Genomic DNA, 230686 nt, shown 5'->3' on the forward strand with positions numbered 1-230686 from the left:
GAAGGTCAGCTTTTGCGCCGGGTTCCACGGCAAAGGATGGGCAATGAACTGGGACATGGCAGGTTGTGACGGGGAGGAATCAGCCACAAAATACAAAAACCTTAGGAGGACGCAAATGCCTGACCAACGCGCCAGACCTCTTCAAATGTGTTGTATAAGGGTGTGGGTGCCAGCCGAATGCAGTCCGGTTCGCGCCAATCGCCGATGATGCCCTGCTCGGTGAGTCGGTTGAAGACGGATTTTCCGTCGTGATCAATCAATAACGACAATTGGCAACCGCGTTCGGCCACGTTGGCGGGGGTAATGATTTGCAATCCCGCCGTTTCACTGAGCAGAAATTCCAGAAAACCGGTCAGCAATTCGCTTTTTCGGCGCAACGCTTCCAGGCCCGCTTCGGCCGTGATCTGCAAAGCCGCGTGGTGAACCGCCATCGCCAGAACCGTCGGGGTGCTGAGCTGCCAGCCGTCGGCCCCCGGCATCGGTACAAATCCTTTGGTCATCTCAAACCGCCGGGCTTCGTCGTATCCCCACCAGCCGGCCAGCCGGGGCAAGGCAGCCGCGTGGTGCTTTTCATGAACAAAAATACCGGAAACCCCGCCCGGTCCGGAATTGAGGTATTTATACGAACACCAGACCGCAAAATCAACGCCCCAGTCGTGCAGCCTGAGGGGAATGTTCCCAACCGCATGGGCCAGATCGAATCCGATGGGTACGCCAATTTGACGGGCTTTTTGCGCAATAGCCGCCATGTCGAACACCTGCCCGGTGTAATAATGCAACCCGCTCATCAGCACGAGTGCCAGCGAATCCCGGTGCTGTTCGACGGCATCCAGAATGTCCGCCGTTTGCCAGGTATGTTCATTGGTGCGGGGAAAGACTTCAACCAAAGTGTCTGCCGGATTCAGACCCCGCGTCCGAATGTGCGTTTCGAGTGCGTATTGATCCGAGGGGAAGTCCCCGCCGATGGTCAGAATTTTTGTGCGGTTTCCGGTGGGCTGGTAAAAAGACGTCAGCAGCAGGTGCAGGTTGACCGTCAGGTTGTTCATCGGGCACACTTCCGACGGATTGGCGCCAACGATTTGCGCGAGCGGTTCCTTGCAACGCTGATGGATCGTCAGCCAGGGATTTTCGCCTTCAAACCAGCCTTCGACGCCGTGCTGTTGCCAGATCGCTAACTCCTGATCCAGTGCCTGCCGGGCGGTTTTGGGTTGCAGGCCCAGCGAATTACCGCAGAAATAGATCAGCGGTTTTCCGTTGCGTTCGGGAATATAAAATCGGTCGCGACAGGAGTGGAGCGGGTCGGCCTGATCGAGTTGCCGGGCAAAGGCCAGGGAATTGTTAAAAAGCATAGCTTTTTTAGTTAAGAGTTATGACGGGGCCGCCCGGCGGTTGCGTGTGCTAGCCAACTCTTAACTCTTAATTGTGCTTCATGCCGCCTTTTTTGCAGCAGGAGGGCAATTTGGCGTAGCCTTTTTCATCCGCGGTCACCTCATCCGCGTCGTAACCCGATTTCGAGATGTTGGCTTTGATCTTGTTGATGTCGGTTTTCTTCGGATTGTATTTCACCGTAACGACTTTATCCTTCAGATCCAGGTTAGACTCCTTGATGCCTTTTTCAAAAGCCAGGTTGCGTTCAATGCGTTCCTTACACATTTCGCAAATGGCCGAGGTCTTGATTTTGACCTCTTTTTCCTTATCGTCAACAGCCTGGGCGGTGATGCCGATGGCCAGAAACAAAATGGTCAGGAGTCCTATCAGGTGCTTTTTCATGGTGAAGAGAATTTACGTTTTTTAAAAGTCAAACAAGTTAGTGGTGGTTCATGGATTTGCCCGGCATGGATTTGCCCGGCATCATCATGGGCATCAGCGATGGGGTAATTCGTAAATAAAGCTGCCCTGATAACGGATTTTTGCCATAAATCGGTTCCAGGTCCCGGTCCGGGAACGAACCCGTCAACTGGGCACCGACGACCAGATCGGTTTGGGCCAACTGCAACAGACGGTAATTCAGGCCGAGTGTTAAACTATTGATGTTCACCAGCTTCGTGGCATCGCTCGGGGCCGTGAAAAAATAATCCCTCAGCCCCAGTTCGTCAACGGACTTTGTGATGTTCTCATACCGACCGAACAAGGCGGTTTTGCCCAGTTGCAGGCTAGTTTCGGCCAGATACGCATTTTCGTTGACACCATCGTGCGAGTTCAACCCCCAAACCAGCGCCGACGAAACGTAGCGACCAGGCTGCCCCAACGGTTTGCTGTGCAAAAGTGATGCCGTTGTTCGGGTAACGTTATGATCGGCTTCCAGGGCTTCCGGACTCTTGATAAACCCCTGCGAAAACTGCAACGCCAGCGTCGGAGACGGGTTTATTGAAAGCCGGTAGGAATAACTGTCGAAACGCGGGCGGTCGAAGCCATACCGGTTTTCGTTCGGTTCGCGACCCGTAAAATTCGACACTTCCAATTTAGCAATTTTATACCGAAAACCGGCGGTGGCCACCCCAAAAGTAATGTGGGTAGCATCGGTCCAGTGGTGACCCAAAGGCGAATCCGGGTTGTTGAACGACGACAGCCGGTGCATAAACGCCGGTGGTCCCAGCGCCGGTTCGCCCGGATACCCGACGTAGCCAAACACATCCGCATGGGGCGACAGCGCGTAGGAATAACCGACCGAAAGTTCTGAAAACAGATCGTGCTGGTGCTGGCGGTCGATCAGCCGCTGGCCTTTGTAAGTCTCACCAGACTGAAACAGAAGTGGATAGCCATTTTTGCCCACCGTCAGCGGATCGAGCGAAATCATGGCCTTGAACGCCAGCAAGCCCCGTTGTCCGATCTGCCGCTGTGCCATTCCCATGATGTAATTGGGCGCATCGAACTGCGTTGCGCGGCCCCTTTTGCCCGGATTGTTGAAATTCTGGTTCGTATGTCGCAGAAAAACGCTGTAGTGCAGCATGGTCATCCACTGGTTTCCCGTTGACTGCGACGGATGAAACATATACATGTACATCGGCGTCTGGTCGGGATGCCAGGCTGTTCCGGAGGCATTCCGGTTCATGGGCAGGTTCCGCGAATACAGGTGCGACATCATGGCCATGCCCTGCTGCATCTGCATCATGTTGTGCATGGCATGGCCCATCGCAGCGTGATCCAGGCTGTCCTGCTTCATCATTTTTTTGGCCGGGGGCATTCTGGGTTTCCGGCTGGTGTCAACCGGAAACCCATCGGCCCAGGCGATTCCCGAAGTACAGATGAAAAGAACAGCGAGAAACCATTTTTGTATTGAAATCATAAGAATAAACTTGTCTGGTAAAGTGGGTTTACGCGCTCGCCGACATCCGCCGACAATCGTCGGCACAACGGCGGCAGGCTTCGGCGCAGGCCCGGCAATGGTCATGATCGTGTTTGCTGCATTCGCTGGCACAGGCGTCGCATACCTCGGCGCATAATACCATAAATTGATTCATGAATTCGGAATCGCGGGCGGTAAGACTCGCACACATTTTACAAATATCGGCGCAATCGCGGCAAAGCCGGATGCAGTCGCGCATCATTTGAACATGGTCTTCCCGCAAACAGGCAGTGGCGCAGTGTTCGCAGGCAGCAGCACAATCAAAACAAATCTGAACATGCCGTTCGTGTTGTTGCATCGTTTCCATAACGTAATTAGCTGGTTTAGTGATTGATTTAAATAAGCTTGATCTTACGTTACGGTGGGTAGTGCAAAGGTAGCGTCTCTTTCCGGCCCCGTATTTACAGAACTATTGCGCGTTTGTGCATCATTTTGGCGGCCCCACTTTGTCGATTTCGGTTCGGTAAGCCAGGCCGGTTTTTTTAAAATCACCCGGGGTCAGGCCCACCACCTGTTTAAACTGGTTCGACAGGTGCTGGGTGCTGCTGTAGCCCAGCCGCCAGGCAATCTCACTCAGGGTTAACTCGCCGTAGCGCAAATATTCCTTCACTTTTTCGATTTTCTGAGCGATGACGTACTTTTCGATGGTCATTCCTTCCATCGCCGAGAATAAATGACTGAGGTAAGAATACTCGTACCCGATTTTCCGGGTCAGGAAATCCGACAGGTTCTGGTGCTCCGGCCGTTCGCGCTGATCGTGGTGTACCTCGTTGACAATGAGTGCTTTGATTTGTTCGACCACCACGGATTTCCGGTCTTCCAGCAGCTCGAAATCATTGTCGGCCAGCACCTGCCGGATTTGCTCCATCGAAACGGCAGCCGGCAGTTCGCTGGTTTCTACCTCGCCCAGCTCCACCCGCAACACCTCGATGCCAAGTTCTTCCAGAATATCCCGAACGACGCGCTTGCATCGTCCGCAAACCATGTGTTTGATGTAGAGGATCATGGGTTAGATTTTAAGTTTATACCGAAAACCGCCGTAAATCATCCGCCCCGTGATAGGCCCCCACACCCGCGCGGCCGCATCGAAATCCCGGCCATAAGGGTCGCTGGCACCCACAATCGGATTGGCTTGCCGGAAATTGCCGAGGTTTTCGCCCCCCAGATAGACATCCCACGTTCGGAACGACTTGGTTACCTGCGCGTTAATGTTGTAAAAACCGGGAGCATTTTCGCGGGGCATGTTCTGGTAACTCGTGTGTTCGTAGCCTTCGCGCAGGTACGGAATCCGTTTCGGGCCGTTCCATTGCACCGTAAAATCGAACTTCCATTTGTCGAACGGCAGCGCGTACCCCGCATTGAACAGAACCCGGTCGCGGCTCACCATCATGCGCGGCAACAGGAGACTTTCCCCGAAGGCCATGCCCATCGTCTGGCGAACATCGAAAAGCCGGTAGGCCAGTTTGACCTCCATGCGCCGGATGGGCTGGTAGTTCAGTTCGGCCTGAAAACTGTTGGAAAACGAACGTGCTTTCAAACCGGGTGTCGACCGACTCGACAGGTAATAAAAATGGAGTTCGCGCGGGTGTTCCAGATCGGCGATCAACTGATTCTGAAAGTTTGTGCGGTAGTAATCCAGCACCAGCGACGCCTTTTTGCCGAACAGATTGAACTCCTGCGTCAGGCTGGTTCCGTAGTTCCAGGAGATTTCCGGCTGGAGTTTGGCATCGAAATACACGGTTCTGGAACTCACCAGATAGCCGTAATTTTCGGCCAGCGCATTGGGCGTCCGGAAACCCCGCCCCGCCGAGGCCCGCAGAATCAGGTTGTCGGTCAGGTCGTATTTGGCGTGAAAACGGGGCGTAAACTGCGTGCCGAACCGGTTGTGGAAATCCAGCCGCGCACCGGCCACCAGCGTGAGTTTATCCAGGTACTTGTAGGTGTATTCTCCAAAAACACCCGGAACGGATTCGGTGCGGGTCAGGAGCGTGTCGCGGTATTTTTCGCGGTAATCATCGAGCAGATAACTCACACCGGCCTTGAACGAATGGTTGGTGTTGTCGATAATCGATTGGTAAATCAGGTTGCCGTAGAGCGTTTTCTGCTGCCCATTGTAGGGAATAAAGCCGAAAAAGGAGTTCTGTTCGTGGTTGACGGCGTTCAGGATCAGCCCCAGCCCCCGGTACGGTTTTTCGGGATAAAGCCGGGCGGTTTTGGAAAACACCTCGACCCGTTTCGTGGTGTTCGTAAACTGGTAGGTCGGGCTGCCACTGCGGGTTGCCGCCACCTGTCCGCCGGTGCGGTCTTCATAGAGTGACTTGATTCCGAACTGGGTCATAAACCGCTCCGTTCCGTATTTGGCGCGAACAATCCCGTTGTATTGAGTATATAGTGGCAAATCCAGAAAATTATCGCCGTTCTGATCGATGCGGTTTTGCAGCGTGCTGGCGTGGCCCAGAAAACCGACACTCCATTTGTCCGACAGCGGTTTCGACAGGTTCAGGTTGCCTTCGACCCGCCCGAAACTGTTGACGTAGGCGTTGGCAAAAATCCGTTCCCGGGCATCCGGTTTCTGCAATTCGACGTTCATGGCCCCCGACATGCCCTCATAGCCGTTGACGACCGAACCGGCTCCTTTGCCAATGTCGATGGACGAAATCCAGGTGCCGGGTACATAATTCAGGCCGAAAGTAGACGCCAGCCCGCGGATCGTCGGAATGTTTTCAACGTTGGTTTGTACGTAATTCCCGCTAAGCCCCAGCATCTGAATCTGCTTGGCTCCGGTGACGGCATCGCTGTAGGACACATTGACCGACGCGTTGGTTTCAAACGATTCGGACAGGTTGCAGCAGGCGGCTTTGGCCAGCGTTCGCGTGGTCAGAATTTCGTTTTGGATGGGCGAAAACCGATCCGTTTGCGACGACGCCCCCTGAACCGTCACTTCCTGGAGGGTGTTCTGGCTGGTGAGAATGACGGTCAGGCTGGTTTGATCTGAAACCGTAATCGTGTCGGTTTTAAAACCCACATAGCTGAAAACGAGCCGGTTGAGTGAATCGGTTTTCGGGATGGTGAAAAAACCGCTGTCGGTAGAGGTGGTCGAAACCGAGGAGCCCGCCCAGTAAATGGTGACGCCGACCAGCGGCACGGTTCTGGTGTTGACGCGCTCCGAAACCGTACCGGTCAGGGTTTGCGCGGGAGCGTGAATAACGCTGAGGAGAGCCAGCCAAAGGGTAGCCAATCCTGTTTTATAGGTGGAATGTGGACGCATAAAGAGTCGTAATGTGGTTGAAGTAAAAAAGAACCGATGCTTTCTCAGCATGGACTTCATTGTAGCACAAGACGACTTCCTATAGCAAAAAACTCTGAACAAACGAGAGCAGACCGCGCCCGTACTGGAGAGGAGGAGAATCAAAAACCGCCAGCGTCGATGCCGTATCGGCTACGGCCAGACTGGTGAACAGCCAGGTCACGAGCGCCGTCACCCCGGCCAGTACCGTGTCGGCCATCGACTTGACGAACTTGGCGACGAGTTGCGTGATGGACGACGAAAAATCGACGTTCTCATACCGCTGCTCTTCCTGGCAGCAATCCGTTCGTTGAAGAATCGGAGTCTGGTACGACTGATCAGACGGAGAAACCGCTTTCTGGCGATGAACCGGGCAGCTTCTGTTCGCGCTGGCCGACTGGGTCATCGCTAACGACACTTTCTTCCCGCGCATCCGGCACGTGTGTTCAATCAGACCAAAACCGGTACTGCTGAGCAGTACGATGCAGGTCATCAGGAGGTTGAACAGTTGGAAGATCGTGCGTTTCATGACGGCTCAAAAGTAGAGGATGCCAACTATAAAAGCAAGTACATCATTTTGGGAATAGGGTGCAGGATTTTGTCATTTGGCTTCGACCCTACCAAACAGATGAGGTGGGACCGTTGGCCCCACCTCATCATAAAAGGAAATAAATGGTATTGGTTCCGGCCGGAAATTAATAACCGGGGTTTTGTTTCAATATGGCCGTTCCCTGCAAGTCGATTTGCGTTTGGGGCAGCGGCATGTATTCGTTTTTGTTGGGCGTAAACTTGGCACCACCCAAACCGTTGGTTAGTTTGGCACCTTCGTAGGTCAGATAAGCATTCAGCACCGTACCCGCAGTTCCCCAGCGCACCAGGTCAAAGAAGCGGTGACCTTCACCCGAAAGTTCCAGCTTGCGTTCGAACTGAACGGCGGTACGGGCGGCCGCTTTGTCGGTCCAGGGGGCCGTGTAGTTGCTAATGACATACTTGGCCGCCGGTGCCGTTCCTTTCATCACGTAACCCGCCGGGTTTGCCGCCCGGGTCCGGATCTGGTTGACCAGCGCGCGGGCGCGCTCCAGGCTTCCTACTTCAACTTCACATTCTGCCGCCATCAACAACACATCGGCATAGCGGATCAGGATCACGTTAATACCGGTCCAGCCTTTGGTCCAGTTCGAAACGTCAGCAATGCGGGCTTCCTGGGCCTTGGTGTAGATGTATTTTTTTGGAGCATAAGGACCGCCGAAAGCCTGGTCGCGAATCCAGTCCTGGCCCGGAAAATCCTGCCAGTCCAGATACGGGATGCCACGACGACCAATGGAGTGGTCGAGACGGGGGTCCACATTGCCCGCATCGGGCGTAAAGGCTGCCGACGAAGCAAGTCCCTGATCTGTTTTAAGCTGGTTTGTGCCGGTATTATACGAACCGTCCAGCAGAGGCAGTCCGGTAGCATCCGTACGGAACGAATTCCCTAACTCGAAGCTGGGCTGAAAGAAACCGCAGCAACCTACCGGACCCGCCGGGCCGGTGTTGTACGGCCAGTTCAGGTTCAGGTCACCCGAAGCGGCATCGGAGCTACCAGCGTTGGCTACGTTTTGGGTAGCGAAAACGATCTCGTCGTTTTTCTCATTGTCGGCGCTAAACACCAGGCCATACTGCGGATAGAGGCTGTATTTGTTGCCCGAAGACGTTTTGCCACTCGCGATCACCAGATCGAAGAGGGTTTTTGCTTCGGTATACTTCTTCTGGTACAAATAGGTTTTGGCCAGATAGGTGGCGGCAGCCCATTTGTTGGCGCGCCCGGCCGCGCTCTGTACTTCCGGCAATACATCATAAGCGGCTTTGAAGTCGGCTTCGATTTTTGGCCAGATGTCCGTGCTGTTCGCAATTTCGGTGATTCCGGCGGCATAATCGACACTTTCGTCGACGTATGGCACCATGTTGAACGTCCGTTTCAGCTCGAAATAATAGTGCGCCCGCAGAAACTTGGCTTCGGCACCGATGCGGGCCTGATCTGCCGCACTCACCGTTGCATCCGCCGTTTTCAATTGCCGCAGAACCGAGTTAGCCCGGCTAATGCCTTCGTACATCAGGTTCCAGCGGGCATTGAGTTCGCCACTGGCCGCCAGCATTTCAAAGCGCTGAAACGGCGTGATGGCGTTGAAGTCACCGGCGTTGGAGCCTTTGTTGGCTTCTCCACCCATGATACTTCCATACATCCAGTTGGTCGAGCTGGCGGTTTGGCTGAAACCCCGGCCATTCAGCTCGGTGTAGGCACTGATCAGCAAACCTTCCAGACCATTTTTTGTGCTCAACTGCGCACTGGTCAGTGTACCGGTTGGCTGCACCACTAAAAAGCTATCCTTACAGGCCAGCGTGCTAAACGTTAAAGCGAGCGCCAGCAGGGTTCCTTTTGTGACTATATCTTTCATTGTCTAAATTTCTTAATCGGTTGGTTCAAATTAGAAGGTAACGCTCAGGCCGGCATTGTAGCTTCGGGTCAGCGGATAGTTTCCGACGTCGATCCCGAAGTTCTGGTCAGCCGCTCCACCGACACCCGGGTCCAGACCCTCATACTTCGTGATGGTGAAGATGTTGTTGGCTGATGCGGAAATCCGTACGCGGCCTAATTTGAGTTTGCTCAACAGGGCCGAAGGCAGCGTATACCCGAGGGTGATGTTCTGCATCCGCAGGTACGAACCGTCTTCCACGTAGAAGGAGTTAGGCTGGGTGTTGGTGCTGAAGTTGGAAACATCTTCGAAAATTGGCTGGCTCGTGCCCGTATTCGTCGTTGACCACGAATTTTTTACCCGCTCGCTAACAGCCGCTCCGGGGAACGATGGATAGAAATCGGTATACCATTTCGACAGGTTGAAGATTTTGTTGCCCAGCGACGTGTACAAATACGTTGCGGCATCGAATCCTTTGTAGTTGATCTGGAAGTTGATCCCGCCCGTAAATTTCGGAACCGGGCTGCCAATGAACGTCCGGTCGGTGTTGTCGATCTTGCCATCCCCGTTGATGTCGGCGAAACGGAAACGACCTACACCGGCACCCGTTTGGGTAGGAGCGGCTCTAACTTCTTCCTGGTTCTGGAACAGGCCTACCACCTGGAAACCGTAGAAGGAAGCAATGGACTGACCAGGCTGGTTCCGGGTAGCGGGCAAGCCCAGGCGGTTGGAAGCCGGCGAAACGTCGAAGTACGGAACGCCCGGAGCCAGTTGTTGAATCCGGTTTTTGAGAACGCTACCCGTCAGGTTGATTTCATACGAAACATCGCTGCTCAGTTTTCCGCGGGTGCCGATCAACAGGTCGATCCCTTCGTTCCGCATCCCGGCGATGTTGACCGAAGGAGCCGTAGCCCGAACCCCGACAACGCCCGCAATCGGCACTTGATAGAGCAGGTCTTTGGTGTCTTTCCGCCAGATGTCGAAAACGATATCCAGTTTACCATTCAGGAACGTCGCGTCGATCCCCAGGTTGGTGGTCGTACTGGTTTCCCATTTGGCATTCGGGTTACCGATCCGGCTCCGGAAGAAACCGGGGTTCAGCGTGCTGTTGGTGGCGCCAATGTCGTAGGAGTTGGCCACGTTGGTGGCAAACAGGCTATACTGGTTGTTGGGGTCTACGTTGTTGGAGTTCCCCATCTGACCCCAGCCCCCCCGAATTTTCAGGTCGGTAATGAACGTCGCATCTTTCATGAAGTTTTCACCGGAAATCCGCCAGGCTGCCGAGAAGGCCGGGAAAACCCCGAACCGATTGGCCGCTCCAAACCGCGACGAACCGTCGCGACGGATCACCCCCGTCAGGATATACTTGTCGTTGTAGATATAGTTCAGCCGTCCGAATACGGAATAAAAATTGACCCCGTTCTGGATGTTGCTGTTCACTACCCGACCCACTGAAGAGGTCGTACTCAGCGTTACATAGTTGACATCGGTACTGAACGGGTTGGAACCGGTTCCGCTGATGTTCCGTCCGCGTCCGTCGTTCAGGGCTTCTATACCGGCCAGAACATCGACGCTGTGGAGACCAAATTTTTGTTTATACTGTGCGGTATTCGTAAACGTCCAGGCCAGGAAGTACCCACCGCCTTCGCTGATGGACAGGCCGCGACCGTTTCCTTCGGCGTTCCAGTAGGTATTCTGCGAAGTCGTTTTGTTGTAGAAATTGAAGAACTGACCACCGACGCTGCTGCGCAGGGTCAGGGCCGGAATCGGATCGTATTCCAGATACACATTTCCGAACAAACCAACACCAAAGTTATTGTTGTCCTTGGCACCATCGCGGCTCGCTACCGGGTTCGCCGGGTTGTTGAACCCTTTGGCCGAGGTACCGGCCCAGCCGCCAAACTCGTCGTAAATCGGGATGATGGGAGCCATCCGGAACGCGCTCAGAATTTCGCTTTCTTCCTGCGACAGGTTTTGTCCGGCATTGCCACCCACCTGACCGGAGGTGTTGGCGTAGGTCAACTGGATATTTTCACCAAACCGCAGGTTTTTGACGATGTCAAATTCGGTGTTGGCCCGCAGGTCATACCGCGCAAAGTTGTTGTGGTTCAGAATACCGTTCTGGTTTTGCTGGCCCAGGCTGAAGAAATACCGGCTGCTTTCGGTGCCGCCCGAAAAGCCCAGCGTCTGGCGCAGAATGGGCGCCGTCCGCGTAATGGCATCATACCAGTCCGTACCGGCTTTGTTGGCCCGAACAACCTGGTAAACGGCTCCGGCGTCGGTATTGATGTTGTATTTGGGGCGCTCAGCCGCCAGATCAACCGACCCGATCACCCCATACCGGGTTCCTACCATCAGATAATCCGGCAAAACCGGCGTCGATCCGGTGCCGTATTGACCGTTGGCAATCCCCGTAAAATCATCGGGAAGCCCCAGAGAAGCCTGGCGGTTGCGAACCGCATTCCAGGTCCAGTTGGCTTGCTCCTGCGGATTCAGAATGGCCTGCGATTTACCGGGATCGGTAAAACCGTACAGACCATCGTATGTAACGGTCAGTTTCTGCGCCCGGCGGTTTCCTTTTTTCGTCGTATAAACGATAACCCCGTTGGCGGCCCGTGCACCATAAATCGAAGCGGCTGCGGCATCTTTCAGAACCGTGGTGGTTTCAATGTCATCCGGGTTCAGGAAGTTGGTGGTCCCGATGGGCACCCCATCCACAACATACAGGGGCTGGTTCCCGCCAAAGGCCCCGAAGCCCCGCACCCGAACCGTGTTGTTGGCACCTGGCTGACCACTGGCAATGACCGTAACCCCGGCAACGCGACCCTGCAACTGGGTTTCGACGTTGGCCGAAGGCGTCACCTTTAAGTCGCGGGATTTTACGGTTGAAATAGCCCCGGCATTGTCGCGCTTGCTGTCGGTCGTATACCCGGTAACAACGACTTCCGTCAAGGCCGTAACGTCATCTTCCACCGAAACATCGACGGTCGAACGATTGCCAACCGCTACTTCCTGGGATTTGAAACCGATGGCCGAAATGACCAGCACCGGACTGGCACCCCGAATGTTCAGGGTGTAATTGCCCTCGGCATCCGAGGAGGTCCCGGTCGTGGTGCCTTTGAGAACGATGTTCGCGCCCGGAACCGGTCCGTCTTTCCCTGTTACTTTTCCGCTAACCCGGCGATCCTGGGCCATGACACTGCTGCTCACAAAAAGCAGAAATGCACCCAAAATCGCAGATTGGAGCAATCTGTAGAATTGTGCTTTCATGATAGGTTTTGTAATAATTGGTTTTATTTTCGTACTAAATTAAGAGTACTTTAAACATACTTCAAAATTTTATAAAAAATATTATAAATATTCCCGTTGCTACCTCTAATGATAAGTTGGTAATGTTTTGTTGTAGTCTATTGATTGTTAATAATTTAACCTTGAAATAATCCTCACGCTACTTGGGTGATTTTTTTTTGATACGATTTGATTACTAGCCCGATAGCGGTTTTCTATGGGTGATTTTTACGTACTTTGTCCGGTAATGGGAACGTTTTCATCAGCGTAAATCCAGCCGGAAATAAAGGTTGAGCCAGGATAATGGATTTGGTAAGGATTTGTAACTTTTTTGTACTTTAGTAATTTGGTTTATTATTCTTTAGTCATGTTCCGACAATCATTTCGTTGTTTAGTACTACTTTTTTTGGGTGGGTCGATCAGCTCCTGTCAGTTTTCCAATCAATCGCTCTTCAGTTTGCTGCCCGCTGACGAAACCGGCATAACGTTTTCGAACCAGATGACCGAAAGTGACACCCTGAGTATTCTGAATGTCGATTATTTTTATAACGGTGGGGGAGCCGCCATCGGCGATTTCAACAACGATGGGTTACAGGACGTCTTCTTTACCGGAAATCTGGTCTCCAATAAACTTTATCTGAATCAGGGAAACTTCAAATTTACGGATGTCACCGGGTCGGCCGGGGTCGGTGGAAACGGTAAGTGGTGCTCAGGCGTCGCGCTGGTCGATATCAACAACGACGGCTGGATGGATATTTACGTGACCGCAACCATCCGAAAATCCCCCCGCGACCGGGAGAACCTGCTGTATGTGAATCAGGGAATCGGTGGGAAAGATGGCATACCGGTTTTTAAGGAAATGGCCCGGGAATACGGAATCAATGACGACAGCTATACGACTAATGCGGCCTTTTTCGATTATGACAACGATGGCGACCTGGATCTGTTTGTGCTGACCAACATGGCAGAACGGTTTCCGAATGCCTATCACCAGAAGCTGGTGGATGGCTCGTCGCCCACAACCGACCGGCTCTATCGCAACGATTTCGACGCCAAACTGGGGCATCCGGTTTTTACGGACGTCTCCAAAGAAGCTGGTATTCAACTGGAAGGCTACGGGTTGGGGCTGAACATCTGCGACATCAACCGCGACGGCTGGAAAGATATTTACATCACCAACGACTTTCTGTCGGAAGACCATTTCTTTATCAACAACCAGCAGGGCGGTTTTGGCAAACCGGCGTTTACGGATCAGGCCGGGCGGTTTTTCAAACACACCAGCCAGACGGCGATGGGCAACGATGTGACCGACCTGAACAACGACGGGCTGATGGATATAGTCGCGCTGGACATGCTGCCGAATGACAACTTTCGGAAGAAGATGTTCATTCCGCCGAACAACTACCAGACTTATCTGAACAACGAGGAATTCAAGTTCTCCTACCAGTATATGCGGAACACCCTGCAACTCAACCAGGGATTTCGACCCGGCACGCGGGAGCCGGTTTTCAGTGAAATCAGCCTGCTGTCTGGCATTGCCGCCACCGACTGGAGCTGGACACCGCTGGTAGTCGACTTCGATCACGACGGCTACCGCGACATCGTGGTGACCAACGGCTTTCCCAAGGACGTGACCGACCGGGATTTCATGCAGTATTATGCCGATAATTCCTCGGTGGCTACCCGCGATTTCATGCTGGGACAGATTCCGGTGATCAAAATCAATAACTATGCCTTCAAAAACAACGGGGCCGACCTGACTTTTGCGGACGTCTCGGGCAACTGGGGACTGAACACGCCGGCTTTTTCGGGCGGAGCCGCTTACGGCGATCTGGACAATGACGGCGATCTGGACATGGTGATCAACAACATCGACGATCCGGCTTTTGTCTACCGCAACAACCTGGTGGAGCAAAAACCGGAGCAGGCTAATTACCTCCGGGTCAAGTTCAAAGGCAGTGAGCAAAACCGCATGGGTCTGGGTGCTTTTGTGGAGTTGCGCTACGGAAAAGGCCAGCAACAGATTTACGAGCATACGATTTACCGGGGTTATCTGTCGACAGTGGAAAACGCGGCCCATTTCGGACTGGGAGCCGCCAAAACCATCGACGAGGTGCGCATCACCTGGCCTGCACAAAACGGAAATCCTGGAAAAACCCAGACGCTGCGGAATGTAAACGCCAATCAGGTGCTGACGGTGGATGTGAAAAATGCGACGGAAACCGCCATACTGCCACCTACGGCTCCCGCCGGAAGGCTGTTTCGGGATGTTACCGATTCGCTGAAAATCCAGTTTGTGCATCAGGAACCGGAATACATCGACTATAATCAGCAAAAATTGTTACCGCATAAACTGTCCCAATACGGCCCGGCCCTTTCGGTGGGGGATGTCAACGGCGATGGGCTGGACGACCTGTTCATCGGTGGTTCGCGGACCCAGAAAGGATCGTTTCTGCTGCAAACCGCTGCCGGAAAACTGGTTCCGCAGGATTTGTTGCCCGGAACGCCGGGGACCGGAAAACCGGAAGAGGACATGGGAACGCTGCTTTTCGATGCCGACGGTGATGGCGATCTGGACCTGTATGTGGCCAGCGGAGGCTTTGAGGAGGATGCCAACACGGCTTCGTATCAGGACCGGTTTTATGTGAACGATGGAAAAGGACGTTTTACGCTGACACCGCAGGCATTGCCGCAAAACCGGATCAGCAAATCGTGCGTCAAAGCGGCTGATTTTGACCGCGATGGCGATCTGGATTTGTTCGTTGGGGGCCGTGTTGTACCCAATCAATACCCCCGACCGGTTTCCAGTTTCATTCTTCGAAACGACTCCAAACCCGGTTTGCCAAAGTTTACGGACGTGACAAAAAACGTGGCCCCGGAACTACAGAACATCGGTCTGGTGTGCGATGCCTTATGGACCGACACCGACAACGACGGCTGGCCCGACCTGCTGCTGGCGGGCGAGTGGATGCCGCTGACTTTCCTGAAAAACGCGCAGGGAAAAAAACTGAGCGCCACGTCAGGCACGCAACCGCTCAACCACGCCATCGCTCAATGGAAAGGCTGGTGGAATTCCCTCGTGGCGGCTGATTTCGACCGGGACGGCGACATGGACTACATCGCCGGCAATTTGGGATTGAACACGCTGGCGCAGGCCAGCCCGGAAGAACCGTGGCGGGTATATGCCAAGGATTTTGACAACAACGGTTTTTACGACGCCATTCCGACGGTATTCTTTACCGATGAAAACGGCGAACGCCGGGAGTTTCCGTTCAACAGCCGGGAGGATTTAATCAAGCAAATTATTTCGATGCGGGCGCGGTTTCCGCTGCACAAGGATTTTGCCGTGGCCTCCATCGACAAAGTCTTCAAGGAGGAAGAACTGAAAGACGCGATTGTGCTGGAAGCCAACTACATGAAGTCGGCCTACGTGGAGAACAAAGGCGACGGAACGTTCGAATTACACCCATTACCGATTCAGGCGCAAACGGCCCCGCTGTTCGGGATGATCGCCGATGACTTCGATCAGGACGGTTTTCCGGACGTGTTGCTGGTGGGCAATGATTTCAGCAACGAATTGCTCGTCGGGCGTCTCGATGCGTTGAATGGTCTGCTGCTGAAAGGCGACGGAAAAGGCGGTTTTACGGCCCTGAACCCCGGAACCAGCGGTTTTTACGTTCCCGGAAATGCCAAAGGGCTGGTTCGTTTATCGGGTGCCGGTCGCAACGGCGAAGCGGAAAAATCGCTGATCGTAGCAACGCAAAACCGGGGTCCGCTGAAAGTTTTCCACGCCGAACAACCCACGCATACCGTTCGGCTGAGACCCATGGACGTGAGTGCTAACCTGGTGTATGCCGACGGAAAAAAACAGAAAGTAGAGTTTTATTACGGCCAGTCTTTCCTGTCCCAGTCGGCGCGGGAACTGACCATCGGCAAGGCTATAAAATCCCTGGAAATCATCGATTCCAAAGGTAGCAAACGACTGGTGCCGTTGCAGACACTGGCAGGGAAGTAAGTTTACGGTTTACGGTTTTCAGTTTACGGTGGCTGACGCGTGCTTATCAATGCGTCAGCCACCGTAAACCGTAAACTGAAAACCGTAAACCAATTTAATCCTCTTGTCCCACCACTTCGCTCAGCGGACGCAGGTTGGAGGGGATGCGTTCTTCTTCAATGTAGGGATAAATGTCCAGAATCTTGGTGGTGTTGACGTCGGTGGTCTCGAACGGAATGAGCATCGAATGCAGGCTGATCTCAATTCGTTCGTAGGCCTGTTTGACGTTTTCAGCGTTGACAAGCATCTGATTCACAATGCGTTTCTCCCGGCCTTTGTCGTCTTCCGTAATGTACACCACCTTGCATTTGTACCAGGTTTCACCGCTTTCCTCAAAGTGAAACAAGTCGGCCAGGCGCATGCGTGTGATGGCGGTGACCGAAAAGTCGGGCGTGTTGGCGGCTGCTTCCTTATACAGCCGGGCTTCGGCATCGGTATACGAAACGGCGTCGATGAGGTACGCTTCGTTAATGGTTTTGGTTTTCCCGGTCGGGTCCTGGAGTTGATAGCGAATTTTTCCCTGATACCAGCTTGGCATAACTCGTTGAATTATAGTTTTTAAGAGGTTATTACACAGGGTTGATCAGAGGAAATCAGGGCTAATCAGAGTTTTTTATAAAAGAATTTCTCTGATTAGCCCTGATTTCCTCTGATCAACCCTGTGTAATAACTCATGTTCAAAAGTACAGAAAAAGGCTATCTTTCGGTAGGTTCGACGGCTCATCCAGATTTTTGGTTGGTTCGTCGGCGGGCGGTTGTGGGGCCACACCGGCCCGTCCATCTTTGTCTTAAAAAAAAGCGTCATTGGAAATGAGTGACTTACCTACCTTTCTGTTGCTGGCGGATGCGCTGCCCGTGGAGCCCGTAAAAAATTATTTACAGCTCACTTTATTATCGGTGGGTCTGCTCGCGCTGGTAACGACGATCTGGTGGCAAACCGATAAAGAATCCTACGAGGAAGTGACCGAGGATTTGCCCATCACGGCCTTCGAAAAACTGGAAATCTGGGGCATGATGAACGTGCTGGTCACCGACGGACCCACGTACTCGCTGACGGCCCGCGGATCGCGCCGGGCCATTGCCAACGTAAAAGTCCGGCTGCGCGGGAAATGGCTTAAAATCGGCTCCAGTTTTTTCTTCTGGCACCGCCAGTACGATCTGCTGCTGACCATCACGACGCCTACCCTGAACAAACTGGACGTGTCGGGAGCTTGTACAGTTCAACTGACGGGCTTCAAGGAATTACACGGGCTGGACATCGACATCACCGGGGCATCGAACGTGTCGCTGGAAGGGGAGGTGCAAACGTTGAACATCGACATCACCGGCGCATCCCGCCTGACGCTGGTGGGCCGGGGCCATAATTTGACGGCCGACATCACCGGCGCATCGGCACTTCATGCCTTGAAGTACCCGGTCGAAGACGCCACGGTGGAGGTTACGGGGGCTTGTACGGCCCAGATTTTCGCCACGCGGGTGTTGAAAGCCGAAGCGACCGGCGCCAGCAAAGTGGAATACCAGGGCGAACCCAGTGTGGATTTTGAAAGCGCCGGGGCCAGTTACATCAAAAAAGTATAAATCTGTCGGGTAAGTTGAAGTATCACCATGAGAAACAAAATCAGGCTTTGCATCTTATTGAGTTTACTGGTCCTGCTGATTTATACGCTGCTGGTCACGGAAGAAGCGATTCCGATTGAAATCAAACTTACCATCATCACTATCATTATCGGCAGCGGTTTGTTCATTTACATGGCTTTATCGTGGTTTATTCCGTACCTGCTCAATCGTTCCGCCGAGCAGTTGTCGCCCCAGAAACTGGTTTCGCTGACCGTCACCTCAAGCGGTATTCTGGCCGCTCTGACGGGTTTCATGGCGACCTGGGGCATCAGTTTTTTCTGGCGTATCGACTTCAGGCTGGTGGATTACTGCTCGATCTGTGGCCTGTTTGCCATCATCACGGCGGGAATCACGGCGGTGTATTCGCTAAAGTCGTTCGTTCAACGCTGGAAAGCCCTTTTGCTGATGGAAGAAGGCTTGAAACAGGCGGTTTTGAAAGCGGAGTTCGAATCCCTGAAAAACCAGGTGAACCCGCATTTTCTGTTCAATTCGCTCAACATTCTGAGTGCGCTGATTCCTGAAGATACCGGCAAATCGGTGCAGTTTGTCGAGCGGCTTTCGAAGGTGTTCCGCTACAGTTTGCAGCATTCCGAGCAGAACACCATCGAACTGGCCACCGAACTCAAAATTGCCGAATCCTATCTGTTTATCAACCAGATGCGGTTTGGCGAGAGTTTTCGCTATTCGGTGGATTTGTCGGAAGCCGACCGGAGCAGGCAGATCGTTACACAGGGGCTGTTGACGTTGTTGGAAAACGTGGTAAAACACAACGAGTGTTCGCTGGAAAAACCGCTATGCATCCGGATTTTTACCGAGAAAGATTGCCTCGTTGTTGCCAACGTCTTTCAACTAAAAAGCCGTCTGCGAACCGATTCAACCGGTATTGGCCTAAAAAATCTGCAAAACCGCTACGCCCAGCTAGCCGCCGATCGGCCGGTGGTGATTCAGCAAACCGAGCAGGAGTTTATTGTTAAATTACCATTGTTATAATGGAGTACCCGAATTAAATCGCAAGGTTGGAAATTGCTTACCGGAATGAAAATACTAATTGTGGAAGACGAGCCGCTGGCCGTCAAACGAATGGAAGGGTTGATTCGGGAAGTAGCCCCCGATGCCGAAATCGTGGGAAAGATCGACACCGTACGGGCGTTCGTTCGCTGGTGGCAGACCAATCATGCGCCGGATTTGCTGCTGATGGATATTCAACTGGCCGACGGGCTGAGTTTCGAGATTTTTCAGCAGGTGGAGGTGAAAACGCCGGTTATTTTTACAACTGCCTACGACGAGTATGCGTTGCGGGCCTTCAAAGTCAACAGCGTCGATTATTTGCTGAAACCCATTGAACAGGAAGAACTGGCCAAAGCCATCCAGAAATTCCGGCACCAGCGGCAATCGGCCGACAGCCAGCCGGGGGCGTCGGAAAACCTCGCGAAAATGCTGGAAGAGTTTGGCATCAAGCCGGTTACCTACAAAAGCCGGTTTCTGATCAAACAGGGCGGACGCTTCGACGTGGTCGAAACCGCCGATATTCTGTACCTCTACGCCGACGACAAAGTCGTGTTTCTGATCACGAATCAAAACCGCAAATACATCGTCGACGAAACGCTTGACGAACTGGAGGCCAAGCTGGACCCCCGGCATTTCTTCCGGATCAACCGCAAGTACATCACGCATCTGTCGGCCATCGAGCGCATCGAACCGTATTTCAACGGTCGGCTGCGGATCTGGCTGAAACACCGGCCCTCGGAAGAAGAAGTCTCGGTAAGCCGGGAACGGGCAGACTCGTTTAAGGGATGGTTGAATACGTGAGAAAGGTAATTATAAATGAAAAATGATGAATGTAAAATATAAAAGTTGAGAGACCAGCCACTTTTACATTTTACATTCATCATTTTTCATTTATAATTCAAAACAAAGCATCTAGGCTTTGTAAAACACCCACTTCACAAGCTCCTTGTAAGAAGGTTTTTTGCCGTACATCAGAATACCGACGCGGTAGATTCGGGCGGCCAGCCAGGCGGTTCCTACAAAACCGCCCATCAGTAAGATCAGTGACAGAACAATTTCCCAGGCCGGAACACCGAACGGAATGCGAACCATCATGATGATGGGCGACGTAAACGGAATCATCGACATCCAGAAAGCCACCGCGCCATCCGGTTCACGGATCACAAACTGCGCCATGATGAACGACAAAACCAGCGGAATCGTGATGGGAAACATGAATTGCTGAACGTCGGTATCGCTATCGACCGCCGAACCCACGGCGGCAAACAATGCGCTGTAAATCAGGTAACCGCCGATGAAATACAGCAGAAAACAGCCAATAATCAGTGGAATATTCAGGGTACTGACGGCTTTCAGCACCGAAGTCATGGGGCTGCTTTTCTGTTCCGTTTTTGGTTTTTCGACGGTGGGTGCCTGCGACACGCCCGGCTGTTGTGCCATCATCTCGACCCGTTTCTGGGGGCCTACGCTTTCGCCCAGAAAACTCGACATGACGGACGAAATTCCGAAGGTAAGCAGAATCCAGAGCAGGAACTGCGTCAGACCCACCAGCGCAACACCGGTAATCTTTCCCGCCATCAACTGGAACGGTTTGACCGACGAAATGATCACTTCCACGATGCGGTTGGTCTTTTCTTCCATAACCCCCCGCATCACCTGTACCCCATAAATGAAAATGGCGATGTAAATGACGAACGCGCAAAGGTAGCCAATGCCCGTGGCGGCACCCGAACTGCTGTCTTTTTCGCCTTCGTCGCTCAGGCTGTAGGTGTCCGACGATACATCCACTTTCGTGCTTTCGAGTACTTTGCGATCGATGCCGGCATCAAGCAACCGGATGTTTTCGATCTCCTGTTCAATGGCTTTTTCAATACCCCTTTTTACCTCGAGGCTCACATTTTTTTCAGCGTAAATTTTCAGACTTTTCGGGTTGTCCAGAATGGACGCCGGGATGTGTACCAGGGCGTCGTAGCCACTTTTACCGAAGTCTTTCTTGGCTTGTTCAACCGGCGTTTTAACGGGTTTGAAAACCAGTTCTTTGGTGTTTTTGAACGTGTTTTCAAACTTGCCGGTTTCGTCGATCACCTCGATTTTTTTCTGGTCGATGTCGCGCATGGCGAAAAAGATCGGGATGAGCCAGATGCAGGAAACCAGCAGGGGCGTCACCAGGGTCATAATCAGAAATGACTTTTTCTTGACCCGGACCAGGTATTCGCGCTTCAGAATAAGGAAAATTATTTTCATGATAGTCAATGAGTGAATGATAGAATGAGCGAATGATAGAATAAGTGAATAGTTTGCTGCCCGTTGGTTCCTGCGGAGCTTATTTATTCACTCATTCTATCATTCACTCATTCAAAATTAAGTTGTGGGAACTTCGCCGACGGCTTTGATGAAGATGTCGTTCATTGAGGGAATGTTTTCGCCAAAGGCGCGTACGTTCACGTGGTCGATGAGGTCGCGAACCAGTTCGTTGACGGCCGCGTCGCGCGGAATCCGGATGTTGGCGCGCAGGTAGCCGTCTTCCAGCGTTTTTTTATCCAAAACGGTATAGGCCGGGTTGAGGTCATTCAAAAGGCCTTGGTATTCAACGTGGTAGGTGTGGGTTTTGAACTGCTCCTTGATGGCTTTCTTCGGGCCGTCGAGGACTTTTTTCGAGCGGTGAATCAGCGCAATGTGGTCGCAGAGTTCCTCGACGGATTCCATGCGGTGGGTCGAAAAAATGATGGTACTGCCTTTTTCGCGCAGTTCCAGAATTTCATCTTTGATGAGGTTGGCATTGATCGGGTCGAAGCCCGAAAAGGGTTCGTCGAGAATAATCAGATCCGGTTCGTGCAGCACCGTGGCCACAAACTGAATTTTCTGCTGCATCCCTTTCGAGAGGTCCTCCACGTTTTTGGCCCACCACGTCTTGATGTCGAATTTGATGAACCAGGCTTTCAGTTTTTCCATTGCCTGCCGTTCGCTTAGGCCCTTGAGTTGGGCCAGGTACAGCAGTTGTTCGCCCACCTTCATTTTCTTGTACAGACCGCGTTCTTCGGGCAGATACCCGATTCGGCTGATGTGTTCGGGGCTGAGCGGTTTTCCATCGAAAAAGACTTCCCCTTCGTCGGGGCCGGTGATCTGGTTGATGATCCGGATGAGCGAGGTTTTACCGGCTCCGTTGGGGCCCAGCAAACCGAAAATCTGCCCGCGCGGAATGTCGATGCTGACGTCGTCTAAAGCCCGGTGTTGTGCGTATTGTTTGACAATGTGGCGGGTTTCAAGAATGTTCATAGATAGGTTAAAAAAAGCCCGGATGCGAAATGACTTCCGGGTACGAAGATAAAAGCCTCCGGTTGGCTTAACCCGGTTTTGGGACAAATGGCCGCAGAATCGGTTTATCGGCCAGTTTTACGGGTAATTTAATCAAAAATGCGCAATGCCGACTGAACAGGCGAAAGCATTTGTTCAGTCGGCATTGCGCATTAAAAAGCCGGGGCAGCGGTTTTCCAGACGTTGCCCCGGCTTTTTTTAGAATCAATCACGCTTTGACAACGATGGTTTTGGCCCATTTGTCACCAAACCGCTTCCGGTCGTCACCCAGCACCATGAAGGCATCGACAATTCCGAAAAGAGGAATCATCAGCGACACCTGCCGGACGATGGCGGTGCCGTAGTCGCCCAGAATGCTCTGACCAGTATCTTCTTTCACGACTTTTATCTTCATTAATTTTTTGCCGACGCTTTGTCCGCCCAGAAAACCGCCCACTTCCGGCAAGGCATCTTTGGTGAGCTGATAGCCCAGCAGGAAAATCCAGCCAATCATGGCGAGCCGATAACTAACGACCGTCAGAATGAGAAAAGGAATGTAAGCCACAAAGCCGTCGATCAGGGCGGCAACAAATCGTTGACCGGGGTCGGCTTTGACCTGGGTAGAAGGCGTATTGTACACGGGTTGCATAAAAAAGAGGTTAAGGAGTTGAAAAACAGACCTAACGTACGCAATGTCACGGAACAAATCCAATCATCTGCTTAAAATATTGTGCAGCAGTCTATTTGGTGAATTAATCAAAGAAAGTACCCGGGTTTGTTTTGAAATTAAAAATGATGTAAGATACTTGCAGCAAAATAGATTCTACCGTAAAAACCGGCTATGCAGAACAATCGATCTTTACTCCTGATTACCTTGATTCCTTTTACCCTGGCGGCAGTGCTGACCGTTCTGACGGATCTGAACTGGATTGCGCTTCCGACAACGCTGCTGCTGGTGGTACGTTGGCTGGCGATCGTGGGGTTGATTTATTACGGTATTCGCAAGAAATCGCTGACAGCCTGGATTTTGATCTCGATGGTGGTGGGGGCAGAAATCGGCAACGATTTTCCCGAGGCCGCGGTCAATCTGCGGGTATTGAGCCAGATTTTTCTTCGGCTGATCAAGACGATCATTGCTCCGCTGCTGTTCGGTACGCTGGTGGTGGGCATTGCGGGGCATTCTGACCTGAAGCAGGTGGGCCGGATGGGCTGGAAATCGCTGCTCTATTTTGAGGTGGTGACGACCATCGCTCTCTTTATCGGTCTGGCCGCTATCAACATCAGCAAGGCTGGCGTTGGCATTACCCTGCCGGAAGTGGCCGGTGGCGAAAAACTGCCGGATGTGGCCAAGCAGTCGATTTCAGACGTTATTCTGCATATTTTTCCCGAAAACATCGCCAAATCCATCGCCAATGGTGAGGTTCTTCAGATCGTTGTTTTCAGCGTATTGTTTGCCATTGCGCTCGCCGTTACGAAAGAGCATTACCGTCGCCCGGTCCTGAAATTTGCCGAGAGTCTGTCGGAAGTGATGTTCAAATTCACGTCCATTATCATGTATTTCGCCCCCATCGGGGTGGGTGCGGCCATTGCCTACACCGTCGGCCACATGGGGCTGGGCATTCTGGTGAACCTCTTTCAATTGCTGGCAACGCTCTATCTGGCCCTGCTGGCGTTCCTGCTGCTGGTGCTGTTCCCGGTGGCGCTGATTGCCAAAGTGCCCATTAAAAAATTCATTCAGGCACTGGTCGAGCCGGTTTCGATTGCCTTTGCTACCACCAGTTCGGAAGCCGCCTTGCCAAAAGCGATGGAAGCCATGACGCGCCTGGGTGTTCCCCGCAAAATTGTGGCTTTCGTCATGCCGACGGGCTACAGTTTCAACCTCGATGGCTCCACGCTGTATCTTTCGCTGGCGTCGGTTTTTGTGGCCCAGGCCGCCGGTGTCGAAATGTCGTTCAGCCAGCAATTGCTGATGGTTTTCACCCTGATGCTGACCAGCAAGGGCGTCGCGGGGGTGCCGCGGGCCACGCTCGTCATCCTGCTCGGAACGCTGGCTTCGTTCGGTCTGCCCGTCGAGCCGGTTTTCATCATCCTCGGTATCGACGAATTGATGGACATGGCCCGGACGTCGGTCAACGTGATTGGAAACTGTCTGGCTACGGTGGTGATTGCGCGCTGGGAAGGGGAGTTTGACGAAAACGGTTCGACCATCGAGGCCGAAGATGAAGCATTGGAAATCGAGGGGAAAGTGTAGCGCAGAAATGCGTCAATTGGCTGCTTTTGAACCAAATTGGGCGGTTAAATAACATGTTCTCAGAATTAATAAAGAGGTAACATTGGATATTGGCATGGCGTGATAGATTTGTAGCAAACAACGCTATCACTATGCTTCATCCACTTTTACGACACTTCATCAGTGGCTGTTTGGTCACTGTATTGCTTCTGTTTGCCGTACAGGTAGACAGCTTCGCCCAGGTTTCCTTCACGGTTGGGAACCTGACCCGAACCGAAAACCTGGATGCCCTGCCCGCCAGCGGTTCGCCGGTTTTTACCCAGAACAGCACCATTCCCGGCATTTATGGCGAACGAACAGGAACCGGCACCACCATCGTGGCCGGTACCGGAAGTTCCAATGCCGGGGCGCTGAACAGCTTCGGAACAGGTGCCGACCGGGCTTTGGGCTCCGTCGGTTCCGGTAATGCGGCCGCCGGTAATTTCACGTACGGGTATCGCTTAAAAAATGAAACCGGTACGACCATTACGGCACTAACCGTGAATTACAACGGAGAACAGTGGCGCAACAGTGCCGCCGTTGACCCGCAGGTCGTTCAGTTTTCGTACTTGATTTCGACCTCCGCCATCGAGACCACCAATCCAGCGGGTGGAGCGGTTCCCTCCAGCTACACCGCCGTCCCTGAATTAAACTTCTCCAATACCGTATCGGGCGGTACGGCGGGAGCCATTGACGGCAATGCCAATCGTCAGGCTAAAAGCTTCACACTTACCGGTTTATCAATCGCGCCCGGCAGTGAAATCATGTTGCGGTGGTATGATCCCGACCACACCGGTTCGGATCACGGCCTGGCCATCGACGACCTGAGCATTACGGCGACCATCGAAGGCGGAGGTACGCCAACCCCGGTTCTTTCCGTAAGCCCGCCCACCTTGTCGGGCTTTACCACCTCGGAAGGAACCGCATCGACCCCAAAATCCTACACGATTTCCGGGACCAATCTAACCGCCGATGTGCTGATCACGGCACCCGCCGGTTTTGAAATCAGTACGGGAAGCACCTATACCTCTTCCCTGACGCTGCCGCTCTCGAACAGCAGTGTGGCCGCCACCCCGATCAACGTCCGGCTGACCGGAGCCGCTCAGGGAACACCGGGCGGAACCGTTACCAACGTCAGTGGTTCAGTATCATCCGATGTAACCGTCAGCGGAACGGTATATGACCCCAATACCATCGCGAGCATCGCCTTGGCGCGCAGCCAGCCGGTCAACACGCCGATTTCCGCGTTGCCGGGCGGCAAAATTGCGGGTCGGGTGACGGTCAGCAACCAGTTCAACGATGTGGCCTACATTCAGGACCCGACAGGCGGGATTGCGATTTTCAATGCGGCTTTCCGCAGCAGTGTTCAGATCGGCGACTCGGTTCAGATTACGGGCGGAACGATTGGCGCTTTTAACAGCAACAAGCAGGTTTCGGGAGCGGTCACCTTTACGAGTTTCGGTTCACAGGGGCCACTGGCTCCCAGGGTAGTTACGACCACCCAACTGCCGGATTTTGAAGGTCAACTGGTGATGGTAAATGCCGCCGTCATTCGCCCGAATACGACGGTGGCGTCGCCCAACCCGGTTTTTGTGCTAACGCCGGATGCCAATTTCCGGCTGCAGGATGGCAGCGGTACGCAGGAGGTGCGCATCAACCGGGGAACGAACATTCCCGGCAATACCAATCCCGCCAATCCGGCGGCTATTACCGGGGTGGTCGGTCGATTCAACACCCTCACGCAATTGCTGCCGCGCTCGACGCAGGACATACCGGGTTCGGTGCCCTATGTGCCAGCGGGTGGTTCTATCGCCCGAAGCCAAACGCTCGACGTAGCCACCTGGAACATCGAATGGCTGGGAAGCACCGGCAATGGCCCGACGAACGAAGCACAGCAGGTAACCAATGCCATTTCGGTTCTGAACAGCCTGCAATCGGACATCATTGTTCTGGAAGAAATCTCGTCGGACAATGCCATTGCCAGTTTGCTGGCGGGTATGCCGGGGTATCAGGGAAATTGTTCGCCTTTTGTTTCCAACAATCCGGGTCACGAAATTCCGGCCAATCCGGCGACACCAACGGGCTCCTTACCCGCCAACACGCAACGGGTTTGTATTTTGTATAAATCGGACGTGGCAACGCTGATTTCCCAAAAACCGTTGATGGAAAAAGTGGAGAATCTTACGGGCTATCCGACCGCCGTTGACAATTTCTGGGCATCGGGACGGTATCCGTATGTGTGGAAATTCAACGTGACAGTGGCCGGGGTGAGCAAGCAGGTCAACGTGGTTGGTCTTCACGCCAAAGCCAACGAAGGCGGTGCCAATGCGCTGGTGGCGTATAACCGCCGGAAATACGATGTGCAGGTGTTGTATGACACGCTGAAAGCGCAGTATCCGAACGATCTCCTGATTCTGGCGGGCGATTTTAACGACGACCTCGACCGGACCGTGGCCGATGTAGCCACGACCGAAACAACCTACAAACCATTCACCGACGATGCCGCTGGCTTTACGGGCGTAACCCGGGTGCTGAGTGACAACGGTTTTCGGACGTACCTGACGGAAGACAACGTGATCGATCACATCATGGTTTCCAATGAATTAGCACCGGCTTACCTCGACGGTTCGGCGGGGGTTGGAACACCGTATCTGACGGTTCCCGATTATGGCAACACCACGTCCGACCACGTTCCGGTGCTGGCGCGTTTTGATCTGTCGCAGTTGACGCAGGTGAAAGTTCAGTACCAGAACGGCGATAACGGAAACGGACAGGCTACCAACAACCAGATCAAACCGTATCTGAAACTGGTCAACGAGGGAACGACCGCCGTTCCCTACAGCGAATTGACGGTTCGCTACTGGTTTACGGCAGAAAATTACGCAGGCATCAACACCTTCATCGACTATGCGCAGTTGGGGAATAATAAAGTGAAAATGACCTTTGTCCGGCAGGATGCACCCGCCCGGAATGGGGCCAACGGATACGTGGAATACGGTTTTGACCCCTCGGCGGGCAGTCTGGCCGTAGGCGGTACGTCCGGGCCGATTCAAACCCGGATTGCGAACAAAGACTGGGCGGACCTGAGCGAAACCGATGATTATTCTTATCGAACCAATACCAGCTACGCGCTCACCGATCGCATAACGGTGTACCGCAACGGCACGCTGGTTTGGGGAGAGGAACCGCCCATCGCTCCGGCCCTGGTCAAACTGAAGGTGCTTTCGGAGAACAAAAACAACAAACCGACTTCCAATTCGATCAGTACCTATCTGAAAGTCAACAACGAAGGGAATGTGCCGCTGGCGTATGGCGACCTAACGGTGCGCTACTGGTTTACGCCCGAAGGAACCGCCAGTCTGAATTACTTTATCGACTACGCCAAACTCGGCAATGCCAATGTGACGGGCCAATTCGTTCCGGTTGATCCCGTGCGGACGGGCGCTGAAACCTACCTGGAACTGAAGATCAATCCGGCGGTTGGAACTTTGTATCCGCTCAGCAATACGGGCAACATTCAGTACCGGATTTCGAAAGCCAACTGGTCGAATTTCGTGGAAACGGATGATCACTCGTATAAAGCAGCCGCGCCTTTCTCCGAAAACGACCGCATTACGGTTTATTATCAAGGCAATCTGGTGTACGGAACCGAACCCGTGGTTGCGTCCGGAGCGCGGTTGTCAGTTTCTGAAACGAGCGAAGGGCTACACGTTCGCGTGTTATCCAACCCGGTTTCAGACGTCTTCGATGTGGAATTGTCGGCCCCGGCAGGGGAGGAGGTTCGTCTTCAATTAACGGATCTACAAGGCCGTACGGTTTTGCAACAAGCCGTTTTGGCAACGGGTCAGCGGCAACGCCAGACGATGACGGTTCGTCACCAGGCAGCTGGTCTCTACCTGCTTCGCGCCCAGGCCGGACAACAATCCCGCTTGATCAAAATAGTGAAACCCTGACAGCGGCCATAGGCCCTGTCAGCGGTTTCACGGCCGTCACACCAAAAAACTCCTGACAAAGCGCCATGCTGATGTCAGGAGTTTTCCTTTTTAAGAATCGAGTGATCTGGAATTCTATTTTTCCAACCGTTGGCAGGGCCTCCAACCGCTGACAGGGCCGCTGGCCGCTGTCAGGGTTTGAAAATGCGTTTATAGACCGGTCTCCGATAGGCAAACAAGCCGTAAAAAACCGGGTAAAGAAGGAAATCCGTCAGCAACGTGGGCGTTCGGAAGGTGATTTCGTCGGCAATGCGGGTGTGGTTGCCATCGCGGATGATCCGGTGTTTGTGGTGCCAGGAGGAGAGGAAAAACGGCAGTTTGGTACCTTGGTCGATAAAGTAAATCTCCTGATCGGTTTCCTGCTGCTCGACGATCAAACTGATCCAGTCCTGTTTGAAAAGCAGAAAATTGAGCCGTAAATGTACGGTATCTCCTTTCAGACAGCCATCAAAGCGAACGACATCAACGGGCGGAAATGGTGGACTGAGTTGGTCGAACAACTGCCGGGTGAAGCCTGCCCACACGCGCCGGTATTCCTGCTGAACGGAGGTATAAATAGCGATTTTCATGCGTACCCACGGACTGAAGCCCGCGTTTTTTAAGTTATTGAAAAAAACAGGGTTCAATCCGTGGGTACTGAAACCTAAAGTTGCTCCAGAATCCGCTCCATCGAAACCGCCTGGCCGATGTGCTGCTTCAGTTCGCTGATGGGCATCCGGATTTGCTCGGTCGTGTCGCGGTGGCGAATCGTGACGGTATCGTCTTCCAGCGTCTGGTAATCGACGGCGATGCAGAACGGTGTTCCAATCAGATCCTGGCGGGTGTAGCGTTTGCCGATGGCGTCGCGCTCTTCGTAAATGACCCGGAAATCGCTGCGCAACAGCTTGAGAATCTGCGTCGCTTTTTCGGGCAAACCGTCTTTCCGAACAAGCGGGAAGATGGCGGCTTTTACCGGTGCCAAGGCCGGGTGTAGTTTCAGGTACGTCCGGGTTTTCTGGTTTTCGCCTTCGCCCACCACTTCTTCCGTAAACGCATTGCAGAAAACCGCCAGAAATAACCGGTCGGCGCCGACGGAGGTTTCAACCACGTACGGAATGTAGTTGCCGAACGGTTTGCCATTTTCGTCGGGGTCGTTGTCGAAATACTGCAGCTTTTTCCGGCTCAGTTCCTGGTGGCTTTTCAGGTCAAAATCCGTGCGGGAGTGAATGCCTTCCATTTCGCGGAAGCCAAACGGAAACTGGTATTCGATGTCGACCGCAGCGTTGGCGTAGTGGGCCAGCTTCTCGTGAACGTGAAATTTGAGTTTTTCGGCGGGTAAACCGACGGCTTTGTGGAAGTTCAGCCGGGCGGTTTTCCATTTTTCGTACCATTCCATTTCGGTGCCGGGCCGCACAAAAAACTGCATTTCCATCTGCTCGAATTCGCGCATCCGGAACGTAAACTGCCGGGCAACGATCTCGTTCCGAAACGCCTTGCCGATCTGGGCAATCCCAAACGGAATCTTCATCCGACCGGTTTTCTGCACGTTCAGGAAATTGACAAAAATACCCTGGGCGGTTTCGGGACGGAGGTAAATCAGGCTGGAATCTTCGGCCACGGAACCCACCTGCGTCGAGAACATCAGGTTGAATTGCCGTACTTCGGTCCAGTTGGCGGTTTTGGAAATGGGATCAACGATGCCTTCGCTGATGATCAGTTCGCGGACGGCGTCGAGGTCGTTTTCGCCCAGTAACCGACCCATTTCCATCAGCAGGGCGTGGCCCTTTTCGGGCTGGCCGTTGGCGGCATATTCCTCGGCTTTCAGCTCGAGCAACTGGTCGGCGCGGTAGCGTTTTTTGGAATCCTTGTTGTCGATCATCGGATCGTTGAACGAGTCCACGTGGCCCGACGCTTTCCACGTCAGCGGGTGCATGAAAATGGACGCATCGATGCCCACGACGTTGTCGTTGAGTTGCGTCATGGCTTTCCACCACACCGATTTGAGGTTATTTTTCAGTTCAACGCCATTCTGACCGTAGTCGTAAACCGCCTGTAGCCCGTCGTAAATTTCGCTGGACGGGAACACGAAGCCGTATTCTTTGGCGTGGGAGATAATGTCTTGCAGAGAGGTGGCAGGTGCCTGTTTCGGTTTTGCGTCTTCCATGGTGGCGCAAAAATACGGATTTAGACCAGTCGCCTGACAAAAATTTTATACTTTTGAGTAAACACCAAAACCGTATCCGATAGAAGGCCAATTGACTCGAAGACTGTTTCGCAAAGTGAACAACCATCACGACCTTCCTTCATACACATTCAACCGGCTTTTCAGCGTCCGAATCTCTTCCTGCATCATTTCTACTTTCCGGAGCAGATGACTGATCGCGTCGATCCCGTCGACGTTGATGTCCAGCTCGTAATGCAAGTGGCTGAATTTTTCGATCACCTGCAATTGGTGGAGGGGAATCCATTTCCGGTCTTCCGCAACGACCAGTTCGACGAGGCCGTATTCTTCCAGCGAGAACACAAACGTTTCTTCAATCGCGTAGTTCAGACAATAGTCTTCAACAAGAATCACATCTACCGGTTGCATAACACGAGCCGTTACAATTGAGAAATTTCCTTGAATAATTCTTTTTGTTTGTCCGTTAAACCGGTCGGAATCTTGACGGAATACGTGACGTATAAATCGCCAAACTGGCCGTCCTGTTTATAAACCGGGAAGCCTTTTCCTTTCAGTCGCACTTTTGTTCCGTTCTGCGTTTCGGGACTCACTTTCAGCTTGACTTTGCCGCTCAGGGTCTCGATGGTGAGTTCACCGCCCAAAACCGCCGTATACAAGTCCAGGTCAACGGTCATATACAGGTCATCGTTCAGGCGTTTAAAAACCGGATCGTCGGCAATGACGAACGTAATGTACAGGTCCCCCGCCGGTCCGCCGTTGGCACCCGGTCCGCCCTGGCCTTTGAGCTTGATGACCTGCCCGTTGGCAATACCGGCCGGAACGGTGATGCGGATGTTTTTCCCGTTCACCGTGAGTGTGTGCTGGTGGGTCTGGTAAGCTTCCCGCAAACTAACGTGAAGCTCAGCGGTGTAATCCTGGCCCCGGAACTGGGACTGCCGACCGCTGCGGGGCTGTTCGCCAAAAAACGATTCGAAAAACTCGGAGAAATCGCCCCCGGAAAAAGCCTCGCCGGAAGGCCGCTGCCCACCCGGATTGCTCCGTTGTTGCGATTGCCGGGCCTGTTCAAACTGATCGGCATGTTTCCAGTCTTCCCCGTATTGATCGTATTTCTTCCGTTTCTCCGGATCGCTCAACACCTCATTGGCTTCGTTGATTTGCTGGAATTTGGCGTTGGCTTCCTTGTCATTGGGGTTGAGATCCGGATGGTATTTTCGGGCCAGTTTCCGGTAAGCCTTTTTAATGGCCTCCTCCGATGCGCCTTTCTCGATGCCGAGTGTTTGGTAATAATCAATAAATGCCATAGCGGTGTAAACGAACGTACTCCCTGAAAACCATTCTGCGATCGAATGAGTCGTTGAATGTACGAAGGATCTGTTCTGAAAAGCAATTTCTTTTTTGAAGGATTCCGTTACTTTTCATTTTTTCACCGTCTAATAAACAGGTTCCGGGAATCTCCTCCGTGACACCAGGTTTCCATCCATCCCGGGACGTGTTCATGAAGAAGGCAGTTGACATACTCCGCGATTATTTTGGAGTATCCCAGCAGGAAGCGCGGGGTATGTTCGTGTTACTGACACTCACCGGCTTTCTGCTGCTGCTGCCGCTCGCCTACCGCCTGTGGGTTCCTGATTCGATTCCCGACACATCCGCGTCCGACAAACGCCAGCTCGACAGCCTGGTGGCTTTGCTGGAAGTTGACAACAACGAAGTTGATGAACGACGTGAAACGACGCCGGGGCGTTATGAACCCAACGTAAAAACCAAAAAAGCCGAACGGTTTGCGTTTGACCCCAACACCGTCGATGCCGAAAGCTGGCAACGCTTGGGGGCTCCGCGCTGGCTGGCCGACCGCATCGTTCGCTACCGTTCCAAAGGCGGTCAGTTTCGGAAAAAGGAAGACTTGCTGAAAATTTACGATTTCCCGCCGGAACTCTACGGTGAACTGGAACCGTATATTCGGCTGAGTGTAGAAAAAAGGGCTGAAAAACCGTCAGAGAAATACCGGGAACGGTTGGTGGATGCAAAACCGGAGTCGAACAAACCGTACGCTTCCAATAGACCGGTATACACCGCCGAACGCTACAGCAAGCCCGTGTTGCAACCCTTCGACATCAACACCGCTGACACGACCGAACTGAAAAAACTCCGCGGCATTGGCTCCAAACTGGCAGGGCGGATCGTGAAGTTCCGGGACGCGCTGGGCGGTTTTATTTCACCGGATCAATACGCAGAGGTGTTTGGGCTGGACTCGCTTGCCCTTCAAGAATTAAACCAATACGGTCAAATTCGAACACCGGCTAAAAAGCTGGTGATCAATACCGCCACCGCCGAAGAACTGGACCGACACGTTTATCTCTCGAAACGGCAAGCCGAAATCATTGTCAATTACCGCACGCAACATGGGCCGTACACCTCGCCCGAATCCCTCCGCAACATCCGGATTCTCGACGCCAAAACGATTGAAAAACTAACGCCTTATCTGGCGTTTTGACCAAAACCCGTAAGGTCTTCGAGAACTTACGGGTTTACTAGACTCAAAGTTTTGGCAACAAACCGATCTAGCATTCAAAAGAAAACCTGTTAGGTCTTCAAGACCTAACAGGTTTCGGGAAGGTTGAGAAGAATGACCTTAAAAGTTTGGCTTCAGCAGATACTTCATGTAGAAATCATCGATGGCTTTGACGGCTTCTTCCGGCGTATCGACCAGCGAAATCAGTTTCATATCGCCGGGGCTGATGTTGTTTTCTTTTTCCAGCATCGTTTCTTCGATCCAGTCGACCAGACCCTGCCAGAACGTCCGGCCAACCAGTACGATCGGGAAGCGTGCAATTTTCTTCGTCTGAATCAGCGTCAGCGATTCGAACAGTTCGTCCAGCGTACCAAAACCGCCCGGCAGGGCAATAAATCCCTGGGCGTATTTGACAAACATCACTTTCCGAACAAAGAAGAAGTCGAAATTGATGTTTTTGTCCGGATCAATATAGATGTTGCTTTCCTGTTCGAACGGGAGCTGAATGTTCAGACCGACCGATTTTCCGCCTTGTTCGAAGGCACCTTTGTTCCCCGCTTCCATGATCCCGGGGCCACCGCCGGTGATTACCCCGTAGCCGTGTTTGACGAGTTTGGCCGCAATTTCCTCCGCGATCTGGTAATACGGATTATCCGGTTTGGTCCGCGCCGATCCGAAGATGGAAACACACGGCCCAATTTTGGCCAATTTGTCGAAGCCTTCAACGAACTCGGCCATGACTTTGAAAATAACCCAGGAGTCGGCAATTTTTATTTCGTTCCAGTTCCGATCCTGAAACGCTTCTTTGATTCGCTGCTCGTCGGGGGTGAGCAGTAATTCGTCGCGCTTGTTAAGGTCTTTCTGTATTTGGGAAACGTTCTGCGCTTCTGATCGTTGTACTGTTTTTTCTGCGTCCATGTTTTTCCAGGATTTAGGAGAGGGGAGGCCGTGAATCCAGCTTCAAGGGAGGGGCGGTCTGCAAAACCGGTCTTCCTTCCTGAATCGTTCAAGCGCCTGTTTCTCCGGTGGTGGGTCTGTTTACAAACCAACTGAGCGGAATAACCGGAGTCATTTTTGCCAGCGTTTGTAAAATTTCCAGTGTGAATTGCGTTGATGATGCGTTTTTGATCGCTTACTTTGTCCAAAATTTTGACAGCACCGGGGCTTAAAACCCGGCTGTCACGCCGGTTCGGCAGCCTCTCAGCGCAGAACCGGAACATAATAACGTAATATCGTATTTTTAGTTTCATTTGTTCAAGAAATTCCTATGAAACCCTCCATTGCTGTTGGTGCCGATCATGCCGGCTTCGCGTATAAACAGGAAATTGTTGCCTGGCTGGAAAAAGAAGGCTATCCGACGAAAGACTTTGGTACCTACACGGAATCGTCTGCTGATTATCCGGATTTTGCCCACCCGGTAGCGTCGGCGGTTGAAACACACCAATTTGACTGGGGAATTCTGGTCTGTGGCAGCGGCAACGGGGTGGCCATTACGGCCAACAAACACCAGGGCATTCGGGCGGCTTTGTGCTGGAAACCCGAACTGGCGGCACTGGCCCGTCAGCACAACAACGCCAATGTCCTTTGCCTGCCGGAACGGTATATTTCACCCGAAGAAGCCCTGGAATGCGTGAAAGTGTTTCTGAAAACGGAATTTGAAGGGGGGCGTCACCAGACACGCGTGGGCAAGATCAGTTGCTGATGGCTTCTTCCTTTCGTCGGTAAACCCCTTCCAGTTCGGTTTTTTCATACATCGTGGACAGCGAAGGCGCGCGCTGGAAGAGTTTTTTGAGGACGCTTTCTTTGTCGATGATATAACTCGGCGGGTCTTTGCGAAAATGGTCGTAAACGCTGATGACGCTTTCGTAATTGTCCAGATTGCGGAGATCGTATTTGGCCAGATCCCAGTTGAGATACGGCGTGGCGGCCTGGTTGTTCCGGTAGGCACTGATGTCTTCGCCAATCACCAGAATCCGTTGCTGTTGAATGTGCCGGTCGATGGGTGAGGTTTTGACCTGTAACGCGCTGAGCCGACCTAACTCCCAATTCGGAACAAGCCCCAGGGCACCCTGATAGAGAATGAGCAGGGTAAAGACAAAGACGCCCAGAAAAATCAGTTCGGCCATCCACTCCCGGCGGATGCCCTGAAAGTAATACGAAGCAAAAAAAGCCAGGGCTGGCACAAAGCTGATGAATAGCATCGGTGCCAGAAAGGGCATCAGCGCCACCGACACTACGGCGGTGACCGCCCAGATCATCATGATTTGCTGACACCGCTGCTGGAAGTTGACATACCGGGTCGTTTGCCGGAACAGACTCAGCAGCCCCAGCGTTCCCATCGCAAAGGGCAAAAACATCGACGCCAGCAAGGTCTGGAAGTCGGTCAGGTCATATTGCCGGACCCGAAAAACCGACGACAACAGATTGCGGTTCAGGTCGGTGAGGCTGTCGGCCAGGTAATAGTAGAGAACCGTCAGCAAAATCGGGAAAGCAAAACCGAAAATCAGCAGCGAGTGTTGCCGGAAACTGGCCCCGGTAAACAGCAGCAACGCCATCAGTGCCCAGAGAATGAAGAGGGCAGAAGGCAGGTAAAACAGGGCGGCCAGACTGATGTAAAAACCAACTTCAAACACTTCGTCGGTGGCACCCCGCCGGTCCATTTGTTTAATGATCGTTCCGAAAGCCAGCAGCAGAAAGGTGGTGGAAAGCAAAACCGGTGACAGGGTGCTGCAATCGAACGACATGTTCAGGAACAGGGCGTAGATTAGGCCGGGAATCCAGTTGCGATCCGGGTAGATATCCCGGGCGTTCATCATCCAGTTAAAATAGAAAACCTGAAAAGCCGCCACCGCCGTCCCGGCCACATGATAGGCCAGGAGCGACCGCCCGAAGGTGAGATCCAGGAGCCAGTAGACCAGCGCCGATAGCGGACTGACGCTGTCCCAGATGTCGCGGTACAGCAGATTGCCATTGTTCATCTGTTCACCCACCAGCATCCAGTTCAGTTCCGGAATGAGCAGCGGAGGAGCCGACAGCAGAAATGGCAGGCGAATCAGAACCAGCAAAAGCAGCAGACTGACGATTTGAAGGGTGGCGTTAACCCGAAAAAAACTTAACAAGCGACTAGTTGGTTTACCGTATGGAACCCGAAATGGAACGACGAAATTAAACCTTTCAGGTGAAAGAAGTCGAATAAAAGGCGGATATTTGCAGGTGGTAGAGTGAATAATGAAACTGAATAATGAATAGCGAAACAGGATTTCTGGTTCCGATTGAGCAGTCCCCTCATTATTCATTAATTTTAAAAGAGTATGGAATCGAAACGACAACAGAAAGTATCGAGGCTGTTGCAGAAAGACCTGAGTGAAATCTTTCAGCGCGACAGCCGACACCTGTTCAACGGTGCCTTTATCACCGTGACGAACGTGCGGGTGTCCCCCGATTTTAGCATTGCCCGGGTGTATCTGAGCTTTCTGGTAACGCCCAATAAAGAATTGCTGCTGGAATCGATCAAGGAAAAAGGCAAGGCCATTCGCCAGCAACTCGCCGACCGGGTGCGCCACCAGCTTCGGATTATGCCGGAACTGCATTTTTACCTGGATGATACCGCTGAATATGCGGCCAAAATGGACGCGATTTTCGCCAATCTCGACATCCCGCCCGCGCCGGAGGAAGAAGACGAAGAGTAACGTTTGGACCACACCATGAACCTTCCTCTCTGGATTGCCCGCCGGTATTTTTTCTCGAAACGCAAGCGTAGTTTCATCAATTTGATTTCGCTGGTGTCGATGCTGGGCGTGGGGGTAGGCACGATGGCACTCGTGGTCGTCCTGTCGGTTTTCAACGGTATGGAGGAGCTGAACCGGATGATTTTCAAGACGTTCGAAGCGGATTTGACGGTGGCACCGGCGCAGGGGAAACGCCTGACGGTTTCGCCCGCTCTGTTGCAAAACATCCGGAAAAACGGGGAGGTCCTGCTCATCACCCAGGTAATTGAAGACAATGCGCTGGCGCGTTACCGCGAAGGGCAAACGGTGGTCAAGCTGAAAGGCATCGACAATTCGTATTTGCAACGCCGGCAACTGGACACGGCTTTGGTGGAAGGAAAACTGCGGTTGCAGGAGAACGGCGTCGATTACGCGCTGGTAGCCGAGGGGGTGCGAAACGCGTTGCTGATTTCACCCGAAGACATCCTGACGCCCCTCGAACTCTGGTATCCGCAAAACCGCAAGACCTACACGGTTTTGTCGGCCGATGCCTTTAATCAGGCGAATTTTTTGGTTTCGGGCGTATTTTTTATAGAAGATAATTTTAACGATTACGTGTTGGCACCGCTCAGCGTCGTTCGGGAACTGGTTGGCTATCAGCCCAGTCAGATCTCTTCGCTGGAAGTGCAGGTAAAACCGGAAGCCAATATTGCGTTGTTGAAAAAGAGTTTACAGCAGCAACTGGGACCGACGGTGGTGATTAAAGACCGGGACGATTTGAACCCGGACCTGTTTCGGGCCATTCGGGTTGAGAAGTTGTTTGTAACCGTGACGCTGGGCTTTCTGGTGCTGATCGCGTCGATCAACATCTTTTTCTCGTTGTCGATGCTGGCCATTGAGAAAAAAGACGACGTGGCCATTCTGTACGCGATGGGCGCGTCGCCCTCGTTGGTCCGGCGGATTTTTCTGTTCGAAGGGTCCATTGTCGCGTTCATCGGGGCCATCACCGGACTTGTAATCGGAATTGCGTTGTGTTTGTTGCAACAGCGGTTTGGCTTCGTTTCGATGGGCATCGAGAGTTCGCTCATCGATGCCTATCCGGTAAAGATTCAGGGGAATGATCTGATTCTGACCACCCTGATCGTGATTGTTGTGACCACGGTGGTATCCTGGTTTCCGGCTCAAAAAGCGGCCGCGGTTTCCAAAGCCGTTGACAGTGTGCAGTAAAGGAATGGAAAAGAATTTACTAAAAAACGAATTTTCCCGTTTTGATAAGGCTAAGTGCATGATCTGTATGCTTAAAATTATCCGATACATCGGGTTCGTCCTTCTCATTTTCATCAGTAGCCCGTGGGTACTGGGGCAGAATCGGGCGGGTGATGCCGACAAAAAGAACGCTCCGCTTACGGTCAACGGACCCTATAACGCAACCCGGACATTACCCCACGATTTGCTGCATACCAAGCTCGATCTGAGCTTCGACTGGGTGCGCCAGTGGGTTCACGGCATTGCGCGACTGCGGTTTAAACCGCATTTTTACCCCCAGAATACGCTGGACGTCGATGCAAAAGGCTTTGAAATTAAGGGCGTTTTTCTGCTCGATACGCTGAAAACCGGTGAAACGGTTTTTGATACGCTCAATTACACCTACAACGACCGGCAAAAGATTCACGTTCTGCTGCCCCGGACCTACACCCGCGCCGATACCTTCGACATCCAGATCGTTTATACCGCCAAACCGAACGAACGACCATTGGGAGGCAGTGCGGCCATTTCGCAGGATAAAGGGCTGTATTTCATCAACCACGACGGCGCGGAGCCGAACAAACCCCGCCAGATCTGGACGCAGGGCGAAACCGAGGCCAATTCGTGCTGGTTTCCGACCATCGACACGCCGAACGAGAAAATGACGCAGGAAATCTACCTGACCGTCGAGAACAAATACCGGACGCTTTCCAACGGCAAACTCATTTCGTCGACGGTCAATCAGGACAGTTCGCGCACCGATTATTGGCGACAGACCTTGCCCCATTCGCCCTATCTGGCAATGATTGCCGTGGGCGATTTTGCCTACGTCAGGGATTCGCTGGCGGCAACACCCGAGCGGGGGCCGCTGGAAGTAAGTTACTATGTGGAACCCGCCTACGAGAAAGACGCCCGCGCCATTTTTGGCCGGACGCCCGCGATGGTTGAGTTTTTCGAGAAAAAATTCGGGGTGCCTTATGTCTGGGAAAAATACAGCCAGATTGCCGTGCGTGATTTTGTTACCGGTGCGATGGAAAACACCACGGCGACCGTTCACGGCGAAACCGTTCAGATGGACGGGCGGCAACTGGTGGATGGCAACTCCGACGATGTGATTTCGCACGAACTCTCACACCACTGGTTCGGAAACCTGACCACCGCCGAGTCGTGGGCCAACCTGCCGCTGAACGAAGCCTTTGCCACCTACGCCGAATACCTCTGGCGGGAACACAACGAAGGAGTCTATTCGGCCGATATGCACGGCCTGGATGATCTGAATCAGTACATTGCCGAGTCGGAAACCAAGCAGGAGCCGCTGATTCGGTACCGCTACACCGACCGCGAGCAGATGTTCGACAGCCACTCGTATGCCAAAGGCGGCCGGGTGTTGCACCTGCTCCGCCGGACCATTGGCGATGATGCGTTCTTCGAATCCCTGACGTTGTATCTGAAACGCCACCGGTTTAAAACCGCCGAACTCAGTGACCTGCGCGAAGCTTTTGAAGAGGTGACCGGCGAAGATCTGAACTGGTTTTTTGACCAGTGGTTCCTGAAACCGGGCCATCCGGTGATCAAGATCGAGAAAGAATACCGGCAGGGGGGCGTGCAGTTGACGGTTATTCAGCAGCAGGATTCGACCAAAACCCCGATTTATCGCCTACCGGTAAAAGTCGATCTGTGGGTAAAAGGGCAGAAGAAAAGCTACGAGGTAGTGGTGGACAAAGCCCGACAGGTGCTGAATTTTACGGTGGAACAACGCCCGGATTTGATCGTATTCGACGCGGATCACCGGATTGTTGGAACCGTGGAGCAGGAAAAAAACAAGGCGGAACTGTTGTTTCAGTTTTACCACACCGATAATTACCGCGACAAATACGAGTCGATCACCCGGCTGGAAGACAAAAGTAACCTGATCGATTCGACGGTTCGGCACATGATGATGGACGCCATGCAGGATAAATTCTGGAAAATCCGTCAGGTGGCCGTAGGAAATTTTGCAGAATACGACGGCCAGGAATTTGCGGAGGTGGAGCGAATTGTGCAGAGCAAAGCCCGCAACGACGAACGCTCGCTGGTGCGGCAGGAAGGCATCAACACGTTGGCTTCGTATGCCGACAACGTCAACGATCCGCTGTTCCGGGAAGCCCTGAACGATACATCGTATGCGGTGGTGTCGTCGGCGCTGGATTCCTATCTGTTGTCAAAACCGGGTGATGCCAATGAAATTGCGGCCCGTTTTGAGAATGTTCCCAATGGCGATATTGTGACGGCGGTGGCCAATTATTACGCCAATTCGACCGATACCAGCCGTTATAGCTGGTTCATCAACAAGATGAACACCATGAAATCGCAGGATCTTTACAACTTCTTGCAGGTCTTCGGCAAATACCTGATTCGATCCGGTTCCGACACGCAGCGGCAGGCCATTCCGATGCTGGAAGTGATGGCGCGCACGAGCCCGGCGTATTTTGTGCGGTTTGGGGCCTATCAGGTGCTGGGCTTGTTGCAGGATATCGAAGGCGTCAAGTCCATGCGGAAAGACATTCGCCTGAGCGAGCGTGACCCGAAGTTAAAGGAAATGTATGAGCAGTTTAAAGATTTCTAAAACCGTATAAGTCAGCAAAACCCAGAAAATTCCTATGAATAAACGTTTTTTTACTTCGATTGTATGTGCTTTTTTCGGCCTAACCGTGGCTTTGGCTGCGGGTCCGATTGACGGGAAGTGGGTCGGAAAAATAGGCGATGATTATGCATTGACCCTGGATCTGAAAACCGATGGCAATCAACTAACCGGAACCATTGGCAATGCGAACGGTGCGCTTCCCATCAAAGAGGGAAAGGTGGATGGAACCAGTTTTTCGTTCAAAACGGAATACGATAACAATGTCATTCCCGTCAAAGGGACCGTTGAGGGTGACAAAATGATCCTGTCCGTCAATTACAATGGCAACGAGGTTCCCGGAACACTGATGCGTCAGGGTGGCTCCTCCGGCACGGCAACCGCCACTCGTCCGCGGGCAAAACCCGAAGAAACCGAAGTGTGGGACCCGGTTCCGAAGGTGATTACGGCGGGTAAAACGCCCCTCGATGCGCCTTCCGACGCGGTAATTCTGTTCGACGGCAAAAACCTGGATCAGTGGGTGACGGTGAAAGACAAATCGCCCGCCAACTGGACGGTTTCCAAAGGCGTTCTGACCGTCAATAAGGCCGCCGGTAACATCGAAACTAAACAGTCGTTCACGAACTACCAGCTTCATATCGAATGGAAGATTCCCGAGAAAATCTCATTGACCGGCCAGAGTCGGGGTAATAGCGGTATCTTCCTGGCTTCTACCGGCCCCGGCGACGCGGGCTATGAACTCCAGGTGCTGGATTCGTACGAAAACAAAACCTACTCGAACGGGCAGGCGGGAAGCATCTATAAACAGGCGATTCCGCTGGCCAACGCCAGCAAAAAACCGGGCGAATGGCAGGTATACGACGTGATCTGGAATGCCCCGAAATTCAATGCCGATGGCTCGGTGCAGACCCCGGCCCACGTGACGGTTATTCACAACGGGGTTGTGGTGCAGAACAACTACGAACTGAAAGGCGAAACGACGTACATTGGTCAGCCCCAGTACAAGAAATACGAATCGGCACCCATCAAATTGCAGGCTCACGGTGACAAAAGCGAACCGATCAGCTTCCGGAATATCTGGGTGCGGGAGTTATAGAGTACTGGTAACTGAAAAAGAATTGTTGAGAAAGGGACGGCTACGGTTGTCCCTTTCTCGTTTTTACAAACCGTCTGGATCAAAATATCTGCCTCTATTTTATGGAGTTGGAAGTTGGTTCAGCTTCCAACCGAAACGGAATCAATCCCCCGACTCCGGCGTTATGATTTTGATACGGAGACGATATTTCGTTATTTGCGAGGGTCGTTTTCTGCCCGTTGTGCAGACCGTTTTCCGGCAACTTACCAATGAATAAACCAGAAAAGAAACTGTTTTTGCTGGATGCACTGGCGTTGATTTACCGCGCCCATTTTGCCTTCAGCAAAGCCCCCCGCATCACCTCCAGGGGCCTGAATACCAGTTGTGTATTCGGATTTACGAACGCCATGCTGGAGATTCTTCAGAAAGAAAAACCGACCCACATCGGCGTCGCGTTCGATAGCAGCAAAAAGACGTTCCGGCACGAGGCTTTTGTGGAATACAAGGCCAACCGTCAGGCCATGCCCGAAGACATCAGCATCGCCATTCCGTACGTGAAAAAGCTGGTGGAAGCCATGAACATTCCGATTCTGATTCTGGATGGCTACGAAGCGGATGACATCATCGGAACGCTTGCCAAGCGGGCATCGAAGGCTGGTTTCGAGGTGTTTATGATGACGCCGGATAAAGATTACGGCCAGCTCGTCGAAGAACACGTCTACATTTACCGCCCGGCCTTTATGGGCAAAGGAGCCGAAAAACTGGGGGTGAAAGAAGTGCTCGATCGCTGGCAGATTCAGGAAATCAGTCAGGTGACCGACATGCTGGGACTCATGGGCGATTCGGTCGATAACATTCCGGGGATTCCGGGTGTCGGCGAGAAAACCGCTCAAAAACTCGTGGCCGAATTTGGCAGTGTCGAAAACCTGATTGCCAACGCCGACAAACTGAAAGGCAAGCTGAAAGAGAACGTGGTGCAGTTTGCCCAGCAGGGCCTTTTGTCGAAGCAACTGGCCACTATTCACCTCGATGTTCCGCTCGATTTTAACGAAGAAGCCCTGCTCCATACCGAACCGGATAAACCCAAACTGTCGGCCCTGCTGGACGAGCTTGAGTTCCGGCAACTGCGTCGGCGGCTGGTGGGCGAGGAAGATTCTGAACCCAGCCCGTTTCCGGTGGCTCCGGCCAAACCGAGTGCCAAAGGACAGATGGGCCTGTTCGATGAAGCGGTTTTGGCCCCGGCAGCAACCCCGGCAGCAAACGCGTCCGGGACGGAGGGATTGCCGTTTACATTCGATAAAAAACCGGGTGTTGGGGCCGACATTTCGGCTTTTGAAAAAGGAGCCCGGCCGCAGGCAATTGCCAATACGGATGATATGCAGGCTGACTGGACGGAAGTGGAATCGGATGACCGACAGCCTGAACCCCGGCGTACGATTGATTCGGTCGTTCATGATTACCGGCTGATCGACACCCCCGCGCTCAGGAAAAGTCTGGTGCATTACCTCAATCAGCAGGACACCTTATGTTTCGATTCGGAAACGACCTCAACCGATCCTGTCGAGGCCGATCTGGTGGGTTTGTCGTTTGCCTATCGCAAAGGCGAAGCCTTTTACGTGCCGGTACCGGCTGATCGCGAAGAAGCGCAGGCCATTGTCGAAGAGTTTCGGTCGGTTTTTGAAAATGCAGAGATTATCAAGGTCGGACAGAACCTGAAATACGATATGCTGATGCTGAAAAAATACGGCATCGAAGTGCAGGGCAAACTGTTCGATACGATGGTGGCGCATTACCTGATCGAACCGGAGCAGCGGCACAACATGGACATGATGGCGATGACGCACCTGAATTACGAACCGGTTTCCATCGAAACGCTGATTGGCAAGAAAGGGCCGAAGCAGTTGTCGATGCGCGATGTCGAAATTCAGAAAGTGGTCGAATACGCCGGAGAAGATGCCGACATTACCCTGCAACTGAAAGATACTTTTTTGCCGCTGCTGGAGAAAAATCAGCTCACCAAACTGTTCTACGAAGTCGAAATGCCGCTGGTGCGCGTCCTGGGCGACATGGAACTGGGTGGCGTGAAAGTGGATATGAACGCCCTGGCCGAGCTTTCGGCGACGCTCGAAACCGACATCCGGCAGGTGCAGAGCGAAATTTATGAACTGGCAGGAGGTCCCTTCAATGTGGGATCGCCCAAGCAGTTGGGCGAGGTGCTGTTTGATAAACTGAAACTGGACAGCAAAGCGAAAAAGACCAAAACCGGTCAGTATGCCACCGGCGAGGAGATTCTGACCGATCTGGAAGCCGATCACGAAATTGCCCGGAAGATTCTGGATTACCGCGAACTGGTGAAGCTGAAAAACACCTACGTCGACGCGCTTCCGCTCATGATGAGCAAGCATGATGGCCGGATTCACACCTCTTTCAACCAGGCGGTGGCGGCAACCGGGCGGTTGAGTTCGACCAATCCCAACTTACAAAACATCCCGATCCGGACGCCCCGGGGCCGCGAAATCCGGAAGGCATTTGTGCCGCACAGCGATGATTTTCTGATCATGTCGGCAGATTATTCGCAAATCGAACTGCGCATCATGGCGGCTTTCAGCGGGGATCAAACCATGCTGGACGCGTTCAACAACGGCATCGACATTCACACCCAAACCGCCAGCAAGGTGTTTAAAGTACCGCTGGAGGAGGTGGATTCGGACATGCGAAGGAAGGCTAAAATGGTCAATTTTGGGATCATCTACGGGATTTCAGCCTTCGGACTTTCCCGCCGGTTGCGGATTCCGCGCCGGGAAGCGGCCGAAATCATTCAGGAGTATTTTGCCGGTTTTCCGGCCATTAAAGAGTACATGGATGGGGCCATCGAAAAGGCCCGCGAATGCGAATACGCCGAAACCATCCTGGGCCGACGCCGGTATTTGCGCGACATCAATTCCCGGAACATGACCGACCGGAGTTTTGCCGAGCGCAACGCCATCAATGCCCCCATTCAGGGATCGGCGGCCGATATGATCAAGATTGCGATGATCAACATCGACAAGTTTATCCGGGAAAACCGTCTGAAGTCGCGCATGATTCTGACCGTTCATGATGAACTGGTGTTCGATGCCCACAAGGATGAACTGGAACTGTTGAAGGAAAACGTCGGAGAACTGATGCGAACGGCGATTCCGCTGGCGGTCAAGATGGAAACCGGTATTGGGATTGGCGAAAACTGGCTGGTGGCGCATTGAAACCACTTCGTTATTCGAAGTTCAGTATTCATAAAATCAACGCCAACTATGAGATGATGCCCTTGCCTAACAGTTGTTTAAGTGCCAGCGGCACGTAATGTTAATAGCAAATTGGTATTCTAAGAGCTCCAGGCGTGCCGGAGGTACGCAACTCAGCCTATATCGCGTACCTCCGGCACGCCTGGAGCTCTTGAAATACCGATTTGCTATTAACATCGGACCCCTCCGGGGTCAATAATCTCACGGTTTGCTTTAAAATCAAAAAAAGAATATCGAACTGTTTGAATCTGGGTTCATAAAGAATTAACAAGGTTTCCGGGACGGAAGCCTTGTTTTTTTGTTAGTATTGAATCACTAATCCCTCAAAGCATGAAAAATATACTGGTTCCCACGGATTTTACCGGCACCTCCAATTTGGCCCTGGCCTGGGCGAAATTCATTGCCAAACACTATATCAATGATGGACACGAAACAACGCTGGTGCTGGCTCACGTCACGCAACCCATCATTCCGGACACTACATTGCCAACGGGCGAGGTAGGAGCGGGCATTCTGGCCGCCCAGGAAATGGAAGACGTTGGGGAGTTAAACCTGCAGGAACTGGCCGAACAGCTTGAACAGGAGGGGTTTAACACCCGGATTGAAAACCGCTTTGGATCAATCGACGATGAAATTGTGGAGGTGGCCGATGAATTGCAACCGGATCTGATTGTGATGGGCCGGAGTCATATCGATTCGTTTTTTGACTGGCTGGCGGGGAGTTCGGCGGCCGATGTAGCCATGACGGCCCACTGCCCGGTTTTGGTGGTGCCGACGCTGGAACACGGCGAAAGCCATCCGGTTCGATTGCAGAACATCGTGTATGCCACCCAACTGGAGTTTGACGAAAACCACATCCTGCGGCCCGTCGTTCAGCTTGCCCGGACCTTTCAGTCCAAATTAAGACTCGTGAAAATCAAGGCCCTCAACCAGCCCAATGTGTATGACGACCGCCAGTTTCTGGATCAGATCGAAGCCGAATTTGGCCGGGAGCGGTTTGTGGAAGACACCGTTGATGCCGATAACGTGAAAGAAGGGTTGACGAAATACAACAAAACCCACCAGGTCGATTTGCTGATTATGGCCACCCGCGAACGGGATTTCCTGAGCAAACTGCTGAACCCCAGTCTGACCAAACGCATGGTGCTGAGTTCCGACATTCCGGTTCTGGTGTATCACGCAAAAGAAAACTACTAGTCCGGGAGTACCTGAAAACGATGGGCAGACGCCGGTATAAACATTCTGAAAAAAAAGTGGGAACCTCGCCGGGTTCCCTCATTTACGTTGGGCAGGATACCGACTACAAAACCGCAATTCGCCGGATTCTCTACAACGAGGCCAGTTACACCGTCGAAACCCTGAAGCGCCTGGATTCCTGCGGGCGACCGACAGACGGTTCACCGTTCGTCTCCTGGCTCAACGTCGATGGCATTCACGAACCCGCCGTGGTGGAGCGCATCGGTCAGCAATACCAGTTGCATCCGTTGTTGCTCGAGGATGTTATGAATTCCCTGCAGAAGCCCAAAGTGGAAGAATACGATGGCGCTTACGTGTTTTCGACACTTAAAATGCTGCATTTCAATACTGATACACAGGAGTTGGAAAATGAACACCTGAGTTTTGTGCTGGGCAAAAATTACCTCATTTCGTTTCAGGAGGAACGAAAAAACGATCTGTTCCAGCCAGTTCTCGACCGCATCGAGGCTTCGGCGGGCAAAACCCGGCGCAACGGCCCTGATTACCTGCTTTACGCGCTGATGGATCTGGTGGTTGACCACTATTTTGTAGTGCTGGACAGCATTGGCGGAAAGCTCGAAATTCTGGAAAATAGCATCATTCAGCAGGTGGCCGGGCAGCAAACCCTGACGAGACTGTATACCCTGAAACGCGAACTGACGTTGATGCGGAAAGCGGTCTGGCCGGTTCGCGAAATGATCAACCGGCTGATACTGGAAGAAAGTGAACTGATTCGTCCGGCCACCATGCCGTTCCTCCGTGATCTGTACGACCACGTGATTCAGGTGCTCGACAGCATCGATTCCTACCGCGAACTGGCCACCGGTTTGCTGGATGTGTATCTGTCGACGCTCAGCAACCGGATGAATGCCGTCATGAAAACGCTGACGATTTTTTCGGCTATTTTTATGCCGCTGACGTTTATTGTAGGGGTCTATGGAATGAATTTTGACAACATGCCGGAACTCCACACCCAAAACGGGTATTACGTAGTGCTGGGCGTTATGGTCCTTTTATTTATTTTGATGGTGGTTTATTTCCGCCGAAGGCGGTGGTTTTAGTTTTAACGTTTACGGTTTACAGTATTCGGTTTTCGGTGCGGTTCCCCGCCGGGACTGACGCGTGCATCAGAATGCGTCAGTCCCGGCGGGGAACCGCACCGAAAACCGAATACTGTAAACCGTAAACCGATTTTTTATGACAATTCAGGATTTTGGGATTGATACGACTGAGGTATATCCGGTGACGGACAGCCGTCAGGTGTTGTCGCCGACGCAGAACGGATCGGCCAAGCCGGTATTTTTTGCCATTCAGGGTGAACACCACGACGGACATCGGTTCATTACGGAATTATACAAAAAAAACGTCCGGCAGTTTGTGGTCGAAACGGTCGCTTTGACGCCCGACCTGCGGCACGAACTGGCGCAGTTGCCCGACGCTCACATCCACGAGGTAGCCAGCAGCCTGAAAACCTTGCAGGAGTTAGCCGCCGAACACCGCAGCCGGTTTATGATCCCGGTGGTCGGCATCACGGGGAGCAATGGCAAAACCATCGTGAAAGAGTGGCTGGCGCAGGTGCTTTCGCCCGATTATCGGATTCAGAAAAGTCCGAAAAGTTACAACTCCCAACTGGGGGTTCCGCTGTCGGTGTGGCCGCTGAACGAAAAACATACGCTGGGGATTTTTGAAGCTGGTATTTCGAAACCGGCTGAAATGCAGGCGCTTCAAACCATTATCAACCCCACGATTGGCATTTTTACGAATGTCGGCCCGGCCCATGACGAAGGCTTTCGAAGCCAGAAGCAGAAAGTAGCCGAAAAGCTCCGGCTGTTCCGCAAAGCGGAGACGCTGATTTACCGGAAATCGTATTCGGAAATTGACGAAGAAATTCACTTGCTGCTCAAAGCCGTCAACCCGACCATTCGGCTGATCAGTTGGTCGACGGAACCGACAGCAGCCGTTCCGGTTTCCTATGCACCACATACTTCCGGTACGCAAATCGGTGTGCAATGGGACGGAAGGGACTACCGGGTAGAGGTGCCGTTTTCCGATTCCGCATCGCTCGAAAACGCCACGCACGTCCTGCTGGCAACACTGGTTTTGGGCGTTACGGACGCGAGCCTTCTGCGGGAACGGTTTGCCCGTTTGCGGCCCGTGTCGATGCGGCTGGAACTGAAAGAAGGCATTCACCGCAACCTGTTGATCGACGATACCTACAACAACGACCTTGCCGGTTTATCGATTGCGCTTGATTTTTTGAACCAGCAGGACGCGTCCCGCTCAAAAGTGCTGGTTTTGTCGGATCTGCTCGAGACCGGGATGAAACCGGATGAACTCTATCCGGCCATTGCGCGAATGGTGGCCGAAAAAGGCGTCAGCCAATTGGTTGGCGTCGGGCCGGAAATGGGGAGGTATCAATCGGTTTTTACGGTGCCAACCCGGTTTTATGCGACTACCAACGCGCTGCTGCAATCCGGTTACCTGAGTGAGCTGACGGATTCGGTGATTCTGGTGAAAGGCGCAAGGCGGTTTTCGTTTGAAAGCGTGGTCAGCCGTTTTGTGCAGAAGTCGCACCGGACGGTGTTGGAAATTAACCTCGACGCCCTCACCCACAACCTGAATTTTTACCGGAGCAAAGTCGGTTCGCAGACCAAAATCATGGTGATGGTGAAGGCCTTTGCCTACGGCAGTGGTAGTGCCGAGGTGGCCAGTCTGCTGCAATACCACCGTGTCGACTACCTGGCCGTGGCCTATGCCGACGAGGGCGTGGGGCTTCGTCAGAATGGAATTACGTTGCCCATCATGGTGATGAATCCGGCACCGGAGTCATTTCGGCAACTGCTTGATTATAAGATAGAACCGGAGATTTTCAGCTTTCGGATTCTGGACGAATGGAGGCAGTTTCTGAAGGAAGAACGTCCGCAACAGGGTGCTGAAAAACCGGTTGTAAAATACCCGCCTATTCACATCAAACTCGATACGGGAATGCACCGGCTGGGTTTCCTGCCCGGCGAAATCGCCGATTTGGGTGCGGTATTGGCGGCCAATCCTGATCTTCGGGTGGCTTCGGTATTCAGTCATCTGGCGGGCTCCGACGAAGCCGAACACACGGCTTTTTCGCAGGAACAATACCGGCAACTGATCGAAGGCGCGACGCAGCTGGAGCAATTGCTGGGGTATCGCCCGCTGCGGCATTTACTCAACTCGGCGGGGATTGTGCGCTTGCCCGATTTCAAACTGGACATGGTTCGGCTTGGAATCGGGCTGTACGGCGTTGAAGTGAGTAAACTGGAACCGCAACAGATTCAGGCGGTGGGTACCTTGAAAACCATCATCAGCCAGATTAAAGACCTCAAAGCCGGGGAAACCGTGGGCTACAGCCGCCGGGGTGTTTTGACCCGCGACGCCCGCATCGCCACGCTGGCGGTCGGCTACGCCGATGGCTACGACCGTCGGCTGGGCAATGGCGTTGGGCAGGTTTGGGTCAATGGCGTTCTGTGCCCTACCGTGGGCAGTATCTGCATGGATATGACGATGATCGATATATCCGAAACGCAGGCGCAGGAGGGAGACGAAGTCGTTTTGTTTGGCCAGCCGATTTCGATTGCGGATCTGGCGGAGCGCATCGGGACCATTCCCTACGAAATTCTGACGGGGGTCAGCGAGCGGGTCAAGCGGGTGTTTTACCGGGAATAATAAAAAAGCCCGCCAGCCGGAATCCGACTGACGGGCCTCATCTGTCCCCACAAACCGCTCTCACAGGGTTCTTCCAAGTTGGTAGACCAGCGTCTGCCCAACTTTTTTTCCAGAATAGAGAAGCTAGACAAGAGAGTAGAGACCAACTCAACTGGATTACTTTTTCTTTACTCTCTTGTCTATCCTCTTTACTCTCAGAAAATTTATTTCGGTAATTTGGCCCGGGCTGCTTCCAGGGCCTGTTTTTTCACTTCAAGTTCTTTGGCCGAATTGACCTGATCGTTCTTGTTGGTCTCCGTATCGCGGGTCAACTGCTCCAGTTCGCGGACATTCTCGTCCATCTTTTTCACCAGATTGTCTTTCTCCTTTTTATTCCGATCCAGATCACGAACCAGTTTCTCGCCCTGTTTAACCAGCTTCTCCTGCTTTTTCTGGGCTTCGTTAAACGCATCGTCCGCGAGTTTGATGTCGTAGTTGATGCGTGTACGCTCCGCAAACTCTTTGAGCAGGGTTTCCACCTGATCGTACATCGTGCTGCCGGGTTTCACATAATCGGCATTGCCTTTGTCAACGGCCAGAAAAACCGTGGCTTTTGCTTTGTCGGCGGTCACTTTGCTGGCTACGTTCAGCGGCTCGTTGGACAAGGCCGGAATGTTGGCGGCTGGCACCTTATAAACACCACTGCGACCCGTGGTTACTTTGCCATACGATTTCAGCAAGGTCTCCCATTCTTTTTCAACAAATTTTCCTTCGATCGGTAGATTGAGGGAAAGACCCACCAGCGAAATCTGGTCTACTTTTTCAGTAGCCGACGACACGGTTTGGGCCAGAACGGACGGTGAAATCAGCAGAAACCCGATCAGGCCTGAGAAAATCAATACGGGTAAGAACGACTTAAACAAATGTGCTTTCATTAGTGTAACGATGGATAAACTGGTTTTCGTGTAATTAAAATTCGTTTCTTCCTGTCAGACAGGGTGGTGGCAAACAGATACAGATCGCCCCCGGCGGCTAAGCTAAGCTTTTTACGCAGAGTCTCAGTGGATTCCGGGAAATTCCGGACGCTCAGGTTGGCTTTCCCGTCTGGTAAAAAAACATGAACTGCTTTGCGATCCGGTTTACAATTCCCCAGCATTTCGAAAGACCGGCCGGGAAAGTCCGGAACCAGTCGATCACTCGTATACAAGTGACTGTTGGGTGCCAGTTTGAACAAACCAAACCGCTCGGCAACGATCCGAAAGGCGCCTGCTTTTAATAGAGACGCGTTAGGTTCGTATAAGTAACGCAGCGGATCGCTAAATTGAACATCAGCGGTTCGTTCATCGTTTCGGCGGTAAATAAATACTTCGTCCGGTGCCGCCGAGCGGAGGTTGACCGCCGTCACCTCAATCTCCGGGTTTTCACGGCCTGCCAGCACAAAGAGTACTTCCTTACAATCATTGTCGACCGAAACCACATGCACCGCCGACACATCGGGCAGTTGCCGGATCACCAGCTCAATGTCGATCAGGGGCGACGTTTTCAACAAAACCGCCTTCGTTTTGTGGCGAAAACCGGTTGGGTTACCGGGGCGGTACCAGTCCAGGACGTTGGGTTCACAATCTTCCAGCCGGACCACCTTGCCGCCCTGCTGATCGCGACGGGCCGGGTCCAGATACATCCAGTCGGCGGTTTCGGTAAACGCCATTAAAAAATCGGTTGCATTGGTATTCAGGCCCGATTGATGCGGAAATTCAATGTTGGTACCCCCCAGTTTCGGCAGGTTATACGCGGCCAGTTCGGCCAGATGGGGCTGTTGTTCGATGTAAATGACTCGCTCGGCGTGGCGGGAAAAGGCGAGTGAATCGACGCCCATACCGCCGGTTAGATCCAGAAGCAGCCCGGCTTTTCCGTCGTTTCGGGAAATGATGGAAGCCTTATAGGCTGCTGTCCGCTCCGAGGAGGCCTGTTCGACCGATAACGCAGGAGGAAATACCAGTTCCAGATTTTCGTACCAGCCCGGCAGTTTGGTTCGCGCTTTCTGTCGGGCGACCAATTGATCCGCTATGGCTTTCACCCGAATCCTGTCATCCATCGAGTACCGCAATACGAACGTATGGGGGTCATTGTGCAGATGTTTCTGTAGAAAATCCCGTTCGCTGGAATTGAAAAGTAGCATTAATTAAAGAAATAGTGAAAACCGTGAAAAGATTAAAAACAGATTAAAATTTTATTACGAGTTTTGTGGTTATAGAACTGCTCTTACGGCACATGCCAATTATGTGCCTGCAAGACAGAACTATGCTACGCTAATTTTTCATCATAATTGAAGATAATATGAAATTCTTTAGACCTCTAAAGACCTTATCGCATTATTCCCTCTCTACGTTTCGCTCTGATTTACCGGCTGGTTTATCGGTTTTTTTGGTGGCATTGCCCCTGTGTCTGGGCATTGCGCTGGCGTCGGGTGCGCCTTTGTTTTCGGGTTTGGTTGCCGGCATGGTCGGTGGTCTGGTCATTGGCTTCCTGTCAGGTTCAGAAGTCAGCGTTAGTGGTCCTGCGGCTGGTTTGGCCGTCATTGTAGCCGATAGCATCGCTGGATTGGGTGCATTCGATGTATTTCTGACGGCGGTGGTGCTGGCCGGTATGGTTCAACTGGGCTTGGGTGTTCTAAAAGCCGGGAAATTTAGTGGTTATTTTCCGGATAGCGTCATTCGGGGGCTGCTGGTTGCCATTGGCCTGGTGATTATTCTGAAACAGATTCCCCACGCTCTGGGACGGGATAATGATTTTGAGGGTGAATTTGCGTTTCAACAACTGGCCGACGGTGAAAACACCATTTCCGAAATTTACCGGGCCGTGGTGACGGCCAGCACCGGTGCAGTCATCATCAGCTTTGCCTCCTTTATCCTGCTTCATTTCTGGGGAAAAGCCGCTCAAAAAGGCATCGGTTTTTTCAAGAATTTCCCGGGCGCATTGGCGGTGGTGGTGCTGGGAATCGGCCTGAACGAACTGTTTCGGGTCGTAATGCCCGAGTGGTATCTGGGAACCTCCAAACACCAGCACATGGTCCAGATTCCGGAAATAGAGGCCGGTAAAAGCGTATTTTCTATTTTCTACTTCCCGGATTTTAGTGCCCTGACCAACCCCAAGGTTTACGTCACGGCGGTGACGATCGCCATTGTAGCGAGTTTGGAAACGCTCCTGAACCTGGAAGCTGCCGACAAACTTGATCCGGAAAAACGGGTGTCGTCGCCCGATCAGGAAATGGTGGCGCAGGGAATTGGCAACATGGTTTCGGGATTGGTTGGTGGTTTACCGTTAACATCGGTGATTGTCCGGACGTCGGCCAACGTATACGGTGGGAGTAAAACCCGGGTTTCGAGCATTGTTCACGGGTTGTTTTTGATGCTGGCGGTTTTTCTGGGAGCCCCGTTTCTGAACCTGATCCCGTTGTCCTGTCTGGCGGCTTTGCTGATCACTGTGGGCTATAAACTGGCCAAACCGGACGTTTTCAAGAAGACGTATCAGGAAGGTATTTACCAGTTTATTCCGTTCATTGTCACCGTACTGGGGATCGTGTTCACGGATTTGCTGATTGGAATCGGGATCGGTCTGGTGGTCGGTATCGTGTTTGTGCTGCTGACCAATTTTCAGGCCGCTTTCCGGGTGGTGCGCGATGGAAACCGGGTGCTTATCAAGATCCAGAAAGACATGTATTTTCTGGTGAAGCCCCAATTGAAAGAAACCCTGCGCGAGTTGCAGACGGGTGATGAAGTGCTGGTGGATGGCACGCACGCTTCCTTTATCGACCACGATATTTACAACATCCTGCAGGATTTCAAGGAAACGGCGCACACGCTGGACATCAAGTATGAACTGAAAAATGTTTCATTAAAAAAACGCAGCCTACGGACCCATGCAAAGACACGAGAAGTTACTATTGGCGAATAAGGCCTGGGCTCTGGACAAACTGGAACTCGATGAGTTCTATTTTGAGGCACTGGCAGCCGACCAAAAGCCTGATTTCCTGTGGATTGGCTGTTCCGATAGCCGCGTATCTGCCGAAGAAATTACCGGTACCCTTCCGGGCGAAATGTTTGTTCACCGGAACATCGCCAACCAGGTCATTTCGTCGGATCTGAATCTGCTCAGTGTTCTGCAATATGCCGTTGAAGTGCTGAAAGTCCGGCACGTGATTGTCTGCGGTCATTACGAATGTGGCGGGGTAAAAGCTGCCTTGCACAACCGACGCTATGGCTTGATTGACAATTGGTTGCAGAATATTCAGAACGTGAAGGAGAAATACTTCGAAGAACTGAAAAACATGCCCGACGAGCCCAGCCGCTTCAATCGCCTGGTGGAATTGAGTACGCGGGAGCAGGTGTATAACCTGGGCCACACTGCCATTGTCCAGAATGCCTGGAATCAGAAACAACCGCTCTGGCTGCACGGCTGGGTGTTCGACATCCACAACGGGCAACTGAAAGAAATCGTCAACCTGTCGCCGGAAGACAATGCCGACGTTCAGTTTGTTCGCGACCTGGGCGACGAAGACGGTTTGTCCAAAGCCCTGACGACGGATATTCGGCTGTTGAAGTAAAAAGGGAATTTTAAATGTAAAATGATGAACGCCAAATGTAAAGTGGCTGGCGTTGAAACACTTTTACATTTAGCGTTCATCATTTTACATTTAAAATTCCCTTCTCTTTTTCAAATACCCTTACCACCACCGTCGCATAATACAATCCGCCTACGCTTGGCCCGGCTGCGAAGGTGGTATAGGGGCGGTTTAGCAGGTTTGTTCCGCCAATTTTCAACGACAAACCGGTTTTGGGTAACTCGTAACTGAGCTGTGCGTCGACGGTATGGATGGCGGGAACCCGGCCGGTTGCCAGTGACGATTGCCAGAGAAACGAACTTTGGTATTTAGAATGCACCGAAAAGCCCAGGTTCTTCCAGAGGGTTGGGTTGGCGATTCCCATGTTGGTGATCCATTTCGGGGTGTTGAACGCTTCTTCCAGGCCATCGCCCCGGTCAGTGCGGTCGAGTTGAGCCAGTGACGCATTCCCCGACAGAACCCAGTTGCGACCCATCGCATACCGGACTCCCAGGCTCGACCCGTAATTGAAAACCTTCGTCTTGGAGTTGGTCCAGAGCCGGTAGCGATCCTGTTTGGTGCGGTCGGAGAGGGCATAGGCCAGCGAATCCGGATTGCTGCTTTTGGGAACGTTCGCTTCGACCTGAGCGATGAAATTCCGGTACACGTTGTAGTAGAAATCGACATCGACAGACAGGCAGTTTTCGAAGAATGATCCTTTGTAGCCCACCTCCATGCTGTTGACTTGCTCGGGTTTGAGGTACGTGTACGTATTGGCCCGAATCAATCCCTTATTCTTTTGAATGGCCTGCGCGGTCGTCAGCCCGTTCGTGTTGACATCGGTGTTGATGGCGGTCTGAAAGGCGTCGATCGATGTCCGGAAATACGAGCGCTCAAAAATGCCCTGCGACATGATTTTCAAGCCTCCGACCCGCTTTACGCCCCCCGAATTGACATTGGAAAACGCTTCGAAGAGCGACGGAAACCGGTAGCCGGTTTGGTAGGACGCCCGGAAATGGTGCCGTTCGCCGGGCGAAAAAACCGCCGATACCCGCGGGTTTAGCCGCGCGTCGAAATACCGGTTTTTATCGACCCGGACCGACCCCGTCAGCTTCAAACGCTCCTGAAAAAACGACCGCGATGCCTGGAGAAAACCACCGGTTTTGTAATACACCAGGTTCTGTCCCGACTCTTCGGGGTTGATGAAATAGTTGCCATCCGGGAAAACGACGTACTGCCGGTAGTCGAAACCCGCCAGCAGGTTGACGCCGGTTTTTTCGCGGAAACCCGACCAAAGCACTTTCGTGGGTTCGGCCTGACCTTCCGCGTGATACAGCCACGACTGCACCTGCAAAGCCGCTCCGACGTCCCAATTGTTGATGTGGCGAAGCTTGTCAACCTGCGCGTTGAACACGGCCGAACCGGGCTGCGGTCGTCCCTGATCGGCCGTGGAGCGGGCGATTTGAAGGGCTTGGGCAGTGGATTGCCCGGTTTTCGTTGCCGCCAGAAATTGACTGGAAAAGTCGGTAAACCACTGGTTGTCGGACTTAAACGAGCGGTCGATGTTCTCCGCCATCGAGCGAATGTTGTAAGAATCGCCGGTCGTTTCGTGCGTCCGGTAAACGCGCAGGTGAACCGACGGCGATTCAAGCGTCAGGCCGTGCTGATCGAGCCGGTAATCATCTAGCCGAAAGCGGTTGGTGCGCTGATAAACCGTAGCAAGGGTTGCAGCTTTGTATTGGTACGAAACCGTTAAACCGGGATGGATACGCCAGAAAACCGCCACATCGCCCCGCAGGTTGTGGAGCCGTAAATCGGCGGTTTCATTTTCGAAATAACCGGTTCGGGAAACGACGTATTTCTTTCCCTCGAGCGTCAGCGTCCGGCGGTTGGCCGATTCATCGCCGTAAACATTGATCCGATCCTGACCGGGGTTTTCGGCACCGACCAATCCCAGCGACGCATTGGCTCCGGGATTGAGGTCGTCCAGATCGCGGGCAATCCAGTCGTAGCCGCTTTGGTACGTCAGGTTGAGTTTGACCGCCAACCGGGAACCGAGCGTTCGGGCATACCGCAGACTGGTTTCGTTGTACAGTTTCGCCGAAACCAGCGGATCGTTGACGTGATTCACCCCGGTTTTATGACTGACACTCAGCCCTTGCGACGTAAAAGGGTCTTTGGTAATCAGTTGCGCTAATCCGTTGAGGGCATTCATACCATACAGGGCCGAAGCCGCTCCCGGCACAATTTCGACTTGCTGAATGTCCAGATCCGAGGGCGCGAGCGCGTTGGCGATCGGGGCGCCGATGTGCGGAGCCTGGTTGTCCATGCCATCCACGAGCTGCACAAACCGGACGTTGGTCGGATTGGCAAAACCGCGTGTGTTGTACACTTTAAAGCCCAGACTGGAGGTTAGCAACTGAACTCCTTTGAGATTTTCAATGGCATCAAAATACGACGGCTGCGCCGACAGCCGGATTTGCCGTGCATCGAGGAGTTCGATGCTGACGGGCGATTTCAGGATGGATTCCGGCACCCGCGACGCCGTCACCACTACTTCGTTCAACTGAATTTTTCGGAGCGAATCCCGCTGAAAACGGGTGCTGTCAGACAACGCTTTTGCTTCAGTGAGGTGCGTCATCAAAAGAAGTAAAACGAAAATGTATCTCATATTATCGTTGTTTCCATTGGAAGATAACGGTTCGTTATGTTTATTAAAATATAACGCCTGGTTTTTTTGGGAAAAACGGGGAAACGCCGTCTTTTCGAGGCAGGGCTGTGCTTTTTGCCGGATGGAAAAGTGAAAACCGGGGAACCAACTCGGAACTTAGGGGATTGAGCCGTACCTTTGACAAATGAAATCCACGCTGGCTCTTTTTCTGGGCATACTCATGCTGGCCGGCAGTCTATTCCCCCAGACTGACGTGGAGGAAGTGTATAAGCTTCCCGGACTGCTGGCACATTACCAGTTGCATCAGAAAGCGGCCGGAACCAGTTTTGATTTCTGGCAATTTCTGGCTCTCCATTACGATGCCGGATCGGAACATGCTAAAACACCGCACAAGGGCGTCAAACTGCCCATGTATAATCACCTCTCGTCGGGTTTTGTTTTTGTGTTGACCGAGCCCCAGTGGCGACCCGTCGAACCAGCGGTTTTCATTCCGTTTCCTTCGGTTCAATTCTCCTACGAAAACCTCTATTCCTTCCAGCGAACCACGCTGCTGTTTCAACCGCCCCGTTTTGGGTAACTCTCTGCACTGATGTTTGGCGTCTGAGCTCGTGTCACCAGCACGGGATTAGTCTGCCTGCTATTCATTTTCAACGAGTTACTTTTTTATGCTGCAAAAAATCATTCAGTTCAGCATCAACCAGAAGTTGATGGTGATGCTGGGTGTCGTGGCACTGATTGCCTGGGGAACCTACGCCCTCCGGCAACTGCCCATCGACGCCATTCCCGATATTACCAACAATCAGGTTCAGGTCATCACCCAGGTTCCGTCACTGGCGGCTCAGGAAACCGAACAATTCATCACCTTTCCCCTCGAAACCACCTTGCGAAATGTGCCGGGCGTTACGGAAATCCGGTCGATTTCCCGGTTCGGTTTGTCCGTTATTACGGTGGTTTTTGAAGAATCGACGCCAACGTTTCTGGCTCGCCAGTTAGTCGCCGAGCAACTGAAAACCGCCGAAGGGCAACTGACCGACGGTACGCCCCAACTGGCACCGGTTACGACGGGGTTGGGGGAAATCTATCAGTATGTCATCCGCCCGAAAGACGGTTTTAAAAACGGGTATACGGCAACCGACCTGCGCACGGTGCAGGACTGGCTCATCAAACGCCAACTGGCGGGCGTGCCGGGCGTCGTTGACATCAGCAGTCTGGGCGGTTATTTAAAAGAATACGAAGTCCGCATCGACCCCGAACGATTGCGGGGGATGAACACGACGTTGACCGAAGTGGTCGATGCTTTGACAGCGAATAATGCCAATACCGGTGGCAGTTACATCGAGAAGGGGCCGGAAGCTTTTTTTATCCGGGGCGAAGGAATGGTCAAAAACCCGGAAGAAATCAGCCAGATTGTCGTCAAGAATGTTGGTCCAACACCCATTCTGGTTCGGGATGTAGCCAAGGTAGGCGTGGGCCATGCGGTGCGTTATGGAGCCATGACCCGGAATGGCCGGGGCGAGGTGGTGGGTGGTATTGTGCTGATGCTCAAGGGCGCATCCTCCGAAAAAACCATCGAAGGCGTCAAAACCCGCATGGCCGAAATTCAGAAAAGTTTGCCACCCGGTTTAATTATCGAACCATTTCTGGATCGAAAAGTCCTCATTGATAAGGCCATCCATACCGTCAGCAAGAACCTGCTGGAGGGAGGGCTGATCGTCATGAGTGTGTTATTGCTGCTGCTGGGAAACTGGCGGGCGGGGCTGGTGGTGGCTTCCGTGATTCCGCTCTGTATGTTGTTTGCGCTGGGAATGATGCACGTTTTCGGGGTTTCGGCCAACCTGATGAGCCTGGGAGCCATTGATTTTGGCTTGCTGGTCGATGGGGCCGTTATCATCGTCGAAAGCATGATTTTCCAGATCGTCCACACCCAGGCCGCCCGCTCGCAGTCGATGGATGACATTGCGCTGGATTCGTCCAGCCGCCTGATGCGCTCCGCCCTGTTTGGTCAACTGATTATTCTGATCGTGTATGTACCCATTCTGTCGCTGACCGGAATCGAAGGCAAGATGTTCCGGCCCATGGCCCTGACGGTCGGGTTTGCCATTATTGGTGCGATGATTCTTTGTGTCACCTATGTGCCGATGATGGCGGCTACGTTGCTTCGCAAAGACATTCAGGAAGAAGGAACCCTGGCCGACCGACTTATGAAAGCCCTCTACCGGTTGTATAAACCACTGCTCAATGGCGCCTTACGCTGGCAAAAAACCGTGCTGGGATTGTCGGCCCTTTTGCTGGCCGGAGCGGTTTTGCTATTTGGCTCGATGGGGGGCGAATTTATTCCCAACCTCGATGAGGGCGATATTGCCATTAGCCTGACGCTGAAACCGGGTTCGTCGCTCACGCAAACTGTAGAGACCACCCGGCGTATGGAGACCATTCTTAAAAACGGTTTTCCGGAGGTAAAGGAAGTCATTTCCAAAATCGGGACCGCCGAAATTCCCACTGATCCCATGCCGATTGAAGCCGCCGACGTTATGGTGTTACTGAAAGAACCCGGCGAGTGGACTACCGCGGCTACCAAGGAAGAACTCATTCGGAAGATGGAAAGAGCGCTGAGCGTGTTGCCCGGACTAAATCTGGAGTTTACACAGCCGATCCAGTTGCGATTTAATGAATTAATGACGGGTGTCAAGTCCGATGTTGCCATTAAAATTTACGGAGAAGACCTCGGCGTTCTGTACAAAAAAGCCAATCTGGCTGCCGCTAAACTGAAGACCATTCCGGGCGTGGCTGATTTGAAAGTGGAACAAATCAGTGGCTTGCCGCAGATGCTGGTTTCGTACAACCGGTCGCGTCTGGCTCAGTACGGCGTATCCGTGGCTAACCTGAACCGCATTCTGAAAACCGCCTTTGCGGGCGAAATCGCCGGGGTGGTCTTCGAAGGCGAAAAACGCTTCGATCTGGTGGTACGGCTCGACAGTGCCTACCGGCAGGATATCGACAACATCCGCCAGCTCTACGTCGATCTGCCGAACGGACAACAGGTGCCGCTGGACCAGTTAGCGTCCATCCGCTACCAAAACGCCCCCATGCAGATTTCCCGTGATAATGCCCGACGGCGGATCACGATCGGGGTGAATGTTCGGGGACGCGATGTGGAAAGCCTGGTTGGGGAGATGAAAGCCGTGCTGGAAAAAGACGTGCCGCTGCCACCGGGGTATAGTTACACCTACGGCGGTCAGTTTGAAAACCTCGTCAAAGCCAAGGAGCGATTAGGCGTTGCCGTGCCACTGGCGATGGTTCTAATTGGTTTGCTGCTGTTTTTTACGTTCGGCTCCTTGGCGCAGGCACTCATGATTTTTACGGCCATCCCGCTTTCGGCCATTGGTGGTGTGTTGGCCTTGTGGGGGCGGGGCATGCCGTTCAGCATTTCGGCGGGGGTTGGCTTTATTGCTCTTTTCGGGATTGCCGTGCTGAACGGGATTGTCCTGATCAGTTATTTTAACCAGCTCGAAGCCGAAGGCATAACCGATGTTACGGAACGGGTGAAGCGGGGAACGGCAGTCCGGTTTCGACCGGTTGTGATGACAGCGGCCGTGGCATCGCTGGGATTTCTGCCGATGGCGTTGTCGTCTTCTGCCGGAGCCGAAGTGCAAAAACCGCTGGCCACGGTCGTGATTGGCGGTTTGGTATCGGCCACACTGCTGACGCTGGTGCTGTTGCCGGTTCTGTATCGTCTGGTGGCTGGTCGGAAAGATCGTATCGCATCTCGTCCCGCAAAAAACCGCTCATCGGCGGTTGTATCAATGCTGGCCGGGCTGCTTATCAGTTTTTCGGGCATTACCGTGGTTAGGGCGCAACCTGTTTCACCAGCTTTGACTGTGGAACAGGCTATTGGGCGCGCGTTGCGAAACAATGGAGCCTTACAGGCCACGGCGCTGGAAGTGAAAATTGCCGAGCAGTTGAAAAAAGTGGCCTGGGACATTCCGCGCACCACCGTCGATTACCAGCGGGGGCAAATCCAGTCTTATCCGGTCGATTTCAGCCTGTCCGTGATGCAGTCGCTGGCAATGCCGTCGGTGTACAGGGCACAAAAACGACTCAATCAGGCGCAGGTTCGTGTCGCCGAGCAGCAGGTGACCATTAGCCGGGCGGAGCTGGTTCGAAAGGTTCGGCTGACTTTTTATCAGCTTCGGATTGACTACGAACGGGTAAAACTGATCCAGGCGCAGGATACGCTCTATCGCCGGGCAGCACGGGCTGCCGGGATACGCTACCGAACCGGCGAAACCAACCGGCTCGAACAGGTGACTTCGGAATCCCGCCAGCGGGATATTCAAAACCGTCTGGCCATGCTGCAAACCGACATCGCCATCGGCCGGCAGCAACTGGCCATTTTGGTGCAGGAAACCGGGCCGGTGACGATTGACACGACCGGGGCCTTAAAAGCCGGAATGCCAGGTTCTCCGACCTCGCTGGATGCCAATCCCTTGCTCGCCTTTCAACGTCAGCAGGTCGAACAGACCCGCCGTCAGGCTGATCTGGAAAAACAGCGGTTCTGGCCCGATCTGCGCCTGGGCTATTTGTCGCAGTCCATTGAGAGAAAGGCAGGATACGGGGTGTATCAGGCAGGCGTTTCGCTGCCACTTTTTCTGGCTCCGCTGCGGGGAAGGCTGGAAGCGGCCCGGCTCCAGAGCCAGGTTGCCGACCGCCAGTTGAGCTACCAGCAACACCGGCTCCGGGGTGAGTTGGCGATTCGGGAACAGCAGTTCCGTCAGTCGCTGAATACGCTGGCTTACTACGAAACGTCGGCACTGCCCCAGGCCAATCTCATTCTGAAAACCGCTGAACAAAGCTACCTGACCGGGATATCGAATACCTCGAGTTTGTGCAGAGCACGACCCAGGCCTGGCAGCTTCGGGAGCAGTACCTGAATGCGGTGGCCCAGTATAATCAATCCTTCATCGAACAGGAAGCGCTGGCGGGGTATGTCCCCACCGCTCCCTGATCCAATCTTACTACTGATGAAAGTTCAAATGAAAGCATGTATGGTTGCCATTCTGGGTGGTCTGGCAGCCTGCTCATCCCCCTCGACTACGGATCAGGAAACCCCGCGCGTGACATCGGATTCGTCTGCCACCACCATTACCATCAGCGAAGCTCAATTTCGCGAAACCGGCATTCAGTTGGGTGGTCCCGATACGCTGACGCTGGGGGAAACCATTCAGGCCACGGGCAAACTCGAAGCGCCACCGGATCAATGGGCAACAGTAAGCGCCCCCATGGGCGGTTTTGTGCGATCGGCCCATCTGGTGGAAGGCGATTTTGTTCGCAAAGGGCAACCCTTAGCGGTTTTGGAACATCCGGATTACATCAAACTTCAGCAGGAGTATCTGCAAGCCCTGGCCCGGAGTCGGTTTGAACGCCAGGAGCTGGATCGGCAAACGGAATTGAGCCGGGAAGAAGTGGGCGCCCGGCGAAAACTCCAGCAATCGACAGCCGAGTTTGAAACGACCAAAGCCCTGCTGGCTTCGCTGGAAGCGCAGCTTGCTCAATTGCATATTCCGCTGGAAACGCTACGCCGGGGTACCATCAGCCGGACAATTCCGCTGCTGGCTCCCATTAGCGGGTATGTCGATAAAGTAAATTTGCGGCTTGGTCAGTATGCCGGGCCCACCGATGCGCTGGTCGAAATCGTGAATAAAGACCACCTGTATCTCGAATTACGGGTGTTTGAGAACGATATCCGACACATTCACGAAGGCCAGCTGGTTCGCTTTGTGGCCTCGCAGCAACCCACCGGCGAGATGCTGGCCAAAGTCTACCGGGTGGGACAAGCGTTTGATGCCCATACGAAAACCGTGTTGGTACACGCCAATCTGCTGCCGAATCAATCCGGTCGGCTTTTTGCGGGATCGTACATTCGGGCGACGATCCTGGCGGCCCCCCGGCGTGTGGTGGCCCTGCCGTCGGATGCGCTGGTGAAAGAAGGGAAGCGGACGTTCCTATATGTCCGGCAGTCCAACAGCCCGGCGGGTACGTACCGTTTCGAACGGGTTGAAATTCAAACCGGTATCACCCAAAACAATCAGACGGAAGTGACGTTACCACCGATAGTAAATCCCGCGTCGATCGTTCGGCAGGGCGCGTATTTTATCAGTGCCGAACGGGCTAAACTGGCCAGTTGAACTATCTTTTCTGAAACATACTATGGAACAATCCACCAAACCGCATCAGGCCGAGCGGGGGCAAGTAAAGGGCATTGACAAATACCGGGTTCGTAAAACCGGCTTTGAGTATTTTATCGATCTGCACGTCCTGGTGGAGGGTCATATTCCGGTTCGGCAGGGACACGACATTGCCCACCGAGTGAAAGCCGTCATTCTGGAAGAAAAACCGGCGGTTTATGATGTGTTGATTCATATTGAACCGGTTTAAAATGGGAATGATAAATGTAAAATAATGAATTTAAAACGCAAAAGTGTTTCAGATACAGGCACTTTTGCATCTTAAATTCATTATTTTACATTTATCACTCTTTCCCCTAAAAACACTCCTTTTTCGCCTACTAGTAGGAAAAAAGCGGTTTTAGTTGCTTTTTTATGCCGCATTCCAAAACCCTACACAGTACATGCGTATCAAACAATCCGCACCCTCCGAAGCAACCGGAGTCTGGCGGGTCATAACGGCCTCCTCGGTCGGCACTCTCATCGAGTGGTATGACTTCTACATTTTTGGCAGTCTGGCAACGATTCTCTCCGCCCAATTTTTTCCGAAAGACAACCCTACCGCCGGTTTTTTATCGACGCTCGCAACCTTTGCCGCCGGTTTCATCGTGCGGCCATTTGGGGCGCTGGTGTTCGGTCGGCTGGGTGATCTGGTGGGTCGAAAATATACTTTTCTGCTGACGCTCGTGCTGATGGGCGGGTCCACGTTTTTGATCGGCTGCGTGCCGGATTACGAAACCATCGGGATGCTGGCACCGGCATTGGTGTTGCTGCTCCGGCTCGTTCAGGGGCTGGCGTTGGGCGGTGAATACGGTGGAGCGGCTACCTACGTGGCCGAGCACTCGCCCGATGGAAAGCGGGGGTATTTCACCAGTTTTATCCAGACAACGGCCACGCTCGGCCTGTTCGTTTCGCTGGGCGTCATTCTGCTCACCCGGCAGGCGATGGGTACCGACGCTTTCACGAGCTGGGGCTGGCGGGTGCCGTTTCTGCTGTCATCCATTCTGGTCGGGGTCTCGATTTACATCCGGCTAAAGATGTCGGAATCGCCTATTTTTCAGAAACTGAAAAGTGAAGGAAAAGTCTCGACCAATCCACTGAAAGAGAGTTTTGGCAAAAAAGCCAACCTGAAAATGGTGTTGCTGGCTCTGTTCGGTGCTACGGCGGGGCAGGGCGTCATCTGGTATACCGGGCAGTTTTACGCCCTGTCGTTCATTCAGAAAGTCTGCAACGTTGAATTTGCGCAGTCGAATTACATCATTGCCATTGCGTTGATGGTGGCGACGCCGTTCTTCGTCATTTTTGGCGGTTTGTCCGACCGCATCGGCCGCCGGAACATCATGCTGGCCGGGATGTTGCTCGGCGTTTTGACATACCGACCCATTTACCGGGCCATGTACAGCCTGGCCGACCTGACGCAGAAAACCGAGCTAACCTTCCGGCGAAGCATCGAAACCAAACAGGAACGCATCGGGGAGACGAACGAATTTAAAGCCACGGTTTCGTCGGTGTCTTATTTTGATGACGGCACGGTTTACCGGGAAACACAGCCCAAAACCGGTGCTGCGCCCGGCACGGCGGTGGTGAAGGAAGTGACGTTGGGAGACGAGTCGTTCTGGCTCATGACCGTTCTGGTGTTTATCCAGGTGCTCTACGTGACGATGGTCTACGGCCCCATTGCGGCTTTCCTGGTCGAGCTGTTTCCGACCCGAATCCGGTATACGTCCATGTCGTTGCCCTACCACATTGGAAACGGCGTTTTTGGCGGTCTGACGCCATTTATTGCAACTAGTCTCGTTGAAACGGCGAAGAAGACAAACACGCTCGAAGCCTATTTGCAGGGCTTGTGGTACCCGATCGGCATAGCCGCCGTTTGCTTCGTGATCGGGGCTTTATACATCGACAAAAAACAGTACAAAACCGCTGACGATTAACCCTTTCCGCCATGAACGCCATAAAAAAAGTACTTGGTCTGGTTTGTATGCTGGCCGGACTCGCCCTGATGATCGGGTTACCGTATCAAACCATTCAGAAACTAACATCCGAAACGGCCAGTGCAGAAGACTATGTATTCTGGCTGGTAATTGTCGTCATTTTTTTTCCCATCACCGCCGGTCTGGCGTTGTTCGGACGGTATGCCTGGCAGGGTGAATACGATAAAAATTAAAGCAAATTAGTGTAGTTTAGCGGCCTGAACTTTAGTATTTCAAGCATATGAATTTTCAAATCCGAACCTTTGACGAGTACCAGGAAGCGTATCGCTACAGCGTCGAGGACCCCGAGGGCTTTTGGGCTGAAATCGCTCAGAATTTTCAGTGGAAAAAGCCGTGGAAAAAAACGCTTCAATGGAATTTTGAAGAACCGAACGTGCAGTGGTTTGTGGGGGGGAAACTCAACATTACCGAAAACTGTCTGGACCGGCATCTGGCTGAGCGCGGTGATCAGCCCGCCATCATCTGGGAGCCCAACGACCCGAACGAAGCCGGAGTAACATTGACCTACCGCATGTTGCACGATCAGGTGTGCCGAATGGCTAACGTGTTGAAACGCAACGGTGTTAATAAGGGTGATCGCGTGTGTATTTATATGCCGATGGTGCCGGAACTGGCGATTGCCGTGCTGGCCTGCGCGCGCATCGGGGCCGTTCACTCCGTGGTGTTTGGCGGTTTTTCGGCCCAGTCCATTGCCGACCGGATCAACGATGCGCAGTGTCGTCTGGTGATAACGTCCGACGGTGCCTACCGCGGAAACAAGGAAATTCCGATGAAGGAAACCGTCGACGACGCGTTGGTGCAATGCCCCAGCGTTAAACGGGTAATTGTGCTGACCCGCACCCGCACCCCGGTTTCGATGATCAAAGGCCGGGATGTCTGGATGGAGCAGGAACTGAAGCAGGTTACCGCCGAATGCCCCGCCGAGGAAATGGACGCGGAAGACATGCTTTTCATCCTCTATACTTCCGGATCGACGGGCAAACCCAAAGGCGTTGTGCATACCTGCGGGGGCTACATGATCTTTACGGCTTATACCTTCCAAAATGTGTTCCAGTATGAATCGGCCGGGGGCGCGTCCGCCCAGGTGCATTTCTGTACGGCGGATATTGGCTGGATTACCGGACACAGTTACATCGTTTACGGCCCGCTGGCCTGTGGAGCCACATCGCTGCTGTTCGAGGGGGTTCCGACCTGGCCGGACAACGGTCGTTTCTGGGACATTGTCGACAAATACAAGGTCGATATTCTGTATACCGCCCCAACCGCGATCCGCTCGCTGATGAGTTTTGGGCTGGAAAAAGTGGAAAACCACGACCTGAGTTCACTGAAAGTGCTGGGTTCGGTGGGCGAGCCGATCAACGAAGAAGCCTGGCACTGGTACGACGATCACATTGGCAAAAACCGCTGCCCGATTGTCGATACCTGGTGGCAAACCGAAACCGCCGGTATTCTGATTTCGCCCATTGCCGGACTGACCAAAACCAAGCCGACCTATGCCACCCTGCCGCTGCCGGGTGTTCAACCCCTGCTGGTGGACGAAAATGGGCAGGAAATCGAAGGCAATGGCGTAAGCGGAAACCTGTGCATCAAGTTTCCGTGGCCGGGCATCATCCGCACGACCTACGGTGACCACGAACGTTGCAAGCAAACGTATTTCAGTACTTACAAAGGGCTGTATTTCACCGGCGACGGCTGTTTACGCGACGAAGACGGTTATTACCGGATCACGGGTCGGGTCGATGACGTGCTGAACGTGTCGGGCCACCGCATCGGAACCGCCGAGGTAGAAAATGCCATCAACATGCACACCGGCGTGGTGGAAAGTGCCGTGGTCGGCTATCCGCACGACATCAAAGGGCAGGGCATTTACGCGTATGTGATTGCCGAAAATCAGGTATCGCACAGCGATGCGGAGTTGATGAAGCGGGACATTCTGGCGACGGTGAGCCGCGTGATCGGCCCGATTGCCAAACCCGACAAGATTCAGTTTGTCAGCGGATTACCCAAAACCCGTTCCGGAAAAATCATGCGCCGGATTCTGCGCAAAATTGCCGAAGGCGAAACCGGAAGCCTGGGCGACACCTCCACGTTGCTGGACCCGGCCGTGGTCGATGAAATCAAAGCGGGCGCGCTGATTGGTGTGAAGGGGTAAAGATCGGTTTACGGTTTACGGTTTACGGTATTCGGTTTACGGTGGCTGACGCGTGCTTCATGCGTCAGCCACCGTAAACCGTAAACCGTAAACCGTAAACCGTAAACCGTAAACCGTAAACCGTAAACCGTAAACCGTAAACCGTAAACCGAATACCGTAAACCGAATACCGTAAACTGATTCCAACCAATCTGGCCGAATTGGAGTCTCTCTCAAAAAAACGGAGAGATAATGAGAAAAATACTACTGTTTATGATGATGGTGGGCGCGGGGTTGGGCGGGATCACCGACGTTCAGGCGTGTAGCTGTGTGGATGCCGGCGCTTTTTTGACCATCGCCGAGAAAGCCGCCTGGCAGCCCGGTGCGCTGATCGTCCGGGCGGAAGTCCGGGAACACGAGGCTCACGGCATGGACGTAAAAATCGTAGAGGTGTTGAACGGGAGCGAGGAAAAGTCTGTGGTACGGGTGTGGGGCGACCCGGGGTTCATGTGCCGACTCTACACGAATGGCTTTAAGAAAGGCGATAAACTGGTGCTCATTCTCGACCGAATCGAAAACGCGTATTATCAGGACGAGCGCAACGGTGATTATCAATTGAACGGCTGTGGTACCTATGTCGTTCGGGAAGATCAACGGATCAGTGGCCGGATCACCTCGTCTGAAAAAGAGATGTCAAAAACAAAATTTTTCAGTGAACTGGAAAAGCTGATGGGCAAGCACCAGCCGGATCTGGCAAAAATATACCCCGTTCCGACCGACAAACTGCTGACCATCAACGTTCCTGAACTGCCCTATCCAACCCTTTCGGCCCGAATCATAACCCTGACAGGCCAGCCGTTGCAAACCCGGCAACTGGCAGTGGGGCAGCAACACCAGATCGACGTTTCGACCCTGGCAAAAGGCGTGTATATCATCCTGTTCAGGACGGAACACCAGTTTTATACCCGCCGGTTTATCAAGCAGTAAAGCCGGAAAAGTCCGCAAGAATCGGGTTTCGTCGGTGGGGTTTATAGGATACTTTTGTTTCATGCAAACGACAACAACCATGTACGAAACAGAAACCAATCCTACCTACCAGCAGATTGCCCGGTCGATTGAGTTTTTGACCGAAAACTTCCGTCAGCAACCTTCGCTGGCTGAGGTGGCCGACCGTGCCAACCTGAGCGACTACCATTTTCAGCGGTTATTCTCGGATTGGGCGGGTGTGAGTCCCAAGAAATTTCTACAGTATTTAACCCTCGATTTTGCCAAGGAACGGCTGCGCAGAGGTCTCTCCCTGGCCGAAGCCGCCGACGAAGCCGGGCTGTCGGGTACGGGCCGTTTGCACGACTTGTTTGTGGTGCTGGAAGGCGTCACGCCCGGCCAGTTCAAGCAGGCGGGTGACGGCCTGACGATCCGGTATGCGGTTTTTGAAAGCCCCTTTGGGCCCTATCTGCTGGGAATGATCGGTGATCGAATCTGCCGACTGGAGTTTCTGGAAGAGGCCGAACTGACCGATGCCATCAGCATTGCCCACCGCTTTGCCACCGACTGGCCCGAAGCCACGATCATCCCCGATTCCGCAACGCTTCGCCCGCTGGCTGATACGATTTTTACCGATTCTGCGCGAAAACCGTTGCGGGTTCTGGTGAAGGCATCACCGTTTCAACTGAAAGTGTGGGAAGCCCTGTTGCGCATTCCGGAAGGGCAGGTGGTGAGTTATGACCAGATTGCTGCGGCTATCGGTATGCCGACGGCTTCGCGGGCGGTCGGAACGGCCATCGGCTCCAATCCGGTGGGCTACCTGATTCCCTGCCACCGCGTCATCCGAAAAACCGGTTTGTTTGGAAACTACCGCTGGGGAGCCACCCGAAAAACCGCCTTATTAGGCTGGGAAGCCGCTTATGCAGGGAAATAAATGGTCGACGTGAGAAGTTAGACAAGAGAAAACAAATCCTTATAAAAAAGGCCGTAGAATGAGAATCGATCAAATCAACTGGGATGACGCGCGTGAATCGCTCCATGCGAACGGTTTTGCGCTTCTCTCTCAGGTTCTCCACCAGGACGAATGCCAGTCTCTGAAGGCGTTGTACGATGAACCGGGTCATTTTCGGAAAACAGTCGTAATGGAGCGTCACGGCTACGGGCAGGGTGAATACAAATATTTTCAGTATCTGCTTCCTGAACCCATCCAGACGCTGCGAACGGCACTTTATAAAGCCATTGCGCCGGTCGCGAATCAGTGGGCGGGGTTGTTGAAACTAGGAATTCACTATCCCGAAGAACACACCGGTTTTCTGGATGAATGCCACCGGAATGAGCAGAACCGGGCTACTCCGTTGCTGCTGAAATACGGTCCCGGCGGCTACAATGCGATGCATCAGGACTTGTACGGGGATGTGTATTTTCCCTTACAGGCCGTCGTTTTTTTGAGCGAACCGGGTGCCGACTATACTGGGGGTGAATTTGTTTTAACCGAACAGGCTCCCCGGGCGCAGTCCAAAGCGACGGTTTTGGTTCCAAAACAAGGCGATATTTTGCTCTTTACCACCCAGTTCAGACCTAAAAAAGGCACAAGAGGGTACTCCCGCGTAACGATGAAACACGGCGTCAGCGCGGTTCATTCCGGTAACCGGTACACGTTAGGCATCATTTTCCACGATGCGAAATGATCCCATTCTCTGACCAACGCACCAGACCCTGAAAGGGTCCCATCATTAACCCCGGATGCAATCCGGGGAATGGAACAGAAATCCCGGCCAACGAACCAGACCCTGAAAGGGTCCCATCATTAGCCCCGGATTGCATCCGGGGTTAATGATGGGACCCTTTCAGGGTCTGGTGCGCGGTGGCATCCGGCATTCCCCGGATTGCATCCGGGGCTAATGATGGGACCCTTTCAGGGTCTGGTGTGTGGTGGCATCCGGGGTAGGAGCTTTGCGACTTTAGTGTGGCCTGAATCAGTGCTGGTTCGTTTTGGATATGGCCTATTGACCTGTCTGGAGAATTTCGTAGATTTGAAAAGCGGCTCTGCTTTCTGCTTCCTATGAAACTTCTGGCCTATTCCCGATACGACTGGCTTTTACAAATCATCGTTGTTCCACTGTATATCAGTATTTTGAACTGGCTGCTGCTGGGCAATGACTACTGGCGAAACTGGAAAACCCTCGGGCTGGCGACCGGTTTGGCCTTTCTGGAGTCCTTTACAGCCTGGTATGTCAACAACGGCATTGCCATTCGGATCAACCAGTTGCATCCTGATCCTGACCAGTACGTAGACCGCGCCTTCCGGCGGTTTCTGTTTTGCTCCCTCAGTTCCGGTTTGCATGTGACGGTTCTCTTTTTCGTGTACTGGTTCATCGCCATGCCAGGTTTCGAACCGGAGGTGAGCCGCTTGTTGCTGAGTGTGGTGTTCACCATCCTCATCGTGGCGATTGTGGTCATCACCTACGAAAGCATGGATAGTTTCGGACACTGGCAGCAGTCGCGCAGGGAAGTCGATACACTGAGTAAAGCCCAGCTTCAGGCCCAGCTCTACACCCTTCGGCAACAGGTCAACCCGCATTTTCTGTTCAATAGCCTCAACTCTCTGACGGCGCTCATTAGCGAAAACCCGCAGCAGGCCGAAGTATTTGCCGAAGAGCTCAGTTCGGTATACCGGTATTTGCTCCGCAGCAACGAAAGCGCGCTGACGCCCCTGCAAAACGAGCTGGAATTCATTCAATCGTATTATCATCTGCTGAAAACCCGCCACGGCGAAGCCCTGACGCTGGTGACCCGGATTTATCCCGGCACGGAAACGATGCACCTGCCGCCCCTGACACTGCAACTGCTGATTGAAAATGCCGTCAAACACAACATCATTCTGCCCGAACAGCCACTCACGATTGTGCTCACGACCGATGCGCAACAGCACCTGATCGTGAGCAATAACCTTCAGCGTAAAGCCAGTCGCATTCTATCCAACGGGGTGGGACTGAGCAACATCCTGACCAAATACCAGATGCTGGGCCAGCCGGTTCCGAAAATTGAAGAAACCGGGCAGGAGTTTCGGGTAACGTTGCCGCTGGTCTGACCTCCGGACGCCGACCCCCGTTGTTATTTCTCCGCCAGTTGCAGTTCTGCGTTCTTTTTGGCGATGTCGTTCTGAATTTTCGGTACGGTTTTCAGAAATTCATAAATGGCTCCCACTTCGTTGTCCGACAGCATGGGGCGCGGAAACATGGGCTGTTTGAGAATCGAACCGTCGGGCCGAACGCCGAGTTTCACCACCCGGATGAACTGCTCTTTGGTGTATTTTTGGGCAATTCCCGTTTGCTCATCGAACGTCAGGTTGGCTGTAATGACGGGTTTGCCGCCTTCGCCTTTCATTTCAATTCCACCGCCGTAATAGCCTTTGCTCTTTTCTGGATGGACTTTATCTTGATCGATTAGGTCGCCGGAGTGGCAGCTATAGCAGTCGCCGATGGCGTCGGCGGTATACTTGCCCAACGCAACCGGATCGGTGCTGTCGGGCAGCGAAACGAGTGCCGGTGAGTAGGGAAGGGGTTTCATCAGCGTGTGTGTCAGCAGTTTCGATACAAAACTCAGTTCCGATTCCGGGGCTTCTTCCTTGGTGGCCTGAACCGGGAAGCGGTCCGAGCGTAGCCAGGCCACCACGGATTTCAGGTCTTCGTCGGCCATGTTGGGATACTGGGGCATAATGGGGGCGAAGGTGCCGTCGCGCCGGACTCCGGTTCGCAGGAAGTAAATCAATTCTCCATCGGTCCAGTTGCCAATGCCTTTTTCCACGTCCTGGGTGATGTTTTTGGAGTACAGCTTGCCGAAGAGGGCCGGTACTTCCCCCAGGTATTTGCCGGTCAGGCGGTTTTCGTTGTTGGCATGGCAGGCGAGGCACTGGATCTGGCCGATCACCTCGCCACGGGCCACCCGGGCGGGGGTGCTTTCGACGGTGATTTCCGGAATCGTGGGCGGATCGTAGCTCGGGACGCCCACAACGGCTACATACGTGCCATAACCGGCGATCAGCAAAACGAGGGCACCGAATCCGTAGCCGATGATTTTAAAAACTTTTTTCATGAGAGTGAGTGGATGAACAAAAAGTGGTGTGGATAGGCTTTTTTCATTTCGAACAGTACAAAATTGCCGCACTTTCCTGCCTCACCCAATTTCCAACCCGCTGAACCGGAACAACTTCCGGATGAAGTGTAGAAAGAAGCCCATCATTCGGTTTATCGGGGAGCGGAAAACCGCCCTGAAACCGTGTCCGTCTGCGCATTACTTCCGATCTTTATCGTTTCTATTCCAGGACCAGAAAGTACCTTTCCCATGCCACTTGACCATCTCGCCAAAGATGCCATTCTGAAGCAAATTATTGCGTCGACGCCCTTGCCCAAAGTGGCGTTTGCCTACGACGAAGACCCGAGCCAAAACCGGATTTACCTGGCGTTGCTGGAAAGCATCGTTTCGCAGCAGATTTCTGTCAAAGCCGCCGATTCTATTTTTACCCGGTTTCTGGCCCTGTTTCCCGATGGCTATCCGCACCCGGAGCAGTTGGTGGCCAAGTCGCCGGAGGAATTGCGGAGTGCGGGGTTGTCGGGCCAGAAATCCGTCTACATGCAAAGTGTGGCCGCGTTTGCCCTGCAAAACCCGATGACCAGCGAGTACCTTGGCCAACTGACCGACGAAGAAGTGGTGCAATACCTGCTCCCCATCAAAGGCGTGGGCCGCTGGACGGTCGAAATGCTGCTTATGTTTGTGCTGGATCGGCCCGACGTGTTCCCGATCGATGATCTGGTGATTCGCCAGAAGATGGTGAAAGCCTACGGCCTGACCGAAACCGGTCGGGCTTTATACAAACGCCTTCACGAAATCGCCGAGCCCTGGCGTCCCCATCGCACGCTGGCATCCCGGTATTTGTGGCGGTGGAAACCCGAAGGGAGTTAAGAGTGAAGAGTTATGAGTGAAGAGTGCGTCAGCCAACTCTTCACTCTTAATTAATATTTCGTTACGTCCGGATGGACTTCGATGATTTCGGAGGATAAAGCGCCGGTGGGGTCGACGGTCCAGCGTTCGGCGATGACGGTTTTGTTAGTCTGGTCGATGTAGTTGATGTCGATGGCCGGGCCGTTGATGGACAGCATGGCGAAACCGTTAAAGCCGACGTCGCGACGGCGGATGCGCTCCCGAACGCGCTGGTCGTAGAACACAAGCTGGCCCAGGTGTCCTTGGTCCGGCGGATCGGTTTCGACGGGCATGCCGCCGTGGCCAACACAACGCCCCCAGGCTTTAATCCCGTCCGGAAAACCGTATTGATTGTAAAACGAAAGGCGGTGTTCGTGACCCCAAAACCACAGAACCGGCCGTTCGGCGGCTCCAAAGATGGTTTTGAGTTGCCGACCCACCACCGGGTGATCGTCGCGAAACGAGGAGAAATACGGGTGGTGACTCAGGAAAATGATGCCGCGTTTGTCGTCCGGGTTGCCCAGCTTCACGGTTTCGGTCAGCCATTGCACCTGCTCTTTCCGCAGGTTGCAGTCGGGTTTAAACAGCACTTCCAGCAACGGACGGTTGGTCGAGTTGTAGCCCGTATCGAGTCCGATAATTCGCCAGTGTTCATTTTCCAGACAGAAAAAACCGGCCTGTTGGGTGGCAATCTGGCTCCCCTTGCGGATTTTCATGGCGGGCAGCAGGTGCTTAAAGTAGGCCGTGCCGTTGGAATACATCTCATGGTTGCCCGACAATGCCAGGCTGCCGTGTTTGCCAAAATGCCAGGACGCATCGGGGTCCGTAAAGTTGGTAGCCACTTCCTCCGGGGTACCGACAAAATATATATCGCCGAGGTGAAGGGTATAATCCGGGTCATGATCGCGGATCAGGTGACCGATCAAATCCGATTCGGGCGTGTCGGTGGCCCAGTCCGACACCAGCGCTATCGTTATGGTTTCGGAATAGGTATGCAGCGGATAAATGCCGTCGTCGCCGTTGCTGGGGTAAAACTGGTAGGCGGCTTTGGGGCCAAAGCGGCTTTTGAGGTAGTGGTAGGCGAATCCGAACAGATTGGTCGCAAAAAACGCGGCCACTTTGTTGGCCGAACCGCCTTCTTTCAATCGCTTTTCGTACAAAGCCACCTGCGTTTTGAGGTGGTTTTCCACATCGCTATGCCCTAAATCGACGTATTGCTCCGGGTCTCTTTTTTCTGAACTCATTGGTGAACTGATTACCCCCAACCTCCTGAAGGGCCGACGCTTCGGTTGGGGGTGAAGTTTAAGGTCTACAGTTTACAAATCTACAACTTCAAGCCGCATCGCGGCATCGGCGTGGAGAAGAATGTACAAACCGTCGGGCCGAACGGCAATGGCCCTGGGTTTTAGCTCAAATTTCGGAATGTCGATGCGGGCTTTGCGGCCCACTTTGGCCCGTGAAAAAGCCGTCTCGATTTTATGGGGAAGCAGGGTGAAATGCTCCTGAAGCGGTAGTTTCAGGGTAGCCTGCAGGGTGTCTTTGAGCGTATCGTGGAGCAGCCAGTCGGCGACCCGCGCCAGGGATTGCTCCGTTTGGATATCGTAGTCGATGTTCTTCATCACCAGTTCGTTCCGAATGGTGTCGAAAGCTGGCCGACCCCGGAAATAGAGGCTTCCCCGGATGGCTCCTCTGATGTCGGTCCGAACGATGAGGGCGTGTTCACCCCCGTAAATATCGGCTTTTTCGATGTTGACCAGGTGGTTGATCACGTTGAGTTTTTTACCCCGGATGAAGGTGTTCAGAACCGCCGTCAGTTGGGTGTAGGGAATGCGGCTCAGCAAATTGATGCGCGACATCATGGGCAGCGAGGCCACTTTCTGCAAGCGCGGAAGTTGGGCCAGGGGGGTGTAAACCGGTCGGGTACCAAATTTCGTGTCGACGCCCAGTTTGAGCCGCATCGGAATCACAATCGTTTTCGGATTGCCGCGAATCGGTCCGACCAGCACAGCATAGGGACGGGGGAGAAGCCAGACCTGCTGAAACTGCCGGTTGATGAGCAGCGGTTTCTGAATATCGTTCCAGACGGTTCGCAGTTCGCGATCCAGCCGGAGTTCGTTAAAAACCGCGTTGTCGATGGCGTTCTCGATGCCGTCCTCCCGTTTCTCCAGAATGCGGTCGGCCAGGCGGGTAACGGGGATGTCTATACCCAGCACCCGAATCCGGGGTTCAGTGATCCAGCGATAGTTTTCCAACTCGACGCGGGTTTGCACGCGCCAGTTGTCCTGTACCGTCAGCGGACTGCGAAACCGCACGTCGATGGCGCTGTACACCCGGTTGCTGGTGTCTTTTGAGTTGGTCAGCAGATTCAGGGGATTGCTGATCCAGATTTTCAGGGACGCACTGAATGTCAGCCGGGTACCGTCAAAAGCCAGCTTGATTGGTCCGTTTCGTTCGATACGCAGGTTTAAAGACCGGGATTTTCCGCTTTTGATTTCGGCCTTTTCGACCAGCACCACGCCAAGGGCTTTGTTGATTTTTTCTTCGAGTTCAGAAACTTCAAACAGAATCGGAGCCGTCACGTAGGAACTGTCGGCCGTCAGGGAATCATCGAAATTGCGGGCTGCGGGGGGCTCAGGGTTGACTTTTTTGCAGGAAAAGATACCCGCCATCAGCAAAGCCAGGATCGCGGTAATGGGAATATAAGAAGGGAAGCGGCTTCCCTCGCTTTGGTCACTCGTCATGTTGGGCCGGAATACGTACTACCAATTAGTTAACTGGTAACTGCCCTGATTTGTTAACAGACGCGACTTTTGTATCGGTGCTGCACCCGCATCCCTTCGCACAACCGGCCTCTTTCCGGAACAGACTCTTCCACGCCCGACGACCGAGGTAGGCCACCGCACCCAGGAAAATCAGACCGATGAGGAGTTGTTCGAACATGATTAATTGAGAATTGTTACCCTAAATCTCCTAAAGGGGACTTGGAAACCGCTTGAATTGGATGTTAAAAGTCCCCTTGGGGATTTAGGGGTATAACTCTTCACTACACCCAATGGTTCCGGAGGGCGAGCTGGTAGGCGTGTTGGTAGTGGTGTTCGCCGTGCCAGGCATAGTTGGCGAGGGCTTCGGCGAGCGAAAACTGCTTTTTGCTTTCGGGGTGGAAATACAGCCGCTGGAGCTGGGCTTCGGTCAGGGCATTCAAAACCGCTACCCAACGCTGGTGTAAGTTGCTCAGAATGACCAGCGACGGTGCGATGGAAAGCCGGTAGTCGGGGAGGGTCGCCCACGCGTTTTCGTCATACGGTTTGATGGTCGGAATGTCTTCGGTCAATGCCAGTTTGGTGCGGATGTAGGCATTCATGTGGCTGTCGGCGACGTGGTGAACCACCTGCCGGACGGTCCAGCCACCGGGGCGGTAGGGCGTATCGAGTCGGCTGTCCCCCCAGCGGCCCACCAGTTCGGTGAGGTTGTGCGGAAAAACCGCAATGGCGGCAATGTGTTCCTGCGATTGATCGAACGTATAGGATTGACCGTAGGTAAACGGGCCAATGGGATAGCGGAGATCGTTGGTGTCGGACATAAAACCTTATTTTTAACGAATCGGCAGTGATCCTTCGTTGTTCCAGTATTCCTCGATAACGGCCAGCAGTTCGGGTTGCATGGCGCAACCGGCGAGCACGTCGCCCCGGAACAGAAACTCGTCGCCCCCGTTGAAGTCGGTGACGATGCCGCCCGCTTCGCGCACCAGCAACACGCCAGCGGCCATGTCCCAGGAGTTGAGGTTGAATTCGTAATAGGCTTCAAACCGCCCGCAGGCGACGTAGGCCAGGTCGATGGCGGCCGACCCCATCCGGCGCAGGCCGTGGGTGCGCTTCATGAGCGACGCCAGAATGGCCAGATACCGTTCGATGCGGTCCATGCTGGAATACGGAAAACCGGTGGCAATCATGCTTTCATGCAGCCGGGTTGCGGGCGACACGGCGATGCGCTCGTCGACCGCGCCATTGCGCAGACACCAGGCTCCACCGCCCGTGAAGGCGTGGTAACACTCGTCGCGGTTGATGTCGTAAACCACCCCCGCAATCGGTGTTTTGCCATCAGCCAGCCCGATGCTGACCGAAAAAACCGGCAGATTATGAATGAAATTCGCCGTGCCGTCGAGCGGATCGATGATCCAGTTGAGGCCGGTGCGGTCGGCGTTCTGGCCGGTGGTGCCTTCTTCGGTGATAAAACCGGCTTCGGGCAGCAGCGTGTGCAACGCTTCGACAATCAGCTTCTCGGCTTCTTTATCAACGTACGAAACCAGATTGTTAACGTCTTTGTATTCAATGTGTTCACTGGAAAACGAAAGCCTTTCCTGCCGGATGAATGCCCCGGCCTGCCGGGCAATTTCAGTGATTTGCTGGGTTAAACCCGCCAATTGGATATCAGGACCTGGCATAAGTGGACGCTGCGGTTTGGGTGGATGCCGTGCGGAATTGGTAAAACGCACGAAACAACAAGGTTAGTAAAAAGAACGTAAACCCGTAGAGGTAATCCTGAAAAAACGCGTACAAAAAGAACAACACCAGACACACCATCGTCAACAGGAAATACATCCGGATTGTTTGCGGATTGCCCCGGCGCGTGATCCAGAAAATCAGCGGGACGTGAAGCGGCATCATGAACAGCAGCGCGGGGTTCCAGGTCGTGACGCCGTGGTCGGTGCCGAACCACAGAAAAACCAGAAACCAACCCCAGAAACCGGTAAAGCCAAACAGTAGCCGGTCGAGCCAGAAACCGGCTTTTTTGGCCCGTTGCTGACGGCGGGTGATCAGAAAAACCACCACCAGCAGCACCGCAAAGAAGAAATCCGGCGAAAGCAAATACGTCAGAAAGGCGTTGGTTTCTTCCGCCGTGACGGCCCGGAACAGCATCAGGCTGTTGGCCACGAGCGGTGTTTCCTGTCCGTTGGCGGTGATCATTCGGGCGTGGTCGACTTCCGTGTACACATTGTCGGGCAAATACATGGCCTGCCAGGGCGTGGCCTTGATGTCGGCCGGATAGCCAATGCCGAGATTCATGCCCATCCGCGCCCAGGCCTGGTTGGCAATGTATTCGTTCATCCAGTCGCGGTAGGACTTGGTGGAATCGACCACGTTGGCAAACCGCAGGCTGTCGCCACAGGCTTTGACGAGCATGTCGCGCGGGCGGGTGGCGCAATTGTCGTAATAAAACCGGTAGCTGTATTCCCGGTTTTCGGGCAGGGCGTTGGTTTCCAGGAGCTGAAACAGCCGCTGTTTCTGGGCATCCGACAGGTTCAGGATTTGCTCCTTGAGCGTGCGGTTTTCCAACTGCGATCCGTAAATCATGTTTGGCATGGGATACACCGACACGTAGTAGGGCAGGGTGCCTTTCAGAAATTTGACGTAAAAGTTGTCGGCGTAGGACGCAAAGGTGCCGTAGTTATAGACCCGGTCGACGCCATACATCGGGTCGCTGATCCAGAGGGCCGTATGGCCAAACGACGAGTACAATTCGGACCCCGGCGCCACCGTGATCAGGCTGACTTTGGCCTGGGGGGAAAGCGACTGGCCGGATGAATAATGAATAACGAATGACGAATATAGAATAACGAAAACAGCTTTCAGAAGTCGTTGGCTATTTCCCCTGGACAACAATGACAAGTTCACCTTTTATCGTTTTTTCGGCAAAGTACGTAATTATTTCCTGTAACGAACCGCGAACGGTTTCTTCAAATAGTTTTGTCAGCTCGCGCGATACGCTGGCTTGTCGGTCGGGGCCGAAAACCCCGGCAAACTGGGTCAGCGATTTCACGAGCCGGTGGGGAGACTCATAGAAAACCATCGTGCGGGTTTCTTCAGCCAGTTCACCGAGCCGGGTCTGGCGGCCTTTTTTGTGGGGCAGAAACCCCTCGAACGTAAACCGGTCGGCGGGCAAACCGGAGTTGACCAGTGCCGGGACAAAAGCCGTGGGGCCGGGCAGGCACTCGACCGGAATCTCGTGTTTGATGCACTCGCGCACGAGCAGAAAACCGGGGTCCGAGATGGCGGGCGTTCCGGCGTCCGACACCAACGCCAGGGTTTTGCCCGCTTTGAGTTGGGCAATGACGCGCTGCACGGTCTGGTGTTCATTAAAAATGTGGTAGCTGTGGAGCGGTTTGCTGATCTGCAGGTGTTTCAGCAGAAAGCCCGACGTGCGCGTGTCTTCCGCCAGAATGGCATCCACCGACTTCAGCACATTCACCGCCCGCAGCGTAATGTCATCTAAGTTACCAATCGGGGTGGGGACAAGGTAGAGTTTCATTTTTATTGAGTGAATGAGCGATTGAGCGATTGAGCGAAAAGAGTCAGACTAGGCGCGATGACGCAGTCCTTCACTCAATCACTCATTTGCTCAATCACTCAATAAGTTTATCGATCGCTTCCGCCAGTTTGCGGTCTTTCTCCGTCACGGTGTTGCCCGCGTCGTGGGTGCTGAGTTGGAACGAGACCTGGTTGTAGGTGTTGGTCCACGTGGGGTGGTGGTCCATTTTTTCGGCGATGAGGGCCACGCGGGTCATAAACGCGAAGGCTTCGCTGAAGTCCCGGAACGTGAAGGTTCGGGTGAGTTGGTTGTTTTCTTCCTGCCACATAGCCGTCGACCGGGCGCGAACCCGGATGGTTTGGAAGGCAAGTTAGGGGATCGGAAGGAAAAAATACGGATTTTGGCGGAGGGTGTTGGGAAAATAAAAAAACCGTCTTACTTTTGCACCCACAATAAGTGACCCAGAGGGATGGCGGAGTGGTCGATCGCGGCAGTCTTGAAAACTGTTGACTGTAACAGGTCCGGGGGTTCGAATCCCTCTCCCTCTGCTGAAAGCCTCAAAACAAGCTGTTTTGGGGCTTTTCCTTTTGCATGTGTTTGTGCCATTCCCATTCATCGGCACTCATACCGTCGCCGTTTTTCTCCTGATGCCGGAGTTTTTTAAATAAGTGCATCCCGGTTAATTCTTCGTTCTCTTCCATTTTCGAAACGTGTTTAAAGTTAGACATTAGACATTGACATGACCGTATTTTTGTTTGTAGAAGGCCAATAACCCCGATTGGCTGGCGGGGAGTTTTTTATTATCCCGTTCCAGAATGGCAAGCGTTAAATACTCCAGTGGGTATTGATGCGCTTCCGATTCTGTTTTTTCGGTGGTGGTCGTAGTTTCCGGGGTGGTGGTTGCAGTTGTTGCCGTGTTGCCGGTTTTTAGCTCCAGATATGCCACTAAATCTTTAAAATGGTTGTACCCCGTCAAATCAATGATTCCCGTTCCCGGATTGCCGTTGACTTCGGTAACGTAGACCGAGTTGTAGGTGCCTAATTCCCGGATTAGATCGACCCCAGCAAATTCTAACCCGACAGCTTTGGCCGCCTTCACGCACATTTCTTTTTCGGCATTCGTTAGTTTGATGACATGGCCGCTGCCGCCCCGCGACAGGTTGGCCCGAAAGTCCCCGATGTTGGCCGTTCGTTGTAGGGCCGAGATGTAGAGGTGATCGATTGAAAATGGTGCAAGCATTTGATAGAGTGTCATTACGGGGAATTTCCCACAAAAAGGGTGAAATAGCCCCTAGTGAGGTTGACTCGTTATTCTGATATTTGTACAGCACATACGAATTCTCCACCTGTCAAATTTTTAGATAAAAAACCATTTATCTAACATGAAAAGCTATTTTTCTGCCTGCATTATTGTATTAGTTTGTTTTACGTTTTATGGGTGTTTTACGCGTATTCATGAGCATCATTTTTTTCGAGATCATCTTGAACATTTGCCAAATTACTACAAAATTAAGGTAAGGGGAAGTACTTTCCTGTTTTCAAAGACAAGATATTATTCAGGATATTTTAAATCTGATGCTATTGATACCTATTTTAATGAATTTACACAGCCAAAAAACGGCCGTATTGTGGCGGATTCATTGAAAGTCAATTCCATCAATGAAGAAAATGTAGATAAGCAACTTGTTCTGATCATGTCAAGTAATGCCGATGCTATTGCTGAACAAATCGGGAATATCACGCAGTCAAAAAATACCTTGAGTAATTTAATTAGTCTCACAACGGGTGAAAAACAGCAACACTTGACGGACTTGCAGACTGATTCCAGTATTCAGATTGCAAAGAATGAGCTGTTTATTGCCATAGGCGATGGTATATTAAATGATTTGGAAAGTAAAGATACTACACAGGTTAAATACAGGCTGTTGCAATTTATGAATCAAATAGCGGCAGAAAATGGGAATTCAAAACCATTTGTTACCTGGAATGATGCAAAAGATTGGCTTGCAAATTATCGTACTTCATCTGTCAATAATCACTAATAACATATTTTTGTAATGAAAAATATATTTTGCTTTCTATTTATCTCTTTATTATCACTAGGTTGTACCTCTCGCCTTCAGGTGAGTGTAAAAATCCTGGATCGTTCTTTTTTGACAGAATCTCCAGCTTTCTGGAAAGAAAAAATAAGACCTCTTGAAGTAAAGGCCCGGGAAAATATATTAAGCGGAAATTATGAGATCATACGTCGTACTATAAAGGCTAATTTGGATTCGAGTTTAAATGAACTTTCAAGGCGGTCCATGAATCCCGAAAAAAGTAGACTCGAAAAATTATTCAGAGATTCAAAAATTAAGGCCGTCAAAGATAGTATCGATAAATTATTAGACAAGATGCCCCCGACTTTATCATCTGAGATTACGAATACGCTGAAAATGGGTGGTAATTATGTAATTGATACAACCATAAACTTTGTCATTTTTCAGCACCGATTAGCTTTGTCAACCTATGATAATTCACTTGTTAAACCTGTTCAGGAGGCTCCAAGCCCGGAGGATTACGAAATTCAAACTGCTAAGAAATTACGTGAATCGTTGTATCTATTAAATTTAGGTTTTTTTCGATTGTCGTCCTTAGGTGAGTATTTACGTTGGGAAATTGATAGATTAACAAAAGAAATCATACCGAATGCTACTAAGAATAATGACTATCAAGTAAGTGTCTATGATATCGTATTGACAACGAAACAGATTACCCGGAAGGCAAGCCCTACAGCACAGCCGTTCCTTGCAATTAAAAATGATCCACTCGCTTCGATAGTTGCAGGTGCCGATAAAAAGTATTGGCGGGCTGTTGCCAATTCAGCAAAGGGTAAAACCGCCATTGGTAACTCTGATATTGCTATCGTTATGGAGCAAAATGGGGAATACACCGTGAAAGGCATACGAAATGATGCAACACAAGCAACTAAAGCCACATTTGCTGTCATGAATTTAACGATCGACGCATTGGCAAAATATAGCGGAGTTGATATTTCTTCAAATCCTACTGACTCTACTTCCACTATTTCAGGAAGAATTATAAAAACAGATTCTGATTTAAAGATAATACAAAATAAAACTAGGGCGGCTCATCTGAAGATTTTTTCAGCGATTCTAACTGAAAACGCACACCTCAGTGACAATGCGACTTACAAGACTTCTGTGAATAACATAAAATCAATATTTAACTCAAGTAAGAAAACCATGTTAAACCAATAAATTTTTACTAATATGTTTTCTATAGGTGATTTAGTAATTTGCAATTGTGGTATTGGAGGGATACCTGTTGGAACCCAGGGTATTATAAAAAATGGCCCTATTACCCATTTTGGTAAAACACTGTATGCTGTCAAATGTCGTGGGTTTGCAAGCAGTCTCCAGTTAGAAAGTTGTTTAAGTAGATCAGAACATAACGTCAATGCACAAACTTTTTTTGAAGTAGGGGATATCATTACATTAAAATCCAGCAGTAAATCGGCAAAAAAAGGAACACAAGGTGTCGTCGTTTCAGCGCCTAGAAGTCGCGCTGGAAAAGTGGTGTACGACATTTTTCTAGACGGTAATGTTAATCATGTGACGATTCAGGAGGGAAGGCTGGAGACAAAAACGGGCTAAATATTAAAATACAAGTTGAATCTGATGGTCTGATTTTTTTTATTCAACGCTTAATTATTTTAAAGTTGAAATACAAAGTTGTCCTGCTTTGGGGTGTGTTACATTAAGTAAGTCAGGATTTTAAATTGAGTTTAAGCCGGTCTCCAAAGATAATTTATAATTGGGCTAGCGTTTGATTCCAGTTAGGTACCGGTTTATTCCATTTGCTGGTGATATTCTCCTGTACTAAAAACAAGCTCTTCATCAGGGCTTCGTCGGGCTGGAAAACCCCTTTCGATTTGGTGACCGCTCGTAGCTGCCGGTGAAAGCCCTCAATAATGTCCGTCGTGTACTTAATTCGACGGATGTCTTTGTTGTATTGAAAATAGCTTGAAAGACGTGGCCAGTTCCGACGCTAGGATACAATGACTTTAGGATAGCGTAGGCCCCAGTTTCTGTTAGAAACCATCACGACATAATAGACCGTCTCCGGCCTTTAAACGAGGGACGGCACTCTTCTTGAAGGCGTCAAGATCGAACGTTTGCTTTTCAATGGTTGTCAGATATAAGGTAAAAAGCTCCTTTAATCTGACTCACTTAATGTAATAGTCCCGTATATTATTAATAACCATCGTCAATAAGCAATAGTGTTTACACTATTTTTTTCTGAACTATCGCTATCTTTCTTCGCATTTTTAAGTGCCGCTTATAATTCGGCCTTTGTACTTATCGCTTTTCTTCTGCTTGCGTTTACACCATTCCCATTCATCGGCACGCATACCGTCCCCGTTTTTCTCCTGATGCCGGAGTTTTTTATATACGTGCATCCGGTTCGTTTTTCCTGGTTTTCGTTCAACCTTAACCCCACTATCGCTTTTGTCGAATGTCTTTGAAGCTGTTTGGATTAAGGCCGGAGGACTGTCCTGTCAATAGCCAATGTCGATAGCAACGAGTAGTAGCTCCGGAGGAGCGGTCTAAAAACATCTTCAGACCGTTCCTCCGGAGCTACTACTCGTTGCTATCGGCGGTGAACTATTGACAGACCGCCCTTCCAGGGCACTCTCCGGTTAACTCAACCCGCTTGTTAAGCGTGGCTAACGGAATCCTGGCCTACATTATTTACAAATCAATGGATCGTATCATAATTGTTTCATAGGATTTTGTACTATTGGCATTACAACACTCCTATCCAAGCCAATCGCTATGAAAACGACCGGTTTTACACTCCTGCTGCTGATGACACTCGTTTCGGTGGCTTTGGCTCAAACTGAAAAAGGACGCTGGCAAGTGGGCGCGCAGGTGGGCAATCTGACCTACCAGCGCTTCAAAGTGTATGATGGCCATTCGCTGTCGGTGAACCTGACGCCGTCGGTGGGCTATTTTGTCGCTAAAAACCTGCTGGCTGGCGTTTCTGTGCCCTTTTCAAATACCAGCAATAGTTATCAGGCTGGCCCGTCGGATTACAACAATCGATCCATCGGAATCGGCCCCTTCATCCGCTATTATGTGGGCAATTCGAGCGTTAAACCCTTTGCCGGAATTGGCTTTACCTACAACGCCACTGCCATCCGCTACGAAAGCCTCCTCAATCTGAATGACATAAAGCTGAAAGGGAGTTCGACCAATCTGGTTCCGGCGGTTGGCGCAGCCTGGTTTATCAACCGCAACGTGCTTCTGTCTGCCGGTTTTGGGTATTCATTTTACCATGCTAAAAACCAGGGTTTCCAGCAACCAAACCCCAACACCTTGACAGTGACTCCGATTATTGAGAAATACCAGAAACTCTCGTTCGATGTCGGTTTTGCCTTGCTGTTTGGAAAGTAAACCTGAACAATGGGATTGCAGAGGGAACGGTGCGTTAAATGGGTAGGGAAAAGGCCAAAAGATTGCGTGTTCCTGTGTCGCCAATCGCCCGAATTCGGTTTCTTTGTGCATGAGACGACGGCTACCCTTTTGTATTCTATTCTACCTCCTCTTTTCCTGTACGGCGAAAAAACAGAATGACCAAAAAGCGTTGAACGACCTCCCGGTTTCGGGCCTCTCCGGCAAGGAACTGGCGATGGCACATTGCAGCAGTTGTCATGCCTATGTTGGCCCCGACCTGCTGTCGAAAACGAACTGGCGGGATGTGCTGCCAGCCATGGGGCATCGGATGGGGATCTACAGCGGGGGCGTCCGGCCCGACAGCCTGTTTGAACCCGGCCTCAGCGGCACCCTCGTGCGAAATGCCCGGATTTATCCCGAAAAACCGGTTCTGGCGCTGGAGGACTGGCGCAAAATCGAAGCCTATTACCTCCAAAATGCGCTGGACACGATCCAGCCGCCCGTTCGCAAAAGCAAAATCCGGATGGGACTCCGGCATTTCAAGCTCCGGGAACCGTCCCTGGCGCACCGCCCCGCCCTGACGACGCTGGTCAAGATTCTGCCCGACAAGCGTGGCATTGTCTTCAATGACGGCAAAGGCACCCGCAATACCTTGACGTTTCTCACCGCCGACCTGAACGAGCGGTTTAGCCTCGGGCTGGGTGCCACGCCGATTCAGTTTGATGAAAAAGGCAATGATCTGTACATCACGACGGTAGGCAAGGGCATTTTCCCGAACGATGCGCCCGACGGCGCCCTGCTGCGCTGGGTGAAAAATGGCCCGGAACCGGGTTACAAACTGGGGAATATCGCCCTTTCCGGTTTGCGCCGACCCGTTTGCGTGGCCTACGGCGATTTGAACAAGGACGGTTTTGAAGATGTGGTCGCCTGTGAATTTGGCAACCAGACCGGGCAACTGGCGTGGTATGCCAGCAATGGGCGCGGGGGCTACGACCGGCGGGTGTTGCGGAACAAACCGGGTGCCATTACGGCCATCATCCGGGATGCCAACCACGACGGTTTGCCGGACATTTATGTGCTCATGGCGCAGGGCGACGAGGGCGTTTTTCTGTATGAAAACCAGGGGGCTGGCATGTTCAAGGAAAAACGGTTGCTGACGTTTCTGCCCCTCAACGGGTCGCAGCACATGGAGCTGGTCGATTTCAACAAAGACGGTTTTGATGACATCGTGTATGTGAATGGCGACAATGCCGATAAAACGCCGATCCTGAAGAAGTACCACGGTATATCTATTTACCTGAATGACGGGAAATCCAACTTTAAACAGGCGTATTTCTACCAACTCAATGGCGCTTACAAGGTGATGGTCCGCGATTTTGACCGGGACGGCGATCTGGATATGGCCGCCATTTCGTTTTTCCCGGACTATGCCCGCTATCCGGAAGAAAGCTTTGTTTATCTGGAAAACAAGGGCAAGTTAAAATTTGACGATTACTCGTTTCCCGAAGCCCCGAAAGGACGCTGGGTGGTGATGGATGCCGGTGACATGGATGCCGATGGCGATATCGATCTGGTGCTGGGGTCGTTTGTATATTTTATCCCGCAGGGCGACACTACCGGACTGGGTAAAAAATGGCTGACCACCGGGCCTTCGGTTGTGGTCCTGGAAAATACGATTCGGTAGAGTGCCCCACTCCCGAAGCGTCGGCCCGGCCTAAAGGGGGAGTTTTAGCATCTGGAAGGTTCCATGTCCAAGTCTTGTAGTTGATTTTGATTTAATATCCGCCGAATTGAATGTTTTTCAGCCCACAGCTTTAGCTGTGGGTAAATTGCAGCGAAACCGAATCATTACAAAACCGTTTTAACGGTTTGCCGGACGATGAAACCGTTAAAACGGTTTTGTTAGAAAGCAGTTAGCAGTTACTTTTCGCTTTACCCACAGCAAAAGCAGTGGGCTGGGGGCAAAATGGTCGGATTGAGTCGATTCTAATTCAAGAACTTAACAGCTCTGTCCTTTAGGGGAACGGGGCAAAAGCGAAAGTCCTATATTTGCCTAAAACCGGTATTTTGCTCGCTTTCACGATGGAACACTACTACCAGCGGTTTTTCAGCTATGTCGGGGAGATTTTGAGTTTGCCCGACGAAGACAAGGCGTCCATTCGCCAGTCGTTCCAGCCGGTTTTTGTGCCGAAAGACACGATTATCGAACCGGCCGGGCAGGTTCCCCGCTACCATAACTTTATCGTTTCGGGCTACATGCGAAACTTCTACGTAGACCCGGATGCCAACGAAATCACAACCGACCTCAACGAGGGTTCCCGGTTTTTTACGTCGTATTTCCATTTTATGAACCGCACGGTTTCCAACGAAAACCTGCATTGCATTACCGATTGCGAACTGCTTCGCATCAGTCGGGAGGATGTGGACGTTGGAGCACAGCGCAGTCGTACGCAGAAAGATTACACGATTCAGATTCTGCAAAAACACCTGGAAGAAGAAAAGAGCCGGATCAACGACATGACCAGTCTGACGGCCGAAGACCGGTATCGGAAATTTCTCCGCGAGAAACCCACCATCATCCGGCACGTGCCGTTGCGGTATGTGGCGTCGTATCTGGGGATTACGCAGCGGCACCTGAGCCGACTCCGGAGCGGTTTGGACCCCTGACGCCCATCCCCCAATCAAACCGCTCATCCGAATAGGACATTTGTCTACCCGGCAAAAAACCGGTTCGTCTTAGGTTTAGGAAAAACTGAACAGCTTTTCCGCTATGACGACAACTACTACGATTTCCCCATCCAAAGAAGCAACCGCTTCGACCGCTACCCGAATCCTGACTTTTGCGGCTACCGCCTGGCTGGTGGTGGCAACGGTGGGCCAATGGATTTTTGGCCTTTACATTCTCCTGTCTTACGGGAAAGCTACCCTGACGGGCGATTTTGAACGATGGAACCAGGTCTTGTCGCACAGCTACGTCGAGGGCGACTGGAAAGGCAATACCGTCGTTGGGGTTCACATTCTGCTGGCCGCTGTTCTGGTCATTGGCGGCCCATTGCAACTCATGCCGTTTATTCGGCAAACCTTTCCCCGGTTTCATCGCTGGCTCGGCCGGACCTACGTCACGACGGCCATCGTGGTCAGTTCGGCGGGGTTGCTCATGGTCTGGACGCGGGGTTCCATCGGCGATTTAACCCAGCAAATCAGCATCAGCCTCCAGGCCATTTACATCATTTCGTTTGCCTTGCTCGCCATTTGGTCCGCCAGAGCCCGCCAGTTCGACCAGCACAGGGCCTGGGCGCTGCGGCTGTTCATGGTAGTCAATGGCGTCTGGTTTTTCCGGGTAGGCCTGATGGGCTGGTTGCTGATCAACGGTGGCCCGGTCGGTTTCGATCCCGAAACCTTCACCGGCCCTTTTCTCACGGCGCTGGCGGTTTTTACCTATGCCATCCCGGTTTCACTGCTGGTGCTGGAATTGTATTTTTATGCCCGGAAAAAACCGGATAATGCCCTGCGTTTCATCACCGCAGCCCTCATTTTTCTGTGTACCGTCATCATGGCCATCGGGATTTTTGGAGCCACGATGGGAATGTGGCTACCCCGAATTTGAAGAACTGTATTTCCAGGCGGTTGCGGTTTTACTATTGGCAATGGAAAATGTTTCTTAAACACTTGCGTAGTATTTACGCAAGTGTTATTTTTATAAGACGATCCACCACCGTATGACCAGGAAAAATTTACAGGAATTGATTAATACACACCGGGCGCAGATGGAATACTGCAAACGGCTACTCGACCAGAGCTACTATGATCTTGAAGCAAGGGACGAAGAAACCAAATGGATTAATCGCTACCTAAAACACAAAAAGATTGTAGAATGGCTGGAAAATCAAATACCAGATGATGACTAAAACCGGGAGCCACGCGCCCATGATAACCCGATCGAATATGATAACGGAAAAAGTAAGTGAAGAAAAAGCATTGGCTGCGTTTGAAAAAGCATCCGATGAAAGCCTGAAAATCATCAAGGGACACGGCTTTGAACTCGACATGGCCGAATGGCTGACCATCGCCCGGTATTCCAAAAAATACGCTATCCCGCAAAGCACCATTACCAGTTGGATTGCCAGGGGTGTCATTCCGGGTGATGCCGTTCAGGATTTGCCCGAATTGAACAGCATCCGGCTGATTAAGGATCAACCGTATCGGTAGACGACGCCAACGAAAAACCCGCCAACAGGATGTTAGCGGGTTTTTCGTTTAAGCAGGTTAGCAACGATCCAGTACCCTGCGTTGTATTTCGATTTCCTATTTATCCCACCACACCCGGGTTTTATAATTATCCGCTCCCTGACGCGCCACGGCGGCATTGTAGTTGGCGGCATTCAAAACCGGCTCGTCGTCCGGGTAGCGCAGCCGACGGGGGTAGGTGCCGCCGGTTTCGTTGTCGGGGTAGTTAACCGGGGTTAGTTTCGGATAGCCCGAACGGCGGACATTGGCATACGACTCGTAGCCGTTCAGAAAGGTTGCCACCCAATACTCGGAATTGATCTGTTCGAAGGCTTTTTCCTTGTCGGCAACACCCACAAACGGATTGGCGGTTAAGTAAGCCGTGATGTCTGCATCCGGGATCGTGGCCGACGCGTCGTATTGCTGGAGCGTCTTCATCGCGCCGGTCACCCCGTTCCGGTAGAACTGGGCGGCATCGCCGGGAATCCAGCCCCGAACGGCGGCTTCCGCCAGCAGCAACTGAACTTCGCCGTAGGTCAGCAACATCCGCGGACCGTCGAGCTTGGCAAACACATCCCGGTTGACGCCCGAAAACTGGTGTTCCTGGCCCGGAGCCGTCGGGTTGTAACTGGGATCTTTGGGCAGCGTGATCCGGTCCAGACCGTTGGGCATGCCTTTCTGAACCGCCGGATCGGTATTTTTGGTCGCTACATTGGTTGGATCGGTATACACCGCCACCGTGTATTTGAGCCGGGGATCGTTGTGGCTTTTCATGTAGTCGAAAAACGTTTTGGCGATTTTTCCCGGACTTCGGCCCGACACGCTCAAGGTCCAACTCTGTCCATTGGTCAGCACTTCCTGCGTTCCGCCTTTGTCGGTTCCCTTGATAAACAGGTTGTCGTCGATGGCCGTAAAAACCCCACCTGCAAACGCCTTTTTGACCCAGGATTCGGCAGCGGCCGGGTCCACTTTGGACATTCTCATGCCGAGACGAAGCATCATGGAATAGCCAAACCGTTTCCATTTGGCAATGTTTCCCGCGTAGACGATGTCGGACGATGTGTAGAGCGTCTTGCTGGCGTCGAGTTTGGTGGTGGCGTCTTCCAGTTCGCTCAGCATGTGGGCATAAATATCCTTCTGCGCGTCGTATTTGGGTTTGTAAATCTGCTGGTAATAGCCCTGATTGGCCTCAAAATAGGGCAGGTCGCCGTACATGTCCGTCAGCCGGTGGTAAATCACCGTTTTCCAGATTCTCGCCATGTGGTACAGATTGTGGTATTGCGGTTTGTCCTTCGACAACGTGATCACGTCCTCGATCAGTTTGGACGAACCGGCAATGGCGTTGTAGGTACCTTTCCACATGGCCTCGTTATTGCCCTTGTGGTAGACGTATTTATCGCCCTGAAAATCAAAAATACCCACGTTGCTCAGGGTGGCCATGTGCTGAACGAACGGTTCGGCATAATTGAGGCTGGTGGCTTCATCGCCCTTCGCCGTGTTATACTGCCCGGTCGTAAAGAGGTAGGCCGGGTTGAACCGGTCGGCGGTAACCGCGTTGGGGTCTTTGTTCAGGTCTTCAAACCCATTGTCACAGGCCGAAAGGAAAAACAGGCAGCCCGTGAAAACTATATAAACGATCTTTTTCATGTCAATTAGCGTTAACCGATGCGAAACTAGAATTTCAAATTTACATTGAACCCGTAGCTCCGGGTCGGCGGCAAAGGTGTTGATTCGATCCCCTGATCGTTCCCGGCGGAAAGATTGGTTTCAGGGTCCAGACCGGGTGTGTGCTTCATCAGAATGCTCAGGTTCCGGCCCACCAGCGAGACACTGGCCCCCTTGACAAACCCGATTTTTTCGTAGAGGGACTTCGGCAGGGCGTAGGTGAGCGATACATACCGCAGTTTGATAAAACTGGCGTCGTAGATGTAGTCGTCCAGCGCATCCCGTCTCCGAACGATGATGGCCCGGTTATTCACCCGATCCGCCGTCACCAGAAATTTGTTTTCTTCGCCACTTTCGGTTACACCCGGCAAAACCGCTCCGGCAGCTCTGCCCAGCAGTGAGTGCGGTGACATGCCCCGGTGGTCGAGGCTGTAGTTGGTTTCGGAGTAAATTTTGCCGCCAAATTTGCCATCCACCTGCGCCGATAACGTGAAGTTTTTGTAGGCAAAATTGTTGATGATCCCGGTCGTGTATTTGTTGATCCCGGAACCGAACGAAACCACGTTGGTGGGAACGATCGGCAATCCGGTGGCGTCGATAATATCCCGGCCCTGCGCATCCCGTTTGATGGTTCGACCCACAATCTGCGAATATTCCTCGCCTTCGACATGCTTGATGAACGCTTTCGTGGACGTTGCCAGAATCAGTTCCTTGGACGTGTTTGAAATCTTCAGCACCTTGCTTTTGTTGTAGGCCAGGTTGAATGATACGTCCCAGCGGAAGTTGCTGGTCGTCACCGGTTTGGCCGTAACCAGCAGTTCAACCCCCCGGTTGCGGATTTCCCCGACGTTCACCGACACCCCGGAATACCCGGTGGTGGAGGAAATGCTCTCGACGGCAATGTCGTTGGTGGTCAGCTTGTTGTAAACGGCCAGGTCAAAGCCGAGCTTGTTGTTGAATAACCGCAGATCCAGACCCGCTTCAAACTCGTTGACGCTCAGTGGTCGCAGGCTGCTGTTGGGCACGGTAAACTGGTTGATGGTTCCGAGCGAACGACCGTCGTAATTGTAGGGCAGCAGGCCGTAGGTCAGGTTGAGCAGATACGGGTCGGTATCACCGCCCACCGCAGCATAGGCAACCCGGAGCTTGCCGAAGCTGATGGCTCTCGGCATGTCAAACGCCTGCGAGAACACGAAACTGACGCCCGCCGACGGGTAGAAGAAATTGTTCGACTTGGGGTTCAGGGTCGAAAACCAGTCATTACGGCCGGTGAGGTTCAGGTACAGGTAGTTGCGGTAGGCGAGTTCTGCCGTGGCAAAAACCGAGTTGATCTTTTTGTCGTACGTCGCCGTGGTGGTGTTGCGGTTGGCGGTATTGTTGATCACGTGCAACTGAGGAACTACGAAACCGGAACCGAGAATCGTCGTTGTATACCGGTGCTGCGCCATCAGGTTACCGCCCAGATTCACCGACAGGTCAAAATCCTTGTTCAGACTCCGGTTCAAACCGATCAGCCCTTCAAAGTTCCGCTCCCAGAACGTCTGCTGCGACTGGTCGATCTGACCGGCCGGCCGGTAGCCCGTTCCTTCAGGCACAATTTTGTTGGTCATAAAACCGTAGTAGTCCTGCCCGACTTTTCCCTGAATAAAAAGCCAGTCGAAGAGGTTGTACCGCAGGTTCACAGTGGAAATAAACCGGTCTTTGTTGGTCTGGTTTTTAATCCGGTTTAGGGTGTAATACGGGTTGGTCGCGTTCAAATCCGTTCCCAGAACCTTCTCCTTGTAATTGTCATCGTAGCCCGGCGACAGGGCGCTGGTCGGCATGTTGCTGTTGACATACAGGATTGTTCCGGCACTGTTCCCCGAGTTTCCCGTAAACACGTAGCGGTTATCAACGCGCTCGTTGATGTAATCGACATTGGCCGCCAGATTCAGATTTTTGGAGATGTTCTGGTTAAGCCCCAGGCTGATGTTGTTCCGTCGCATGCTGGCGTTAGGAATGATGCCTTTGTTCCGCATGTCGGTGATTCCCAGCCGGAAACTGCCTTTTTCGCCACCGCCCGAAAACGAAATGTTGTTGGTATTGGTGTGACCTACGCCGTAGAAATCCTCCAGCACCTGGTCCTTCACATAGGAATAGGGCCGTTTTACTCCATCCAGTTGAATCGTTTCGGAGCCGTCATACAATGCGCCCCAGTGGTTTTGGCCGTGGTTGGCGGCATCCTGCTGGCTGGCCGGTTTTACCCCGCCGTAGCCCTGGCCGTACTGTTTTTGCAGCTCCCAGAGAAAAAAGGGAACTTCAAAAGTGTTGTTGGTATTGAATTCAACGCCGAGCCCTTTGTTGCCTTTTCCCGATTTCGTCGTGATGACGATGGCCCCATTTTTGGCCCTGGAGCCGTACAAAGCCGCTGCCGTGGCTCCTTTCAAAACCGTAATGTCTTCGACATCGTCGGGGTTGATGCTGGAAATGTTATCGCCGAAGTCCGGGTTGTCGTTTTTCGGTCCACCAAACTGGGTGTTGTCCATCGGCAGCCCGTTGATGATGTACAGGGGCTGGTTGTTGCCCGAAATCGAGGTGTTGCCGCGGATCGTCACCCGGCTGGAACCGGCGGGTCCCGTTGCCGCCGGACTAATGTTGACCCCCGCCACCTTGCCGTTCAGGGAATTGGCAAAGTTGGTTTCCCGGGTTTTGGTAAAACTCTCGCCATCTACTTTGGTGACCGAATAGCCGAGTGATTTGGTCTCCTTGCGAATCCCGAGGGCGGTTACTACCACTTCGTCCAGTGCCTTGCTTTCGGCCAGCAGTCTGATTTCCAGGTTTGTGCGGTTGGCCAGCGGCACTTCCTGCGCCGTATAGCCCACAAACGAAAAAACAAGTACTGAATTCATTGAAGGCACATCGATCGAAAAGTTGCCTCCTGCGTCGGTGGTGGTTCCTTTTTGGGTGCCTTTCAGCAAAATGCTGACGCCGGGTAGTGCATCGCCTTTTTCGTCGGTGACCTTCCCTTTGATGATTTCGACCGGTTTGGGCAACGATCGGGTCCGCTCGATCGTTGCGGTTTTTGGTTCCGCGGTTGCTGGCCGCAGAACCGGTGCCGCGTGGGCCGTGGTCGCCACAATGGCCATAGCGGTGAGCAGGGTACACCGCTTGCTGAACCATGCGAGGGGTGTACCAGTGTCTGGTAAAACTAATCCTTTCATGCAATAAATTGGGTTTGGAATATTCAGGAATCGTTACAGGGACGTCATAGAGATGGGATGCGTCGATTTAATCATTACATATACGTTCCTATGCCAATAGTGTACTACGATTATTTCTATTTTTAAAAAAATAAATTACAAAACGGCTGTGTGGGTACTTCGGTATGGAATAATTACTCTCAGAATCTGACTATTTCTTGATTCGAAAGGCGGTTTTGAGAAGACTTGAAAAAAAGTCTCTGAGCCAGGAGTACCGATTGACCTGGTTTGAAGTATTAATGTATAATCTGCTCGGGATGGGAACGCGGATCTGACGGATTAAAACGGATTAAAACGGATTTTTTATCTGTGTGAATCCGTTTTAATCCGTCAGATCCGCGTTCCCATCCCCCAACTTCCTAAACCCTGATGACCCAATGAAATCGCATACTTCCTTTTCCCGACGGGAATTTCTGGAAAAAATGACCCCGGCTGCTGTGGCTGTTCTCGCCGGTGCCCAGACGCTGCTGCCCGCAACAACCCAGGCAAAAACCGTAGCCAGCGGGTTGAAGCCGGACGACAAAAAGTTTGTTCCGGTGATGATCACCCCCTTCGATTCCAACTCCGCCATTGATTATGACCGGCTTTCCCGGCTGATCGACTTTTACCTGAAGGCCGGAGCCAAAGGTTTTTTTGCCAACTGCCTGAGCAGTGAAATGTACTTTCTGACCGACCAGGAACGGATTGCCCTGACCCGGCACGTGGTGAAGCGGGTGAACGGAAAAGTTCCGGTGGTGTCGACGGGCTCGTTTGGGGATACGCTAAACGCAAAAGCCGATTTTGCCCGGAAAATCCACGATACCGGCGTGGATGGGGTGATTCTGATTTCGAGCCATTTTGCGGACAAGGAGGAAAGTGATGCGGTTTTGACGGAGAATTTTGAAAAGTTTCTTTCGCAAACTGGTACGATGAAAGTCGGGACGTATGAATGTCCGAACCCTTACAAGCGGCTGCTGTCGCCGGGTGTGTTCAAATCGTTGGTTGCCAATAATCGGATGATCTACCATAAGGACACCTCCGAAGACCTAAAAAATATCGAGACTAAACTGGAAATCGCCAAAGATTCCCAACTGGAATTTTACAATGCGCATACGGCTACTGCGCTGGCATCGCTGCAAAAAGGAGCGCGGGGCATGTCGCCGATCTCCGGTAATTTTTACCCCGAAATCCATAGCTGGCTGTGCCGGAATGCCAACGATCCCTCGAAAAAGGCGGATCTCGACTGGATTCAGGCCGAGATTACCCGAACCGAACCCATTATCTCGAAATTTTATCCGCTCAGCGCCAAATACTTTTTGAAGAAAAGAGGTGTGCCTTTGGAACTGGTTTGCCGGGCCAGAGCCCAGACGATCCCGGCGGAGGGCATAAAAATTCTGGATGATACCTACACGACTTTCCTCGGCTGGTGCGAGCGGCTGGGAATTAACGGGTAAAAGTCAATATGTGATTGGCTGGGAATGCGGATTGTCGCAGATAGAAATCCGTTCAATCCGCGTTCCGGTCTTCATTGACCCGCTCGCCCGACTGCCGGGCTGCGACTACCGATTGCTCAAAATCTTCCGGAGACAGTGACGAAAACTCGTTGACAAACAGAATCGGCCCGGTTTCGGCTTCTGCATATTCCGTGCCCATTCGCAGCCATAAATTCCAGTCAGGGGCCTGCATGTGGGAAATGGTCCCGACTACTTTGGAGTCTTCCGGGCGTTGGGCGTAGAGGCTGGCATAGCTGGCCACCAGATTCGGCAGTTGCCGCAAAAAAGCGTTCTGTACCTCCGTTGGGAGTTGACTGAACGTAAGCCGGGCCTCGTCGGCCCAGTGCGTATCGAAAGGAGATTCCATGATCAGGGGTAATAAAAGGCGGTTCCTGTTTAGCGGATAATTGGATAAACAGGCGTCCAAGATACCCATCTTTTGCATAGGCTTCGACTCTCCGTTGCCTTATCTGAAAAAAATAACAGTAATCGTCATCGATACTTTTTTCTGAAACTGGCCGGCGATGTCCCAATCGTTTTACTGAACAACCGGATAAAGTATTTCTCATCTTCGTAGCCCAACTGAAACGCAATTTCCCTGACGCTTTTGGTGGTATAGACCAGGAACCGCTGAGCTTCCCGAAAAATTTCAAGCTGGATGAGGTACGTTGAAGAAAACCCGGTGACCGCCTTGACGGTATCGTTCAGATAACTGACGGTTATATTGAGTTTCGAAGCATAATCAGCAGGTTTTTTCAGTTGGTGAAAATGGTCTTTCACCAACTGATGAAACTGCCTTGTAATTTCCACAATTCGGGACGAATGGCTCTGTATACGCTTATCTTCCTGCGCCTGAAAAATCAGTACGGTTTTGTAAAAAAGGGCATTGATCAAGGTTTGGAGAAGCTGATGATGAAAATTTGCCGATGATTTCTCTTTTTCGGTCGAATAAATCAGGTTGAAAAGGGTGCATAACCCTTCTTTTTCAGCAGCGTCCAGCTTGAGTAAAATGACCTTCAGAAAGGACTGATCGATAACGCTGCGGGCATTTTCGTCGATAAAGTGTGCATCAAAAGCCAGTAGCCACCCGGCAGGATCTTTGGCAAAACCGAGTTCGTGAATTTGTCCGGGACGGGTTATTAAAAGGGAGGAAGGCTGGATGTCTATATTCTGGAAATCGACACTAAAATTCAGGCAACCACTTTCCATAAAAAAGAAGCAATAATGGTCGTGACGGTGGGGAATCCTGACTTTTTCGTTGACAAGTTCCAGGGTGGCTTGATCCGAAAGGGATAAAATCCCCATTTCGAACGGATGTTTTTCCAAATGAAAGAGGGGAATATCGTGGGTCGCCATACTGCTTTTTTTATGACCAGAACCCGTGGGCCTGGAATGTCGCCCGGACGTCCGGTATGGCTTTCAGCTTTTTCCGCAAGCTTTTCACCAGGGGCGTATGGCCTGCCAGATAAACCGAGGTATAGGCGCTTAACTCTTTTGATAGCGCCCATTGTTCCAGGGTTTCAAGGCTGCTTCCGTGCGGGTTGAAGATAAATTCAAATTCGGGATTATTCGCTATCAGGGAGGATGATAGCTGATAAATTTCAGGGAGTATAATGACGACTTCCATCGGAAACCGCTTGCGGTCGGTTAACTGCTTCATTCCTAAAAAATGCCCGATTGCAGTGCCGTCGCCCAGGCACAGGATTTTCCCTTCTTTCGTCGGGACCTGGGCTGCATGGGCAACGCCCAAGGGAATCTTGTCGCCCTTTTTTAGGCGCTGAACCCAGCGGCTTCCGGCTCCGTCGTGTCCGGCCTGGATATAGAGGGTGCAAATTTTTTCTTCTGCGTTCCAGGTGGCCGGTGTATAATCCCGGTATTCAAACTCCGCTACCTTGCATTTTAGACGTTGTATGCTGGTCCATTTTTCCATCGACGTGGTGGGAAGATGCACATCGACTTCATACAGCGTTGCCGGTTGCCAGGCCCGAATGGCCACGACTTGTGAGGGTGTTGAAAGTTTATCGATTAGCTGCGATACGGCTTTTTTGAGAACATTTGCCATCAATACTTCATTTGTTTTGGCAAAAGTATCGCAAAGCAACAGGGCTTTTGTCCAACAAATGGCCTGAATAGGTGGACGAATGGCGGCAGTTTTGGGGATTCGTTCAAGCTATCTTGTTTCGATACCGGCAGTGCCACGGCCAGAAGGCTTTTGGTGGAATGAAAACGGGAATGATTCGGTCTCTTTTAGGATAACAGAATGAAAATCAGTCGGTTATTTTGTCGTTGAACGCCAATTTTGCCAAAATTCCTCGTTATTTGTATGTCGTCAATTGGACAAAAAACGATTGCGACCTGGGATCAGTCAAAGTATTAAACGTACTCAAAAGGGGCATGGAAACTTTCAGTATTCATATCAAAACAGACGGTCGTCATTTGGATGCCTTTAAACGTTTGGCAAAAGCCGTCGGAGCAACCATCACCACAAAGACGTTGACCGAACCGACAGGCACTCTTGAGCAAAAGATCGAAGAGGGAAACCAGAATTTTCGGGAAGGCCGTGGGACGCGCATGTCCGTTGAGCAGCTTCAAGAATTAGTCAATGCCATTTGAAGTTGGCAAGCGTGAAGCCAATTTTTCGGCGCGTACGTTGGAAGAACTTCACACCTGGATTGCTACCAATCCCAAAATAGCCAAAAAGCTCGTTGAACCAATAGCAGAATGCTGTCGAAACCCGTACGAAGGGAAAGGCAAACTGAAGGATTAAAAAACAGTTTGAAAGGTTATTGGTCGCGCAGAATTACTGATGAGCATCGGCTCGTGTATAAAGTTGAGCCTACTGTCATCTTGATTTATTCGTGTCACGGGCATTATGAATAAATCAAGTCTGGGGGGCCTTAATTCCTTCTCTTGATCAGCACCCGATTTTGCGAACTTTTAGTGATCGGATCAATTGACCAACAAGATGATGATCAATTGATCTGACCGGTATCTTACTATGCGGCTTCCTCTTTGATCAACGTTTTGACCTGTTCGGCCAATTCCGGCGTCACCGTCATGCCGTGAACCGTGTAGGCGTGTTCAGCCGCCTGTTGCAATACTTCGTCGTCGGTGGTGCCTTTGATGACGCCTTCACAATCGAAGCCAACGTCGCGGCAATGGAGCGTTTTCATGGTTTTATGGAGTTTGGAATGGTTAATACGTGAACATCCGGTCGCTCTCCGTGGCCAGCCGAATCAGCACAGTGGGCAAGGTAAATTCGGCCGGTTTGTCTTTCAGGTCTGCCGGGGTCATGCCCCGGGCTTTCGCGGAGTTGCCGGACAGGTAAAACCGCCCTTTTCCTTTCACAATGGCATCGTAATGCTCACGAAGGTTGCCGGTACCCAAACCGGTCAACTGGTTGAGGGTTTCTTCCTGTAGCAGTTTCACGCCATCGCCCGCCAGAAACAGATTGACCGCGTGACCTTCGTCGAGGGCGGTTTTGGCGACCAGAAACGCCAGGGCGGCCCGGGTGGGGTCCTGACTTTGCGTAACGTGAATGAGAAACGTCAGCTTCTTTGGCGGAGGGGTGCCAGGGTTTGATTGCGCTTGCATAACGGAAAAGGAGAGGAGAAAAATGATGTGGATACAATACGTTTTCATCTGGTTTGAGGATTGGTCAGGACAAAAGTAGATCCGGATACCGCTAAAAAACGGTATCAAAAGATACACAAGCCCAGAATTATTTTAGCTGAATGGAGCCTCTGAACAAGTTGACTTTGCCTTGCTGTTCAAACCCTTTCAGAATGCGGGAAATAACGACGCGGGTTGTGCCCAGTTCATAGGCCAGATTCTGGTGGGAAATGGCAATTTGGCTGGTGTTTTCTTTTTTGGCCCGGTCAGTCAGATAGGTCAGAACCCGTTTGTCGATCGGATCAAAGGCGACGCTTTCAAACGATCCCAGCAATTCATCGTAGCGACTGCGAAAGGTCTGGATCAGGTAGGCATTCCAGGAAGAATATTTTAATTGCCATTCGTTGACGAGCCGGGTCGGAAAAACGAAGATTTCGGACGGTTTGGTGGCCACTCCATACGACGTACTGGTGTGGTTGAAATACGCGGCCGAGAGCGACATCATGCACGTCTGGCCTTCCCGAACGTAGTAAAGCAGAATTTCCCGGTCTTCTTTCTGCTGGAAAACCCGGATTTCACCTTTGATAACGATGGGCAGAAAATCCAGGTATTGCCCCTCCCGAACCAGCGTATCATCTTTGTTGACCGTGATAAATTTTCCGTGGGTCAGCATTTCCTGACGAAGTGCCGACTCGGTAAAAACCCGTGGTAGTTTGGCTAGAATTTCACTTTCTTCCATGCAGATTGATCGATTATGGGGACAGATGGGTTCGGGCTTCTAAGAAACCGGGAGCGAACGATTTCCAACGGTTTTACTTAGAAGACCCGTTACCAAAGATAAGAATCTGCACGAATTGTAACGGCTATCCGGGTGAAAATCTGGTAGATAATGAATACAGGTCTGCCTGAAAACCGCAATGTTCCTTCAAAACCGGTATGTGAACGCTACACCCCGTCGGCCGGTGAGGCTAAATTCCGGCTGCATCGAGAGTTGGCCGGTTTTTCGCCGGATGCGATGCATTTCCGGAATCCCGATTCCGCAGGCGGCTCCAACGAGAAAACCCGTCAAAACATCCGTCCGAAAGTGTTTGCCGGCGTGCATCCGGTTGAACCCCACTAGAATGGGCGGGATGGCCGCCCCCGAAAACACCGCCACCCGTTTCCAGCCCCTGATGTGGTAAAAATCCGTCAGAATTTTAGCCCCAAAAAACGTGGCCGTGGTGCTGAAGGAGACATGCCCGCTGTAGAACGAATTGCTTTTGGCACGCCCGATTTTTTCCGATACCGGAATCGCCGGGTTGTAGGTGAGTGGCCGGGCCCGCCGGATTGAGAATGAGGTGGCAAAATAAAGCAGGTTATTAACGGCATGTGCGGTCGTATACAAGGTCAACACATCCAGCCCTTTGTGTCGGATTCGTTTACTCAGCATCAGCAGCAGCGGGCTGGCAATCGACAGATTCAGAAACCGGTCGGAGCGTTGCTGGGCTGCTTCAAACCGGGCAGGGTCGAAATAGGCGACGGGCCGGTCGAAGGCATTGATGCGGGTCGCGTCGAGTTGGGCAATGTCGCCGGCGTCGAAACTGGCGTAGCGGTCGAGTTGCCGGTACCCAAAAAACGAAGCCCCCAACACCACGAGCGACGCCGGGAGTTCGTAGGCCCGGTATACCCGGTAGGGTGAACGGCTGGCAGAATCCAACTGCCCGAAAACCGGCAAACACTGGATTGACAGCACAAGGATGGACAGGTATACTTTCATAATTTGGCAGGCATCACAACAAGTATACCAATTTTCAGACGCATTGACGGTATTGCCCCGGGTTCTGTCCGCACCTGGATTCAGAAGATGAAGCTCTCGAAGCTACAGGGTGTAATAATCGTAGGGCAGCAACTTGGGCGGTATTTCTTTGTAATCCGTCATGGTTTTGAGGTTGATCTCGATGGTGCGCGCAATCGACGTCATGGGGGTGTCGGTTGGCTGGTTTTCAAACGGATCCTGGAGTTGAACGGCACTTTTTTCGAGCAGCAGAAAAGCGCAGGAAATCAGCGTCACCAGCGGCACATCCAGGTAATACAGATCCGCTTCGAAACAGAACGGTAAAATGGCGGCAAAAAGATAAATGAACAATTGCAGGTTGAATGTGTAGGTGCGGGGAAAAGGCGTGTTCTTGATCCGTTCGCAGCGGCCCATCGAGTCGTTCAGGGTGTTCAGCGTGGTGCTGATCTGCACCATTTGATAATCCGTTAGTTGCCCGGTTCGGTAAAGTTGACCAATGGCCAGTCCCTGTTCAAGCAACAGCGCGTTGGGCCGGTTATCGGTTGCCAAAATGGCTTCGACGGTGGGCGGGGTCAGAAATTCCTGCAATCGCCGTTCGACTTCCTGTCCCCGCAGCGAATCGCCCAACACAAAACACCAGGCGCATTGCCGTTGCACAAAGGCGTGAATGATCATTTGCTGGTTGGGTGTAACAGGTAGGAACATCTGGAGTTGCCGGATCAGACTGCGGCTGTCGTTGACGATGGCGCCCCAGATAATCCGGGCTTCCCACCAGCGGTCGTAAGCCTGATTGGTGCGAAAAGCCAGGAGCAGCGAAATGCAGGTGCCCAGCAAAGTCGGAATCGCAATGGGAATGGTCAAATACCGGAGGTGAAAAAAGTACTTGGCCAAAACGACCACGTTAGCGAACAGGAAAACCAGCAGGGCCTCCCGGCGAATTTTTCGAAATAAAAACGTGAACGGAATCGATTTGTTAAGTAACATGTTTCTGGCAGATAAGGTGTACAGTTTTGGTGATTGCGTTTTTTGAATAAGATCGTACAAAAAAAGCCAGACGACGCAAGTCCTCTGGCCCTATGATATCGCTAACGGAACGGTTATTTTTTCAATCAGGCACCTTTCACAGTAACCCCGCTTCTTCGCGATTTATAACTACGAAACCCGCCCCGGAAAAAAATGTTTGTCAGCAGGGAATTTTTTTTTCGGTAAAGTTTCGTCAAGGGATCGACTACAGGCCTTCCGCTTTCTGCCCCTAAATCCCCTAAAGGGGACTTATAGCATCTGGATTAAGCCGCGTCCAAGTCCCCTTTAGGGGATTTAGGGGCAGAAAGCGAAAGTTTGATAGAATTATCTGACGTAAGTCCTAGACTAGTCACTTTTTGTGATAATTTCAGCAATTCACCTTGTTTCGCATCCTGGGCCAGGTAAACCGGTTTTTTCTCACCATGAAACACACAAGACGGAATTTTATGAAGTCGCAACTGATGGGCGGGCTGGGCGTGCTATCTACCGCCGGAAATTTGCCGATGGAAGACGGTCTGTTGACCCAGCCTCCGGTTTTGTCGGCTGAGGCTTTGCGGAAACACTACCAGACTTGCCTGGGCGGCCCTTTCCCCAAGCCAACGCCCTTGCTGCCGCAGCTTCGGGAAACGATGCCGAAAGACGGCTACCGCATCGAGTCGATCACCTACGAGGTGGAGCCCGGCGACCGGGTTCCGGCGCTGTTGTTGATACCGGAATCGGCGACGGCTCAAAAACCGGCCCCGGCCATTGCCGTCTGGCACCAGCACAATGGCGAATATCACCTGGGCAAATCCGAGCCGGCGGGGCTTGCCGGGAATCCGATGCACCACACCGCCGTGGCGCTGGTGCGCGAAGGCTACGTGGTGCTGTGTCCGGATGCACTTTGCTTCGAGGAAAGGCAGGACCCGACCGGGAAGTTGAAAAAAGGTGATTATGAACGCTTTGAGTTTCTGCGTCAGGTGGTGCGGGGGCGCAGCATGGCCTGGAAAAATGTGCTGGAAATGCGCCGGGCCGTCGATTACCTGTGTAGCCGCCCGGAAGTACGTGCCGACCGGATCGGCTGTTACGGGCATTCGATGGGATCGACGCATTCGTGGCTGGTGGGGCCGCTCGAAAACCGCCTGAAATGCATCGTCGGAAACTGTTGTCTGCCATCCTATGCCGCCATCGAACACGAACACCTGCTGCATTGCTTTCCGAATTTCGTACCGGGCTGGCTTCAGCATGGCGATACGCCCGACATTGCGGCTCTCATTGCGCCCCGGGTTCTGCACCTGAACTTTGGAGAAGAAGACTCGGGTTCACCGATTGACTTTGTTCGGAAGGCCATTCCCCGGATTGCACAGGCGTATCAGCAAGCCGGTGCCGCCGGGAATTTTACCGCCTTCATTGAACCGGGCCAGGGCCATGTGCTGTCCGACGCCATGTGGGCGAAAGCCAAAGCGGTTTTCGCCCAACACCTTCAGGCCAGCTAATGGGTTCGGTCGAAGGCGTTCTTAGTTACTCTGGATGAGGTCAATCGTGAACACCAGAATCGAATTGGCGGGAATCCCGTTCAGGGCCTGTGCGCCATACGCTAAACTGGGGGGTAAATACAGCGTAATGCTACCACCGGGGGCAATCAGCGGAATGCCTTCCTGCCAGCCCACGATGAGCTGGTTTAAGCCAAAGGTGATGTTGCTCGAACTGTCGAAGGTGGTTCCGTTGGTCAGTTTTCCTACGTAATTGACGGTCACGGCGGAACACAGCGTGGGTTTGGTTCCGGTGCCGGGGGCTTGAATGCTGTAATAAAACCCCCGTCCATCGGCCATCGCAGAAATGCCGCTGGAGTCGATATACTTTTTCAAAGCTGCAATTTCCGAATCGGGTGCCTTGAGGGTAGGAATGGTAGGGTCGCAGGGAGTCTGCTCGGCCTGCTGGCAACTGCCGGCCAGTAAAGCCCAGGCCAGTAACATAAATCCGTATCGTTTCATAACAAACAAATAGGCCGCAAGCTACAGCATTCGTGGAACATACCCTACGGCAGCCTCATTTTACTCTTCGCGAATTAGGGCAATTCCCCGCATCAGCGACATAAAGGCTAGGTAAGTAAACAGAATGACGCTGCCGATTTTGGCCACGACGGCCATCCAGCCGTATTCATCGATCACCCGCATGGCGTCCTCGTTGGCATAAACCTGAACCGACATGTAGACGAAGGAGAAGGAGAGAAGAATTAATCCAATACCGGCCGCTTTTTTCATGATCGAAGAAGGTTTTTTGCGTTTCTAAATATAACCGATTCTTCGGGAATTGCAATCCGATACAGGCGCTAAAGGAATAGCGAAGCTTTTTCGGGGGATGAATTCTATTTACAAAAAAAAGGGTTGCTGGATACGGGTTCCGGGAGTTTCTACTATCTTACAGCCGACAAACGTATAATACCCCGGTTAGCTTGTCTACCTTATTCTGCTCAACACATGTGGCTTTACTTTTCGCTTTGCTATTCACAGGGAAAAAACCGTTCCTGCCGACTCTATTCCAATGAGTTGGAACACCTGATGGAAGTTTTAAATTATTTTGCCAGTTCCGGATGCCGGCTTCTTTCGGCGTTTCTGGTCGATGACGAAGGGAAACGGACCGACCTGCCGCTGGCCGCTTTCGACGGTTTAGCGATAACCAGCGGCATGCACGGGCTGGAAAGAGAATACCAGCGGGCTTTGACCACCCCTTTGTTTGAGTAGGGCAGTAAAGTTAAAAGTCTGGTCAATATGAACGTGTCGGCTGGAATCTCCGGGTCTGCATCAAACTCTATTTCTTCTCCCTTGCCTCCACCCAATTCGTATTCGCTTTCTGAATATAGCCCGGCCGATCCTTGTCCCATTCCGTCCGCACTTTCTGGTTGTAATTAAAATAGAGCTTGTTATCGACAATTGTCCAGGCATCGGGCTGCGTGGGGGCTTTGTAGCCTCTCGACATACCGAAGGCACAATACCCACCGTATTGGGGCGCAAACCGTTCGGGTTCGGCCTGAAAAGCGGCTTTGTTTTTCTCGCTGGCAAAATGCCAGTGGGCGCCCTGCCACGTCCAGGTCAGCGAATCGGCCCCCAAAACCGGTTTCCCTTCCGTAAAATAACCCACCGGGTCATAACCACCCAGGGCTTTGTCGGCGGTTGAAAAAATGACGGGTTTCTGGGCAAAAACCGTGGAAACAAAGAACATCAAAACAGTGGTCAAACGGACAAAATTGCGTTGCATGATGAATTGGGGTTAGTTGATCAATTGTAAAAAACTCATTGGTTCGATGCCAGTACCAGGCCCTGAATAATGGCCAGGCCGACAAACAGCCAGCCCATGACGCGGTCGAACCGGTGAAGATGGGTCGCCAGAATGGCATTCAGACGCTGGCTTACGCCAACAAAAAACCACAAACCGGTCAGGGTTCCCAGCGCAATCCCCAGCACATACACCAGAACCGACGGTGAGCCCGCCAGACTGACCCAGCCTTTCCGGGTGAGCAAAACCGTGTAGAAAAGCCAGAACGGAAAAGCCGCCACGTTGACAACACTCAGGCCAAGACCCAGCCCGAACGCGCTGGTCGCTGGCCGGTCGGCGGGTGTCGGCGGGCGGCTTTGTTTCCGGAGATAATAAAGACCCAGCATCAACAGCAGGAGCAGGGTGAATCCGTCGGTGAGAAGTTTGAAAAAGGCGTAGGGCGCGATCTGTTCCGTGAGCCACACCGCGATGTAGCCATAGAGGAACTCGATCAGGGTACAGGCTAGCGCAAATTCGAGAGCCGCCCGAAGCCCCTGCCGCAACGACACCCGGACGATGGTCAGGTTCAGAACACCCGGCGGCAGAGACCCCAGAAAACTAACCACCCAGCCCACCACAAAATTTCCGGCGAACATCATCATGACGGTCGGGCGGTTTTGTCGCGCTGAATGCGCCGGTAAATGGCTCGTGCTTCCCGGAAGGTCATATACGGGATGCTGCGTTGGTGGTTGGCCCGGCTGATGGCATACAACACCCGCCAGTGTCGGAGCAACACCCGCCAGGCCGTCCGGATCGAAGAGCCGGGCTGATAAATATGCGCCGGTTCAGCCCCGGCTCCGTTGAGTTCCAGAATGCGGATGGTTTGCCCCCGCAGCAGATCTTCGATCGAACGGCAGCGGAGGTCGTAGCGCCCGTAGTAAAAACCGTCCACCGACTGACTAATCCGGTCGAAAACCGCCACCAGTTCCGGCGTAATCAGATGATTGCCATCCAGAAACTTCGTACCCCGGCAGTGGTTGCCAATGGGCTCCAGCACCGGGCTTTCTCCGGGTTCCGGCACGTAGGTCAACCGCTCGCCATACCGTTCGATCAAAACCGGCAATTGAAGCCGGGCGCGGGGATTCCGACGGAGCAATTCCAGCATTGTAGACGTCCCATCACCCACCACCGCCAGAAATTCCTTGACCACAATGGAAGAAACCGTTCCGGTCGGCTGGCCCGGCATCCGGTAATAAAACACGCCCAGTTCCAACGGTTCATCGACGTATTCCTGCACGATCAGGGCTAAATCCACCGGGGTATCGTTCAAATATGCCGTCAATTCGGCGACAGAATGGATTTTTTCGACCCGCCATCCCCGCTCTCCGCGGTCGGGTTTGGCCACGATGGGGAACCAGCAATCGGCCAGCAGCATCTGCTTCAAAACCGCATCAACGGTGGGTTGGAGGAAAAACAGGGTTTTCGGTTTATAACGTGCGTCGATGCGGTTCAGAATGTCGATTTTGGATTCGCCCAGCATCCCGCCCGATTCAATGCCGGGATTACTGGCCGAAAAGAAAAACCAGGAACGGGCCTTGAGCGCGAGCCAGCCGTAGTAGAGCAATACCGGGAAATACACGACGAAAAAAGGCCAGTACTCCCAGTGCCGGAGCCGAATCAGAAACCGGTCTACCCGCTGGCTGAAACGATCGGCCCAGCCCGGAACCGCAGCGGAAACCGGGGGTCGGAGACTTTCAGTGGACGTAAGTAAGTTCATGAGATGGCATTAGTTGCTGATACAGGAATCGGGAGTTTGTCAGGTCTTCGTAGAAGATCTCCGTGTTGTTCTGGCGGTGCCGGACGGTGGTCAGGCTGAGGGTTTTCATCCCGTCTCCCCGGTTCATCAACACCGCATTCGCCGGGTCACCGGTTCCTGCCTGCTTGTGAAACTGTCGAATATTGGCCACGGTAAACTGCGTTTGTTGCCCGAGCCACGTCTGAAACCAGGCTTCGCGACGGGCAACGACCGGGGGCGTATAGAGCGTCGAAGACGACCAGATGGCGGGTTGAGCCGGGTCCGGCTGGCGGCTGTGGGCGGTTTTGCCATCCCAGCGCACTTCCCAAAGTTGCCCCGGTTGCAGAATGAGCAGCGTAAAGGGTTCGAGGTTTTCAAAATCAAAACCGGTCAGCCATTCGCCCGGAGAGGCATACCGGAACACCTCCAGCACCACCAGCCCCCGGCTGTGGCGGTAGGGCGGATGGGCCGTATGCGCCCGGAAAGCACCGTTCAGCAGGCAAACCGTGGTAGGCGTAAAACCGGGTTCGTGGGCGGTAGCAATCCACGAACCATGTCCCTGGGGGTCCTGCGGGAAATAAACCGCTTGTCCGTTGAGGGTCGCTTTGACCGGAAAACGTGCCGAAGGCCGGGCCGTCTTTTCATCGCGGCTGGAGGTTAACAGATACACGTCCTTCGCTAGCGGAAGGTAAGAAACGGTACACATGGCATAACGTAATTAACAGATACTGTCTGGTAATCAAGTCGTATGCCAGTAGCGCATGATTTAGGTAATGTTTTGACGGTTAAATGGTTAGAGGGTTTCCTATGGCCAGGGTAGAACAGCATTGGTTACGGTATTTCAGGAATGTCAGGACATTTCATGAGAAGTTAACGAATCAGGGGCGGGTGATGCCGAGTTTTTTCATCTTCGATTCGAGCGTGGTGGGAATGACATCCAGAATCCGGGCGGCCCCGTGATCTCCGCTGACTTTCCAGTGGGTGGATTCCAGCACGGCGATGATGTGGTGGCGCTCGCATTCTTCCAGCGTCAGGGGCGTCACCTTGCGGGCCAGCGGATTCTTGCGGTCACGCCAGTCGTTGCCCGTCCAGTCGCCGAGTTCGAGCTGGCGGCCGGTCGAACTGATCAGTGAGCGTTCGATGATATTCTCCAGTTCGCGAATGTTGCCGGGCCAGTTGTACGCCGTCAGCATCTCGATCACGCGGGTCGGAATGACTTCGATCCGGCGGTTCAGGTCGGGGCCGTGTTTGTCGCAAAAGTGCCGCACCAGCAGCGGAATATCCTCTTTTCGTTCGCGGAGGGGCAGGCTTTTAACCGGAAATACATTCAGCCGGTAATACAAATCTTCGCGAAAGCGGCCGTTTCCGATTTCGACTTCCAGATCGCGGTTCGTGGCCGCCAGCACCCGAACATTGACGCGCAGGGTTTTGGTGCCGCCGACACGCTCAAATTCGCCTTCCTGCAACACCCGCAGCAACTTGGATTGCAGGTCGAGGGGCATTTCACCGATTTCGTCCAGAAAAATAGTGCCGTTCTGGGCCAGTTCAAACCGCCCGGTTTTCTGGCTGGTTGCGCCGGTAAAGGCCCCTTTTTCGTGACCAAACAGCTCGCTCTCGATGAGTGTGGGCGGCAACGCTGCGCAGTTGACTTTCACCAGCGGTTTGTTTTTCCGGCCACTGTGTTCGTGAATGGCCCGCGCCAGCAGTTCTTTGCCCGTACCGGATTCGCCCAGAATCAGCACCGTCGTATTGGTGGGGGCCACCTGCTCAATTTTGGTCAATACGCGCCGGAACGACGCACTTTGGGTGACGATTTCGCTGAAACCGGTGGTCTGGCTGATCTCATCGCGGAGGTAGGTGTTCTCGGCCTGAAGCTGGTCTTTCAGTGTTTCCAGTTCGGCCAGAGCGCGGCTGAGGGCTTCGGTTCGTTCCTGAACCCGTTGTTCGAGCTGTTCGTTGAGCTTCTCCAGATCGTGACGCATTTGCCGCAGTGCCAGGTGCGTTTGAACCCGCGCCAGAACTTCGGGCAGTTGGAACGGTTTCGTGATGTAATCCACCGCACCCATGTTGAAACCGTTGATTTTGTCGATGGACTCGGTCAGGGCAGTCATGAAAATCACCGGAATGTCGGCGGTCGCGGGGTTGTTTTTGAGCTGGCGGCAGGTCTCGAAACCGTTCAGGCCGGGCATCATCACATCGAGCAAAATCAGATCGGGCCGGGCGTGGCGAACCTGTTCGATGGCACTTTTTCCGTCGCGCTCGGCCAGCACGCGGTAGCCATAATGGGTCAGCGCATCGAATAAAATGCTGATGTTGTGGGGCGTATCGTCAACGACAAGAATACTGGCGGACATAGAGTTAGGGATTGTCGAGGAGTTGGGTTAAATAATCCCGGATTTGTCGGGTGTCAAACTCGGCGGCCCAGTGGCGTAAGCGACTGGCAAATGGACCGAAGGCGGGATCGTGTATTTCAAGATCGGATAATGTATCCAGAATACTCCGAATGTCACCCTGCCGGGCCTTGTCGAGCAAGGCATTCAGGTCGTCATGGCCCGGAATGACCAGTTCAGCGGTGTCAGTCGGCGGGGAGGTTACCGGCTTTCCGGTTTCGGAATCATCAGCCGCATATCGCCAGTGCAAACCCAGTTGCTCCCCGATTTTAGTCAGCAAACTGTCTACATCGACGGGTTTGGCGACAAAATCGTCGAAGCCCTCGCTGAGCGAACGCTGCTGGTTCTGTTCGAAAACATTGGCGGAAAACGCAATAATCCGGGTGTGGGCCAGTTCTGTCCGGGCGCGGAGTTGTTGCAGGGCTTCAAAACCGTTGAGGTGGGGCATCACCAGATCCATCAGAATCAGATCCGGTTTCTGGCTGACCGCCAGTTCGATGGCTACCCGTCCGTCGACGGCTTCGAGAACGACGAAACCCAGCGTTTCCAGGAGTGACACCACCACCAGCCGGTTGTCGGCATTGTCGTCGGCCACCAGCACCCGCCGTTGCAGACCCTCATAGCCCAGAATCCGGCGTCGATCCGGCTGGGAGACTTCCGGTGCAGGACCACGTTGAGCCGCCGACAACGGCAGGCTGACGGTAAATATACTGCCTTTTCCGGGGGTGCTGACGACACTCAATTTGCCGCCCATCAGCTCGACCAGCTTATCCGAAATGGCTAAACCGAGGCCCGTTCCTTCGATGAACTGTTTTCCGTCCCGCACCTGGTAGAAGGGTTGAAAAATCTCGGTCAGGCGGTTTTCGGGAATACCGATCCCCGAATCGCTGACCCGGAAAACCACACGAAACTGGCCGGGCCGCATCTCCTGACTGCCCGCAACCAGTTCGATGGTGCCGTGTTCCGTAAATTTTACCGCATTGCTCAGCAGGTTGTTCAGGATTTGCGTCAGGCGTTTTTCGTCGCCGGAAACCACCGCGGGCAGGGGCGTTTCTACCCGGTAGGTGAACGCCAGCCCCTTCTCCTCGGCCCGAATCCGGAAGAACGCCGACACGTTCGCCAGGAGCGCGGGCAGCGCCACCGCCGACTGCTGAAAGTCGAACCGCCGGGCTTCAATTTTGGCAATATCCAGCACCTCGTTGATCAGCGTCAGCAGGTGTTCACCACTGGTGCGGATAATGCCCAAACCGCGTTGCTGAGCGCTGCTCAAATTCGTATCGCGCTGGAGCAGTTGCGTAAAGCCCAAAATGCCGTTGAGGGGCGTCCGGAGTTCGTGGCTCATGTTGGCCAGAAATTCGCTTTTAGCCCGGTTGGCTGCTTCGGCGGTTTCCTTCGCCATCTGCAACCGCGTTGATTGGGCCACCAGTTCTTCTTTTTGCTGCACCACTTGCGCCGTTCGGTCGTCCACCAGGGCTTCAAGTTTCAGCTTTTCCCGAATCAACCGGCGGGTGTAATACTGGACAAAAACCGCTATCAGGAAGCAACCGATGAGAATATACAGTGCGTAGGCCCACGGTTCGCGGAACCAGGGGCGGGTGATTTCGAACGAAAAACGGCTTTCCCGGCTCAACTGGCCGTAGGAGTCGCGGGCGCGGACGAGGAAGGTATACGGTCCGGGGGGCAGGTTGGTGTAGTCTTTGCGTGTTTCCCGGCCCCATTTCGACCAAACCGTATCGTCGGCCATCTGGGCATTTCCGGAGAGTTTATACTGAAATTCATTTTCATTGTCACCCACAAAACTGGTGGCGGCAAACTGGAACGACAAAGCCCGGAACCGGTAGGGTAACGTCAACCCGCCCCGACCGGCGGGAAGGCTCCCTCCGGCATACAGCAGGGAATCGTTGGCCTGCAACCGGACGGCCCGGATCAAAGCCGGATAATCGGGGGGCATGGTCATCTGGGCGCCGTCGTAGCGAAACAGTCCCTCGTCATTGCCCAGCCAGACCAGCCCGTTCTGATCGGGATAGATGGCGTAGCCACCCCGGCTGATCGGTTTCAGACTCAGGCTGTCGCACTCCCAGGTACCGGCTGCGTTTCGGCGGAGGGCCACCGAGGGCGTGGCAAACCACAGGTTGCGCTGGCGGTCTTCGGCAAGGGCCGGGGCATCGGACGAGGATTTGGCGAGAATCGCGCTGAATTTCGGATCGGCGGCAAACTGTTTAATGCGGGCATCAAAACGGTACAGACGGCCACCGGCGGCAAACAGCAGCCCGTCGGAGGTCGGGAAAACGTAACTTCCGGTTGCCGGACGTAAGCCGGAATTAGAGTGAAAGAGGATCTGGTTGAGGTCTTTGTCAAGTTGAACGAAACCGTTGTGCCGGGTTCCGACCCAGATGGTGCCATCGGCGGCCTCGGCGAGCGAAACACACTCGTCCCGCAGTTTTAGCACCCGGCCTGCTTCGTGCCAGCGGTTGCCACTGCGCCGGTAGAGCCGGAGTCCATTGCCCAGTGCCGCCAGCAGCAGGTTCGGTTTCTGGCGGGGTCGGAGCAGGGCATGAACCGTCTGGTTTTCAGTCGGAAGCGTTTCTACAATCCGGTTCTGCCGAATTCGCCAGATGAAGCCTGCCGCGCCCGCCAGCAAATCCGTTCCGTCGGTCAGCAAAGTTGTGCTGGATGCGTCGGTACCCGGCACCATTTCGAAGCGATGGATTGGGTTGTTCCAGTAAAACACGCCCAGGCCGGTTCCGATGTAAAGCACTTCTGCGTGCCGTCGAATGGCCCAAACCGTGGAACGGACGTTCAGGCTGCTTTCAAAACGGCTGACGGGCAGGTTGGTTTCCACGCGGTCGAGGCCACTGCCGGTGCCAATCCAGAGCGACTTTTCACGATCCTGAAACAGACTCAGGACCGCATTCCGGCGCAGCCCGTTACTCTCATCGATCCGTTGCAGTTCCTGGCCTTGATGATTCAGAATCCGAACCCCGCCCCGGGCGGTTCCAATGATGTACTGGTGGGTGCCTGCTTCGGGATTGGGAATGTAAATGGCCCGGCTGACACGAGCCTGGTGCAGCCAGTCGTCGGCCTGCGTCGGAAACGGTGAAAGGCTGGCTTTCAATGGGTCATAGCGAAAAAGCCCACCCTGGCACGTAACGACCAGCAACTGATGATCGCCGGGAAACGGCAAAACCGATTCGATGGTTTGGGTGGTCAGCCGCCCGGTTCCGGGGGGCACCTCCAGGGCATCAGACCCGGATCGGGCGGTGTTCAGGCGGAAAAAAACGCCGTTCCGGGTTTGTAAAAATACCGTGTTCCTGACAACACTGACGTGCCGGATGCCAGCCGGGACAGGCCAGATGCCAATGGGCTGACCGGGCTGGTAGCGGTATATTTTTTGAGATGTGCTAAAATAAACGCCCTGATCCGTGCAGAACACCCGGGCTACTTTGGGCAGCGTGCGCTCGGTCGGAGGCAACTGATCGCTGAGAGAAACGTAGCGGTTTACACCCCGCTCATCGGTTTTCAGGTAACCAAAATTCGTGTCGGTTCCGATGTAAACCGTACCGGCGGTGTCGGTTGCCACGGCGCGGGCGTTGGTGCCGGTAACGGGCAGCCGTTTCCAGGTGCTGGCATCGAATTCCAGCAAACCGTGCTGGTTGCCGAAGTACAAAACGCCCCTGTTGTCCTGCGCAATGGCCCGGTTTTCGGGGTGAGCCTGGTAGACTTTGGGGGCATAATGCTGAATAAACGGCACCCCCGCGGGCTGGCTATACGCAGCCCCGGTCAGGACACCCAGGATGATGATCAGCAGGATTACAAACGATTTCATTGACCAAGTTAACCGCAAAATTCATTCCGTTGCCCTTTCCGGTCGTAAATACGCTTCTACTCGTTGCATCGGGTTAAAACAGGATGATGCCGGTGCCGTAATTCCGGTTCAGATTCCCGAAATAGCGTGACTCTCCCGACATATCAAAACCGGCAGTCCGTCCGGAAACTCCGGACAACATTCTAAAAAACCGCTTTCCGGACTGCTGGCGGTGTTTTCAGGGATCTGGCACGCTGGGGCATGTTATTTGGCTACTGGATAGGGAGTTCACCTGATTGATGACGAATCTTGAAAAACATGAACACCCACCTAATCCGGGCGCGAAACCCGTTTGCCCAACTCTTCTTTGGCAGTCTGCTTTGGCTCCTGACACTTTCGGCGACACAGGCCCAACGGGACGCCACGCCTGCCAAACACGCCAACCTAGACGACGGGCTAGCCATTCAGGGCTACGACCCGGTAGCCTATTTCACGGCAAAAAAAGCCACAAAAGGACAGAAAACGATTTTTGCCCAGTATCAGGGAGCCACGTACCGGTTTGCGTCGGTTGCCAACCGGGACCGGTTTCTGAAAGCCCCCGGATCATATGCCCCGGCCTACGGCGGCTGGTGTGCCTACGCGATGGGAGATTCGGGCGAAAAGGTGGAGATCGATCCGGAAACGTTCGAGGTGCGCGACGGTCGGCTGTACCTGTTCTACCACACCTTTTTCAACAATACGCTGCCCAAATGGCAGAAAGATGAGCCAAACCTGCAACGCAAAGCGGATCAGAACTGGCAAAAACTACTAGGTAACTAACCGACTTTTCCACGCCTGACCAGCCCATTTATGAAATTACAGGACACTTCGGCCCATCTATTGGGTCAGCTCACGGCGGTGATCGTCCAGCTTGAAACCCAGGAATACACGCGTCCACTCGATTTGCTGATGGGGAGTTCGGTGGGGAAACACCTGCGGCACATCATCGAATTTTATGCACTTTCGCTGACGGCCTACCACACCGGATACCTCAATTACGACCGCCGGATTCGGCAGGAGTCACTGGAAAACAGCCCGGCAGAAGCCGCGGCCGCCATTCAGCAGATGATTGTTCAATTGGCCTGTTGTACGGAAGACCGCCTGCTCGAACTGGAAGCATCGTATTCGCCGGACGCGATCCCCGACGTGGCCATCCTGACGACGTTTCACCGTGAACTACTCTACAACATCGAACATGCGATTCACCACAGTGCCATCATTCGCATTGGCCTGGAAGCGGTTTTTCCGCACGTTCAGATGCCGGCTCACTTCGGCATCGCCCACGCTACCGTTGCCCATTTTCACTCCATCTCTTATTCTCTATGAAACTTACCTCCTTCATCCTCTGGCTGGCCCGGCTTGTGGCCGCTGGCATCATGCTCCAGACGCTGTTTTTTAAATTTACAGCCGCTCCCGAAAGCGTTTATATTTTCTCGACTCTGCACATGGAACCCGGCGGGCGCATCGCCAGCGGGGTGGCCGAACTCCTCGCGTCGGTTTTGCTGCTCATTCCCCGAACCAGTTGGATCGGGGCGTTGCTGGGCGTCGGCCTGATGATCGGGGCCATTGGGGCCCATTTGACGGTTTTAGGGATTGAAATTCAAGGCGATGGCGGGTTGCTGTTTGCCTATGCCCTGACGGTATTGGTCACCTGTCTGTACGTTTTGGCCGTTAGTTACCAGCAGGTGGTAGCCACCATCCGGTATCCGGGGCGCTGGCGGCAGTTTGTGGTTTGGGTAGTGATTTTGGGTGGACTGTCGGGCTGTGCCAAAGACCCCGAACTGACGCCGGTCGGCACGGTTGACAAACCGGTCAGCACAACCGATAACACCAAGCTATTCGACGCCACGGGGCAGCGATTGCTCGTGGAAGGCATGTTTATGAACAATGTTCATACGGTGAAAGGAACGGTAAAAGTATATGAGAAGGAGGGGAAACGAACGATTCTGTTTGAGAATTTCAGCACGGATGGCGGACCGGACCTGCGGATTTACCTCGCTGAAGATACCAGCCTGACCAACTTTATTGAAGTACAGAAATTAACCACGACCGGTTCCTTTTTTCTGGAAGCACCGGCCTCGTTCGACCCCACCCGCCAGCGGACCATCCTGATCTGGTGCAAGGCCTACAGCGTTTTATTCGGCCACGCCAAACTGCAATAGCCTCTGAACCCAAACCGTCATGAAACGAATACTCGTCTTGTTTCTCCTGTCATTGCCCGTTGTCGTCCTGGCACAGTCGTCCCACAAACCGCTAACTCGAACCATTGATTTGAGCGTTGCGGCCAAACGTGATTTTGGTACGGCGGCCCTGACGATCAACCAATTGCACGGCATCGGCCGTTCAAACCGGTTTCGGTTGGGCTACGGCTTGCGGCTGACCTCGGCTTTCGGCGGCAGGCTCGATTACATCACGGCCCCGGCCCGGCTCACGTCCGGCACCGAAAGCATTGTCGCGCTGTTTACTGAGAACATTCTCGACAACCTGGACACGCTTCAGCTAAACCGCACCCGCACCACCTCGCTCAACGCCAGCATTCACATCGAATTTGCCCTGACGCAGCGGTTTGAGATTGGTATCAACATCGACGCCATTGGGGTGACGCTGGGCGGGTCGCAAAGCGGGGTTTTCTACGCCAATGACCCGGCGCGGTCGTCGTTGAGTGGAACGGTGCAGTCGGCCAGCCCGACCCGGTTTAACATCCTGCTGATCAGCGACAGCGACCGGGGGAGCCTGAACTCCGAAGCGTATGTCCGGTATCGGTTTACGCCGAAAGTGAGTGTGCGGGGTGGAATCGGGTTTCAGTTCGTCGAGTATACCACCGACCGCAAATTAACCTTCGAGAACGACCGGTTTCGGAGCAAAAATGCCATGCCGATGTTGGCGCTGGCTTACCATTTTTAAGATGAAAACCGCCTTTCTAGCCCTGATAACGGCCCTGCTCATCGACCTGAGTGCGGTTGCCCAAATTTACTGGAAACCCACCAAAGCAACGGTGGCGTTCAGCATCCGCAACGCGGGTCTGACCGTTACCGGGACCTTTGGCGGTTTTGCGGGAGACCTGATTTTCGACCCGGCCATGCCGGAAAAGACGCAGCTTTCGGCCAGCGTGGAAACCGCAACCATCGAAACCGGTATTGGTCTGCGGAATAATCACCTGAAAAAAAAGGAGTATTTCGACGCAGCGACCTACCCCCGAATCCATTTACGCTCCACCCGCGTCGAACGGCAGGAAAACGACGCCTACACCGGCACGTTTGAATTGACGATTAAAAACACCACCCGCGCCGTAACGATCCCACTTACTATTGTCCAAAAAGGCATGACGGCCACGTTTTCGGGCCAGTTTATGCTCAATCGGCTGGAGTATAAAGTCGGGAAACCGGGTTTGCTGATGGGAAATGACGTTACGATTCAGGTGGTGGTGCAAACGCAGCAGGTCACGACGCCAGTGACAACCCGGTAAATTGTAACTCCTGACCGGCGGAGAGGCAGGATGGCCTGAACGGCGTTGTGCCGGAATTTGTTAACTAACCATAAACCAATTTTGCTATGAAATCCATCAAATTTATTGCGCTGGGCTTGCTATTCCTGGTGGGTTGTACTCCTGCGCAAACCCAGGATACGACTCCGGCTAAACTACCGGCCTTAAAACCCGGCGAAGCCGTAGCGACCTTTGCCGGGGGCTGTTTCTGGGCACAGGAGGAAGGTTTCGACCAATTGAAGGGCGTTCGGGAAGTTGTCTCGGGTTATGCCGGGGGCTTTGTGAAAAATCCAACGTATGAGCAGGTGGGAACCGATGAAACCGGCCATGCCGAATCGGTTCAGGTGTACTACGATCCGACGGTAATCAGTTACAACGATCTGTTGGAGGCCTTTTTCGCCGGTCATGATCCCACGACTCTCAATCGCCAGGGGCCGGATGTCGGGCGCGATTACCGTTCGGTGGCCTTTTATCGCACACCTGCTGAGAAACAGGCCATTGAAGCCGCCATTCAGCGGACCAATGCGTCCAGACACTACAAAAACCCGGTAGTAACGGAAGTCATGCCGTTGAAGGAATTTTATCCGGCGGAAAATTACCACCAGAACTACTGCAAATTGCATCCTAACCAGCCCTACATTCAGAGCGTGTCGCTGCCAAAAGTAGAAAAGCTTCGTAAAGCCATGAAGGGGAAATTGAAGAGTGAAGGGAAGACGAATTCGTAATTGGATTTAGGGGTTATGGTTTACAGTTGCAAATGCGAGATTCCGTGCACCAGTCACTTTAAATCACAACCCCTAAACTATAAATTAACGCGAACTATGATAACTATCTATTAATTATGAGCCACTACGCGGCCAACAATCCTATAGTTAGCGTTAAATTATTGATCATCCGGCTCAATTTCCATCGTCAGGTCGTCGATATCACCTTCGTAGGCCAGAGAGTTGGAGCGGTTTTCGGCGGTGTTGATGGCCGTGTGGGTGTCGGTATACAGCAGCGTATCCGTGGCTTCGTCGTCGCCTTTGTTGTACGTATCTTCGGAGCCTAGACCCAGATCGGTGTACATGGGAGCCGTATCGGCTTCGGAGAGGGGCGGCAGGCCGTCCTCATTTTCCATTGATTGCGACTGACGGTAATTGCCGGGTTTAGGGGAATCGGCGGCCGAGTCTCCTTTGGTCTGATTTTCCATGGTTCGTCCAATTTAGTATGGACGTATAACAAACGGGAACCCCGTTTGTTGGCGAAGACCGGCGTCGGAGCCGCTGCTTACAGGTATCTCAGAAAGTTTTTTCCGGACAGGGCGTTGATCAATTGGCTGGCGTAGAGGCCCTTCCGTCGTTGCTTGTCAATGGCCTGAACGCGCGCCCGCATCTTCAGAAAAACACCGGTGGCCATGTAGAGAAAAAACATCCCGATCAGGATGAACAACGAAACCGTGTTGGTGATGTCGCGGTGGAAAAGGAAAAACAAAACCGTATTCACCAGTGAAATCGTGCAAAGCACCGCCGTGGCCGCAGCATGTGTCAGACCGTTGTCGATCATGATGTGGTGCATGTGGTTGCGGTCGGCGGAGAAGGGCGAACGCCCGGCCATGATCCGCACCAGAAAAACCCGCAGCGTGTCGAAAATCGGCACGATCAGCACCACGATGGCAATGATCGGCGCGTTGAAAAACGAGGTTGGATCAAACCGGAACGAGTTATTCAGGTTGATGAACCGCACGGCAAAAAACGACAGCAGGAAGCCCAGAATGAGCGAGCCGGTGTTGCCCATGAAAATCTTGCTGGTGTGCGAAAAGTTAAACCGCAGAAAACCGACCAGTGCGCCCGACAAGGTGAAGGCCAAACACGCCATTGCGAAGTGATTGGTGAGCAGAAACCAGCTTCCGAATGTTAGGGCTGCCAGGGTGGAAATGGCCCCCGCCAGGCCGTCGATGCCGTCGATGAGGTTGATGGCGTTGATGATTGTAATAAAAATGAGGCAGGTGATGATGACCGAAAACACATCGTTGATGTGATACAGGCCAAAAATGCCGTATAGATAGTCGATCCGCAGTTTTCCGAAGAAAATCAGAATCAGGGACGGCAACACCTGGAAGAAAATCTTTTTGTTGGGGTCGATGCCCACCATGTCGTCTTTGATGCCGATGAAAAACAGAATCGACATGCCGACAATCGACAGGTTGGTGCGGTAAATATCGGTCTGGTCGATGGCCGGCCAGAGGAAATAGCTGATCAGGATGGCGGCAAAGATGGCAATACCACCGAAAGTCGGGGTGGCTTTTTTGTGGGAACTGCGCGAGCCGGGTTTCTCCATGAGAAACTTCAACTCCGAAATTTTGATGACGACAGGGATGGAGACGACGGCTACAAAACAAGCGACCAGAAACGACAGGAGGCACTGGTAAAGTCCCAGTTGAAACAGATCGTCGGTGAGTTTATTTTGGATATAAGAAAGAAGCAATTCCAGATTCATAGGGACAGGTGTGATGATACGTTGGTGATAAAATCACAGGGACAGAGCGTAAATGTTACTGTTTTCTATTTTTGGTACAATCAAAACTGACTAAGTGGTATGGTATTTTTATCATGCGGTGCAAAAAACGCTTATTTTTCACAGCTTTGGTAATAGCTGGTCAAGTTTTCTGAGCGGTTTCAGAAAAAGTGTAAAAAAATAAGGCCGCAAACCGTTTAATTTCCACCCCATCCGGTCTTCGCGATTGGCCCGCCAGCGGTGTTTCAGCGTGGCGTTGCTCATGCCCCCCGAGCGCATGGTCACCAGCACTTCGGGCAGGTAGCTGAGTTTGATTTTGTGTTTGTGGATGTACCGCAGCAGCAGTTCGTAATCGGACGAGCTTTTCAGTTCAAGTGTATACCCACCCAGTTTTTCATATACCGACCGCCGGATGAAGCAGGTCGGGTGGGGGGGCATCCAGCCCCACAGAAAGGCGCCCTCTTTGTATTCGCCCACTTTCCAGTAGCGGTCAATTTTCTGCGTATTTTCCGCGTTGACGTAGATGACATCGCCATACACCGCGTCGCAGTTCGTTTTTTCGAAAAGCTGGACCACTTTTTCGACCACCTGCGAATGGTGGTAAAAATCGTCGGCGTTGATAAGACCGATGACGTCGCCCGTGGCCAACCGAATGCCTTTGTTGATCGCATCGTACAAGCCCTTGTCAGGTTCCGAAACGAAGCGGGTGATGCGGGAACCGTAGGAGCGGACCACCTCGGCCGTGTTGTCGGTCGAATTGCCGTCGATGACGATGTATTCAATATCGGCATGGGTCTGGTTCAGCACGGATTCGATGCTGTCGCGAACCGTTCCTGCGCCATTGAACACCACCGTTATGATCGTTACTTTCATTGAATTTCGCGGTTTTTAACCCAGACGGCCGGGTTGCCCTGGTAAATTCCGTAGGCTTCGAGCGGCTGGGTGGCCACCGACCCCACCGCCAGAATAGCGTGGGAGTGGCAGGTAACCCCGGGGCATACGACCGATTTGGCACCGATCCAGACGCCGTTGTCCAGGTGTATGGGTTTAACAAATAAATCGAACGATCGGCTCCGGTAATTGTGGTTGCCGGTTTCGAGCATGGCTCCCTGCGAAATGCAGACGTGGTTGCCGATGGTGACCGGAGCCAGGTTGTCGATCCAGACGCCTTCGCCGATCCAGACATAATCGCCGATGGTGAGCAGCCACGGGAATTTGATGTTGACTGCCGGTTTGATGGCCAGCCCCACCCCGATTTTGGCTCCGAAAAGCGTGAGAATCCACTTTTTGAACCGCACCGGCAGGGGCAGATACGAATTGATGGAGACCGAACTCACCAAAAACCACAGAATGATTTTGAGCCGGGAGCCGCCGGGGTTCCACCAACTGTTGTTGTAAACCGACAGGTCAGTGCTGACCCGGCTGCCGGGCCTGGAGGTCTTTTCCATATTCTGTTCGGAAAAAATCAATAATCGCTTGTTTATCAGTGCCTACCCGGTGAAAGACTTCATACAGTTTGGCATCGACCAGAAACCGGTACCAGAGCCCCTGCAAAAAATGCCACATCAGGCCGGGGCGTCCGTCCAGCACTCCCAGCCGCACAATGTACCGGTACAGAAAATACACCACCGGCCGCGTGAACAGCGGCAACGAGGCATACCGCTGCTTCAGATACCGTTTGCGCTGCTCCTGCGTACCAAAAAACTTCGGTTCAACCCGAATCGACTGGTCAAAGTTAAAGCGAATGTTGAGAATATCGATCACTTCGCGGATGGCGTACAGGTTGTGTTTTTGGGTCCACCACGTTAAATTGTTCAGATTGTGATCCACCAGATCGTGACTAAACTGAATGGAGCGCCCGGTCGACAGTTTGATGTGTTCGTCCATCCAGCTTTCTTCACAAATGCCCTGGCCGCTGCGCCAGATTCGGAGCAGCCAGATCGGATAATAATCGCCGTGGCGCATCCAGCGGTTCATGAACATCACCCGGCGCTTGACGTAAATACCGCTGACGTCGTCGGGCAGGGTCGTGAGCCGGGTGTTGATTTCGGTTGCCAGTTCGGGCAAAACGTATTCGTCGGCATCCATCCGCATCAGCCAGGTGGTCTGGAACGGAATGTGGCGGATGCCGTAATTGAACTGCGTCGCGTAATTGACCCAGGGGTTTTGAACGACAACGGCCCCCATCGCCCGGGCAATTTCAACGGTTTGATCGGTTGAAAAGGAGTCGACGATGAAAATCTGTTTGGTAAACGGGAGCAAACTGGCGATGCACCGGCCAATGTGTTTTTCTTCGTTGTGGGTCAGAATAATAACGGCGATCGAACTCATGCGGGATGGGATTCAGAGCGTTGGTGAGAACTGAAAACCAGATTTTGATATTCCTGAAGCAGTTGATGACCAACTACCTTGATTTCGTACTGGCTCCGGACGAGTTGCCGGGCATTGCTTCGCAGCGTTTCGGCGTAGTCGGCCTGGTGCAAAACCGCATCCAGTTGTTTGCAAATTGCTTCCGGGTTTAGATCGGTCAGGCAAGCCGCCTGAATTTGGCCCACCTGGCGACCCAGGCCCACGCGGTCGGAAATCACCGTCGGCACCCCGGCCGCCATCGCTTCCAAAACCGCCATCGACAAACCTTCGGAATAGGAGGGCAGCACAAAAACATCGGCATCGGAAAGAGCCGCCAGCTTGGTTTCGCCGGTGAGCATGCCCACCAGCCGGATCTGTTTTTCCAGGCCGTTCTGGCTAATAAAGTGCTGAGCCTGTTGCTGGTAGCCATCGTCGGCTCCGGCCAGCACCAACACCGCATCCGTGTGTTGGCGGCAATAGTCCCGGAAAGCGGGTAGTAACAAATCCAGTCCCTTCTTGATGTTCAACCGGCTCATAAACAGCACCATTTTCTGGTTACTGTCCAGGCTGAATTCCTTTTTGAACTGACCTTCAGGCGGTAAAACCGCAAAATCCGCAACCTCGATGCCATTTGGAATCAGAACGATTCGAGGGTGTTTGTAGCCCAGATAATTTTCTACATCCTGCCGCTCGTCTTCGTTCAGAATGTGAATCAGATCGGCGCGGGCCATGAATTTTTTCTGCACCAGAAAATCCATGGTTTGCTTTTTCCAGCGACTTTGCCGCAATGCCCAGGCGTCCAGAACACCGTGAACCGTGATCACTTTCGGTACGGTTTTGTCGACCAGAAAAGGAGCGATGCTGCCAAAATGCCAAAGACCGTGGCAATGAATGATGTCGTAGTCGGCACTATGCGCTTTCAGATACCGGTAAAGATCCAGTGAAACTTCCCGGAAAAACCGGCTGATGAACGGCGTTCGCAGACAGGGAATGACCCGACTGCCTTCCGGGGCCGGATAGAGTTTGTCGCCGGGTGACATCGGACTCAGAATATCGACCTGATGACCTGCTGCCACCGCAACCTGCGTATGATCGTAAATCATCCGGGCCGGGCCACCGATGGACCAGGTATAAGCACAAATGTGGAGGATTCGCATACGATGGTTCGAAATAACTAAGTACGGGTCACTTTCACAAATCCGGCCAGCATTTCCCGGGCAACGGTTTCCGGGGTAAAACCGGCAATGATATTGGCCGAAACCCGTCCCATGACTTTCGGGTCGGCTTGTCCATTCATGAAGCTCAGCAGGTTTTTCACCAGTTCGTCCGGCCGTTGCGGGTCGAAAACGTAGCCATTCTGCCCATTTTTCACCAGGTCGGTCGCGCAGCCACAGCGGTCCGACACCACCACCGGCATACCGCACGCCATCGCTTCGTTGACCACCAGCCCCCAGGGTTCCGACAAACTGGGCAACACCAGCACATCGGCCAGCGCGAGCGTTTCGGGAACGCGGTACCAGGGTTGATTGGGCAATATTTTGACCCATTCCTGGAGATGAAGCCGATCAATCTGCGTTTGAAGATCCGCTTTCTGGTTGCCATCACCCAACAGCAGCAATCCCCAGCCGGTCGACTCCGCAGCCTGTTGCCGGGCCTGGTGAAAAGCATCCAGCAAAGCCGTCAGATTTTTCTCGGGGGCCAGGCGACCGACATAGACGAAATTGGCCGGTTTCAGCCCCAACTCCCGTTGTTTGACAGATCGGTTCGGGAGTGCCTGCTCGTAGACCTGCCGCAGTCTGGCGTTGTCGACAACGGCGTTGTTTTTCACCAGGATCTGTTCGGGTCGGGCACCCAGTTGCATCAGGTACTGCGCCTGGGGGGTTCCAAAACAGAAAAAACCGTTGGCCATCGAAATAATACGCCTTTTCAGCCATTCGCGGGGGCCACTGCGCACCAGATCGACGGGCGTGGACTCGGTTTGGATGATGACTTTGATGCCGCTGAGTTTGGCAATTGCCATCAGCATCAACTGGGCAGGGTCGTAATAACCCGTCAGCAATAGCACATCAGGACCGTAGGCGCGCATCCGGCTTACCAGCGCCCTGCTTTTGGCGGAGGTGCTAACCTGTTCGATATAGGTATCAAAAAGCAGTTCGTAGCTGTATTGATCTGGCAGTTGATCCGGTTTCCCCAACAGCGCCCGGGATTGTTCGCTTTGGGCAATCTGCAACACGTGGACAGTGCTGCCAAAGGCCGAAGCCAGCCGGTGGAGTTCACTGAAAACCGTTGCTTTATAGTGTGCCCACAGGATGTTGTGAACAATCAAAATCTTCATAGAGATGGGGTAAGGCCTCAGAGTGCCGGTTTAACCACCGGATGATTGAGCAGGTTGGGGGGGTACAGGTGACTAATTCCCACAAACCGGATCATCAGACAGAACGGGTGCCAGAACGAGATTTCGTACGGACGACCGTTCGTAAACAACTGGACGAACAGCATCATGTAGAAGTACGCCAGGAAGGTCGAAAGGGTATCGGGGTTGTCGCGGATGGTCTTCAGGCTGTAGAAGAGGGCCGAGAAGCAGAAGGCCGTAAATGTTACAAAACCGGGAATGCCGTGGTTGATCAGGGCTTCCATCAGTGGCACATCCAGGTAGGTGGATTTGTAGCCCTGCCCAACGAGGATAACGTGGATGTGGCCTTCCAGGATGTTTTGCAGGTAGACAAAACTGGTGGCGCGGTTGCCCGCCGAAGCATCCAGGGTGGCCGCAAACTGATTCTGAACCTTCATCCCCAAAACGGCATACACGTTCTCCAGGTTTCGTTCGATGAAGGCGACCGCGTAGCCATAGAGAATGGCGATCAAATCACCGTTTTTTCGCATGAAATAGGAAATACCCATGAATGCCACAAAAAACAGCAATAGCGACGCCGGGCGTGTCAGACCGCGAACGGCGTCTTTGATCTGCCGTGGACGGATATTGAACATGAAAAATAGTCCGATAATCAGGATCAGGGCCACGATGCTCGAGCGGGTTTGCGTCATCACCAGAATACCCATACTGAAAATGCAGGAACCCAGGGCCAGAATCCGGACGATAAAACCCGTTTGGGGCCGGAACGCCCAGATACCGCAGGCCACGACGCACATCAACGCATTCCGGGCAAAAACGTGGGGATTTCCGGATCGGTATTCGCCCTCACCGTACTGAATAGCAGCCCGTTGACCAATGTTCCAGGTGGGGTCGGTCATCAGGGCATACACCAGAGCGAGGTTGGAAACTACCGTGAATGCAATCACAATCGGTACAAAAACCTCAATGACATCGTTCGGTATGTTGATCAGCAGAAACAAAAACAACGCTACGTAAATATAATAAACCGTATCCATCGTGCCGTCCCGAAACCACTGATCGCGGTAAAAAGCCATGTAGAAAATGATCACGACAAAAAACAGCAGTGCCATATTCAACAGGTTGGTATTCAGGCGGTAGAGTTTGCGGAGAAAATGAAAAGGGATCATCAACGCAAAACCCAGCGCCAGAAAAGCGGCTGTAAAAGCCGTACTGCCCGGTGCAATGCGGAGTGTTTCCTTGAAAAAGAAAATCAGGGGATAGCCGTCAATAACCATTAAAATACCGACGACATACCGCATCAGGTGTATTCTTCGCCAGGTAAATAGCTCCTTCAATGACGATAGCATAGCGTATTCGTTTTATACGATTTTAAAATACCTCAATTGACCTGATCTGATTATAAAGGCAATTGTATTTTTTTAATATCTACACAAAGATAGAGAAAAGAATAGTCAAGAATGAACAATGCACGATGAATAATGAGCAACGGGGTTTTCGAGTACTTACATTTTCCGGGGAATATCGACCGTTTCGATAAACTGAACGGTTTCCCGCAGCGTTTCGACGGTTTTTTTGCGCCAGCCTTTCACGGGCGGTTTAAAGGGCTGAAGACCGTAGGCCGGAATAACCGACCCCAGCCCATTCCGGTCGAATGCGCGCAGCCGGGTCTGGTAGTCACCCAGCCATTTTTTAATCGTCGGAAAAGCCGAAATCCGAACCCGGTCCTGCGCCTGAAAATAGCCTTCCTGATCGACTAAGCCTTTATAATTCATGAAAATAACCGGGGTGGTTTCCGTCACGGGTCGTTCGTGCAGATTCCATAAGCCAAGATGCCAACCGGGATTTTTCACGATCGTAACGCCTTCGAACAATCCGGGCGTGAGCGCCAGCCAGATCTGGTCGGTATACATGCCTTCGCAGGGGCGGGCAAACGCCCGTTCCGGCACCCGGTGACTCCACCAGTCCAGAAACCGGGCGGTTTCGGCAGAACGTTTCAGACCGAGAAAACCGGAAGTGTATAAACCGACATTCTGAAGATATTTTTCGTCCGGAAAGGCATTGTCTGTCACCGGTTTGAGGAGATGCGGGGTCAGCAAAAGCGTCGCATCGGCATACCGGTTTGGTAAATCCGTCAGTGGTTGGTACAGAACAACAGACGGATCGAGATAAACCAGCCAGTCGGTTTGTAACTGATTTTTATAGACGTGGCTGATAAACAGCGGTTTGCAGGCTGCCACCATTTCGGCGGGGGTGTATTGCTGCGAAAGCTGCGCCAGATCCGGAATCGCCAGCTCGCTGATCAATACCACCGGATCCGGAATGTGAAAACCGGTCGGCAGGTGTGAGGCATCATCACACAACCCGATCACGAACGAATCGCCGGGATGCTGTTGCTGCAAACTTTCGCCCAGCGCGAGGGCCTGGGGCAGTTGTCGGATGGTGCAAACGGTCAGAAATGTCATCATAAGTGGTTACTCTACTAAATCGCCCAAAGCCGCCAGAAAAGGCGCATACTGATTCGCTTCCTGATCGGCATAGCGATGATAATTTCCGGACACCAGTTCCCAAACGACCGAACCGATGCGCGAAAACCGCCGGTCGGGCATCGTGCTTCGCCGGGCATAATGTGCCAGCCGCCGTTCAAACTGTTCAATTCCTGGTGTTTTAGCCGGGATTCGTTGCGTTACCAGGGTGTATAAATCCTTCAATTCCTGGTGCTTACGAATCAAGGGGTCGAGTTTTTCCTGGTGTGGACGCGAAAACCGGTCCTTGAACCGCACCGGTTTTCCGGCCTCCGGTGGACGCGTGCCGACCTGCTGTTTTTCGTGGGTCCGGTACCAGACCAACGGTTTTTCGTAAAAGTCGATGGTACCTTTGGCGGCTGTCACCAGACCCATCCAGCCGTCATAAATGTAATTGGGCAGGTTTGGAATCGGCAAAAACGACGTCAGCAACCGCCGTCGCAGGGCCGAGGTGCAGCCCATCACCCGGTTGCCGTCCAGCAACACTTCCACCGCTTCGCCCCGGCGCCACCGCTCGCGGATGGGTTCGGTAAACCGCACGGCATCCCAGAACAGGCGGCCGGTGTTGTTCAGGCTGGTGTCGGCAATGACGGCGTTGCTGAACACCAAGTCGATCTTCGGATGCTGAATCAGGTAGTTGGCGAGCGTTTCGATTTTTTCGGGCAACCACCAGTCGTCCTGATCGCAGATAAAGATGAACTCGCCATTGCAAAGCGACAGCGCTTTTTCAAAATTCTTGTTGAATCCCAGGCGGGTCGCATTCCGGATGATCTGGACGGGAAAGGGCGCTTTGGCGGCAAACTTTTCCAGGATCGCCCGCGTCTGGTCGGTCGAGTCATCGTCGCAGACAACCAGTTCGGTTGGTAACCAGCTCTGTTTCAGAATACTCCCTAGCTGGGTTTCCAGATATGCTTCGCCGTTATACGTGCAAAGCGCCACCGAGATCGTCGGCCGGGTCGGATCAGATGGTGTAGCCATAGGTTGCAAAAATGGGCCGCCAGTAGTCGGTTCCGTGAATGTTCCAGGCGTGGCAACCGAAGGGTAGCTGGCCTTGGTTATAGGTTTGAATGGCGCGTTCGGGGTAAAACTCCACCGAAAACCGCAGTGCCGTCCGAAAATCCGGAACGCTGATCAGGGGAAAATATCGGTTTATTTCAATGCCCCAGAACACATCTTCGTTGTATTGATGCGCGTGAATTTTCTCGTAATCGGCAATTTTCTTCTTGTAAAAACGAATCCAGCGCAGCAGCGAGGGGATTTTTCGAAGCGAAAAACCGCCATTGCCCACCCCGTTGAGGGAGGTAATTTCGCGCGGGGTAACACCGTCATCCTTCTTCAGATCCAGCCAGATGGCGATTTTTTTCTTGATGTTGAACACGGTTTCGTCCTTCCAGTCGGCAAAATCGCGGTCGCGGAGCCAGGGAGCGCCGATGTATTCGTAGCCTTTCCGGCACCACTCCGCCAGCTCATCCCGAAACACGAACGCATCCAACTGGTAAATGAGCATGTATTCGAAATCCGTAAAGGCCTGATAATAGTCCTCCGAAAGCATCAGCCGGTTGTAGGACTGCACGTCCTTAAAAAACGCATCGTCGAACGTCCGCACCTGAAGCTGCGGATGCGGCTGGGTCAGGTACGACACATCCAGCGAATGGGGCGTTACCAGAATAATCGGGTGCTGGGTCAGCACCCGCAGGCACTGCGTGAGCGAAATTTGTTCATACGCCGTCAGCGACGATTGATAAACCGGAATGACCACACAGGCGAGCTGCGGACTTTTACGTAGCTTGTTCATTTTTCGGTTTTCGGTTTTCGATCTACGGTTTTCGGTTGGCTGACGCACGTATTGGAACGCGTCAGCCAACCGAAAACCGTAAACTGAAAACCCGTAAACTTTTCACCGGTTTTCGAGCACTGAAATCAAACGATCGATGGGCGATTTCAGTGCTTTTCGGACGCTTTGGTAATAGAGCGTTTTCGGTGGCTTGATGTAAAAACAGGGGTAATTCCGGTACGTTTCGTTCTGATTATCAAACAGTCGCTGCCGGTAGAGTTCAAACAACGGAACCACATCGGGGCGTTGTGCAAAGGTGAAACGGTTCTGGTATTTGGAGATTTCCTGCGGTTTATGAATTCCGTAGCCACTGTAATGGAAAAATTGCAAATCAGCGGTTTCATTCACCTTCCAGACGCCATCCTGCTCCGAGAAAAACCGCTCGTGGAGGTTCCAGTAGGCGGCATTGTAGCCGGGATGCTTTTCAATCCAGACCTTGTCGTAGTAAATCGGGGCAAAATTCACCCAGTGCTGATCGACGAACAGACCGTTGCAGAGGTCGATCCGACATTCGTTCACCAGCCGTTTTTTCCACCATTGCACAAACCGGTTGGACTCCTCGCTTTTCTGCAACCCAATAAATCCCAGGTTGTAGGTGCCGGTGTTCAGGTGGTTCAACTCGTTGGGAATCAGCCAGTCGGTGATGGGTTGGCAAATGTGCGGGGTCACCACCAGATTGTATTCGCTCAAATGCTGTTTCAGTCGGGTAAGCGGCTGAAAAACAATAATATCCGGGTCAAAATAGATGACCTCGGTGGCGTCGGAATAGTGTTTGAAAAAGTAGTCGATGTAAAACGGTTTGACGGCGGTATTCAACTCCGTGATGTCGTACCGCTCGCACATGCCCGCAAAATCCTCGATGTCGATCTGGTCGATTTCCAGCATCGGATAAGCGGGAATCAACTCGGGCGGCAGGTGGGCCTGATCCAGCTTATCGACCAAACCAATCACATACTGCCAGTCGGGATTGGTTTGCCGCAGCGAATCACCCAGGGTTCGGGCCTGAGCGAGGTAGTTGATCGAACAAATCGTGAAAGCTAGCGTCATGCGTAATATTTCTGCAAGAGGTGTTTCAGGTAACGTTCGGGCTGAAGATCAGCGCGTTGGTCCTGTAAAACAGCCGCACTTTGGGTGGTATCTATTTCAAACGGTTCGCCTTTGTCGATCAGCCGGTAAAGGGCTTTCAAACCGAGCTGCTTTTCGATGGCCTGCACAATGTCCAGCGGTTTGACGCTGTACGGGTTGGCCACATTGATCGTCTGGTTCCATTCGCCCGGTCCGCGACCGATGTACGCCGTCACAATCCGGTATACATCATCGACGTCGATCAGGTTCCGGGTGGCACCCTGCCAGACGTCGAACGGTTCGTGGTTTCGGATGCGGTTGACAAAGAAATTCAGAACCGTATGCGGGTTGTCCGTTTTTCCCACAACGTTCGAAGCTCTGACAATCAGATAGTTTTTGCAATTTCCGGCGATATAGGCCTCCAGAAACAGCTTGTGGGTAACGTACGGGGAACCCTGCTCGGTGGGGTCGGTTACGCTGCACGTACTGAAATAAACAAACAGCCGGTTTTCGGACGACGCGATGGATTCTTCCACGAGCTTTTTCTCACGGGCAAACGCCGACGCCCGGTTTTCCTTGGAATTGGAAACCCCGGAGGCAAAAATCAGAATGTCATCCCGGTCGTCGAAAGCTGAAAAACGCCGGGCAATCATACCGTTTCCAACGACCATGCTAGGGAGTGTGTTCATTCAACGCGGTTTCAAGAATGGCCAGCAAACGAGGCACCAGCACACCGGCGTCGTGATTCATGGCCCGCTGGTAAAAAATCGTCCCAACCCGGCTGCGTTCGTCCGGTGCATCGGCCAGCCACCGGATCACGTCGGCCATAGCCGTAACATCGGAATACGCCACCAGACAGCCCGTATCCTCCCCAACAAAATCCGGACTGCCGCCCGAATCGCGGAAGCACAAAACCGGGATCCGGTTCAGGCCCGCTTCAAGAATTACCAGCGGATACGGATCTTCGCGCGAGGTTAAGGTAAAGATGTCGAAACAGGCAAAATAGTTCAGGTAATCGCCCCCCGGTTCGATCAGGATCACACGTTCGTTGAGTCGCATCCGTTCAAGATCGTAGGTTAACCGGCGGTATTCTTCCCCTTTTTTGGGAACGCCAATCCAGACAAAATAGGTGTCGGGGTGCGTTTTCAGCACCTGCTGCGCCATCAAAACGAACAAATCCACGCCTTTCCGCCATTCGGCATTGCCGCAGCCACCCACCACCACGGCATCGAGCGGGATACCTAAACGGGTGCGAATCGCGGGCTGATCCACGCTTTGCAACGTGTTCAGCAGAGATTCGGTGCGAATGAGCGAATTGAGCACGTCGGTTTTCTGGGGTGCCAGTCCGTGATTCAGAATCAGATTCTGCCGAACCGCATCCGAACCACACAGAAACAGGGTGGCGTGGTCGAGCTGGTAGCGCAGTTCATCCGGTTTGGTATAAATGTGAATCGATGTTTCCAGTTCGTGAACATAGGAAACAAAAGGCAATCCCAGCGGTTGCAGCCGCTGCAACAAACCCCCGTTGGCGATGGTATTCGAAAAGATCATATCAAACGACTGCGCTTGTAAAACCGGCAGCAGTTCAGCAAAAAGCTCGTTTGCGGGGTCATTGTCCTGGCTCGAATTGCCAACGCCCAGCCGCTTAAAAGCCCGGGTAATCAGGCCATTGGGTTGCGGTGGCGCGGGTGGAACAAAACCGGCGTAGACGTTGGTAACCCGTTCATAGTCGGGGAGGAGCGGTCCGCCATCGCCCAGCAACAAAGCCGTTTCTACTCCCGACTTCTGTAGAAAAGTCAGCAGGTGAAGCAGTAAATATTGTGCGCCGGCCCGGTTGGCATCGTGGCCGATAAAAAGAATCCTGGTCAAGAGAAAAATGATTAATAGACTTTGTGACTTGGAATGGGGCGTTTTTCGGCGGGATTGCCCATGTAAACACCCCAGGCTTCGGTCGATTTGATGACGGCAGCGGCCATGCCCACCAGCGTGCCTTCGGCAATGTGCAGGTAATCGCGGATGGTGCTGTTGACGCCGAAAAAGCTGTAGGAATCCACGACGCAGTGGCCTGACAGGACAACGTGCGACGTGAAAAAGACGTGATCCTTGATCTGTCCGTGGTGGCCAATGTGATTGCCGCTCCACAGCACGACGTTGTTGCCGATGGTTGTGAAAGGCTGAATCGTGTTGTCCTCCAGAATGAAGCAGTTCTCGCCGATCGGATTGTTGAAGAGCGTTGCTTTGGAACTGACGTAGGAAATGCACTCATACCCTTTGGCCTTGGCTTCGAGGTAGATTTTTTCCCGGTTTTTGTTCATTTTCCGGCCCGTCATGGGCGCGAAAAATTTGAATTCCTGTGGGGGATAGATCGTTTCAACATCTTCAAACGCGACCACCGGAAGTCCTTTGAACTCGGTTTCTTTCAGATAATCGCGGTTGAGGGCAAACGCAACCACCTCGTGTTCAGAGTCGTGCGTTAAATAAAAATGCGCGAGTTCGGCGGTATCCAACACGCCAAAGATGATTACTTTTGCCATTTTCTAATTTTGGCCGGGTCGCCGGTGCGATGAGTGAATGAGTGAATGATAGAATGCGTGTTTTTTTATATTCACTCATTCTATCATTCACTCATTAAAAATTAAATCAACTCAAACTCTTTCAGCATCTCCTGAACCGCCGGTACGTCGTTGAACATCAGCACGTCGGCGATGGAGAGCCAGGGTATAAATTCGTTCTGAAACTGGGGATATTCCACCCGTTTCGACTGAATAAAAAACAGTTCGATACCGGCAGCGGCAAACCGCTGCCGGTCATACAGTTCCATGCCCCCGATGGGATTGATGTACCGGGTTGCTTTTTCCTGCAGGCAAATGTCCAGAATCCGTTCCTGCCCCCGGAGTTCGCTGTTGTTGTATACTTCCGACGAAGGCACCAGTTCCGTCTGAATGCCCAGGTAGTCGTTGAGCAGGGGAAAACCGTTACGAACCAGCTCGGCAATCGTTCGAACCTCCAAGTTTACGATTTTTTCCAGCAAGGGGAAGACCGTTTTATAAAAAGGTGCTTTCCGATACGACTGACCGAGGGTTTGCAGCAATTTTTGCCGCCATTTCGGATCGTCGCTCAGGTCGATGTCGGCAATCCGTTTGTTCTGGCTGGCATCCTTGAGCGGCACCGTGAGCATAAAATCCTTGCCGTTCACCAGAATCCGGTTTCGGTTTACCCAGCCCCGGTTGATGAACGCCACATCGTCGTAAAAAATGAATTTATCGACCTCGTTCATCAGTTGCAAATACCCGATGTAAGGCAAAAAATAAGGCTGCATGATGGCAATGGTCATCTCGGTAAACGGTTTTGAAAACCGTCTTTTGTGTGGAAACTGGTTTCGAAAGTTAGGCTACTTTAATTTACGCAAATAATAATCCTCACCCGGTACAATCAGGTGGGTCATGGTGGTGTCGGTTCCCAGTCGCACATCGCCCGGCTGCGGTTTGATGACGTTTTTCGAGAAAAACAGGTAATCCGCTTCTTTCGGAATGGGCTGCACTCCTTTTTCGAAGGGATTGATCACGATGAGCCGCCGGGAGAGATTTTTGCCGTACAGGGGATATTCAAAATCGTCATTGATGGTTCCCAGGGCAACTGTCGCATTTTCCGGCACCAGCGTATCGAACCGTTTGTAGGGAACATAGCTATCAGGCCGGAACATCATCTGCGAATACATCCGCTCGGCACGGAACGCCGATGGGCGACCATAGGCCGGAAGCGGCAAACAGCGCTCATTCAAAAAAACCGTGAACAGGGCGGAAAGGCCCCCAACGATGATGACGAAACCTACATACGTTTTGAGAATCACCCGGCCCGGTTTCACAATATTGAGCCAGCGGTTCGTGAAGAGGATGGGTAGAAAGAGCGACCCCAGCAAACCGGTTTCGATGAAATAGCGCCCTTTGAAAGGATCATACGGCGCTGAATAGGAGAGGGCCAGAAAGTGCAGCACGAAGGCAACCGCCAGGAAAAAGTGGGCTTTCGAGCGCAGCAGACCCAATAACGAAAGCGCAACCAGCGGCAGAATCAGGCCGAAACCGATGATGCCCCAGTAGGGGTTGGCATTGTAAAACTCAAACCGCCGACTGAAAACGAAGGGGAAGATCGAAAAGTCGGTTTCCTCATCCAGCCGCATTTTGGTGACTTCTTCCAGTTTGACCAGCGGTTTTCGCATGATCACATTCGCGTCCAGCCCCCATTGCGTGTTCCGCAAACCGTCGAGGTTGATGTGATCGTAGCCGTAGCGAATGACGTTCCGGCTGCCTTGTTCGAGCAAATTCCGCAACGGCCCGGCGCGTTCCACCGATTGGTGTTTCAGGGCGGTCGGTGGCCCGATGGGGTGGCCGAAAACTTCGATGTTCTTGAGGTAGCCCGTCGGCAGCATCCACAAACAAACGCCGATGATGAAAGCCGGTACGACGTGTTTGAGTCGCTGGAAAAAGATCGAGGTGTTCGGTGCCCAGAAAACCGTGTAGATCATCAGGACAAACAGCGACGGCAGGAGCAGCGTAAATGTGACTTTATGGCCGTAGGCAATGCCAAAGGTGATGCCGGCCAGATACAGATACCGCGCATCGCGGGTGGTTTCGGTGCCGGATTCGCGGTAGGCAAACAGGAAATACAGGAAACTCCCCAGATAGGCCGTCAGCACAATATCGGTCTCGGTCGTAACGGCCTGCATCAGAAAATCGGGCAGCAGGGCGTAACACAGGGCGGCAAAAAAACTGGCGGACAGGTTCCGGGCGATGCGTTGGGAAATGCCGAAAACTGCTACAATAGCCATCCAGTAAGACAGATGGTGAATGAGTTTGAAGGCGTTTTCGAAGCGGCCGGTGATCAGGAACGAATAAATCTGGATCGTACAGACACTTTTGGGGTAGGTGTCGATGTTCCAGTTCGTGCCGCCAAAATGCCGCATACTGCCGCGCTGAATGTATTGCATCACCCGGTTCAGGTGGCCGGTCATGCTGTCCCATTCATTCGGGGGGGTGAGCAGCACGAGCAAGAGATTGGTGATGGCAATGACGCCCAGGGTAGCCAGCAGGGTTGTGAAAAGAACTTTAAAATAGAGGGACAGGGAGCGGTACCAGTTACCAAACGTTTCCCGCCTTTCGCGCAGCAGCGAACCGACCGACCAGCGCGGCTGATCGACCAGTTTTCCGAAAACCAGCCGCAAAACCGTTGCGGTCAGGAAAACAGCGAAGGCCCAAACTGGTGTGGTGGCCGTCAAATACAGGGCGGAAAGGCAATAGCCGGTCAGAATAACGCTTCCGGCAAAGAGAATGAAACAAACCAGCAACCACTCGGTCAGCGATCGTCGGCTGATACCGGCTGCGGTGTTGCCAATGTAAACAACGAACAGGGCAAACGTAAGCAGGTAAAAGAAAGTCATATTGTAATGCTGGCAGTGAATTAGCGTATTAATGAAAAATGTAAAATGATTAATGTAAAATTTAAAAGTGATAACCGGTTCAGGGCTATACGGTAAACTATTTTTACATTTTTAATTCTTCATTTTACATTTTTCATTCTTTTTTCAAACGTATTTATTCACAATCTCGCAAACCTGATCGATCACTTCTTCTTCCAGATCGGGATACATCGGCAGGCAGAGGGCCCGGAGCGCAATGCTTTCCGAAATGGGACAGGGTTGGGTGGTTTTCAGGAATGGCAGGGTATTCAGCGAGGGGTAAAAATACCGCCGGGGATTGATCTTCACCTGTTCCAGGGCCGCTTTGATTTCCAGCAATTTGGCCTCAGTTTCCAGTACAATCGGATAGTAGGCGTAATTGTAGCCGGTTTCGGGTTGAATAACGGGCCGTTGGATCTTCGAAAGGTTCAACTGCGCATCATACCGGGCGAACCGCTCTTTGCGGGCTTCGATCAGTTTCGGCACCACGGGCAGGTTGCAAAGCCCCATTGCAGCATGGAATTCGGAGTTTTTGCCGTTGATTCCCATGTCGATGTAATCATCGAAGCGGTGCCCAAAACTGCGGTACAGGTTGAGTTTTTCGGCAATGGCGTCGTCGTTGCAGGTAACCAGGCCGCCTTCGATGGTGTGAAAAACCTTCGTTGCGTGGAAACTGCAGGTGCTGATGTCGCCGTAGGACAGGGCCGATTTGCCTTTATAAGTAGCACCAAACGAATGCGCTCCGTCGTAGATCACTTTCAGATTGTGCTTTTTCGCCAGGGCTTCGATGGCTTCGATCTGGCAGAGATTTCCGTAGACGTGGGTCGCCAGAATGGCCTCCGTGTTTTCGGTGATCAGCGGTCCGATCTTCGTCGGATCGATCGTAAAGTCATCTTCCCGAACATCGGCAAAAACCGGTGTGCAGTTTTCCCACAGGATGGCGTGCGTGCTGGCACAATACGAAAATGGGGTGGTAATGATCTCTTTGGTGAGCCCCAATGCCTTGATCGCCATTTGCAAAACGATGGTTCCGTTTCCGCAAAACAGCAGGTGATCAATGTCAAGATACGCTTTCAGCTCTTTTTCCAGTTGCTGGACGAGCGGACCGTTGTTGGTCAGATAGACACGTTCCCAGATTCCCTCAAGATGCTTGACGTAGTCTTCGAGGGGAGGCAGGTACGACTTGGTGATGTTAATCATTCAGAATGTTTTCTTCCATCATTTCGGTGTGGAACTTCAGTTGCGGACGCACATAGCCTGGCCATTTGCCATACCATGCCACACCGTCGCGGTAATCGGCAACGTCAAAGATAAGTCCTTCTTCCATATTGTACAGCGGAGTGACGGTATCTTTTACAATCATCATCGAGACATTATACGTCCCATCGTTCAGAAAATGGCCCGGCACCAGGCACTCGCCCGCGATGAGCCCCTTTGAGTACGGCTGGGATTGTGTGCCGACGTTGAAAATGCATTCGCCGGTCATGGAGTTCATGTGTAGGCTCAGGTTGAGGTTGGCCTTATCCATAAAGTTCCAGTATTCGAACCGAACGCGGAACGGGGTGCGAACGTCGATAAAAATTTGATTGTCAACGTATTCGGGCAGAATTTCGATTTTCTTGATCCGCACCAGGTCATTGCCGGGGGCTTCTTCCGGCGTATTCCACTCCCGGATCAGTTTCGTTTTGGAAATTTTGCTCAGATACGACGCGACGACCTGGTTGGTTTCGCCCTGTTCGATCAGTTGGCCGCGTTCAAAGTAAAGTGTCCGGTTGCAAAGCGCCTGTACAGCCGTCATGTTGTGACTCACGAACAGAATGGTCCGGCCACTCGCCGAAACATCGCGCATTTTACCCAAACTCTTCTTCTGGAACTCGGCATCACCGACTGCCAGCACCTCATCGATAATCAGAATTTCGGGATCGAGGTGGGCGGCAATGGCAAATCCCAGCCGGACATACATCCCTGATGAATACCGCTTGACGGGCGTATCCAGAAATTTCTCGATGCCGCCAAAATCGACAATGGCATCAAACTGCTTCCGGATTTCTTCCCGGGTCATACCCAGGATGGCCCCGTTGAGGAAAATATTTTCGCGGCCAGTCAGTTCGGGGTGAAAACCGGTGCCGACTTCGAGCAGGCTGGCAATGCGACCCCGGATGTGAATCCGGCCCGTGGTGGGTTCGGTAATTTTGCTGAGCACTTTCAACAGCGTAGACTTGCCGGCCCCGTTGTGACCGACGATCCCGATCCGGTCGCCCTGCTCGACGCTGAAATTAACGTCCTTGAGCGCCCAAAAGTCTTCATGCTCGATGTGTTCGGTTTCCAGTTGGGGGGCTTTTTTTCCGTTAAAAACCTTCCGGATCTGGTCGCCCAGGGCATCTTTGATACTGGTGCTGCCTTTGCCCCGTTTATGGTCGATGATGTATCGTTTGCTAATATCTTCTGCTGTAATGACCGCCATAGCTTACTAAGTTGCCTGTTGTAAGTTGTTTGTTTTCAGTTAACTAACGTAAATAAACATTTTCTGTTCAAAACGAAACCCAGCAACTTAATTTTTAAATATCATCAACAAAGGAGTTTTCCCGTTTCCGGAAAAAATAGATGGAGATGAAGAGAAAGATCGTAATAATCACCACCGAATTAATCACACTGGTCGGATTGAAAAAGGCTTTTTCGCCCAGGAGCGACCATTTGAATCCGTCGATAATGCCAACCATCGGGTTCATATAATAGATCGGGTGCCACCATTCGCCGGCATTTTCTTCCACCAGTCGGCTGCTGTAAGCAATCGGGCAGGCATAAAAACCGATCTGAACGATGAACGGAATGAGCTGACCAATGTCCCGAAATTTGACGTTGAGCACCGCAAAGATAAGACCAAATGCAAAGGAAGCCAGCAACGCCAGCAGGATAAAGAACGGCAGAAACAGAATGTGCCAGTCGGGCCAGAACTGGTACCAGATTGTCAGAACCACAAACAGCCCCAGCGCCACCAGAAAGTCGATGAAACTTACGACCGACGAACTGAGCGGCATGATCAGCCGGGGAAAATACACCTTCGTAACCAGGTTCGAATTGGCCGTAATACTGGTGCTGATCTGGGTGAAAGAGTTGGAAAAAAACGTCCAGATCGTTAAACCGGCCAGAATCATGAGTGGATACGGAATGCCGGGGTCGCCTTTCAGCTTCGCTACTTTACTGAATACGAAGAACATAATCATCATCGTAATCAGCGGCCGAATCAGACTCCAGGAGGTGCCCAGAATCGTTTGTTTGTAGCGGACAGAAATGTCACGCATGGACAATATATAGAGCAATTCCCGGTTTTTCCAGAGATCCCGCCAGTAATTTTTTTCCGACCGGCCGGGTTCAATAACCACTTCGTGTGTTTTCACAAACTTGAATAAATGAAGAGTGTAAGTAAGTTCCCTATCTCAGGCACCCTTCGGTTTGTGAGGTAGGGTTCATTGGCAATATTAGCTCTGCATGATGCTGTGGAAGGTCTGTCTCAGGAAGATGAAGATCAGACCCAGAATGAGCCCCATAACAATACCGGCCTGAAAGGCAAACGGTTCGTGGGTCTCTTTAAACAGCGGGAGCGACACGGGTTCCACGATGGTGAACAGGGGCGCTTCCTTGATCAGGCTTAGTTTCAGGTTGTCGACACTTTGAACTGCGCCGTAGTAAAGTTGTTGCAGAAAGGTCGAGTTGCGGGTTAGTTTCGACTGCTGAAGCTGCCCTTCGGCCACAACGACCTGCTGATTCTGGTCGATGTAGCGGGCCAGGTTCGAATCATTCCGGCCCAGCACGCGTCCCAGAGAATCCCGGCGGTTTTCCATCAGCACCAGCATTTCTCTGGTTTTGCGGTTTTGTTTTTCCGTAAAGTCTTCCTGCACGGTTTCCAGCAGAATATCCAGCCACGTTGCCGCCAGCATTTCTGCGTGCATCCCGGTTCTGAGGGTCAGGAAGGAGGATTTACGGTCGAGTTGCGCAATGGAAGTCTCGCCTTTGATCCGGTTGAAGACCCCATCCAGCGCCTTGTTTTCCAGCCGCGTAAAATTCTTCGGATCTTTTCCCCGGATAAAGCGGAAGTTCCGCAACGTATCGTCGTCTTCCCACTCATCGTCACGAATCCCGCTCTTGTTGATGTAGTAGTTGACCATCAGGTCTTTGTGGTTGGCAGTCGTGTCAACCTCTTTCAGCAAAGACCGGGTGATGATCGGTTTGGAAACCACGTAATACATGAAGTTTTCACCCGTGAAGATGTTGGCATCCGGAGCGCCACCGCCCAGGCCAAACATGCCGGCCAGATTGCCCAGTTCGCCCAACCCTCCCTGGCTCGAACCGCCCCCGAGGTTAAACGTAATGTAACCCGTGTAAGTCGGCCGTTTGTCCGTGTTGAAATCGATGATGAAGCCAATGGCTCCGCCGATCACCATAAAGACCGCCAGCAGTTTCCAACTGCGGACCAACTGGTCTTTGAACAGAATGACCCGGTTAACAACTTCCTTGGGCGATACCTGATCGGGAGGCAGTTGATTTTTGTCTGTTTTTTTTGAATCAATGGTTTCCATACGAAGTCAGATTACCAAAGCGATTAATGTCTGAATTAACGAAGCAACCGGAATGCCAACACCGTCGTGATCAACGTCATGATCGAACTCAGCACGCCGGTGGTGTTCGAAATGAGCTGTTGTGGTGTCAACTCGCCCTTGGTTTGCTGCGGAACAATGATTTCGGAGCCGGGTTCAACCCGCGGATACACGTTGAAGAAGGCAAACCGGCGTGTCCGGTCGGCCGACCCGTTGGCATACACGACGTAAGCGCGTTTCCGGGCTGAACGGCTGGTGAAACCACCGGCCTGCGAAATGTAATCCTGGAACGTTTGTCCTCTCCGGTATTTCGCCGTTGTCGGTAACAACACTTCTCCACCAACCCGAACGGTTTCCAGTTGTTTCGGAATTCGTAAAATATCGCCTTCTTCCAGAATCATATCTTCTGCGGAACCCGGGTTACTCAAAATCTTCTGCAGGCTAATCCCGATCAGTTGCTCCGTCACATCCGTGGTTACTTCCGGCTTTACAATCGCTTTCGGGCTATCGTCGGCCAGTTCGGAAATGGTTTGCTGACGCAACTGTTTTTCGGCCTCGCTCAACTGGATGGTCCGCACCAGCGTAGCCCCCTGAACATAGGCAAACGGCGTAATGCCCCCCGCCATTTTAACCAGATCCGAAACGCGCTGGTCTTTCGTTACCACCGGATATTCGCCCGGCATGACGACTTCCCCTTCCACATTGACAAAGGTCTGGATGCGGTAATTGGGTGACCGTCGCACGATAACCTGATCGTAGGGAAAAAGCGGAAACTGCGTATCCGTTGGCTTCATGCTGAGATCCCGATCGACGTTGAATCGGAAAATTTCCGAAACCTGCGCTGATTTTGAACTCACATCGACGTCTTTTTTCCGGCGAACAATTTCAATCTGTGCAGCCGCAGCCGATTCTTTCAAACCACCTGCCCGCAGAATCAGATCTTCGAGCGTCATGTTGGCCACATACGGCGTTGCCTCGATGGGAGTGATCACTTCCCCGGTGATGCTGATTTCGGCAAATTCGGCCATATCGAAGCGGGAAGGAATAATAACCTGATCTTCCCGTTTCAATTCCACATCCGGTTTCACGCCGTTCATAATATCGACCAAATTTAAGGAGATATTTTCGATCGCCATGTCCTCGCGGGTGCGAACAATCTGAATCCGGCCCGTAAAGGCTTCTCCTTTCAGGCCTTCAGCACTGGCAATCAGTTGTTTCAGGGTTTTATTCTGATCCAGCGAATAAATGCCCGGACGGAAAACCGCGCCCTGAATACCCACCTGGTTTTCGTAACGAACCAATACGCCTTCCACTACAACCTGGTCACCGTCTTCCATCGGGAAGGTTGGGAAATCGGATTCCACAACGTCGATGACCTTCAGTTCCCGGTTCGTAAACCGGGTCACTTTAATGCGGGCTTTGTAGGCATTGCTGCTAAAACCACCGGCCAGTTCGAGCAATCGCGCCATGGGTTCGCCGGGCAGCATTTCAAAAATGTTGTTGCGCTTGGTCGATCCGTTAATTTCCACGTGCGACTTGAACGTCTGGAAACGTACGTTATCGTTGTCCTGCAAACGAATGTCGTTTCGCTGAATCCCGGTCGTCAGGAAGTCATATAAGTCGATGGAGGCTACGACCCGGTTGTTGCGAATCACCTGAACGTTACGGAAAGAGCCAATTTCACTCGGACCACCGGCCTGGTAAATCACGTTCATGGCCGTCGAAAGCGACGATACCGTATAGGTTCCCGGCCGGACGGCTTCGCCCGTTACCGTCACCCGGATGCTGCGGATGTCACCCAGCGTCACAATCATGTAGGTATTTGCCGGTCCGTAAGGCCCGCTTTTCAAGCCGACGTAGATTTTCGCCAGCCGGTCCAGAATGCGACCCCGGGCCTGTTCAATGGTCAGACCCGACACATGAACCGGCCCCACCCGCTGAAGGTAGATAAAACCATCGGGGTTGACGGTGGTCTGGTAAACGGCTTCCGAATAACCGTAGATATTGATGTTCAACTGATCGTTGGGACCCACTACATAACCTTTCGGGGTGGCAATGTTGATGTTCGGCTGAAAAACGCTGCCGTTGGCCGGGTCGTTGAAAAGCTGATACCCGAATAATTTACGCCGTTGGGCGGCCAGTTCCCGTTCCCGCAGGAGTTCGGCTTCCGTTTTTAACTGATTCTCGTTCTGGTCGTCCAGGGGTTGCTCAGTGGCATTCTGGCTGCTTCCGTCGGGAGCGGTTTGCTGCCCGTTCTGATTGGTGCCTGTCGTACCGTTTTGCCCGGTTGTTCCGGTTTGGCCCCGGGTTCCTTGTTGGTTGCCGCCCTGTTGTGTGGTGCCGGTGGTGCCGGTTGTACCGCGGGTACCCTGTTGTGTGGTGCCGGGGGTACCTTGCGTACCACGGGGGGCGTTACCGGTTTGTCCCGGAAGCTGTCCGGCAGGTGCCTGACCCTGTGTGGGGCGGGGCATACCGGAAGGAAGCGTAGAGGGGGCCGACGTGGGGGCTGAAGGAGCCTGAATGACCTGAGCTGCCGCATTGAAGCCCGTACAGAGCAGCAATACACCAAGAATGGTTTTGCGGAAAAATTGCATCGAAGAGTAGGCGGAAAAATTTGAGCTAAAACAATGGAAATGTGGATATTTTTGCATATTTTTAAGAAAGTATACGACCGGTTTCCGGCGCTCAATCTCATTTGCTTTGGTTTGCTATCAGTAGTAAATCGTGCATTGACGGTTTTTGACGCACTTTGCGCTACAAAGTAAACGAACTTTTACTACTTTTTAAACATTTTCTTTTTAAAGGTCAAAATTTCATATTTTGCGAACACCCGGGGAATCACGGACCGTTCACGAATGCGTGAATAAACGGTTTTTGGGGTGTTTTCTGACGTAAAACAAGTTTAATAGTCATATGGCAGATAGTAATCAGGTTCAGTATACAGAAGACAGCATCCGGTCGCTCGACTGGCGGGAGCACATCCGGCTTCGGCCCGGAATGTACATCGGGAAGTTGGGCGACGGGTCGGCCGCGGATGACGGAATCTATGTATTGATCAAGGAAGTAGTAGACAACTGTATCGATGAACACGTGATGGGCAATGGCAAGCTCATCGACATTAAAGTGACCGACCACCGCGTTGAAGTACGGGATTACGGCCGGGGAATTCCCCTCGGAAAGGTGGTCGATGTGGTATCCAAAATCAACACCGGCGGGAAATACGATTCGGGCGCGTTCCAGAAATCGGTGGGGCTGAACGGCGTCGGTACCAAAGCCGTCAATGCCCTGTCCACCCTGTTCCGCGTGCAGTCGTACCGGGAAGGGAAAACCGTCTGGGCCGAATTTGAACGCGGCATCCTGGTTCGGCAGGGTGAAGACTCCACCAACCAGCGCAACGGAACCCTGGTTATTTTCGAACCGGACAACACGGTTTTTAAGAATTTCCATTACATCCCGCAGTTTCTGGAAAATATGATCTGGAACTATTGTTACCTGAACGCCGGGTTAACGATCAGTTTCAACGGCCAGAAATTTGTTTCGCAAAACGGCCTGCTCGATCTGTTGCGGAATAAAACCGACGAAGATGCCCTGCGGTATCCCATCATTCACCTGAAGGGCTCCGACATCGAGATTGCCCTGACGCACGGCAACCAATATGGCGAAGAATATTATTCGTTCGTCAACGGCCAGTATACCACCCAGGGCGGAACCCACCTGGCTGCTCTGCGCGAAGCCTTTGTCAAAACCATCCGCGAATACTTTAAAAAGGAATACGACGCGGCCGATATTCGGGCTTCGATCATTTCAGCCATCAGTGTGCGGGTGCAGGAACCGGTTTTTGAATCGCAGACTAAAACCAAATTGGGTTCCATTAACATGTCGCCCGATGCCAACAGCACGACGGTGCGTTCGTTTGTCATCGATTTTGTGAAAAACCAACTCGATGATTTCCTGCACATGAACACCGAAACGCGGGAAGCCCTCAAAAAGCGAATCGAGCAGTCGGAGCGGGAACGGAAAGAACTGGCCGGAATTAAGAAACTGGCGAACGACCGGGCGAAGAAAGCCAATCTGCACAACAAAAAACTGCGCGACTGCCGGAATCACCTGCCCGATATCAAGTCCGACGACCGCTATAACACCACGCTATTCATCACGGAAGGGGATTCGGCCAGTGGTTCCATCACCAAATCGCGGAATGTCCAGAACCAGGCGGTGTTTAGTCTGCGCGGAAAACCGCTAAACTGCTTCGGGCTGACCAAAAAGGTGGTGTATGAAAACGAAGAGTTCAATTTGTTGCAACACGCCCTCGATATTGAAGACGGACTGGATACGCTGCGCTACAACCGCATCGTGGTGGCCACCGACGCCGACGTTGATGGTATGCATATCCGGTTGTTACTGATGACTTTTTTCCTGCAATTTTTTCCGGATTTGGTTCGAAATGGCCACCTTTACATCCTGGAAACGCCATTGTTCCGCGTTCGGAATCCGAAAAACCACAAAGAAACCATTTATTGTTATTCGGAAACGGAAAAGCAGCAGGCGACCGATAAGCTGACCAAAGGCGGTAAAAAAGTAGAGATTACACGCTTTAAAGGATTGGGCGAGATTTCACCGGAAGAATTCGGTCTGTTCATCGGCGACAATATGCGCCTGGAACCGGTCATTATGGAGAAAGAAACATCCGTTCCGAAATTGCTCAGCTATTACATGGGTAAAAACACCCCGGATCGCCAGCGTTTCATCATCGACAACCTCCGCATCGAGAAAGATATGGAGGAAGTGTCGCTGGTTTTGAATGAGTAATTAATACATGAATAATTAAGAAATGAATAACGAATAATGAACAATGAATGGTGAATGATGAAAGTTCAGTACGCTTTCAGCATTCATTGTTCATTATTTGTTATTCGTTATTTATTGTTCATTAAAGTATGACCCTCGAATCCCTCCGTACGCAGATCGATTCCATCGACGATCAATTGTTGCATTTGTTGAACCAGCGCATGGAAGTGGTGCGGCAGGTTGGCGAATTAAAGAAATCGAGCAAGTCCGTCATCTACCGCCCCGAGCGGGAGAAGCAGATTCTGGATCGGCTGCACGAACTGAACAGGGGCCTGATGACCCCGGCAGCCATCGACGCCATTTACCTGGAAATTTTTGCGGTTTCGCGGAACCTGGAAATGCCGGAGCGGGTGGCATATCTTGGTCCGGAAGGGAGTTTTACACACCAGGCCGCCGAAAGCCGGTTCGGTGCCATGAGCGATTACATTGCCCTGCCCACCATTCGGTCGGTGTTCGAAAGCGTTGAAACGGGCCGCAGCCGGTTTGGCGTGGTACCCATCGAAAATAACCAGGAAGGTGTTGTCAATGAGACGATTGACCTGTTGTTTGAAAAAGACCTGCTGATTGCGGCCGAAGCCCAGATTCCGGTGCACTTTACGTTTGCCACCCAAACCGACGTGCTGAGCGAGATCACGCACATCTATTCCAAAGACATTGCGTTTGGTCAGTGCAGCAAATTTTTGCGGGATTATTTTGACGGATTGTCTGCCGAAATGATTCCGGTCGAGTCGACCTCCAAAGCCGCTAAACTGGCGGCTCAGCAACCCCGGGCGGCCGCCATCTGCTCCAACATTGCGTCCAAGCTGTTCGGTGTACCGGTTTTGTTCGACAACATCGAGGATACCGATCTGAACCGAACCCGTTTTTTAATTCTGGCCAAGGATTTTGAAAATCAGAAGAGTGGTCGTGATAAAACCACGATTGTGGCCCGGCTGCCAAACACGAACAAACCCGGTGTTTTGGCGCAGTTCCTTCAGGAGTTCGATGCCCGTCAGATTAACCTGACCAAAATTGAAAGCCGTCCGTTGCGGGAAGGGGCTACCTTTAAATACTGGTTTCTGATCGAGTTTGAAGGCCACGCCAGTGACCCCGGCGTTCAGGAAATTCTGGAACACCACGGCGCAGATGTCAAATGGCTGGGGAGTTATGTGCGGTCACTGGGGTGATAAAAGGTAATTTTAAATGAAAAATGATGAATGCTAAATGTAAAAGTGGCTGGTCGCTGACAAACTTTTACATTTAGCATTCATCATTTTTCATTTAAAATTATGTTATCTTCCTAGAATCTCTCTCGTCTGTTCAACATCCAGTTGCATTTGATCCACCAGAGCCGCTAACCCTTCAAACTTCAACTCCGGGCGCAGGTATTCGATAAACCGCACGGTCAGGTGTTCGCCGTAAATCTCCTGGTTGAAATCAAAAATATAGACTTCAATCGTACGGTGCGTTCCGCCGACGGTAGGCCGGGTGCCAATGCTCATCGCGCCCCCCAGTTTTTCGCCTTTGTAAATGACTTCGGCGGCATAAATGCCGTTGGCCGGTACCAGCTTGCTCGGATCATCGACCTGGATGTTGGCGGTTGGGTAGCCAATGGTGCGGCCCAGTTGCTGCCCTTTGACGATGGTTCCGCTCAGGCTGTAGGGACGCCCCAGGAATTTGGTGGCGGTTTTCAGATCACCTTCCAACAGAGCCGTCCGGATTTTGGAGGAACTGACCCCCACATCTTCCACATCCTGCCGTGGGATTTCCTCAATCTCAAAACCGTAGTGATGGGCATGTTGCTGCAAATAGTCGAAGCTGCCTTCCCGGTTGCGGCCAAAATGGTGATCGTAGCCGATGACCAGCTTTTTCGTTCCGATTTTCTCCACCAGGATTTGTTCAATAAATTCCGCCGAAGACAGTTCGGAGAACGAACGGGTGAAGGGAATCACCACCAGATTGTCGACGCCCGCAGCCGCCAGCAACTCGGTTTTCTCTTCCAGTGTCGAAAGCAGTTTCAGGCCCTGGCTGTCGTTGGAAACCACCGTGCGCGGGTGTGGCCAGAATGTCAGCACCACGGTTTCACCACCCTCGTCGCGACGGGCAATTTCGGTGAGCCGGGTCAAAATTTTCTGGTGGCCTAAATGAACCCCATCGAAGGTGCCGCTGGTGACAACGGCGTGGGGGATGGGTTGAAAAGTATCGGTTCCGTGGTAAATCTTCATGAATGTAATGGCTCAGCCGGGCGGTTTTTGCTGATAAATCCGTCGACGGTGTCCGCTTCTTCAATGCGAAACGCACCAATCCGAGTTCGGCGGAGGGCTTTTAAATACGCGCCATTTTGCAACAATAATCCCAAATCGCGCACTAAGCTACGGATGTAGGTCCCTTTTGAGCAAATAATCCGGAAATCAATTTCTGGAAACCGCTCGGTATCGACTTCAAAAGCGGAAATGGTTACTGTCCGGGATTTGATCCCTCCCTCCACATTGTCGGCAGTTTCGCCCCGGCGGGCTTTTTCGTAGAGTCGTTCGCCATTGACCCGAACGGCAGAATAGATGGGGGGAATCTGGTCGATAACGCCGGTGAGTTGCTGAACGGCGGTTTGTATGGCTTCGGGGGTGATTTCGGCAACATCGAATTCGGCATCGAAATCCGTTTCCAGATCGACGGAGGGCGTGGTTTTGCCCAGCACCAGCGTGCCGGTGTATTCTTTTTCCTGCGCCTGGTAGTTGTCGATCTGCTTGGTCATTTTGCCGGTGCAGAGAATCAGCAGACCCGTTGCCAGCGGATCGAGCGTTCCGGCATGACCGATTTTCTTGAACTTTCCCGCAAATTTGAGCTTCTTGACGACATCGAACGACGTCCAGGTCAGCGGTTTATCGATGAGAATCAGTTGGCCTTCGTCGGGTTGTTGCATGGATTTAGACAACATCCAGTTTTACGCCTGCCGCCATCAGACCCAGCAACAACAAGCCGAGCGCAATGCGGTAATAGCCAAATACTTTGAAACCGTATTTGGTCAGAAATCCGACAAAGCTCCGAATGGCGAGCAGGCCCACAATGAACGCAACGAGGTTACCGAGCAACAGAATCTGGATGTCGTCGGATTGAATGGTTTTGTAGGTTTTCAACAGTTTGTAGCCCGTAGCGGCCGCCATGGTTGGTACGGCCAGGAAGAACGAAAATTCGGCGGCCTGTTTCCGCGTAAGTCCCTGGGTCATCCCCCCAATGATGGTGGCGGCTGAACGGGAAACGCCCGGAATCATGGCGATACACTGGAAAAAACCAATTTTCAGGGCTTCCGGAAATGTGACGTCATAATCCCGCGGAAACTGCTTGAAGATGCGATCGATGTAAACCAGCAGAATTCCGCCCAACAAAAGCGTAATGGCAACGACAGTGACATTTTCCAGCAGCGAATCGATGAAATCATTCAGCAAAAAACCGATGACGGCGGCTGGCAGGAAGGCCACGAGGAGCTTGAAATAGAAGTCGGTGGTTTGCAAAAACCGGCGCCGGTAGAGCACCAGCACCGAAATGATACAGCCGAACTGGATGTTGACGGTATAAAGCTTGGTGAATTCCGATTTGCTGATGCCGACCAGGGACGAATAAATAATCATGTGGCCCGTTGAAGAAACCGGCAAAAACTCGGTCAACCCTTCAATAATGGCAAGAATAATCGCGTGGAGGAAACTCATTGATTCGTTGGTCGGCGCAAAATGGCAAAAAATTCGAGAATAAAACCACCCATGACAATCAAAGGCCCGATGGTAAGACCTAGGGCTCCAAAGCCAAATTCTTCCGTATCCATGCTCATTACGATGAAGCCCAGGAGAATGATCACCACGCCGATCACCATCAGGGTGTAGTTGGCGCGTCCGAAGGGAAGTTTACTCATAGAATTAAATGGTTTAATGGCAAGATGGTTAAAAAGGATGGCTGCTTAGGCCATTCAATGGGTTAGTACAAGTCGTCCAGCGATAGGCTCAAATACCGGTGAACCGCCTGGAACGTGCTGATTAAACCGATGATGATGCCCAGCACCACGACGGCACCCAGCAAAATGGCAATTTTTTCGGGTTCCTGTAAGGTCGCCAGACCATCGATGTTGCGGAGGGCAACCTGTAATAAAATGAACAGAAGTGCCGCGGCAACAATGCCACTCATCAGGCCCTGCGTCATGCCGCGACGAAGAAACGGAAGCTGAATAAATCCGTTGGTCGCGCCGACGAGCTGCATGCTCCGAATGAGCAACCGCTGGGAATACAAAGCCAGCCGGATCGTATTGTTCATCAGTACAACGATGATCACCAGCATGATCACCGCAAAAACCGACATGATGATGTAGATTTTGGTGATGTTTTTGTTGATCTCGTCGACGATATTTTCCTGGTAAATGACTTCAAAAACACCGTTGACGCTTTCCAGATCGTCTTTTACTTCCTGCAGCCGGACTTCTTCAAAATAATCCTCCTGCAATTTGATGCGGTAGCTGTCTCGTAATGGGTTTTCGTTCAGGAAGTTGGTGAAATTCTCTTTGGTGTCGGCCATAAACTCTTTGGCCGCCACATCTTTGCTGACGAACGTAATCTGAGGTGACGTTCCGTTGACAAGGACATACGGTTTTTTTACGATCTCAGCGTGGAGCTTTTCAAGTTTGGCGGCATCCAGATCCTTGTCCAGAAACACCCGCACTTCGTTGTTTTCACGAATGTATCGAACCAATTTCTTGGACTGAAGCACCAGCATTCCGCAGAAACCAATCAAAAACAAGGCCGAAGTCAGGCTGAAAAGAATCATCCCGCTCGGATACGCACCCACTTTCTTTTTTGAAGCCATAGAAAACTCCGTCGGGCAGTGTCATCCTGCCATGCCGACGTCGGTTACAAAAATACGGATTTTGCCCGAACACCAACTCATTCTGCGGGATAGAGGAGGGAGATTTAGGAAAAATTAAGAGATAAGGGGCAAAAGGGGCAACTGAGCGGCTTCCTGTCGGGTAATTATACCGCTCAGGCTTCGATCGGCCCGACGTGAACCGGCGTCAACTGGTCGAGTTCTTCCAGTTCAAAAAGCCGGGAGCGAATGAAAAACCGGATGCCAAGCGGAATTTCCAGCGAAAAACTAGCCCCCCGGCCGGGCGTTACGTCGATGGTCAGTTGGGTATGTTTCCAGTATTCGAACTGGTCTTCCGACATAAAAAAGTCACAGCCGTGAACCGCTCCGAGCCAGACGTCGGAGGAGCCGATCAGGAAGTCGCCTTTGGCAAAACACATCGGCGACGATCCATCACAGCATCCTCCGCTCTGGTGAAACATCAGTTCGCCATGCTCCCGGCGTAGTTTGTCGATGATGATAGCAGCAGCCGGTGTAATCTCAACGCGGGAAATGCTCATGGTTTTGTGATTGAGCGATAGAGCGAATGAGTGATTGAGTGAACTGCCTTCCGTCTCTTGGCCCCCTGTTCACTCAATCACTCATTCGCTCAATCACAATTGATTAAAAGAACCCCAGTTTATTCTTGCTGTATGAAATCAGCAGGTTTTTCGACTGGCGGTAGTGGTTGAGCATCGAGAGGTGGTTTTCACGACCGAAGCCCGACTTCTTATACCCGCCAAACGACGCGTGCGCCGGGTAGTTGTGGTAACAATTCACCCACACCCGACCCGCCTGAATGGCCCGGGGCACCTGATACAATTCATGCGCATCGCGGGTCCAGACGCCTGCTCCCAAACCGTACAGCGTATCGTTGGCCATTTCGATGGCTTCATCGACGGTTTTATAGGTCGTGGCCGAAACCACCGGGCCGAAGATTTCTTCCTGAAAAATCCGCATTTTGTTGTTGCCCCGGAAAATCGTCGGCTCAATGTAATACCCGTTTTCCAGGCCATTGTTCAACTTCGCAGGGCCACCGCCGGTCAGAATTTCGGCACCTTCCTGCTTGCCGATATCGATATACGACAGAATTTTCTCGTACTGATCGTTGGATGCCTGCGCACCCATCATTGTGGTCGTATCGAGCGGATGACCCAGTTTGATGGCTTTGGTGCGTTCGATTACCCGCTCCATAAAACCGTCGAAAACGCTTTCGTGAACCAGCAGACGCGACGGACAGGTACAGATTTCGCCCTGATTCAGCGCAAACATAACGGCACCTTCGATACACTTGTCAAAAAACGCATCGTCGGCATCCATGATCGATGGCAGGAAGATATTCGGCGACTTGCCGCCCAGTTCCATCGTGACCGGAATCAGGTTTTCCGACGCATACTGCATGATCAAACGGCCGGTGGTGGTTTCGCCCGTGAAAGCCACTTTTGCGACGCGCTTCGATTGCGCCAGCGGTTTGCCCGCTTCCGGACCAAAACCGTTGATGATGTTGATGACTCCCGGAGGAACGACGTTTTCGATCAGCTCCATCAGCACCAGAATCGAGGTCGGCGTTTGCTCGGCGGGTTTCAACACCACGCAACAACCGGCCGCCAGGGCGGGGGCGAGTTTCCAGGTGGCCATCAGCAGCGGGAAGTTCCAGGGAATGATCTGGGCCACCACGCCAATCGGCTCCTTGATGATCATCGAAACCGTATCGGCATCCAGCTCCGACACCGATCCCTCTTCGGCCCGGATGACGCCGGCAAAATAGCGGAAGTGGTCGACCACCAGCGGCAGGTCGGCTGCCATCGTTTCGCGGACGGCTTTTCCGTTTTCGACGGTTTCGACGCGCGCCAGGAATTCGAGGTTGTTTTCAATGATGTCGGCGATTTTGAGCATGATGTTGCTGCGTTCGGTGGCCGATGTGCGCGACCAGGTCGCAAACGCTTTATGAGCCGCATCCACCGCCAGTTCTACGTCGGCAGCTCTTGAACGGGGCATTCTCGAAATCAGGCTATCGTCGATGGGGGAGTTATTTTCAAAATATTCACCGCCAACGGGCGGGACCCATTTGCCGCCAATGAAGTTTTCATACTGATTCTTGAACTGAGGTCTTTCCAGTTGGGTAGCCGAGCGGGTGGCCACGGGTGCTTCTAAGGTTTCCATGGATGTAAGAATACGTTAAACTGATTTTCGGAATTTGAATTGTGACAAATTTTGCCGAAATCGTACTAAAGTTTTTTCGGTATCGTCTCAAAAACTTACGGTATTGTCTCTTTCTTTTTTCCTCATCGATTTTACGAGAAAGCACTATTTCTCGTGATGAATACGGTTTTCAGGAAAGTTGGAAAGTTGAAATCGGAATGGTAAACGAAACAGAACCAGTCGCTTATGGCATCGGGAAAAAAGTCATTGCAGAATTCGGAAGCGTTGCCGGCCTGGGGTGGCCGCCTGGATGCGCTGGTGGAAAATAAGCTCACGTTGAGCCATGATGTGGCCGAACTACATCTGTACGAAACGTTCCAGCGGGCGCAGTTGGTCGAACTGGAATTTGGTGCGCCGGTGCTGACCAGCATGCTGACCGGCAAGAAAGTCATGCACATCGACGAGTTGAAACCGTTTGATTATCTGCCCGGTGAATCGCTGGTGTTACCGGCCAACAAACCGATGAAAATTGATTTTCCGGAAGCGACCGTCCAAACACCCACCCGCTGCATTGCGCTCACGATTTCGGGGGAGTTTATCCAGCAAACCGTCAACTACCTGAACGAAGAATATCCCCGGAGCGAACCCAGCGAACTCTGGGAGGTGGATACCAATAATTACCACTTGCAGAACAATTTCGAAATCAGCTCATTGATCGATAAAATCATCCGGTTATACCGGGAAAACAACGTTCTGAAACCGTTCTTCATCCACAATTCACTGGAAGAACTGATCGTGCGGCTGATGCAGACCCAGGCCCGGCGGGTGCTGGTCGATCAGGCGCGGAAATACATGAGTTCGCACCGGCTGGCGTTTGTGGTGGAATACATTCGCAACAATCTGACGAAGGCGTTGGCGATCGACGAGTTATCCAATCAGGCCTGTTTGTCCAAGTCTCACTTTTTCCGGTTGTTCAAAAACGAACTTGGTATGTCGCCGATCCAGTTTATTCTTCAGGAGCGCATCCGGCTGGCGAAACAGATTTTGAGCAATCCCGCCAAGTCGATTACGGATGCCTGTTATGAATCGGGATTCAATAGCCTGACGCATTTTAGCAATGCGTTTCGAACCGTAGAGCGCATCAGCCCCCGTCAGTACAAACAGCAGCTTGCCTAGGCGGTTTTAATGTTCGTGCCGACTCATCCAGTCGTCCATCGAAACCTGCCCGATCCAACGACCAGAAACATAATCAGCAGAAACAGTACGACAATCGATAACCACAGTTCGGAATTGAGGGCCGAGAAACCCTTGCTGATGTTGATGAAAAATACGGCCCCCAGCAGAATGGGCAATTGAGCCAGCACGGCCAGGCGCGTCAGCATCCCGAAGGCGATCAGCACCCCGCCCACCAGATGGGCAAAGGCAACGTAGTGAACCAGCATAACCGGCGTCAAACCGAAGCGGTTTCCGCCAACGAGCGAAGAAAGGTAGGTGGTGTCTCCAATAAAACTAACTCCTTTCAGGAACAGGATAATTCCCAGCATAATGCGAAGAGCGTCAATCCAGGCAGGGTGATGCGTATCGCCCCAGTGTTCAACTCGTTGTAACACGTTCATGACATCGCTTATTTGGTATAACTACCCTAAGTTAGTCATTTTTATTAGACAAAAGCAAGTACTTATTGAGTGATTTTGGTATTGAGTGAATGTGTGATTGAGCGATTGAGTGATAGAGAGTGATCTTCGATTTTTTCACTCAATCGCTCAATCACATATCACTCAATGTTAGATAATCTTCGGGCATTTCGTGCTGCCCGCCAGCCGGGATCGGCGTGGTTTGGGCATACGCTTGCTGGCAACCCGGGTGGTTGGCGGAGTCTTGACTTTGGAAGGGTTCGCGATGATTTCCATCGTCACCAGGTCGTCCAGCGGCCGGTAGTCCGGCGGGGTAGGAGCGTCGGTTTGGATCGGGAAGTAGTGGTCGCCGGGGAATTCGTAGCGTTCGAATTCGTAATCGTAGAGGTAAATATTAATGTAACCGTCTTTGCTGTATTTTGAACTAATCGAGTTGGTCGGCATCAGGTTCTGCGCCTGGAGAATGTCGGGTCGGCGCGCGAGCGAATCCTTGAAATACTCTTTGTAGACCTTGTACCGGTTAAACTGGTATACCATACTGGCCGAATCGATGGTGAGGGCAATGTTCAGGTAATGCAGCCCAAATTCACCTTTTTTATTGCGGGCATACAAAACCCCCAGGTTGTTGATGGCACTTTTGTCCAGATGGCCCAGGTAACTTTGAACGGCCTTGTCGTATTCTTCCGTGTTTTTGTAGACGTTTCCTAGATTGTTATAGTACGTTTTATGCGTCGAATCGAGGTCGCGCGATCGCTCGTAATCGCGGACGGAGCGGTAGTAGTATTGTCTGGCATTGTGAAAATCCCGCTCTTTCTCGTGTTTGAGGGCAAGATAGGAGCGGACAATGCCCCGGTTGTTGTACAGGAATGCTTTGTGATGTCCCCGGTTGATGACGCTGTCGAGAACGGCTTCCGCCTGTTCGATGCGGTCTTTCTCCAGCAGTGAAATCGATAAACCGTTTAAGGCATTCAAACTCTGACGGTTATGGTGCAGAGCCCAGGAAAAGTTGTCGTACGCTTCCTCCATATTTCCCGACTTCAGGTACATATTCCCTTTGTTAGTCAGCATCTTGTCGTTTTGCGGAGACAGGCGAATGGCTTTTTCCAGATACGACAGCGTGTAGCGGAAGCTGTCTTTTTTGCGGTAGACTTCGCTGGCACCGGCATAGGCCGCCGGGTGTTCCTTGTTCAGTCGCATGGCAACGTTCAGGTCGACCAAGGCAGTGTCCAGTCGGTTGAATTCCAGGTGCGTAAGGCCACGGCTTAAAAAGCAATCGGCGAGATTTTTGTCTTTCTGATCGAACAGATCGGGTGCTTGCAGGAAGTGGTCCATCGCCTGTTCGTGCAGGCCCTGCCGGTGGCTGATGACGCCCAGACCCAGGTGAATGTGCTGATTTTCCGGTGCCAGGGCCAAAGCGGCTTCCAACTCGATGCGGGCCGAGCGGTAATCGCGAATGCTGCACAGGGCGTTGCCCAGGCCGGTCCGGGCTTCCACCCATTGCGGACGAAACTGAACCGCCCGGCGGTATTCGGCCACGGCTTTGGCAAACTCTTTCTGACCATAGAAGGCATTCGCCAGTCCAAAGCGGGCTGGTACCTGGTAGGTTCGGTCATTGGTGAGCAGATAATCGGTGAATTTTTCGGCGGCTTCTTCGTATTCTTTCAGGCCGAGGAGCGCGTTGCCCAGCCGAACCGGCAGCATCATGGTAAGTTCCGGCACTTTTTCGACTGATTCATAAGCGTTCAGGGCTTCGCGGAATTTCCCCAAACCCAGCAAGGCATCGCCTTTGACCATTCTATACACCGGCTCTCCGGGTCGCATCCGAACGGCATCCGAAGCAGCCCGGCTGGCTTCCTCGAACTGACCCGCGTGGAGGTGGGCGACGGCCCGGTTGAAAGCCACTTTGTCGGCTCCTTTTCCGCCGGGCGTGTTTTCCAGCAGGGCCAGGCCCACTTTTACATCACCACTCATGCAGAAAAAGACGCCCTGATTGGCCTGGGCGTGCGAAAAGTTGGGGATTTGCTGCAACAGGCTGCTGGCTTCTTCATACCGTTTCAGACGGCTCAGGATGATGGCCTGGTTGTAGAGCAGGGTGTCGGAAGGGCGACCCGCGGAAGCGCGTTGCAGAAGCTGGAGTGCCCCGCTGTAATTCTTGTTTCGGGCCAGTTTGATGGCGGTATTGTTGAGCCGGGGAACGGAATCATTGTCTGATTTTAAGTCAGACATTCGTCCTGACGCATACCCGGTTATCGGTTGAAAAACGACAAAACACAACAACAGAATCACAGGGTACAACAACCGCGGCATCAGAGAAATTAGTTAGGACGGGCTGGTGAAGATACAATTTTTGGTTATATGAGCCAAAGAAAGTGAGTTGCCGGTCGGCTTTTGTGAGTATATGGGCGAATAAACAGCGCTGATAAACGTTTAAGTAACGTTTTCCTGAAACTGAGTTTTAGGGTAGTTTAGAATTGGTAACCCCAATTAATACAAATTGAATTGGTGCTTATAGGTACGTATGAAATTGTAATCAAGAAGGAAAGGCCGGTAGAAATACCGTTCGCTGCTAAACGTAAAAAGCCGGCACTGAACCGGCTTTTTACGTCTGTTACAATACTTTGGCATGAACCGGTTCTTTCTGGAGCCGGTGTTGATACAGGAATTCGATCAGGTCTGCCACCAGCCCGGTCCAGCCGGTTTGGTGATTGGCGCCGAGGCCGCTGCCGTTGTCGCCGTGGAAATATTCAAAGAACAGGTGCATGTCCTTGAAATAGGGGTCATCCTGGTATTTTTTGTAGCCATTGTAAGCCGGTATTTTGCCGGTTTCGTCGCGCCGGAAAATGTTGACCAGACGTTCGGCCACCAGCACCGTTGCTTCCTTGATGCTCATAACCTGACCCGAATTGGTCGGGTATTCGATCTCGAAATCGTCGCCGTAGTAATTATAAAACTTCAGCAGGGAGTCGATCAGCAGGTAGTTGACCGGAAACCAGATCGGCCCCCGCCAGTTGGAATTGCCGCCGAACAAACTCGTTTCCGATTCGTTCGGAACGTATTTAACCGAGAAAATCTCGCCGTTCAGGTTGAACTCGTACGGTTTTTCACCGTGGTATTTCGACAACGCCCGGATGCCATAATCAGACAGAAACTCAGTTTCGTCGAACATCCGTTTGAGCAGCATTTTCATCCGGTGACCCCGGAGCAGCGAGAGCAGGTGGGTCGCGCCCTTGCCCGGTTCGTGCCAGCGCGAAATCATCGACGCCAGATCCGGGCGGTTGGTCAGAACCCACTCGACCCGCCGTTTGAAATCCGGCAGTTTTTCCAGCAAATCATCATCCAGAATTTCGACGGCAAAGAGCGGAATCAGGCCCACCATCGAGCGAATTTTCAACAGCATACTGGCGTTGTCGGGCGTGTGCAGCACGTCGTAGTAGAACTGATCGTCCTCGTCCCAGAGGCTGATGCCCTGTCCGCCCAGATTTTTCATGGCAGCCGCAATGTGCAGGAAGTGCTCGAAAAACTTCGAGGCCATGTCCTGGTAGGTGGGCCGGGTCAGCGCAATTTCGCAGGCAATCCGCAGCATATTCAGCGTGTACATGGCCATCCAGCCCGTTCCGTCGGCCTGTTCGATGTGGCCACCCATCGGCAAGGGCTGGCTGCGGTCGAACACCCCAATGTTGTCGAGGCCGAGGAAGCCGCCCCCAAACACGCTGTTACCGCTGACGTCTTTCCGGTTTACCCACCAGGTAAAGTTGAGCAGCAGTTTGTGAAACACACGTTCCAGAAAATTAATATCCCCCTTGCCGTTCATGTCGCGGTCGATTTCGTAGACTTTCCACGTCGCCCAGGCATGAACGGGTGGGTTCACATCGCCGAAATTCCACTCGTAGGCCGGAATCTGTCCGTTGGGATGCATGTAATACTCCCGCAGGATAACCGCCAGTTGGCGTTTGGCAAAATGCGGATCAAGCCGGGCGAGTGTCAGGGTATGAAAGGCCAGATCCCAGGCGGCAAACCACGGATATTCCCATTTGTCGGGCATCGACAGGATGTTGGCGGTGTACATGTGTCGCCAGCCGGAGTTGCGCTGGTAGGCCCGTCCATGAAACGGCGTAGGCATTTTGGGGTCGCCTTTCAGCCACTCGTTCACATTGTAATAATAGAACTGCTTGTTCCACAACATGCCCGCGTAGGCCTGCCGCTGAATAATTCGCAGTTCCGGGTCGGTCACATTGGCTTGCAGTTGATCATAGAAATCGTCCGCTTCCCGAACCCGTTGGTCAAAAATGGCGTCATAATCAGCGAAAGGCTGGCTTTTGTGTGTGTCCTGACTAAACCGCAGCCGAATGGTGACGGACTCACCGGCTGGAACCGTTCGGACATACCGGGCGGAGGCTTTTGAGCCAATCTGATTCGGATTGACGTGTTTTTTATCGCCCGAAATGATGTAATCGTTGACGCCGTCCTTACAAAACAGCGACTCATTGGGAATACCGTAGAGCCGTTCCGTGTTGGTTTCGTTTTCGCAGAACAGCAGTTCGTCGGCGTCTTCGCAATACAGTTTATACTTGCCCAGGAGCTTATGATCGACCGCAATCTGGGTGGTGGCAATGCCGTTCAGAATGGGCTTGTAAGCATATTGCTCATAACCCCACGACCAGGTATTGCGGAACCAGAGTGTGGGCAGCATCGTGAGTTTTGCAGCCTCCTTATACCGGTTGTGGGCGGTAATTTTGATCAGAATGTCGTTTTCGTCATTTTTGGCATATTCGATGAAAATGTCGAAATACTGGTTGGTGTCAAAAATACCGGTATCGATCAGCTCGAATTCGGGTTCCAGACGGTTTCGGTGCCGGGCTTCATCGACCAGACGGGTATACGGAAACGCTTGCTGGGGATACTTGTACAGCATTTTCATATACGAATGGGTGGGCGTACTATCCAGATAATAGTACATCTCCTTCACATCCTCGCCGTGGTTTCCTTCGGGGCCGGTCAGACCAAAAAGCCGTTCCTTGATGATGCTATCCGTGTGATTCCAGAAAGCCAGGGCAAAACAAACGTGGCCTTTGTTGTCGGAAAGCCCGCCAATTCCGTCCTCACCCCAGCGATAGGCCCGGGAGCGCGCCATGTCGTGGGTGATGAAACCCCAGGCATTGCCGTGGACGCTGTAATCTTCGCGAACCGTGCCCCAGGAACGTTCTGACAGATAAGGACCCCACTTCTTCCACCCTTTGTTATCGGCGCGGGTATAAATGCGTTCGCGTTCGATGCTGTTTTCCATCTTGAGGTTGTATCCCATTGTGAAGCTTCAAGTACAGTGTTGCGGCAAATTCAGGTAAATCAGGTCAACGATGACACTGCCATGAAGTCATTGATCGCCTTAAATTAGTATTCTGATCTAATAATGGTGCCATTGAGAGACCATTATTTTTTTATTCTTTTCCCTAAAAAAACGCATCAACAAGTGATGGTCTATTAATTATAAGTTGAAAAAAACGCGGTTTGCCAGACAAAAGAAGGTGCGGATTTTTGAAACATTTACCGAGTCTTTGCATTTTTCGCGCCAATCTCTCCACCCGTTGGTAAATGTTTTTTTTCGGTTTAAACCAGGTAACGGCTGCGTTTTTTACATATTCCGGCGGTATTGGCCGCCCACTTCATACAAGGCCCGCGACAGTTGGCCCAGCGAGCAAACTTTGGTGGCTTCCATGAGGGCTTCAAAGATGTTGCCGTTGGCCAATGCGGTTTGTTGCACCTGTTTTAAAACTACATTGGCTGCTTCGCGATTTCGTTCCTGAAAGGCTTTCCGGGATTCGATGGCGTACCGTTTCTCGTTGTCGGTCGAGCGGATGACTTCCTCTGGAATGCGGGTGGGCGAACCGTTGGGGTCCAGGAAGGTGTTGACGCCGATGAGGGGGAGTTTGCCGCTGTGTTTCTGCATTTCATACACCATCGACTCGTCCTGAATTTTACTGCGCTGGTACATGCGCTCCATTGCGCCCAACACGCCACCGCGCTCGTTCAGACTTCGGAATTCGTTCAAAACCGCCTGTTCGACCAAATCCGTGAGTTCTTCCATACTGAAGGAGCCCTGCAAGGGGTTTTCGTGTCGGGAAAGACCAAATTCCTTGTTGATGATCAACTGAATGGCCATCGCCCGGCGAACACTTTCCTCGGTGGGCGTCGTGATGGCTTCGTCATAGGCGTTGGTGTGCAGAGAATTGCAGTTGTCCGACAACGCACTCAGGGCCTGCAAGGTGGTGCGGATGTCGTTGAACGCAATTTCCTGCGCGTGCAAACTCCGGCCGGAAGTCTGAATGTGGTATTTCAGCTTTTGCGAACGCTCGTTGCCTTTGTATTTATATTTCATCGCTTTCGCCCAGATGCGACGGGCCACGCGACCCAGCACCGAATATTCCGGGTCCATGCCGTTGGAGAAAAAGAACGACAGATTGGGTGCAAAATCATCGATTCTCATGCCCCGGGCGAGGTAGTATTCCACGAACGTGAACCCGTTGGAAAGCGTAAAAGCCAATTGCGAGATCGGATTGGCACCGGCTTCGGCAATGTGGTAACCCGAGATGGAGACGGAATAAAAGTTGCGAACCTGCTGGTCGGTGAAATACTGCTGGATGTCGCCCATCATCCGCAGGGCAAATTCCGTCGAAAAAATGCAGGTGTTCTGTGCCTGATCTTCTTTCAGAATATCCGCCTGAACGGTTCCCCGCACCTGTCGCAGCGTGTCTGCCTTGATCTTTTCATACACCTCCTTCGGCAGAACCTGATCGCCGGTGGTTCCCAGCAACATTAATCCCAAACCCGTGTTGCCGTCCGGTAATTCGCCCTGGTAAGTGACATCGCCCCCCGGCCCCCTGAAGGGAGAGGTTAATCCGGCGGTTTCCACTACCCCTGAAGGGGGTTGGGGGGCGGTTTGTCGCAAGTACAACTCACACTGCTGGTCGATGGCGGCATTCAGAAAAAAGCCGAGCAGCATGGGAGCAGGACCATTGATGGTCATGGAAACCGAGGTGGCCGGGTCGCAGAGATTAAAACCGCTGTAGAGCTTTTTGGCGTCGTCCAGGGTGCAGATGTTGACGCCGGAGTTGCCGATTTTGCCGTAAATATCGGGGCGGTAATCGGGGTCTTCGCCGTAAAGCGTCACCGAATCAAACGCGGTAGAAAGCCGTTTGGCAGGCATGCCTTTCGAGACGTAGTGAAACCGTCGATTCGTCCGCTCCGGGCCGCCTTCGCCCGCAAACATCCGCGCGGGATCTTCGCCTTCGCGCTTCAGGGGAAACACACCGGCGGCATAGGGAAACTCGCCCGGCACATTTTCGGTCAGCAGCCAGTGCAGAATGTCACCCCAGTCTTCGTAGGTCGGCAAACTGATTTTTGGAATTCGCAAACCGGATAAGGAGGTCGAGAACAGGCTCTGGTGAATCGTTTTGTCCCGAACCTGATACTGGTAGGTGTCCGCCCGGTATTTTTGTTTCAGATCCGGCCAGGCTTCCAGGAGTCGTCGGCAGTCGTGGTGAAGGCGGTTTTCGAAGTCGACATACAGAGATTTGAGGGCTGGAGTAACCGTGTCGTCTGAAACCCGGTCAGCGGTCGGAGACCCTGACAGCGGTTGAATTGAATTAGTATCACCCAAACCGCTGTCAGGGTCTCCGACCGCTGACAGCGGTTCAGACGACAGGGTGTCCAGTACCCCCGACAATTGATACATCTTCCGGGCAATCGCGACCTGCTCATTCACGAAGGCATCATACTGATCACTGGTTTCGACAATTTCGGCCAGATAGCGAACCCGTTCCGCCGGAATGATGGCAGAGGGCGCAGTGGAGGGTTGAGTAAAAAGGACCTGATGCAGAAAATGAGCCCCGGTTTTTTGCTGAACGAGCTGCATCAGTTTCGAGAACAGGGCGTTCATGCCGGCATCGTTGAACTGCGAAGCAATCGTTCCGAAAATAGGAAGTTCATTGTCTGGTATTTCCCAAATACCGGGATTGGTGGCTGCGTGATTTCGGCGGTATTGTTTGCGAACATCCCGCATCGCGTCCAGCGAACCGCGTTTGTCGAACTTATTTATGGCAATGACGTCGGCAAAATCGAGCATATCAATCTTTTCCAGTTGGGTGGCTGCGCCGTATTCCGCCGTCATGACATATAAACTCACGTCCGAGTGTTCGGTGATTTCCGTATCCGACTGCCCGATGCCGGATGTTTCGATGATGATCAGATCAAACTGAGCCCACTGGCAGATTTCAATGGCATTCCGAACGTGTTTACTCAAAGCCAGATTAGCCTGACGGGTTGCCAGGGAGCGCATATACACCCGCCGGGCTGCCAGGTCGGGGTGGATGGCATTCATCCGAATGCGGTCGCCCAGTAGGGCACCCCCGGTTTTGCGTTTCGACGGATCGACGGAAATAATGGCGATGGTTTTGTCGGGAATCGTCAGCAGAAACCGCCGAACGAGTTCATCGACTAAAGACGATTTGCCCGCGCCACCGGTTCCGGTGATCCCCAAAACCGGGACCAAACCGCGATCGGTTTGTGGAAACGACTGGTTGATTTTTTCATACGATGCCGGTTCATTTTCCGCCACTGAAATTAATTCCCCGATCAGGTTGACATCTTTGGTTTGGGCAATCGAAGCCAGTTGACCGTTCAGCTTTGCCAGGTGGTCGGCCGTTCCGGTCGGGTGGTCACAATGTTCCAGCAAGTTGTTGATCATGCCCTGCAATCCCATCGTTCGTCCATCGTCCGGCGAGTAAAGCCGGGTCACGCCATAGTGGTGCAGTTCGTCTATTTCGGTGGGTAAAATGGTGCCACCTCCACCGCCAAATACCTTAATATGAGCTGCTTTTCGTTCCCGAAGTAAATCAATCATATACTTGAAAAATTCGACATGTCCACCCTGGTACGATGTGACGGCAATGCCCTGCACATCTTCCTGAATGGCGCAGTCAACAATTTCGGCCACCGACCGGTTATGACCCAAATGGATCACTTCGGCACCGGATGCCTGCATGATCCGGCGCATGAGGTTGATGGCGGCATCGTGGCCGTCGAACAAAGAAGCCGCCGTAACGATGCGTATGGGATGCTTGGGCTGGTACGGAATAATCGTTTGGTGAGATACCATGATCAAATTGTAAATTGTCGTGTAAAAGTAGGCAGAATGGCGGAAAAGCAGTATTATTGATTATCATTAGCAAGTTTTAAAACCGGCATGTCGCCAGCTCAAAAGTTCTACCGTTCGATTGGTGTACGCCATCATGAAGTTCGAACAGTCTGGTTATTTTTCTTACACAACTTTTTTCTCGGCATTGGGACGATCCTGGTTTACGTTTCAGCGAACGTCATTTTGCTTGAAAATCACCCCGAAACCAGCCTGCCCATCGCCTACATCGGTTCTGCGATTGCGATGATGATCGTCGGGAAATTGTACGCACATTACGAGCATCTCCTGGCCCTTCGAACGCTGGCCGTCCGGGTTTTGTGGGCGGTTATTATCCTGACATTCATCATCGATGTGCTCGTTCTGGCGGGGCATTCGGTGTGGTCGTCCATTGCCATCATGGTTGGTTTCCGGATGATCTATCTGCTCACGAATCTGGAGTTCTGGGGTGTTTCGGCGGTGGTGTTCGACGTCCGGCAAAGCAAACGGTTGTTCAGCGTCATCAGTTCGGGTGATATGCCTGCCAAGGCAATGGGGGCCATTCTGGCCGCTCTGGTTCATGCCCATACCGATATGTTTTTCCTGCTGATTGTAGCTTTCGGGTCCTTTTTGGCGGCCATCTACATCCTGCGGCTCACCTATCATTCCCACGATGTTCACGCCACGCACGGTTCTTCGCGCGTTCGTCAACCCAATCAGTCGCTGATCGTCGAGCATTTATTCGGAAACAGCCGCCTGATCACCTCCATGTGTCTGAGTCTGGTGGCGGTGGCGACGGTGGCCGCCAGCGTGGAATACGCTTTTTTTATCAACGTTAAATACAAAATCCACTCAACCACCTCGCTGTTGCAATACCTGAGTAAGGTTCTGGCACTGACCTACTTGATTGCTATGGTTGTGAAGGTGATCATCTCGGGACAGGCGCTCGACCGACTGGGCATCCGGCGTTCGCTGCAATTGTTGCCGATCACCGCTTTGGTTGGTGTAATCGTTTTCTGGATTGTCTGGGTGCTGGACGTCAGCGAACCGACCTGGCTGTTGTACTATTGTGCGCTCTATCTGACGTTCGAGGTCATGCGCCGTTCGCTGTTCGATCCGGTTTTTCTGGTGCTTTTTCAGCCGCTGACGACCCAGCAACGTTTACACGGCCATACGCTCGTCAAAGGATATTACGAACCGCTCGGGATGGCCCTGGCCGGGGTGATGATTTACGCGTTTCATGCCTATCCGGAGTTGAACGAGTGGGTGCTGTTTGTCTGGATGGGCATCGGCACGCTGGTGGCTTTCCTGCTGCTCCGGCGGACGTATCAAAACTACCTGAACGAACTGAAGTCGGCTTTGAGTCGGCGGTTTCTGGGAACGAACGAGCTGGCCGCACCCGAAGAGGTGTTGAATCTGGTGTTGACGAACCTGGAAAGCGCGCGGGTCGAGGAGGTCATCAACGCCATGAACTGGCTGAAAACGCACCACCCGGAAAAACTGTCCGACGCATCGGTCATGCTCCTCAGTCATGCCGAATTGCCGGTTCGCCGGTTTGCGCTGGAATCATTTATAGACCTGAAATTTCCAGTTGATGCCCCGCTTGTTTATCGTCTGGCGCTTCAGGATTCCGAACCGGCAATCCGGGCGCTGGCCAGCCGTTTGTTTGCAGGATTGCCAAAAGCTGATGCGAAAGGCGTAGCGGATTTATTGCACCACCCGGAGCTGACGACCCGCAAAGGGGCCATTCTGGGGAGTTGGAAAAACCGCCCGTATACGAAGCTGGCTACCGAAAGTTTGGATAAGTTGAGTGCATCGAACGATCCGGCCGACCGAATGGCGGTTTTGGAGGTCATCCGGGGGCTTCAACTGCAACAGCGCAGCGACCTGGTTACCGCTTCTTTGAAAAGCAGCGATCCTGCCGTCGTGAATGCCGCCATTCGAACGGCTGGCGTTATGGGAAATGCCGCTTTGACCCGCCAACTCGTCCACCTGCTGTCCGACAAGTTCTACTGGCGAACCGCGGCCCGGAGCCTGAGTGACATGCAAACGGCGGCTGTTCCGTTTCTGGAAGAAGCCGTTCTGGCGTCATCCGATACGCTGCTGATTCGCCGGATTGCGTCGGTTTGTGCAAAAATCAAGGTTCCTGAAAGCCATCACCTATTGACTACCCTTGTCGGCAAACCCGATTTGACGGTTCGGATGGCTGCTTTGCGGGCGTTGAGTCATCTGGAAAGTGTCGCTACCAAATCGGAGATTTACTACCCGGTTTTGCAGGAAGAACTGAAACTGGCGCAACGGTTACTCCACGGCAGTCTCCACAAAAATGACAAAGAACTGCTGGCTTGTCTCGATTATGAAATCGGTCTGCTCTTGCAACGGGTTTTCTTTCTGCTCATGCAACTGTATGATCGCGACGTGATTGCCAGCGTTCGGACGGGGATTGACCATGCCTCGCGCGAACGGCGCGCGAATGCGCTGGAAATGCTCGACAATCTGATTCCCCGGGTGGTCTACCAGTGTCTACAAGCCCTGCTCGATGATGTTCCGGTGGCCGAAAAAGTCCGCCTGGTCGATGCGCAACTGGAGCCTTTTCATTCGCAGGAGCCGTTGCTGACGTACATTTTGCACCAGGGCGAAACCATGTTTTCGGCCTGGACGATCAGTGTAGCCCTGCGCCGGTGGACCTCCCGCTCGCTGGCAAACACCCGTTTGTTAGGCTTGTACATTAACCATCCGATTCAGCTACTGAGGGAAAGCGCCGATGGTGTTTTGCAGGTAGTGAAGGAAAATCACCCCGAATGGTACCAGCGATTGCTGGCCGATCATCCTACGTTAGCAAGTCAACACATGAAATCAACAGAAGCCCACATTTCTGATTTTGAGCGGGTTATTGTTTTGAAAAATACCCGGCTCTTTGCCGATACGCCCGAAAATATCCTGAGTACGATTGCGCCGATCATGAAAGAAGTCACGTACCAGGATGGTCAAACGATTTTTCAGAAAGGCGACATTGGGAATTGTATGTTCGTGATCTATTCGGGAACGGTCGATATTTTCGACCGCCAGCAGCGGTTGGCGCAATTCGGGAGGGGTGATGTGTTTGGTGAACTCGCTCTGCTCGACACCGAACCGCGCTCAGCTTCGGCGGTTGTTGCCTCCGATGTGCTGCTGTTCCGCATCGACCATGAAGATTTTTACGACCTGATGGAAGAGCGCGAGGAAGTGTTGCGGAACATGATGCGAATTCTGTGTCAACGCATCCGGCTGCAAAACGAGAAAATCCAAACCATGTCGGTCATACCGAATAATGGCTGACAATTTCTTTCAGACTGTTCAACCGTTCCTGCTTGTTGGTTTGCCGTAAAGCCGTAGCGGTTTTGGTCCAATAGTGGTGGCTTTCCAGAAAGCTGACCTGAATCCGGTTCCAAGCGGTTTCGTCGCGAATAAAATTACGCTCTTTCAATTCTTCAAAAAGCGAGCTGGCAATCGGGTCAAAATCCGCACGGCCCAGGTAATCCAGATCCGCATCACACAGGATTTCTTCGAACAGATTCTGTGGATTTTGCGGTATTTTGGTCGCCATGATCATGCCGCAAATCTGCTCGATTTGCCCGGGAAGGTAGCCAAACTGCGGAAGTGTTTCGCGGGCATAGCGGCACCCCTCAGCCTCGTGACCCTGGTAGGTGGTGATAAAACCGCAGTCATGGTAGAGCGCGGCCGTTCGCAACAGTGTCAGCGATTCCGTATCGGTAACATCCTCTGCCTGTGCCAGTTTAGAAACCGCATCAACCACATCCAGGGTATGATGAAGACCGTGGTAATACAGGGTGGGCGAAAGGTCGCGCTTCAATTTAGCAAGGATAAACTCCTCAGCTTTCCGCAGATTCATCGGATACAGGCTAATAACGGGTGATTAATCAAACGTACTACAAATTGGTACGGTTGTCAACATCTGTCTGAATATTCATTACAAGTGACTATTAGTAGGCAAACGGTAATATTTTAATTATCTTATTGCGGAGGAGCTATTTTAAGTATAAATTGTTTTTTTTCCAATTTATCTACTACTCAGTTCTCCTAAACCCAAATTATTGCAAAGCTATGAGTCCAAAGGTAGTTATTCTCGGCGGAGGAGTAGCCGGTATGAGTGCGGCTCATGAATTGATCGAACGGGGATTTGCCGTTGAAGTATACGAAAAGAAACCCGATTATGTCGGCGGGAAGGCCCGCAGCGTGAATGTTCCCGGCAGTGGCAGCGGGGGGCGTCTGCCGCTCCCCGGCGAACACGGTTTCCGGTTTTTCCCCGGATTCTACCGGCACATTACCGACACCATGAAACGGATTCCCTTCAAAAATCCGAAAACCGGGAAAGCCAACAAGCGGGGGGTGTTTGATAACCTGGTGCAGAGCAACAAAATGATGATGGCCCGGTTCGATCAGGCGCCCATCATCGCCCTGAGCAAATTTCCAACCTCGCTCGCTGATCTGGAAGTGATCTACGATGACATCTTCAAGACCCATACGGGGCTGAAACCAGGCGAGTCGAAGTTGATGGCGCACAAGCTCTGGCAACTCATGACAAGCTGCAAAACCCGACGGCTGGACGATTACGAAAGCATTGGCTGGTGGGAATTTACGGAAGCCGACGATCATAGCGATGCCTACAAAGCTCTGTTTGTGAATGGGTTGACCCGGACGTTGGTGGCCGCGAAAGCCCGCAAAGCCAGTACGAAAACCGGTGGTGATATTCTGATTCAACTCGTGTTCGATTTGCTGAATCCGGAAATTCAGGTCGACCGCGTTCTCAACGGCCCGACCAACGACGTGTGGCTCAATCCGTGGTATGATTACCTCGTGCAAAGAGGGGTATACTACGAAAAAGGGCAGGAAACCGTTGAATTCCTTTGCGACAAAAAGACCATCACGGGCGTCGTTGTCGAAGATGCGGAGGGCAACCGGAAAACCGTTCAGGGCGATTACTACATTTCGGCCATGCCGGTCGAAGCGATGGCACCCCTTGTAAATGAGAACATGCTGTATAAGGATGCTTGTCTGGATAATATCTGTACGCTGGCCAACAATGTCGACTGGATGAATGGGATTCAGTTTTATTTATCCGATCAGGTAGACATTATCGACGGCCATATCATCTGCGTCGATACACCCTGGGCGCTGACGGCGATTTCCCAACTCCAGTTCTGGGGCGATTTCGAGGTCAGCGGTTACGGCGACGGTACGGTTAAAACCGTTTTGTCGGTCGATGTCTCGGACTGGGAAACGCCGGGGATTTTGTATGGCAAAACCGCTCAGCAATGCACCTTCGCCGAAATTAAAGACGAGGTCTGGGCCCAATTGAAGCGAAGTTTCAACGTCGAGGGAAAGGTTCTCCTGCACGATGAAAATCTGGTGACGTATTATATCGATTCTGATATCGTCGAAAAAAATGGCGTAGCGGTGCAGAATACCGAAAAACTGTTGGTAAACTTAACGAATACCTGGGACCTGCGCCCCAATTCCTATACCGAAATTCCCAACCTGTTTCTGGCTTCCGATTACGTAAAAACCTTCACCGACCTGGCTTCGATGGAGGGTGCCAACGAAGCCGCCCGCCGGGCCGTCAACAACATCATCAAACGTTCCGGTTCAAACGCCCCGCTGTGTACACTCTGGGATTTGCACGAGCCATTCCTGCTGTTGCCGTTCCGGTGGTTTGATAAAATCCGGTACCGGAAAGGATTGAACTGGCATTCCGACGTGCCGAAAACCGTGCAGACGGTGGCCACCGCAAACGCTATTTTTCAAAAAATGAAAGTCGTGGTCAAACGACCGTTTCTATGATTTCACTACCGGTTACCCGACATCACCAACGCATCCGAACCTATTTTATTCTGCTAACGCTGGGCCTGGTGCTGGGCATCGGCATTGTCAGCGACCGCTACCGGCTGGGCTGGCAGTCGGCGGCCTGGCTGGCCTACGGCACTTATGCGGTTCTGGTTTTGTTTGCCTGGTTCTATCACGATCTGTTTCTACGAAAACTGCTGATTTTCGGCCTGATTGGAGGGGTCGGTGAGCTGCTGGCGGATTGGTGGCTGGTCGATGCAACGGGGACGTTGATTTACCCGAATGATGAACCCATGCTCATTCGATCACCGCTGTACATGCCGTTTGCCTGGGCGGTTATTCTGGTTCAGATTGGTTATCTGGGCTGGCTGGTCAGCACCTGGAAGCCGGTGTGGGTGGCGGTTTTGGCCGCAGCCTTGCTGGGTTTGTCGATCATTCCGCTCATGGAACACTGGGCCAAAGATGCGGGCTGGTGGTATTATGTTCATTGTCGGATGATTGGAAGTGCTCCGTTGTATATTATCGTGGGAGAGGGTGTCATCTGTACGTTGTTGCCGGTTTTTTTCCGGCGAATCAACAACCGGTCGGGTTGGTCTGATGCCATTGGCCTGGGGCTTGCCCAGGGTGCCTGGATCTGGCTGGCCTACGTGATTTGTTATTATTTGTTTCGGTAGGCCATGATGAAGCGACTCCAGGACTACATCTACGGGTTTATTCCTCCCGAAGCCTTTTCCGACGAAATCACCTTACGCCGGTATAAACTGCTGGCTTACACCTGTTTCATTACCGGAGTCTTTGCCTTTTATTACTCCCTGGATTCCATCCGGTTTTCGTTTGTGCCGGGGGTGGCTGGTATGTTTGTGTTCGGTATTTTGTATTTTGTTTTGCTGTATCAACTGCGCACCCGGCCATTTCAGTGGGTGGCCAATGGCTATAGCATCGTGGGTGCCATCACGGTCCACAGCATCATTCTCTTCAGTGGAGGAGCGTATTCGCCAGCGCATCCGTGGCTCATTTCTTCCCCAATGGTGATTCTACTGGTTGCCGGTCAGCGAAATGCGGTTATTTGCCTGATTTACAACTGTCTGTTTTCACTCACTTTGTGGTTACTGGCCGCCAACGGGACCGTAATGGAAATGTACTACGATACGTCCTGGGAGTTGAGCTTTAGTGCCAGCAGTCTGATTGGATTGATCATCATTTGCTTCATCATTGTACTGGTTTTCGAGAACGGAAAGAATACCGCATTGAACCAGCTTCAGGCGAAAAACCAGCAGATTGAAGCGGAAAAGAGACGATCCGACGAGTTGCTGCTGAATATTCTTCCGTCCGAAATTGCTGAAGAAATTATGCAGAACGGCAAATCGACTCCGCACTTTTTCGATTTAGTAACGGTCTTGTTTATTGATATTCAGAATTTTACGGCGCATGGTGAAGACATGACCCCCGAAGCATTGGTGAATCAGATCGACTTTTATTTCCGATCCTTCGACAACATCATCAGCAAATACCGCATTGAGAAAATCAAAACCATTGGTGATGCGTACCTGTGCGCGGGCGGTTTACCGGTGCCCTACGCCGACAATGCCCGGGAAGTGGTGAAAGCCGCGCTGGAAATTCGCGCCTTTATGGAACAGAGCCGAACCGAACGGGAGGCTACCAATCTGCCCTTTTTCGATTTTCGGATCGGGATTCATTCCGGCTCCGTCGTGGCCGGGATTGTCGGGCTTAAAAAATTCGCCTACGACATATGGGGAGATACCGTCAACACGGCCGCTCGCATGGAGCAGCACGGCGAGGTAGGAAAAGTGAATGTGTCGGGCACGACCTACGAACACATCAAAGATCATTTTCAGTGTCGGCACCGGGGCAAGATCGATGCGAAAAACAAGGGAAAGATCGACATGTATTTTGTCGACTAGAAAACACAACGCCCGGCCAATGTGGTCGGGCTTGTCGTAGTTGTAGTATAGCAAAGCGTGAGTCGTGCCAAGCACAACCAATGTTAATTCTGGGGATTGAGCCGGTCGATCAGCATTTTATTGAACATCCGCTCGGTATTGTGAAGCTCCTGAAGCTGTTGAGCCGTAATCACGCGCAAAAATTTGGCGTTGTATTCTTTTTCCAGATCAACCAGTTTTTGCTTGAGTTCGACGGATTCGTTCAACTCGCTGATCGCTTCGTTGCCACCGGGTTTGCTCGATTTGCGCAGTTGCCGGGAAATATCCCTCCGCCGGTCGCTGTATTCGTTGTAGATGGGCCAGAATTGGGGAGCCTGTTCCGTGGTTAAATTCAAGCGGTTGGTAATCAGCCCGATTTTAGCACTTTCTATTTTCTGACGATCCTGATTCTGTGCGGCCGCCGGTAACGTCAGCAGCAAGCCAAAGAACAAAATCAGTAAGCGGGTGAACGATTTCATAGGAGTGGTTAAAAATAAACGATCGATCATAATCAAATGGCTGCGGTTCCGTCTTCTTCAATCAGTTGTTGGATGGATTCCGGCGAAACGTGCAATTCATGAATCAGCGTCGAATCATTGGGCATATCATGGGTTTTGATCAGGTCTGAATAATCTTCCAGATAGATATCCTGATCCTGCAAATAATCTACCACTGATTCGGTGCTCACTTTGCTCAACAGTTCGGGTTCCAGCGAATCCTGTTTTTCCGGGTACGTAAACCATACCAAAGCCGCCACAAAACCGGCCCCGGCCAGCGTAGACAGGGAGCGTTGCCACGACCAACTGATCGTGAAACGGTGTGACCGGCGGGCGGTTTCGGCCTGTATCCGGGTCGGGAGTGTATCGAAGTAGCCGTCCGGCGTCGTAAACGGCAGTTGCCGCAGCGGATTCTGCCGGTCTAATTCGTCAAGTCGTATTGGTTTTTTCGGTTCCATTGTCTTAAAGGCACAACGGTTTGACAAGCAAGCCTGTATCGGGTTTAATTCGTATTCAGATAATCTTCGATTTTTTTAACCGCCAGGTGATACGATGCTTTCAGCGCACCCACCGACGTTCCCGTAATTTCGGAAATTTCTTCATATTTCATATCATCGAAATACTTCATGTTGAAGACAAGGCGTTGTTTATCAGGTAATTTTAGCAACGCTTTTTGCAGTTTCATCTGAATTTCTTCGCCCGACGGTTCATTGCCGGAGGTCACGTAGTCGGAATTACTTTCCAGTTTTTCCATCAATTCACCTTCTACGTCGCCAATGGGCAGGAAAAACCGACGGCGTTTTTTATTCAGAAAATTCAGACATTCGTTCGTCGCAATCCGGTAAATCCAGGTATACAACTGCGAATCGCCCCGGAAGTTCTCCAGCGAATTCCAGACTTTGATAAAGGTCTCCTGCACCAGATCGTCCGCATCATCGTGGTCGATGACCATCTTCCGGATATGCCAGTAAATTTTCTGCTGGTACTGGCGCACCATCAGGTTAAAGGCATAATTCCGGCTTTGCGGATCGCGGTATTTTTGCAGGAGTTCCTCGTCAGTCATACGCTGGTTTAAAGTTTAAGGTTCAAAGGTTTAAGGTTTAAAATGTATATCGGAATTGCGTTCCGGTCTATCTTTAACCTTTATCTTCAAACTTTAAACGATTCTTCTATCCATGGCCCGTTTGGCGGCTTCAACAATTTTTTCGGCAGTCAGGCCATATTTCTGCATCAACTGATCGGGTGTTCCACTCTCTCCAAAACTGTCGTGTACGCCAATCATCTCGAGCGGGACGGGATAGTTGCGTGACAAAGCCTGGGCTACACTATCGCCCAAACCGCCGTTCAACTGGTGTTCTTCGGCCGAAACCGCACACCGGGTTTTGCGAACTGAAGCCAAAACGGCCTCTTCATCAAACGGTTTTATGGTGTGAATATTGATGATATCGGCTTCAATTCCTTCTTCGGCCAGCATTTCACCAGCTTTAATGGCTTCCCAAACGAGGTGGCCCGTCGCAAAAATGGAAACATCCGGCCCCTCGTTCAGCACAATGGCTTTCCCGATTTCGAATTTCTGATCGGCGGGGGTGAAAATCGGCACCACCGGGCGGCCAAACCGCAGGTAAACCGGACCTTCGTATTCGGCAATGGCGATGGTGGCGGCTTTGGTCTGGTTGAAGTCGCAGGGGTTGATAACGGTCATGTTCGGCAGCATTTTCATCATGCCGATATCTTCCAGAATCTGGTGCGTCGCGCCGTCTTCGCCCAGCGTCAAACCAGCATGGGAAGCACAGATCTTCACGTTTTTGTTCGAATAACAAACTGACTGCCGAATCTGGTCATATACCCGGCCCGTGGCAAAGTTGGCGAAAGTCGTAGCAAACGGAATTTTTCCACCGATGGTTAACCCCGCCGAAACGCCGATCATGTTGGCTTCCGAAATTCCGCACTGGACGTAGCGTTCCGGAAATTCCTTGATAAAGCCTTCCAGTTTAAGTGATCCGGCCAGATCGGCGGTCAGGGCGACGACGTTCGGATTGGTGCGGCCCAGTTCAAGGATGCCCGCGCCAAAACCGGAGCGGGTGTCTTTTTTTTCGGTATAGGTGTATTTCTTCATGGTCTAAGCGACTGCAATTTAGTTAAAAAGTAATTCGCACTCGGGCAGTTGGGGTGTGAAGCGGCATTTTCGATGGAGAAGCCGTTGGCTCGCATTTTCATAGCAAGCCGTGGTTTGCTACCGCTGAAGCCTTTTCGGTTTAGTTGAGCAATGGTTTTGAACGCTTCAAAATCAGCTTCGGGAAATTCAATATATACCTCCCGTCCTAATAACCTACTGAGGGACCCGGAGTCTGCTAAATACCAGTTTTCAAATTCTTTAACGGCAACGACCACCATCTGATTATCAAAAGGAAGAACACTTTGCTTAGTCACCGTAATACAAGCGTCTCTGTCTAAATCAAGAAGTGCAATGATTTTTTCAGCCCCTTTATCTAACAAGATTTCTCGGTATCTGATAAGCCGATCACCTAAGTATTGATTCTTACTCCCGGTTTCGGCGATACCAATTAATTCGATGTTTAGCGTAGCAAGAAACACTTTGAATGTATCCGTATCAAAGATGTAACTCTCGGATTCTCCTTCACAGATGAGGCCCAATTTTACCACGGTAATCCACCTCCGAGGACTTTGGATAACCAGGCTTCATCCATTGGTAAACCGTGTAAATTCATTCCTTTTATTTGCTTCGTTTGGGTTGCGCCTTCTTTTTTATCGACTAATATTATTTCGTCAGGCGTTAACTGCGATACTAGAGTTTGCGAATGGGTATTGAGCCAAATAAAATGTCCTTTTTCTTCACAAGCATATCGGCAAAGATTGACCAACTCTCTTACAACTTTTGGGTTTAAGCCATTTTCCGGTTCTTCAATGCATAAAAATTGAGGGTCTTCACTTTGGTAAATGGCAGTGAGTAAACAAAGAATGTTATATGTTCCGTCCGAAATTAAAGCTTTCGTAAAGGGTTTTATGTAATTTTTTTCGTAAATCAACAGATTATCACTTCCAGTTAATTCATCAGTACGAACTTCTATATTTGAAAAACTTGGTATAAACAATGATAACCAATCCTGAAACTCTTCATTAATAATTGGATCGCTCAGAAGCCTTCTAAGGACTTTCTCTAAATTATTTGCTGATAGTGAAAGTCTTAAACTGCTATCTCTGATTTGCTTTTCATATCTAATACTTGAGACAAAAATTCTTGAAAATTTATTGAAGAATTGTATATAATCAGATGTTACAATTTTCTCTACATTCAAAATATCTTCCTGATATTCAGATTGGTAATGAAAATTTTTTGATTTAATTAAAATGTCTTTTTCTCGGGTATTATTAATGCTAAAAACCTTTTCAGTAGGTTTTGTTAACTTACTGAAACCCTCATCGGATATAAAGGATGTAGTTTCCTTGTTGTATGTTTTTCTAAAAATACTTTCAAACGATTCAAACTGGCATGTAAATTCTATTTGTCTTTTGTCTTTACTCAGATTACGATTTAAAAAAACGTTTTCCCCTCCGAATAACTCATCCACCTCATTGTTCAAACTTTTTGAAGAAAGATTAACATACTCCAACGCTTCAAAAATATTCGACTTCCCCGATCCGTTAGGGCCGACGAATACCGTGAACGGATTGGGCTCGATGAGCTCAATCCGTTCGATGGATTTGAAATTTTCGATGACCAGGCGTTTGATCTTCATGCTCAATAATCGGCTGACCCTGCTGTGATGACGAGTTGGTTCAGGGCGGTGGCCAGTTGCTCGTCGTTGGGCGCAACACCGTGCCATTTGTGGCTTCCCATCATGAAATCGACACCGTAACCCATTTCGGTTTTCATCAGGATCAACGTAGGCACTTCGGCATCTGTCTTCGACTCTTTCAGGGTTTTGATGATGTCATTCATATCATTGCCCTGCATCTCGGTGACGTTCCAGCCGAAAGCCCGGTATTTAGCACCCAGATCCCGGTTGTTCATCACCAGATTCGTCGGCCCGTCGATTTGCTGACCGTTGAAGTCGATGATGGCCGTCAGGTTGCCGAGTTTGTGGTGTGGCGCAAACATAGCCGCTTCCCAAACCTGGCCTTCCTGCTGCTCACCGTCGCCCATCAGCACATAAACGTGTTTGTCGTCGCCGTTCAGCCGTTTGGCAAAAGCCGCTCCGCAGGCTACCGACAAACCCTGGCCCAGGGAACCGGACGCAATCCGAATACCGGGCAGGTGCTCCGCCGTGGCCGGGTGTCCCTGCAAGCGGCTGTCCAGTTTCCGGAACGTGGCCAGTTCCGAAACCGGGAAGTAACCCGAACGCGCCAGAACGCTGTAAAAAACCGGGGAGATGTGGCCGTTCGACAGGAAGAAAACGTCTTCGTCGGTGGCATTCATGTCAAAAATTGCCGCGCCCTGCTCGTCGCGTTTCAGGCGCATGACGTCGAAATACAGGGCAACCAAAAGATCGGTGCAGCCCAGCGAACCACCCGGGTGACCGGAATTGACGGCGTGTACCATCCGGACAATATCGCGCCGGACCTGCGTGGCAATGTTTTGTAATTGTTCGATTTCCATGTTCAGATAAAAGAGTTGAGACAAGAGAATAAAGACAGTGAAAGTCTCTACTCTCTTGTCTATAGTCTCACTTCTATTTTAAAATCTGCTCGGTGTGATTCTCGTTATCGACTTTGGTAATGATGTCTGAAATCACCCCGTTTTCGTCGATTACGAACGTAGTCCGGACGATGCCCATGAATTTGCGGCCATACATCGATTTTTCGTGCCATACGTCATACGCCGTCACCAGTTTTTGATCGGTATCGGCCAGCAGTGCAAACGGCAGGTTGTGTTTTTTAATAAACTTTTGGTGCGATTTTTCATCATCGACACTCACGCCAAGCACTTCATACCCCGCTTTCAAAAGGTAATGGTAATTGTCGCGGAGGTTGCAGGCTTCCGCCGTACAACCGGGCGTGTCGTCTTTGGGATAAAAATACAGAACGACTTTTTTACCCCGGAAATCCGACAGACGGACGGGGTTGCCATTCTGATCGCGGGTTTCGAAGTCGGGAGCTGCGTCGCCGATTTGGAGAGCCATAGTTTTTGGGTTTACAGTCTTCGGATTGGCAAGTAACGGCAAAAAATGCACATTGTCTGCCAAAGCTTAATTTTCCTTCTCCAACACAGCCGCTGAATCCACCATCATCGGTCGGGGGGCCGGCGGAAGCTGGGCCGTTACAGTTGTCAGATTGCCCGCCCGGTCTGTTACTTCCAGCACCAGCGTGCCTTCAAACGGCTTGGTCGGGTCGAATTTGTCGGACCAGATCAACGCGCGTTTATAGTCGTATTGCATCAGAATCCATTCGCCGTTGACCAACGCCCGGATGGTGTCCAGCCCCGATAAATCGTCCTTGACCGTGGCGACAATCGCGTTATAATCTTTGCGTAAAATCTTTACTACCGGCGGTTTTAGATCCGTCAACAATTGAAAGGTACCAAATTGACGGGCCTTGAAAATAAACCGGTTGTCTTTCCAGAAACCGCCGACGTACGACTTGCGGTTCCCGTTCACGAGATACATCTGGGTTTTTCCGGAATTTTCCAGCGGTTCGGTCGGCAAAAAATTGACCTCAAAAAAATCCTTCAACGGGATCGTTCCCTGGCTAATCGACACCCGGTTCCCGCCATGCGAAACCGCCAGATGAAGGGTATCGTAAACACTTTCGGCCGGAAAAACCACGGTAATTGCCGAATCTGTGTAAATACTGGATTTCCCCGGAAGAATCCGTTTTTTAAAATTCAGGGGCAGCACGGTTTTGCCAATCTGAACCGAATCCGGTAGATGTTTCTGTAAATCAATGACGTAGTACGCTTCATTGGCGCGGACATACTGCGAGGGGAGTTCCAGGGTGGCACCGCTCAGGTACACCTGAGCCGTCGGGGCCATCGCCGTTGGAAAATTCCGCGCCCGAATGATCAGCGTATTTTCTTCCACCGAACTGAACAGCACGGTGGGTAATTTGCTCGGGGTCAGTTTGCCAATGGCCGGATTCTCGACCTCGGGAGTGACCGTAAACCGGAGCGTGGTCGTGTGTTGGGAGCAGTCGTATAACGTAATCGTCACCTCGTGGGGTTGACCGTCAAACAGCGGTAATTTACCACGTGTCTGATCAAACCGGTACAAATCCAGCGTATTGCCATCTGCGATGTAACACCGGTGAAAACGCTGGCCTGTCAACTGCTCGATGCCGTAGTTCATGTGCAGGTTGATCAGCCGGGTTTCCTCGTTCGGGAAGTTATTCATGTTGTAGGCGAATACTTCCCGGTTATCCAACTGAATTTCAATGCAGGTCAATCCGTTTTTGAAAGGCGAACCCGAGGTGCGGTCGTGCGCCAGCACTTCCAGCCCCAGCAGACCAGAGGCCGAAATTGGTTGCGTCAACACCCAATCGCCGTTGGGCCGACGGATGGGAGTGAGGGCCAACCGACCCGCTTGCCCGTTCACGCGGGACGACGGGGTTAAAGGCTGGAGTGCAATGCGTTCGAAAAATGGCGGCAGTTCGTCTTCAATTTCCTGAAAACCAAATAATAATGGGTTGAGCAGGTTGTTTTTGTCGTCACGGATTTCAAAGTGTAAGTGCGGCCCGCCGGAGCCGCCGGTATTCCCCGACAAGGCAATAATTTCACCTTTTTTCACCGGAAACTGGTTTGGCTCCGGGCGCAGATCGATCTCAAACGACTGCTTTTTGTATTGCCCGGCCCGTAGAAACTGAGCGAGCGTATCGTTTAAGGTTTTCAAATGCCCATAAACCGTGGTCAGGCCGTTGGGATGTTTGATGAAGATGACGTGGCCATACCCACCGGTAAAAACCGCAATCCGTGAAATGTAACCGTCGGCGGCTGCATACACCTCCAGGCCTTCGCGCTGGGCCGTCCGGATGTCGATGCCGGCGTGAAAGTGATTGGGGCGAAGATCGCCTAAGCCGCCCGACAGCGAATTGGCTTCACCTGGCATGATGGGAAACAGAAAATAACCGGGTTGAACGGCCTTCAGAATGTGTTTATCGCGAATTTGACCCCAACCTGCTGCGTAAACAAACAGAAAAATGACGGAAAGGAACCATTGCACCAGCTTACTTCTCACTATTTCTACCATAATCCCTCGGCCTTGGCGATTCACTATTTGACATCAAATTCTAGCATTTTCCGATCTTCAATGTAAGCCGTCAGTTTGTCGCCGATGTGTACGGGGCCAACGCCTTTGGGGGTTCCGGTGAAGAGGATGTCGCCCTGGAGTAACATGAAATAGGTTGAAACAAAGGAAATCAGGTAATCGATCTGAAACAACATCATCGACGTGTTGCCCGCCTGCCGGGTTTCGCCGTTAACGTCGAGCCGGAAATTCAGGTTGTGCAAATCCGGGAAATCCGTTTTGGGAATAAACGTCGACATGGGCGCCGAACCGTTGAAGCCTTTGGCCAAATCCCAGGGCAACCCTTTGGCTTTCAGTTTCGATTGCAGATCGCGCGCCGTGAAATCGACCCCGATTCCGATTTCGTCGTAATAGCGGTGCGCAAACTTCTGCTCGATGTTTTTTCCCGTCCGGCTGATCCGAACCAGAATCTCCACTTCATAATGAACGTCGGTGGAAAAATCGGGATAGAAAAACGGATCGCCGGGGCGCAGAATAGCCGTCTCAGGTTTGGTGAAAATAACCGGATCTTCGGGCTGTTCGTTATTGAGCTCCTTAATGTGTTCGGCGTAATTCCGCCCGACGGCAATGATTTTCATGCGCTTTAAACTTTTTCTGCTGGCACAAATCTAAACAGGAAAGACGGCTCAACCGCAAGCTTATCAAAAAAAATGAACAAAGTGAGGCCCTCAACAGTCTCTAATAGGTAGTTTTGGCGTCTCAATATAAACACTATCATATTTCAACCATGAAAAGAGCGATAATGGCCATGTTACTGCTTGGTCTCGTCATTGCCTGTCAGAAAGTTCCGCTTACGGGCCGGAATCAACTGGTACTAATTCCGAATGCGCAAATGCTGCCGCTGAGTTTTACGAACTATAAAGAAGTACTGGACACCAGCAAGGTGGTTCGTTCCGGCGGGCAGGAAGATATGATCAAAAGGGTAGGTAGCCGGATTCAAAAAGCGGTGGAATCGTACATGGCAGCCAACAACCTCAGCGACCGCTTGAAGGGATTCCAGTGGGAATTTAACCTGATTGAAAGCCCTCAGGTGAACGCCTGGTGTATGCCGGGCGGGAAAGTGGCCTTCTATACCGGTATTCTGAAGTATACCCAAAATGAAGCCGGTGTTGCCGCCGTCATGGGCCATGAAGTATCACACGCCATTGCCGAACACGGGAATGAGCGCATGAGTGAAGGCTTGCTGGCAAATGGTCTGATGCAGGGCGGGCAGTTGGTGCTGGGATCGTTGTCGCAGAACCAGCGGAGCCAAACCAACGCACTGTTGTTGCAGGCCGTTGGAGCGGGCCTGCCGATTGCGTATCAGGTAGGCCGTGCGCTGCCCCACAGCCGGGCGCAGGAATCCGAAGCCGATAAACTGGGGCTGATTTTTATGGCGATGGCGGGCTACAATCCGCAGGAAGCGGTCAATTTCTGGGGTCGGATGGCGAAAGCCGGATCGGGTCAAAAACCGCCTGAATTCCTGTCCACTCATCCATCTGACGAGCGCCGGATTCGTGATCTGGAAAAACAGATGCCCGACGCGATGAAGTATTATAAAAGATAAAGAGGCATTTCGCGGACGGGGCCGCCCGAGCGGCCCCGTCCGCGAAATAACTTACTCACCCATATCTTCCAGCACCTGCTTCACCCGTGCCGCTGCGTCTTTCAACTGAACGGCTGAGAACACTTTCAGGCCGGATTCGTCGATGATCCGTGCGCCTTCTTCCGCATTCGTACCTTGCAGACGTACGATGATCGGCACTTTAATGTCGCCGATGGCTTTGTAAGCCTCCACAACGCCCGTCGCAACGCGGTCGCAGCGAACGATACCGCCGAAGATGTTGATCAGAATGGCTTTCACGTTCGGGTCTTTCAGAATGATCCGGAAACCGGCTTCCACCGTCTTGGCATTGGCTCCACCCCCCACATCGAGGAAGTTGGCCGGTTCGCCACCCGACAGTTTGATGATGTCCATCGTGGCCATCGCCAGACCGGCACCGTTGACCATACAGCCGACGTTACCATCCAGTTTGACGTAGTTCAGGTCATTGGCCGTGGCTTCGACTTCCAGCGGATCTTCTTCCGTAATGTCGCGAAGGTGGATCAGGTCGGGGTGACGATACAGGGCATTGTCATCCAGATTGACTTTTGCATCAACGGCCAGAATTTTGTTGTCCGACGTTTTCAAAACCGGGTTGATTTCGAACATGGACGAATCCGTTTCCGTGTAGGCTTTGTAGAGCGATCCGATGAACTTCACCATTTCCTTGAAGGCTTCACCCTGCAAACCCAGCGCGAAGGCGATGTTCCGGATCTGGAAAGGTTGCAGACCGATGGCCGGATCGACCCATTCTTTGAAGATTTTTTCGGGTGTATGTTCCGCTACCTCCTCAATGTCCATACCGCCTTCGGTGCTGGCCATGATGACGTTGCAGGCCTTTGCCCGGTCGAGCAGAATACCGATGTAATATTCTTTCGGTTCAGAAGCGCCCGGGTAGTAAACATCCTGTGCAACCAGCACTTTGTTTACTTTTTTGCCTTCAGGGCCGGTTTGGTGCGTAATCAGGACGTTACCGATCAGATTTTTCGAAATATCCCGAACATCGTCGACGGATTTGGCCAACTGAACCCCGCGTTGCTCCGAACCCCGGATTTTGCCTTTCCCGCGACCGCCGGCGTGGATCTGAGATTTGATCACTACAAACTTGGAACCGGTTTGCGCCATGATCAGCTTGGCGGCTTCGACGGCTTTTTCGGGTGATTCGGCTACGATCCCTTCCTGAACACGGACACCGTAGTTTTTTAATATCTCTTTACCCTGGTACTCGTGAATGTTCATATTGAGCGAAACAAGGAATGGTGAAAAAAAAGCTATTTTCGCGGTAAACTTAACAAATTAATCTGTTATAGTTCTGAGTTTCGGGTCGTGAGTTTCAATTTACATGTGATATGAACTTCGTTGCGCTACACCAGAAACGGTAAATCTGACATCAATCATTCTCTTATGGAACCGCTTCTGAAAGCTGTTAACCTGACTCGTTCCCACGGCGACTTGCCCGTTCTGAAAGGAATCAATTTAAGTATACAAGCTGGCGAAATTGTCTCGATTGTCGGCGCTTCCGGTGCCGGAAAAAGTACACTTCTCCACATTCTGGGTACGCTCGACCGGCCCGATTCCGGCCAGGTAACGCTGGCTGAAAAAAAAGTTTTTAGCCTGAATGAAAAGGAAATGGCCCGGTTCCGGAACGAACGAATTGGTTTTGTGTTTCAGTTTCACAACCTGCTGGCCGAATTTTCAGCCCTGGAAAATGTTTGTTTGCCGGGTTATATCGCTGGGCATGAGGATAAAAAGGTGCGGGAGCGAGCCGAAGAATTATTAAATATTCTGGGAGTAAGTGACCGGAAGCACCATTTGCCGTCTCAATTATCAGGAGGGGAACAACAACGGACGGCTGTGGCCCGGGCGTTGATCAACAACCCCGCCATAATTTTTGCCGACGAACCCAGTGGAAACCTCGATTCGCACAATGCCGAGGAACTGCACAAGCTCTTTTTTCGGCTGCGGGATGAGTTGGGACAGACATTCGTGATTGTAACGCATAACGATTTGTTGGCCAACATGGCTGACCGGAAGCTTACAATTCGCGACGGGGCCATATTGGCTGAATAATAATGAGTATTAGTACTTATTATTATTGTGATTTGTCGGTTTTTGTAAACGCCTTAATAGGTTGATAGTGAGGGTGTAATGAGGGGTAAATTGATGATGTAAAATTTTTTTAACCTTTTTGGATTTTATATTATAACTAATAGTATATATTTGCATCGAAAAGAAAAGTTTTTCATAACGTTGAGTAAATCAGAAAGCCATGAGGGAAATCCCGCATGGCTTTTTTGTTTCCGGTAAGTGATTTTACTTACTATTCAATGCTGTCAAATTTTTAGTAATCTCAATACCCGCCCGTAGCAATCACCGCTTGAATTCTTTTAATCGCTGTAAAATGGCGAAAGTTAATTCATACTCGCTGGATTGCAGGACGAACATATCATCGAAGCGGCAGAAATCCTTAAATTTTGTAAGTTCATCCCCCGACAAATCGGTAGCCCGGCCGGCCACCAGATCAAGGCGGTACGACGCCAGTTTGTGTCGACGGTCTTCCTGCATCAACACCAGCGCTTTGCGATCCGATTTGGCCCGCTTGCTGAAGGCTTCATAAAGCAGCGTAATCACCGAACCGGAAGCCACCCGGTCGAGCACCTGTTCTCCCGATACCCCGCGTTTGGCTTCCGGCTCCGCGAGCAGGATTTCGAGTTCCCGTTTGAGTTCGGCTTCCTGCTTGCCCCGCACGGTTACCTCCGCCAGTTCGATGACGTTGTCCGCCAGTTGCCGCTTGATTCGCATGATGGGCTGTTGCGTGGTTCCGTCCCACAGAAAAGCCATCCGCCCGTGCGTAGGGCTGGTGATAACCACCGAATCACCCGGTTTTACCTGGAGGTAATAATTGCCAATCTGGTTGGTGCGCCCGACGGCCAGTGAACGCTTGTTGATGACGCTGGCGTTGGTCACACCCCGGCCGGTTTCCTGGTCCAGCACTTTGCCAATAATGTACTTCGGCGTTTGGGCCAGCGACGCAACAGATATAAAAAGGAAGAAGAATAAAAGTCTCATAATCGACGGCAAGTTCGATATAATCAAAAAGGTAGGCAAAGTAAGGGGGTTATTTAAGAAAAATTAACAGGCGAAGGCGTACAAATTCTCCGTCGGGAAAATAATTTATATTTTAGTTGTATTGTATATATTTTACTTATATTATTACAAACAAAACTGCTGACGACTCAAGGCTATGAAAAACGACTATTTAAAAGGGCGCGGTGCCCAGTTCAATGCGCCTAATCGCTTTCAGGCCTTGCGGATAGAACCCGACGAAGATCAAAATGTTCCCGACGACGATTTTCCGGAACCAACCGTCCGAACGCAGTTTTATGAGGAAAATCCCAAACAGATTGTCAGTCGGCCCAATAGCCCGGACATCGGTTTTATCGCTTCCGTAAACCCATACATGGGCTGTGAACACGGCTGCATTTACTGCTATGCCCGCAATTCACACGAGTTTTGGGGCTTTTCGGCGGGGCTTGATTTCGAGAGCAAGATCATGGTCAAAAAAAACGCCCCTGTCTTGCTGGAAAAGGAATTTCTGTCGAAAAATTACCAGCCGGAAGTCATTCATTTGTCGGGAAATACCGATTGCTACCAGCCCGCCGAACGTCGGTTTCAATTGACCCGCCGGATTCTGGAATTGTGTTTGATGTACCGGAATCCGGTCAGCATCATTACGAAAAACGCGCTCATTTTGCGGGATAAAGACCTGTTGCAGCAGTTGGCGGCTCACAATCTCGTGATGGTTCTGATCACCATTACAACCCTGGATGATAAGCTTCGGATGTTGATGGAACCCCGGACGGTGACGGCCAAACGGCGGTTGCAGGTCGTGGCTGAACTCACGAAAGCCGGTATTCCGGTGGGCGTGATGACAGCGCCGATTATTCCCGGACTGACCGACCAGGAGATTCCAAAGCTGATCGAAGCGGCTGCCCGACACGGGGCGTCGTGTGCGGGATATACCATTGTGCGCCTGAATGGGGCCATTGGGCCTTTGTTTGAAGACTGGATTCGTAAAAACTACCCGGATCGGGCCGACAAGGTGCTGAATCAGATTCGCGAGTGCCACGGCGGTCAGTTGAACGATTCGCGGTTTGGGACCCGAATGTCCGGCGAGGGCAAATATGCCGAGCAGATCCGGCAGTTTCACGACATTGCGCTCCAGAAATACATCCCTAACCATGCCTTTCCGAAACTGGACACGACCCGTTTTCTTCGGAAAAGACAATTGGATTTGTTTGGCTAGGATCATTCTGAACCGACTTTTCCGTCATTTTTTGCCCACTAAAAAACCGTCTGTCGAAAGCTTACGTTAGTATGGCATAACTTTTTAATTAATCAACGTTATGAGTTACATTCAAGCTGGAACCGGTCGCAATGGCGAGCCGGTCAATCTGTTCTATCAGGACTGGGGTATGGGAAATCCCGTCGTGTTGATTCACGGCTGGCCGTTGAGCCACGAGATGTGGGAATACCAAATGACTGAATTGCCCAAACACGGTCTACGCTGCATTGCCTATGACCGCCGGGGGTTTGGCAAGTCGTCGAAACCATGGGATGGCTATGATTACGATACGTTAGCCGCCGATTTGAAGGCGGTTTTGGACGAACTGGATTTGCGGAATGTGACGCTCGTTGGTTTTTCAATGGGCGGGGGCGAAGTGGTCCGGTATCTGAGCCGGTATGGTTCCGATCGGGTTTCAAAAATTGTGCTGGTGAGTGCCGTAACGCCCTACATGCTGAAAACAGAAGACAATCCGGATGGCGTCGATCAGTCGGTGTTTGACGACATGCTGGAGAAAATGCAGGCCGACCGGGCGGACTTTTTAGCCTCGTTTGGCAAGCAGTTTTATGGCGTCAACATGCTGAATCATCCGGTAAGCGACTCGCATCTGAAATGGGATCAAACGCTGGCGTTGCTGGGATCACCCAAGGCGACGATCGAATGCGCAAAGGCCTTTTCGAGTACGGATTTCCGCTCAGATCTGGCTGCTATTACGGTTCCAACGCTCATCATTCACGGTGATGCGGATCAAACCGTACCCTTCGAATCTTCCGGTCAGAAAACGCACGAACTGATTCCACAATCGCAACTGCTGGTGTATGAAGGCGAACCGCACGGTTTGTACGTCACACAAAAAGACGAATTGAACGAAGACCTCATCTCGTTCATCACATCAAACACCCCAGTGACGGAAACGACTTATTAGTTAAGAGTTATGAGTGAAGAGTTATGAGTGAAGAATTATGAATGCGTCAGCCAACTCTTCACTCATAACTCTTAACTAATCTGGTATTCGGCTATTTTTCGGTACAACGTGGTGAGGCCGATGTTGAGAAGCCGGGCGGCTTCGGTTTTGTTGCCACTCGTGTGGTGAAGGACATGCCTGATGTGGTTTTCTTCCACTTGAGCCAGATCAAAAACCGGTCCGGTGGGCGTAAATTTCCCGGCATAGAGTAGATCGTAGGGCAGCAGTTCCGGAGTTAATTCCGGTCCATCGGCGAGGATCACCGCCCGCTCGATCACATTTTTTAGCTCCCGAATATTTCCTTTCCAATCGTGTTGCTGCAATTTTTGCTGAAAATCCGACCGGAGTAATACGTCACGTTTTCCGATTTTTAACGCACTCTGCCGGGCGAACTGCTCCGCTAAAGCCGGGATGTCGTCGCGCCGGTCGCGCAGCGAAGGCAATTCGATCCGGAACACCGACAACCGGTAATACAGATCCAGTCGAAATTGTCCGGCAGTAGCTTCCCGTTCCAGATCGCGGTTGGTGGCGGCCACAACACGCACATCCACTTTCGTCGGTTTGGTATCGCCGACCCGGATGAACTCGTGCATTTCCAGCACCCGGAGCAATTTGGCCTGCAGATCGAGGGCCATTTCGCCGATTTCGTCCAGAAAAATAGTGCCTTTACTGGCCTCCTCAAACAGCCCTTTTTTGTCGCGGGCTGCCCCGGTAAAAGAGCCGGCGCGGTGGCCAAAGAGCTCACTTTCCAGAATTTCTTTCCCGAGCGCACTGCAATTGACCGCTACGAATGCGCCAGACCGCCGGAGACTGGCCTGGTGAATCGCCTGTGCAAACACTTCTTTACCCGTGCCGGTTTCGCCGGTCAGCAACACGGTCGTATCGGTTACGGCTACTTTTCGAGCCAGGTCAACGGCCTGTTTAATGGGTTTCGATTCGCCGATAATGCTCTCAAAACCATAGCGTTTGCTGACTTTTTCTTCCAGTTGCCGAATCCGAAACTGCAACTGCGCTTTTTCGATGGCCCGGCTGACGAGTGGAATGATTCGATCGTTGTCATCACCTTTCGTAATGTAATCGAATGCCCCGTTTTTAATGGCGGTAACGCCATCAGCAATGGTGCCGAATGCAGTCAGAACAATGATTTCGGTGGCGGGATACAGTTGCCTGATCTGGGCGGTGAGGTCGATGCCGTTTTTGTCGGGCAGCTTCACGTCGCTGATCACCAGATGAATATCTTCCTGTTCCAGCACCCGAAGACCGTTGCGGGCGTTGTTGGCTTCCAGAACGTGATACCCTTCAAGGCTGAGGAGTCGGGCCAGGAGCTGGCGAAGTCGGTCTTCGTCGTCGATAATGAGAATAGTGCCTTGCATGGGGCAAAGATAGCAAAACAAGGCCGTTGGACGTTGTTAGACCGCCCGAACCGTGCGGACATATTCCGACGGTGTCTGGCCGGTAATACCCTTAAATTGCCGGTTGAAGTTGGAAAGGGTGCGGTAGCCACTTTCGTAACTGACCTGCGTGACACTCAACTTGCCTTCCATCAATAGTTTACAGGAATGGCCGATGCGGATTTCGGACACAAATTCCGAAAACGTTTTGTTGGCTCTGGCTTTAAAATAGCGACAGAAAGCCGGGGGCGTCATCCCCGCCAGATCGGCTACGGAATCCAGACTGATGTCGTCGTGAAAATGGCCCAGCACATAATTATGCACCTGTTGCATCCGGTCGGTCTCCGACGGTTTTACGGTGTTGGTATACCCCAGGCTAGTAATATACCGGTAGTCGACGGCGTGGGAGAGTTCGTCGAGCAAGCTGAGTAAAGTCATTACGCGGTTGAAATTAACCGGTTGGCTGGCTAATTTCTGCAAGGCTTCCTGTACCAGTTTCTGGGTTGGTCCGGTCCATTCGAGGCCCCGGCGGACGTGTTCGAGCAACTGCTGGATGAGGCTCATTTCCGGTTTGTCGAAGAAGTGATCACCCAGAAAATCCTCCGGGAAATAAACGACGATACCCCGGGTTACCAGACCGGAATCGCGTTGAAAAAACGCGTGATCGCTGCGCCAGAGATGGGGTAAATTCGGGCCAAGAAACACCAGATCACCTTCCGAAAAAGGCTTGATCGAGTCGCCAATAAACCGGGTTCCGGTTCCTTCCACCACCAGAAACAACTGGTAGTGCGGGTGAAAATGCCAGTTGGGGTCGAAGTGTGGTTCAACAAGCTCCTTCACAATGAAGGAAGATGCAACGGGTTCCAGGTCTTTTCGCAGGGCAATTCGCATAAGTTTGCTCTCTTTTGCTGTCTTTCACAAATTTATCAAACTTTTTTAGTTAAAATACAATCGGTATTTGACAAGAAAAGCCGAGAAGAATCGTAAATTCTTGCTTACTTTTGTAGTAATTGATTGAGAATAAATAGGAATAAGCCGGAATTGATGGATTTATTCATCCCAAAACTTTACAACCAGCAACCCAAATTATTAATTAATTTCATCACTCCACGGCTGCCACTCGTTAAAGTTGGTTGCAGGCCAGTTCTAAATCCAAAAGAGAGACGGGTCGGAAAATCCGTTCTACCAGTATGAAAATCAATATTGCCATCGTCGGACTGGGCTTCGGAGCCGAGTTCATTCCCATTTATCAGCGTCACCCGCATACGAACATGTATGCCATTTGCCAGCGCAACCCGGAGAAATTGAATGAAATCGGAGATGCTTTCGGGATCGAAAAACGCTACAGCAACATCGACGATCTGCTGGCTGATCCGAACGTGGACGCTGTTCACATCAATTCGCCGATTCACAACCACGCAGAACAGACCCTGAAAGCCCTGCGCGCCGGAAAACACGTGGCCTGCACGGTTCCGATGGCGACCTCGGTGGAAGAGTGCCTGGAAATTGTAAAAACCTGCAACGAAACCGGCAAGAAATACATGATGATGGAAACGGTGGTATATAGCCGTGAGTTTCTGTTTGTCAAGGAATTATATGAAAAAGGGGAGTTAGGGAAAATCCAGTTTCTGAAAGCCAGCCACCAGCAGGACATGGACGGCTGGCCCGGCTACTGGCCCGGTTTGCCACCCATGCACTACGCCACCCACTGCGTTGGCCCGGTGGCTGGTTTGCTGCAACTGGAAGCCGAATACGTGTCGTGCTTCGGTTCCGGAACAATCCGGGAAGAACTGATTCCGCATTACAACTCTCCATTTGCGGTTGAATCGGCTCACATCAAGTTTAAAGACAGCGACTTATCGGCTTATGTCTATCGGTCGTTGTTCGATACCGCCCGTCAGTACCGCGAAAGTTTTGAAGTTTACGGCTCACTGAAATCGTTCGAATGGCCGTTGATCGAAGGCGAAGACCCGGTTATTCATACCGCCAAAAAGCCCGAGCCCGAGATTCCGGAACGGGTGAAAGTACCGGATTTCGCGCACTATCTGCCCGCTGAAATTCAGTCATTCACGACCCAGGGGGTTTATAACGAAGAAGATAACGCCCACTTATCCTTCATTCAGGGCAGTGGTCACGGCGGTTCACACCCGCACATGGTGCATGAGTTTGTGTCGGCCATTGTCGAAGACCGCGACCCGTTCCCCAATGCCGTGCAATCGGCCAACTGGACGAGCGTGGGCATTCTGGCGCATGACTCGGCGATGGAAGGCGGCAAGCTGAAGAATCTGCCGGACTTTGGGAGTTTATAAAACCACGCGTTAAAACAACCCACTATGAAAAACTTTAATCTATTTCTGACCCTGGGGCTGGTGGTTCTGCTCACCGATTGCGCCCGTCGGCAACCGGGCAGCAGTCCGCGCGACATGGGTGGACGACCGGGCGTTTCGGCCACGAATCCCGACCAACCCCGGCGGACGGAAATTCTGTTTCTGGGCGATAACGGCCACCACCGCCCGTCGGAACGTGTGCCGGAACTGATGGCTGCCTTGGGGGATAAAGGTATTAACCTGACCTACACCGACCGGCTGGAAGACATCAATGCCGAGAATCTGGCGAAATACGACGGTTTGTTGATTTACGCCAACTGGGACAGCATTCCGCAGCCCCAGGAAAAGGCGCTGATCGATTTCGTGGCCGGAGGCAAAGGCCTGATTCCCATTCACTGCGCTTCGTACTGTTTCCGCAATTCGGCGGAATACGTCAAAATGGTGGGCGGACAATTCTGGCGTCACCGGATGGATACCATTCAAACGCTCACGGTTCAGCCCGGCCACCCGGCCATCATGGGTCTGAAACCGTTCAAAGCCTACGACGAAACGTACCTGCACGAAAAACTTCAGGCCGACAACAATGTGCTGGCGGTGCGCGACATCAAAGCGGATCAGGAAAAAGACCGGCCCGGTCAGAAAACCGAACCCTATACCTGGACGCGCAACTACGGCAAAGGGCGGGTTTTCTACACGGCTTACGGCCACGATCAACGGACGTGGAATGTCCCCGGTTTTCAGGATTTGATCGAGCAGGGCATTCTCTGGGCGGTTGGCGACAAGGTGAAAAAGTTACACGACGATCTGAAACCACAGGCGTTCCAGTATGTAGAGGCCAATCTGCCAAACTACGAAAAACGCTCGGGGCCGCAGATGCGTCAGTTGCCGCTTTCGCCCGAAGAGTCGATGAAACACATTCAGGTGCCGGTCGATTTTACGCTGGAACAGTTTGCCCACGAACCCGACGTGATGCACCCGATTGCAATGGCGTGGGATGAGCGCGGACGGCTTTTTGTGCTGATTACCAAAGATTATCCGAACGAACGGAAAGACACGGGAGGAACCGACTACATCCTTATTTGTGAAGATACCAACAAAGACGGCAAGGCGGATAAGTTCACCAAGTTTGCCGACGGCCTGAGTATTCCGACCGGTTTGGCGTTCGTCAACGGGGGCATCATGGTGTCACAGGCTCCGCACATGCTGTTTTTGAAAGATACCAACGGCGACGATAAGGCCGACGAGAAAAAGATTCTGTTTACCGGTTTCGGAACGGGTGATACCCATGCCGGCCCATCCAACCTGCACGTTGGTTTTGACAACTGGGTCTGGGGCTGCATCGGTTATTCCGGTTTTGTGGGCAAAGTGGGTGCCGATAGCCTCAAATTTTCGCAAGGGTTTTTCCGCTTCAAACCCGATGGTTCGAAACTGGAATTTGTGACGAGTACCTCCAACAACACCTGGGGGATGGCGTTCAACGAAACCGGCGATGTGTTTGGCTCGACGGCCAACAATTCCCACGGCTGGTATATGGCGATTCCGCACCGGTATTTTCCGGGCGGTCTGGGCAGTGGTAGTCGGGGTACCGACACGCATAAGGACATGAAACCGATTACCGGAAAAGTGCGGCAGGTCGATGTGTTTGGTGGGTTTACGGCGGCTGCCGGGCATAATTTCTACACGGCCCGGGCTTTTCCGAAAAGTTACTGGAATAAAGTAGCCTTCGTATCGGAGCCAACCGGTCATATTCTGCACCAGAACATCATGGTGAAAAAAGGGACCGATTTCGACGACAGCGAAGGACTGGGTTTCAACCTGCTGGCTGGGGCTGATGAGTGGGTCGCCCCGGTTTTTGCCGAGGTGGGTCCCGACGGCGCAGTTTGGGTCGTCGATTGGTACAGCTACATTATTCAGCATAACCCCACGCCGAAAGGGGCCCAGAATGGGCCGGGAAATGCGTACCAGACGGATTTGCGCGATTTTACCCACGGCCGGATTTACCGGGTTGCCTACAAAAAAGCCCCGGCTTACACACCTTTGTCGCTGAGCAAGGACCGTCCCGCTGAACTGGTGGCGGCTTTGAAAAACAACAACATGTTCTGGCGTCAGACGGCGCAGCGGTTGCTGGTGGAAAGAGGGCAGAAGGATGTGGTTCCGCAACTGCTGGATCTGGTGAAAGACCAGACACTCGACGAAATCGGAATCAACCCTTCGGCCATCCACGCGCTGTGGACGTTGCAAGGGTTGGGAGCGCTGGACGGGTCGGATGCCAATGCGCTGCAAACCGCCACGGCGGCTCTGAAACATGCCTGTGCCGGGGTTCGTAAAACCGCCGTTCAGGTATTACCCCGGAACGAGGCATCGGCCAATGCGTTGCTGCAAGCCAATGCATTAAATGACAAAGAACCCCTGGTGGTTTTGAATACGTTGCTGGCTTTATCGGAAATGCCGTTGACCCCTGCGGTAGAATCCGCCGTTCTGACCCGCCTGAACGACGCCAAAGAGGTGAATGACCGCTGGTTGCCGGATGCTTTTGCCTGCGCGTTGACGAGTCATGACGGGAAGCTGATGCAGACGTTTCTGAAGCAAATGGTGCAGAACAGCAAGACGGGTTCAAAAGCACCGGAGTCGATGAGCGGCCACCACGACCACGCGGCCATGACGGCTCAGGCCACCGCGCAGCCTGCTCCGACAATGGCTTCTTCGAGTGATAAACCGGATCTGGTGATTACGAAAGTGCGCACCGAACCGGCTTCTCCCTATGTACGCGAATCGACCCGCATTTTTGTCGAAGTGACCAACCGGGGCGGTGTCGCGATACCGGAAGGAACGCCAATTCCGCTGGCGGTCCGGATTGAAGGACAGGGACGGAAAACGGAGTATGTCAGCCAGAAACACACGGCTGGAATTAAACCGGGCGAAACCGTGGTCATTCAGGAAGGAAACAACGGTCCCTGGAATACCAACTTTACGGTTTCGTTTGAGACGGCCGGAGACTATTCGGTGGTGGCAACCGTGGATGGGAACAATGTCCTGGCCGAAGGAAATGAAAATAACAATGGATTTACGTACAAACTGACCTACCGTCCACCGCAGAGCATGAGCGCTTTTGTGTTGGAACGGGCGATTCGGAACTACACCTCGGCAGCACCGGCAGATGCGGTCGTCGGGTTGCTCCGGCTGTCACAACAGCTTGATGCTGCGGGTAGTACCGCCATTGTAAAAGGTATTTCCGACGGTTGGGGATTCCGGCGGAAAGCAACACTGAATGAGGCTGACAAATCATTTGTGGCCAGTTTGGTCACAACGATCCCGAGTGAAAACCGGGAGCGGATGAATCGGGTGTTGCAGGCCTGGGGAGTATCGGCCGAACCTGCCGCCGATCCGAATGTCGAAACCGTTCGTATCAAGCCAATCAAGGAAGCGTTGCAGTTTGACAAAAAGGAATTTACGGTGACGGCGGGCAAACAGGTTGAAATCATTTTCGAGAACACCGACGCCATGCAACACAACATCGTGGTCGGTAAACCGAAGTCGCTGGAGATCATTGGTGCGGCTGCCGATAAGCTGATTACGGCGAAAGATGGTGCAGAACGGAATTATGTACCGTCTATCCCGCAAGTAGTGGCATCGTCGCCCCTCGTCAATCCCGAGCAGACCTACCGGTTGAAGTTCACGGCTCCGGCCCAACCCGGCGATTATCCGTTCGTGTGTACCTTCCCCGGACACTGGCGGATCATGAACGGAATCATGCGGGTAAAAACCGCCCCGACTGAGAAAGCGGCTAAATAAAAGGAGTTAAAAGTTAGGAGTTAAGAGTTAAAGTTGGCTGACGCAAGAACAAAAAAAATGCGTCAGCCAACTTTTAACTCTTAACTCTTAATTTTTAACTCTTTCTGGCTTCGGATGGGTTGAACGGTTGGCTGGGGAATCCGGATGCTGAATGTGCTTCCCTGACCAAGGGCGCTGCTGACGCTTAATTTCCAGCGGTGGGCTTTCACGATCTTCTGTACGTAGCTTAATCCCAGTCCGAACCCTTTGACACTGTGACTGTTGGCTCCTGGTGCGCGGTAATACGCGTTGAAAATATGGGGCTGGTGTTCGGGCGCAATACCAATGCCATTGTCCTGAACGAAAAGAACGAACTGGCCATTTTCATTGCGGGTAATCAACTGGATGAACGGATTGGTGGGGGTGTATTTAACCGCGTTATCGACTAAATTCCCCAGTACATTGGTCAGGTGCAGACGATCGGCCTGCACGATCGGGTAATGCGCTTCCAGTTCCAGGTGCAGGTAATCGCCGTGCCGTTCTGCCAGGTGGAAAAGTAATTCGTGCATGTCGATGGGAACCTGGTTTAGTTTGAAGGCACCCTTGTTGTCGGAGCGGGCCACCGTCAAAACCGTCTCGACCTGCTGTTGGAGCCGTAAGGTTTCTTCCTGCACCATCCGGACATATTTCAACATTCGCTCGGGCTGTTCAATAATCTTGGGCGACGACAGCACATCGGCGGCAATTTTGATTGACGAAATGGGCGTTTGAAGCTCGTGCGTCATGTTGTTAATGAATTCGCGCTGGTCATCCGTCTGATTTTTCTGCGTGAGCATCCGGTAGAACAGGTATATGAAGAAGCAGGTGAGCAGCAGTACGATTAGAGACGCCAGAATCCAGTTGTCCAGTTGCTGGGTCAGATATTGAACCTGGTTGGGGAACCGGACGACAAAATAATAGGGCGATGACGTCGAAGGTTTATCTCTACCAGCGGCTACAGCGGGTTGATCCAGTTGCCGGGACGAGTTTTCGTAGATAATCTGTCCGGCATTGTTGTCATAGACACCATATTCGAACGTCGTCAGAATCTGGTGAATTTCCAGTTCAGCACCCAAATAGAAGTCCAGTTTCTTGGGATCGATTGGTGCATCCAGATTAACCAGATAATACGACGGAGACAAAGTAACGACCTGAACGCCAACGGGTACGCCGGTTTCAGGGCGGGCCACACGCCGGGCCACTTCACTCAGGGCTTTGGTAACGGTTTGCAGAAACTGCCGTTCGCGCAATTCATACGCCTTCCTGACCCAATAGACCTGCGTCGAGACAATGCCAACAATCGACAGGATGGACAGAACAATCAGAATACGGGTAGTCAGTCGTGACATGTGTTATGCCATGTTAGGTGGACTTGATAGACTATACTCCGTTTAGACGAATGAATCTTTTGAAAGTCAGCTATTCAAGGATTTTTTTACGAAAAACTTACACGTGTTAAGAGTTTGGTCTGGCGTCAAAGCAGGTGATGCTTAATCAATGGAGGTTATCGTAGTAGGATAGAGAGTAACAATAAAACGTATTTATCAGACGTTAAATATAAGATTCTTATAGTGCTAAGTAATTGAACAATAAGCAATAATTCAAATTTATGACAATAAAAAGTTGCAATTAACGTAAGCTGTAAATTGAGCGTGCAGCGATTCTTATCCGATATTTTATGTAAGTATCAGATTAAAAGGAGATTAGGGAAAAATAAAAAAAGCGTAGAGCAACCGCCCTACGCAAAAATAGTTTACCAGATAGCGGGGTAATTCCCCCGTTTCAGGATTCAGATGGGCTGGTTTCGGGGGCCGGTTTTGGAGCAGGCGATTTACGGGTTGCAGGTGTTGTACGGGTTGCCGTTGGTTTGGTGGTCGGTGCTGGTGCTGCCGGTTTAGGTTTGGCAGGGGCTTTGGAAGTGGCTGCGGCTTTGGGTGCCGGCGTTTCTTTTTCAGGTGCAGACGCCTTCGCCTGGCCGTTATCAGCCGCTTTCACGGTGGTTTTTTTGAGCTTTTTGGCGACTTTTTTGCCTTTCTGATCGGCTTTTTTCTTTGCCTTCGCAAGTTGCTTTTTCTTCTTTTCTTCTTCTTTCTTAAAGAGCTTGCTGACCCGGTCAGCTAGTTTTTCGGCGGCTTTTTCGATGGCTTTCTTTACTTTTTTCGACTGTTCGCCCACTTCAGTCAGTTTGGTTTCAATCGAACTTGCAATTTCAGTTGCCAGCGATTTTTTTTTGGTCTTCATATGGGAATGTTGTTAAGGTATACTGCGGTAAATAAAAAATCTACAAACAACTACGAAAGAAACAGGAAAAACAAAATCAGTGTGTTAAGTTTCTGTTAAGTTTTGTCAGAAAATCCCAGCAAACGATGCCCGCCGAAACAGCGATGTTGAGCGAATGTTTGGTGCCATATTGGGGGATTTCCAGGACCAGATCGGCTTTCTCAATAATACTCGAATTGACACCGGCAACCTCATTACCAAACACAAATGCAAACTTTTTGTTAGTCAGCGGCTCGAAATCCTGCAAACCGACGCTGCCCTCGGCCTGCTCGATGGCTGCGATGGTCCAGCCTTCCTGCTTCAACCGATCAATTAATGCAACTACATCCTGAACATGCTCCCAATCGACCGACTCGGTGGCGCCGAGGGCCGTTTTGGTGATGTCGCGGTGGGGTGGCGTACCGGTAATGCCGCAGAGATAGATTTTCTCCGCCCGAAAGGCGTCGGCTGTGCGAAACACCGACCCGACGTTGTTGAGGCTCCGGACGTTGTCTAAAATCAAAACATACGGGTATTTCTCAGCGGTTTTAAAGTCTTCGACGGTTAGGCGATTGAGTTCGTCGAGACTGACTTTTCTGGGCATTGGACTGGGGTTTTAACCGGGTGTGTGGACAGACGGTTGAAGAATAAAGAACCGTATTCATGTCGCGGCCGGTTGACGGGCCGAAATTTATATTCTTTTCCGGAAAGGACAAACAAATGAGCCTTTATCGACAACAAGCCGGGTGGGAGGACCGCCCTCTCCCTAAAATTTCGTATTTTTGTTTAAATTAAGCATCCGGAATTTGTGAAAAGTACCAGCACGAAGCTTGTCAAGAAAACGACCGAAACCCCCCTTAACCGGCAATACAACCAGATTAAAGTCAAATACCCCGGTGCCATCCTGCTTTTTCGCGTGGGGGATTTTTATGAAACCTTCGGCGAAGACGCCATCAAAGCCAGCCGGATTCTGGGCATTACGCTGACCAAACGGAACAACGGTGGAGCCAACGAAGATCTGGCCGGTTTTCCGCATCATTCGCTCGATACCTACCTGCCCAAACTGGTGCGGGCGGGCGAGCGCGTGGCCATTTGCGACCAGCTTGAAGACCCGGCGATGGCGAAAGGAATTGTCAAACGTGGGGTGACGGAACTGGTTACGCCCGGCGTTTCCTTCAATGACAACGTGCTGGATACGCGCCGAAACAACTACCTGGCTGCAGTTCACTTTGCCAAAGGATCGGGCGCCGACGCCCAGTTTGGCGTGGCGTTTCTGGACATTTCAACCGGCGAATTTCTGACGTCACAGGGCAATGCGGCCTATGCCGATAAACTCCTGCAAAGTTTTAATCCGTCCGAAATCCTGTTTTGTAAGAAATACCGCAAGGATTTTGTCGAACAGTTTGGCGATAAATTCAATACCTATACCCTGGACGATTGGGCGTTTACCTACGACTTTGCCTATCCCTTGCTGACCCAGCATTTCCAGACGTCTTCCCTGAAAGGCTTCGGCGTCGAAGGGCTGACCGACGGCATTGTGGCCGCTGGCGTCATTCTGCATTACCTGAATGAAACCGAGCACAAAGACATCGACCACATTGCCCGGCTGACGCGGCTGGAAGAGGATAAGTACGTCTGGCTCGACCGGTTTACGATTCGGAATCTGGAGCTGGTGGCGTCGCAACAGGATGGTGGTATTCCGTTGATTCAGATTCTGGATCAGACCGTTACGCCGATGGGGGCGCGGCTGCTGCGGAAATGGCTGTTGTTGCCGTTGAAAGACAAACCGCTGATTGAAGAACGGCTCAATACCGTCGAACTCCTCAAAACCGGCCACGGCGATGCCGCCCAGGGTGCCGATGGGCCGAGCCTGCGGGAGTCGCTGGAACTGCACCTGAAACAAATTGGCGACCTGGAGCGACTGATTTCCAAAGTGGCCGTCCGGCGGATTTCGCCCCGCGAAATGGTGCAGTTGAAACGGTCGCTGTCGCACATTTTGCCCATCAAAGAATTGTTGATCACGGCGCTGGCGCAGCAACCGATGACATCGTCGATTAAAAAATACGCCGATCAACTCAACGCCTGTACGTTTCTGGTCGATAAAATTGAAGCGGAATTGCGGGACGAAGCGCCAGTGCTGAGCAACCAGGGCGGTATGATCAAAAGTGGCGTCAATGCCGATCTGGACGGTTTGCATGCCATTGCCTTTTCCGGGAAGGATTACCTCGTGCAGTTGCAAAACCGGGAAGTCCAGCGCACCGGTATTTCGTCGCTGAAAGTGGCTTATAACAAGGTGTTTGGGTATTACCTGGAAGTGTCGAACGCCCACAAAGCCCGGGTTCCGGCGGAGTGGATTCGGAAGCAGACGCTGGTGAATGCCGAACGCTATATTACACCGGAACTGAAGGAATACGAAGACAAAATCCTGAATGCCGAAGACCAAATTTTCAGCATCGAACAGCGGATGTTCAACGATCTGGTGCTGGCGGCCGGCGAATATGTCAGCCACATTCAGCAGAACGCCCGGGTCATTTCGGTGCTGGATGTGCTGGCGTCGTTTGCCCGCATTGCCGAGAAAAACCGCTATACCAAACCGACGATTACCAATTCGAAGGTTTTGCAGATCAAAGATGGACGACATCCGGTGATCGAACAGCAACTGCCGCCCGGCGAACCGTATGTGCCGAACGACCTCTATCTGGACGACGAAACCCAGCAAATCATTATCATCACCGGTCCCAACATGGCCGGAAAATCAGCGCTCCTGCGCCAAACCGCTCTGATTGTGCTGATGGCGCAGACGGGCAGTTTCGTGCCGGCGTCGGAAGCGGAAATTGGCATTGTCGACAAGATTTTTACGCGCGTCGGGGCTTCCGACAACCTGTCGCGGGGCGAATCGACGTTTATGGTCGAAATGACCGAAACCGCCAGCATTCTGAACAACCTCAGCGAACGCAGTCTGGTCATCATGGACGAAATTGGGCGGGGAACCAGCACCTACGACGGCGTTTCCATCGCCTGGTCGATTGCCGAGTACCTGCACAACCACTCGACCTGCCGCGCAAAAACGCTGTTTGCTACCCACTACCACGAACTGAACGAACTGGCGACGGATATGCCCCGCATCAAAAACTTCAACGTGGCCGTTAAGGAAATGGGCAATAAAGTCATTTTCCTGCGGAAGCTGAAGGAGGGGGGAAGCGAACACAGCTTCGGGATCCACGTGGCGCAGATGGCCGGAATGCCGACGGGCATTGTCAGCCGGGCCGGTGAGATTCTGCAACAGTTGGAAAGTCAGCGGGAAGGGTCGGGCGATACCAAACGCGAAGCGTTGCGGGATATGCCCCGGGCGAGTGACATCACGCTCAAGATTTTCGAAGCCGGTGATCCGAAAGCAGAAGCCATCAAGGAAAAACTCCGCAAACTGGATATCAACACGCTGACGCCAATCGAGGCCCTGCTGAAACTGAACGAGTTGTTGAAGATGATTGAATAAATCCTTATTGCATGTGCCGCGACGCCATCTGGTGTTTCGCCAGCATCTTCTTCAGTTCTTCCGACCAGCCCAGGTACCTTTCGCCGTCCTTGGTATCGTATCCGTTTTTGATCAGGCCGTCGGCTTCTTCCATCGCCTGGTCGGGTCGGTCGAGGAAGTAATTCAGAACCATGAGGTTATAAAAAGCCGAATACCGCATTTTCTGGTTGCGTTTGTCCGAACCAGGGTATTTGGTTTTCAGCTCCTGAAAATAATCCAGAACGGGTTGGAGGTCGCGGCCGAGCTGATCGATGGGCTGGGTGGCGGTCATCCGTTTCGACAATTCCTTGACGGCTTTGATGGCTTCCTGCTGAATGGGATATTCGGGATGGCTTTTGGAGTCCAGAATCCAGAGAAATTCCCGCGTTTGAGTCGGCACGTAGCCATACCAGCGATTGGCATCCTCATTGACCCGAACGAGCGCATCGGTCACATATTTCGTAATCAGATCCGTCCGAATCGTTTGCTGGTTTTGCTCAATATACCGGCGCGCATCGGCCAGGTTTTTGTACTCCGTGGTGGTAAATGACAATTCGGTCGGAAAATAGCCGCTGGTGGTGACGCTTTTTTCCGGACCGGTTTGCGAGGCCGTTTGCAAAAACCGGTTGCTTTGCAACTCCTTCGCTTTCTCTTTTTCCTTGCGACTCAACGATTTTTCGTCGGTGCGGGCGCCGAGCACTTTGTAGTTGCCGCTAAAACTATACCGAACAATCATGCTGTAATACGTGATTTGGTCGGTGACCTTCCCGTCCTTGTCTTTCTTCTCCTCGGTGCGGGTTTTCGTTTCGCTTTTCTCAAACCGTACGTTTCCAAACTCCACCGTAATGCCAACCGCCGGGTTGTTTTCGACCCGTTGAAACCCCAACACATTGATTTTTTCGTACATCGCCGATTCCGGATAGGCCGATGCGACCGAAGGTGAACCCACGACCCGAACGCCAAACGTGCGGTTGTAGGCGGGGGTGTGTTCTTTCGGCAGAATCAAATAACCGGCGTCGAAATAAAAGCGGTCGAGGTCGACCTTCTGGGCCTGAACCCGTGGGCTGGCCGTAAAAAAAATCAGAATTAAGAGCGAGTAAAGCGGTTTCATGTTCCAAAGGTAAGGGTTGCGAAAACTGAAAATTGCGAAGTATTTATCAAACGTGAAAGAGTAGGGCTGAATTGATAAAAAATGGGATCGAATTGAAACTTATGCAACCAACATTTGACGCTAAATGCATTTCAATTAACTTCAAACCCGCAAGAGTAGCCCAATCTGAACGCATTCATCCAATTCTGACGTAACCCAATGACTCTCAAAACCCGCATTCAACTCTCTGTCATGATGTTTCTCCTGTTTTCGGTATGGGGAGCCTGGTACGGACAGATGAGCAAATATCTTTTTACCCAATTGAACGCGACCGGCGATCAGGTCGGCAATGCCTATACGGCTTTTTCACTGGCGATGCTGGTGGCACCCTTCTTCGTCGGTCTGATTGCCGACCGGTATTTTGCGGCCCAGAAAGTGCTGGGCGTCCTGAATCTGGCGGGCGCAGCCATTCTGTTTTTTCTGATTCAGGAAAAAGACGCCGATGCGTTTTTCTGGCAGATTCTGGCCTACTGCCTCACGTTTGCCCCGGCCATGTCGCTAACCACGTCTATTGCCATGCAGCAGATGAAAAATCCGGAGAAGGAATTTCCGGGCATTCGGGTGCTGGGAACCGTGGCCTGGATCGTCGTTACGAATATTGTGGGATTCCTGGGAATAGGCGATCAGGTAGCCATTTTCCAGATCGCTATGTACACGGCGCTATTTTTTGGCTTGTTTTCCTTCACACTGCCGCACACGCCCCCCAAAGCCACTGCCAGCGCATCCATTGGCCAGATTCTGGGTGTCGATGCGTTCAAGATGCTGAAAGACCGGTCGTTTGCGATTTTCTTTCTGTCATCGGTTCTGATCTGTATCCCGCTATCGTTTTATTACGCGATGGCCAATCCGTCGGTGACCGATGCTTACAAGGCTGCCTACCCGGGTGCCGATCCCAACAGTTTCAATGTTGAGAATATCATGTCGCTGGGGCAGGCTTCCGAGTTTTTTTTCATGCTTCTGATTCCCCTGGCGTTCACTCGGCTGGGCGTTAAATACATGCTGGTGGTGGGTTTGGTGGCCTGGATTATCCGGTTCCTGTTGTTTGGGTACGGCAACGCCGGTTCGGGCGAGTGGATGTTCTACATTGCCTTTGTTCTGCACGGTGTCTGCTACGATTTCTTTTTTGTAACCGGGCAGATTTACACCGACAACAAAGCCGGAGAGCGCATCAAGTCCTCAGCGCAGGGTCTGATTACGCTGGCGACCTACGGGATCGGAATGGGAATCGGGTCGAAACTGGCCGGAATCGTAGCCGACATCTACACGGTCGATGGCAAGGTGGACTGGACCTCGGTCTGGCTGGTTCCGGCGGGCATTGCTGCGGTGGTGCTGGTGTTGTTCATTCTGATGTTCAACGACCGGAAGAAAACCGTACCGGCGGAGGATGAGCTGGTAACGGGTCCGCTGTAACGCTTCGTAGTGTTAAAAAATTCAAAAGGATGCCGCTCTAACGGTGTCCTTTTTGTGTTTTAGCGGAAATTGACGTTGTTTGAGGTATGGAAAAGAAGAAGAGGATCACGGTTTATAAAGACCTGAATGACCCTCATAGGGAACAGGTGCAGTTATATGCCCGAATGACACCGGAAGAGAGATGGGAGGAGTATATAAAGATGCGCCGGATTTATATTGAACTGGGAGGATTTCAGCCAAAAGCTGGGCAAAGAATTAGAATAAGTAGGCCATCATGGATGTAGAAAACAGTGATTTTCTCCAATTTGTAGCATCTGCCGAAAAACAGCAGTTAGAATATATGTTGGTTGGAGGGCTTGCCCTCTTGTTAAATGGGGCCGTTCGTTTTACCCAGGACGCTGATTTATGGTTACAACCAACTAATGTAAACAAGGAGAAATTATTGAAAGTATTGCAGGATCTGGGCTATAGTCAAGAAGATACAGCGATGATTGGTTTACTCGATTTTACAAAACCGCAAATTATAAGGATTGATCTGGGGCCAATCGACATAATGACACGCGTTCATTTTCGATTCAATTATGAAGACTGCCGAAGTCGAGCGCAGGAGTTCATTACGAAAGCAGGCCATCGAATTTGTTTCATTGGTATCAATGACTTACGTGAAATAAAGATCTTGGCACGACGACCGAAAGATTTAAACGACGTGCTGATGATTGATGAAGTGATAGAGGAAAAGAAAAGACTTGGCGAGAATAAGACAGATAATAGTTAGAAAATAACAATGAAGCCGCACCCATGGATGTAGAAAAGCAATTCTATCTCATTTTCTACGACCGGGTTTATCGGTTTGGGTTGAAGTAAAACCCTATGTTCATTTTTCTACCAGCCTCAGCCATTCCTTGATCGCCGTTTGCAATGCGGCTGCTTTGGCGTCAATATCTTCCTGCGTCGTAAATACGGCAATTCGGCGACCGTCTTCATACGTTCCTTCGAGTAATCCGGAGGGGTCAGGGATCTTGGCTCCGGTGGGAAAAACCAGCATGATCTTTCCTTTGTGAAGATTAAAAACCGCCAGTTCCCGTTTGTATTCCTTCGGATCGGACGGTTTCATGTCGCCAGTGTAGTAAAAACTCGGGTTGTTCCACTTGATGCGTTCGCCAATGTCGGGATCAGTACTTAAAAAGAGTTGCCGGATGGACTCAACGAGCGGACTCAGTTTCGGATCGAGTTTTTGAATATGGTCCGTTACCTGTTCCGTGTCGGAAAGCTTCGGGGTTCGGGCGGCTGGTTTCTTTTTCGGTTTTGCTTCGGCGAGTTGCCGGTTTTCAGTCACTCTAAATTTGACCACTTCGGCAATCAGATCCAGCGGCATGGGTTGGTCGATCGGAAATTGAACCGAGCCTTTCGCACCTTTATACACCGACAGACGTTCCTGAAAGACTTCAATGCCGGATGGAGTTGGATAAAAGCCGATGTGGTTTTTGTAGCCCGCAAAATGAACCAGATTTCCCTCTAGCGTAAACGTCGGCATGCCATAATTGATGGTCTCTTTGGCCTCAGGTGCAGCTTTCCGAATCGTTTCCCGAACCTGCTCAAGGAGTTCCCGCGTTTCGGCAGGAAAGTCGGCGATGTAGTGATCGATCGTGGTAGGCTTGTTCATGAGCAGTGTTCAATTCACCAAATTTAGGCTAATTTGTGAAAGATACAACGCGTTCTAAAGCTCCTTCTGTTTCAGGGGAGTAGGTAAATCCGTCAGCGTTTTCAGAAAAGCCAGCAACGCATTTTTTTCAGTTTTGCTTAGGTTCAGCCGGTCAGTTGGCAGGGTTTGGTTGGCCAGTTCAATGCCGAGTCCATAACCACCACCGCTGTCATAAAAATCAATCACTTCGTCCAGGTTCTGGAACACCCCATTGTGCATATACGGCATCGTGGCCGTACTGTTTCGAACGGTCGGGGTTTTGAAGGCGTACTTGAGCGAAGGCAGTTTGGTCAGGGCATAACGGCCTAAATCGGGATCGATCTGTCGGGATTTGGGGTGAATCGGTACGCCGATTACTTCGGATTCAGTTTTTGTAAAACCGGGTGGAATCGTTCCGTTGAAAAGGGGCATAAAATGGCAGATGCCGCATTTGGCTTTGCCCATGAACAGATTGAATCCGTTGATTTCTTCCAGACTCATCGCGGCTTTTTCACCCCGCATGTAGCGGTCAAAACGTGCATCCAGCCGCACCAGTGAGCGTTCATACGCCGACAGGGCGTTTTGAATCTGCACCGGGCTGATTCGACCGTCGGATTGGGGAAAAGCCCGCCGAAACCGCTTCACGTAATCGGAACTAACCTGCAATTTTCGGGCGGCTGAGTCGAGCGAACCGTGCATTTCATTTACATTATGAACAACATCGAGCGACTGGTTTTCAAGGGTTTGAGAACGCATGTCGTAAAACTGGCTGTTTTGCAAAGCCGCATTGATAATCGTCGGCGTATTCCGCAGTACCAGACCCGAACCGGCCAGCGTCGTATTTTTTGGTAAACCGTCGGTAAAGGCTTTGTCGGGCTGGTGACAACTCGCGCAGGAGCGGGTGTTGGTAGCCGACAAAATCGGGTCAGAAAACAGTTTTTCGCCCAGTAGCACCTTGGCTTGGTTGGTGCGCATATCGGCGTTGGGGGCCCAGAAATCGGCGTTGAATGCCCCCGGTTCAAACAAAGTGGCGGCATCAGCCCGCAAGGCCCGGACTTCCGTAAAGGTCTGAACACCAATCTTTTTCTGGTAAGCGAGCAGTTCCCCGGAAATGGGATTAGCAAAGGACAGAATGAAGTGAGCCCGGTCGAAAGCGTCGAAATCAGAATGGGTAGTCAGATAGATTGCGGCTTCCTGAAGGCGGTTTTTTAGAATTTCGGAAGAGTCGGTGGCAGGATAAAACGCCAGATACGACCGCAAACTGGTCAGCGAAACGGCCGCTTCGGGCATGGCGGTTCGGCACAGGGGCGTGTCGAAACCGGCAATGCCCAGCGTCATGATCCGAAAAACTTGTAGCCGCAGCGCGTCGAAAACGTGGGCGTCGGTTAGTTCCGTGGCGGTCCAGACCGTTCGGATGCGGGCCAGTTGATTCCGCAGATTCCGAATTTGCCGAACCAGCTCCGGTTTTTCGGTGATGGTATCTTCCGCAAAGAGCAATTCTTCAATCACCTGAAAACCGGCGGGTTCGAAGGCTTTGGTTTCTTCTACTTCCACTTCATCCAAAGGTGTCCCGTTGATCAACCGGCTGGTTCCGGGCAGGTAATATTCCGTAAAATGCTCCAGCTTTTTAAACCGCTGACGGCAATCGATGAAGGCCAGCCGGAGGCTATCGACCGGAGCCGACGCTTCCGCCAGCGGCAGCAGCCGACCCGCTATGAGCCGTTCCAGGGTATCCAAATCCTGTGTAAAGTGCTGGCGAACCTGGTCTTTTGGTTGTCGGACGGGCCGCGACGATTTTTCAATCCAGCCGAATAGAAGAATACTGACCACGACCGCTCCGGCAAATAAGCCGACTGTTTTTTTCATACCCGGAAAAGGAGAAATTGAAAAACGACAACCCGCCTGTCGGATGGCAGGCGGGTTGTTGAAGACAGGTTTAGTTATTTCTGTAAACCTTGCAAAATCACAACTTGGCCGCCTTCTTTGTTGGTACTCAGACCGCTACCGTCCGGATTAGCGTAGCTGTCGCTTTGCCAGGTGTGCGGGTGCAGGTTGAGCAGGAACGTGTTCGGAACGCCGGTTAACTTCGAAACGTCATACATCGCTCCGTATTCCCAGGAGCTAAGCTGCTGGTTGTTCGCGGGGTTGTATTTGCTGTTGAACGTCGGGTCCGACCGGCGGTGATTCATTTCCAGAACGGCTTTCAGTTCCTTTGTGGCCATTGAGTATTGCCACACCCGCCCATCGTGTTTGTTATCGGCGTAATACGAATCGCCATCTTCCTGAATGTACACGTAGTTTTCGGTAACGCACAGGTTATCCGGGTTCACGATGTTGTTGCCCGGATCGACACTGCCGTCGGCAATGACCTGGAGAGTGCCTTTCAACGGATCATTTTCTTTCAGGTTTACTTGGTAGACCCGGCCCCACATGGTTTTACCCGTCACCGGCGTTTTCTTGTCGGCCTGGCTAACCCCCGTTGCCGTGAAATAAAACTCCCGTCCGCGTTCACCACCGCCCCCTTTGCGGTAGTCGACATCTTCGACCCGGGCAAACTGAACGGCTTTTTTCTCCACCGACTGGGCCGCAATCTGCGCACCTGTTGAGGCTGTCACGTTATCAACTTCCACAAATTCAATGTCATAAACCGTACCCGGCACCATGTCCGTTTCAACCGGATTCTGGTTCACCCGACGCAGAAAATAGAGCTTGCCATTTTGCAAATCACCAACCGAATTGGATACATAAGCCAGTACCTGGCCGTTTGAATCGTCTTCGCCAATAATAATGACGGTTTTTCCCGGAAAAGCGTCTTTCGGCAGCGGCACGGCATTTTCCATGCTGGCTTTTCCCAACGCGGGCAACACCCGGTTTTTATTCTTTTTATCGGGCGAACCCAGCGGATCAATGGCGTGCACCATCGACTCGGCTCCGCTTTCACCGGCGGTCAGAAATACCGGGCCAAAACCGTGTTCTTCCGGGGTGGTCATCGTGGCCGAACACAACCGCCACTGGCCTCCTTCATAATCGACGATATATTCGCCTTTGACGGGTTTGAAGGTTTTGTCGAGAAACACCCGCGAAACCGACTGGTGGATTTCGTGATTGTTGATCAGAATGAAGCCTTCGCCGTTGGGGTTTTTCAACAAACCGGCTCCGTCGGGCTGGGCACCGAAAACAAAATCGGGCGATTCGTCCAGTTTGTCATCGCTGCTGATGAGTGGGAATACCGAAAGGCTTTCAAAACCGGGCAGTGTTTTGACCAGCGAAGGGTTAACGGACCGCGTTTTCAGTTGAACCGCCGACGTGTCGGGGGTTTGATGGTCTTGCACGGTACAGCTTGTCACAACCAAACCGGTTGCGAACAGAAGGGGAGAAATTCTCATGGATAAGAAGCTATTGTGACGTAAAATTGATCATGCAAAGAAGCCCATAGCCTTTTACCCCAGTTTTAAGAAAAGATGATGACTGGAAGAAATGATGGTCTGTCGAATTAACACAAAGACAACCGCATCTAGGGGTGATAATCTGCCGCCACCCGGTATTGAAGATGCCGGACCTGCGACTGCAATTCGGCGAGGTGTTGAGAGAGTGAACGAACCGACGCTTTCTGGTGCAGTAGCTGCCGGAATTTCTGACACTGATCCAGGAGCAGAGGCTGGATAACCGACGAGTGAGGGGCTAACACGGTTTCGCGGGACGACGACAGGAGCGTAACTTCCTGCGCCTGCTGCCGGAGTTGTTCGGTCAGGGCCAGCAGCACGGGTTCCGGTTCTCCGCTGATCACCGCCAGCCGAAGCCCGTTTACTGAAGAATCGAGCGAGGTAATGGATTGCAGATGAAGTTGTTGGAATTCCCGGTCGATTCGGTTGGTTGGCATGGGTTCATTCGCCGGAGTGGCCAGTCGGGAGAAACGCCAGGCTCCCCACCCGGCCAGACTCATGAGCAAAACTAACCAGAATGCCTGGTTGAGTCGTCGGAGCAGCAGTTCACGCAGAGATTGAGTCACGCAACGGGTTTAGGAATGTTTGCGTAAAGGTGCAACGCGAAAATGACCCCAGCGTAAAGGAAATGTGAACGGTTTGCGAAGTTTTTAACAAAAAAAAGCAGTCCGGAATACCATCTTCCGGACTGCTTTTTTAGTTACTGAATGGCTACTGCGGTCTTTGCTTTTTTCGTTTTCTTGGCCTTGAGCTTCTTTTTCTCTTCTTTTTTTGTCACTTTGATCAGTTTGGCGGCCAGCTTCTTCGCCGATTGCTGAATCATCTTTTTCACTTTCTTCGATTGTTCACCAATTTCGGCCAGTTTTGATTCGACAGAAGTTGAAATATCGGTAGCCAGTGCCTTCTTTTGGGCCTTCATACAACGTGTTGGTTTGATGGTATTTCTGAGAATAAAAAAATCTACAAACAAATACAAAAAATTAGCCGGAAACAAAAGCCCAATGTTAAGTTTCTGTTAAGGTTTTAGGCTGTTTTTGCCCACAAATCAGGCTGTTTCCAAGTCTATTTTTCAGAAACTGCCGAGGCTTCGACTACCTTAAAAACCATGTTGCCGGTAAATGTCCGGCCGTAGGCATCCCGGGCGCGCACTTCGATGGTGTGTTCGCCAGCGGGCAGGTCACCGCCCAGTTTGGCTTTCCACAAATGCGTCGACAGAACGGGTGCTGTAGGTTTCGTACCGCCCAATGGCTGTTCGGCGGAATCATACCGATACCGAACGCCGAGCAATCCCGGATCGGCTTCCTCGACCCGAATCATTGGTTTCCAGACTCCCTGCCCAATGCGGTATTCGAGCGAATCGCGCTTGCTGCCCTGGAAGAAGTTGGCATACAGGTCGTTACGGCCAACCTGCCCTTTGGTGATCGCTTTGGGCGCATACAAACCAATCTTGTAGGTTTCGGGCTGGTTGGCAATCCGGTAGTCGAACGAATATTGATTGCCGTTAAAAGTCAGGAACATATAGCCTTTGGGTGTTCCATCGCGCATGGTTGAAACCGGTACGCCCAGCGCGTTGTTTTCGCCGGAATACCAGTCGCCCGAGGTCGTACCGACATTATATTCGTGGTGCGGATTGGCCCGGTCCAGCCCGGCTTCCCTGCCGTAAAAAAAGTGCTGCTGAATGTGCGTGTGGGCCGAAAGCGACAAGGTGTGCGGAAAGTTTTTGAGCGTATTGAACAACCGCTGGCGGTCGGCTATCCGAAACGATTCCCCCGCACCCTCGCTGAACAGCGGAATGTGATGACACAAAACCACCAGATGATCCTTCGGTACGTGTTTTAAGTCGTTTTCGACAAACGCCAGTTGATCGGGGCGCAAACCGCCCTGGTAGCCATTCTGGTCGCGCGGGTCAGGGTAGAGAATGTCGTCCAGAACAATGAAATGCACTTTCCCCTGCGTGAATGCGTAGGTGTTGGGGCCATACATGGCTTCAAAACTTTCGTCCGACAAACTATCCGCTTTGACATCATAGTTCATATCGTGATTGCCCATCACCTGAAACCACGGCAGATCGAGTTTGCGAATGATGGTATTGTAGGCACCGAACAGCGCCGGATTGTCGCCCACCAGGTCGCCGAGGCTGATCCCGAACCGGAAATTGCCGGTTTTGCCCTGAAGTTCGGAAACTACTCCCCGGTCGAAATGGGCAATCTGCTCCGTGGTGTAGGCTTGCGGATCGCCGAACACCAGAATTTGGTATTGGTCCGGCTCGTCTTGTTTAGTGAGTGCGAAATCGACGGATTTGGGCAACGGGCCGGTGGGGGCCACGCCCGGGAATTTCAGTTGCGGAGAACCGTTCGGTTTGTGCCGATAAAAGAACTGGGGCAAATTTTGCGCGTTGACGGGCAGTTTGTAGCCCGTCGGCTTGATTACAAAAAGAATATGATCCAGCCCGACCGGCAGTTGATACTGACCCTTGGCATCTGTCAGCACCACCTCACGGCCATTGGAAACCGGAACCTGCGCCAACCCTGGTTCGTTGCGGTCTTTTTTGCCGTTCTGGTTGCGGTCTTCAAAAACAAAACCCTGGGCGGTATTTTGGGCGTGAGCCAGCACCGAAAGTGTCATCAACGCACCGGACAGAAGCCCGCGTAATGTAGGATAGGAAAGCATGTTTGAAAAAGAAAAGAGTATACCGATTTAGTGATTCAATGTAATCATTTTGTGGTGAAAATGCTGCCATTTCCAGCCGCAGACAGGGTCTTCGACCGCTGTCTGGGCTTTCGGTTGGAGCTTTCCGGGTTGACCGCCCGGTTTAAAGCTGCCAGAAATAGGAAATAGCCCCGCCCGTGCCAGGCCCGGAACTGCTCGCTTGCGTCGGCATCATAGTGGGGCATAAAATCAAGCAAACGGCTCAGATCGAAAGTATTGGAGGCAACGCCAACCCCGGCCCGCTGACCATCCAGCGCATTGCAGGCCTGCTCAAAATGGTTGGGTTGGGGAATCATCAGGACGGGTTTTTCCAGGTAAAAGGCTTCGCAGACGGCTTCAAAACCGGCAGTGGTCACCACCGCCCGGCAAGCTTGCATGGCCTCCAGAAACCGTTGGCTGTGAATGGCGTGGAAGGTGAGCGTCGCGTCGATCCGCTCTTCTGTCGCCTGTGTTCCCGTGTGAAAACAACGCATCGGCAGATCCGGGTGTTGCTGATGGGCCTTTACCAGTTGGGAAACCAGCCCCGGCTGTGTGGTGTAAGCCAGCAAAAAATCGCCCTGGGTCGGATGGCGTTCGGTGGCTTCCCGGCGCAGCAGGGGAGGAACCACGCGCACCCGGCTGCCGGGCACATCGGGCTGCTGATCGAAAGACAGGGCCAGCAGTTCCCGGGCACCCCAGGCCGTTAGCCGGGAGGTAAGTTTAAACAGCAGCCGGTCCAGAAGCTGACCTTTCGGAAATGAAAACCGGGGATGAAAAGCCAGATACTGGTGGGCCACGCAGAGCATCGGCACTGTCGGGCGGTAAAAACCGTAGGTCAGTCCGCCCAGCAATTCATAAAAATTGATGACCAGATCCGGTTTCAGGGTTTCAATGGCATCCCGAATCTGACGCATGCTACGCTGGTAGGTTTGGGCGTTTAAAACCGCCTTCAGTGCCGTTCTGGAAGGTTGCAGCGCATGGGTCCGGGTGTGGTAGACCAGACCGGGGCTGGGCAGGGGCGTGATCGGAGCCGGGAACTGCTCGCTGAAAAAGGCAGGGGTGGGGCGGTTTTGGGTTACCCCCACCAACGCACCAACCACCTCATGACCAGCGGTTTCGACCAACTGGGCAAATGAAAGAGCCTGCGTCAGGTGGCCGCGACCTTCTCCCTGTACCAGAAACAATAAGCGCATGAACGTAACTTTACGGTTTTCGGAAGCGAAGCTACGTTGGCAGGGTTACATGAATTTTACGGTCCGGTTATCAATGCGTGCGCATCCGGCGGTTTTTTACGACTTTATTAACACTTTCTTAACAGGTCAAACGCGTCGATGCCGCCCGAAACCCGCTACCTTTCCGCGTTCAATCTACCTTTGTACCGCTTTTGCATCCTTCATCACCACCCTTTTCCCGCCAGGATTTCGGGGCCGACTTTGTCTGGGGAGCGGCCACAGCCGCCTATCAGATCGAAGGCGCCCACCAGACCGACGGACGCGGGCCTTCCATCTGGGACACCTTCACGCACGACAAACGCTGGGGGCGGTTGCGGGATCACGGCGACGTGGCCTGCGAATTTTACCACCGCTACGAAACCGATCTGGCTTTGTTAAAATGTCTGGGTTTCAAGGCTTTCCGGTTTTCCCTGTCGTGGTCGCGGATCATGCCCGACGGAACGGGCCGGGTCAACGAGCGGGGACTTGATTTTTACAACCGCCTGATCGACACCTGTCTGGCGATGGGCATTGAACCCTGGGTCACACTCTACCACTGGGATTTGCCCCACGCCCTCGAAGCCAAAGGCGGCTGGACCAACCGCGCGGTGATTCGCTGGTTTTCCGAATTCGTCGATTGTTGCACCAAAGCCTTCGGCCATAAGGTCAAAAACTGGATGGTGCTGAACGAGCCGCTGGTTTTTACGGCGGGCGGTTATTTTGCCGGTATTCATGCGCCGGGTCGGCGGGGACTGTGGAATTTTTTGCCGGCGGTTCATCACGCCGTAATCTGTCAGGGCGAAGGCGGGCGAATCATCCGCCGGAACGTACCTAACGCCCGGATTGGCACCACGCTTTTCTGCGCACCGGTCGAACCGCATACGCAGCAGGTGCGGGATGTTCGGGCGGCCGCCCGGATCGACGCGCTGGGCAACCGGTTATTTATCGAACCGAGTCTGGGGCTGGGCTATCCGGTTCGGGAAGCGCCCCTGCTGAAGCAGATCATGACCAAATATGCCAACCTCGGCGATCTGCAACGGGCCACATTCGATTTCGATTTCATCGGGCTGCAAAACTACTTCCGGCTGGTGGTGCGGCACGACTGGTTGACGCCGTATTTCTGGGCGCGGGAGGTGAAACCCCACCGGCGGCAGGTGACCACGACGACAGACATGGCGTGGGAGGTGTATCCGGCAGGAATTTATCAGGTAATCCGCCAGTTTTCGGCCTACGAAAAAGTCAACGAAATCATCATCACCGAGAACGGGGCGGCTTTTCCGGATCGGTTGGAGAACGGCGCGGTGAATGATCCGCAGCGGGTGGCGTTTTACCAGGCCTACCTCCGGGAAGTTTTGCGCGCCAAGCAGGAGGGCTTCAAGATCGGCGGTTATTTTGCCTGGTCGCTGATGGACAATTTTGAATGGGCCGAAGGCTACCGCCCCCGCTTCGGACTGGTTTATGTCGACTATTCCACCCAGCAGCGAATTATAAAGCAGTCGGGACGCTGGTTTCGGGATTTTTTGACCTCATAAACTTCAACGTCGGCCTTTGTTTGGCGTTTTGTGTTTCAGGTAACAAGTTATTGTTTTAGTGCGGCTTGCGATCCGATGCGTGCGCCGTTTGTGTAAATAAATTCGGTTCGTAGTGGAAAATAGAAATTTGGGTAGTAATTTTCCACGTCGTAAAATTTACAATTTAACAGGTCAGGGATTACGCCCTTCAATAAATCTTCAATCATTAATCCAATTTGTTTGTTAGTATAGAAGCCCCTGGTAACTCCCGATCCAACCCGCCTGCCAAATGTCAGGCAATCTGGTGCGGTCGTACTTCCAAGAACCAGCCTTTGTCTGGCTCGCATAAAATTTGAGGAACCCGGTCGGCTTGTCAACTGATTTGAATTGATGCAAACACCCGTAAAATTTACCAATACCGGTCGGTCGCAGTTCTTTGCCACCGCTCGTCGCCGAGTTGATGCCTATTTTAAGGAAAACGGTATTTCGCCCACCGCTAATTTTGCCATGTGGTTCAAAACCATCTTTTTCCTGGGCGGCTATGCACTCCTGTATGGCCTGATCATTTCCAACCTGTTCAGTGCCTGGACGATGCTGGGACTGGCCGTTTTGCTGGGCATTTTTGCCGCATTCATTGGCTTCAATGTCTCACACGACGCCATGCACGGTGCGTTTTCGTCCCGAAACTGGCTCAATAAAATCCTGAGCAGTAGTTTTTACTTCATCGGCGCCAATCCATATGTCTGGAAACTTTCCCACAACATTGTTCATCATACCTACACCAACATCTTCGGCCACGACGAAGACATTGATGTCGCGCCGGGTCTGATTCGGCTGGATGACGGCGAACGCTACCGGCCGTGGCAACGCTACCAGCACCTGTACGCCCTGCCGCTGTATTCGCTGACGTCGCTTTCCTGGGTTTTTCGGAAAGATTTTGTGAAATTTTTCCAGAAAAAAATCGGCCAGCACGCTAATCCGCGTCATCCGCGGCATGAATACATCACGTTGTTTGCCACCAAAGCGGCCTACTATTTCTGCTTTCTGGTGCTTCCTTACCTGGTTCTGGATCTGGCCTGGTGGCAGGTTGCGCTGGGTTTTGTCGTCATGCATCTGGTGGAAGGCGCCTTGATTGCCATTGTTTTTCAGATGGCGCACCTGGTGGAAGGAACCTCGTTTCCGGTTCCGGTCAATGGCATGAGCATTCAGGAAGCCTGGGCGGTTCATCAATTGCGGACAACCGCTAATTTTGCACCCCGCAGCAAGACGGCCGCCTTCTTCTGCGGTGGCCTAAACCGACAGATCGAACACCATCTCTTTCCCAAAGTCTGCCACATTCACTACCCGGCCATCACGGAAATCGTGAAAAAAACCGCCGAAGAATTTGAGCTGCCCTACCTGGAGAATCCCACATTTTTCTCCGCCCTGCATTCTCATTACCGCATCCTGAAAAGGCAGGGACGGCAGGAACTGGCCGAAGCGGCTTGAAAACTCATATAGGTTCTTGTTTTGGATTTATTTTCCTTCAAAATAGAATAAAATAAGGGGAATGCTAAATCTAAAATGATGAATGTTAAATGTATAAGTGATGAATTGATGACCACTTTTGCATTTAGCATTCATCATTTTAAATTTAGCATTCTTTTCCCATGAAACTCTAAGCAACTTTTATTCGGAAAAATCCGTCCGCTATGCGGTTTTTCGGGTTTAAGAAGTTGTTTGAATTAAGGCCAGAGGCCTGTCCTGTCAATAGTCAATAAGATCCATCAGCTCGTGGTAGCTCCGGAGGAGCGGTCTAAAAACATCTTCAGGCCGCTCCTCCGGAGCTACCACGAGCTGATGGGTCTTATTGACTATTGACAGAACGCCCTTCCAGGGCTCTCCCCGGTTAACTCAAACAGCTTGTAAGACATATCTTCTTGTAAATTCCTCCACGACGCAAACATTTGGGTTCAACACGATCTTCTATTGTCCACTGTTTTTCAGGCTTTTCTAGCCCGACTTTGGCTCATGACCGATCGACCTGCTGTTAATATCCTCTGGTTCAAGCGAGATTTGCGTTTGCGCGATCATGCGCCTTTGCAGGCTGCTCTCAACGTGCGTAACCGACCGCTGCTGCTGGTATATGTTTTCGAGCCTGAAGTCATCGCCGATCCGAATTATGATCTGCGTCACTGGCGGTTTGTAACGGAGTCGCTGGCTGATCTGAACCAGCAACTTTCGGAGCTGGAAATAACCGTTCCGACGGTTTCTAAGTTCACCCACGAATGGCTTCCCTTTGTGTTCGACGATGAGTCCGAATCGGTTGAGTCAATGGAACCGGAAGGCTCACCCCACATCTGGATTTTTCACCGGAGCGTGTTGGAGGTCTTTAACGCCCTGCACCAGATTTTCGCGATCGATACCATTTTTTCCTACGAAGAAACGGGGCTGAAAGTGACGTACGACCGCGATAAAGCCGTAGCCCGGTTCTGTCGTCAGGCTGGTATTGCCTGGCGGGAATTTCCGTCCAATGGCGTGATCCGGGGACTCAAAAACCGGGAAACCTGGGCGGACGACTGGCAACAAACCATGCGGTCGCCCCAGCAACATCCCGACCTCAGCCGCTGGAAACCGGCCGATTTGCCCGACGAATGGTATCAAACCCAGTGCGGCCCCGACCTTCCCCCGGCGTGGCAGCAGCCCAACCCGCTGTTTCAGCCGGGCGGAGAACGGAATGCACACCGGTATCTGAACAGCTTTCTTGCGAAGCGAATTTCGCTTTATGCCCGGTCGATCTCCAAACCGCTGGCCAGTCGCCGGGGATGCAGCCGTCTGTCGCCCTACATCGCCTGGGGCTGTCTGAGCATCCGGCAGGTTTTTCAGGCGCAGCTAGCAGCCAAAAAGGACATCGATGGCGTGTCGTTTCGTCGGCAATTCGAGGCTTTTGCTTCGCGACTGCGCTGGCACTGCCATTTCATTCAAAAATTTGAATCCGAAGACCGGATGGAGTTTCAAAACATCAACCGGGCTTTCGACGGATTGCAAAAAAATGAGAATCAGGCGCAGTACCGGGCCTGGTGCGACGGCCAAACGGGCTATCCGCTGGTAGATGCCTGCATGCGTTGCCTGAAAGCGACGGGCTACATCAATTTCCGGATGCGGGCCATGTTAATGTCGTTTCTGAGTCATCATTTATTCCAGCACTGGCAGGAGGGAGCCTGGCACCTGGCCCGACTCTTCACCGATTTTGAACCGGGCATTCACTACGCGCAGGTGCAGATGCAAACCGGCATGACCGGGACCAATACCGTCCGGATTTATAATCCCGTCAAGCAGTCGCAGGACCACGATCCGGAAGGGGCTTTTATTCGCCAATGGGTACCCGAACTGGTCAATTGTCCGCTGGCCTATCTCCACGAACCGTGGCAGATGCCGCCCCTGGAACAGCTCATGTGCCATTTTCAGGTTGGCATCGACTACCCGGCTCCGGTTATCGATACCGAAGAAACCGGCCGCCGGGCGCGGTTGCTGCTCTACCAGCCGCGTGAAACCGAAACCGGTCAGGCAGAAATTGAGCGGATTCTGACGCGACACACGATTCCCATGAAAGCGAATCCGCTGCCTTTCGTGAGTGGAAAATCGCACTGACAGCGTTTTCAATTTAAAACCGCAGGACGTAATACTGACAAAGAAAGGTCTGCCCAAATTCCTGGATGGCTTTCTGGTAAGTCGGCTGAAAACCGTTGCGTTCATAAAACCGCATGAGCGGGGGGCGGGTAGCGTCGGTCTCCAGCCGAATCTCGTGGATGCCGCGCCGGAGGCATTCCACCCGGCAGAAATCCAGAATAGGGGCGAAGAGGTTCTGACCTGCAAATTGCCTTCGGATGGCGAGTTTATGAATAAAACCGGCCGTTTGGTCGGGCACCTCGCCGAAATAAAGGGGATCTTTCCACTGCAAGGTGAAGGTGGCCGCCGGAATTGCCATTTCGCCCTCTGCTGCTACAAACATCACATAGCTATGGTCCCGGGTGTAGTCATCGAACAAATTGTCCGCCGTAAGGGTATCGATTTCCCACAGCGTCTGTCCGGTTTCCACGAGCCACTGACCTACTTCGCGGACAATACTCAAAAAGATCTCAGGTTGGTCGTTTCGAAAGGTATACGTCATTTTTCTACAGATGCTCAGCGTTTTTAATTCGGTTGTCTTTACACGGTAAAGGATTGACTGAACCAAGTAAACGATTTTTTTGCAACTGTAAAAACCGGATTCGCTGTAATGAAAACCGCTTTGATTCGTCTATGCCGGTATCAACGCTAGCTTTCGACCTTATGCAAACCCGCAAACTTCTTTCCGCCTTCATCCTGCTCTTTTTAGTCACGTTTTGTTCTGCTCAGCAAGGTCCGGGCTACCGTGTCATCGGCCACATCCGGGGGCTGCCCGACCAGACGAAAATGTACCTGATCGACGGCGGAAAACGGCAGGTCATCGATTCGGCGGTGGTTCGGCAGGAGCGGTTTGTTTTCGACGGAAGCATGACGGAGGCCGCCCACACGTACCTGTATGCGGGAAAAGGCAGTGTCAGTCTCAAACTGGCGGACATTCTGCTGGATAACCGAACCGTCGAGGTGGAAGGGACAAAACCGGTCTACGACAGCGTAACGGTCAATGGATCGGACATCGACCGGCTCTGGAAAGAATGGTGGCGTGAAGATCAGCAGATTGGCTACCAGCGTTTCCGGATCAAACAGGTTCAGGAGGCACTGGCCGCCCAAAAAGATACCGCCCGGGCGGGAATACTGAAGAAAATTATGGACGAGATGACCGCCAGCCGAATCGAACTGTTGAAGTCATACGTCAAGCGCTACCACAGCACCGCCGTGGGAGCAGCACTGCCAACGCTTTGTACGTTAGGGAATTATCTAACCAAGGCCGACTATCTCGAAATGTACCGGACGCTGTCGCCCACCTGGCAAAACTCCGGTTTTGGACGGGAAATTCTGGAACAGGCCGCAGTAAAAGGAAGCCGGGTTCCCCATGACCGATGATGGACAAGGACCCGCGTACCTATACCATGTGATCAGCTAAACAGGATCGTCAGCGCAATGGCTACGAACGTCAGCACCACCAGCCAGTCGGGTCGTTCGGGCCGGGGCTTTTTCCGGGCTGGTTTACCATATTGGTTGTAATAATTGGCAAAGCGGGTGGACCGGGTTTGAAGAGGGCGTTGAAAAAACAGTTGAGACATCATGACGTAGGGGTTGTTTCACGATTCAAAACTGCCCGCCGAATCTTAACCTCAACTAAATATCTCCTTAGAATTTCCTTAGAAGCCCTTAAAGTTCATACGTAACGGTTTGATGAAGCACCGGGCCGCCCTCCGGTTTGAACGACACCTGCATCAACCCTTTTTTGTTGGATTTTTGGTAGGAAGCTTCCTGATCCGAGGTTTTATACGGAATCGGGTTGGTTTCAAACCCCAGCATCTTTTTTTTCAGCGATCCTTCCCCAAACGAAAGCTGGCGAAAACTGGCTTCCGTTAAGGCAGTATCGACCTCGGTGACCGTGAAAACGGAGTCCTGGGCGGATATGCCCTGAATTTCGACGAGCAGCAAGCCCTCGGCAGTGGTCGGTTTGCCTTCTTCATCCACCAGCGCAACGGAGACAATCAAGCCGTTGCTGCCGTCTTTCCGCACTTCCACTTCCTTCAGTAATTTGGGAGAATTCTCGTTTTTGCAGCCTGCCAGCAACAGCAGAGCCAGGAAGAAACCGGTAATTTTCATGGGTTCAGTTCGTTAAGGGATTACTTCCCTTACTAACTGCTTTGGCCGCAAAACGGCTAAAAATTGACAGGTTTTCTACTGACAGTTGTATTTGTATACTTTTTGTTTGTTGACAATCGATGGATTTCCGGTTTGTTGCAACAGGAGCGAGGTTTCGGTGGGCAAGTCATTGCTGTACTGGTAGGTCGCGGTGTAGCCATAGCCAAAATCCTTGTACTGAACCGGATTGTTCACACTGAGGTAGTGGCTTTTGTCGACCAGCGAAGACACCAGCGGAATGAGCTGAAAAGCGGGCTGGTTGAGAAAGGGCGATTTTTTATCGTCGTACCGGTATTCCGCATAGAGTCTCTCGGCCTCCTGATTCTTGGCGTAAAACACCTTGGTCACATTCCCGGCGGCATCGTATTCCATGCGTTTGAAGTACGTCCGCTGCCCGCTGGGGTCCACCACTGAAATTTTGGTAATGCGGTTTTGGGCATCGTAGGTGGGCGTTGCCGTCACCGTCCGGGCGTTGTCCAGGGCATTGATGGTTGCTATGCGGCCGCTGGCGTCGTAGGTAACGGTATGTTCTTCCGCTCCAAGGTTTTCATATTGAGAGATGCCCGCCAGAAACCGGGTTACGCGGCCCGTGGCGTTGTAGGTGAACGAAAACACGTTGAACGACGACTGCGTGATGGCGGCCACCCGGTTGTTGGCGTCGTAGGTAATGGACACCGGGCCGGAGTCAAAATAGAAGTCGGGAACCTCGTTGACCCGGCACGTCTGATTCTGCGGTTCCGGCGGATCTTTTTTGTCACCCCCGCATCCGAGCAGAAAGGCAACCGCGACACAAACGAGAAAAGTAGTTCTGGCCTTCATACGTTGAATAAATGGATTCGGCTTTGTAAAAATGAGAATTGTGCGGGTTATTTCATAACGAAAAATGGAGCGTTGGTAAGATAGCGAGTTACGGACAATTCAGCTTCTATTTGCTCCCACTTAAATGAAAAATGTCAAAATGACAATATAGGGCTTCTTTTTGATCAAATCTCCGCCAAATTGTCCGAAAAACCCGGCTGGCCTGCTCTTTGATAAATATATATCAGCAACGAAAACGTATACCGGTTTACAGTTGTTACGCCGGTAAAGCGTTTAACCCACAACCATGAACTTAACAAATTACACCATTAAAGCGCAGGAGGTCATCCAGCAGGCGGCCCAGATTGCGCAGGGAAATCAACAGCAGTCGGTGGAAACCGGCCATGTGCTGAAAGCGATTATCGACGAAGATCCCAACACGATGGGTTTTCTGTCGAAAAAAACCGGCGTTAATTCCAGCCAACTGACGCTGGCGCTTGATGCTATTGTGAACGGGTACCCGAAAGTGTCGGTTGGCGCGCAGGGAACCTCCAATATTTACCTCGGAAACGACCTGAACTCGGCGCTGCAACGAGCAACCAAACTATTGAAAGAGTTTGGTGATGAGTACGTTAGCATCGAGTTGATTCTGTTGGGACTTTCGGGGGGCAAAGATGCCGTGGCGACCTTGCTGAAAGACGTTGGGTTCTCTGAAAAAGTACTGAAAGAAGCGATTAAAGAATTACGCGGAAAAAATAATCCTGTGAAAGATCCCAATGCCGAAGCAAAATACCGCTCCTTGGAACGGTACAGCAAAAATTTGAATGAACTGGCTGAAAAGGGGAAAATCGACCCCGTAATTGGCCGTGACGAAGAGATTCGCCGGGTGCTGCAAATCCTGAGCCGCCGGACGAAAAACAACCCGATGCTGATCGGGGAACCGGGTGTCGGGAAAACCGCCATTGTCGAAGGACTCGCCCAGCGGATTGTGCAGGGTGACGTTCCCGAAAACCTGAAATCGAAAATCATCGTGTCGCTAGACATGGGTTTGCTCGTGGCGGGTGCGAAGTACAAAGGAGAATTTGAGGAACGGCTGAAGGCGGTTATCAAGGAAGTGACGGATTCTGAGGGCGAAATCGTACTGTTCATCGACGAGATTCACACTCTGATTGGTGCGGGTGCTGGCGGAGGAGATGGCGCAATGGATGCGGCCAACCTGCTGAAACCGGCCCTGGCGCGGGGCGAATTGCACGCCATCGGCGCCACCACGCTGAAAGAATACCAGAAATACATTGAAAAAGATAAAGCCCTTGAGCGCCGGTTCCAGACGGTTCTGGTGGACGAACCGGATGTGAAGGATGCGATTTCGATTCTGCGGGGGATCAAGGAAAAATACGAATTGCACCACGGCGTTCGGATCAAGGACGACGCGGTGATTGCCGCCGTCGAACTCTCGAATCGGTATATTTCCGACCGGTTTTTGCCCGACAAAGCCATTGACCTGATGGACGAAGCGGCTGCCAAAATGCGGCTGGAAATCGACTCGGTACCGGAAGAACTGGACGAACTGAACCGCCGGATTATGCAGTTGGAAATTGAACGGGAAGCCATTCGCCGGGAATCCGACCGTGACAAAGAGAGCGTTCTGAACCGGCAGATTGAAGACCTCAACGAACTGCGGAACAGCCTGAAAGCCCGCTGGGAGGTGGAGAAACAGTCGGTGAATGAAGTCCGGACGTTGAAAGAACAACTCGATCAACTGAAGTCGGAAGCCGAGCAGGCCGAACGGTCGGGCGATTATGGCAAGGTGGCCGAGATTCGCTACGGTCGTCTGCCTGAAATGCAAAGCCGTCTGGATGAGCTGGTTAAAACGGAAGGCGACGGCCAGAACCTGTTGCAGGAGGAAGTGACGGCCGACGATATTGCGGAGGTGGTGGCCAAATGGACGGGTATTCCGGTGAGCCGGATGATGGAGTCGGAACGGGAGAAACTGCTGCACCTGGAAGACGAACTGGCAAAACGCGTGGCGGGTCAGGAAGAGGCCATTCAGGCCGTGGCCGACGCCGTTCGCCGGAGCCGCGCCGGGATGCAGGACCCGAAACGTCCGCTGGGTTCGTTCATTTTTCTGGGAACGACCGGTGTCGGAAAAACCGAGCTGGCGAAGGCCCTGGCCGATTATCTGTTCAACGACGAGAACTCGCTGGTGCGGATCGATATGTCTGAGTTCCAGGAACGCCACGCCGTCAGCCGCCTGATTGGCGCTCCTCCGGGCTACATCGGCTACGATGAAGGCGGTCAGTTGACTGAAGCCGTTCGCCGGAAACCGTACAGCGTCATTCTATTGGATGAAATCGAAAAAGCCCACCCCGACGTGTTCAACATCCTGTTGCAGGTGTTGGACGACGGTCGGCTGACCGACAGCAAAGGCCGGGTGGCGAGTTTCAAGAATACGATTGTCATCATGACCTCGAACATCGGGAGCCACATCATCCGCGAGCGGTTTGCGCAAATGGAGGACTGGAACCGGGAGCAGATCATTGACGATACAAAAGAAGAGGTGTTTGAATTACTGAAACAGACGTTGCGTCCCGAGTTTCTGAACCGGATCGACGAACTGGTGATGTTCCAGCCGTTGACCAAACGCGAAATCCGCAAGATTGTGGGGCTGCAATTCAAGCACATTCAGGACCGGCTGGCCGAGCAGGGGATTACCATCGAAGCCGATCAGGAAGTGCTTGACAAACTCGCCGAAGAAGGTTTCGATCCGCAATTTGGCGCCCGTCCGCTGAAACGCGTGATGCAACGGCGCATTCTGAACGCCCTGTCCAAGGAGATTTTGGCGGGCCGGATTCAGAAGAACGCCGTCGTCGGCATGATGATGAATGAAGGCGAAAACGGCAAGGAGGATATTCTGTTTTACAACCTCGATAAAGTGATTCCGGCGCTGGACTAACGCGCTAGGAATGGTTTGGAAACGCCCGGCTGATGAAGTCGGGCGTTTTTTGTTTCAGATTGGTTGGTCAACGTAAATTCAGCAATGATTGACCGAAACCAATGCCAGTCGCGTTAGCGACGAAACCTTTTTTGCTGATGTGTGACCCGGTTTGTTCGATCGCTACACGACCGGGGATTTCGTGGAGATCGTTCGGTTGCTACAAACATTTCGTCGCTACGCGACCCGGTTCCGGCGTTTGGATGATCGGTCGCGTTAGCGACCCAATGTTTGTAGCAGTGCCGCAATCCCCACCCATCGGCTCGTCGCGTAGCGACGAAACCTTATTTATCCCAGCACCGCCAGATTGGTTCGGTCGCTACGCGACCGGAGATTTCGTGGAGATCGTTCGGTTGCTACAAACATTGGATCGCTAACGCGACCGGAGACATACTGAGCCGTTCGATTTTCTACAAACATTTCGTCGCTACGCTACTCGGTTTCGGCGTTTGGATGATTGGTCGCGTTAGCGACCTAATGTTTGTAGAAGTGAAACAATCCCCACCCATCAGCTCGTCGCGTAGCGACGAAACCTTATTTATCCCAGCACCGCCAGATTGGTTCGGTCGCTACGCGACCGGAGATTTCGTGGAGATCGTTCGGTTGCTACAAACATTGGGTCGCTAACGCGACCGAGGACATGTTGAGTCGTTCGGTTTTCCACAAACATTTCGTCGCTACGCGACCCGGTTCCGGCGTTTGGATGATCGGTCGCGTTAGCGACCTAATGTTTGTAGAAGTGAAACAATCCCCACCCATCAGCTCGTCGCGTAGCGACGAAACCTTATTTATCCCAGCATCGCCAGATTGGTTCGTTCGCTACGCGACCGGGGACATACTGAGACGATCGGTTTTCTACAAACATTTCATCGCTACGCGACTCGGTTTCGTCGTTTGAAAATCGCCGGGAAAACCCCGCAATTCATTTATCTTCCACCGCTTTAAAAATATACCGTGCGTCAAAAGGTACGTTGAACTTTTGCAGAAAGGCTGTATACTCTTCCAGAAACGTCATCCTACGGTGATGCTCTTCCTGATTTTTAATGTACCGCACAACACGGTCAATTTGAGATTGCCCGTACGAAAAGGCGCCATAGCCCGACTGCCACTCGAAACGGCCTTTGGTGAAACGCTGATCATTCATCCATTTGGAAGAGTCCCCTTTCAAGTCTTGTAAGAGTGCCGAAACCGCCTGATTCGGATTCAGACCCAAAAAAACATGAATGTGATCGGGCATTCCATTGATCGCAAGGATTTTATGCCCCTGATTCTGGACAATCCCGGTCATATAGCGGTACAAATCTTCTTTCCATTCGACCCGAATCAGGCCATGGCGGTGTTTGACCGCAAAAACCGTCTGGATATAGAGTTGGGTGTAGGTATTCGGCATGGCCATTGACAATATCACGTATTAGACGGTGCCAGAATGGGTATCGTCACCTTGTGTAGATTCTTTTTTGCATTTTAAACATAAAAAATAAAAATCGATTGGGGGATTTTTGGTACTAACTTGTCTTCACTGTACCAGACCCTTTGACCGATGCCAGCCAATGCGTTTCCATTTCGGCCCTCGCCCGACCCCAATCCCGGCGGCCCACCGCCCCTGCTCAGGAGCGATGCCGCAACCCCGGTTCCGGTGAGTGCCGACAGCGAGTTGTTCATCCGCAATGCTTTTGCTGCCGACCCGAAACTCGGTTGTGAACTGCTCTTCCGGCAGTATTTCGCGCCCCTGTGCAGCCACGCCATCCGGTTTGTCTACGACCGGCAGGTGGCCGAAGATGTGGTCGCGGATTTGTTCTACACCTTCTACCAGAAAGAACTTTATAAACAGATCAAGGGATCCTACCGGGCGTATCTCTACCAGGCGGTTCGCAACCGGGCCTACAACAGCCTGCGGTGGGAACTGAGCCGCCAGGAGCCCCTGCCCGACGACCTCGACCAGCCCGATCAGGATGCCATGCAGCCCGACCGGCTCTTGCAGCAGGACGAACTGTACCGCGCCCTCGAACAGGCTGTTCAGCAACTGTCGCCCCAGCGCCAACGCGTGTTTTTATTGAGCCGGTTCGAAGGGAAATCCTATAAGGAGATTGCCAGTGAGCTGACGCTTTCCCCCAAAACCGTCGAAAACCACTTGCTACAGGCCATTTCAACAGTACGGCAGTTTCTCCGAAACCAGAAACTGATTAGCTATGGGCTGCTTCTGCTGACGGTTTTTGCGTAGCCTCACCGATATACAACCTCATCATGGAACCTACCAAAGAATTGTTGTTTACGTACTTTGCCGGTCAGGCCACATCGGTCCAGCAGAAAGTGATTGGCGAATGGCTGACGCGCCCGACCAGCCGGGAAACGTATTTTCAGTGGCTGGACGAATGGGAGCGGAGCTTTCCGCAGTATGCCCCCGATTTCGCCCATCACCTCGACCAGTTCCGGCAACGGCTCGACAATCCGGACGAAGCCCCGGCCCGGGTGATCCGACCGCTGCCGCAGGAACCCCGCCCGTTCTGGCATCCGGGCCGCTGGCTGATCGCGGCTTCGCTCACGTTCATCCTGCTGGCTGGCGGCTGGTTTTTTCGGGAACCGATTTTCTACCAAACCATTACGACCAATGCCTACCAACTCCGTTCGCTGAACCTGCCCGACGGCTCCACGGTGGCCCTCAACAGCAACTCGTCCCTGGAATTGCCCCGGATCGGCTACGGCTGGTTTTCCCGAAGGGTAGCCCTGAAAGGCGATGCGGTTTTTGACGTGAAGCATCTTTCCACGAACCAACCCTTTGTCGTTCAGGCAACTGACGGGCTGGAAGTGGAGGTGCTGGGAACGGAGTTTTCGGTGCGCAGCCGGGATGCCCACGCCGAAGTGGTGCTGAAACGGGGAAAAGTGAACCTCCACTACAAAACCGCCAATCAACCGGCGCAAAACCTGCTGATGAAACCCGGCGACTGGGCGCGGCTCGACGAAAAAGGGGCTTTAAGCTTACAGCAGCAGGCCGATACGAACCGTTTTGCCCATTGGCGCTACCGGTTGTTTAGTTTCAACAATACCTCTCTGCGCGAGGTGGTGCGCCAGATTCGGGCGGTTTTTGGCGTCAATGCGCAGCTTGCCGATCCGGCGCTCGCCCGCCGAACACTGACGGGAACGATCCGCGCCGGTTCTTCCGATGAACTGGCCGAAGCCCTTGCCGAACTGCTGGATCTGAAACTCAGCCACCGCGACCAGAATCTCATTTTTTCAACCCCTACCGAAATCCCAATTTCCCAATGAGAAAATCAATACCGCTTGCACTGGCCACTGGCTGGTTGCTCAGTGTCGGTTATGGCCACGCCGTAGCCCAGACGCTGGCTTTTGTCCGAACACAGCAGACCGACCACCCACAGGCCGGTAAAACCGCGCCCACCCTTGGGGTGAGCCAGCCGCTGAAAAACACCTTGCTGCAATTGAAGGACTATTACGGCGTCGATATTTTATTCGAAGAATCAGTCGTGGCGCATCACCTGAGCCCGGCCGAACCGCTCAACCTCAACGCCCGGCTGGAAACCAATCTTAATCTTTTGCTGAAGAAATACGGGATGCGGTTTAAGAAACTGCGGTCCGGAGCCTATCTGATTATGCCGCCTAAAAACGAGCGGACAACGATCAGTGTACCCGTTGCCGCCACATCCGCTACGGCCGGAACCGGCCCCGTTTCGCTGGATGGCCTGATGAGTTTGTCAACCATTCAACCGATTGAAACGACCCGGGCCGATGTGCGGATCACCGGACGGGTCACGAGCGAAACCGGCGAGGGGTTGCCCGGTGTCAGTGTGGTCGTGAAAGGTACCTCGCGCGGAACGACGACCGATGTTCAGGGGCGTTATCAACTCAGCATTCCCGATGAGGCTACCGCGCTGGTTTACAGCTTTGTTGGCTACGTGAGTCAGGAGCAATTGGTACAAAACCGCTCCGTGATCGATATTCAACTGGTGCCGGATACCAAATCGCTGAACGAGGTGGTGGTAGTGGGCTATGGCCAGGTGAAAAAGAGCGATCTGACGGGAGCGGTGGCTACGGTTCCGGTCGAAGAAATTCGCAAAGTGGCTGTCACGTCACTCGATCAGGCGTTGCAGGGCCGGGCGGCTGGCGTCCAGATTACCCAGAACTCGGGTGCGCCGGGCGGTTCGACCAGCATCCGCATCCGGGGTGGTAACTCGATTCAGGGCGATAACGAGCCGCTGTATGTCATCGACGGTATTCCTTTCAAGAACGACGGCGCGAACTCTGGCTCAAGTTTCAACGTGCTGAGTACGCTCAATCCCAGCGATATCGAGTCGATTTCGGTGCTGAAAGATGCCTCGTCCACGGCCATTTACGGGTCGCGGGGTGCGAACGGCGTGGTGATCATCACGACGAAACGGGGAAAAGCCGGGAAATCGACCATCACCTTCGATACCTATTACGGAATTCAGAATGTGCGCCGGAAATACCCGGTTTTGAACGGACGGGAATACGCCCAGTTTGTCAACGACGCCAACACGAACGAAGGTCGCCCGGCGGTGTATACGCCCGCGCAGGTCGACGCCTTTGGCGAAGGCACCGACTGGCAGGACGAGATTTTCCGGCAGGCCCCCATCGCCAACTACCAGCTTTCGATCAGCGGAGGGGATGAAAAAACGCAGTATGCCATTGCGGGCGGTTATTTCAAACAGAATGGCGTGATTGTCAACTCCGATTTTGACCGGTACTCGTTCCGGGTCAATCTGGACCGCAAGCTGACCAACAAAATCAAAATTGGCAACAGCCTGACTGTCAACCGAACCGTGACCAACCAGGCCCGCTCGGACGGCGATTTGGGCAGTGCCGGTCTGGTGACGATGGCCGCCCTCCAGTTTCCGCCCATCCTGCCGGTTCGGAACGCCGACGGCTCCTATCTGCTGACCAATCCGGCGCTGGCTTTCACCGCCGACAACCCGGTGGCACTGGCCCGCGATAACAAAAACCGCAATACGGCCTATCGCGTTTTTGGCAGTGTTTTCGGTGATTACCAGATCATTGACGGACTGAGCCTGCGTGTTTCGCTGGGGATAGACGGTATTTTGCAAAAACAGGATTCGTATTTGCCCCGCTCGGTTTCGAGTGGCCTGGCTCAGGGCGGGTCGGCTGCGATCTTCAATTCGCAGGCCATTACCTGGCTCAACGAGAACCTGCTGACCTACACCCGCACCTTCAACAACGACCACAACGTAACGGCCCTGATCGGGTATACGCAGCAAGCCAGCCGGACGGAAGCCAACCGGGCGCAGGCGCGTAATTTTGTGAACGATAACCTGGGTTCGAGCAACCTGGCCTCCGGTTCTGTGCCGCTGACGCCCGAATCGAGCATCGGCACCTGGGGGCTGCAATCGTACCTGGCGCGGTTGAATTACGGCTACAAAGACAAATACCTGCTGACGGCTTCGTTCCGAACCGACGGTTCTTCCCGGTTTGGCGCGAACAACCGTTTTGGCTATTTCCCCTCGGCGGCCCTGGCCTGGCGGGTTTCGGAAGAGGCTTTTCTGAAGAACAATGCGGTGGTCAGTGATCTGAAACTGCGGATGACGTACGGTACGACCGGCAACCAGGACGGCATTGGCAATTACCCATCGTATTCGCTGCTGGGAACCCAGAACTACGTGTTCGGGAACACGGTTTCGACGGGCCTGGGGCCGAACCAGATTGCCAACCCGGATCTGTCGTGGGAAACGACTTCCCAGGCTGATGTGGGCGTGGACGTTGGTTTCCTGAATGACCGGATTACCCTGACCGCCGATGCGTATCTGAAACGGACGAAAGACCTGCTGCTGAATGTGACGGTTCCGAGTACGTCGGGGTTCTCAAGCGCCATTAAAAACCTTGGCAAAGTGGAGAACAAGGGTATCGAACTCAGCATCTCGTCGCGCAATCTGGTGGGGGCTTTCAAATGGAATACCGATTTTAACTTTGCCCTCAACCGCAACAAAGTACTGGACATTGGCGGGGCACCCCAGATTTTTGCCGGGAGTGTCGCCAACATCGGCCAGGGGCTGAACTCCGGGATCATTCGGGTGGGTGAACCCCTGGGATCGTTCTTTGGCTACGTGACCAACGGCCTGTACCAAACCACGGATGAACTAACGGCCCTGGCCGATCCGCAGGCCCGAAAACCGGGTGACCGCAAATACCTGGATCTGAACGGCGATAAGAAAATCGACGACAACGACCGGACGATCATCGGCCGGGCGCAACCCAAGTTTATCGGCGGGATCAGCAACACGTTCTCGTACAAGGGTTTGGAACTGACGGCATTCTTTCAGGGCGTTTACGGAAACAGCATCCTGAATGCCAACCGCTACGAACTCGAATACCTGAACGCGACCACCAACCAGAGCCGGGATATGCTGAACCGCTGGACACCCACCAACACCAATACCGACATCCCACGGGCATCGACCACCCGGCCCGCCAACCGCGTGTCGACCCGGCAGATCGAAGATGGGTCGTACCTGCGGCTGAAGAACCTTCAACTGGCGTACAATTTGCCGACCTCCGTGCTCAAAGGGTTGAAAATTCAGTCGGTACGGGTCTATGCAACCGCGCAGAACTACCTGACCTGGACCAACTATTCGGGGTATGATCCGGAAGTAAACCGGTTTGGGCAGGACAGCCGGAGCCAGGGCTTCGATTACGCCAGCTACCCGGCGGCCAAAACCCTTCTGTTCGGACTTAATGTAGGATTTTAAAACGATGAAAAAGAACATACTCCTTCTTTGCCTGATCGGCCTGATGACGTCCTGTGAAGTGCTGGACCAGAAGCCCGAATCGAATTTTACGCCCACGAATTTTTATAAAAACGCAGACGATGCCAAAGCGGCTGTCAGTGCGGTCTATGACCCACTGAACAACGCGAACCTGTATAGTCAGGTGATGTGGATTTTGCAGGATCAGGCCACCGACGATGCCGAGTGGGGCAATGGCCGCTCTACCGCGAACCAGCCGAAAAACGACCTCGACAAATATACGTTTACTCCGGCCACCAACACCTTCCAGGCCATTTGGTCGACGGTTTATTCCGCCATCAACCGGGCCAACGCGGTGATCACCCGCTTACCGGCCGTTCCGATGGATGAGGCTCTGAAAGGCCGTTATATTGCTGAAGCGAAGTTTATGCGCGGTTTTTATTACTTCACGCTGGTTCGTCTGTTTGGGGGCGTGCCGATCATGACCACCGAAACCACCTCGCTGAATGATTTGAGTGTGGCCCGGGCGTCGGTGGACGAGGTCTATACGCTGATCATTCAGGATTTTACGGAAGCCGAAACCGTACTGCCCGCAAACTACACTGGCGCGGATCGGGGCCGGGCGACGAAAGGAGCCGCAACCGCCTATCTGGCAAAAGTGTATCTGACGCGTCAGGACTGGGCGAAGGCAGCGGCCAAAGCGAAAGAGGTGATCGATTCGGGACAATACGATTTGTGGGCCAACTTTGCTGAGGCTTTTTTGATCGCTAACAAAAACGGCAAAGAAGCCGTCTTCGAGATGCAGGCCCTGAGTGGCGGTTTTGGTGAAGGCAGTTGGATGCAAGGCTACATGCGCCCCAATTTCGACCGCGTCAACGGCGTTGCCGGTTTTGGCGATGACCCCGCCACCGAAAATCTGTACAAAGCCTACCGCGACGATGACAAACGCCGGAATGTTACCCTGAGACTCTACTCGGCCACCAGCACTCCGGCGGCTCCGGCCAGCGTCCTGTTTCCGTGTTACGTCTACAAATACCTGGACCCGGCTGCGACCGGCAACGCGGATGGTGGAAACAATTATCCGATTATTCGCTATCCGGACGTATTGCTGATGTATGCCGAAGCCCTGAACGAGCTGGGTGCCAACAACGCCGAGGCTTATGCCACCATCAACCGCATTCGCAACCGGGCCGGTTTACCCAATCTGACTCCGAATCTGACGCAGGCCCAGTTTCGGGACAGTGTGTTGCTGGAGCGACGGCTGGAACTGGCATTTGAAGGCCACCGCTGGTATGATCTGGCCCGGACGAAACGGCTAATCAGTGCCATGAAAGCCCAGAATCCGGCGATTGCCGTGGCCGAACACCATTATCTGTTCCCCATTCCCCAAACGGAACGTGACGTGAACCCCAAGCTGGAGCAGAATCCGGGGTATTGATTTTTCAGTGTACGGTTTTCGGTATACGGTTTTCGATTTACAGTTGAAAATCATTAGTTAACAATGAATGAGGAATGAAAACAACGCGTCAGCAACCGAAAACCGTAAACTGAAAACCGTTAAATCATGCAGCGTCGAACGTTTTTGCAAAGCACACTGGCCGTGGCCCCGTTTCTCGGCAAATCATTGTCTGACAGCAGTGCGTCAAAAACCGTTGAATCCAGCCCGGTGGTCATCAACGCGGGGGTTGGCGGCAACAATACCGTCGATTTGCTGGCCCGGATCGAAAAGGACTGCCTGGCGCAGCGGCCCGAATTGACCATTCTGATGGCGGGTACCAACGACGTGAACAGCAAAAAGCACGTCCCCTTGCCCGTCTACGAGCAAAACATGCGGACGATCTGTTCCAAATTGATCGCGATCCGGAGTCAGGTTGTGCTGATGACGATTCTGCCGGTATATGAACCGTACCTGATGACCCGTCACGATCCGGCTTTTTACCAGCCCGAGGGACATACGGCGCGAAAAAAGGCGATGAATGACGTCATTCGGAAAGTAGCTTTGGATAATAACCTGCCTTTGCTGGATATGCACCACATTTTTGAAACCGTAGGTAACATTGGTCTGGAAGCGAACAGCTTGCTGAAAAACGAAGCCAATAGCCACAAAACCGATGGTATTCATCCGACTGCGGAGGGGTATCGGACGATGGCCGTGGCCCTTTACACGTTTCTGGTGCAGCGTCAATTGGTGAAAAACCGCATCGTCTGCTTCGGTGACAGCATTACCCACGGCGATGGCGACGGTAAAAACTATCCGGCTTATCTTCAAAAACTCGTGGCAGCCTGAGTGCTGCTTTTCCTGAATCACTATGACTTTGTACAACCCGTTCGCTTCTGAATTCTTAAAAAAAGGGTCGGTCACCGGCCTTCTGTTGGGTTTGCTCCTGATGCTGCCCGGTTATCGTGCGTCCACCCTCAAACCGTACGCTGTGCGGCAGGCCGATGTGATCATTTATGGCGGCACGTCGGCGGCTGTGACGGCGGCCGTGCAGGTCAAAAAGATGGGCAAATCAGTCATCATCGTGTCGCCGGATAAACACCTGGGCGGTTTGTCGTCGGGCGGGCTGGGCTTCACCGACACGGGTAACAAGGAGGTTATCGGCGGACTTTCCCGCGAGTTCTACCAACGGCTTTACCAGCACTACCAGAAAGACGCTAATTGGACCTGGCAGAAACGCTCGGAATACGGTAACAAAGGTCAGGGAACGCCCGCGCTCGACGGCACCAACCGCACCATGTGGATCTTTGAACCGCACGCTGCCGAGCAGGTTTTCGAGGATTTTGTCAAAGAAAATAAGCTAACCGTGTACCGCAACGAATGGCTGGACCGGTCGGCAAGAGGTGTTCAGAAACAGGCGGGGGCCATCACCTCGTTCAAAACGCTGAGCGGTACGGTTTATCAGGGAAAAGTGTTCATCGATGCCACCTACGAAGGCGATCTGATGGCGGCAGCGGGCGTGAAATACCACGTCGGGCGGGAAGCCAACAGCGTCTACA

Annotated in this window: 192 protein-coding genes, 1 tRNA gene and 1 pseudogene (2 of these 194 only partly in view); 77 read left to right on the forward strand and 117 right to left on the reverse strand. The window is 52.3% G+C overall.

From position 1 onward, the window contains the following. The 10 genes from ACO064_RS25415 to ACO064_RS25460 form a co-directional block, all read right to left on the reverse strand. A protein-coding gene (locus ACO064_RS25415) for a DoxX family membrane protein (RefSeq protein ID WP_421829999.1) crosses the window boundary here: on the reverse strand, positions 1-57 show its 5' end (the start). 1242 nt of this gene lie to the left of the window's left edge; only the first 57 of its 1299 coding nucleotides appear in the window; its start codon is at positions 55-57; the stop codon falls past the left edge of the window. 44 nt (positions 58-101) lie between these two features. After that, positions 102-1349 carry a kynureninase gene (gene kynU / locus ACO064_RS25420; protein ID WP_421830000.1) on the reverse strand — a complete coding sequence of 416 codons (1248 nt, stop codon included), beginning with the start codon at positions 1347-1349 and terminating at the stop codon, positions 102-104. 67 nt (positions 1350-1416) lie between these two features. Continuing rightward, positions 1417-1770, reverse strand: coding sequence for a heavy-metal-associated domain-containing protein (locus tag ACO064_RS25425; protein ID WP_138993821.1), 354 nt, complete (start codon positions 1768-1770; stop codon positions 1417-1419). A gap of 37 nt (positions 1771-1807) precedes the next feature. Beyond that, a complete protein-coding gene (locus ACO064_RS25430) occupies positions 1808-3286 on the reverse strand; it encodes a hypothetical protein (RefSeq protein ID WP_421830001.1) in 1479 nt (492 codons plus the stop codon). A 28-nt stretch (positions 3287-3314) separates the two neighbouring features. Beyond that, entirely contained in the window at positions 3315-3653 is a 339-nt protein-coding gene (locus tag ACO064_RS25435; RefSeq protein WP_421830002.1) for a four-helix bundle copper-binding protein, read from the reverse strand. Between the two features lie 120 nt (positions 3654-3773). After that, positions 3774-4352 carry a helix-turn-helix domain-containing protein gene (locus ACO064_RS25440; RefSeq protein ID WP_421830003.1) on the reverse strand — a complete coding sequence of 193 codons (579 nt, stop codon included), beginning with the start codon at positions 4350-4352 and terminating at the stop codon, positions 3774-3776. 3 nt (positions 4353-4355) lie between these two features. After that, positions 4356-6614 (reverse strand): TonB-dependent receptor, encoded by a 2259-nt coding sequence (locus ACO064_RS25445; protein ID WP_421830004.1) that lies wholly within the window; start codon positions 6612-6614, stop codon positions 4356-4358. A 79-nt stretch (positions 6615-6693) separates the two neighbouring features. Continuing rightward, entirely contained in the window at positions 6694-7161 is a 468-nt protein-coding gene (locus ACO064_RS25450) for a hypothetical protein (protein ID WP_421830005.1), read from the reverse strand. 166 nt (positions 7162-7327) lie between these two features. Next, positions 7328-9067, reverse strand: a complete 1740-nt coding sequence (locus tag ACO064_RS25455; RefSeq protein WP_421830006.1) for a RagB/SusD family nutrient uptake outer membrane protein — start codon at positions 9065-9067, stop codon at positions 7328-7330. Positions 9068-9097: 30 nt separating this feature from the next. Further along, entirely contained in the window at positions 9098-12355 is a 3258-nt protein-coding gene (locus ACO064_RS25460) for a SusC/RagA family TonB-linked outer membrane protein (RefSeq protein ID WP_421830007.1), read from the reverse strand. A gap of 424 nt (positions 12356-12779) precedes the next feature. Here ACO064_RS25460 and ACO064_RS25465 point away from each other — a divergent pair, with 424 nt between their 5' ends. Further along, a complete protein-coding gene (locus tag ACO064_RS25465) occupies positions 12780-16388 on the forward strand; it encodes an FG-GAP-like repeat-containing protein (protein ID WP_421830008.1) in 3609 nt (1202 codons plus the stop codon). A 94-nt stretch (positions 16389-16482) separates the two neighbouring features. On the opposite strand, the gene ACO064_RS25470 is transcribed toward ACO064_RS25465, so the two are convergent. Then, entirely contained in the window at positions 16483-16965 is a 483-nt protein-coding gene (locus ACO064_RS25470; RefSeq protein WP_421830009.1) for a DUF4494 domain-containing protein, read from the reverse strand. Between the two features lie 272 nt (positions 16966-17237). On the opposite strand from ACO064_RS25470, the gene ACO064_RS25475 reads away from it, so the two are divergent. From ACO064_RS25475 to ACO064_RS25485, 3 genes are read left to right on the forward strand one after another with little or no spacing between them, the layout of a single operon-like run. Beyond that, the gene (locus ACO064_RS25475) at positions 17238-18005 is read left to right on the forward strand and encodes a GIN domain-containing protein (protein ID WP_421830010.1); all 768 of its coding nucleotides are present in this window, start codon (positions 17238-17240) and stop codon (positions 18003-18005) included. A 27-nt stretch (positions 18006-18032) separates the two neighbouring features. Continuing rightward, positions 18033-19034, forward strand: a complete 1002-nt coding sequence (locus tag ACO064_RS25480; protein ID WP_421830011.1) for a sensor histidine kinase — start codon at positions 18033-18035, stop codon at positions 19032-19034. Between the two features lie 45 nt (positions 19035-19079). Beyond that, positions 19080-19853 carry a LytR/AlgR family response regulator transcription factor gene (locus tag ACO064_RS25485; protein WP_421830012.1) on the forward strand — a complete coding sequence of 258 codons (774 nt, stop codon included), beginning with the start codon at positions 19080-19082 and terminating at the stop codon, positions 19851-19853. A 111-nt stretch (positions 19854-19964) separates the two neighbouring features. Here the strand turns inward: ACO064_RS25485 and ACO064_RS25490 are convergent, their stop codons facing one another. The 3 genes from ACO064_RS25490 to ACO064_RS25500 all read right to left on the reverse strand — a co-directional run bounded on the left by ACO064_RS25490 (position 19965) and on the right by ACO064_RS25500 (position 22995). Continuing rightward, positions 19965-21296, reverse strand: coding sequence for an ABC transporter permease (locus ACO064_RS25490; RefSeq protein WP_421830013.1), 1332 nt, complete (start codon positions 21294-21296; stop codon positions 19965-19967). Positions 21297-21413: 117 nt separating this feature from the next. Beyond that, positions 21414-22328: an ABC transporter ATP-binding protein gene (locus ACO064_RS25495; RefSeq protein WP_421830014.1), complete on the reverse strand. Its 915-nt coding sequence runs from the start codon at positions 22326-22328 to the stop codon at positions 21414-21416. A 247-nt stretch (positions 22329-22575) separates the two neighbouring features. Beyond that, positions 22576-22995, reverse strand: coding sequence for an RDD family protein (locus ACO064_RS25500; RefSeq protein ID WP_421830015.1), 420 nt, complete (start codon positions 22993-22995; stop codon positions 22576-22578). Positions 22996-23187: 192 nt separating this feature from the next. Here ACO064_RS25500 and ACO064_RS25505 point away from each other — a divergent pair, with 192 nt between their 5' ends. Beyond that, complete coding sequence (locus tag ACO064_RS25505) at positions 23188-24597, forward strand: dicarboxylate/amino acid:cation symporter (protein WP_150875694.1); 1410 nt, start codon at positions 23188-23190, stop codon at positions 24595-24597. A 131-nt stretch (positions 24598-24728) separates the two neighbouring features. After that, the gene (locus tag ACO064_RS25510) at positions 24729-28568 is read left to right on the forward strand and encodes a cellulose binding domain-containing protein (protein ID WP_421830016.1); all 3840 of its coding nucleotides are present in this window, start codon (positions 24729-24731) and stop codon (positions 28566-28568) included. A 170-nt stretch (positions 28569-28738) separates the two neighbouring features. Here the strand turns inward: ACO064_RS25510 and ACO064_RS25515 are convergent, their stop codons facing one another. From ACO064_RS25515 to ACO064_RS25530, 4 genes are all read right to left on the reverse strand, one after another. Then, positions 28739-29176, reverse strand: coding sequence for an SRPBCC family protein (locus ACO064_RS25515; RefSeq protein WP_421830017.1), 438 nt, complete (start codon positions 29174-29176; stop codon positions 28739-28741). 74 nt (positions 29177-29250) lie between these two features. Further along, positions 29251-30750 (reverse strand): glycine--tRNA ligase, encoded by a 1500-nt coding sequence (locus tag ACO064_RS25520; protein WP_421830018.1) that lies wholly within the window; start codon positions 30748-30750, stop codon positions 29251-29253. A 126-nt stretch (positions 30751-30876) separates the two neighbouring features. Then, positions 30877-31176: a chaperone modulator CbpM gene (locus tag ACO064_RS25525; RefSeq protein WP_421830019.1), complete on the reverse strand. Its 300-nt coding sequence runs from the start codon at positions 31174-31176 to the stop codon at positions 30877-30879. A gap of 11 nt (positions 31177-31187) precedes the next feature. After that, the gene (locus ACO064_RS25530) at positions 31188-32069 is read right to left on the reverse strand and encodes a DnaJ C-terminal domain-containing protein (RefSeq protein WP_421830020.1); all 882 of its coding nucleotides are present in this window, start codon (positions 32067-32069) and stop codon (positions 31188-31190) included. Positions 32070-32263: 194 nt separating this feature from the next. Here ACO064_RS25530 and ACO064_RS25535 point away from each other — a divergent pair, with 194 nt between their 5' ends. Next, the gene (locus ACO064_RS25535; RefSeq protein WP_421830021.1) at positions 32264-33259 is read left to right on the forward strand and encodes a ComEA family DNA-binding protein; all 996 of its coding nucleotides are present in this window, start codon (positions 32264-32266) and stop codon (positions 33257-33259) included. Positions 33260-33397: 138 nt separating this feature from the next. On the opposite strand, the gene ACO064_RS25540 is transcribed toward ACO064_RS25535, so the two are convergent. Further along, entirely contained in the window at positions 33398-34195 is a 798-nt protein-coding gene (locus ACO064_RS25540; RefSeq protein ID WP_114405912.1) for a TIGR00730 family Rossman fold protein, read from the reverse strand. A gap of 349 nt (positions 34196-34544) precedes the next feature. Between ACO064_RS25540 and rpiB the strand changes: the two genes are divergently transcribed. After that, complete coding sequence (rpiB, locus tag ACO064_RS25545) at positions 34545-34979, forward strand: ribose 5-phosphate isomerase B (RefSeq protein WP_421830022.1); 435 nt, start codon at positions 34545-34547, stop codon at positions 34977-34979. On the opposite strand, the gene ACO064_RS25550 is transcribed toward rpiB, so the two are convergent. Beyond that, the gene (locus ACO064_RS25550) at positions 34969-36396 is read right to left on the reverse strand and encodes a hypothetical protein (protein ID WP_421830023.1); all 1428 of its coding nucleotides are present in this window, start codon (positions 36394-36396) and stop codon (positions 34969-34971) included. The two genes, rpiB and ACO064_RS25550, sit on opposite strands and share 11 nt — an antisense overlap. 192 nt (positions 36397-36588) lie before the next feature. On the opposite strand from ACO064_RS25550, the gene rbfA reads away from it, so the two are divergent. The 8 genes from rbfA (at position 36589) to ACO064_RS25590 (ending at position 50137) form a co-directional block, all read left to right on the forward strand. After that, positions 36589-36966 (forward strand): 30S ribosome-binding factor RbfA, encoded by a 378-nt coding sequence (gene rbfA, locus ACO064_RS25555; RefSeq protein WP_114405908.1) that lies wholly within the window; start codon positions 36589-36591, stop codon positions 36964-36966. Between the two features lie 15 nt (positions 36967-36981). Further along, on the forward strand, positions 36982-38211 hold the full coding sequence (locus ACO064_RS25560; protein WP_421830024.1) for an ABC transporter permease: 1230 nt from the start codon (positions 36982-36984) through the stop codon (positions 38209-38211). A gap of 67 nt (positions 38212-38278) precedes the next feature. Next, positions 38279-40834, forward strand: coding sequence for a M1 family aminopeptidase (locus ACO064_RS25565; protein ID WP_421830025.1), 2556 nt, complete (start codon positions 38279-38281; stop codon positions 40832-40834). A 34-nt stretch (positions 40835-40868) separates the two neighbouring features. Next, a complete protein-coding gene (locus ACO064_RS25570) occupies positions 40869-41945 on the forward strand; it encodes a 3-keto-disaccharide hydrolase (protein ID WP_421830027.1) in 1077 nt (358 codons plus the stop codon). Between the two features lie 248 nt (positions 41946-42193). Further along, entirely contained in the window at positions 42194-45166 is a 2973-nt protein-coding gene (gene polA / locus ACO064_RS25575; RefSeq protein ID WP_421830028.1) for a DNA polymerase I, read from the forward strand. A gap of 369 nt (positions 45167-45535) precedes the next feature. After that, positions 45536-46402 carry a universal stress protein gene (locus ACO064_RS25580; protein WP_421830029.1) on the forward strand — a complete coding sequence of 289 codons (867 nt, stop codon included), beginning with the start codon at positions 45536-45538 and terminating at the stop codon, positions 46400-46402. Positions 46403-46422: 20 nt separating this feature from the next. Further along, the gene (gene corA / locus ACO064_RS25585) at positions 46423-47502 is read left to right on the forward strand and encodes a magnesium/cobalt transporter CorA (protein ID WP_421830030.1); all 1080 of its coding nucleotides are present in this window, start codon (positions 46423-46425) and stop codon (positions 47500-47502) included. A 136-nt stretch (positions 47503-47638) separates the two neighbouring features. Next, positions 47639-50137 (forward strand): bifunctional UDP-N-acetylmuramoyl-tripeptide:D-alanyl-D-alanine ligase/alanine racemase, encoded by a 2499-nt coding sequence (locus tag ACO064_RS25590; protein WP_421830031.1) that lies wholly within the window; start codon positions 47639-47641, stop codon positions 50135-50137. A gap of 203 nt (positions 50138-50340) precedes the next feature. On the opposite strand, the gene ACO064_RS25595 is transcribed toward ACO064_RS25590, so the two are convergent. Together ACO064_RS25595 and ACO064_RS25600 are read right to left on the reverse strand one after the other, a co-directional pair. Beyond that, entirely contained in the window at positions 50341-51051 is a 711-nt protein-coding gene (locus ACO064_RS25595) for a hypothetical protein (protein ID WP_421830032.1), read from the reverse strand. After that, on the reverse strand, positions 51051-52295 hold the full coding sequence (locus ACO064_RS25600) for a THUMP-like domain-containing protein (protein ID WP_421830033.1): 1245 nt from the start codon (positions 52293-52295) through the stop codon (positions 51051-51053). The genes ACO064_RS25595 and ACO064_RS25600 overlap by 1 nt, the downstream gene beginning before the upstream one ends. Positions 52296-52453: 158 nt before the next feature. On the opposite strand from ACO064_RS25600, the gene ACO064_RS25605 reads away from it, so the two are divergent. Further along, complete coding sequence (locus tag ACO064_RS25605) at positions 52454-54070, forward strand: SulP family inorganic anion transporter (RefSeq protein ID WP_421830034.1); 1617 nt, start codon at positions 52454-52456, stop codon at positions 54068-54070. Continuing rightward, a complete protein-coding gene (locus ACO064_RS25610) occupies positions 54036-54719 on the forward strand; it encodes a carbonic anhydrase (RefSeq protein WP_421830035.1) in 684 nt (227 codons plus the stop codon). The genes ACO064_RS25605 and ACO064_RS25610 overlap by 35 nt, the downstream gene beginning before the upstream one ends. A 79-nt stretch (positions 54720-54798) precedes the next feature. On the opposite strand, the gene ACO064_RS25615 is transcribed toward ACO064_RS25610, so the two are convergent. Next, entirely contained in the window at positions 54799-57387 is a 2589-nt protein-coding gene (locus ACO064_RS25615) for a TonB-dependent receptor plug domain-containing protein (protein WP_421830036.1), read from the reverse strand. Between the two features lie 184 nt (positions 57388-57571). On the opposite strand from ACO064_RS25615, the gene ACO064_RS25620 reads away from it, so the two are divergent. From ACO064_RS25620 to ACO064_RS25670, 11 genes are all read left to right on the forward strand, one after another. Beyond that, positions 57572-57964, forward strand: a complete 393-nt coding sequence (locus ACO064_RS25620) for a hypothetical protein (RefSeq protein ID WP_421830037.1) — start codon at positions 57572-57574, stop codon at positions 57962-57964. Between the two features lie 88 nt (positions 57965-58052). Next, positions 58053-62318, forward strand: a complete 4266-nt coding sequence (locus tag ACO064_RS25625) for a CusA/CzcA family heavy metal efflux RND transporter (RefSeq protein ID WP_421830038.1) — start codon at positions 58053-58055, stop codon at positions 62316-62318. Between the two features lie 90 nt (positions 62319-62408). Next, positions 62409-63572, forward strand: a complete 1164-nt coding sequence (locus tag ACO064_RS25630) for an efflux RND transporter periplasmic adaptor subunit (protein WP_421830039.1) — start codon at positions 62409-62411, stop codon at positions 63570-63572. Between the two features lie 22 nt (positions 63573-63594). Continuing rightward, on the forward strand, positions 63595-63822 hold the full coding sequence (locus ACO064_RS25635; RefSeq protein WP_421830040.1) for a cation transporter dimerization domain-containing protein: 228 nt from the start codon (positions 63595-63597) through the stop codon (positions 63820-63822). A gap of 193 nt (positions 63823-64015) precedes the next feature. Beyond that, positions 64016-65545, forward strand: a complete 1530-nt coding sequence (locus ACO064_RS25640) for an MFS transporter (protein WP_421830041.1) — start codon at positions 64016-64018, stop codon at positions 65543-65545. Positions 65546-65556: 11 nt separating this feature from the next. Then, positions 65557-65778: a DUF6814 family protein gene (locus ACO064_RS25645; RefSeq protein WP_421830042.1), complete on the forward strand. Its 222-nt coding sequence runs from the start codon at positions 65557-65559 to the stop codon at positions 65776-65778. A gap of 47 nt (positions 65779-65825) precedes the next feature. Beyond that, positions 65826-67757, forward strand: a complete 1932-nt coding sequence (gene acs / locus ACO064_RS25650) for an acetate--CoA ligase (protein WP_421830043.1) — start codon at positions 65826-65828, stop codon at positions 67755-67757. A 231-nt stretch (positions 67758-67988) separates the two neighbouring features. Then, positions 67989-68723, forward strand: a complete 735-nt coding sequence (locus ACO064_RS25655) for a T9SS type A sorting domain-containing protein (protein ID WP_421830044.1) — start codon at positions 67989-67991, stop codon at positions 68721-68723. Between the two features lie 79 nt (positions 68724-68802). Then, entirely contained in the window at positions 68803-69654 is an 852-nt protein-coding gene (locus ACO064_RS25660) for a methylated-DNA--[protein]-cysteine S-methyltransferase (protein ID WP_421830045.1), read from the forward strand. 58 nt (positions 69655-69712) lie between these two features. Continuing rightward, positions 69713-70408 (forward strand): 2OG-Fe(II) oxygenase, encoded by a 696-nt coding sequence (locus ACO064_RS25665; protein WP_421830046.1) that lies wholly within the window; start codon positions 69713-69715, stop codon positions 70406-70408. Positions 70409-70782: 374 nt separating this feature from the next. After that, the gene (locus ACO064_RS25670) at positions 70783-71811 is read left to right on the forward strand and encodes a sensor histidine kinase (protein WP_421830047.1); all 1029 of its coding nucleotides are present in this window, start codon (positions 70783-70785) and stop codon (positions 71809-71811) included. Between the two features lie 23 nt (positions 71812-71834). Here the strand turns inward: ACO064_RS25670 and ACO064_RS25675 are convergent, their stop codons facing one another. Then, positions 71835-72815 carry a c-type cytochrome gene (locus ACO064_RS25675; RefSeq protein WP_421830048.1) on the reverse strand — a complete coding sequence of 327 codons (981 nt, stop codon included), beginning with the start codon at positions 72813-72815 and terminating at the stop codon, positions 71835-71837. Positions 72816-73064: 249 nt separating this feature from the next. Between ACO064_RS25675 and ACO064_RS25680 the strand changes: the two genes are divergently transcribed. Continuing rightward, on the forward strand, positions 73065-73682 hold the full coding sequence (locus ACO064_RS25680; RefSeq protein WP_421830049.1) for a DNA-3-methyladenine glycosylase family protein: 618 nt from the start codon (positions 73065-73067) through the stop codon (positions 73680-73682). 50 nt (positions 73683-73732) lie between these two features. Here the strand turns inward: ACO064_RS25680 and ACO064_RS25685 are convergent, their stop codons facing one another. The 8 genes from ACO064_RS25685 to ACO064_RS25720 form a co-directional block, all read right to left on the reverse strand. Further along, the gene (locus ACO064_RS25685) at positions 73733-74944 is read right to left on the reverse strand and encodes a metallophosphoesterase family protein (protein ID WP_421830050.1); all 1212 of its coding nucleotides are present in this window, start codon (positions 74942-74944) and stop codon (positions 73733-73735) included. Positions 74945-75016: 72 nt separating this feature from the next. Next, on the reverse strand, positions 75017-76441 hold the full coding sequence (locus ACO064_RS25690; protein ID WP_421830051.1) for a DUF4403 family protein: 1425 nt from the start codon (positions 76439-76441) through the stop codon (positions 75017-75019). Positions 76442-76466: 25 nt separating this feature from the next. Continuing rightward, positions 76467-76640, reverse strand: a complete 174-nt coding sequence (locus ACO064_RS25695) for a FeoB-associated Cys-rich membrane protein (RefSeq protein WP_421830052.1) — start codon at positions 76638-76640, stop codon at positions 76467-76469. 103 nt (positions 76641-76743) lie between these two features. Beyond that, a complete protein-coding gene (locus ACO064_RS25700) occupies positions 76744-77280 on the reverse strand; it encodes a YfiT family bacillithiol transferase (RefSeq protein WP_421830053.1) in 537 nt (178 codons plus the stop codon). 12 nt (positions 77281-77292) lie between these two features. Then, on the reverse strand, positions 77293-78141 hold the full coding sequence (locus ACO064_RS25705) for an inositol monophosphatase family protein (RefSeq protein ID WP_421830054.1): 849 nt from the start codon (positions 78139-78141) through the stop codon (positions 77293-77295). Then, complete coding sequence (locus tag ACO064_RS25710) at positions 78128-79372, reverse strand: DUF4105 domain-containing protein (RefSeq protein ID WP_421830055.1); 1245 nt, start codon at positions 79370-79372, stop codon at positions 78128-78130. The genes ACO064_RS25705 and ACO064_RS25710 overlap by 14 nt, the downstream gene beginning before the upstream one ends. Continuing rightward, positions 79341-80006, reverse strand: coding sequence for a 16S rRNA (cytidine(1402)-2'-O)-methyltransferase (rsmI, locus tag ACO064_RS25715; protein ID WP_421830056.1), 666 nt, complete (start codon positions 80004-80006; stop codon positions 79341-79343). Before rsmI ends, ACO064_RS25710 begins: the two co-directional genes overlap by 32 nt. 94 nt (positions 80007-80100) lie before the next feature. Continuing rightward, positions 80101-80361 carry a 4a-hydroxytetrahydrobiopterin dehydratase gene (locus tag ACO064_RS25720; protein ID WP_421831066.1) on the reverse strand — a complete coding sequence of 87 codons (261 nt, stop codon included), beginning with the start codon at positions 80359-80361 and terminating at the stop codon, positions 80101-80103. Between the two features lie 108 nt (positions 80362-80469). On the opposite strand from ACO064_RS25720, the gene ACO064_RS25725 reads away from it, so the two are divergent. Continuing rightward, positions 80470-80554 (forward strand) — tRNA-Ser (locus ACO064_RS25725). 9 nt (positions 80555-80563) lie between these two features. Here ACO064_RS25725 and ACO064_RS25730 read toward each other — a convergent pair. Together ACO064_RS25730 and ACO064_RS25735 are read right to left on the reverse strand one after the other, a co-directional pair. Then, positions 80564-80707 (reverse strand): hypothetical protein, encoded by a 144-nt coding sequence (locus ACO064_RS25730; protein ID WP_421830057.1) that lies wholly within the window; start codon positions 80705-80707, stop codon positions 80564-80566. Positions 80708-80733: 26 nt separating this feature from the next. Beyond that, positions 80734-81246, reverse strand: coding sequence for an ATP-grasp domain-containing protein (locus tag ACO064_RS25735; protein ID WP_421830058.1), 513 nt, complete (start codon positions 81244-81246; stop codon positions 80734-80736). A 142-nt stretch (positions 81247-81388) separates the two neighbouring features. Here ACO064_RS25735 and ACO064_RS25740 point away from each other — a divergent pair, with 142 nt between their 5' ends. From ACO064_RS25740 to ACO064_RS25750, 3 genes are read left to right on the forward strand one after another with little or no spacing between them, the layout of a single operon-like run. Continuing rightward, positions 81389-82048, forward strand: coding sequence for a hypothetical protein (locus ACO064_RS25740; RefSeq protein ID WP_421830059.1), 660 nt, complete (start codon positions 81389-81391; stop codon positions 82046-82048). A 15-nt stretch (positions 82049-82063) separates the two neighbouring features. Continuing rightward, positions 82064-83266, forward strand: a complete 1203-nt coding sequence (locus tag ACO064_RS25745; protein ID WP_421830060.1) for a hypothetical protein — start codon at positions 82064-82066, stop codon at positions 83264-83266. Between the two features lie 12 nt (positions 83267-83278). Further along, positions 83279-83662, forward strand: coding sequence for a hypothetical protein (locus tag ACO064_RS25750; protein ID WP_421830061.1), 384 nt, complete (start codon positions 83279-83281; stop codon positions 83660-83662). 154 nt (positions 83663-83816) lie between these two features. Here the strand turns inward: ACO064_RS25750 and ACO064_RS25755 are convergent. Further along, a pseudogene (locus tag ACO064_RS25755) lies at positions 83817-84092 on the reverse strand (transposase); the annotation flags it as partial. 752 nt (positions 84093-84844) lie between these two features. Between ACO064_RS25755 and ACO064_RS25760 the strand changes: the two are divergent. The 5 genes from ACO064_RS25760 to ACO064_RS25780 all read left to right on the forward strand — a co-directional run bounded on the left by ACO064_RS25760 (position 84845) and on the right by ACO064_RS25780 (position 89674). Beyond that, positions 84845-85465 carry an outer membrane beta-barrel protein gene (locus tag ACO064_RS25760; RefSeq protein WP_421830062.1) on the forward strand — a complete coding sequence of 207 codons (621 nt, stop codon included), beginning with the start codon at positions 84845-84847 and terminating at the stop codon, positions 85463-85465. Between the two features lie 109 nt (positions 85466-85574). Further along, positions 85575-87149, forward strand: coding sequence for an FG-GAP repeat domain-containing protein (locus ACO064_RS25765; RefSeq protein ID WP_421830063.1), 1575 nt, complete (start codon positions 85575-85577; stop codon positions 87147-87149). A 383-nt stretch (positions 87150-87532) separates the two neighbouring features. Beyond that, complete coding sequence (locus tag ACO064_RS25770; RefSeq protein ID WP_421830064.1) at positions 87533-88132, forward strand: Crp/Fnr family transcriptional regulator; 600 nt, start codon at positions 87533-87535, stop codon at positions 88130-88132. Between the two features lie 103 nt (positions 88133-88235). After that, positions 88236-89072 (forward strand): DUF2306 domain-containing protein, encoded by an 837-nt coding sequence (locus tag ACO064_RS25775; RefSeq protein ID WP_421830065.1) that lies wholly within the window; start codon positions 88236-88238, stop codon positions 89070-89072. A gap of 338 nt (positions 89073-89410) precedes the next feature. After that, positions 89411-89674 (forward strand): hypothetical protein, encoded by a 264-nt coding sequence (locus ACO064_RS25780; protein ID WP_421830066.1) that lies wholly within the window; start codon positions 89411-89413, stop codon positions 89672-89674. 96 nt (positions 89675-89770) lie between these two features. Here ACO064_RS25780 and ACO064_RS25785 read toward each other — a convergent pair whose 3' ends face one another. Next, positions 89771-91339: a SusD/RagB family nutrient-binding outer membrane lipoprotein gene (locus tag ACO064_RS25785; protein ID WP_421830067.1), complete on the reverse strand. Its 1569-nt coding sequence runs from the start codon at positions 91337-91339 to the stop codon at positions 89771-89773. 26 nt (positions 91340-91365) lie between these two features. Continuing rightward, positions 91366-94557, reverse strand: a complete 3192-nt coding sequence (locus tag ACO064_RS25790) for a SusC/RagA family TonB-linked outer membrane protein (RefSeq protein WP_421830068.1) — start codon at positions 94555-94557, stop codon at positions 91366-91368. A gap of 416 nt (positions 94558-94973) precedes the next feature. Here ACO064_RS25790 and ACO064_RS25795 point away from each other — a divergent pair, with 416 nt between their 5' ends. Next, positions 94974-96029, forward strand: a complete 1056-nt coding sequence (locus tag ACO064_RS25795) for a dihydrodipicolinate synthase family protein (RefSeq protein WP_421830069.1) — start codon at positions 94974-94976, stop codon at positions 96027-96029. Positions 96030-96081: 52 nt separating this feature from the next. On the opposite strand, the gene ACO064_RS25800 is transcribed toward ACO064_RS25795, so the two are convergent. The 3 genes from ACO064_RS25800 to ACO064_RS25810 all read right to left on the reverse strand — a co-directional run bounded on the left by ACO064_RS25800 (position 96082) and on the right by ACO064_RS25810 (position 98130). Beyond that, positions 96082-96435: a hypothetical protein gene (locus ACO064_RS25800; protein WP_421830070.1), complete on the reverse strand. Its 354-nt coding sequence runs from the start codon at positions 96433-96435 to the stop codon at positions 96082-96084. 125 nt (positions 96436-96560) lie between these two features. After that, complete coding sequence (locus ACO064_RS25805) at positions 96561-97373, reverse strand: AraC family transcriptional regulator (protein WP_421830071.1); 813 nt, start codon at positions 97371-97373, stop codon at positions 96561-96563. A gap of 61 nt (positions 97374-97434) precedes the next feature. After that, positions 97435-98130: a siderophore-interacting protein gene (locus ACO064_RS25810; RefSeq protein WP_421830072.1), complete on the reverse strand. Its 696-nt coding sequence runs from the start codon at positions 98128-98130 to the stop codon at positions 97435-97437. Positions 98131-98462: 332 nt separating this feature from the next. Here ACO064_RS25810 and ACO064_RS25815 point away from each other — a divergent pair, with 332 nt between their 5' ends. Both ACO064_RS25815 and ACO064_RS25820 read left to right on the forward strand, forming a co-directional pair. Next, the gene (locus ACO064_RS25815; RefSeq protein ID WP_421830073.1) at positions 98463-98681 is read left to right on the forward strand and encodes a hypothetical protein; all 219 of its coding nucleotides are present in this window, start codon (positions 98463-98465) and stop codon (positions 98679-98681) included. A 108-nt stretch (positions 98682-98789) separates the two neighbouring features. After that, positions 98790-98948, forward strand: coding sequence for a Txe/YoeB family addiction module toxin (locus tag ACO064_RS25820; RefSeq protein WP_421830074.1), 159 nt, complete (start codon positions 98790-98792; stop codon positions 98946-98948). Positions 98949-99064: 116 nt separating this feature from the next. Here ACO064_RS25820 and ACO064_RS25825 read toward each other — a convergent pair whose 3' ends face one another. The 5 genes from ACO064_RS25825 to ACO064_RS25845 all read right to left on the reverse strand — a co-directional run bounded on the left by ACO064_RS25825 (position 99065) and on the right by ACO064_RS25845 (position 102438). Then, a complete protein-coding gene (locus ACO064_RS25825; RefSeq protein WP_421830075.1) occupies positions 99065-99241 on the reverse strand; it encodes a DUF1059 domain-containing protein in 177 nt (58 codons plus the stop codon). 22 nt (positions 99242-99263) lie between these two features. Then, positions 99264-99710, reverse strand: coding sequence for a DsrE family protein (locus ACO064_RS25830; RefSeq protein ID WP_421830076.1), 447 nt, complete (start codon positions 99708-99710; stop codon positions 99264-99266). A 79-nt stretch (positions 99711-99789) separates the two neighbouring features. Then, positions 99790-100419: a Crp/Fnr family transcriptional regulator gene (locus tag ACO064_RS25835; protein ID WP_421830077.1), complete on the reverse strand. Its 630-nt coding sequence runs from the start codon at positions 100417-100419 to the stop codon at positions 99790-99792. Between the two features lie 186 nt (positions 100420-100605). Further along, on the reverse strand, positions 100606-101436 hold the full coding sequence (locus ACO064_RS25840) for a phosphatase PAP2 family protein (protein WP_421830078.1): 831 nt from the start codon (positions 101434-101436) through the stop codon (positions 100606-100608). A 102-nt stretch (positions 101437-101538) separates the two neighbouring features. After that, on the reverse strand, positions 101539-102438 hold the full coding sequence (locus ACO064_RS25845) for a bestrophin family protein (protein ID WP_421830079.1): 900 nt from the start codon (positions 102436-102438) through the stop codon (positions 101539-101541). 461 nt (positions 102439-102899) lie between these two features. Here ACO064_RS25845 and ACO064_RS25850 point away from each other — a divergent pair, with 461 nt between their 5' ends. Beyond that, entirely contained in the window at positions 102900-103952 is a 1053-nt protein-coding gene (locus ACO064_RS25850; protein ID WP_421830080.1) for a dienelactone hydrolase family protein, read from the forward strand. A gap of 21 nt (positions 103953-103973) precedes the next feature. On the opposite strand, the gene ACO064_RS25855 is transcribed toward ACO064_RS25850, so the two are convergent. Continuing rightward, on the reverse strand, positions 103974-104450 hold the full coding sequence (locus tag ACO064_RS25855) for an FKBP-type peptidyl-prolyl cis-trans isomerase (RefSeq protein ID WP_421830081.1): 477 nt from the start codon (positions 104448-104450) through the stop codon (positions 103974-103976). A gap of 60 nt (positions 104451-104510) precedes the next feature. Further along, positions 104511-104720 carry a hypothetical protein gene (locus ACO064_RS25860; RefSeq protein WP_421830082.1) on the reverse strand — a complete coding sequence of 70 codons (210 nt, stop codon included), beginning with the start codon at positions 104718-104720 and terminating at the stop codon, positions 104511-104513. 216 nt (positions 104721-104936) lie between these two features. On the opposite strand from ACO064_RS25860, the gene ACO064_RS25865 reads away from it, so the two are divergent. Then, positions 104937-105200 carry a hypothetical protein gene (locus tag ACO064_RS25865; RefSeq protein WP_421830083.1) on the forward strand — a complete coding sequence of 88 codons (264 nt, stop codon included), beginning with the start codon at positions 104937-104939 and terminating at the stop codon, positions 105198-105200. Positions 105201-105267: 67 nt separating this feature from the next. Here the strand turns inward: ACO064_RS25865 and ACO064_RS25870 are convergent, their stop codons facing one another. The 6 genes from ACO064_RS25870 to ACO064_RS25895 form a co-directional block, all read right to left on the reverse strand. Then, positions 105268-105714: a YHS domain-containing (seleno)protein gene (locus ACO064_RS25870; protein ID WP_421830084.1), complete on the reverse strand. Its 447-nt coding sequence runs from the start codon at positions 105712-105714 to the stop codon at positions 105268-105270. A 35-nt stretch (positions 105715-105749) separates the two neighbouring features. Continuing rightward, positions 105750-106373, reverse strand: coding sequence for a LysE family transporter (locus ACO064_RS25875; protein WP_421830085.1), 624 nt, complete (start codon positions 106371-106373; stop codon positions 105750-105752). Next, on the reverse strand, positions 106370-107488 hold the full coding sequence (locus ACO064_RS25880; protein ID WP_421830086.1) for a hypothetical protein: 1119 nt from the start codon (positions 107486-107488) through the stop codon (positions 106370-106372). Before ACO064_RS25880 ends, ACO064_RS25875 begins: the two co-directional genes overlap by 4 nt. Next, positions 107466-108212: an NRDE family protein gene (locus ACO064_RS25885; protein WP_421830087.1), complete on the reverse strand. Its 747-nt coding sequence runs from the start codon at positions 108210-108212 to the stop codon at positions 107466-107468. Before ACO064_RS25885 ends, ACO064_RS25880 begins: the two co-directional genes overlap by 23 nt. A gap of 172 nt (positions 108213-108384) precedes the next feature. Further along, positions 108385-109860: a sigma 54-interacting transcriptional regulator gene (locus ACO064_RS25890; protein WP_421830088.1), complete on the reverse strand. Its 1476-nt coding sequence runs from the start codon at positions 109858-109860 to the stop codon at positions 108385-108387. 4 nt (positions 109861-109864) lie between these two features. Then, entirely contained in the window at positions 109865-113722 is a 3858-nt protein-coding gene (locus ACO064_RS25895; RefSeq protein WP_421830089.1) for an ATP-binding protein, read from the reverse strand. Positions 113723-114019: 297 nt separating this feature from the next. Between ACO064_RS25895 and ACO064_RS25900 the strand changes: the two genes are divergently transcribed. The 6 genes from ACO064_RS25900 (at position 114020) to msrA (ending at position 117949) form a co-directional block, all read left to right on the forward strand. Next, positions 114020-114520 (forward strand): YHS domain-containing (seleno)protein, encoded by a 501-nt coding sequence (locus ACO064_RS25900; RefSeq protein WP_421830090.1) that lies wholly within the window; start codon positions 114020-114022, stop codon positions 114518-114520. Between the two features lie 30 nt (positions 114521-114550). Then, complete coding sequence (locus ACO064_RS25905; RefSeq protein ID WP_421830091.1) at positions 114551-115066, forward strand: hypothetical protein; 516 nt, start codon at positions 114551-114553, stop codon at positions 115064-115066. Then, the gene (locus tag ACO064_RS25910; protein WP_421830092.1) at positions 115063-115902 is read left to right on the forward strand and encodes a DM13 domain-containing protein; all 840 of its coding nucleotides are present in this window, start codon (positions 115063-115065) and stop codon (positions 115900-115902) included. The genes ACO064_RS25905 and ACO064_RS25910 overlap by 4 nt, the downstream gene beginning before the upstream one ends. A 19-nt stretch (positions 115903-115921) precedes the next feature. Next, positions 115922-116644: a hypothetical protein gene (locus ACO064_RS25915; RefSeq protein ID WP_421830093.1), complete on the forward strand. Its 723-nt coding sequence runs from the start codon at positions 115922-115924 to the stop codon at positions 116642-116644. Position 116645: 1 nt separating this feature from the next. Continuing rightward, positions 116646-117206: a YceI family protein gene (locus ACO064_RS25920; RefSeq protein WP_421830094.1), complete on the forward strand. Its 561-nt coding sequence runs from the start codon at positions 116646-116648 to the stop codon at positions 117204-117206. Positions 117207-117292: 86 nt separating this feature from the next. Further along, complete coding sequence (gene msrA, locus ACO064_RS25925) at positions 117293-117949, forward strand: peptide-methionine (S)-S-oxide reductase MsrA (RefSeq protein WP_421830095.1); 657 nt, start codon at positions 117293-117295, stop codon at positions 117947-117949. A 158-nt stretch (positions 117950-118107) separates the two neighbouring features. Here the strand turns inward: msrA and ACO064_RS25930 are convergent, their stop codons facing one another. From ACO064_RS25930 to ACO064_RS26035, 22 genes are all read right to left on the reverse strand, one after another. Next, positions 118108-118416 (reverse strand): hypothetical protein, encoded by a 309-nt coding sequence (locus ACO064_RS25930; RefSeq protein ID WP_421830096.1) that lies wholly within the window; start codon positions 118414-118416, stop codon positions 118108-118110. 77 nt (positions 118417-118493) lie between these two features. After that, on the reverse strand, positions 118494-119702 hold the full coding sequence (locus tag ACO064_RS25935) for a glycosyltransferase family 4 protein (protein ID WP_421830097.1): 1209 nt from the start codon (positions 119700-119702) through the stop codon (positions 118494-118496). 138 nt (positions 119703-119840) lie between these two features. Next, on the reverse strand, positions 119841-120593 hold the full coding sequence (locus ACO064_RS25940) for a glycosyltransferase family 2 protein (RefSeq protein WP_421830098.1): 753 nt from the start codon (positions 120591-120593) through the stop codon (positions 119841-119843). After that, a complete protein-coding gene (locus ACO064_RS25945) occupies positions 120590-121168 on the reverse strand; it encodes a WcaF family extracellular polysaccharide biosynthesis acetyltransferase (RefSeq protein WP_421830099.1) in 579 nt (192 codons plus the stop codon). Before ACO064_RS25945 ends, ACO064_RS25940 begins: the two co-directional genes overlap by 4 nt. Next, a complete protein-coding gene (locus ACO064_RS25950) occupies positions 121128-122051 on the reverse strand; it encodes a glycosyltransferase family 2 protein (protein ID WP_421830100.1) in 924 nt (307 codons plus the stop codon). The genes ACO064_RS25945 and ACO064_RS25950 overlap by 41 nt, the downstream gene beginning before the upstream one ends. Next, positions 122048-123226 carry a glycosyltransferase gene (locus tag ACO064_RS25955; protein ID WP_421830101.1) on the reverse strand — a complete coding sequence of 393 codons (1179 nt, stop codon included), beginning with the start codon at positions 123224-123226 and terminating at the stop codon, positions 122048-122050. Before ACO064_RS25955 ends, ACO064_RS25950 begins: the two co-directional genes overlap by 4 nt. Positions 123227-123243: 17 nt before the next feature. Continuing rightward, positions 123244-124404 carry a glycosyltransferase family 4 protein gene (locus tag ACO064_RS25960; RefSeq protein WP_421830102.1) on the reverse strand — a complete coding sequence of 387 codons (1161 nt, stop codon included), beginning with the start codon at positions 124402-124404 and terminating at the stop codon, positions 123244-123246. A 17-nt stretch (positions 124405-124421) separates the two neighbouring features. Beyond that, positions 124422-125771, reverse strand: a complete 1350-nt coding sequence (locus ACO064_RS25965; protein ID WP_421830103.1) for a hypothetical protein — start codon at positions 125769-125771, stop codon at positions 124422-124424. 156 nt (positions 125772-125927) lie between these two features. Then, positions 125928-126890: a hypothetical protein gene (locus ACO064_RS25970; RefSeq protein ID WP_421830104.1), complete on the reverse strand. Its 963-nt coding sequence runs from the start codon at positions 126888-126890 to the stop codon at positions 125928-125930. Between the two features lie 6 nt (positions 126891-126896). Then, positions 126897-127925: a glycosyltransferase family 2 protein gene (locus tag ACO064_RS25975; RefSeq protein WP_421830105.1), complete on the reverse strand. Its 1029-nt coding sequence runs from the start codon at positions 127923-127925 to the stop codon at positions 126897-126899. Further along, a complete protein-coding gene (locus tag ACO064_RS25980; RefSeq protein ID WP_421830106.1) occupies positions 127909-128742 on the reverse strand; it encodes a DUF5672 family protein in 834 nt (277 codons plus the stop codon). Before ACO064_RS25980 ends, ACO064_RS25975 begins: the two co-directional genes overlap by 17 nt. A 102-nt stretch (positions 128743-128844) precedes the next feature. Next, positions 128845-129828, reverse strand: a complete 984-nt coding sequence (locus ACO064_RS25985) for a glycosyl transferase (RefSeq protein WP_421830108.1) — start codon at positions 129826-129828, stop codon at positions 128845-128847. Continuing rightward, complete coding sequence (locus tag ACO064_RS25990; RefSeq protein ID WP_421830109.1) at positions 129825-130535, reverse strand: NAD-dependent epimerase/dehydratase family protein; 711 nt, start codon at positions 130533-130535, stop codon at positions 129825-129827. Before ACO064_RS25990 ends, ACO064_RS25985 begins: the two co-directional genes overlap by 4 nt. Next, positions 130519-131715 carry a glycosyltransferase family 4 protein gene (locus ACO064_RS25995; RefSeq protein ID WP_421830110.1) on the reverse strand — a complete coding sequence of 399 codons (1197 nt, stop codon included), beginning with the start codon at positions 131713-131715 and terminating at the stop codon, positions 130519-130521. Before ACO064_RS25995 ends, ACO064_RS25990 begins: the two co-directional genes overlap by 17 nt. Before the next feature lie 11 nt (positions 131716-131726). After that, positions 131727-132380, reverse strand: coding sequence for an acetyltransferase (locus ACO064_RS26000; RefSeq protein ID WP_421830111.1), 654 nt, complete (start codon positions 132378-132380; stop codon positions 131727-131729). A 101-nt stretch (positions 132381-132481) separates the two neighbouring features. Beyond that, the gene (locus ACO064_RS26005) at positions 132482-133180 is read right to left on the reverse strand and encodes a WbqC family protein (RefSeq protein WP_421830112.1); all 699 of its coding nucleotides are present in this window, start codon (positions 133178-133180) and stop codon (positions 132482-132484) included. A gap of 57 nt (positions 133181-133237) precedes the next feature. Beyond that, positions 133238-135280 carry an ArnT family glycosyltransferase gene (locus tag ACO064_RS26010; protein WP_421830113.1) on the reverse strand — a complete coding sequence of 681 codons (2043 nt, stop codon included), beginning with the start codon at positions 135278-135280 and terminating at the stop codon, positions 133238-133240. A 144-nt stretch (positions 135281-135424) separates the two neighbouring features. Then, positions 135425-136498 (reverse strand): DegT/DnrJ/EryC1/StrS family aminotransferase, encoded by a 1074-nt coding sequence (locus ACO064_RS26015; protein WP_421830114.1) that lies wholly within the window; start codon positions 136496-136498, stop codon positions 135425-135427. Further along, on the reverse strand, positions 136491-137762 hold the full coding sequence (locus ACO064_RS26020; RefSeq protein ID WP_421830115.1) for an ABC transporter ATP-binding protein: 1272 nt from the start codon (positions 137760-137762) through the stop codon (positions 136491-136493). The genes ACO064_RS26015 and ACO064_RS26020 overlap by 8 nt, the downstream gene beginning before the upstream one ends. A 94-nt stretch (positions 137763-137856) precedes the next feature. Beyond that, positions 137857-138696 (reverse strand): ABC transporter permease, encoded by an 840-nt coding sequence (locus ACO064_RS26025; RefSeq protein ID WP_114405824.1) that lies wholly within the window; start codon positions 138694-138696, stop codon positions 137857-137859. Between the two features lie 81 nt (positions 138697-138777). Continuing rightward, a complete protein-coding gene (locus tag ACO064_RS26030; protein WP_421830116.1) occupies positions 138778-139875 on the reverse strand; it encodes a hypothetical protein in 1098 nt (365 codons plus the stop codon). Between the two features lie 35 nt (positions 139876-139910). Continuing rightward, a complete protein-coding gene (locus ACO064_RS26035; RefSeq protein ID WP_421830117.1) occupies positions 139911-142487 on the reverse strand; it encodes an SLBB domain-containing protein in 2577 nt (858 codons plus the stop codon). 319 nt (positions 142488-142806) lie between these two features. On the opposite strand from ACO064_RS26035, the gene ACO064_RS26040 reads away from it, so the two are divergent. Then, positions 142807-144702 carry a DNA topoisomerase IV subunit B gene (locus tag ACO064_RS26040; RefSeq protein ID WP_421830118.1) on the forward strand — a complete coding sequence of 632 codons (1896 nt, stop codon included), beginning with the start codon at positions 142807-142809 and terminating at the stop codon, positions 144700-144702. A 128-nt stretch (positions 144703-144830) separates the two neighbouring features. Continuing rightward, on the forward strand, positions 144831-145907 hold the full coding sequence (gene pheA / locus ACO064_RS26045; protein WP_421830119.1) for a prephenate dehydratase: 1077 nt from the start codon (positions 144831-144833) through the stop codon (positions 145905-145907). Between the two features lie 105 nt (positions 145908-146012). On the opposite strand, the gene ACO064_RS26050 is transcribed toward pheA, so the two are convergent. The 7 genes from ACO064_RS26050 to ACO064_RS26080 form a co-directional block, all read right to left on the reverse strand. Beyond that, positions 146013-146945 carry a bifunctional riboflavin kinase/FAD synthetase gene (locus ACO064_RS26050; protein WP_421830120.1) on the reverse strand — a complete coding sequence of 311 codons (933 nt, stop codon included), beginning with the start codon at positions 146943-146945 and terminating at the stop codon, positions 146013-146015. Then, a complete protein-coding gene (truB, locus tag ACO064_RS26055) occupies positions 146942-147640 on the reverse strand; it encodes a tRNA pseudouridine(55) synthase TruB (protein ID WP_421830121.1) in 699 nt (232 codons plus the stop codon). The genes ACO064_RS26050 and truB overlap by 4 nt, the downstream gene beginning before the upstream one ends. A gap of 4 nt (positions 147641-147644) precedes the next feature. Further along, on the reverse strand, positions 147645-148424 hold the full coding sequence (locus ACO064_RS26060; protein WP_421830122.1) for an undecaprenyl-diphosphate phosphatase: 780 nt from the start codon (positions 148422-148424) through the stop codon (positions 147645-147647). After that, positions 148421-148624 carry a DUF3098 domain-containing protein gene (locus ACO064_RS26065; protein ID WP_114405816.1) on the reverse strand — a complete coding sequence of 68 codons (204 nt, stop codon included), beginning with the start codon at positions 148622-148624 and terminating at the stop codon, positions 148421-148423. The genes ACO064_RS26060 and ACO064_RS26065 overlap by 4 nt, the downstream gene beginning before the upstream one ends. A gap of 62 nt (positions 148625-148686) precedes the next feature. Continuing rightward, positions 148687-149565 carry a cell division protein FtsX gene (locus ACO064_RS26070; RefSeq protein WP_421830123.1) on the reverse strand — a complete coding sequence of 293 codons (879 nt, stop codon included), beginning with the start codon at positions 149563-149565 and terminating at the stop codon, positions 148687-148689. A 173-nt stretch (positions 149566-149738) separates the two neighbouring features. Then, complete coding sequence (locus tag ACO064_RS26075; RefSeq protein WP_421830124.1) at positions 149739-150122, reverse strand: DUF779 domain-containing protein; 384 nt, start codon at positions 150120-150122, stop codon at positions 149739-149741. A 103-nt stretch (positions 150123-150225) separates the two neighbouring features. After that, on the reverse strand, positions 150226-151764 hold the full coding sequence (locus tag ACO064_RS26080) for an aldehyde dehydrogenase family protein (protein ID WP_421830125.1): 1539 nt from the start codon (positions 151762-151764) through the stop codon (positions 150226-150228). A 225-nt stretch (positions 151765-151989) separates the two neighbouring features. Here ACO064_RS26080 and ACO064_RS26085 point away from each other — a divergent pair, with 225 nt between their 5' ends. Further along, on the forward strand, positions 151990-152919 hold the full coding sequence (locus ACO064_RS26085; RefSeq protein ID WP_421830126.1) for a helix-turn-helix domain-containing protein: 930 nt from the start codon (positions 151990-151992) through the stop codon (positions 152917-152919). Between the two features lie 23 nt (positions 152920-152942). Here the strand turns inward: ACO064_RS26085 and ACO064_RS26090 are convergent, their stop codons facing one another. From ACO064_RS26090 to ACO064_RS26105, 4 genes are all read right to left on the reverse strand, one after another. Beyond that, entirely contained in the window at positions 152943-153359 is a 417-nt protein-coding gene (locus ACO064_RS26090) for a DoxX family protein (RefSeq protein WP_421830127.1), read from the reverse strand. Positions 153360-153527: 168 nt separating this feature from the next. Next, a complete protein-coding gene (locus ACO064_RS26095) occupies positions 153528-155603 on the reverse strand; it encodes a tetratricopeptide repeat protein (RefSeq protein ID WP_421830128.1) in 2076 nt (691 codons plus the stop codon). A 382-nt stretch (positions 155604-155985) separates the two neighbouring features. Next, complete coding sequence (locus ACO064_RS26100; protein ID WP_421830129.1) at positions 155986-158661, reverse strand: MGH1-like glycoside hydrolase domain-containing protein; 2676 nt, start codon at positions 158659-158661, stop codon at positions 155986-155988. A gap of 345 nt (positions 158662-159006) precedes the next feature. Next, positions 159007-162528 carry a methylmalonyl-CoA mutase family protein gene (locus ACO064_RS26105; protein ID WP_421830130.1) on the reverse strand — a complete coding sequence of 1174 codons (3522 nt, stop codon included), beginning with the start codon at positions 162526-162528 and terminating at the stop codon, positions 159007-159009. A gap of 222 nt (positions 162529-162750) precedes the next feature. Here ACO064_RS26105 and ACO064_RS26110 point away from each other — a divergent pair, with 222 nt between their 5' ends. Further along, positions 162751-165861, forward strand: coding sequence for a cyclic nucleotide-binding domain-containing protein (locus tag ACO064_RS26110; protein ID WP_421830131.1), 3111 nt, complete (start codon positions 162751-162753; stop codon positions 165859-165861). Here ACO064_RS26110 and ACO064_RS26115 read toward each other — a convergent pair. Then, the gene (locus tag ACO064_RS26115; protein WP_421830132.1) at positions 165842-166435 is read right to left on the reverse strand and encodes an HD domain-containing protein; all 594 of its coding nucleotides are present in this window, start codon (positions 166433-166435) and stop codon (positions 165842-165844) included. The two genes, ACO064_RS26110 and ACO064_RS26115, sit on opposite strands and share 20 nt — an antisense overlap. Before the next feature lie 212 nt (positions 166436-166647). Between ACO064_RS26115 and ACO064_RS26120 the strand changes: the two genes are divergently transcribed. From ACO064_RS26120 to ACO064_RS26130, 3 genes are read left to right on the forward strand one after another with little or no spacing between them, the layout of a single operon-like run. Next, on the forward strand, positions 166648-168384 hold the full coding sequence (locus ACO064_RS26120; RefSeq protein WP_421830133.1) for a hydroxysqualene dehydroxylase: 1737 nt from the start codon (positions 166648-166650) through the stop codon (positions 168382-168384). Beyond that, complete coding sequence (locus tag ACO064_RS26125) at positions 168381-169061, forward strand: DUF6989 domain-containing protein (RefSeq protein WP_421830134.1); 681 nt, start codon at positions 168381-168383, stop codon at positions 169059-169061. Before ACO064_RS26120 ends, ACO064_RS26125 begins: the two co-directional genes overlap by 4 nt. A 3-nt stretch (positions 169062-169064) precedes the next feature. Beyond that, positions 169065-170309 (forward strand): adenylate/guanylate cyclase domain-containing protein, encoded by a 1245-nt coding sequence (locus tag ACO064_RS26130; RefSeq protein WP_421830135.1) that lies wholly within the window; start codon positions 169065-169067, stop codon positions 170307-170309. Positions 170310-170392: 83 nt separating this feature from the next. Here the strand turns inward: ACO064_RS26130 and ACO064_RS26135 are convergent, their stop codons facing one another. The 10 genes from ACO064_RS26135 to ACO064_RS26180 all read right to left on the reverse strand — a co-directional run bounded on the left by ACO064_RS26135 (position 170393) and on the right by ACO064_RS26180 (position 178658). After that, complete coding sequence (locus ACO064_RS26135; RefSeq protein WP_421830136.1) at positions 170393-170806, reverse strand: hypothetical protein; 414 nt, start codon at positions 170804-170806, stop codon at positions 170393-170395. A 32-nt stretch (positions 170807-170838) separates the two neighbouring features. Continuing rightward, positions 170839-171282: a hypothetical protein gene (locus ACO064_RS26140; RefSeq protein WP_114405803.1), complete on the reverse strand. Its 444-nt coding sequence runs from the start codon at positions 171280-171282 to the stop codon at positions 170839-170841. Between the two features lie 44 nt (positions 171283-171326). Further along, positions 171327-171887 (reverse strand): RNA polymerase sigma factor, encoded by a 561-nt coding sequence (locus ACO064_RS26145; RefSeq protein WP_421830137.1) that lies wholly within the window; start codon positions 171885-171887, stop codon positions 171327-171329. 93 nt (positions 171888-171980) lie between these two features. Beyond that, entirely contained in the window at positions 171981-172940 is a 960-nt protein-coding gene (locus tag ACO064_RS26150) for a transketolase family protein (protein WP_421830138.1), read from the reverse strand. Further along, positions 172937-173479: a hypothetical protein gene (locus ACO064_RS26155; protein ID WP_421830139.1), complete on the reverse strand. Its 543-nt coding sequence runs from the start codon at positions 173477-173479 to the stop codon at positions 172937-172939. Before ACO064_RS26155 ends, ACO064_RS26150 begins: the two co-directional genes overlap by 4 nt. A gap of 2 nt (positions 173480-173481) precedes the next feature. Next, on the reverse strand, positions 173482-174582 hold the full coding sequence (locus ACO064_RS26160) for an AAA family ATPase (RefSeq protein WP_421830140.1): 1101 nt from the start codon (positions 174580-174582) through the stop codon (positions 173482-173484). Positions 174583-174584: 2 nt separating this feature from the next. After that, positions 174585-175442 (reverse strand): transketolase, encoded by an 858-nt coding sequence (locus ACO064_RS26165; protein WP_421830141.1) that lies wholly within the window; start codon positions 175440-175442, stop codon positions 174585-174587. Between the two features lie 73 nt (positions 175443-175515). Further along, positions 175516-175965 (reverse strand): thioredoxin-dependent thiol peroxidase, encoded by a 450-nt coding sequence (gene bcp, locus ACO064_RS26170; RefSeq protein WP_421830142.1) that lies wholly within the window; start codon positions 175963-175965, stop codon positions 175516-175518. A 66-nt stretch (positions 175966-176031) separates the two neighbouring features. Beyond that, entirely contained in the window at positions 176032-178023 is a 1992-nt protein-coding gene (locus tag ACO064_RS26175; protein ID WP_421830143.1) for a M23 family metallopeptidase, read from the reverse strand. 23 nt (positions 178024-178046) lie between these two features. Beyond that, positions 178047-178658, reverse strand: coding sequence for a fumarylacetoacetate hydrolase family protein (locus tag ACO064_RS26180; RefSeq protein WP_138990876.1), 612 nt, complete (start codon positions 178656-178658; stop codon positions 178047-178049). A 149-nt stretch (positions 178659-178807) separates the two neighbouring features. Here ACO064_RS26180 and ACO064_RS26185 point away from each other — a divergent pair, with 149 nt between their 5' ends. Continuing rightward, positions 178808-179626: a M48 family metallopeptidase gene (locus ACO064_RS26185; protein WP_421830144.1), complete on the forward strand. Its 819-nt coding sequence runs from the start codon at positions 178808-178810 to the stop codon at positions 179624-179626. 51 nt (positions 179627-179677) lie between these two features. Here the strand turns inward: ACO064_RS26185 and sucC are convergent, their stop codons facing one another. Continuing rightward, positions 179678-180901 (reverse strand): ADP-forming succinate--CoA ligase subunit beta, encoded by a 1224-nt coding sequence (gene sucC, locus ACO064_RS26190; protein WP_138990874.1) that lies wholly within the window; start codon positions 180899-180901, stop codon positions 179678-179680. A gap of 165 nt (positions 180902-181066) precedes the next feature. On the opposite strand from sucC, the gene ACO064_RS26195 reads away from it, so the two are divergent. Beyond that, on the forward strand, positions 181067-181732 hold the full coding sequence (locus ACO064_RS26195) for an ABC transporter ATP-binding protein (RefSeq protein WP_421830145.1): 666 nt from the start codon (positions 181067-181069) through the stop codon (positions 181730-181732). Positions 181733-182032: 300 nt separating this feature from the next. Here ACO064_RS26195 and ACO064_RS26200 read toward each other — a convergent pair whose 3' ends face one another. Further along, a complete protein-coding gene (locus ACO064_RS26200; RefSeq protein WP_421830146.1) occupies positions 182033-182731 on the reverse strand; it encodes a hypothetical protein in 699 nt (232 codons plus the stop codon). A gap of 175 nt (positions 182732-182906) precedes the next feature. Between ACO064_RS26200 and ACO064_RS26205 the strand changes: the two genes are divergently transcribed. Both ACO064_RS26205 and ACO064_RS26210 read left to right on the forward strand, forming a co-directional pair. After that, a complete protein-coding gene (locus ACO064_RS26205; RefSeq protein ID WP_421830147.1) occupies positions 182907-183968 on the forward strand; it encodes a PA0069 family radical SAM protein in 1062 nt (353 codons plus the stop codon). Positions 183969-184068: 100 nt separating this feature from the next. Beyond that, complete coding sequence (locus tag ACO064_RS26210; protein ID WP_421830148.1) at positions 184069-184932, forward strand: alpha/beta fold hydrolase; 864 nt, start codon at positions 184069-184071, stop codon at positions 184930-184932. Positions 184933-185003: 71 nt separating this feature from the next. Here ACO064_RS26210 and ACO064_RS26215 read toward each other — a convergent pair whose 3' ends face one another. Next, the gene (locus ACO064_RS26215; RefSeq protein WP_421830149.1) at positions 185004-186344 is read right to left on the reverse strand and encodes a sigma-54-dependent transcriptional regulator; all 1341 of its coding nucleotides are present in this window, start codon (positions 186342-186344) and stop codon (positions 185004-185006) included. 36 nt (positions 186345-186380) lie between these two features. Next, positions 186381-187253, reverse strand: coding sequence for an AraC family transcriptional regulator (locus ACO064_RS26220; RefSeq protein ID WP_421830150.1), 873 nt, complete (start codon positions 187251-187253; stop codon positions 186381-186383). 299 nt (positions 187254-187552) lie between these two features. Here ACO064_RS26220 and ACO064_RS26225 point away from each other — a divergent pair, with 299 nt between their 5' ends. Both ACO064_RS26225 and ACO064_RS26230 read left to right on the forward strand, forming a co-directional pair. Further along, positions 187553-188671, forward strand: a complete 1119-nt coding sequence (locus ACO064_RS26225; RefSeq protein ID WP_421830151.1) for a Gfo/Idh/MocA family protein — start codon at positions 187553-187555, stop codon at positions 188669-188671. A 24-nt stretch (positions 188672-188695) separates the two neighbouring features. Next, positions 188696-192481, forward strand: coding sequence for a PVC-type heme-binding CxxCH protein (locus ACO064_RS26230; protein WP_421830152.1), 3786 nt, complete (start codon positions 188696-188698; stop codon positions 192479-192481). 80 nt (positions 192482-192561) lie between these two features. Here ACO064_RS26230 and ACO064_RS26235 read toward each other — a convergent pair whose 3' ends face one another. From ACO064_RS26235 to ACO064_RS26245, 3 genes are all read right to left on the reverse strand, one after another. Further along, on the reverse strand, positions 192562-193848 hold the full coding sequence (locus tag ACO064_RS26235) for a sensor histidine kinase (RefSeq protein ID WP_421830153.1): 1287 nt from the start codon (positions 193846-193848) through the stop codon (positions 192562-192564). Between the two features lie 433 nt (positions 193849-194281). Then, positions 194282-194740: a hypothetical protein gene (locus ACO064_RS26240; protein ID WP_421830154.1), complete on the reverse strand. Its 459-nt coding sequence runs from the start codon at positions 194738-194740 to the stop codon at positions 194282-194284. A gap of 76 nt (positions 194741-194816) precedes the next feature. Further along, positions 194817-195362, reverse strand: coding sequence for an RNA methyltransferase (locus tag ACO064_RS26245; protein ID WP_421830155.1), 546 nt, complete (start codon positions 195360-195362; stop codon positions 194817-194819). Positions 195363-195566: 204 nt separating this feature from the next. Here ACO064_RS26245 and mutS point away from each other — a divergent pair, with 204 nt between their 5' ends. Beyond that, on the forward strand, positions 195567-198254 hold the full coding sequence (gene mutS / locus ACO064_RS26250; protein ID WP_421830156.1) for a DNA mismatch repair protein MutS: 2688 nt from the start codon (positions 195567-195569) through the stop codon (positions 198252-198254). Between the two features lie 4 nt (positions 198255-198258). Here the strand turns inward: mutS and ACO064_RS26255 are convergent, their stop codons facing one another. Then, on the reverse strand, positions 198259-199383 hold the full coding sequence (locus ACO064_RS26255) for a hypothetical protein (RefSeq protein WP_421830157.1): 1125 nt from the start codon (positions 199381-199383) through the stop codon (positions 198259-198261). A 198-nt stretch (positions 199384-199581) separates the two neighbouring features. Here ACO064_RS26255 and ACO064_RS26260 point away from each other — a divergent pair, with 198 nt between their 5' ends. Together ACO064_RS26260 and ACO064_RS26265 are read left to right on the forward strand one after the other, a co-directional pair. Then, positions 199582-200832, forward strand: coding sequence for an MFS transporter (locus ACO064_RS26260; RefSeq protein WP_421830158.1), 1251 nt, complete (start codon positions 199582-199584; stop codon positions 200830-200832). Positions 200833-201106: 274 nt separating this feature from the next. Continuing rightward, positions 201107-201607 carry a DUF6036 family nucleotidyltransferase gene (locus tag ACO064_RS26265; protein ID WP_421830159.1) on the forward strand — a complete coding sequence of 167 codons (501 nt, stop codon included), beginning with the start codon at positions 201107-201109 and terminating at the stop codon, positions 201605-201607. A gap of 99 nt (positions 201608-201706) precedes the next feature. On the opposite strand, the gene ACO064_RS26270 is transcribed toward ACO064_RS26265, so the two are convergent. The 7 genes from ACO064_RS26270 to ACO064_RS26300 form a co-directional block, all read right to left on the reverse strand. Continuing rightward, positions 201707-202495 (reverse strand): DUF1801 domain-containing protein, encoded by a 789-nt coding sequence (locus tag ACO064_RS26270; protein ID WP_421830160.1) that lies wholly within the window; start codon positions 202493-202495, stop codon positions 201707-201709. A gap of 54 nt (positions 202496-202549) precedes the next feature. Further along, the gene (locus ACO064_RS26275; RefSeq protein WP_421830162.1) at positions 202550-204379 is read right to left on the reverse strand and encodes a cytochrome-c peroxidase; all 1830 of its coding nucleotides are present in this window, start codon (positions 204377-204379) and stop codon (positions 202550-202552) included. Between the two features lie 74 nt (positions 204380-204453). Beyond that, on the reverse strand, positions 204454-205845 hold the full coding sequence (locus ACO064_RS26280) for a hypothetical protein (protein WP_421830163.1): 1392 nt from the start codon (positions 205843-205845) through the stop codon (positions 204454-204456). A 182-nt stretch (positions 205846-206027) separates the two neighbouring features. Further along, a complete protein-coding gene (locus tag ACO064_RS26285) occupies positions 206028-206522 on the reverse strand; it encodes a hypothetical protein (protein ID WP_421830164.1) in 495 nt (164 codons plus the stop codon). A 134-nt stretch (positions 206523-206656) separates the two neighbouring features. Beyond that, positions 206657-206875, reverse strand: coding sequence for a hypothetical protein (locus tag ACO064_RS26290; RefSeq protein ID WP_421830165.1), 219 nt, complete (start codon positions 206873-206875; stop codon positions 206657-206659). A gap of 143 nt (positions 206876-207018) precedes the next feature. Then, complete coding sequence (locus ACO064_RS26295; RefSeq protein ID WP_421830166.1) at positions 207019-208626, reverse strand: calcineurin-like phosphoesterase C-terminal domain-containing protein; 1608 nt, start codon at positions 208624-208626, stop codon at positions 207019-207021. Positions 208627-208670: 44 nt separating this feature from the next. Continuing rightward, positions 208671-209837: a glycosyltransferase family protein gene (locus ACO064_RS26300; protein WP_421830167.1), complete on the reverse strand. Its 1167-nt coding sequence runs from the start codon at positions 209835-209837 to the stop codon at positions 208671-208673. Between the two features lie 191 nt (positions 209838-210028). Here ACO064_RS26300 and ACO064_RS26305 point away from each other — a divergent pair, with 191 nt between their 5' ends. From ACO064_RS26305 to ACO064_RS26315, 3 genes are all read left to right on the forward strand, one after another. Further along, complete coding sequence (locus ACO064_RS26305; RefSeq protein WP_421830168.1) at positions 210029-211387, forward strand: GH1 family beta-glucosidase; 1359 nt, start codon at positions 210029-210031, stop codon at positions 211385-211387. 369 nt (positions 211388-211756) lie between these two features. After that, positions 211757-212854 carry a fatty acid desaturase family protein gene (locus ACO064_RS26310; RefSeq protein ID WP_421830169.1) on the forward strand — a complete coding sequence of 366 codons (1098 nt, stop codon included), beginning with the start codon at positions 211757-211759 and terminating at the stop codon, positions 212852-212854. 522 nt (positions 212855-213376) lie between these two features. Then, entirely contained in the window at positions 213377-214996 is a 1620-nt protein-coding gene (locus tag ACO064_RS26315) for a deoxyribodipyrimidine photo-lyase/cryptochrome family protein (protein WP_421830170.1), read from the forward strand. A gap of 13 nt (positions 214997-215009) precedes the next feature. Here ACO064_RS26315 and ACO064_RS26320 read toward each other — a convergent pair whose 3' ends face one another. Continuing rightward, on the reverse strand, positions 215010-215477 hold the full coding sequence (locus ACO064_RS26320; RefSeq protein ID WP_421830171.1) for a GNAT family N-acetyltransferase: 468 nt from the start codon (positions 215475-215477) through the stop codon (positions 215010-215012). Between the two features lie 200 nt (positions 215478-215677). Between ACO064_RS26320 and ACO064_RS26325 the strand changes: the two genes are divergently transcribed. Then, positions 215678-216394: a DUF4369 domain-containing protein gene (locus ACO064_RS26325; protein WP_421830172.1), complete on the forward strand. Its 717-nt coding sequence runs from the start codon at positions 215678-215680 to the stop codon at positions 216392-216394. 32 nt (positions 216395-216426) lie between these two features. On the opposite strand, the gene ACO064_RS26330 is transcribed toward ACO064_RS26325, so the two are convergent. The 3 genes from ACO064_RS26330 to ACO064_RS26340 form a co-directional block, all read right to left on the reverse strand. Continuing rightward, positions 216427-216597, reverse strand: a complete 171-nt coding sequence (locus ACO064_RS26330; protein ID WP_171062792.1) for a hypothetical protein — start codon at positions 216595-216597, stop codon at positions 216427-216429. Positions 216598-216682: 85 nt separating this feature from the next. Beyond that, positions 216683-217129 (reverse strand): hypothetical protein, encoded by a 447-nt coding sequence (locus tag ACO064_RS26335; protein WP_421830173.1) that lies wholly within the window; start codon positions 217127-217129, stop codon positions 216683-216685. Between the two features lie 75 nt (positions 217130-217204). Further along, positions 217205-217987, reverse strand: coding sequence for an RHS repeat domain-containing protein (locus ACO064_RS26340; protein WP_421830174.1), 783 nt, complete (start codon positions 217985-217987; stop codon positions 217205-217207). 286 nt (positions 217988-218273) lie between these two features. On the opposite strand from ACO064_RS26340, the gene clpB reads away from it, so the two are divergent. After that, entirely contained in the window at positions 218274-220919 is a 2646-nt protein-coding gene (gene clpB / locus ACO064_RS26345) for an ATP-dependent chaperone ClpB (RefSeq protein WP_421830175.1), read from the forward strand. Positions 220920-221880: 961 nt separating this feature from the next. Here clpB and tnpA read toward each other — a convergent pair. Continuing rightward, positions 221881-222348: an IS200/IS605 family transposase gene (gene tnpA, locus ACO064_RS26350; protein ID WP_421830176.1), complete on the reverse strand. Its 468-nt coding sequence runs from the start codon at positions 222346-222348 to the stop codon at positions 221881-221883. A gap of 150 nt (positions 222349-222498) precedes the next feature. Here tnpA and ACO064_RS26355 point away from each other — a divergent pair, with 150 nt between their 5' ends. The 6 genes from ACO064_RS26355 to ACO064_RS26380 all read left to right on the forward strand — a co-directional run. Next, on the forward strand, positions 222499-223179 hold the full coding sequence (locus ACO064_RS26355; protein WP_150875542.1) for an RNA polymerase sigma-70 factor: 681 nt from the start codon (positions 222499-222501) through the stop codon (positions 223177-223179). A gap of 23 nt (positions 223180-223202) precedes the next feature. Beyond that, on the forward strand, positions 223203-224222 hold the full coding sequence (locus ACO064_RS26360; RefSeq protein ID WP_421830177.1) for a FecR family protein: 1020 nt from the start codon (positions 223203-223205) through the stop codon (positions 224220-224222). Continuing rightward, positions 224219-227692: a SusC/RagA family TonB-linked outer membrane protein gene (locus ACO064_RS26365; protein WP_421830178.1), complete on the forward strand. Its 3474-nt coding sequence runs from the start codon at positions 224219-224221 to the stop codon at positions 227690-227692. Before ACO064_RS26360 ends, ACO064_RS26365 begins: the two co-directional genes overlap by 4 nt. 4 nt (positions 227693-227696) lie before the next feature. Further along, positions 227697-229127: a RagB/SusD family nutrient uptake outer membrane protein gene (locus ACO064_RS26370; RefSeq protein ID WP_421830179.1), complete on the forward strand. Its 1431-nt coding sequence runs from the start codon at positions 227697-227699 to the stop codon at positions 229125-229127. Positions 229128-229253: 126 nt separating this feature from the next. Further along, positions 229254-229976, forward strand: coding sequence for a GDSL-type esterase/lipase family protein (locus tag ACO064_RS26375; RefSeq protein ID WP_421830180.1), 723 nt, complete (start codon positions 229254-229256; stop codon positions 229974-229976). A 100-nt stretch (positions 229977-230076) separates the two neighbouring features. Next, positions 230077-230686: the 5' end (the start) of an FAD-dependent oxidoreductase gene (locus ACO064_RS26380; RefSeq protein ID WP_421831067.1), read on the forward strand. The gene runs 1007 nt beyond the window's last position; only the first 610 of its 1617 coding nucleotides appear in the window; its start codon is at positions 230077-230079; its stop codon lies off the right edge, out of view.

The organism is Larkinella sp. (assembly GCF_965227735.1).
Classification (GTDB): domain Bacteria; phylum Bacteroidota; class Bacteroidia; order Cytophagales; family Spirosomataceae; genus Larkinella.

Bases quoted from the DNA above. Each gene is read 5' to 3' on its own strand.
- kynU (WP_421830000.1), bottom strand. From the start codon at position 1,349: ATGCTTTTTAACAATTCCCTGGCCTTTGCCCGGCAACTCGATCAGGCC.
- ACO064_RS25425 (WP_138993821.1), bottom strand. From the start codon at position 1,770: ATGAAAAAGCACCTGATAGGACTCCTGACCATTTTGTTTCTGGCCATC.
- ACO064_RS25430 (WP_421830001.1), bottom strand. From the start codon at position 3,286: ATGATTTCAATACAAAAATGGTTTCTCGCTGTTCTTTTCATCTGTACT.
- ACO064_RS25435 (WP_421830002.1), bottom strand. From the start codon at position 3,653: ATGGAAACGATGCAACAACACGAACGGCATGTTCAGATTTGTTTTGAT.
- ACO064_RS25440 (WP_421830003.1), bottom strand. From the start codon at position 4,352: ATGATCCTCTACATCAAACACATGGTTTGCGGACGATGCAAGCGCGTC.
- ACO064_RS25445 (WP_421830004.1), bottom strand. From the start codon at position 6,614: ATGCGTCCACATTCCACCTATAAAACAGGATTGGCTACCCTTTGGCTG.
- ACO064_RS25450 (WP_421830005.1), bottom strand. From the start codon at position 7,161: ATGAAACGCACGATCTTCCAACTGTTCAACCTCCTGATGACCTGCATC.
- ACO064_RS25455 (WP_421830006.1), bottom strand. From the start codon at position 9,067: ATGAAAGATATAGTCACAAAAGGAACCCTGCTGGCGCTCGCTTTAACG.
- ACO064_RS25460 (WP_421830007.1), bottom strand. From the start codon at position 12,355: ATGAAAGCACAATTCTACAGATTGCTCCAATCTGCGATTTTGGGTGCA.
- ACO064_RS25470 (WP_421830009.1), bottom strand. From the start codon at position 16,965: ATGCCAAGCTGGTATCAGGGAAAAATTCGCTATCAACTCCAGGACCCG.
- ACO064_RS25475 (WP_421830010.1), top strand. From the start codon at position 17,238: ATGAGTGACTTACCTACCTTTCTGTTGCTGGCGGATGCGCTGCCCGTG.
- ACO064_RS25480 (WP_421830011.1), top strand. From the start codon at position 18,033: ATGAGAAACAAAATCAGGCTTTGCATCTTATTGAGTTTACTGGTCCTG.
- ACO064_RS25485 (WP_421830012.1), top strand. From the start codon at position 19,080: ATGAAAATACTAATTGTGGAAGACGAGCCGCTGGCCGTCAAACGAATG.
- ACO064_RS25490 (WP_421830013.1), bottom strand. From the start codon at position 21,296: ATGAAAATAATTTTCCTTATTCTGAAGCGCGAATACCTGGTCCGGGTC.
- ACO064_RS25495 (WP_421830014.1), bottom strand. From the start codon at position 22,328: ATGAACATTCTTGAAACCCGCCACATTGTCAAACAATACGCACAACAC.
- ACO064_RS25500 (WP_421830015.1), bottom strand. From the start codon at position 22,995: ATGCAACCCGTGTACAATACGCCTTCTACCCAGGTCAAAGCCGACCCC.
- ACO064_RS25505 (WP_150875694.1), top strand. From the start codon at position 23,188: ATGCAGAACAATCGATCTTTACTCCTGATTACCTTGATTCCTTTTACC.
- ACO064_RS25510 (WP_421830016.1), top strand. From the start codon at position 24,729: ATGCTTCATCCACTTTTACGACACTTCATCAGTGGCTGTTTGGTCACT.
- ACO064_RS25515 (WP_421830017.1), bottom strand. From the start codon at position 29,176: ATGAAAATCGCTATTTATACCTCCGTTCAGCAGGAATACCGGCGCGTG.
- ACO064_RS25520 (WP_421830018.1), bottom strand. From the start codon at position 30,750: ATGGAAGACGCAAAACCGAAACAGGCACCTGCCACCTCTCTGCAAGAC.
- ACO064_RS25525 (WP_421830019.1), bottom strand. From the start codon at position 31,176: ATGCAACCGGTAGATGTGATTCTTGTTGAAGACTATTGTCTGAACTAC.
- ACO064_RS25530 (WP_421830020.1), bottom strand. From the start codon at position 32,069: ATGGCATTTATTGATTATTACCAAACACTCGGCATCGAGAAAGGCGCA.
- ACO064_RS25535 (WP_421830021.1), top strand. From the start codon at position 32,264: ATGAAGAAGGCAGTTGACATACTCCGCGATTATTTTGGAGTATCCCAG.
- ACO064_RS25540 (WP_114405912.1), bottom strand. From the start codon at position 34,195: ATGGACGCAGAAAAAACAGTACAACGATCAGAAGCGCAGAACGTTTCC.
- rpiB (WP_421830022.1), top strand. From the start codon at position 34,545: ATGAAACCCTCCATTGCTGTTGGTGCCGATCATGCCGGCTTCGCGTAT.
- rbfA (WP_114405908.1), top strand. From the start codon at position 36,589: ATGGAATCGAAACGACAACAGAAAGTATCGAGGCTGTTGCAGAAAGAC.
- ACO064_RS25560 (WP_421830024.1), top strand. From the start codon at position 36,982: ATGAACCTTCCTCTCTGGATTGCCCGCCGGTATTTTTTCTCGAAACGC.
- ACO064_RS25565 (WP_421830025.1), top strand. From the start codon at position 38,279: ATGCTTAAAATTATCCGATACATCGGGTTCGTCCTTCTCATTTTCATC.
- ACO064_RS25570 (WP_421830027.1), top strand. From the start codon at position 40,869: ATGAATAAACGTTTTTTTACTTCGATTGTATGTGCTTTTTTCGGCCTA.
- polA (WP_421830028.1), top strand. From the start codon at position 42,194: ATGAATAAACCAGAAAAGAAACTGTTTTTGCTGGATGCACTGGCGTTG.
- ACO064_RS25580 (WP_421830029.1), top strand. From the start codon at position 45,536: ATGAAAAATATACTGGTTCCCACGGATTTTACCGGCACCTCCAATTTG.
- corA (WP_421830030.1), top strand. From the start codon at position 46,423: ATGGGCAGACGCCGGTATAAACATTCTGAAAAAAAAGTGGGAACCTCG.
- ACO064_RS25590 (WP_421830031.1), top strand. From the start codon at position 47,639: ATGACAATTCAGGATTTTGGGATTGATACGACTGAGGTATATCCGGTG.
- ACO064_RS25595 (WP_421830032.1), bottom strand. From the start codon at position 51,051: ATGAAAGCACATTTGTTTAAGTCGTTCTTACCCGTATTGATTTTCTCA.
- ACO064_RS25600 (WP_421830033.1), bottom strand. From the start codon at position 52,295: ATGCTACTTTTCAATTCCAGCGAACGGGATTTTCTACAGAAACATCTG.
- ACO064_RS25605 (WP_421830034.1), top strand. From the start codon at position 52,454: ATGAAATTCTTTAGACCTCTAAAGACCTTATCGCATTATTCCCTCTCT.
- ACO064_RS25610 (WP_421830035.1), top strand. From the start codon at position 54,036: ATGCAAAGACACGAGAAGTTACTATTGGCGAATAAGGCCTGGGCTCTG.
- ACO064_RS25615 (WP_421830036.1), bottom strand. From the start codon at position 57,387: ATGAGATACATTTTCGTTTTACTTCTTTTGATGACGCACCTCACTGAA.
- ACO064_RS25620 (WP_421830037.1), top strand. From the start codon at position 57,572: ATGAAATCCACGCTGGCTCTTTTTCTGGGCATACTCATGCTGGCCGGC.
- ACO064_RS25625 (WP_421830038.1), top strand. From the start codon at position 58,053: ATGCTGCAAAAAATCATTCAGTTCAGCATCAACCAGAAGTTGATGGTG.
- ACO064_RS25630 (WP_421830039.1), top strand. From the start codon at position 62,409: ATGAAAGTTCAAATGAAAGCATGTATGGTTGCCATTCTGGGTGGTCTG.
- ACO064_RS25635 (WP_421830040.1), top strand. From the start codon at position 63,595: ATGGAACAATCCACCAAACCGCATCAGGCCGAGCGGGGGCAAGTAAAG.
- ACO064_RS25640 (WP_421830041.1), top strand. From the start codon at position 64,016: ATGCGTATCAAACAATCCGCACCCTCCGAAGCAACCGGAGTCTGGCGG.
- ACO064_RS25645 (WP_421830042.1), top strand. From the start codon at position 65,557: ATGAACGCCATAAAAAAAGTACTTGGTCTGGTTTGTATGCTGGCCGGA.
- acs (WP_421830043.1), top strand. From the start codon at position 65,826: ATGAATTTTCAAATCCGAACCTTTGACGAGTACCAGGAAGCGTATCGC.
- ACO064_RS25655 (WP_421830044.1), top strand. From the start codon at position 67,989: ATGAGAAAAATACTACTGTTTATGATGATGGTGGGCGCGGGGTTGGGC.
- ACO064_RS25660 (WP_421830045.1), top strand. From the start codon at position 68,803: ATGTACGAAACAGAAACCAATCCTACCTACCAGCAGATTGCCCGGTCG.
- ACO064_RS25665 (WP_421830046.1), top strand. From the start codon at position 69,713: ATGAGAATCGATCAAATCAACTGGGATGACGCGCGTGAATCGCTCCAT.
- ACO064_RS25670 (WP_421830047.1), top strand. From the start codon at position 70,783: ATGAAACTTCTGGCCTATTCCCGATACGACTGGCTTTTACAAATCATC.
- ACO064_RS25675 (WP_421830048.1), bottom strand. From the start codon at position 72,815: ATGAAAAAAGTTTTTAAAATCATCGGCTACGGATTCGGTGCCCTCGTT.
- ACO064_RS25680 (WP_421830049.1), top strand. From the start codon at position 73,065: ATGCCACTTGACCATCTCGCCAAAGATGCCATTCTGAAGCAAATTATT.
- ACO064_RS25685 (WP_421830050.1), bottom strand. From the start codon at position 74,944: ATGAGTTCAGAAAAAAGAGACCCGGAGCAATACGTCGATTTAGGGCAT.
- ACO064_RS25690 (WP_421830051.1), bottom strand. From the start codon at position 76,441: ATGACGAGTGACCAAAGCGAGGGAAGCCGCTTCCCTTCTTATATTCCC.
- ACO064_RS25695 (WP_421830052.1), bottom strand. From the start codon at position 76,640: ATGTTCGAACAACTCCTCATCGGTCTGATTTTCCTGGGTGCGGTGGCC.
- ACO064_RS25700 (WP_421830053.1), bottom strand. From the start codon at position 77,280: ATGTCCGACACCAACGATCTCCGCTATCCCATTGGCCCGTTTACCTAC.
- ACO064_RS25705 (WP_421830054.1), bottom strand. From the start codon at position 78,141: ATGCCAGGTCCTGATATCCAATTGGCGGGTTTAACCCAGCAAATCACT.
- rsmI (WP_421830056.1), bottom strand. From the start codon at position 80,006: ATGAAACTCTACCTTGTCCCCACCCCGATTGGTAACTTAGATGACATT.
- ACO064_RS25730 (WP_421830057.1), bottom strand. From the start codon at position 80,707: ATGGAAGAGAACGAAGAATTAACCGGGATGCACTTATTTAAAAAACTC.
- ACO064_RS25735 (WP_421830058.1), bottom strand. From the start codon at position 81,246: ATGCTTGCACCATTTTCAATCGATCACCTCTACATCTCGGCCCTACAA.
- ACO064_RS25740 (WP_421830059.1), top strand. From the start codon at position 81,389: ATGAAAAGCTATTTTTCTGCCTGCATTATTGTATTAGTTTGTTTTACG.
- ACO064_RS25745 (WP_421830060.1), top strand. From the start codon at position 82,064: ATGAAAAATATATTTTGCTTTCTATTTATCTCTTTATTATCACTAGGT.
- ACO064_RS25750 (WP_421830061.1), top strand. From the start codon at position 83,279: ATGTTTTCTATAGGTGATTTAGTAATTTGCAATTGTGGTATTGGAGGG.
- ACO064_RS25760 (WP_421830062.1), top strand. From the start codon at position 84,845: ATGAAAACGACCGGTTTTACACTCCTGCTGCTGATGACACTCGTTTCG.
- ACO064_RS25765 (WP_421830063.1), top strand. From the start codon at position 85,575: ATGAGACGACGGCTACCCTTTTGTATTCTATTCTACCTCCTCTTTTCC.
- ACO064_RS25775 (WP_421830065.1), top strand. From the start codon at position 88,236: ATGACGACAACTACTACGATTTCCCCATCCAAAGAAGCAACCGCTTCG.
- ACO064_RS25780 (WP_421830066.1), top strand. From the start codon at position 89,411: ATGATAACGGAAAAAGTAAGTGAAGAAAAAGCATTGGCTGCGTTTGAA.
- ACO064_RS25785 (WP_421830067.1), bottom strand. From the start codon at position 91,339: ATGAAAAAGATCGTTTATATAGTTTTCACGGGCTGCCTGTTTTTCCTT.
- ACO064_RS25790 (WP_421830068.1), bottom strand. From the start codon at position 94,557: ATGAAAGGATTAGTTTTACCAGACACTGGTACACCCCTCGCATGGTTC.
- ACO064_RS25795 (WP_421830069.1), top strand. From the start codon at position 94,974: ATGAAATCGCATACTTCCTTTTCCCGACGGGAATTTCTGGAAAAAATG.
- ACO064_RS25800 (WP_421830070.1), bottom strand. From the start codon at position 96,435: ATGGAATCTCCTTTCGATACGCACTGGGCCGACGAGGCCCGGCTTACG.
- ACO064_RS25805 (WP_421830071.1), bottom strand. From the start codon at position 97,373: ATGGGGATTTTATCCCTTTCGGATCAAGCCACCCTGGAACTTGTCAAC.
- ACO064_RS25810 (WP_421830072.1), bottom strand. From the start codon at position 98,130: ATGGCAAATGTTCTCAAAAAAGCCGTATCGCAGCTAATCGATAAACTT.
- ACO064_RS25815 (WP_421830073.1), top strand. From the start codon at position 98,463: ATGGAAACTTTCAGTATTCATATCAAAACAGACGGTCGTCATTTGGAT.
- ACO064_RS25820 (WP_421830074.1), top strand. From the start codon at position 98,790: ATGCTGTCGAAACCCGTACGAAGGGAAAGGCAAACTGAAGGATTAAAA.
- ACO064_RS25825 (WP_421830075.1), bottom strand. From the start codon at position 99,241: ATGAAAACGCTCCATTGCCGCGACGTTGGCTTCGATTGTGAAGGCGTC.
- ACO064_RS25830 (WP_421830076.1), bottom strand. From the start codon at position 99,710: ATGAAAACGTATTGTATCCACATCATTTTTCTCCTCTCCTTTTCCGTT.
- ACO064_RS25835 (WP_421830077.1), bottom strand. From the start codon at position 100,419: ATGGAAGAAAGTGAAATTCTAGCCAAACTACCACGGGTTTTTACCGAG.
- ACO064_RS25840 (WP_421830078.1), bottom strand. From the start codon at position 101,436: ATGAAAGTATACCTGTCCATCCTTGTGCTGTCAATCCAGTGTTTGCCG.
- ACO064_RS25845 (WP_421830079.1), bottom strand. From the start codon at position 102,438: ATGTTACTTAACAAATCGATTCCGTTCACGTTTTTATTTCGAAAAATT.
- ACO064_RS25850 (WP_421830080.1), top strand. From the start codon at position 102,900: ATGAAACACACAAGACGGAATTTTATGAAGTCGCAACTGATGGGCGGG.
- ACO064_RS25855 (WP_421830081.1), bottom strand. From the start codon at position 104,450: ATGAAACGATACGGATTTATGTTACTGGCCTGGGCTTTACTGGCCGGC.
- ACO064_RS25860 (WP_421830082.1), bottom strand. From the start codon at position 104,720: ATGAAAAAAGCGGCCGGTATTGGATTAATTCTTCTCTCCTTCTCCTTC.
- ACO064_RS25865 (WP_421830083.1), top strand. From the start codon at position 104,937: ATGTGGCTTTACTTTTCGCTTTGCTATTCACAGGGAAAAAACCGTTCC.
- ACO064_RS25870 (WP_421830084.1), bottom strand. From the start codon at position 105,714: ATGCAACGCAATTTTGTCCGTTTGACCACTGTTTTGATGTTCTTTGTT.
- ACO064_RS25875 (WP_421830085.1), bottom strand. From the start codon at position 106,373: ATGATGATGTTCGCCGGAAATTTTGTGGTGGGCTGGGTGGTTAGTTTT.
- ACO064_RS25880 (WP_421830086.1), bottom strand. From the start codon at position 107,488: ATGAACTTACTTACGTCCACTGAAAGTCTCCGACCCCCGGTTTCCGCT.
- ACO064_RS25885 (WP_421830087.1), bottom strand. From the start codon at position 108,212: ATGTGTACCGTTTCTTACCTTCCGCTAGCGAAGGACGTGTATCTGTTA.
- ACO064_RS25890 (WP_421830088.1), bottom strand. From the start codon at position 109,860: ATGTCCGCCAGTATTCTTGTCGTTGACGATACGCCCCACAACATCAGC.
- ACO064_RS25895 (WP_421830089.1), bottom strand. From the start codon at position 113,722: ATGAAATCGTTTGTAATCCTGCTGATCATCATCCTGGGTGTCCTGACC.
- ACO064_RS25900 (WP_421830090.1), top strand. From the start codon at position 114,020: ATGAACACCCACCTAATCCGGGCGCGAAACCCGTTTGCCCAACTCTTC.
- ACO064_RS25905 (WP_421830091.1), top strand. From the start codon at position 114,551: ATGAAATTACAGGACACTTCGGCCCATCTATTGGGTCAGCTCACGGCG.
- ACO064_RS25910 (WP_421830092.1), top strand. From the start codon at position 115,063: ATGAAACTTACCTCCTTCATCCTCTGGCTGGCCCGGCTTGTGGCCGCT.
- ACO064_RS25915 (WP_421830093.1), top strand. From the start codon at position 115,922: ATGAAACGAATACTCGTCTTGTTTCTCCTGTCATTGCCCGTTGTCGTC.
- ACO064_RS25920 (WP_421830094.1), top strand. From the start codon at position 116,646: ATGAAAACCGCCTTTCTAGCCCTGATAACGGCCCTGCTCATCGACCTG.
- msrA (WP_421830095.1), top strand. From the start codon at position 117,293: ATGAAATCCATCAAATTTATTGCGCTGGGCTTGCTATTCCTGGTGGGT.
- ACO064_RS25930 (WP_421830096.1), bottom strand. From the start codon at position 118,416: ATGGAAAATCAGACCAAAGGAGACTCGGCCGCCGATTCCCCTAAACCC.
- ACO064_RS25935 (WP_421830097.1), bottom strand. From the start codon at position 119,702: ATGAATCTGGAATTGCTTCTTTCTTATATCCAAAATAAACTCACCGAC.
- ACO064_RS25940 (WP_421830098.1), bottom strand. From the start codon at position 120,593: ATGAAAGTAACGATCATAACGGTGGTGTTCAATGGCGCAGGAACGGTT.
- ACO064_RS25945 (WP_421830099.1), bottom strand. From the start codon at position 121,168: ATGGAAAAGACCTCCAGGCCCGGCAGCCGGGTCAGCACTGACCTGTCG.
- ACO064_RS25950 (WP_421830100.1), bottom strand. From the start codon at position 122,051: ATGAGTTCGATCGCCGTTATTATTCTGACCCACAACGAAGAAAAACAC.
- ACO064_RS25955 (WP_421830101.1), bottom strand. From the start codon at position 123,226: ATGCGAATCCTCCACATTTGTGCTTATACCTGGTCCATCGGTGGCCCG.
- ACO064_RS25960 (WP_421830102.1), bottom strand. From the start codon at position 124,404: ATGAAGATTTTGATTGTTCACAACATCCTGTGGGCACACTATAAAGCA.
- ACO064_RS25965 (WP_421830103.1), bottom strand. From the start codon at position 125,771: ATGCTATCGTCATTGAAGGAGCTATTTACCTGGCGAAGAATACACCTG.
- ACO064_RS25970 (WP_421830104.1), bottom strand. From the start codon at position 126,890: ATGATGACATTTCTGACCGTTTGCACCATCCGACAACTGCCCCAGGCC.
- ACO064_RS25975 (WP_421830105.1), bottom strand. From the start codon at position 127,925: ATGGCTACACCATCTGATCCGACCCGGCCGACGATCTCGGTGGCGCTT.
- ACO064_RS25980 (WP_421830106.1), bottom strand. From the start codon at position 128,742: ATGAACAAGCTACGTAAAAGTCCGCAGCTCGCCTGTGTGGTCATTCCG.
- ACO064_RS25985 (WP_421830108.1), bottom strand. From the start codon at position 129,828: ATGACGCTAGCTTTCACGATTTGTTCGATCAACTACCTCGCTCAGGCC.
- ACO064_RS25990 (WP_421830109.1), bottom strand. From the start codon at position 130,535: ATGAACACACTCCCTAGCATGGTCGTTGGAAACGGTATGATTGCCCGG.
- ACO064_RS26000 (WP_421830111.1), bottom strand. From the start codon at position 132,380: ATGGCAAAAGTAATCATCTTTGGCGTGTTGGATACCGCCGAACTCGCG.
- ACO064_RS26005 (WP_421830112.1), bottom strand. From the start codon at position 133,180: ATGACCATTGCCATCATGCAGCCTTATTTTTTGCCTTACATCGGGTAT.
- ACO064_RS26010 (WP_421830113.1), bottom strand. From the start codon at position 135,280: ATGACTTTCTTTTACCTGCTTACGTTTGCCCTGTTCGTTGTTTACATT.
- ACO064_RS26015 (WP_421830114.1), bottom strand. From the start codon at position 136,498: ATGATTAACATCACCAAGTCGTACCTGCCTCCCCTCGAAGACTACGTC.
- ACO064_RS26020 (WP_421830115.1), bottom strand. From the start codon at position 137,762: ATGGCGGTCATTACAGCAGAAGATATTAGCAAACGATACATCATCGAC.
- ACO064_RS26030 (WP_421830116.1), bottom strand. From the start codon at position 139,875: ATGGAAACCATTGATTCAAAAAAAACAGACAAAAATCAACTGCCTCCC.
- ACO064_RS26035 (WP_421830117.1), bottom strand. From the start codon at position 142,487: ATGCAATTTTTCCGCAAAACCATTCTTGGTGTATTGCTGCTCTGTACG.
- ACO064_RS26040 (WP_421830118.1), top strand. From the start codon at position 142,807: ATGGCAGATAGTAATCAGGTTCAGTATACAGAAGACAGCATCCGGTCG.
- pheA (WP_421830119.1), top strand. From the start codon at position 144,831: ATGACCCTCGAATCCCTCCGTACGCAGATCGATTCCATCGACGATCAA.
- ACO064_RS26050 (WP_421830120.1), bottom strand. From the start codon at position 146,945: ATGAAGATTTACCACGGAACCGATACTTTTCAACCCATCCCCCACGCC.
- truB (WP_421830121.1), bottom strand. From the start codon at position 147,640: ATGCAACAACCCGACGAAGGCCAACTGATTCTCATCGATAAACCGCTG.
- ACO064_RS26060 (WP_421830122.1), bottom strand. From the start codon at position 148,424: ATGAGTTTCCTCCACGCGATTATTCTTGCCATTATTGAAGGGTTGACC.
- ACO064_RS26065 (WP_114405816.1), bottom strand. From the start codon at position 148,624: ATGAGTAAACTTCCCTTCGGACGCGCCAACTACACCCTGATGGTGATC.
- ACO064_RS26070 (WP_421830123.1), bottom strand. From the start codon at position 149,565: ATGGCTTCAAAAAAGAAAGTGGGTGCGTATCCGAGCGGGATGATTCTT.
- ACO064_RS26075 (WP_421830124.1), bottom strand. From the start codon at position 150,122: ATGAGCATTTCCCGCGTTGAGATTACACCGGCTGCTGCTATCATCATC.
- ACO064_RS26080 (WP_421830125.1), bottom strand. From the start codon at position 151,764: ATGGAAACCTTAGAAGCACCCGTGGCCACCCGCTCGGCTACCCAACTG.
- ACO064_RS26085 (WP_421830126.1), top strand. From the start codon at position 151,990: ATGGCATCGGGAAAAAAGTCATTGCAGAATTCGGAAGCGTTGCCGGCC.
- ACO064_RS26090 (WP_421830127.1), bottom strand. From the start codon at position 153,359: ATGAACGTGTTACAACGAGTTGAACACTGGGGCGATACGCATCACCCT.
- ACO064_RS26095 (WP_421830128.1), bottom strand. From the start codon at position 155,603: ATGTCTGACTTAAAATCAGACAATGATTCCGTTCCCCGGCTCAACAAT.
- ACO064_RS26100 (WP_421830129.1), bottom strand. From the start codon at position 158,661: ATGGAAAACAGCATCGAACGCGAACGCATTTATACCCGCGCCGATAAC.
- ACO064_RS26105 (WP_421830130.1), bottom strand. From the start codon at position 162,528: ATGGTATCTCACCAAACGATTATTCCGTACCAGCCCAAGCATCCCATA.
- ACO064_RS26115 (WP_421830132.1), bottom strand. From the start codon at position 166,435: ATGAATCTGCGGAAAGCTGAGGAGTTTATCCTTGCTAAATTGAAGCGC.
- ACO064_RS26120 (WP_421830133.1), top strand. From the start codon at position 166,648: ATGAGTCCAAAGGTAGTTATTCTCGGCGGAGGAGTAGCCGGTATGAGT.
- ACO064_RS26125 (WP_421830134.1), top strand. From the start codon at position 168,381: ATGATTTCACTACCGGTTACCCGACATCACCAACGCATCCGAACCTAT.
- ACO064_RS26130 (WP_421830135.1), top strand. From the start codon at position 169,065: ATGATGAAGCGACTCCAGGACTACATCTACGGGTTTATTCCTCCCGAA.
- ACO064_RS26135 (WP_421830136.1), bottom strand. From the start codon at position 170,806: ATGAAATCGTTCACCCGCTTACTGATTTTGTTCTTTGGCTTGCTGCTG.
- ACO064_RS26140 (WP_114405803.1), bottom strand. From the start codon at position 171,282: ATGGAACCGAAAAAACCAATACGACTTGACGAATTAGACCGGCAGAAT.
- ACO064_RS26145 (WP_421830137.1), bottom strand. From the start codon at position 171,887: ATGACTGACGAGGAACTCCTGCAAAAATACCGCGATCCGCAAAGCCGG.
- ACO064_RS26150 (WP_421830138.1), bottom strand. From the start codon at position 172,940: ATGAAGAAATACACCTATACCGAAAAAAAAGACACCCGCTCCGGTTTT.
- ACO064_RS26160 (WP_421830140.1), bottom strand. From the start codon at position 174,582: ATGAAGATCAAACGCCTGGTCATCGAAAATTTCAAATCCATCGAACGG.
- ACO064_RS26165 (WP_421830141.1), bottom strand. From the start codon at position 175,442: ATGGAAATCGAACAATTACAAAACATTGCCACGCAGGTCCGGCGCGAT.
- bcp (WP_421830142.1), bottom strand. From the start codon at position 175,965: ATGGCTCTCCAAATCGGCGACGCAGCTCCCGACTTCGAAACCCGCGAT.
- ACO064_RS26175 (WP_421830143.1), bottom strand. From the start codon at position 178,023: ATGGTAGAAATAGTGAGAAGTAAGCTGGTGCAATGGTTCCTTTCCGTC.
- ACO064_RS26180 (WP_138990876.1), bottom strand. From the start codon at position 178,658: ATGAAAATCATTGCCGTCGGGCGGAATTACGCCGAACACATTAAGGAG.
- ACO064_RS26185 (WP_421830144.1), top strand. From the start codon at position 178,808: ATGAAAAGAGCGATAATGGCCATGTTACTGCTTGGTCTCGTCATTGCC.
- sucC (WP_138990874.1), bottom strand. From the start codon at position 180,901: ATGAACATTCACGAGTACCAGGGTAAAGAGATATTAAAAAACTACGGT.
- ACO064_RS26195 (WP_421830145.1), top strand. From the start codon at position 181,067: ATGGAACCGCTTCTGAAAGCTGTTAACCTGACTCGTTCCCACGGCGAC.
- ACO064_RS26200 (WP_421830146.1), bottom strand. From the start codon at position 182,731: ATGAGACTTTTATTCTTCTTCCTTTTTATATCTGTTGCGTCGCTGGCC.
- ACO064_RS26205 (WP_421830147.1), top strand. From the start codon at position 182,907: ATGAAAAACGACTATTTAAAAGGGCGCGGTGCCCAGTTCAATGCGCCT.
- ACO064_RS26210 (WP_421830148.1), top strand. From the start codon at position 184,069: ATGAGTTACATTCAAGCTGGAACCGGTCGCAATGGCGAGCCGGTCAAT.
- ACO064_RS26215 (WP_421830149.1), bottom strand. From the start codon at position 186,344: ATGCAAGGCACTATTCTCATTATCGACGACGAAGACCGACTTCGCCAG.
- ACO064_RS26220 (WP_421830150.1), bottom strand. From the start codon at position 187,253: ATGCGAATTGCCCTGCGAAAAGACCTGGAACCCGTTGCATCTTCCTTC.
- ACO064_RS26225 (WP_421830151.1), top strand. From the start codon at position 187,553: ATGAAAATCAATATTGCCATCGTCGGACTGGGCTTCGGAGCCGAGTTC.
- ACO064_RS26230 (WP_421830152.1), top strand. From the start codon at position 188,696: ATGAAAAACTTTAATCTATTTCTGACCCTGGGGCTGGTGGTTCTGCTC.
- ACO064_RS26235 (WP_421830153.1), bottom strand. From the start codon at position 193,848: ATGTCACGACTGACTACCCGTATTCTGATTGTTCTGTCCATCCTGTCG.
- ACO064_RS26240 (WP_421830154.1), bottom strand. From the start codon at position 194,740: ATGAAGACCAAAAAAAAATCGCTGGCAACTGAAATTGCAAGTTCGATT.
- ACO064_RS26245 (WP_421830155.1), bottom strand. From the start codon at position 195,362: ATGCCCAGAAAAGTCAGTCTCGACGAACTCAATCGCCTAACCGTCGAA.
- ACO064_RS26255 (WP_421830157.1), bottom strand. From the start codon at position 199,383: ATGAAACCGCTTTACTCGCTCTTAATTCTGATTTTTTTTACGGCCAGC.
- ACO064_RS26260 (WP_421830158.1), top strand. From the start codon at position 199,582: ATGACTCTCAAAACCCGCATTCAACTCTCTGTCATGATGTTTCTCCTG.
- ACO064_RS26265 (WP_421830159.1), top strand. From the start codon at position 201,107: ATGGATGTAGAAAACAGTGATTTTCTCCAATTTGTAGCATCTGCCGAA.
- ACO064_RS26270 (WP_421830160.1), bottom strand. From the start codon at position 202,495: ATGAACAAGCCTACCACGATCGATCACTACATCGCCGACTTTCCTGCC.
- ACO064_RS26275 (WP_421830162.1), bottom strand. From the start codon at position 204,379: ATGAAAAAAACAGTCGGCTTATTTGCCGGAGCGGTCGTGGTCAGTATT.
- ACO064_RS26290 (WP_421830165.1), bottom strand. From the start codon at position 206,875: ATGAAGGCCCAAAAGAAGGCACTGGCTACCGATATTTCAACTTCTGTC.
- ACO064_RS26295 (WP_421830166.1), bottom strand. From the start codon at position 208,626: ATGCTTTCCTATCCTACATTACGCGGGCTTCTGTCCGGTGCGTTGATG.
- ACO064_RS26300 (WP_421830167.1), bottom strand. From the start codon at position 209,837: ATGCGCTTATTGTTTCTGGTACAGGGAGAAGGTCGCGGCCACCTGACG.
- ACO064_RS26310 (WP_421830169.1), top strand. From the start codon at position 211,757: ATGCAAACACCCGTAAAATTTACCAATACCGGTCGGTCGCAGTTCTTT.
- ACO064_RS26315 (WP_421830170.1), top strand. From the start codon at position 213,377: ATGACCGATCGACCTGCTGTTAATATCCTCTGGTTCAAGCGAGATTTG.
- ACO064_RS26325 (WP_421830172.1), top strand. From the start codon at position 215,678: ATGCAAACCCGCAAACTTCTTTCCGCCTTCATCCTGCTCTTTTTAGTC.
- ACO064_RS26330 (WP_171062792.1), bottom strand. From the start codon at position 216,597: ATGATGTCTCAACTGTTTTTTCAACGCCCTCTTCAAACCCGGTCCACC.
- ACO064_RS26335 (WP_421830173.1), bottom strand. From the start codon at position 217,129: ATGAAAATTACCGGTTTCTTCCTGGCTCTGCTGTTGCTGGCAGGCTGC.
- ACO064_RS26340 (WP_421830174.1), bottom strand. From the start codon at position 217,987: ATGAAGGCCAGAACTACTTTTCTCGTTTGTGTCGCGGTTGCCTTTCTG.
- clpB (WP_421830175.1), top strand. From the start codon at position 218,274: ATGAACTTAACAAATTACACCATTAAAGCGCAGGAGGTCATCCAGCAG.
- tnpA (WP_421830176.1), bottom strand. From the start codon at position 222,348: ATGCCGAATACCTACACCCAACTCTATATCCAGACGGTTTTTGCGGTC.
- ACO064_RS26355 (WP_150875542.1), top strand. From the start codon at position 222,499: ATGCCAGCCAATGCGTTTCCATTTCGGCCCTCGCCCGACCCCAATCCC.
- ACO064_RS26360 (WP_421830177.1), top strand. From the start codon at position 223,203: ATGGAACCTACCAAAGAATTGTTGTTTACGTACTTTGCCGGTCAGGCC.
- ACO064_RS26365 (WP_421830178.1), top strand. From the start codon at position 224,219: ATGAGAAAATCAATACCGCTTGCACTGGCCACTGGCTGGTTGCTCAGT.
- ACO064_RS26370 (WP_421830179.1), top strand. From the start codon at position 227,697: ATGAAAAAGAACATACTCCTTCTTTGCCTGATCGGCCTGATGACGTCC.
- ACO064_RS26375 (WP_421830180.1), top strand. From the start codon at position 229,254: ATGCAGCGTCGAACGTTTTTGCAAAGCACACTGGCCGTGGCCCCGTTT.